The sequence below is a fragment of the Erwinia sp. BNK-24-b genome (genome assembly GCF_047456155.1).
Classification (GTDB): Bacteria; Pseudomonadota; Gammaproteobacteria; order Enterobacterales; family Enterobacteriaceae; genus Erwinia; species Erwinia phyllosphaerae.
Window position 1 is genome coordinate 1261579 of sequence record NZ_CP179901.1, and the last position, 230686, is coordinate 1492264.

Annotated in this window: 173 protein-coding genes, 1 tRNA gene, 3 pseudogenes, 1 riboswitch and 1 other annotated feature (2 of these 179 running past the window's edge); of the genes and pseudogenes, 96 read left to right on the forward strand and 81 right to left on the reverse strand. The window is 54.2% G+C overall.

All coding sequences use genetic code 11. The features are described from left to right. The 4 genes from nuoL to ACMGGR_RS05870 all read left to right on the forward strand — a co-directional run. Positions 1-95 carry the 3' portion of an NADH-quinone oxidoreductase subunit L gene (gene nuoL / locus ACMGGR_RS05855; protein ID WP_414148371.1) on the forward strand. It extends 1744 nt beyond the left edge of the window, so 95 of the gene's 1839 nt are visible here — the last part of the coding sequence; the start codon falls outside the window, past its left edge; the stop codon is at positions 93-95. Between the two features lie 214 nt (positions 96-309). Then, positions 310-1830 carry an NADH-quinone oxidoreductase subunit M gene (nuoM, locus tag ACMGGR_RS05860; protein ID WP_414148372.1) on the forward strand — a complete coding sequence of 507 codons (1521 nt, stop codon included), beginning with the start codon at positions 310-312 and terminating at the stop codon, positions 1828-1830. A gap of 6 nt (positions 1831-1836) precedes the next feature. Next, the gene (gene nuoN, locus ACMGGR_RS05865) at positions 1837-3294 is read left to right on the forward strand and encodes an NADH-quinone oxidoreductase subunit NuoN (protein ID WP_246757959.1); all 1458 of its coding nucleotides are present in this window, start codon (positions 1837-1839) and stop codon (positions 3292-3294) included. Positions 3295-3408: 114 nt separating this feature from the next. Continuing rightward, a complete protein-coding gene (locus tag ACMGGR_RS05870) occupies positions 3409-3939 on the forward strand; it encodes a hypothetical protein (protein ID WP_414148373.1) in 531 nt (176 codons plus the stop codon). A 13-nt stretch (positions 3940-3952) separates the two neighbouring features. Here ACMGGR_RS05870 and ACMGGR_RS05875 read toward each other — a convergent pair whose 3' ends face one another. Further along, entirely contained in the window at positions 3953-4552 is a 600-nt protein-coding gene (locus ACMGGR_RS05875) for a pentapeptide repeat-containing protein (protein WP_414148374.1), read from the reverse strand. A 99-nt stretch (positions 4553-4651) separates the two neighbouring features. Here ACMGGR_RS05875 and ACMGGR_RS05880 point away from each other — a divergent pair, with 99 nt between their 5' ends. After that, positions 4652-5122 carry a GNAT family N-acetyltransferase gene (locus ACMGGR_RS05880; protein ID WP_414148375.1) on the forward strand — a complete coding sequence of 157 codons (471 nt, stop codon included), beginning with the start codon at positions 4652-4654 and terminating at the stop codon, positions 5120-5122. Between the two features lie 29 nt (positions 5123-5151). Here ACMGGR_RS05880 and ACMGGR_RS05885 read toward each other — a convergent pair whose 3' ends face one another. The 5 genes from ACMGGR_RS05885 to ACMGGR_RS05905 are packed head-to-tail and all read right to left on the reverse strand — an operon-like array spanning position 5152 to position 10280. Next, positions 5152-6621 (reverse strand): 6-phospho-beta-glucosidase, encoded by a 1470-nt coding sequence (locus ACMGGR_RS05885; RefSeq protein ID WP_414148376.1) that lies wholly within the window; start codon positions 6619-6621, stop codon positions 5152-5154. 36 nt (positions 6622-6657) lie between these two features. Then, a complete protein-coding gene (locus ACMGGR_RS05890) occupies positions 6658-8202 on the reverse strand; it encodes a carbohydrate porin (RefSeq protein ID WP_414148377.1) in 1545 nt (514 codons plus the stop codon). A 52-nt stretch (positions 8203-8254) separates the two neighbouring features. Next, the gene (locus tag ACMGGR_RS05895) at positions 8255-8566 is read right to left on the reverse strand and encodes a PTS lactose/cellobiose transporter subunit IIA (RefSeq protein WP_414148378.1); all 312 of its coding nucleotides are present in this window, start codon (positions 8564-8566) and stop codon (positions 8255-8257) included. A gap of 23 nt (positions 8567-8589) precedes the next feature. Further along, positions 8590-9918, reverse strand: coding sequence for a PTS sugar transporter subunit IIC (locus ACMGGR_RS05900; protein ID WP_414148915.1), 1329 nt, complete (start codon positions 9916-9918; stop codon positions 8590-8592). A gap of 47 nt (positions 9919-9965) precedes the next feature. Further along, on the reverse strand, positions 9966-10280 hold the full coding sequence (locus ACMGGR_RS05905; RefSeq protein WP_414148379.1) for a PTS sugar transporter subunit IIB: 315 nt from the start codon (positions 10278-10280) through the stop codon (positions 9966-9968). Between the two features lie 186 nt (positions 10281-10466). Here ACMGGR_RS05905 and ACMGGR_RS05910 point away from each other — a divergent pair, with 186 nt between their 5' ends. Next, positions 10467-11195, forward strand: a complete 729-nt coding sequence (locus ACMGGR_RS05910) for a GntR family transcriptional regulator (protein WP_414148380.1) — start codon at positions 10467-10469, stop codon at positions 11193-11195. 79 nt (positions 11196-11274) lie between these two features. Here the strand turns inward: ACMGGR_RS05910 and ACMGGR_RS05915 are convergent, their stop codons facing one another. Further along, positions 11275-12927 carry a glucan biosynthesis protein D gene (locus tag ACMGGR_RS05915; protein ID WP_414148381.1) on the reverse strand — a complete coding sequence of 551 codons (1653 nt, stop codon included), beginning with the start codon at positions 12925-12927 and terminating at the stop codon, positions 11275-11277. A gap of 316 nt (positions 12928-13243) precedes the next feature. On the opposite strand from ACMGGR_RS05915, the gene elaB reads away from it, so the two are divergent. The 6 genes from elaB (at position 13244) to menE (ending at position 19304) form a co-directional block, all read left to right on the forward strand. Then, positions 13244-13561: a stress response protein ElaB gene (gene elaB, locus ACMGGR_RS05920; protein ID WP_246757949.1), complete on the forward strand. Its 318-nt coding sequence runs from the start codon at positions 13244-13246 to the stop codon at positions 13559-13561. Between the two features lie 158 nt (positions 13562-13719). Beyond that, the gene (menD, locus tag ACMGGR_RS05925; protein WP_414148382.1) at positions 13720-15363 is read left to right on the forward strand and encodes a 2-succinyl-5-enolpyruvyl-6-hydroxy-3-cyclohexene-1-carboxylic-acid synthase; all 1644 of its coding nucleotides are present in this window, start codon (positions 13720-13722) and stop codon (positions 15361-15363) included. Continuing rightward, positions 15360-16133, forward strand: coding sequence for a 2-succinyl-6-hydroxy-2,4-cyclohexadiene-1-carboxylate synthase (gene menH, locus ACMGGR_RS05930; protein ID WP_414148916.1), 774 nt, complete (start codon positions 15360-15362; stop codon positions 16131-16133). Before menD ends, menH begins: the two co-directional genes overlap by 4 nt. Next, positions 16133-16987, forward strand: a complete 855-nt coding sequence (menB, locus tag ACMGGR_RS05935; protein ID WP_246757947.1) for a 1,4-dihydroxy-2-naphthoyl-CoA synthase — start codon at positions 16133-16135, stop codon at positions 16985-16987. Before menH ends, menB begins: the two co-directional genes overlap by 1 nt. Continuing rightward, positions 16987-17958: an o-succinylbenzoate synthase gene (menC, locus tag ACMGGR_RS05940; RefSeq protein WP_414148383.1), complete on the forward strand. Its 972-nt coding sequence runs from the start codon at positions 16987-16989 to the stop codon at positions 17956-17958. Before menB ends, menC begins: the two co-directional genes overlap by 1 nt. Then, entirely contained in the window at positions 17946-19304 is a 1359-nt protein-coding gene (gene menE, locus ACMGGR_RS05945; RefSeq protein ID WP_414148384.1) for an o-succinylbenzoate--CoA ligase, read from the forward strand. Before menC ends, menE begins: the two co-directional genes overlap by 13 nt. Before the next feature lie 326 nt (positions 19305-19630). On the opposite strand, the gene ACMGGR_RS05950 is transcribed toward menE, so the two are convergent. Beyond that, positions 19631-21070, reverse strand: a complete 1440-nt coding sequence (locus ACMGGR_RS05950; protein ID WP_246757944.1) for a catalase — start codon at positions 21068-21070, stop codon at positions 19631-19633. Between the two features lie 209 nt (positions 21071-21279). Here ACMGGR_RS05950 and ACMGGR_RS05955 point away from each other — a divergent pair, with 209 nt between their 5' ends. The 3 genes from ACMGGR_RS05955 (at position 21280) to ACMGGR_RS05965 (ending at position 24803) form a co-directional block, all read left to right on the forward strand. Further along, positions 21280-22485 (forward strand): nicotinamide mononucleotide deamidase-related protein YfaY, encoded by a 1206-nt coding sequence (locus ACMGGR_RS05955; RefSeq protein WP_414148385.1) that lies wholly within the window; start codon positions 21280-21282, stop codon positions 22483-22485. A 371-nt stretch (positions 22486-22856) separates the two neighbouring features. Further along, positions 22857-24467, forward strand: a complete 1611-nt coding sequence (locus ACMGGR_RS05960; RefSeq protein ID WP_414148386.1) for a cholesterol oxidase substrate-binding domain-containing protein — start codon at positions 22857-22859, stop codon at positions 24465-24467. A gap of 36 nt (positions 24468-24503) precedes the next feature. Next, positions 24504-24803, forward strand: a complete 300-nt coding sequence (locus tag ACMGGR_RS05965; RefSeq protein WP_246757941.1) for a hypothetical protein — start codon at positions 24504-24506, stop codon at positions 24801-24803. Between the two features lie 58 nt (positions 24804-24861). On the opposite strand, the gene yfaE is transcribed toward ACMGGR_RS05965, so the two are convergent. The 3 genes from yfaE to nrdA all read right to left on the reverse strand — a co-directional run bounded on the left by yfaE (position 24862) and on the right by nrdA (position 28617). Continuing rightward, on the reverse strand, positions 24862-25122 hold the full coding sequence (yfaE, locus tag ACMGGR_RS05970; RefSeq protein ID WP_246757940.1) for a class I ribonucleotide reductase maintenance protein YfaE: 261 nt from the start codon (positions 25120-25122) through the stop codon (positions 24862-24864). 2 nt (positions 25123-25124) lie between these two features. Beyond that, positions 25125-26255 (reverse strand): class Ia ribonucleoside-diphosphate reductase subunit beta, encoded by a 1131-nt coding sequence (gene nrdB, locus ACMGGR_RS05975; protein ID WP_246757939.1) that lies wholly within the window; start codon positions 26253-26255, stop codon positions 25125-25127. A 76-nt stretch (positions 26256-26331) separates the two neighbouring features. Continuing rightward, positions 26332-28617 (reverse strand): class 1a ribonucleoside-diphosphate reductase subunit alpha, encoded by a 2286-nt coding sequence (nrdA, locus tag ACMGGR_RS05980; RefSeq protein WP_246757938.1) that lies wholly within the window; start codon positions 28615-28617, stop codon positions 26332-26334. Between the two features lie 1143 nt (positions 28618-29760). On the opposite strand from nrdA, the gene ACMGGR_RS05985 reads away from it, so the two are divergent. Further along, complete coding sequence (locus ACMGGR_RS05985; RefSeq protein WP_414148387.1) at positions 29761-30123, forward strand: tlde1 domain-containing protein; 363 nt, start codon at positions 29761-29763, stop codon at positions 30121-30123. After that, a complete protein-coding gene (locus ACMGGR_RS05990) occupies positions 30120-30614 on the forward strand; it encodes a hypothetical protein (RefSeq protein WP_414148388.1) in 495 nt (164 codons plus the stop codon). The genes ACMGGR_RS05985 and ACMGGR_RS05990 overlap by 4 nt, the downstream gene beginning before the upstream one ends. Positions 30615-30728: 114 nt before the next feature. Here the strand turns inward: ACMGGR_RS05990 and ubiG are convergent, their stop codons facing one another. Further along, on the reverse strand, positions 30729-31457 hold the full coding sequence (ubiG, locus tag ACMGGR_RS05995; RefSeq protein ID WP_246757936.1) for a bifunctional 2-polyprenyl-6-hydroxyphenol methylase/3-demethylubiquinol 3-O-methyltransferase UbiG: 729 nt from the start codon (positions 31455-31457) through the stop codon (positions 30729-30731). Positions 31458-31648: 191 nt separating this feature from the next. Between ubiG and gyrA the strand changes: the two genes are divergently transcribed. The 3 genes from gyrA (at position 31649) to rcsC (ending at position 38093) form a co-directional block, all read left to right on the forward strand. Further along, positions 31649-34285 (forward strand): DNA topoisomerase (ATP-hydrolyzing) subunit A, encoded by a 2637-nt coding sequence (gene gyrA / locus ACMGGR_RS06000; protein ID WP_246757935.1) that lies wholly within the window; start codon positions 31649-31651, stop codon positions 34283-34285. A gap of 174 nt (positions 34286-34459) precedes the next feature. After that, on the forward strand, positions 34460-35023 hold the full coding sequence (locus ACMGGR_RS06005; RefSeq protein ID WP_414148389.1) for a hypothetical protein: 564 nt from the start codon (positions 34460-34462) through the stop codon (positions 35021-35023). Positions 35024-35240: 217 nt separating this feature from the next. After that, complete coding sequence (gene rcsC / locus ACMGGR_RS06010) at positions 35241-38093, forward strand: two-component system sensor histidine kinase RcsC (protein WP_414148390.1); 2853 nt, start codon at positions 35241-35243, stop codon at positions 38091-38093. Positions 38094-38384: 291 nt separating this feature from the next. Here rcsC and rcsB read toward each other — a convergent pair. Then, a pseudogene (gene rcsB, locus ACMGGR_RS06015) lies at positions 38385-39036 on the reverse strand (response regulator transcription factor RcsB). 1 nt (position 39037) lies between these two features. Continuing rightward, positions 39038-41686: a phosphotransferase RcsD gene (rcsD, locus tag ACMGGR_RS06020; RefSeq protein ID WP_246757932.1), complete on the reverse strand. Its 2649-nt coding sequence runs from the start codon at positions 41684-41686 to the stop codon at positions 39038-39040. A 1008-nt stretch (positions 41687-42694) separates the two neighbouring features. On the opposite strand from rcsD, the gene ACMGGR_RS06025 reads away from it, so the two are divergent. The 9 genes from ACMGGR_RS06025 (at position 42695) to ACMGGR_RS06065 (ending at position 76082) form a co-directional block, all read left to right on the forward strand. Beyond that, positions 42695-61468 carry an Ig-like domain-containing protein gene (locus ACMGGR_RS06025; protein ID WP_414148391.1) on the forward strand — a complete coding sequence of 6258 codons (18774 nt, stop codon included), beginning with the start codon at positions 42695-42697 and terminating at the stop codon, positions 61466-61468. A gap of 556 nt (positions 61469-62024) precedes the next feature. Further along, positions 62025-65783 (forward strand): Ig-like domain-containing protein, encoded by a 3759-nt coding sequence (locus ACMGGR_RS06030; RefSeq protein WP_414148392.1) that lies wholly within the window; start codon positions 62025-62027, stop codon positions 65781-65783. Positions 65784-65858: 75 nt separating this feature from the next. Continuing rightward, positions 65859-67217, forward strand: a complete 1359-nt coding sequence (locus tag ACMGGR_RS06035; protein WP_246757929.1) for a TolC family outer membrane protein — start codon at positions 65859-65861, stop codon at positions 67215-67217. A 17-nt stretch (positions 67218-67234) separates the two neighbouring features. Beyond that, positions 67235-69385: a type I secretion system permease/ATPase gene (locus ACMGGR_RS06040; RefSeq protein ID WP_246757928.1), complete on the forward strand. Its 2151-nt coding sequence runs from the start codon at positions 67235-67237 to the stop codon at positions 69383-69385. Then, the gene (locus tag ACMGGR_RS06045; protein ID WP_246757927.1) at positions 69382-70551 is read left to right on the forward strand and encodes an HlyD family type I secretion periplasmic adaptor subunit; all 1170 of its coding nucleotides are present in this window, start codon (positions 69382-69384) and stop codon (positions 70549-70551) included. Before ACMGGR_RS06040 ends, ACMGGR_RS06045 begins: the two co-directional genes overlap by 4 nt. Before the next feature lie 562 nt (positions 70552-71113). Then, entirely contained in the window at positions 71114-72220 is a 1107-nt protein-coding gene (ompC, locus tag ACMGGR_RS06050) for a porin OmpC (protein WP_246757926.1), read from the forward strand. 337 nt (positions 72221-72557) lie between these two features. Continuing rightward, entirely contained in the window at positions 72558-73604 is a 1047-nt protein-coding gene (gene apbE / locus ACMGGR_RS06055) for an FAD:protein FMN transferase ApbE (RefSeq protein WP_414148393.1), read from the forward strand. Positions 73605-73709: 105 nt separating this feature from the next. Then, a complete protein-coding gene (gene alkB / locus ACMGGR_RS06060; protein ID WP_414148394.1) occupies positions 73710-74354 on the forward strand; it encodes a DNA oxidative demethylase AlkB in 645 nt (214 codons plus the stop codon). A gap of 78 nt (positions 74355-74432) precedes the next feature. After that, positions 74433-76082, forward strand: a complete 1650-nt coding sequence (locus ACMGGR_RS06065; RefSeq protein WP_414148395.1) for a multidrug ABC transporter permease/ATP-binding protein — start codon at positions 74433-74435, stop codon at positions 76080-76082. Between the two features lie 138 nt (positions 76083-76220). On the opposite strand, the gene ACMGGR_RS06070 is transcribed toward ACMGGR_RS06065, so the two are convergent. The 3 genes from ACMGGR_RS06070 to ACMGGR_RS06080 form a co-directional block, all read right to left on the reverse strand. Further along, positions 76221-76985: a 4'-phosphopantetheinyl transferase family protein gene (locus ACMGGR_RS06070; protein ID WP_414148396.1), complete on the reverse strand. Its 765-nt coding sequence runs from the start codon at positions 76983-76985 to the stop codon at positions 76221-76223. Between the two features lie 68 nt (positions 76986-77053). Next, positions 77054-77260, reverse strand: coding sequence for a hypothetical protein (locus ACMGGR_RS06075; protein WP_246757921.1), 207 nt, complete (start codon positions 77258-77260; stop codon positions 77054-77056). A 368-nt stretch (positions 77261-77628) separates the two neighbouring features. After that, a complete protein-coding gene (locus ACMGGR_RS06080) occupies positions 77629-78843 on the reverse strand; it encodes a sugar transporter (protein WP_246757920.1) in 1215 nt (404 codons plus the stop codon). A 485-nt stretch (positions 78844-79328) separates the two neighbouring features. Here ACMGGR_RS06080 and ACMGGR_RS06085 point away from each other — a divergent pair, with 485 nt between their 5' ends. The 4 genes from ACMGGR_RS06085 to ACMGGR_RS06100 are packed head-to-tail and all read left to right on the forward strand — an operon-like array spanning position 79329 to position 84226. Beyond that, on the forward strand, positions 79329-80225 hold the full coding sequence (locus ACMGGR_RS06085; protein WP_414148397.1) for an ABC transporter substrate-binding protein: 897 nt from the start codon (positions 79329-79331) through the stop codon (positions 80223-80225). Further along, positions 80222-81145, forward strand: coding sequence for an amino acid ABC transporter permease (locus ACMGGR_RS06090; RefSeq protein ID WP_414148398.1), 924 nt, complete (start codon positions 80222-80224; stop codon positions 81143-81145). Before ACMGGR_RS06085 ends, ACMGGR_RS06090 begins: the two co-directional genes overlap by 4 nt. Then, positions 81138-81899 carry an amino acid ABC transporter ATP-binding protein gene (locus ACMGGR_RS06095; protein WP_246757917.1) on the forward strand — a complete coding sequence of 254 codons (762 nt, stop codon included), beginning with the start codon at positions 81138-81140 and terminating at the stop codon, positions 81897-81899. Before ACMGGR_RS06090 ends, ACMGGR_RS06095 begins: the two co-directional genes overlap by 8 nt. Positions 81900-81928: 29 nt before the next feature. Beyond that, the gene (locus ACMGGR_RS06100; protein ID WP_414148399.1) at positions 81929-84226 is read left to right on the forward strand and encodes a molybdopterin-dependent oxidoreductase; all 2298 of its coding nucleotides are present in this window, start codon (positions 81929-81931) and stop codon (positions 84224-84226) included. Positions 84227-84239: 13 nt separating this feature from the next. Here ACMGGR_RS06100 and ACMGGR_RS06105 read toward each other — a convergent pair whose 3' ends face one another. Together ACMGGR_RS06105 and ACMGGR_RS06110 are read right to left on the reverse strand one after the other, a co-directional pair. Beyond that, entirely contained in the window at positions 84240-85559 is a 1320-nt protein-coding gene (locus tag ACMGGR_RS06105; RefSeq protein WP_414148400.1) for an MmgE/PrpD family protein, read from the reverse strand. Positions 85560-85599: 40 nt separating this feature from the next. Continuing rightward, positions 85600-86145 carry a GNAT family N-acetyltransferase gene (locus tag ACMGGR_RS06110; protein ID WP_414148401.1) on the reverse strand — a complete coding sequence of 182 codons (546 nt, stop codon included), beginning with the start codon at positions 86143-86145 and terminating at the stop codon, positions 85600-85602. Between the two features lie 262 nt (positions 86146-86407). Here ACMGGR_RS06110 and ACMGGR_RS06115 point away from each other — a divergent pair, with 262 nt between their 5' ends. After that, positions 86408-87478, forward strand: a complete 1071-nt coding sequence (locus tag ACMGGR_RS06115) for an iron-containing alcohol dehydrogenase family protein (protein ID WP_414148402.1) — start codon at positions 86408-86410, stop codon at positions 87476-87478. 48 nt (positions 87479-87526) lie between these two features. Continuing rightward, positions 87527-88828, forward strand: a complete 1302-nt coding sequence (locus ACMGGR_RS06120; protein WP_414148403.1) for an LLM class flavin-dependent oxidoreductase — start codon at positions 87527-87529, stop codon at positions 88826-88828. A gap of 160 nt (positions 88829-88988) precedes the next feature. Here the strand turns inward: ACMGGR_RS06120 and ACMGGR_RS06125 are convergent, their stop codons facing one another. From ACMGGR_RS06125 to ACMGGR_RS06145, 5 genes are all read right to left on the reverse strand, one after another. Next, positions 88989-89327, reverse strand: a complete 339-nt coding sequence (locus ACMGGR_RS06125; RefSeq protein WP_414148404.1) for a contact-dependent growth inhibition system immunity protein — start codon at positions 89325-89327, stop codon at positions 88989-88991. A gap of 9 nt (positions 89328-89336) precedes the next feature. Then, positions 89337-90152: an RNase A-like domain-containing protein gene (locus ACMGGR_RS06130; RefSeq protein WP_414148405.1), complete on the reverse strand. Its 816-nt coding sequence runs from the start codon at positions 90150-90152 to the stop codon at positions 89337-89339. A 618-nt stretch (positions 90153-90770) separates the two neighbouring features. Continuing rightward, positions 90771-90847, reverse strand: a tRNA-Pro gene (locus tag ACMGGR_RS06135). A gap of 89 nt (positions 90848-90936) precedes the next feature. Continuing rightward, entirely contained in the window at positions 90937-92685 is a 1749-nt protein-coding gene (gene yejM, locus ACMGGR_RS06140; protein ID WP_246757909.1) for an LPS biosynthesis-modulating metalloenzyme YejM, read from the reverse strand. Positions 92686-92697: 12 nt separating this feature from the next. Further along, complete coding sequence (locus tag ACMGGR_RS06145) at positions 92698-92925, reverse strand: YejL family protein (RefSeq protein ID WP_246757908.1); 228 nt, start codon at positions 92923-92925, stop codon at positions 92698-92700. A 156-nt stretch (positions 92926-93081) separates the two neighbouring features. Between ACMGGR_RS06145 and yejK the strand changes: the two genes are divergently transcribed. Beyond that, the gene (gene yejK / locus ACMGGR_RS06150) at positions 93082-94086 is read left to right on the forward strand and encodes a nucleoid-associated protein YejK (RefSeq protein WP_246757907.1); all 1005 of its coding nucleotides are present in this window, start codon (positions 93082-93084) and stop codon (positions 94084-94086) included. Between the two features lie 89 nt (positions 94087-94175). On the opposite strand, the gene rplY is transcribed toward yejK, so the two are convergent. Both rplY and ACMGGR_RS06160 read right to left on the reverse strand, forming a co-directional pair. Next, a complete protein-coding gene (gene rplY, locus ACMGGR_RS06155) occupies positions 94176-94460 on the reverse strand; it encodes a 50S ribosomal protein L25 (protein ID WP_246757906.1) in 285 nt (94 codons plus the stop codon). A 184-nt stretch (positions 94461-94644) separates the two neighbouring features. Then, the gene (locus ACMGGR_RS06160; protein WP_414148406.1) at positions 94645-95283 is read right to left on the reverse strand and encodes a TetR/AcrR family transcriptional regulator; all 639 of its coding nucleotides are present in this window, start codon (positions 95281-95283) and stop codon (positions 94645-94647) included. Positions 95284-95395: 112 nt separating this feature from the next. On the opposite strand from ACMGGR_RS06160, the gene ACMGGR_RS06165 reads away from it, so the two are divergent. The 5 genes from ACMGGR_RS06165 to ACMGGR_RS06185 are packed head-to-tail and all read left to right on the forward strand — an operon-like array spanning position 95396 to position 101917. Continuing rightward, positions 95396-96418, forward strand: coding sequence for an HlyD family efflux transporter periplasmic adaptor subunit (locus ACMGGR_RS06165; protein ID WP_414148407.1), 1023 nt, complete (start codon positions 95396-95398; stop codon positions 96416-96418). Beyond that, positions 96405-98177, forward strand: coding sequence for an ATP-binding cassette domain-containing protein (locus tag ACMGGR_RS06170; protein WP_414148408.1), 1773 nt, complete (start codon positions 96405-96407; stop codon positions 98175-98177). Before ACMGGR_RS06165 ends, ACMGGR_RS06170 begins: the two co-directional genes overlap by 14 nt. Beyond that, positions 98170-99294, forward strand: a complete 1125-nt coding sequence (locus tag ACMGGR_RS06175) for an ABC transporter permease (RefSeq protein ID WP_246757903.1) — start codon at positions 98170-98172, stop codon at positions 99292-99294. The genes ACMGGR_RS06170 and ACMGGR_RS06175 overlap by 8 nt, the downstream gene beginning before the upstream one ends. 3 nt (positions 99295-99297) lie before the next feature. Continuing rightward, positions 99298-100416: an ABC transporter permease gene (locus ACMGGR_RS06180; RefSeq protein WP_414148409.1), complete on the forward strand. Its 1119-nt coding sequence runs from the start codon at positions 99298-99300 to the stop codon at positions 100414-100416. Between the two features lie 13 nt (positions 100417-100429). Then, a complete protein-coding gene (locus ACMGGR_RS06185) occupies positions 100430-101917 on the forward strand; it encodes an efflux transporter outer membrane subunit (RefSeq protein ID WP_414148410.1) in 1488 nt (495 codons plus the stop codon). 5 nt (positions 101918-101922) lie between these two features. Here the strand turns inward: ACMGGR_RS06185 and ACMGGR_RS06190 are convergent. Further along, positions 101923-103673 (reverse strand): annotated as a pseudogene (locus ACMGGR_RS06190) (DEAD/DEAH box helicase). 166 nt (positions 103674-103839) lie between these two features. Here ACMGGR_RS06190 and rsuA point away from each other — a divergent pair. The 3 genes from rsuA (at position 103840) to ACMGGR_RS06205 (ending at position 106352) form a co-directional block, all read left to right on the forward strand. Further along, on the forward strand, positions 103840-104553 hold the full coding sequence (gene rsuA / locus ACMGGR_RS06195) for a 16S rRNA pseudouridine(516) synthase RsuA (protein ID WP_246757899.1): 714 nt from the start codon (positions 103840-103842) through the stop codon (positions 104551-104553). A 10-nt stretch (positions 104554-104563) separates the two neighbouring features. Continuing rightward, entirely contained in the window at positions 104564-105763 is a 1200-nt protein-coding gene (locus ACMGGR_RS06200) for a Bcr/CflA family multidrug efflux MFS transporter (protein ID WP_414148411.1), read from the forward strand. A gap of 256 nt (positions 105764-106019) precedes the next feature. Further along, positions 106020-106352, forward strand: coding sequence for a YejG family protein (locus ACMGGR_RS06205; RefSeq protein ID WP_246757897.1), 333 nt, complete (start codon positions 106020-106022; stop codon positions 106350-106352). A 52-nt stretch (positions 106353-106404) separates the two neighbouring features. Here the strand turns inward: ACMGGR_RS06205 and yejF are convergent, their stop codons facing one another. From yejF to ACMGGR_RS06245, 8 genes are all read right to left on the reverse strand, one after another. Beyond that, positions 106405-107988, reverse strand: coding sequence for a microcin C ABC transporter ATP-binding protein YejF (yejF, locus tag ACMGGR_RS06210; RefSeq protein WP_246757896.1), 1584 nt, complete (start codon positions 107986-107988; stop codon positions 106405-106407). Then, on the reverse strand, positions 107988-109013 hold the full coding sequence (locus ACMGGR_RS06215; protein ID WP_414148412.1) for a microcin C ABC transporter permease: 1026 nt from the start codon (positions 109011-109013) through the stop codon (positions 107988-107990). Before ACMGGR_RS06215 ends, yejF begins: the two co-directional genes overlap by 1 nt. Further along, a complete protein-coding gene (locus ACMGGR_RS06220) occupies positions 109013-110104 on the reverse strand; it encodes a microcin C ABC transporter permease YejB (protein WP_246757894.1) in 1092 nt (363 codons plus the stop codon). Before ACMGGR_RS06220 ends, ACMGGR_RS06215 begins: the two co-directional genes overlap by 1 nt. Before the next feature lie 11 nt (positions 110105-110115). After that, entirely contained in the window at positions 110116-111924 is a 1809-nt protein-coding gene (locus ACMGGR_RS06225) for an extracellular solute-binding protein (protein WP_414148413.1), read from the reverse strand. Positions 111925-112031: 107 nt separating this feature from the next. Beyond that, entirely contained in the window at positions 112032-113603 is a 1572-nt protein-coding gene (locus ACMGGR_RS06230; protein WP_246757892.1) for a cyclic di-GMP phosphodiesterase, read from the reverse strand. 324 nt (positions 113604-113927) lie between these two features. Continuing rightward, positions 113928-114503: a bifunctional murein DD-endopeptidase/murein LD-carboxypeptidase gene (gene mepS / locus ACMGGR_RS06235; protein ID WP_246757891.1), complete on the reverse strand. Its 576-nt coding sequence runs from the start codon at positions 114501-114503 to the stop codon at positions 113928-113930. Between the two features lie 520 nt (positions 114504-115023). Next, on the reverse strand, positions 115024-115728 hold the full coding sequence (locus ACMGGR_RS06240; protein WP_246757890.1) for a phosphatase PAP2 family protein: 705 nt from the start codon (positions 115726-115728) through the stop codon (positions 115024-115026). Between the two features lie 39 nt (positions 115729-115767). Beyond that, entirely contained in the window at positions 115768-116748 is a 981-nt protein-coding gene (locus tag ACMGGR_RS06245) for a CobW family GTP-binding protein (RefSeq protein WP_414148414.1), read from the reverse strand. A gap of 97 nt (positions 116749-116845) precedes the next feature. Here ACMGGR_RS06245 and ACMGGR_RS06250 point away from each other — a divergent pair, with 97 nt between their 5' ends. Further along, positions 116846-117139, forward strand: a complete 294-nt coding sequence (locus ACMGGR_RS06250; protein ID WP_414148415.1) for a hypothetical protein — start codon at positions 116846-116848, stop codon at positions 117137-117139. A 57-nt stretch (positions 117140-117196) separates the two neighbouring features. Here the strand turns inward: ACMGGR_RS06250 and yeiP are convergent, their stop codons facing one another. Next, a complete protein-coding gene (gene yeiP / locus ACMGGR_RS06255; protein WP_246757887.1) occupies positions 117197-117769 on the reverse strand; it encodes an elongation factor P-like protein YeiP in 573 nt (190 codons plus the stop codon). 170 nt (positions 117770-117939) lie between these two features. On the opposite strand from yeiP, the gene ACMGGR_RS06260 reads away from it, so the two are divergent. The 5 genes and pseudogenes from ACMGGR_RS06260 to ACMGGR_RS06280 all read left to right on the forward strand — a co-directional run bounded on the left by ACMGGR_RS06260 (position 117940) and on the right by ACMGGR_RS06280 (position 122914). Further along, positions 117940-118194, forward strand: a complete 255-nt coding sequence (locus ACMGGR_RS06260; RefSeq protein WP_246757886.1) for a YkgJ family cysteine cluster protein — start codon at positions 117940-117942, stop codon at positions 118192-118194. A 243-nt stretch (positions 118195-118437) separates the two neighbouring features. Beyond that, positions 118438-119571: a fused PTS fructose transporter subunit IIA/HPr protein gene (fruB, locus tag ACMGGR_RS06265; RefSeq protein WP_414148416.1), complete on the forward strand. Its 1134-nt coding sequence runs from the start codon at positions 118438-118440 to the stop codon at positions 119569-119571. Continuing rightward, positions 119568-120506 (forward strand): 1-phosphofructokinase, encoded by a 939-nt coding sequence (fruK, locus tag ACMGGR_RS06270; protein WP_246757884.1) that lies wholly within the window; start codon positions 119568-119570, stop codon positions 120504-120506. The genes fruB and fruK overlap by 4 nt, the downstream gene beginning before the upstream one ends. Before the next feature lie 16 nt (positions 120507-120522). Next, positions 120523-122228 (forward strand): annotated as a pseudogene (fruA, locus tag ACMGGR_RS06275) (PTS fructose transporter subunit IIBC). A 374-nt stretch (positions 122229-122602) separates the two neighbouring features. Continuing rightward, a complete protein-coding gene (locus tag ACMGGR_RS06280; protein WP_414148417.1) occupies positions 122603-122914 on the forward strand; it encodes a contact-dependent growth inhibition system immunity protein in 312 nt (103 codons plus the stop codon). A gap of 210 nt (positions 122915-123124) precedes the next feature. Here the strand turns inward: ACMGGR_RS06280 and nfo are convergent, their stop codons facing one another. Continuing rightward, positions 123125-123967: a deoxyribonuclease IV gene (gene nfo, locus ACMGGR_RS06285; protein ID WP_246757880.1), complete on the reverse strand. Its 843-nt coding sequence runs from the start codon at positions 123965-123967 to the stop codon at positions 123125-123127. A gap of 56 nt (positions 123968-124023) precedes the next feature. Next, entirely contained in the window at positions 124024-125070 is a 1047-nt protein-coding gene (locus ACMGGR_RS06290) for a YeiH family putative sulfate export transporter (RefSeq protein WP_414148418.1), read from the reverse strand. Positions 125071-125178: 108 nt separating this feature from the next. On the opposite strand from ACMGGR_RS06290, the gene ACMGGR_RS06295 reads away from it, so the two are divergent. The 6 genes from ACMGGR_RS06295 to ACMGGR_RS06320 all read left to right on the forward strand — a co-directional run bounded on the left by ACMGGR_RS06295 (position 125179) and on the right by ACMGGR_RS06320 (position 130339). Then, positions 125179-125550 carry a YkvA family protein gene (locus ACMGGR_RS06295; protein WP_414148419.1) on the forward strand — a complete coding sequence of 124 codons (372 nt, stop codon included), beginning with the start codon at positions 125179-125181 and terminating at the stop codon, positions 125548-125550. Positions 125551-125559: 9 nt separating this feature from the next. Continuing rightward, the gene (yieE, locus tag ACMGGR_RS06300; protein ID WP_246757877.1) at positions 125560-126426 is read left to right on the forward strand and encodes a DNA-binding transcriptional regulator YeiE; all 867 of its coding nucleotides are present in this window, start codon (positions 125560-125562) and stop codon (positions 126424-126426) included. 210 nt (positions 126427-126636) lie between these two features. Further along, entirely contained in the window at positions 126637-128103 is a 1467-nt protein-coding gene (locus tag ACMGGR_RS06305; protein WP_246757876.1) for an amino acid permease, read from the forward strand. 173 nt (positions 128104-128276) lie between these two features. Next, on the forward strand, positions 128277-129359 hold the full coding sequence (locus ACMGGR_RS06310) for a FecCD family ABC transporter permease (protein WP_414148420.1): 1083 nt from the start codon (positions 128277-128279) through the stop codon (positions 129357-129359). After that, positions 129356-130144: an ABC transporter ATP-binding protein gene (locus ACMGGR_RS06315; RefSeq protein ID WP_414148917.1), complete on the forward strand. Its 789-nt coding sequence runs from the start codon at positions 129356-129358 to the stop codon at positions 130142-130144. Before ACMGGR_RS06310 ends, ACMGGR_RS06315 begins: the two co-directional genes overlap by 4 nt. Positions 130145-130216: 72 nt before the next feature. Further along, complete coding sequence (locus ACMGGR_RS06320; RefSeq protein ID WP_414148421.1) at positions 130217-130339, forward strand: hypothetical protein; 123 nt, start codon at positions 130217-130219, stop codon at positions 130337-130339. Positions 130340-130446: 107 nt separating this feature from the next. Here ACMGGR_RS06320 and ACMGGR_RS06325 read toward each other — a convergent pair whose 3' ends face one another. The 4 genes from ACMGGR_RS06325 to ptrR all read right to left on the reverse strand — a co-directional run bounded on the left by ACMGGR_RS06325 (position 130447) and on the right by ptrR (position 134069). Further along, complete coding sequence (locus ACMGGR_RS06325; protein ID WP_414148422.1) at positions 130447-130785, reverse strand: helix-turn-helix domain-containing protein; 339 nt, start codon at positions 130783-130785, stop codon at positions 130447-130449. A 350-nt stretch (positions 130786-131135) separates the two neighbouring features. Beyond that, positions 131136-131978 carry an S-formylglutathione hydrolase gene (gene fghA / locus ACMGGR_RS06330; RefSeq protein ID WP_414148423.1) on the reverse strand — a complete coding sequence of 281 codons (843 nt, stop codon included), beginning with the start codon at positions 131976-131978 and terminating at the stop codon, positions 131136-131138. A gap of 10 nt (positions 131979-131988) precedes the next feature. Then, complete coding sequence (locus ACMGGR_RS06335; protein ID WP_414148424.1) at positions 131989-133113, reverse strand: S-(hydroxymethyl)glutathione dehydrogenase/class III alcohol dehydrogenase; 1125 nt, start codon at positions 133111-133113, stop codon at positions 131989-131991. A 74-nt stretch (positions 133114-133187) separates the two neighbouring features. Beyond that, positions 133188-134069: a putrescine utilization regulator PtrR gene (gene ptrR, locus ACMGGR_RS06340; RefSeq protein WP_246757866.1), complete on the reverse strand. Its 882-nt coding sequence runs from the start codon at positions 134067-134069 to the stop codon at positions 133188-133190. Between the two features lie 109 nt (positions 134070-134178). Between ptrR and ACMGGR_RS06345 the strand changes: the two genes are divergently transcribed. From ACMGGR_RS06345 to mglC, 7 genes are all read left to right on the forward strand, one after another. Next, positions 134179-135315: a YbfB/YjiJ family MFS transporter gene (locus ACMGGR_RS06345; protein ID WP_414148425.1), complete on the forward strand. Its 1137-nt coding sequence runs from the start codon at positions 134179-134181 to the stop codon at positions 135313-135315. Positions 135316-135441: 126 nt separating this feature from the next. Beyond that, positions 135442-136107, forward strand: coding sequence for a GTP cyclohydrolase I FolE (folE, locus tag ACMGGR_RS06350; protein WP_246757865.1), 666 nt, complete (start codon positions 135442-135444; stop codon positions 136105-136107). A gap of 93 nt (positions 136108-136200) precedes the next feature. Next, on the forward strand, positions 136201-137352 hold the full coding sequence (gene yeiB, locus ACMGGR_RS06355) for a DUF418 domain-containing protein YeiB (protein ID WP_414148426.1): 1152 nt from the start codon (positions 136201-136203) through the stop codon (positions 137350-137352). Between the two features lie 152 nt (positions 137353-137504). Next, positions 137505-138545 carry an HTH-type transcriptional regulator GalS gene (gene galS, locus ACMGGR_RS06360; protein WP_246757863.1) on the forward strand — a complete coding sequence of 347 codons (1041 nt, stop codon included), beginning with the start codon at positions 137505-137507 and terminating at the stop codon, positions 138543-138545. Positions 138546-138691: 146 nt separating this feature from the next. Next, on the forward strand, positions 138692-139684 hold the full coding sequence (gene mglB, locus ACMGGR_RS06365) for a galactose/glucose ABC transporter substrate-binding protein MglB (RefSeq protein WP_246757862.1): 993 nt from the start codon (positions 138692-138694) through the stop codon (positions 139682-139684). 79 nt (positions 139685-139763) lie between these two features. After that, entirely contained in the window at positions 139764-141272 is a 1509-nt protein-coding gene (gene mglA, locus ACMGGR_RS06370; protein WP_281434438.1) for a galactose/methyl galactoside ABC transporter ATP-binding protein MglA, read from the forward strand. Positions 141273-141291: 19 nt separating this feature from the next. Continuing rightward, positions 141292-142302 carry a galactose/methyl galactoside ABC transporter permease MglC gene (gene mglC, locus ACMGGR_RS06375; protein ID WP_246757861.1) on the forward strand — a complete coding sequence of 337 codons (1011 nt, stop codon included), beginning with the start codon at positions 141292-141294 and terminating at the stop codon, positions 142300-142302. 405 nt (positions 142303-142707) lie between these two features. On the opposite strand, the gene sanA is transcribed toward mglC, so the two are convergent. The 6 genes from sanA to metG all read right to left on the reverse strand — a co-directional run bounded on the left by sanA (position 142708) and on the right by metG (position 149692). Beyond that, complete coding sequence (sanA, locus tag ACMGGR_RS06380; RefSeq protein WP_414148427.1) at positions 142708-143484, reverse strand: outer membrane permeability protein SanA; 777 nt, start codon at positions 143482-143484, stop codon at positions 142708-142710. Between the two features lie 150 nt (positions 143485-143634). Further along, entirely contained in the window at positions 143635-145332 is a 1698-nt protein-coding gene (locus ACMGGR_RS06385; RefSeq protein ID WP_246757859.1) for an NAD-dependent malic enzyme, read from the reverse strand. A gap of 131 nt (positions 145333-145463) precedes the next feature. After that, positions 145464-146345: a cytidine deaminase gene (gene cdd, locus ACMGGR_RS06390; RefSeq protein ID WP_414148428.1), complete on the reverse strand. Its 882-nt coding sequence runs from the start codon at positions 146343-146345 to the stop codon at positions 145464-145466. Between the two features lie 126 nt (positions 146346-146471). Next, positions 146472-147164, reverse strand: coding sequence for a CidB/LrgB family autolysis modulator (locus tag ACMGGR_RS06395; protein ID WP_414148429.1), 693 nt, complete (start codon positions 147162-147164; stop codon positions 146472-146474). Then, positions 147157-147543, reverse strand: coding sequence for a CidA/LrgA family protein (locus ACMGGR_RS06400; RefSeq protein ID WP_414148430.1), 387 nt, complete (start codon positions 147541-147543; stop codon positions 147157-147159). The genes ACMGGR_RS06395 and ACMGGR_RS06400 overlap by 8 nt, the downstream gene beginning before the upstream one ends. 115 nt (positions 147544-147658) lie before the next feature. Beyond that, positions 147659-149692, reverse strand: a complete 2034-nt coding sequence (gene metG / locus ACMGGR_RS06405) for a methionine--tRNA ligase (protein WP_414148431.1) — start codon at positions 149690-149692, stop codon at positions 147659-147661. Between the two features lie 162 nt (positions 149693-149854). On the opposite strand from metG, the gene apbC reads away from it, so the two are divergent. Beyond that, positions 149855-150961: an iron-sulfur cluster carrier protein ApbC gene (apbC, locus tag ACMGGR_RS06410; RefSeq protein ID WP_414148432.1), complete on the forward strand. Its 1107-nt coding sequence runs from the start codon at positions 149855-149857 to the stop codon at positions 150959-150961. Between the two features lie 75 nt (positions 150962-151036). On the opposite strand, the gene ACMGGR_RS06415 is transcribed toward apbC, so the two are convergent. Together ACMGGR_RS06415 and ACMGGR_RS06420 are read right to left on the reverse strand one after the other, a co-directional pair. Next, entirely contained in the window at positions 151037-151459 is a 423-nt protein-coding gene (locus tag ACMGGR_RS06415) for a GNAT family N-acetyltransferase (RefSeq protein ID WP_414148918.1), read from the reverse strand. Between the two features lie 2 nt (positions 151460-151461). Then, entirely contained in the window at positions 151462-151716 is a 255-nt protein-coding gene (locus tag ACMGGR_RS06420) for a hypothetical protein (protein WP_246757853.1), read from the reverse strand. A 227-nt stretch (positions 151717-151943) separates the two neighbouring features. Further along, positions 151944-152046, forward strand: a riboswitch (TPP riboswitch). 32 nt (positions 152047-152078) lie between these two features. Here ACMGGR_RS06420 and thiM point away from each other — a divergent pair. The 3 genes from thiM (at position 152079) to fbaB (ending at position 154846) form a co-directional block, all read left to right on the forward strand. Then, positions 152079-152867, forward strand: coding sequence for a hydroxyethylthiazole kinase (gene thiM / locus ACMGGR_RS06425; protein WP_414148433.1), 789 nt, complete (start codon positions 152079-152081; stop codon positions 152865-152867). Then, positions 152864-153661 (forward strand): bifunctional hydroxymethylpyrimidine kinase/phosphomethylpyrimidine kinase, encoded by a 798-nt coding sequence (gene thiD / locus ACMGGR_RS06430; protein ID WP_246757851.1) that lies wholly within the window; start codon positions 152864-152866, stop codon positions 153659-153661. Before thiM ends, thiD begins: the two co-directional genes overlap by 4 nt. A gap of 132 nt (positions 153662-153793) precedes the next feature. Then, positions 153794-154846, forward strand: a complete 1053-nt coding sequence (gene fbaB / locus ACMGGR_RS06435) for a class I fructose-bisphosphate aldolase (protein WP_246757850.1) — start codon at positions 153794-153796, stop codon at positions 154844-154846. Between the two features lie 39 nt (positions 154847-154885). Here the strand turns inward: fbaB and ACMGGR_RS06440 are convergent, their stop codons facing one another. The 13 genes from ACMGGR_RS06440 to ACMGGR_RS06500 all read right to left on the reverse strand — a co-directional run bounded on the left by ACMGGR_RS06440 (position 154886) and on the right by ACMGGR_RS06500 (position 174837). Then, a complete protein-coding gene (locus tag ACMGGR_RS06440) occupies positions 154886-155572 on the reverse strand; it encodes a GntR family transcriptional regulator (protein WP_246757849.1) in 687 nt (228 codons plus the stop codon). 100 nt (positions 155573-155672) lie between these two features. Next, the gene (locus tag ACMGGR_RS06445) at positions 155673-157130 is read right to left on the reverse strand and encodes a mannitol dehydrogenase family protein (RefSeq protein WP_414148434.1); all 1458 of its coding nucleotides are present in this window, start codon (positions 157128-157130) and stop codon (positions 155673-155675) included. Between the two features lie 40 nt (positions 157131-157170). Continuing rightward, positions 157171-158454 carry an MFS transporter gene (locus ACMGGR_RS06450; RefSeq protein ID WP_246757847.1) on the reverse strand — a complete coding sequence of 428 codons (1284 nt, stop codon included), beginning with the start codon at positions 158452-158454 and terminating at the stop codon, positions 157171-157173. Between the two features lie 114 nt (positions 158455-158568). Beyond that, entirely contained in the window at positions 158569-159579 is a 1011-nt protein-coding gene (locus ACMGGR_RS06455) for a Zn-dependent oxidoreductase (protein ID WP_414148435.1), read from the reverse strand. A 10-nt stretch (positions 159580-159589) separates the two neighbouring features. Further along, positions 159590-160804, reverse strand: coding sequence for a D-mannonate dehydratase ManD (manD, locus tag ACMGGR_RS06460; RefSeq protein WP_246757845.1), 1215 nt, complete (start codon positions 160802-160804; stop codon positions 159590-159592). A 295-nt stretch (positions 160805-161099) separates the two neighbouring features. Further along, positions 161100-162002, reverse strand: coding sequence for a lipid kinase YegS (gene yegS / locus ACMGGR_RS06465; RefSeq protein WP_414148436.1), 903 nt, complete (start codon positions 162000-162002; stop codon positions 161100-161102). 445 nt (positions 162003-162447) lie between these two features. Beyond that, the gene (yegQ, locus tag ACMGGR_RS06470; protein ID WP_414148437.1) at positions 162448-163785 is read right to left on the reverse strand and encodes a tRNA 5-hydroxyuridine modification protein YegQ; all 1338 of its coding nucleotides are present in this window, start codon (positions 163783-163785) and stop codon (positions 162448-162450) included. Between the two features lie 93 nt (positions 163786-163878). Further along, complete coding sequence (gene baeR, locus ACMGGR_RS06475) at positions 163879-164586, reverse strand: two-component system response regulator BaeR (RefSeq protein WP_246757842.1); 708 nt, start codon at positions 164584-164586, stop codon at positions 163879-163881. Positions 164587-164612: 26 nt separating this feature from the next. Next, complete coding sequence (baeS, locus tag ACMGGR_RS06480; protein ID WP_414148438.1) at positions 164613-166004, reverse strand: two-component system sensor histidine kinase BaeS; 1392 nt, start codon at positions 166002-166004, stop codon at positions 164613-164615. Next, complete coding sequence (gene mdtD, locus ACMGGR_RS06485; protein WP_414148439.1) at positions 166005-167411, reverse strand: multidrug transporter subunit MdtD; 1407 nt, start codon at positions 167409-167411, stop codon at positions 166005-166007. It abuts the gene before it with no gap. 15 nt (positions 167412-167426) lie between these two features. Next, positions 167427-170501, reverse strand: a complete 3075-nt coding sequence (gene mdtC / locus ACMGGR_RS06490) for a multidrug efflux RND transporter permease subunit MdtC (RefSeq protein ID WP_414148440.1) — start codon at positions 170499-170501, stop codon at positions 167427-167429. Then, complete coding sequence (locus tag ACMGGR_RS06495; RefSeq protein ID WP_414148441.1) at positions 170498-173617, reverse strand: MdtB/MuxB family multidrug efflux RND transporter permease subunit; 3120 nt, start codon at positions 173615-173617, stop codon at positions 170498-170500. Before ACMGGR_RS06495 ends, mdtC begins: the two co-directional genes overlap by 4 nt. After that, the gene (locus tag ACMGGR_RS06500; protein WP_414148442.1) at positions 173617-174837 is read right to left on the reverse strand and encodes an MdtA/MuxA family multidrug efflux RND transporter periplasmic adaptor subunit; all 1221 of its coding nucleotides are present in this window, start codon (positions 174835-174837) and stop codon (positions 173617-173619) included. Before ACMGGR_RS06500 ends, ACMGGR_RS06495 begins: the two co-directional genes overlap by 1 nt. Before the next feature lie 264 nt (positions 174838-175101). On the opposite strand from ACMGGR_RS06500, the gene ACMGGR_RS06505 reads away from it, so the two are divergent. Further along, on the forward strand, positions 175102-176061 hold the full coding sequence (locus ACMGGR_RS06505) for an aldo/keto reductase (protein WP_414148443.1): 960 nt from the start codon (positions 175102-175104) through the stop codon (positions 176059-176061). Here the strand turns inward: ACMGGR_RS06505 and yegD are convergent, their stop codons facing one another. The 3 genes from yegD to ACMGGR_RS06520 form a co-directional block, all read right to left on the reverse strand. Continuing rightward, positions 176062-177414 (reverse strand): molecular chaperone, encoded by a 1353-nt coding sequence (yegD, locus tag ACMGGR_RS06510; protein WP_414148444.1) that lies wholly within the window; start codon positions 177412-177414, stop codon positions 176062-176064. A 343-nt stretch (positions 177415-177757) separates the two neighbouring features. Further along, positions 177758-180388 carry a diguanylate cyclase gene (locus tag ACMGGR_RS06515; protein ID WP_414148445.1) on the reverse strand — a complete coding sequence of 877 codons (2631 nt, stop codon included), beginning with the start codon at positions 180386-180388 and terminating at the stop codon, positions 177758-177760. Positions 180389-180534: 146 nt separating this feature from the next. Continuing rightward, positions 180535-181164, reverse strand: a complete 630-nt coding sequence (locus ACMGGR_RS06520; RefSeq protein WP_246757833.1) for a phosphatase PAP2 family protein — start codon at positions 181162-181164, stop codon at positions 180535-180537. A gap of 273 nt (positions 181165-181437) precedes the next feature. On the opposite strand from ACMGGR_RS06520, the gene udk reads away from it, so the two are divergent. From udk to asmA, 3 genes are all read left to right on the forward strand, one after another. Next, complete coding sequence (udk, locus tag ACMGGR_RS06525) at positions 181438-182079, forward strand: uridine kinase (protein ID WP_246757832.1); 642 nt, start codon at positions 181438-181440, stop codon at positions 182077-182079. A gap of 85 nt (positions 182080-182164) precedes the next feature. Then, positions 182165-182758 (forward strand): dCTP deaminase, encoded by a 594-nt coding sequence (gene dcd, locus ACMGGR_RS06530; protein ID WP_246757831.1) that lies wholly within the window; start codon positions 182165-182167, stop codon positions 182756-182758. Positions 182759-182848: 90 nt separating this feature from the next. Continuing rightward, the gene (gene asmA / locus ACMGGR_RS06535; RefSeq protein ID WP_414148446.1) at positions 182849-184675 is read left to right on the forward strand and encodes an outer membrane assembly protein AsmA; all 1827 of its coding nucleotides are present in this window, start codon (positions 182849-182851) and stop codon (positions 184673-184675) included. A gap of 84 nt (positions 184676-184759) precedes the next feature. On the opposite strand, the gene ACMGGR_RS06540 is transcribed toward asmA, so the two are convergent. Further along, positions 184760-186331, reverse strand: a complete 1572-nt coding sequence (locus ACMGGR_RS06540; RefSeq protein WP_246758073.1) for a TerC family protein — start codon at positions 186329-186331, stop codon at positions 184760-184762. Between the two features lie 780 nt (positions 186332-187111). Here ACMGGR_RS06540 and wbaP point away from each other — a divergent pair. The 15 genes from wbaP to galE all read left to right on the forward strand — a co-directional run bounded on the left by wbaP (position 187112) and on the right by galE (position 205423). Next, positions 187112-188545 (forward strand): undecaprenyl-phosphate galactose phosphotransferase WbaP, encoded by a 1434-nt coding sequence (gene wbaP, locus ACMGGR_RS06545; protein WP_414148447.1) that lies wholly within the window; start codon positions 187112-187114, stop codon positions 188543-188545. Between the two features lie 237 nt (positions 188546-188782). Then, complete coding sequence (locus ACMGGR_RS06550; protein WP_281434437.1) at positions 188783-189925, forward strand: polysaccharide export protein; 1143 nt, start codon at positions 188783-188785, stop codon at positions 189923-189925. Positions 189926-189935: 10 nt separating this feature from the next. After that, positions 189936-190370, forward strand: a complete 435-nt coding sequence (locus ACMGGR_RS06555; RefSeq protein WP_246757827.1) for a protein tyrosine phosphatase — start codon at positions 189936-189938, stop codon at positions 190368-190370. A 12-nt stretch (positions 190371-190382) separates the two neighbouring features. Then, positions 190383-192560 (forward strand): tyrosine-protein kinase Wzc, encoded by a 2178-nt coding sequence (wzc, locus tag ACMGGR_RS06560; protein WP_246757826.1) that lies wholly within the window; start codon positions 190383-190385, stop codon positions 192558-192560. A 110-nt stretch (positions 192561-192670) separates the two neighbouring features. After that, complete coding sequence (locus ACMGGR_RS06565) at positions 192671-193588, forward strand: glycosyltransferase family 2 protein (protein ID WP_246757825.1); 918 nt, start codon at positions 192671-192673, stop codon at positions 193586-193588. A 23-nt stretch (positions 193589-193611) separates the two neighbouring features. Continuing rightward, complete coding sequence (locus ACMGGR_RS06570; protein ID WP_246757824.1) at positions 193612-194739, forward strand: EpsG family protein; 1128 nt, start codon at positions 193612-193614, stop codon at positions 194737-194739. A gap of 67 nt (positions 194740-194806) precedes the next feature. Next, positions 194807-195559 (forward strand): glycosyltransferase family 2 protein, encoded by a 753-nt coding sequence (locus tag ACMGGR_RS06575; RefSeq protein WP_246757823.1) that lies wholly within the window; start codon positions 194807-194809, stop codon positions 195557-195559. Positions 195560-195602: 43 nt separating this feature from the next. Next, a complete protein-coding gene (locus ACMGGR_RS06580) occupies positions 195603-196637 on the forward strand; it encodes a glycosyltransferase (protein WP_246757822.1) in 1035 nt (344 codons plus the stop codon). 68 nt (positions 196638-196705) lie between these two features. Next, positions 196706-198853, forward strand: coding sequence for a phage tailspike protein (locus ACMGGR_RS06585; RefSeq protein WP_414148448.1), 2148 nt, complete (start codon positions 196706-196708; stop codon positions 198851-198853). A 78-nt stretch (positions 198854-198931) separates the two neighbouring features. After that, the gene (locus ACMGGR_RS06590) at positions 198932-199915 is read left to right on the forward strand and encodes a glycosyltransferase family 2 protein (RefSeq protein ID WP_414148449.1); all 984 of its coding nucleotides are present in this window, start codon (positions 198932-198934) and stop codon (positions 199913-199915) included. A 36-nt stretch (positions 199916-199951) separates the two neighbouring features. Continuing rightward, positions 199952-201379, forward strand: a complete 1428-nt coding sequence (locus ACMGGR_RS06595) for an oligosaccharide flippase family protein (protein WP_246757819.1) — start codon at positions 199952-199954, stop codon at positions 201377-201379. A gap of 31 nt (positions 201380-201410) precedes the next feature. After that, positions 201411-202355: a polysaccharide pyruvyl transferase family protein gene (locus ACMGGR_RS06600; RefSeq protein WP_246757818.1), complete on the forward strand. Its 945-nt coding sequence runs from the start codon at positions 201411-201413 to the stop codon at positions 202353-202355. 30 nt (positions 202356-202385) lie between these two features. Continuing rightward, positions 202386-203195 carry a glycosyltransferase family 25 protein gene (locus tag ACMGGR_RS06605; RefSeq protein WP_246757817.1) on the forward strand — a complete coding sequence of 270 codons (810 nt, stop codon included), beginning with the start codon at positions 202386-202388 and terminating at the stop codon, positions 203193-203195. A 271-nt stretch (positions 203196-203466) separates the two neighbouring features. Beyond that, entirely contained in the window at positions 203467-204363 is an 897-nt protein-coding gene (gene galF, locus ACMGGR_RS06610; RefSeq protein WP_246757816.1) for a UTP--glucose-1-phosphate uridylyltransferase GalF, read from the forward strand. A 46-nt stretch (positions 204364-204409) separates the two neighbouring features. Next, a complete protein-coding gene (gene galE, locus ACMGGR_RS06615) occupies positions 204410-205423 on the forward strand; it encodes a UDP-glucose 4-epimerase GalE (RefSeq protein ID WP_246757815.1) in 1014 nt (337 codons plus the stop codon). 77 nt (positions 205424-205500) lie between these two features. Here the strand turns inward: galE and rfbA are convergent, their stop codons facing one another. Together rfbA and rffG are read right to left on the reverse strand one after the other, a co-directional pair. Further along, entirely contained in the window at positions 205501-206373 is an 873-nt protein-coding gene (gene rfbA, locus ACMGGR_RS06620) for a glucose-1-phosphate thymidylyltransferase RfbA (RefSeq protein ID WP_414148450.1), read from the reverse strand. 9 nt (positions 206374-206382) lie between these two features. Beyond that, positions 206383-207447, reverse strand: a complete 1065-nt coding sequence (gene rffG / locus ACMGGR_RS06625; protein ID WP_246757813.1) for a dTDP-glucose 4,6-dehydratase — start codon at positions 207445-207447, stop codon at positions 206383-206385. Positions 207448-207920: 473 nt separating this feature from the next. Here rffG and rfbC point away from each other — a divergent pair, with 473 nt between their 5' ends. The 9 genes from rfbC to gndA all read left to right on the forward strand — a co-directional run bounded on the left by rfbC (position 207921) and on the right by gndA (position 220933). Next, positions 207921-208454 (forward strand): dTDP-4-dehydrorhamnose 3,5-epimerase, encoded by a 534-nt coding sequence (rfbC, locus tag ACMGGR_RS06630; RefSeq protein ID WP_246757812.1) that lies wholly within the window; start codon positions 207921-207923, stop codon positions 208452-208454. Positions 208455-208546: 92 nt separating this feature from the next. Next, positions 208547-209422, forward strand: coding sequence for a dTDP-4-dehydrorhamnose reductase (gene rfbD / locus ACMGGR_RS06635; protein ID WP_414148451.1), 876 nt, complete (start codon positions 208547-208549; stop codon positions 209420-209422). A gap of 101 nt (positions 209423-209523) precedes the next feature. Next, the gene (locus tag ACMGGR_RS06640) at positions 209524-210357 is read left to right on the forward strand and encodes an ABC transporter permease (protein ID WP_246757810.1); all 834 of its coding nucleotides are present in this window, start codon (positions 209524-209526) and stop codon (positions 210355-210357) included. Continuing rightward, positions 210347-211717, forward strand: a complete 1371-nt coding sequence (locus ACMGGR_RS06645; RefSeq protein WP_246757809.1) for an ABC transporter ATP-binding protein — start codon at positions 210347-210349, stop codon at positions 211715-211717. Before ACMGGR_RS06640 ends, ACMGGR_RS06645 begins: the two co-directional genes overlap by 11 nt. Beyond that, the gene (locus ACMGGR_RS06650; protein ID WP_414148452.1) at positions 211707-215711 is read left to right on the forward strand and encodes a glycosyltransferase; all 4005 of its coding nucleotides are present in this window, start codon (positions 211707-211709) and stop codon (positions 215709-215711) included. The genes ACMGGR_RS06645 and ACMGGR_RS06650 overlap by 11 nt, the downstream gene beginning before the upstream one ends. Positions 215712-215728: 17 nt before the next feature. Continuing rightward, entirely contained in the window at positions 215729-217531 is a 1803-nt protein-coding gene (locus tag ACMGGR_RS06655; RefSeq protein ID WP_246757807.1) for an HAD family hydrolase, read from the forward strand. Further along, a complete protein-coding gene (locus ACMGGR_RS06660) occupies positions 217532-218464 on the forward strand; it encodes a glycosyltransferase family 2 protein (protein WP_246757806.1) in 933 nt (310 codons plus the stop codon). A gap of 14 nt (positions 218465-218478) precedes the next feature. Continuing rightward, positions 218479-219297 (forward strand): glycosyltransferase, encoded by an 819-nt coding sequence (locus ACMGGR_RS06665; protein WP_246757805.1) that lies wholly within the window; start codon positions 218479-218481, stop codon positions 219295-219297. A 229-nt stretch (positions 219298-219526) separates the two neighbouring features. Beyond that, positions 219527-220933, forward strand: a complete 1407-nt coding sequence (gene gndA, locus ACMGGR_RS06670; RefSeq protein WP_246757804.1) for an NADP-dependent phosphogluconate dehydrogenase — start codon at positions 219527-219529, stop codon at positions 220931-220933. Positions 220934-220999: 66 nt separating this feature from the next. Here the strand turns inward: gndA and ACMGGR_RS06675 are convergent, their stop codons facing one another. From ACMGGR_RS06675 to hisL, 11 genes are all read right to left on the reverse strand, one after another. Then, the gene (locus ACMGGR_RS06675; RefSeq protein ID WP_414148453.1) at positions 221000-221467 is read right to left on the reverse strand and encodes a hypothetical protein; all 468 of its coding nucleotides are present in this window, start codon (positions 221465-221467) and stop codon (positions 221000-221002) included. A gap of 153 nt (positions 221468-221620) precedes the next feature. Next, positions 221621-222097, reverse strand: a complete 477-nt coding sequence (locus ACMGGR_RS06680) for a YbaK/prolyl-tRNA synthetase associated domain-containing protein (RefSeq protein ID WP_246757802.1) — start codon at positions 222095-222097, stop codon at positions 221621-221623. Between the two features lie 43 nt (positions 222098-222140). Beyond that, positions 222141-222752 (reverse strand): bifunctional phosphoribosyl-AMP cyclohydrolase/phosphoribosyl-ATP diphosphatase HisIE, encoded by a 612-nt coding sequence (hisIE, locus tag ACMGGR_RS06685; protein ID WP_246757801.1) that lies wholly within the window; start codon positions 222750-222752, stop codon positions 222141-222143. Next, positions 222746-223522 carry an imidazole glycerol phosphate synthase subunit HisF gene (gene hisF / locus ACMGGR_RS06690; RefSeq protein ID WP_246757800.1) on the reverse strand — a complete coding sequence of 259 codons (777 nt, stop codon included), beginning with the start codon at positions 223520-223522 and terminating at the stop codon, positions 222746-222748. Before hisF ends, hisIE begins: the two co-directional genes overlap by 7 nt. Beyond that, the gene (hisA, locus tag ACMGGR_RS06695; RefSeq protein ID WP_246757799.1) at positions 223504-224241 is read right to left on the reverse strand and encodes a 1-(5-phosphoribosyl)-5-[(5-phosphoribosylamino)methylideneamino]imidazole-4-carboxamide isomerase; all 738 of its coding nucleotides are present in this window, start codon (positions 224239-224241) and stop codon (positions 223504-223506) included. Before hisA ends, hisF begins: the two co-directional genes overlap by 19 nt. Continuing rightward, complete coding sequence (gene hisH / locus ACMGGR_RS06700; protein ID WP_246757798.1) at positions 224242-224832, reverse strand: imidazole glycerol phosphate synthase subunit HisH; 591 nt, start codon at positions 224830-224832, stop codon at positions 224242-224244. It abuts the gene before it with no gap. Beyond that, positions 224832-225899 carry a bifunctional histidinol-phosphatase/imidazoleglycerol-phosphate dehydratase HisB gene (gene hisB, locus ACMGGR_RS06705; RefSeq protein WP_246757797.1) on the reverse strand — a complete coding sequence of 356 codons (1068 nt, stop codon included), beginning with the start codon at positions 225897-225899 and terminating at the stop codon, positions 224832-224834. Before hisB ends, hisH begins: the two co-directional genes overlap by 1 nt. Then, positions 225896-226978 carry a histidinol-phosphate transaminase gene (gene hisC, locus ACMGGR_RS06710; protein ID WP_246757796.1) on the reverse strand — a complete coding sequence of 361 codons (1083 nt, stop codon included), beginning with the start codon at positions 226976-226978 and terminating at the stop codon, positions 225896-225898. The genes hisB and hisC overlap by 4 nt, the downstream gene beginning before the upstream one ends. Further along, complete coding sequence (gene hisD / locus ACMGGR_RS06715) at positions 226975-228279, reverse strand: histidinol dehydrogenase (RefSeq protein WP_414148454.1); 1305 nt, start codon at positions 228277-228279, stop codon at positions 226975-226977. The genes hisC and hisD overlap by 4 nt, the downstream gene beginning before the upstream one ends. Positions 228280-228282: 3 nt before the next feature. Further along, positions 228283-229182 (reverse strand): ATP phosphoribosyltransferase, encoded by a 900-nt coding sequence (hisG, locus tag ACMGGR_RS06720; RefSeq protein WP_246757794.1) that lies wholly within the window; start codon positions 229180-229182, stop codon positions 228283-228285. 78 nt (positions 229183-229260) lie between these two features. Then, positions 229261-229382: a sequence feature (His leader region), on the reverse strand. Further along, the gene (hisL, locus tag ACMGGR_RS06725; protein WP_100396937.1) at positions 229358-229405 is read right to left on the reverse strand and encodes a his operon leader peptide; all 48 of its coding nucleotides are present in this window, start codon (positions 229403-229405) and stop codon (positions 229358-229360) included. (Overlaps the previous feature by 25 nt.) Positions 229406-229584: 179 nt before the next feature. Here hisL and ACMGGR_RS06730 point away from each other — a divergent pair, with 179 nt between their 5' ends. Beyond that, a complete protein-coding gene (locus ACMGGR_RS06730; RefSeq protein WP_414148455.1) occupies positions 229585-230412 on the forward strand; it encodes an SDR family oxidoreductase in 828 nt (275 codons plus the stop codon). Positions 230413-230469: 57 nt separating this feature from the next. On the opposite strand, the gene ACMGGR_RS06735 is transcribed toward ACMGGR_RS06730, so the two are convergent. Further along, positions 230470-230686, reverse strand: partial view of a glycosyltransferase family 2 protein gene (locus ACMGGR_RS06735; protein ID WP_414148456.1) — the 3' end only. 722 nt of this gene lie beyond the right edge of the window; only the last 217 of its 939 coding nucleotides appear in the window; its start codon lies beyond the right edge, outside the window; the stop codon is at positions 230470-230472.

Here is a 230686-nt window from a genome sequence, read left to right on the forward strand (position 1 = left end):
GGCTGGTCGTCAGCGAAAATGGCTATCTGCGCTGGTACGTCGCTTCAATGAGCGTCGGCGCGGTCGTGGTGCTTGCGCTGCTGATGGTGGTTTAAAGGTTTGTGAGCGGGTGAGACAGTTGCTTCGCCCTGAGTTAAAGAATGTTGAAAATTACCTGAAGGTTGGGCGTCATCGGCGCAGTCAGTTTTGTCACCGCCAGCGCGCAGCACCCGCAGCATACTTTAGTATGTGAGGACTGCGAGCACTGCCGGGGGCAAAACTGGCAAGTAAGATAGCCCATGCAGGTTCAGAAAAGGGAATCAAATCGCCATGTTATTACCCTGGCTTATATTAATCCCGTTCATCGGCGGCCTGCTTTGCTGGCAGCTCGAGCGCTTCGGGAGCAAGGTGCCGCGTTGGATAGCGCTAATCTCAATGGGGTTGACGCTGGCGCTCTCGTTACAGCTTTGGCTACAGGGTGGTTACTCACTAACCCAGGCCGCTGGCCTGCCGCAGTGGCAGTCAGAGTTCCAGGTTTCCTGGATACCGCGTTTCGGCATCAGCGTGCATCTGGCGCTGGATGGCCTGTCGCTGCTGATGGTGGTGCTGACCGGCCTGCTCGGCGTGATGGCTATCCTCTGTTCCTGGAATGAAATTGAAAAGTGGCAGGGCTTTTTCCACCTGAATCTGCTGTGGATCCTGGGCGGCGTGATTGGCGTGTTCCTGGCCATCGACCTGTTCCTGTTCTTCTTCTTCTGGGAAATGATGCTGGTACCGATGTACTTCCTGATCGCGCTGTGGGGACACAAAGCGTCGGACGGGAAAACGCGTATTACCGCCGCTACCAAGTTCTTCATCTATACCCAGTCCAGCGGGCTGGTGATGTTGATTTCCATTCTGGCGCTGGTCTTTGTTAACTACAACGCTACGGGCGTCTGGACATTCAACTATGAAGACCTGTTGAAAACGCCGATGTCCCACACCGTAGAATATTTGCTGATGCTGGGCTTCTTTATCGCCTTCGCGGTGAAAATGCCGGTGGTACCGCTGCACGGTTGGCTGCCGGACGCGCACAGCCAGGCACCAACGGCCGGTTCGGTCGACCTGGCGGGGATCCTGTTAAAAACGGCGGCTTATGGCCTGCTGCGTTTTGCGCTGCCCCTGTTCCCGAACGCTTCCGCCGAGTTTGCGCCAGTTGCCATGTGGTTGGGCATCATCGGGATTTTCTACGGCGCGTGGATGGCTTTCTCGCAGTACGATATCAAACGCCTGATCGCTTACACCTCGATTTCCCACATGGGCTTTGTGCTGATTGCCATCTATACCGGTAGCCAGCTCGCCTTCCAGGGCGCGGTGGTGCAGATGATTGCGCACGGCCTCTCTGCGGCGGCGCTGTTTATCCTGTGCGGCCAGCTTTACGAGCGTCTGCACACCCGCGATATGCGCCAGATGGGCGGCTTGTGGGCACGCATCAAATGGCTGCCTGGCCTGTCGCTGTTTTTTGCGGTGGCTAACCTGGGGATGCCGGGTACGGGTAACTTTGTGGGTGAGTTTATGATCCTGACCGGCAGTTTCCACTCGGTGCCGGTGATTATCGTTATTGCTACTTTTGGTCTGGTTTTCGCTTCTGTTTATTCGCTGATTATGATGCAGCGGGCCTATTACGGCGCGCCAAAATCTGAAACGCCGCTGCGTGGCATGTCGCCGCGTGAGTTTCTGATGATAATGGTGCTGGTGGTGCTGCTGGTTCTGCTGGGCGTCTATCCACAGCCGATTCTGGACACCTCACATGCTGCAATGAGCAATATTCAGCAGTGGTTTACCGCTTCAATTTCAACTACAAGGCCGTAATTCGCCATGACAATAACTCCTCAACAATTGATCGCGCTGCTGCCCATGCTGATCGTCGGATTGACGGTGGTAGTTGTGATGCTTTCCATTGCGTGGCGACGCAATCACTTCGTCAACGCTACGCTGGCCGTTGTCGGTCTGAACCTGGCGCTGCTTTCGCTGTGGTTTGTCGGCCATGCGGGTGCGATGGACGTAACGCCGCTGCTGCGCGTGGATGGCTATTCGATGCTCTATACGGGCCTGGTCATTCTGGCCAGCCTGGCAACCTGCACCTTCGCCTATCCGTGGCTGGAAACCTATCCGGACAACCGGGAAGAGTTTTACCTGCTGGTGTTGATTGCGGCACTGGGCGGCGTGGTGCTGGCAAGCGCTAACCATCTGGCTTCGCTGTTTATCGGTATCGAACTGATCTCCCTGCCGCTGTTTGGCCTGGTGGGCTACGCCTTCCAGCTGAAACGCTCGCTGGAAGCCAGTATTAAATACACCATTATGTCTGCGGTTGCCTCTTCCTTTCTGCTGTTCGGGATGGCGCTGCTGTACGCTAACTCCGGCAACCTGGGCTTTGTCACGCTGGGCCAGAGCCTGAATGACGGCATGCTGCATCAGCCGCTGCTGCTGGCGGGACTGGGCATGATGATTGTGGGCTTAGGCTTTAAGCTGTCGCTGGTGCCTTTTCACCTGTGGACGCCGGACGTGTACCAGGGTGCTCCAGCCCCGGTATCTACTTTTCTGGCTACCGCCAGCAAGATTGCCATTTTCGGCGTGGTGATGCGTCTGTTCCTGTACGCACCAGCCGCCGACAGTGAAGCAGTACGCCTGGTGCTGGCGATTATTGCTTTCGCCTCCATCCTGTTCGGCAACCTGATGGCGATTACGCAAAGTAACATCAAGCGTCTGCTGGGGTATTCATCGATTGCGCATCTGGGCTATCTGCTGGTGGCGCTGATTGCCATTCAAACGCATCAGCTGTCGCTGGAAACCGTCGGCGTCTATCTGGCGGGTTACCTGTTCAGCAGCCTGGGCGCTTTCGGCGTTGTCAGCCTGATGTCCAGCCCTTATCGCGGGCCGGATGCCGATTCGCTTTACTCCTATCGCGGCCTGTTCTGGCATCGTCCGATTCTGTCGGCGGTAATGACGGTGATGATGCTGTCGCTGGCGGGTATTCCAATGACGCTGGGCTTTATCGGTAAGTTTTACGTTATTGCCGTGGGCGTAGGCGCGCATCTGTGGTGGCTGACCGGCGCGGTAGTGGTAGGGAGCGCGATTGGCCTTTACTACTATCTGCGCGTTACCGTCAGCCTTTACCTGAATCCACCAGAGCTGCTGCAGCGTGATACGCCAGCCAACTGGGCCTTTACCGCAGGCGGCGTGGTCGTGCTGATTTCCGCGATTCTGGTGCTGGTGCTGGGTATTTACCCGCAGCCGCTGATTTCGCTGGTACAGATGGCTCAGCCGCTGATGTAATCTGGTTTGCTGTACCACTGTAACGGGCTCTCAGGAGCCCGTTTTTTATTGACGTTTTCAGGTTAACGATGCACCCTGGTTTAATATCAGTAATAAACAGAAATTTTGCTAAAAATGGAAAAAAAAGAAAAAGCGCCTGATACTGTTTCATCCGCACTAAGAATTTTAAAAATGTGCTGCGAGCTGCACCGTCTTGGCTTCCGGCAATTACAAATTTACCCGGCAATGTCACCTTCTGGCGCTCACTGGCGGCTTACGCTTGCGCCTGCCTGCTGCTTTACACGCTGGAATAGCTCGCCACAAGAACATGACCAGCTATTTGCACATTACAGCGGTGGTAACAATCCGTTGATGCTATGGCCGTTAAACGGTGAATTAACTTCAAGCCAGCTGGCAGAGAAGTTCATACAGACCTTTCCGGAGTTGATCAAGCGGTGTAAAGGGAAACATGAAGCCTATAGCTTTTGGCTGGCTGAACTCATCAACTTTTGTATTAATCAACAGTCATTACCTTATTTCCAGGCTGACTGGCAGTATGATTTCAATCAAGGCGTACCTTTGATTAACGGGCAGACTTTTCGCCTGCTGCCTGAAACAGAACGCAGCCGCTGGCAACAATGGATAAACAGGATTTGGCGACGTTAGCTTATTCGGGTCGTTAATCCACCAGGTCAATATCCAGACCTTCCAGCAGGCTGACCGCTTCCGGGCGAGAAAATTTTGCGCGTGCAACGAGGTTATTCAACACGTTGATATTGAAATTCCATGAGCCGGTAAAATCGGCCCCGCGAAGATTAGTATTACTGAATAAGCTACCTGCTAAATCACAGCCGGTGATCTCAGCGCTGGAGAGATCGCACTCCCGAAAATCGACCTCGTGCAGCTTACACTCAATCAGCTTTAAACCCTGAAGCGTCAGACCAAAAAAGGAAGCATTGGTCAGAATACATTTCGCAAAGCTCAGCTCCGGATCGACGTTAAAAGCAGGCCAGTACGCGCGCGTCCAGTCAATGCCGCTCAGCTTGCACTCGTTAAAGCTGCTCTCGTTAATGCGAGTACCCAAGATTTCCATCATGCTAAGGTTACAGTGCATGAACGTGCAGTTGATAAACTTACAGCGGGAGAAGTGGGCAGAAGTAAAGTTGCAGTGGCTGAACTCGCAGTCTTCAAAAATTGCATCCTTTATAAGGGCTGATGACAGATCCAGTCTGCTAAAAGCTTCGTCAAAATATTCTTTATTGCCGGATAGTTGCGTCATGCAGAACCTCGCTCAGACCGAATAAAACGATGATACATTATTGTTAAACAGATTTACTCTGCAAAGGGGAAAGCGCTAATGCGGCCGGACGAGAAAAAGATGAACATAAAGTGGCAGGATCTTCACCATAGCGAACTCAACGCTGCGCAGCTGTATCAAATTCTGACGCTGCGCAATGCAGTATTTATCGTTGAGCAGAATTGCCCTTATCAGGATATCGACGGCCAGGATCTTACTGGCGAAAATCGGCATTTGTTGGCCATGCTGGATAATCAGCTGGTGGGCTATGCTCGCATCCTGGCGCCCGGACAGGCCAACTCAGTGGTAAAAGTGGGCAGGGTAATCGTCTCCGGCGAGGCGAGGGGATTGAGCCTCGGCAGTCGATTAATGGAGCAGGCTATCGACTGCTGTGAACATTACTGGCCACAGCACACCATTTTCCTCTCTGCCCAGGCCCATTTGCAAAAATTTTATGGCCGCTTCGGCTTTAGGGCGGTCAGCGAAATCTACCTGGAAGATGCTATCCCCCATATCGACATGACGAAGCCAGGCAGGACAGAGCACAGCTAAGCCAAAATATCCCGATCGTAACGTGGTCATTAACTCTTTGGACGGGATAGCGTAGTCCGCTTTTCAGGGGAAAGATTATCGCCGTTAGAGCGAATGACCTCTTTATACCAATAGAAAGATTTTTTCCGCATGCGTGCCAGCGAACCTTTTCCCTTATCATCCAGATCGACATAAATCAGGCCGTAGCGTTTTTTCATCTCTCCAGTGCCTGCCGAGATGAGATCTATGCAGCCCCATAATGTATAACCTAACAGATCAACCCCATCTTCAGTTACGGCCAGCTTCATCTGATAAAGATGCTCTTCCAGGTAACGGATACGGTGGTCATCGTTGATAGTGCCGTCGTTTTCTGGCCCGTCGTCAGTGCCAAGCCCGTTTTCAACAATAAACAGGGGCAGCTGATAACGATCGTTAAAATAGTTCAGGGCGTAACGAAGTCCCACAGCATCTATCTGCCAGCCCCAGTCAGAGCTGGCAATATAAGGATTTCTGACCAGGCTGCCAGGTTCGTCATAATCCATATCAGGGTTATCAGCAGCAAACCGGGTGGCGAAAGACATGTAATAACTCAGGCCGATATAATCAACGCAGTTATGTTGCAGAATCGATTTATCTTCCTGGGTGATATCAAGCTTAAATTTTTTTCGTTCGAAGTAATTCAGCATGTACTGAGGATAGCGACCGCGAACATGAACATCCGTAAACCAGTATCGCTGGTGCATGGCCTTCACTGACATCATCATATCTTCAGGCATGCAGGTTAAAGGGTAAATCGGGCACATAGCAATCATGCAGCCCACCTGAAGATCAGGATTTATTTTATGGGCAATTGCAACCGTGAGCGCGCTGGCTACCAGTTCATAGTGCGCCGCCTGCAGCATAATCTCTTCCCGGTTATCGTGCTCCTGATAAATAATCCCCGAATTGCTGAACGGCATCAAATCATGGTGGTAATTAACCTGGTTATTGATTTCATTAAAGGTCATCCAGTATTTAACTTTATTTTTATAACGTGTAAGCACGACCTCCGCGTAACGGATAAAAAAATCGATCATCTTACGGTTGCGCCACCCACCATAATGAACGACAAGGTGCCACGGCATTTCAAAATGAGAGAGCGTTACGACAGGTTTAATATTATATTTCAGACACTCATCAAAAAGGTTGTCATAGAACTGGAGCCCGGCTTCATTTGGTTCAGATTCATCGCCCTGCGGGAAAATCCGACTCCAGGCAATGGAGGTACGGAAACATTTAAAACCCATTTCGGCACAGAGTTTTATGTCCTCTTTATAGCGGTAATAAAAGTCAATGGCGTTATGGCTGGGATAATATTCATCTGGCAGCACGCCATTGGTAATCCTTCGTGGAACCTGATGTGAGCCAGCAGTAACGACGTCAGCAATACTTATGCCTTTTCCGTCCTCCTGCCAGCCGCCTTCAATTTGATTAGCCGCAACGGCACCTCCCCATAAAAAATCGGCGCGTAGTCCTGACATAATTGCTCCTTAACTATATTTGATAGTCCGACTTTTTTACCACCACAGCTCTGCCTGAACCCCGGCAAGAAATTCATTATTGCTGTCATCATTGAACCTGAACTCAGAAATTTCATTTTTTAATATATTCAGGTAGGTGCCATAGAAGCGAATTTCCGGACGAGATGCCAGCAGGCTGGGGCCAACTTTAAACGCATGATAGAGCGTGGTTTTTAATGCGGACTCTTTAAATTGCTGGCCCTGACTATTTTTATTAACTTGTCGAAACCAGCCCAGCTCAATACCGCTTTGGTTCCAGCTATCCCAAATCCATGCGGGACGAATGACCGTTCTTAAGCTACTGAAATCGCTGTGTGCACCCGTATGGTAGCTATAGATATCATGGCCCCGGGAGAACACCATAGCGTTCGCCATAATGATTCGATCGGAAAAATACATTTCCCCCTGGTTAATCAATCGCCATGCCATACCTCCGGAATGGTCACCGTAATAACGGTTGCCCTTGCTCATGGACGTGCTGGCACCAGACAAGCCAGAAAAACTACCGGCATAAGAGTTATTAGCAATTTGCAGGGCGGACTCGTTAAAAGCGTCTTTATCCATTTGTTGATGAAGGTAGACGGTCGCCAGCCAGGTATCTTTAAATTTAAAGAACTCGTTATGAGCTTCGCCGCTTTTTTGGCTTCGGGTCTTATTGCTGAAGGCATATTTCCCCGTCAGAGATAAGGTTGCCCTGTCCCACACAGGAATATTGCGGTAGCGTAAATCGACAGAGTTAGTGTTCATTTCTGTCGTACGGGAAAAATCACGTGAGGAGACATCAACATCGTTGCGGTTCAGGGACACATCCAGCAGCCCCGGACCGGTTGCCCAATTTTCAATGCCGATGGCGACCGCCTGATCGGTTGACAGAGGCTTCCAGTCCAGCATTTGTATTTCATAATCAGGCAAAGCGTGACGACCTACCCAAAAATCGGCCTGCGGCGCGAAAGGCAGGAAGCCGGCAGTAGTGAGATACATATCGCTGAACTGCATGATATTGTCACCTTGACCATCAAACCATGCATCGTTATATCTTTCACCCACATTGCCATCAAAAGTCACAATGGCGCTGGCTGTTTTGTTGCCGCTGTTATAAACCCTCTGTTTGAACGTCAGGTCATACCAGCCCGAAAGCTCATTGCCAAAGCGCCCCAGTGCGCCGACAGCATAAGTTTCAGGAGCGCCGCGATTGGAGGTTGCCCAGCCGGTGCGGAAATAACCTTCATAGCTGAACCCAATATCGTCTTTAACAAATTTGCTGATATCTTTGAGTGTGATAGTGCTGGCAAGATGACTACTGCCTTTTATTTTTGTGTCGGTAACGGGTTGTGGCGATGCAGTAGTATTCTGCAATAGTGATAATTTATGTTGCGAAATTGCCAGTTCCTTCTGTGTTTTGCTAAGTTCCCGTTTATTGGCTGACAACTCTTTCTCGAGTATTTCAAGCCGCTGTTCAATCGTCAGGCCGGCTGACAGAACCTCAGCTGATGATAAGCCGAAAAGCAGGCAGCAGATTAAATAACGTTTTCCCTGTTTCATTCCTTTGTGGCTCCCTGAATTAGTCTGTTTATTTCCGTATAGCGAAATGGCCTCAGGCCAGGATCTGTTTATGCAATAATACGAGCTCTTTAGCGAGGTCCTGACAAAGCATCGCCGTCATCAGATGATCCTGAGCGTGGGCCAGGATCAGGTTGATCGTAATTTTGCCACTGCCTTCATCCTGGCTTATTAACATGGTCTGGATCTTGTGCGCTTCACGGCTGGCGCTATCCGAACTTGCCATCAGCTGTTCCGCTTCGGCCCAGTTTTTCCGACGGGAAGCGGCTATCGCTGCCATCGCATCGGAACGTGCCTGCCCGGCGTGGACCAGCAGTTCCATTACGCTATTTTCATCTGCAAACATGGCTGTTACTCCCGAAATGAATGTTATTCACCTGTTACTACAGGGCCGGTATTTACTTTGTTTGAGGCAATGACAAAGGGTAGATAGATTAAAGTGGCGACGATGAGACATAAGAAGCCGACCAGCAGCGCCAGCCAGTTACCGCCCGTACCGAAAAATGCGATTAGCGGGCCCGGCGTTGTCCAGGGGACGGCGTAAGCAACAGGCGGAATAATTTGCATGCTGATAAAGAAATAACCAATTAGCGTATTGACTAAAGGAACCAGTATTAACGGGATCGCAAGAAGCGGATTTAAAACCACGGGCAGACCAAAAAGCACGGGTTCATTGATGTTAAACAGGCCGGGTACCAGGGCCATTTTGGCCATATCGCGATACTCTTTACGCCGTGACGCGATAAAGATAGCCAGCAGTAAACCAAGCGTCATACCTGAGCCGCCACAGTTAGCAAAAGCATCGTTGATGCTAACCCAGGTGACGGGGTAGGGTGCCCCCCAGGTTGTACCGTGTGAGGCTGCCCACGACAGGTTCTCCATATTGGCTTCGGTAAAAATAGTCTCCCGAATCGTGGCTAAGGTATTGGGACCGTGAATACCAATACTCCATAGAAAATTAGTGATAACCCCCAGGACAGCAACCGTGAAGATATTGGTACCCATATCCTTTAGCGGAGCCTGAATCAGCGTATAAATCAGTTCGTTTAATCCGCCCGGTGATACCTTAGTCAGGAGGTAATTGATCGTTGAAAATAAAATCATTACGCAAAATACCGGCAGTAAGACTTTAAAAGAACGAGCAACGGCAGGGGGAACAGAAGCCGGCATAGAAAGGATGACTCTCGGATTTCGGGCCAGCCGACAGAAAATCTCACTGGAAATTAACGCAACGATGATAGCGACGAAAAGCCCCTGCGGCCCCAGATATTTCGTTGTCAGGTACGCCTGTTTATCAATGATGACGTAAGGTGTATAGATAACGAAAAAAGCCCCCAGAGATGTTAAGCCGCACAGTAGGTCGTCCTGCTTATAGCCGATTGCCAGATTTCTGGCCACCAGAAAAGCAATCAGTAACGCCATAATATTGACGGAACCATTCAGTACGGGTGAAAAAACCCGCTGCGCCTCGTCAAGATGCGGGAATAAAACATTCAGAAAGAACATTTTTGCAATAAAACCATCCGGGGAGAGGATGGCAAAATTAATCAGCACAATCAGCGAGCTGGCCATAATAATCGGAAAGATTAAAATAAAGGCATCGCGGATAGACGCAATATGTATCTGCGAGTTTAATTTAATCGCCAGCGGGACAAGTAGCTTTTCCATACCTGTTTCAAGGCCTTTCATGAGTTCCATTCGTTTCATGATGTCTCCTTACGCTTTGCCAGAGTAACCGGGACGGGTTATTTAACCGCAAGTAACTCCAGCGCCCTCATTAATACGGCCTGGCCATCCATCCTGCCGTAACTGACCATGTCAATGACTTCCACAGGGATCTTTCCTTGCGCTGCGGCTTCAATTTCCTCTTTCTGGAAACGAACCTGAGGCCCCAGCAAGACAACATCGATCTGCTGCTGGCTAATTTTTTCTTTGGCTTCCGTTACTGACAGCGCGCTAATATTTATCTCAATATTTTTTAATGCAGCACTGTCTTTCATTCGGCTAACCAACATGCTGGTAGACATGCCGGCGGCGCATACCAGTAGTATATTTTCCATGTAAGCAGGCTCCTGACTATATGCACAATTTCATCCGCTAATCTCTGGCAATCAATCAAATGTTACTGTTAGGTTGTTCACAGAAAAGAAACCCTTTGATGTTTACTATCCGGTGTGGAATTGAACCAGTTAAGCCGTATGTAAGGAATAATTATTATTTTTCATGGAATTATGAAGGGGTTTAAAATGGTTTATCTGAAGGTTTATCACCAGTTAAAAAATGGCATAAACACGGGGTTTTATCGGCAGGGAGAAAGTTTGCCTGCAGAAGTAGATCTTGCCAGGCAGTTTGATGTTTCAAGAAATACGCTCAGAAAGGCATTAAAAATGTTGCAGAACGGTGGCTTCCTGAGATGCAGGCAGGGGGCTGGAAACTTTGTTTCCTGTAAAAGTGCTAACGCCGATTTTTTGCAAAATTCGCAAGGGTTCTCGGAAATTATCCAGAGCGATAAAGCCACTGCGAAAAGTCACGTTTTAAAGTTTGAAATTCAGCTTGCCTCACCGGTGATAGCCAACGCGCTGGCTATTAAATTTAAAGAACAGGTTTACTTTATTTCAAGGGTTCGCTTTATCAATGACTCACCCGCTGAACTGGAAAATAGCTGGATTTCGGCTGAAAAGTTTCCCGATCTCACGCTTAAGTATATAAAAGGTTCACTTTATGACTATTTTGAAAATAAGTGTCGCGTGCATATGTCTGGTACGTACTTACATTACTCGCCGTTATTACCTTCTCGAGAAATAGCCGCGTTGCTAAAAATTGATAAAGAAATGCCGGTTATTAAGGTGCAGAGCCAGTCGGTTGATATATGGAACGTGCCTTTTCTTTTTTCAGAGAACTACACTAATTTCCTGGAATACCCACTTAAAATTTTTGTTTCACGGAAAAGAATGAATTATTCTGCGCCGGCATAAAATTTTATCGCGGTAGAGGAATACACCCTGCTCGCTTACCGCTCACAGGGTGCAGAAGACGCTTTCACTAAGATGGCGGTTAACCCGCGGTCATCTGGCGGTCGTCCACATATTTGCGCTTATCTGGCGCTGGCGGGAAATACTGATACAGCCAGGTTTCGGTCAGCGTCTCATCTTTCGTACGCAGGAACAGACGCAGATTGACCGGTTCGACAGAATCGCTGTTCGGATACCAGTCAAACAGAATGCGATAGCCGTCAATTGGCTCAACGTAAAGGATTTCTACCTGCTTAAAGGTTCCTGAGGTCACGGTAATCACCGGCTCAATGCCTTTTGGCGCGGCCGCTTTCAGATCGCCGCCGACAAAATCTACCGCAAAACGGCGTGCCCAGACGTCCGGATAGTGTTCGCCAGGCGCCCAGCCTTCCGGGAAGCCGCCCATGCCGGTACGGGTTGCCCTGACGCGGGCCAGATCGCTGTGAACCGGCGGCAGGCCGCTCCAGTAAAGCTTATAGCTAAAGCTGTGCTCGCTACCGGCCTTAATGTTTTCTGTTGGCCGCCAGAAGCAAACGATGTTGTCCAGCGTTTCACCCGTGGTAGGGATCTCCATCAGGTTAACCGCGCCTTTGCCCCATTTGCCGACAGGCTCTACCCACAGGCTCGGACGCTTGTTGTACCAGCCAATCACGTCCTGGTAATCCTGGAAATCGTGATCCAGCTGCAGCATGCCGAAACCGCGTGGATTTTCGTCCTGATAGGCGTTAAAGGTCAGGCGCTGCGGATTATTCAGCGGACGACAGATCCATTCACCGTTGCCCGTCCACATCGCCAGGCGATCGGAGTCGTGAATCTGCGGATGAATAGTGTCGCACATACGGCGTTCGTTGGTGCCGCAGCTGAACATCGTGGTCATCGGCGCGATGCCTAACTGTGCGATGTCTTTGCGGGCATAAAGATGATTTTCCACTTCCATCACCACGCGTTTTTCTTCGCAATGAATCACGAATTTAAAAGCGCCGGTGCAGCTTTCGCCATCCAGCAGCGTATAGACGGTAAAGGTCGTGTCATCCGCTTTTGGCGTTTCAAACCAGAAGGCGGTGAAGTCAGGGAACTCTTCCTTACTGCCGAAGGTGTTGATCGCCACGCCGCGAGCGGAAAGACCGTACTGGTAGGTATCGTCAACCGCGCGGAAATAACTGGCACCTAAGAAAGAAACGATGTCCCGGCTGGCCAGCTCCGGCTTTTTAAACGCGCGGAAACCGGCAAAGCCCAAATCGGTTTTACCTTCAAGCTGTTTAGTATCTACTTTGGCATTGTTGTAGTTAAACAGCTCGGGACGGAAGTGGATTTCGCGCGCCTGGCGGTCGGCATCCACTGAAAACATGCGCAGGCGGCGTTTGAAGCCCATGCCAACGTGAAAAAACTGTACGTCCAGTTCACGGTCGGGAATGGCGTTCCAGAGTGAATGATTCGCGTCGTACTGAATTTCGTTATACGCCTGCGGCGTCAGGGTCGCTAACGTCTCGGGAAGGGGAGCAGGCGCGCCGCCGTAGGGTTTTTTCGCCAGGGAAGCGGCCAGGTTTTTCAACACGTCGTAATCAAAGCGCTTCGCCGTGCCGTCGGCAATATCGGTGTCGGCCCAGGCGGCCTGAGCAAACAACGTTGATAAACCGGACATCCCGCTTACCGTAGCGAAAGCCATTGACGCTTTCATAAACATTCTTCGATTCATGCCAGAGTCATATCCTTTGCTTAACTGAATTGATAAAGCTTGTGGTCTGGGTTGCCCTTATGGACAGCCTTGTTTTACCTGAATTGTGAGCGGGTCACAGGGTGTTACGACAGCGTGTGGCGTCAGAAATTCAGTCAGGCAAAATTTAGCAGATAAATCTGAAGAAAGCAGGCGAATCCGGCGCACCGGGGCAGCGTTAAGCGAGGTAAAAAAAGTGCTGTGGCAACATCATTATCAGCCAATTCCTGGCTAACAGAACAAGCAGAGCGGCAAAAAGTGTCTACAGTTAAAGGTATTATTCGCACAAGGAGACGTTATGGCTACGAAAATTGAACCACAAGAACTCGACACTCGCCTGGATGATGATTTGGCTCTGCTGACCGAAACGCTGGAAGAAGTGCTGAAATCTTCAGGCGACCCGGCTGACGAAAAATATGCCGAGCTGAAAGCGAAAGCCGAGAAATCGCTGAAGGACGTAAAATCACGCGTGAGTAATGCTTCTGATAATTACTATCATCGTGCCAAACAGGTTGCCAGCCGTGCCGACGAATATGTACACGAAAAACCGTGGCAGGGAATTGGCGTAGGCGCGACGCTGGGTCTGGTGGTTGGTCTGCTGCTGGCACGCCGTTAAGGTCTTGTCCGCTAAGAAAGGGCGTCCTTCGGGGCGCCCTTTCTGTTTCTGCCACAGGTTACAAAACTGGAAATAACACGTTAATCCTGCCCTAAATCAACATTGCCCGTTCAGGCCGCTTTTATACTGCCCGCTGCTTGTTTGATCTGGAGTGGGCGATGTCGCACAGTATCTTTAACCGCCGCTGGGCTGCCGTAATTCTGGAAGCGATAACCCGTCATGGCGTGCAGCATATCTGTATCGCACCGGGTTCCCGCTCCGCGCCGCTGACGCTGGAAGCGGCCGCCAGCCGGCTTTCCTGCCATACCCATTTTGATGAGCGCGGTCTTGGCTATCTGGCGCTGGGGCTGGCAAAAGCGTCTCGCCAGCCGGTCGCCATTCTGGTTACTTCCGGCACCGCCGTCGCTAACCTCTATCCGGCCATTATCGAAGCCAGCCTGACCGGCGAACGGCTGATTATTTTAAGCGCCGACCGCCCGCCAGAGCTGATTGGCTGCGGCGCTAACCAGGCTATCGTGCAGCCAGGCCTCTTTGCTTCCCACGTCAGTGGCGCATTAAATCTTCCTCGCCCCTCAGCGGATATCTCCGCGCGCTGGCTGGTTTCGGCTATTGACGCGCTGCTGCAACAGCATCCAGCTGGTGCCATACACATTAACTGTCCGTTCGCAGAACCTTTATACGGTGAGGAATCCCCGGCTTTTAAAGCGTGGCACGACGAGCTGGGAAACTGGTGGCATGAGGATACGCCGTGGCTGACGATGAGCGCCGCTACGCCTACGCCGTTTACCAGCAGCTGGCCACGCTGGCGGCAAAAGCGCGGGCTGGTAGTCGCCGGAAAACTCTCTGCGGAAGAGGGCGTGGCGCTAGCGAAATGGGCGGCGGAGCTGGGCTGGCCGCTCTTATCGGATATCCAGTCACACACCGGCACGCCTTTGCCCTGCGCCGAAGTCTGGCTGCGGGAAGCCCATGCGCAAAAAGCGCTGGCCAGCGCGCAAATCATCATTCAGTTTGGCGCACGGCTAACCGGAAAGCGGCTGGCTGGCTGGCTGGCAGCGTCGCAGCCCGAAGCTTACTGGCTGATCGATCCATTACCGGGCCATCTGGATCCAGCGCATCGTCGCAGCCAGCGGATGGTGGCTGAGACTGGCGCCTGGCTTGCGGCACATCCGGCCATCGCTCAGCCGGAATGGTCGCCTTCGCTGCAGGCGCTGGCCGAGGAAACACACCGGTCGCTGGCCTGCCGTCTGCAAGAGTTTGGCGAAGCACAGCTTGCCCGACGCTTACCGGAACTGTTACCGGAAAACGGTACGCTGTTTCTCGGCAACAGCCTGACCGTCAGGCTCGTCAATACCTTTGCCCGTTTACCGGCAGGTTATGCGGTTTATGCCAATCGCGGTGCCAGCGGCATTGACGGCCTGATTGCCACTGCTGCTGGCGTACAGCGCGGCAACGGTAAACCATTACTGGCAATAGTTGGTGATCTTTCGGCGCTTTATGATTTAAACAGCCTGGCTCTGCTACAGACGCCGCTGGTGCTGATTGTGGTGAATAACAGCGGCGGCCAGATTTTCTCGATGCTGCCGACGCCCGCAGCGGAGCGGGAAAAGTTTTTCACTATGCCGCCTCGGGTCAGTTTTGCCGCCGCCGCCATGGCGTTCGGTCTTGACTATCAACAGCCGCAGGGCTGGAGTGAGCTAAAGGAAGCAGTCGCGGCAGGCTGGCAACGTGATACGGCCACGCTAATTGAACTGAAAGTAGCGGGCGAGAGCGGCGCACAATGGCTGGCCGAGGCCGGGAAATGATCCTGCACGCGCGCTGGCAGGGCGCCCATGACAGCCGCAGGCCGGTGCTGGTCTGGCTGCATGGTTTTCTGGGAAATAGCGAGGAGTGGCGGCCGGTGCAGCGTTTTTTTCGCGACTGGCCGCAGTTAAGCATCGATTTACCGGGACACGGCGGTTCCAGCGCGCAGCCAGTCAGCGGATTCGATCGGCTTTCCCAACGGCTTAACGCCACGTTACAAAGCCATCGCATTAAGCGCTACTGGCTAATCGGCTATTCGCTGGGCGGTCGGATTGCCAGCTATCACGCCTGCCGTCATGCGGATTCGTCGCTGGCTGGCGTGATTGTCGAGGGCGCGCATCCGGGGCTGGCATCGGACGAGGCTAAAGCGGCCAGGTTAGCTTCGGATCGTGAATGGGCGCGGCTTTTTTGCCAGCAGCCCCTGCCTAAAACGCTGGCGCAGTGGTATCGCCAGCCGCTGTTCGCCGGGCTTAGCGAGCAGCAGCGCCAGCAGATGATTGCGCTGCGAGCCAACAACAACCCGCAAGCGCTGGCCGCCATGCTGTTAACAACGTCGCTTGCCGGGCAGCCCAATCTGTTGCCAGAGATCCGCCAGCTGAATCATTTCCACTATCTGTGCGGCGAGCATGACGATAAATTTCGGCAGCTTGCCGTGCAGGCTTCGTTACCTCTCACCCTCGTCCCGGCCGCTGGCCACAATGCCCATCACGCTAATCCGCAGGCTTTCGCGCGGCTTCTGGCGTGCAGGCTGGAAATACAGAAGGAAAAATAATGATCTATCCCGAGCTGGAAGAGCTGTATGCGCCCGCAGAATGGCAGGCCTGCGGCGACTACACCGATATTTACTACCATAAATCGCCGGACGGCATGGCCAGAATCACCATTAACCGGCCCGAGGTGCGCAATGCTTTTCGTCCGCAAACCGTCAAAGAGATGCTGCACGCGCTAAGCGATGCGCGCCATGATGAGCAAATCGGCGTCATTATTCTTACCGGCGCGGGCGATAAGGCCTTTTGTGCAGGCGGCGACCAAAAAATTCGGGGGGATTACGGCGGCTATCGTGATGACGCTGGCGTGCACCATCTCAACGTCCTGGATTTTCAGCGCCAGATCCGCACCTGTCCCAAACCGGTGGTGGCGATGGTCGCGGGCTATGCGGTCGGCGGCGGTCACGTTTTGCATCTGCTTTGTGATTTAACCATTGCGGCGGATAACGCGCAGTTTGGCCAGACCGGACCGAAGGTGGGCTCTTTTGACGGCGGCTGGGGCGCGGCCTATATGGCGCGGATTGTCGGCCAGAAAAAAGCGCGTGAAATCTGGTTTTTGTGCCGTATGTACAGTGCGCAGCAGGCGCTGGAAATGGGGCTGGTGAATACGGTCGTGCCGCTGGCGGAGCTGGAAAAAGAGACGGTGCGCTGGTGTCGGGAAATGTTGCAAAACAGCCCGATGGCGCTGCGCTGCCTGAAAGCGGCGCTCAATGCCGACTGCGACGGCCAGGCAGGTCTACAGGAGCTGGCCGGTAACGCCACCATGCTGTTCTATATGACGGAAGAGGGGCAGGAAGGGCGCAACGCCTTTAACCAGAAGCGCCCGCCGGATTTCAGCCAGTTTAAGCGGAATCCATAATGCGCCAGGCGACGCTTTTTAATTACAACATACTATTAGAAGCGGGAACGGTGCTGCGCGATCGGCGTATCAAATTGCGGCAGGGATTGCTGGTCAGGCTAAAAGAAAACGGCCGGGAAGGCTGGGGCGAGATCGCGCCGCTACCGGGTTTTAGCAGGGAAACCTTGCCAGAAGCGCAGAGCGAGGCAGTTCGCTGGCTGCAAAACTGGCAGGCCGATCCTGCCACGCAGACTCTGCCCACGCTGCCTTCCGTTGCTTTTGGCCTGAGCTGTGCGCTGGCGGAACTGGCAGATGTGCTGCCAGCGGAAGGCAATTTTAATAGCGCGACGCTGTGTACCGGCGATCCTGATGAACTCCTGCAACAGCTCGGCCGGCAAGAAAAGCCGACAGCAAAAATGAAGGTTGGCCTGTATGAAGCCGCTCGCGATGGCATGCTGGTCACGCTGCTGCTGGAAGCCGTGCCGGAGCTGACGCTGCGGCTGGATGCTAACCGCCAGTGGAGCCTGGCAAAGGCCCGGCAGTTCGCCAGTTTTGTACCTGAGCATCTTCGCTCGCGCATCGCCTTTATCGAAGAGCCTTGCCGGACGCAACAGGAATCAAGGCTCTTTACCCAGGAAACGGCTATGGCGCTTGCGTGGGATGAAAGCACGCGGGAAGTCGATTTTCAGCCCATGGCCGAGCCGCACTTACGCGCTATCGTCATTAAGCCGATGCTGCTTGGCAGCCTGACGAAAGTCGGGCTGCTGGTTAGCCAGGCAAACAAGGCGGGGCTAACCGTGGTTATCAGCTCTTCGCTGGAATCGAGCCTTGGTCTGACCCAGCTTGCGCGTCTGGCGAACTGGTTAACGCCAGGCGTCGTGCCGGGTCTGGATACGCTGTCGCTCATGCAGCAGCAGCTGGTGCGTGCCTGGCCCGGTTCAACTTTGCCGCTGGTAGCGGCGGATAATCTGGATAGCGTATGGCCGCACTGAACATCTGGCCGTGGCAGCGTTTTGCAGGTAAGCAACCCGCACTGAAAATCGGCGACAGGGCTTATAGCTGGGCGCAGCTTGCGCAGCAGATTGACGAGCTGGCGACGGGATTCCGTTTTCAGGGAGTACAAACGGGCTGCGGCGTGATGCTAAGGGCGCGTAATAGCGAGCTGGCGCTGTTGGCTTACCTTGCGCTACTACGCTGCGGCGCACGTTTATTGCCGCTTAATCCACAACTTCCTCTCTGCCAGCTGACGACTCTGCTGCCCGGGCTCAATATCGACTTTGCGCTGACGCTGGAGGGGGAAGCGCCCGCGACCGTTCCGGCGCTAAAAATGATGCCCAAAACCGGCCTGTTGCAGCACGCTTTTCAGGAAAGCGAGATTGCCACGTTAACGCTCACGTCCGGCTCGACGGCGTTGCCGAAAGCGGCCGCGCACAGCTTCAGCGCGCATCTTGCCAGCGCTCGCGGCGTCGTCACCTCGCTCAGGTTTACCGCTGACGACAGCTGGCTTCTGTCGCTGCCGCTGTACCATGTTTCCGGACAGGGCATTGTCTGGCGCTGGCTTTATAGCGGCGGCACGCTGGTGCTGACGGATGAAAAGCCGCTGCTGGCGGCGCTGGCTGACTGTACCTTCGCTTCGCTGGTGCCTACGCAGCTCTGGCGTTTGTTGCAGCAACCAGCACTGCCGCGAAATTTACGTAGCGTGCTGTTAGGCGGCGCGGCTATTCCCGAAACGTTAACCGCACAGGCAGAAGAGAAGGGCATTGCCTGCTGGTGTGGATACGGTATGACCGAAACGGCTTCGACCGTGGCGGCCAAAAGAGCGGATGGCCAGCCAGGCGTTGGGCGACCGCTTCCCGGCAATCAGATCCGGCTGGTAGGGGGAGAAATAGCGCTACGGTCGCAGGCACTGGCCTGCGGCTACTGGCAAAACGGTGATTTACTGTCGTTAACGGACAGCGAAGGCTGGTTTTACACTCGCGACGGCGGCGCGTGGTCAGAGGGAAATCTGCTGATTAAGGGCCGGCTTGATAACCTGTTTTTTTCGGCAGGGGAAGGGATCCAGCCAGAACAGATAGAAGCCATTTTGTTACAACATCCTGCCGTAGAGCAAGTTTTTATCGTGCCGCAGCATGATGAAGAGTACGGGCAGCGGCCGGTGGCGCTGGTGGCGTTAAAGGGCGCAACGATGGGGCAGCTGCAAGGCTGGGCTACTACGCGGCTGGCGGGTTTTCAGCGTCCGGTGCGCTGGCTTAGCCTGCCGGAAACGGATAACGGCGGCATTAAGCTTTCGCGCCGCTGGCTGGCCGAATGGGTAGCGCAGCAGCCGGTGGAAAAATAATGCCGGAACCTTCTCCGGCATATTTGCTACTGGTTCTCTGTTCTCAGCATAGTATTAATATTGAGCTTTTTACGGTACGGGCCTGCCGCGCTTCCTTCAGCGTATTAATACTGGCGGGCATTTCTCAGCATATCGTTATTACTTGGCTTCTCCGGGCGCCTTATTTCTGACCCGGGCACCTTATTTCTGACCCGGGCGCCTTATTTCTGACCCGGGCGCCTTATTTCTGACCCGGGCACCTTATTTCTGACCCGGGCGCCTTATTTCTAACCCGGGCACCTTATTTCTGACCCGGGCGCCTTAATTCTAACCCGGGCACCTTATTTCTAACGCGTTTCCTTCAGCGCTTTCTCCACGCCTGCACCATAGGCCGGATGCACCTGATAAAAAAGGGCGATCTGGCGCTGCTGAATAAACTCAGGGATCTGGCGCAGCTCACCAGCGATACGCTGAAACATGCGCTGGTGCTCTTCTTCACTCAGCAGGTTAAACAACGCGCGCGGCTGGGTGAAATAGTCATCATCCTCACGGTGGTTCCAGTGGTCGGCGGCGCCTTCCAGCGACAGCGGCGGCTCGCTAAAGTCCGGCTGTTCCTGAAACACGTTAAAGCTGTTTGGCTCATAGGTGGCACCGTTGCCGCTGTTGCCGTCCACGCGCATCGCGCCGTCGCGATGATAGTTATGGAACGGGCATTTTGGCGCATTAACCGGAATCTGGTGATGGTTAACGCCCAGGCGATAGCGATGCGCATCACCGTAAGAGAACAGGCGGCCTTGCAGCATCCGGTCGGGAGAAAAGCCAATGCCGGGCACCACGTTAGCCGGGCTCATCGCGACCTGCTCCACTTCCGCAAAGTAGTTATCCGGATTGCGGTTGAGTTCAAACTCACCCACTTCAATCAGCGGATAATCCGCATGCGGCCAGACTTTGGTCAGATCGAACGGGTTGTAAGGCGTTTCTGATGCTTGCGCTTCCGGCATAATTTGCACAAAGAATTTCCAGCGCGGAAAGTTACCCTGTTCGATAGAGTCAAACAAATCGCGCTGTGAGCTTTCGCGGTCGCGGCCAATCAGCTGCGCGGCTTCATCGTCCATCAGGTTCTGAATACCCTGTTCGCTACGCATATGGAACTTAACCCAAAAACGTTCCTGATTAGCGTTGATAAAGCTGTAGGTGTGGCTACCAAAGCCGTGGATATGGCGATAGGACGCAGGCAGGCCGCGATCGCTGAAATCGATAGTCAGCTGATGCAGCGACTCCGGAAGCTGTGAAAAAAAGTCCCATTTATAGGTCGGATTACGCAGGTTGGTACGCGGATCGCGCTTAACCACGTGGTTGAGATCGGGGAACTTCAGCGGATCGCGCAGATAAAACACCGGCGTATTGTTGCCGACCAGATCCCAGTTGCCTTCTTCCGTGTAAAACTTCAGCGAAAAGCCGCGGATATCGCGCTCGGCATCCGCGCCGCCGCGCTCGCCGGCAACGGTGGAAAAGCGCATAAACAGGTCAGTTTTTTTACCGACTTCGGCAAAAATTTTCGCGCGGCTGAAGCGGGTAATATCCTGGGTGACGGTAAACGTCCCGTAAGCGCCGGAGCCTTTGGCATGCATGCGGCGCTCCGGAATGACCTCACGGTCAAAGTGCGCCAGCTTCTCCAGAAACCAGACATCCTGTAACAGCATCGGGCCACGGCGTCCGGCCGTCATCACATTGTTATTGTGGGCGACGGGCGCGCCCGCTGCGGTAGTAAGTCCTTTTTTGCTCATAGTGGGATCTCTTCTTATCGACGGGTTTATCTTTTAAATTCTTTTATTCAATCGGCATCGCCTATAAATCCATTGTGCCCGCTCGCGCTTCGCTGCGGCAATCTGGCGTTAACTATCGCTGCCATTTGCCGGGCTGATAGCGGAATGCGATTGTAATTGTCGCTATTGCTTCATACAGTTAACTAAACCTGAACAATCTGGAGAAACACATGAGAGTGGAAATGCTTTCCACCGGCGATGAAGTGCTGCATGGACAAATAGTGGACACCAATGCGGCATGGCTTGCCGAACGGCTGTTTCAGGAAGGTCTGCCGATGACCAGTCGCCAGACCGTGGGCGACAGCATGCAGGAGCTGGTCAACGTGCTTGTTGAACGCAGTAAGGTTGCCGATGTGCTGATTGTTAACGGCGGCCTGGGGCCGACCAGCGACGATTTAAGCGCGGCGGCGGCGGCCAAAGCAGCAGGCGTTGGGCTGGTTATGCAGGAAGAATGGCTGGCGAAAATGGAGGCTTTCTTTGCCGGACGCGGACGTAAAATGGCCGACAGCAACCGCAAACAGGCAGAGATTCCGGCGGGCGCAGAGATGATCGACAATCCCATCGGCACGGCGTGCGGCTTTGCTATGGAACTTAACCGCTGCTGGATCTTCTTTACGCCAGGCGTGCCTTCTGAATACAAAATGATGGTTGAGCAGCAAATTCTGCCGCGAATGAAGGCTCGCTTCCCGGTTTCCGATCCGCCGGTTTGCCTGCGGCTAACCACTTTTGGCCGGGGCGAAAGCGATCTGGCTTCTGAAATTGAACCTTTACCGCTGCCGGAAGGCGTGGTGATGGGCTATCGCGCCTCTATGCCGATTATTGAGTTAAAGCTAAATGGCCCCGCGTCAAAGCTGCCTGAGATGAAGCAGTTTTGGCAGCAGGTACGCGATATCGCTGGCGAAAGTATTATTTTTGAAGGAACGGAAACGTTGCCTGCGCAGCTGGCGCGTCGTCTGAACGAGCAGCGTTACCGGCTGGCCGTTAGCGAACAGTTTACCGCCGGACTGGTGCAGTGGCAGCTGGCTTCTGTTGCCGCGCCGCTGGCGGCAGGGAACGTACTGCCGACGCAGAGTGAAAGCCTGGCTGAACTGGCGCAGCGCGCGCAGCAGCTGGCCTCAGGCAGTGACGCCACGCTGGCGCTGGTGGTGGGCGGCGAACAGGATAACCAGCTGGGCTTTGCTCTGCATACGCCGCAAGGCAGCTGGGGTCAGAAGGTGAGGTTCAACAACAGCCGTCACGGTCTGAAAGCGCGTCAGGATGTGGTTGCGATGATGGCGTTAAATATGCTCAGGCGCTGGCTCGACGGGCTGGATGTTGGCAGCGGTCACGGCTGGATTGACGTGGTGGATACGCTGGAAATAAAACCGGAAAGCTGAAGCCTGACTTTCTGTAATACCATAACGTCGCTTTAAGATGTTTTCAGGAAAAGGCTGAATGTTTATATATCGACAATCAGCCTTTATAACAAACCGCGCTTTTTTACTAAATGACTTTGCCAGCCTCAGGCAGAAATATCCTGGGCAAAAATATATTCCCCTGCAAAAGTTAATTAATATTTTATTGGTGCGCACTTCTCCATTTAACAGAATAATTTTGATTTATTCATAACGTCTCTCAGGAAACGTGCTTTCCTGTAAAAAAAGTTGTTTTTATATTTTTGTTGTGTCACATTTTTAGCGGCTTAGAAGCGAGCGATCGTTTTTAGTGCGCTTATTTATTTCAAGCTTAATAGCAAAAGGAATTTGTCTTGGTTGATAATTTTACAACAGGTATTTCTGTTAAACATGAATATACCAATTATATTACCTGGTCTGGAGAAACAAAAGGCGACCACATCCTGACTTTTACGCCAAAAAATGCGGAAGAGGTGGTCAAGGTTGTTAACTGGGCAAAAGAAAACGCGTATTGCGTCAGGCCTGTAGGCGGAAGCTTTAACTGGTCGCAGCTTATTATCGAAAATGGGGAAAACAACAGCAAAGTCCTGCTCCTGGACTTAAAGAAAAACTTTACCTCTGTTTCGATTGAAAAGCGCGGTGACTACGGCATCGTGACGGCCCAGCCCGGCATCACGATGTTAAACCTGATGACCAAACTGGAGAAGCAGAAGCTGGGCTTTTACGCCGTGCCCGGTATGGGGGAAATGACGCTGGGCGGTATTTGTGCTATTGGAGGACACGGAACCTGTCTTCCGGCTAAAGGCGAAACGCTGCAACAGGGCGGCACCTATGGTTCCGTCTGCAACAGCATTCTGGCCTTGACGGCCGTAGTGTGGAACGACGAGAAGAAAAGCTACGAGCTCAAAACCTTCACGCGCGAAGATAAAGAGATTTCAGCTTTCCTGGTTCATGTTGGCCGGGCGTTAATTACAGAGGTTACCTTGCAGGTTCCTCGCAACCGCCGCCTGCGCTGCCAGAGTTTTATGAATTTAACGCCGGAGGTGTTATTTGCTGACAGCGACACCAGCCCCAACAGATATATCGATTTTCTGGATAAAAGCGGCAGGGCGGAAGTTATCTTGTTTCCTTTCGTCGACAAAGCCTGGCTTAAGGTCTGGACGATAACGGACTCTTATCCCACTACCGCAAAGCCCGTGCATCAACCTTTTAATTATCCTTTCTGCGATAAAATCCCGTCCCAGGTTTCAGATTTTGTTAAAAGCATATTTAGCAATCATCAGGAAGTCACGCCCGCGCTCTGCCAGAAGCTTAACGAAATTGTGCAGGTTGGCCTGGGGGCGTCCATTTCCGGCGATCTGTGGGGATGGAGCAAAGATCTCCTGCTGTATGTAAAACCCAGCACGCTGCGGATAACGGCCAATGGCTATGCCATCGTGACCAAAAGAGAGAATATACAGAAAGTCCTTAACGAGTTTTACAGTAAATATAAAGAGATGCTCACCAGCTATCAGAATGCCAATTCGTTCCCGATTAATTGTCCGATTGAGATCCGCGTGACCGGATTAGATAACGCGGAAGAGACCGGTATAGCCAACGCCGCGACGGCTTCCTTATCCGCGAACCGTCCTGACAGCCTTCATCCTGAATGGGATGTGGCAATCTGGCTTGATGTCCTGACAATGCCAGGCACGCCGGATGCCAATAAGTTTATGAAGGAGCTGGAGGCGTGGCTCTTCGAACATTATACCGGCGACTATGCGGTCAGGGTCGAATGGAGCAAAGGCTGGGGTTACAGCGAAACCAGCGCCTGGGGAAATGACGATTTTATCAAAACAAACATTCCTGCCAGCTTGCCGGATGATGAGTATGGCTGGCACTACGCCTTAAAAACGCTCAGCAAATATGATCCTCACCATCTGTTCTCGTCACCTCTTATCAAAAAGATATTTCAAGAAAAATAACTACGGATGCGGTTTAACCTGAATATAAGGAGATTTATGATGAAAGAGTTAGGCTTTAGTGAGATGGATCAGGTAGCGGGCGCTTCTTTTTCTGGCATCACAACATACATCGGCAACGCGATTATTGATGCCGTTATGATTAGCAACGATATTTTCAATATGTCAGTGGTTTATTCGGTTGGGCGATTCTTTGATTCCGTTGGGTTTGGCAGTTTTCACTATACCCTGGATTCCTGGGGCTATTCCCTGTCTAAACTGGTGGCAGGTATAGGGACAGCGCTGGGCGGCGACGATAGCCGTATAGCCTATCATTTCGATGAAGAGTGGGGTGCCTGATACTATCTGTAATAACCCTCTGTAGTGCTGAGGGTTATTTTACTCTGACGAAACAGCGTTAAAGCTCCAGCTCAATATCACCTTCTGCCTTACAGCAGCACGGCAGAATTTCACCATCCTTAATAAACGCCAGCGGCTGTGATGAATAGCTGACCTGTCCTTGCAGCAGACCAATCCGGCAGGAGCCGCAATAGCCTTCACGGCACTGGTATTCCACGCAAACCTGGTGAAATTCAAGCGCGTCCAGCAGGGAGCGATGTTCATTATGACAGTGCAGCTGCGTGCCGGAAGCACGCAGTTTAATAATTGGGCCGGTCATGCTTAGAGCTGGAAGTCGTCGAAGTCGTTTTCGCCCACTTCGGAGTCGATCTGACCCACCAGGTAAGAGCTAACCTCTACTTCCTGCGGCGCAACCTGCACGTTGTCAGAAACCAGCCAGGAGTTGATCCACGGAATTGGGTTAGAACGGGTCTTAAACGGCAGCTCCAGCCCAACCGCATTCATGCGGATATTGGTGATGTACTCAATGTACTGGCAAAGAATATCTTTGTTCAGACCGATCATTGAGCCGTCGCGGAACAGATATTCCGCCCACTCTTTTTCCTGCTGCGCCGCCAGCACAAACAGGTCGTAACACTCCTGCTGGCACTCTTTAGCGATCTCAGCCATTTCCGGATCGTCTTCACCGCTGCGTAACAGGTTCAGCATATGCTGCGTGCCGGTCAGATGCAGCGCTTCGTCGCGGGCGATCAGCTTGATAATCTTCGCGTTGCCTTCCATCAGCTCGCGTTCTGCAAAAGCAAAAGAACAGGCGAAGCTAACATAAAAGCGGATGGCTTCCAGCGCGTTTACGCTCATCAGGCAGACGTAAAGCTGCTTTTTCAGCGCCCGCAGATTAACGGTAACGGTTTTGCCGTTAACCTGATGCGTGCCTTCACCCAGCAGATGCCAGTAGTTGGTCATTTCAATCAGGTCGTCGTAGTAACCCGAAATATCTTTGGCGCGCGACAGAATCTGCTCGTTGGTCACGATATCGTCAAACACAATCGCCGGGTCGTTGACGATATTGCGAATGATATGGGTATAGGAGCGCGAGTGGATAGTTTCGGAAAACGCCCAGGTTTCTACCCAGGTTTCCAGCTCGGGAATCGAAATCAGCGGCAGCAGCGCAACGTTTGGACTGCGGCCCTGAATAGAGTCCAGCAGCGTTTGATACTTCAGGTTGCTGATAAAAATGTGCTTTTCGTGATCCGGCAAGCCCTGGTAGTCGATACGGTCGCGCGACACGTCCACTTCTTCCGGACGCCAGAAAAAGGAGAGCTGCTTTTCAATCAGCTTTTCAAAAATACCGTATTTTTGCTGATCGTAGCGGGCGACGTTAACCGGCTGGCCGAAAAACATCGGTTCGTTCAGCTGATCGTTTTTATTTTGCGAGAACGTGGTGTAAGCCATGTCATTATCCAGTGAAGAAGGGCAGAGAAAACCCGGCCCGACAGAAAATCAGGGGGCGATAGTCGCCCCGCTATGGTTAAATTTTGCAGGCGCCGCTTTCACAGCCGTCATCCTGAATGGATGGCGCCAGATCGTCCTGGGCATCTTCTGCACCGTCACGGGTGTTCTGGTAGTACAGCGTTTTCACGCCGAACTTATAGGCGGTCAGCAGATCTTTCAGCAGCTGTTTCATCGGCACGCGACCGTTAGCAAAGCGCGTCGGGTCATAGTTGGTGTTCGATGAAATGGCCTGGTCGATAAACTTCTGCATCAGGCCAACCAGCTGTAAATAGCCGTCGTTGTTTGGCATATCCCACAGCAGCTCATACTGGTCTTTCAGGCGCTCATATTCCGGCACTACCTGACGCAGAATGCCGTCTTTCGACGCTTTAATGCTGATGTGGCCGCGCGGTGGCTCGATGCCGTTAGTCGCATTAGAAATCTGCGAAGAGGTTTCTGACGGCATCAGTGCAGAAAGCGTGGAGTTGCGCAGGCCGTGCGTTTTGATCTCTTCGCGCAGCGCTTCCCAGTCCAGATGCAGCGGCTCGTTGCTGATGGCATCCAGGTCTTTCTTATAGGTATCGATCGGCAGAATGCCCTGCGCGTAGGTGGTTTCGTTGAACCACGGGCACGCACCTTGCTCTTTCGCCAGGTCGTTAGAAGCCTTCAGCAAGTAGTACTGAATCGCTTCAAAAGTTTTGTGCGTCAGGTTGTTGGCGCTGCCGTCCGAGTAGCGTACGCCGTGCTTCGCCAGATAGTAAGCGAAGTTAATTACGCCGATACCCAGAGTACGACGGCCCATTGCGCCGCGTTTTGCCGCAGGAATCGGGTAATCCTGGTAGTCCAGCAGCGCGTCCAGCGCACGTACGGCCAGCGTTGCCAGCTCTTGCAGATCGTCCAGGCTTTCAATAGCGCCCAGGTTAAACGCCGACAGCGTACACAGCGCGATTTCGCCGTTTTCGTCATTAACGTCCATCAGCGGTTTGGTCGGCAGCGCGATTTCCAGGCAGAGGTTAGACTGGCGAACCGGCGCGATAGCAGGATCGAACGGGCTATGCGTGTTGCAGTGGTCAACGTTCTGAATGTAGATACGGCCGGTAGAGGCACGTTCCTGCATCATCAGCGAGAACAGGTCAACGGCTTTTACACGCTGCTTGCGAATGCTGTCGTCTTTTTCATATTTGGTGTACAGGCGCTCAAACTCTTCCTGATCGGCAAAGAAAGCGTCATACAGGCCCGGCACGTCGGACGGGCTGAACAGGGTGATCTCTTCGCCTTTCAGCAGACGCGTATACATCAGCTTGTTCAGCTGCACGCCATAGTCCATATGACGCACGCGGTTGCCTTCCACGCCACGGTTGTTTTTCAGCACCAGCAGGCTTTCAACTTCCAGATGCCACATTGGGTAGAACAACGTGGCCGCACCGCCGCGCACGCCGCCTTGCGAACAGGATTTCACCGCGGTCTGGAAATGCTTGTAAAAAGGAATACAGCCGGTGTGGAAAGCTTCCCCGCCGCGGATCGGGCTGCCCAGCGCACGGATGCGGCCAGCGTTGATGCCGATACCGGCGCGCTGTGAAACGTACTTCACAATCGCGCTGGATGTCGCGTTGATCGAGTCCAGGCTGTCGCCGCACTCGATCAGCACGCAAGAGCTGAACTGGCGAGTTGGCGTACGCACGCCGGACATGATTGGCGTCGGCAGTGAAATTTTAAAGGTGGAGATGGCGTCATAAAAACGCTTCACGTAATCCAGACGCGTTTCACGCGGATAGCCGGAGAACAAACAGGCGGCCACCAGAATATAGAGGAACTGCGCGCTTTCGTAGATATCGCCGCTGACGCGGTTCTGTACCAGATACTTACCTTCCAGCTGTTTTACGGCAGCATAAGAGAAGTTCATATCGCGCCAGTGGTCGATAAAGCCGTCCATCAGCTCGAACTCTTCTGCGCTGTAATCTTCCAGCAGGTGACGGTCATATTTGCCCAGGTCCACCATGCGCTTCACCTGATCGTAAAGCTTAGGCGGTTCAAACTGGCCGTATGCTTTTTTACGCAGATGGAAGATTGCCAGGCGGGCGGCCATATACTGATAGTCCGGCGCATCGCGCGAGATCAGGTCAGCAGCGGATTTGATGATCGTTTCATGAATATCAGAGGTCTTGATACCTTCATAAAACTGGATATGAGAACGCAGCTCAACCTGTGAGACGGAAACGTTTTGCAGTCCTTCTGCAGCCCAGTCAAGTACGCGGTGGATTTTATCCAGATTGATGCGTTCGGTGCGGCCATCGCGTTTAGTGACAAGCAGGCTCTGATTCATGTGGCGTTTTTATCCTGTCCGTGAGATCGAAAGTATCCCCCGTTTATGCACAGACTGCTCGGGTGTGAGTAACTCTGTGGATAAACACTATATATAGGGGGTAAGGGAAGTATTGATAACAATATGGTGGTTATTTTAGTAAGTTCTGCGATCTTAACAAGCCTTGACGAAGCGGCAATTTTACTGATCCAGAGCTGGCGGTTTTCCTAAGTCCGCGTTTCTCAAGGCTCCACGTCCTTGTCAACATGCTGGAAAAAAAATTCAAAAAATAGCTGAACGCGGCTTTATTGCTCAGCAGTGAAACCCCGCCGTTTTTTTTGGCGAAAAAGTATACTTCAGATCGCCAGATGCACCAGGCAAACAGCGACTTAAGAAAGACGAAATACTTATAAAGATGAAATAAGAGAAAAGAAGGGGAAGCACCTTACCGGGAGCGCTGCGGCGATTTTTCGTCCGGGAAAGCCTATGTCAGGGAGGTGCTGCGGCAGGGGAGCTTGCCCACTGTACCGCAATGGTTGTTACCCGGTACGTTTACCGCAGGGTAAAAGGGAAGCTTTCGTCAAGGTGACAGAAGATTTTTAATTAACGCGGATATAAAAATCCCATGATTGGTCAAAAATACGCTAGTTTGGTATAAAATCAACTTTTGCTTGATGGAAGTTATACCTTTCTCATTTTTCCTTACTTTTCTCTGGAAAACCTTAAGCCAAATCTGTTAATTAACTATGGCAATGGTATCATTAACCCGAAATAAGTATATGATTATATCAGGAAACTAATTGTAACGCATACGCATAAAGCATCGCTTTTTGAGAAAGGATGATCTTTATTGAGAAGTTACTTTTATAAGGCGATTGCAATCGGAAAACAATTTAAAAGGACAGTAGTAAAATAGTATCGCATTAATAATGTCTCACAAAAAGAAGGTTTTGTTAAAATGTTCCTGGGGGTGTGAAAATAGTTTGAGTCGCCCCATCAATGCACAATATCAATACTAATGATGAAATAGTGCATCTTGATGGCTGTTACTTTACTTTATGAGAAGATATGCCTGTAAGCATTGCGATGGAAATATTCAGTTTTCTGATAGATGGAAATAAAGAGCCTGACCGGCTAAGTTCTATAAAATGGAGGTAAGCTATTATGTCATGGATTTACAATGTAATGAGTAAAAGCTTTTATCTGAATGGTAAGTTTCAATTTAACGCAATGTATGCTGGTGCGCCGGGTTATAAAGATGATGTAAAATTTGAATGTATAAAAAACAAAGGTCCTTTACCTCGAGGGAAGTATCGTATAACAGGCCCTATAGCGACACATCCTACTGCTGGTCGCTATGTCCTCCGATTAATCCCTTATAAAGGAAATAATATGTGTGGACGTGATGGATTCTTAATTCACGGCGGTAATGGTAAAGGTACAGCATCTAATGGCTGTATTGTTTTGCAGCCAAAGTACAGAGAAAAAATCATACAAAGTGGCGATTCGGAGCTAATTGTACTATGAGATACGTTTTTATCATCCTTACTATTATGCTAACCAGTTCTTGCTCATCACCCCCTTCAAAAACCGTTGAAGACAAGCTTTATGAAAAAGTCTTAATCGCAATAAATAAAAATGATAGGGATGATTTATCTGAACCAGATTTTGATGCCATCTCAGCATATCTGGCAAAAGGGAAATCACGATGGCTGTCACTTTACCCTCAATTAGGCCGTGAACCATTTTCAGGGATGGCCTCCTTTCAGGAAGGTCTGGACATATCGATGGCCTATGCCTTGCCTGAAAATACAACCGCAACACTGAAGTTGGTCAATAAGGAGAATATTGGCAAGGTTTGTGGAATTCCCTTCATCGAGCCAACGAAAAAGGAAGTGGATGATTACTATTCAAAAGCACTAAAGGCATTAGAATCTTCTGTCGATGACAATCAACGGAGACAAGCCTGCATAGCAGAGCTTAATTCTTCTTTTTTACAATTAAATAATCAGCTGTAGCAGGTATCAGGATACTAATCCTTACCTCGAGAAATCGCACCATTGCGGAAAAAACAGTCTCAGACTGAAGTTATAAAACTTCCCTTAAGAACAGCGTTCTTAAGGGAAACAAAATCATTCGGCAGGCGAGTGCGTGTGCACCATATAGTTAACGTCTACGCCAGGCGCCAGCTTAAACTTATTGGTCAGCGGATTATAATGCAGGCCAATCATATGGCGTTCGCGCAGCTGCGTTTCATCAACCCAGTTCAGCAGCTCGCCGGGGCGGATAAATTTCTTAATGTCGTGCGTGCCGCGCGGCACCATGCGCAATACGTATTCTGCACCGATGACCGCCATCAGCCAGGATTTGCTGTTGCGGTTGAGCGTAGAGAAAAAGACCTCGCCGCCTGGCTTAACCAGTCTGGCGCAGGCATGCACTACGGAGCGCGGATCCGGCACGTGCTCCAGCATCTCCATACAGGTCACCACGTCATACTGACCGGCAAACTGCTCGGCATGCTCTTCTACCGTTTGCTGCACATACTCTACTTTTACGCCGCTTTCGAGCGCGTGCAGCCGGGCAATCTCCAGCGGTTCCGCACCCATATCCAGGCCGGTGACTTCTGCGCCTTCACGCGCCATGCTCTCGGCCAGAATGCCGCCGCCGCAGCCGACGTCCAGTACCTTTTTGCCAAACAGGCCGTTACTGTGCTGAGCAATATAGCCAAGGCGCAGCGGGTTAATACGGTGAAGCGGCTTGAATTCGCCTTCCAGATCCCACCAGCGTGATGCAACCGCCTCGAATTTAGCAATTTCCTGATGATCCACGTTAGCCGTGGCGCTGTTTTGCTCTGCCTTCATTGTTTTCTGACTCCCTACAGGTTTGGCTTCAGTATACATCTTTCCATGCGGTGAAGGGCAGCGAGCCGTCAATGGCAGAAAAGCGCGCGATTAAAGCGCCGGAAACGATGCTTTCCATTCACCACCAGGCCGAAAGGTGGTATACTTTCGCACCTTTGAATCCGGGTATATTTTAGAAGGAAAGAGCCTGAATGAGTGACCTGGCCAGAGAAATCACACCGGTTAATATTGAAGAAGAGTTAAAAAACTCTTACCTCGATTACGCCATGTCGGTCATTGTTGGCCGTGCATTGCCAGATGTTCGCGATGGCCTGAAACCAGTACACCGTCGTGTACTCTATGCCATGAACGTGCTGGGCAATGACTGGAACAAACCTTATAAAAAGTCCGCCCGTGTTGTCGGCGACGTTATCGGTAAATACCACCCTCACGGCGACACCGCCGTTTATGACACCATTGTCCGTATGGCGCAGCCGTTCTCGCTGCGCTATATGCTGGTAGATGGCCAGGGTAACTTTGGTTCCGTTGACGGCGACTCCGCCGCCGCGATGCGTTATACCGAAGTGCGCATGTCCAAAATCGCCCACGAGCTGCTCTCCGATCTGGAAAAAGAGACCGTTGACTTTGTGCCTAACTACGACGGCACCGAGCAGATCCCGGAAGTCATGCCGACGAAAATCCCGAACCTGCTGGTGAACGGCTCTTCGGGCATCGCGGTAGGGATGGCGACCAATATTCCGCCGCACAACCTGACGGAAGTGATCAACGGCTGCCTGGCCTACATCGAAGATGAAAACATCAGCATTGAAGGGCTGATGGAACACATTCCGGGGCCAGACTTCCCGACAGCCGCCATTATCAACGGCCGTCGCGGTATTGAAGAGGCGTATCGCACCGGGCGCGGCAAAATTTACATCCGCGCGCGTGGCGAAGTCGAAGTCGATGCGAAAACCGGCCGTGAAACCATCATCATTCACGAGATTCCCTATCAGGTGAACAAGGCTCGCCTGATCGAGAAGATGGCGGAGCTGGTTAAAGAGAAGCGTCTGGAAGGGATCAGCGCGCTGCGTGACGAATCAGATAAAGATGGTATGCGCATCGTTATCGAGGTTAAACGCGACGCGGTTGGTGAAGTGGTGCTGAACAACCTCTACTCGCTGACCCAGCTGCAAACCTCTTTCGGCATCAATATGGTGGCGCTGCATCAGGGCCAGCCAAAGATTATGCCGCTGAAGGATATTCTGGAAGCCTTCGTGCGCCACCGTCGTGAAGTGGTGACGCGCCGCACTATCTTTGAACTGCGTAAAGCACGTGACCGCGCGCATATCCTCGAAGCGCTGGCGATAGCGCTGGCTAACATCGATCCGATTATCGAGCTGATCCGCCGTGCGCCAACGCCAGCGGAAGCGAAAGCGGGCCTGGTCGCGCAGCCGTGGGCGCTGGGTAACGTTTCCGCCATGCTGGAGCGTGCCGGTGACAACGCCGCGCGTCCGGAATGGCTGGAAGACGAGTTCGGTATTCGTGACGGCCAGTACTACCTGACCGAGCAGCAGGCTCAGGCTATCCTGGATCTGCGTCTGCAAAAGCTGACCGGTCTGGAGCATGAAAAGCTGCTGGACGAGTACAAAGAGCTGCTGGAGCAGATTGCCGAGCTGATTCATATTCTGGAAAGCGCCGAGCGCCTGATGGAAGTGATCCGCGAGGAGCTGGAGCTGGTTCGCGATCAGTTCGGCGACAAGCGCCGTACCGAAATCACCGCCAACAGCGCCGATATCAATATCGAAGATCTGATCAACCAGGAAGACGTTGTTGTTACGCTGTCTCATCAGGGCTACGTGAAGTACCAGCCTCTGACGGATTACGAAGCGCAGCGTCGCGGCGGCAAAGGCAAATCGGCAGCACGCATCAAAGAAGAAGACTTCATCGATCGTCTGCTGGTGGCCAATACCCACGACACGATCCTCTGTTTCTCGAGCCGTGGCCGTCTCTACTGGATGAAGGTTTACCAGCTGCCGGAAGCGAGCCGTGGCGCGCGTGGACGTCCTATCGTCAACCTGCTGCCGCTGGAAGCTAACGAACGCATCACCGCAATCCTGCCGGTGCGTGAATATGCTGAAGGCTGGAATATCTTTATGGCGACCGCCAGCGGCACCGTGAAGAAAACCGCGCTGACCGAGTTTAGCCGTCCGCGCAGCGCCGGTATCATCGCCGTCAACCTGCGTGAAGATGATGAGCTGATTGGCGTGTCGCTGACTAACGGTAGCGACGAAGCCATGCTGTTCTCTGCAGCGGGTAAAGTGGTGCGCTTTGCAGAAAGCGCGGTGCGTGCCATGGGCCGTACGGCTTCAGGCGTACGCGGTATCAAGCTGGCCGAAGGCGATCGCGTCGTGTCGCTGATCGTGCCGCGTGACGAGGGTGCCATCCTGACGGTTACGCAGAACGGTTACGGTAAACGTACCGCCAACAGCGAATACCCGACCAAGTCTCGTGCTACCCAGGGCGTTATTTCGATCAAGGTGACCGATCGTAACGGTCCGGTCATTGGCGCGGTACAGGTTGTCGACAGCGATCAGATTATGATGATCACCGACGCTGGTACTCTGGTTCGCACGCGCGTTTCTGAGGTCAGCGTGGTAGGGCGTAACACCCAGGGTGTTATCCTGATCCGCACCGCTGAAGATGAAAACGTGGTGGGCCTGCAGCGCGTAGCTGAACCGGTAGCGGAAGAAGAGCTGGACGCTATCGACGGCAGCGTGGCGGAGGGCGACGACGATATCGCGCCGGAAGTCATTGAGGACGATGCGCCAGAAAACGACGAAGAAGAATAAATTCGTTGGTTGTGCGCCTGAAAAGCCGGTTCCCTGAACCGGCTTTTTTTATGTGCTTTTTTCGTAGCCACGGCGGCAGGTAATAAACTGGAAGCCGCTACGCAATATTGATAGCAAAACCTGACGATAAATCAGGGGAATGATATACAGACGGGGCACGTAAAGGAGGTGCCTATGCAAATCAGGATTGCACGTTATTTTGCATTGCCAGGCAAAGCGGAGCGCTATCTGGTTACGGTCCAGAAGCGGGACGGCAGAAGCCGGGCCTATATGGTTGAAATTAATCCGCTGCATTCGGCCATGCACTTTCTGTTTACCGGGCAGTGGTCGCAGTATTACGTTGAGAACTTTGCCTGGATGGTGAGCTTCTACCCGCATGAAAGGTTACTGTTTCCGGGGAGCAAAGGCCGTTTTAAAGCGGACAGCGCGATGGGATTCAATCGTAAGGAACTGAACAAGCTGCTGGTTCAGGGCATTGGCGCAGTCATTGTCGACTTCTCGCGGCATCGTCAGCCCATGATGCTGACCGCGGTGGCTATCCGGAAAAATCTGGGCAGGCTGTACCATCGCCTTTTTCTGCGGCACGCCAGAGCAGCGGGCTATTTTTATCATCAAAGCTATGCGCAGGAGGCGCTCTATGTCATCGAAAAACAGTGGAAAAACACCGAGTCCGCAAAAACCGTCAGGCAGGCCGTCCAGAGACGAAATTGTCGCCCTGGCACTCGGCTGTATGTGTGAAAATGCGGAAAAGCTGGCCCGGCAGGTCCGTCAGAACGGCGGGACCGGCGGATACATCTGCCTGAATCGGCGCGGTTCGGAAAAATCTTAAGCGAAGAGGCTATTTTAAGCATAAAACCGTCCTTTAAACCGACAGGTAACTGGCTTTTTTAGCCCTGTGGCGGTACTGTAGCGGGATCGAAATTGTCATCAGACCAGTCGCTACTGTAGGTTCCGCTTGAAATACTTAGTCTCGTTCAGAACAACGTTAAGGATCTCCCGTTACCTGTTCCGGGCATTAGCACTGATGCTCTGGACATTGGGCGCGCTGCTGACCACGTTTTACATCATTAACGTTCTGCATGAAAAAGAAACCCAGGTTCGCCAGGAGTTTAATACGGATTTCGAGCAGGCGCAGTGGTACATTCGGCATTCCGCTGACGTTACGCGCGAGCTGAAGTACATTGCGGAAAATCGCCTCAACGCTTCGGCCAACGGCCTGGACGTGCTGAACGGCGTTTTTACCGGCAAAACCACGCCGCCGCAGTTTTATCCGCTTTACTCGGACTCGGACTGTAGCGCCATGAGCGGCACCTGGCGTAATTCGCTGGAATCGCTCAGCTATTTCCTTCATTACTGGAAGACGAACTTTGCCTCTGCCTACGAGCTTAACCGCGTATTTTTTATCGGTGGGAAAAGCCTGTGTCTGGCGGACTTTGGCATAGGTAATGCCTCCAGCCGTGAACGCGCGCTAAAGTCGCTGCACGAACGCGTGCTTAAGTATCGCAACGGCAATGACGAAGAGCGGAAAAACAGCTTTTTCTGGGTGGCCTCCACGGGGCAGCCGGGCTCAGGCTATTACTACATGGTGACGCCTGTTTATACGGGGAGCAAAATGACCGCGCTGCTGGGCATTGAGCAAATCATCCGGCTGGACGAATTTATTATTCCCGGCAGCTTCCCGGTTAATACCACGCTGCTGGATGCTAATGGCCAGCGCGTTCTCTCCTCTTCATCGACCGGCAGCCGCATTTCGCTTGACGATTTGCCTGATGACAGTAACTGGTTTGGCTATATCAACGGCTATAAGCAGCTGGTAATGAAGAAAAAGCTGACGCCGTCCACGCTCAGCGTTGTCTATTCGGTACAGACCGACGAGATGGTTGAAAAGCTAAAAATGCTGATCATCAACTCGATTCTACTGAACGTAATCAGCGCTATTATCCTGTTTTCGCTGGCCTGGCTGTTTGAACGGCGCATGTTTTTACCGGCGGAAGACAACGCTCATCGGCTGGAAGAGCACGAGCAGTTCAACCGTAAAATCGTGGCTTCCGCGCCGGTAGGTATCTGTATCTTACGCACCAGCGACGGCACTAACATTCTGAGTAACGAGCTGGCGCATAACTACCTCAGCATGCTGACGCAGGAAGACAGGCAGCGGCTGACGGAGATTATCTGCGGCCAGCAGGTCAATTTTGTTGATGTGCTGACCGGCAGCAATACCAACCTGCAAATCAGCTTTGTGCATTCACGCTATCGCAATGAAAACGTGGCGATTTGCGTACTGGTCGACGTCAGCGCCCGCGTTAAAATGGAAGAGTCGCTGCAGGAGATGGCGCAGGCGGCCGAGCAGGCGAGCCAGTCGAAGTCGATGTTCCTGGCCACCGTCAGCCACGAGCTGCGTACGCCGCTGTATGGCATTATCGGCAACCTGGATCTGCTGCAAACCCGCGCGCTGCCTAAAGGCGTCGAGTCGCTGGTGACGGCAATGAATAACTCTTCGAGCCTGCTGCTAAAAATTATCAGCGATATTCTCGACTTCTCTAAAATTGAGTCCGAGCAGCTGCGTATTGAACCGCGTGAGTTTGCACCGCGTGAGGTAATCACGCATATCGCCTCTAACTATCTGGCGATGGTAGTGAAGAAGCGGCTGACGCTCTGGTGCTTTATCAACAGCGACGTGCCGGTGACGCTGGAAGGCGATCCTATTCGTTTACAGCAGGTCATTTCAAACCTGCTCAATAACGCGATTAAATTTACCCATACCGGCGGCATTATTCTCCAGGCCTGGGTTAAAGATGGCTATCTGGCTTTTCGCGTGCGCGACACCGGGGTAGGCATTCCGGCAAAAGAGATTACTCGTCTGTTCGATCCTTTCTTCCAGGTGGGCAGCGGCGTTCAGCGCAATTTCCAGGGAACCGGGCTGGGCCTGGCAATCTGCGAAAAGCTTATCAACATGATGGATGGCGATATTGAGGTGGATTCCGAGCCCGGGATGGGCAGCCAGTTTATCGTGCGCATTCCGCTCTATAACAGCAAGGTGAAAAAGCCGTTACGCCACGATGGCCTGCAGGGGAAAAAATGCTGGCTGGAGCTGCGCAACGAGGAGCTGGCCAGCTTCCTTGTAAAGCTGCTGGATGAGCATGGCCTGATCGTTGAACGTTTGCAGGAGCAAAGCCGCTGCGAAGCGGATGACGTTATCGTCACGGATTACGATTTTACTACTCAGCAGCCGCACCGCGCGACGATTCGCTTTGACGGTAGCCATAACGACGGCCCGCAGGAGCTGTCTACGGGGCGCTGGGTATACGGCACCACGACGCCGCACGAGCTGCCCGCGCTGCTGGGAAGGATCTATCGCGTTGAGGTAGAAATGCCGAATGCGCCATCGGGGCTGCCGGAAACGGAAGAGAAAAGCGTCAGCAACGAAGATATTCTTATCCTGGTGGTGGATGACCATCCTATTAACCGCATGCTGCTTTCCGATCAGCTTGGCTCGCTGGGTTACAGGGTCAAAACCGCACAGGATGGCGTAGACGCGTTGAACGTGTTGAGCCGTAACGACATTGATATCGTCCTGACCGACGTAAATATGCCGAATATGGACGGCTATCGCCTTGCACAGCGGCTGCGCCAGCTGGGGCTGACCTTCCCGGTGGTGGGCGTCACGGCTAACGCGCTGGCAGAAGAGAAGCAGCGCTGTATGGAAGCGGGCATGGATAACTGTCTGTCGAAGCCGGTGACGCTGGATACGCTACAGCAAACGCTGGCGTTCTATGCCGAGCGGGTGAGAAAAGGGCGGGAAGGATAACTGTCTGTCGAAGCCGGTGACGCTGAATACGCTACAGCAAACGCTGGCGTTCTATGCCGGGCGGGTGAGAAAAGGGCGGGAGGGATAACTGTCTGTCGAAGCCGGTGACGCTGAATACGCTACAGCAAACGCTGGCGTTCTACGCCGAGCGGGTGAGAAAAGGGCGGGAAGGATAACGGTTATCTGCCCGTTGTAATCCGCTTTGAGGGCAGAGTAACGCCCATAAAAAAACGGGCCTGACGCGATGTCAGGCCCGTTGTCGATCGGCCGCAGGGGCAACCGCGCGTTTGCTTAGTCCTTGTCTACCGGCATGGTGCTGACGGAAGAGAGGTAGTTCAGCAGCGCAATATCGTTGTCCACGCCCAGCTTCATCATCGCTGACTTCTTCTGGCTACTGATGGTTTTGATGCTGCGGTTTAACTTCTTGGCGATTTCAGTTACCAGGAAGCCTTCAGCGAACAGACGCAGTACTTCACTTTCCTTTGGTGAAAGGCGCTTGTCGCCGTAGCCGCCAGCGCTGATTTTCTCCAGCAGCTTAGCCACGCTTTCCGGCGTGTATTTTTTCCCTTTTTGCAGTGCGGCCAGCGCTTTTGGCAAATCGGTTGGCGCGCCTTGCTTCAGCACGATCCCCTCAATGTCCAGATCCAGCACGGCGCTGAGGATTGCCGGGTTATTGTTCATGGTCAGAACGATAATTGACAGGTCCGGATAGTGGCGCTTGATATATTTGATTAGCGTAATGCCGTCGCCATACTTTTCGCCCGGCATTGACAGATCGGTAATCAGAACGTTGGCGTCCAGTTTGGAGAGACTGTTGATTAATGCTGTGGAATCTTCGAACTCACCGACAACATTGACCCCATTCAATCTGTTCGAGTGACTTACGAATGCCGAACAGAACAATAGGATGGTCGTCGGCAATAATTACATTCAGGTTGTTCATATTATTGGTTACCTTGCTGCAGCAGCTCATTGACGTAGCGGTCGATGTCGCTGGTGGTATTTTTAATGTTTGAATTGTCACACTCGGTTATGTGCTGTTCTAACGTTTCACAAAGCTGCTTGCCCGGTGTCAAATTAAGCATGGCAAACACGCCCTTCAGGCGATGTGCAGTCTGAGCAAGCGAACTTAAGTCCCTTTCCGCCGCCTCATTATACAATCTCTTTACATCATCTGGTACTGTCTCAACAAACAGTTGGAAGTAGCCTGGCGCAAACAGCTGCGCAGGTTGTTCCTCTTCTTCGGGCTCGTCCAGGGCCAGCTGAAGCTCAATAAGCTGTAGCAACGCATCCTGCATTGCGCTGCTGATATTGAAGTTCACCCTGAAGCGATCGCGAGAAAGTGCCGTATAGCCCGCCTCATCATCCGTAAGCAGCAGCGACCACGCGGTCATACTGGCCGGATCGTCCGTGACCAGCACATCGTGATCCTGACCAGAAAAACGCTCATCAGGAGTGATACAGCTGGCTCCCCAGTTTTCCAGTTGGTGAACCACTATTTTTCTTATTTCATCCACGTTGATATCAATCAGCGCGGTCAGGCCTTCCAGCAGCTTCTCTTCCCGATCCTGCTGGTGCTCCTGCGGCGCATGTACCTGAATGCTGTAGCGCGTGCCGATATCGGGGCGTGCAACAATTTCCAGATGACCGCCAAGCTGTTTACATAACTGTTTACACAGGAAGAAAGCCAGACCGGAAGCCTGCCCAAAGCGATCCTGACTGGTTTCGCCAAGGAACGGGAAATCGGTATTGCCCATTTCATCTACCGTCAGGCCAGCGCCGGTATCGACCATCTCAATAGCCAGCCGATCGGGCCTGTCGGCAGGATGGCTGACCTCAATAGAGATTCTGCCCCAGCTGGTGCTGGTTATAGAGTAGTGCAGTAACGTGGTCAAAATTTTGAAAATGGCCCGCCGATCGCCAAAGCGGTTTTCATCGCTGCTAAGGCGGTTACTGACCACCAGCCTGAGTCCTTTTCGGCGCAGCGAGGGGAGGGCTTCCGTTACCAGCTCGTCAAGCACGCTCTGTAGATTGAAAGCGCCCGCATCCGGTGCCCAGTCGTGGGTTTCCAGCCGGTTCAGCAGCACGATATCATCCACCAGGCGTCGCAGCGCCTGTGACTCCTGCAGCGCATCATCCAGCTTCTCGCCGGGCTGAGCCGTTTCGATAGCCTGCAGCTGGTCGATAATGCTGCTTAATGGCCGGTTCAGCGCGTGCCCCAGATTTTGCAGCAGCTGCTGGCGCGTCTGGTGGCTCTTATCCAGCACCTGCTGGGCCTTCTGTAATTTTTTGTTGACCAGCAGTTCACGATCCTGGTCACGCATCATAAACAGCTGGGTATTGGCGGCCAGCATGCTGCGCGCATGGCGAATTTCGTACACTTCGTTATTCACCGTGGCCTGCAACACGCCCTGGTGCTGGTCGGACATGTTAATGATTTTTTGTAAATTAAGATGCGGCAAAAGATGCTCAGCAATCTTATTGCTGATAATGGTGCGGTTGCTGGCAAAGTCATACACCAGCAGGCCAACGGGCAGGCTTGCCACAATTTCATCATTCAGGATACGCAGAGAGTCCAGTTCGGCGCTCTGGTTTTCGTTAGGACGTAGCGATTGCTGGCGTAATAAAAAGAGACCGGCCAGCGACAGCAGCAGCAGCACAAAGTTTGCCAGCAGCGGCCACATCAGATTGCGCAGCGTATCCACCACCAGGCCCACCAGCGGCACGCGATAGACCAGCTGTAACGGCGTGCTGGTCAACGAGGCGGCGATCTCAATGTTAGGATTGAGTAGCGTAACCTTGGTACTGTGGGTGCCGTCATCATTATCTGCCGTGCTGCCGGTGCCGCTCATATCCTGCTTCAGCTGAAAGTTTTCCAGCGGCATGTTGAGCGGGATAAGATCGTTGATTGGCAGATCGAAAGCGACAACCGTTGCCAGATGTCCTGGCTGGTTGAAGGTGGTGCGCACGGTAAAGTAGTGATCGTTTTGCCAGGTAAACCGACGCAGCGGCGAAAAACTCTCCCGCTCGTCCAGCGCGTTGGCCTGTTGCAGCATCTCTGCGCGCCGCGCGTCGACAATCGTGCTGATGGCACTTTCTTTATAACGCGTCGCCATATCTTTCAGCGGCAGGGTAGAGATTAAAATCAGGCTGTTATCCTGACCATTCAGGAAGTACATCGACCAGGTGCTGTTTTCCGCGCCCCACAGCGTGTCCAGATAGTTGGACATACGCAGCGTCATATCCAGCGTACTGCCGTCGTGAGAACCAAAAATCAACGATTCGGTTTTGCGCCGGGTTTTTTCAAGATAGTAAACGTCCGGACGCAGGCGGGTTTCCTGCAGGCTATTGGGCGTTGCACCAGCGGCGCTGGCCGCAAGATTTTCATAAATCTGCCAGGTAGCGAAACGGTAGGTGTCAATGCGCTTCTGCATGGCGTGGGCGATATCCGCCATCGCGTAACGTTTATCGGTCAGCCAGGCGTTAACGGCGTTATGGATCATAAATCCTGATGCCAGCAGCAGCACCAGAATAAATATCGCAAAAAAGCGGGTAACGTTGCCCGAAGTCAGTGGAAATTTATAAGGCATCATATAGCCAGGCCCCAGTTAACGAGTCAGCCGGGCGCTGCGGAACAGCGCCAGCGAGCGGGCAAGCGGTAAAACAGACGTCAGGTACCGTTTCCGCCGCAAACGGTTCGGGATTACCTTGCGCTAAATTTACGCCCAAAGGCCGTAATATTCTCGCAGAAAAAGCGTACTGGGTGGCCAGCGCGCTGGCGGTCGGTCTGGCGTCCTGAGTCGTCATAGTTTCCGTTAAAAGCTTGTCGCAGTAAGCGCTACTTTTTATCACATTTCGTAAAATTAAAGAAGAACAGGCGGTGCAAAGCGTGGCGGATAACCTGTTGCAAACCCAGAGTCATGCTGACCTTTGTGTTAATAACCTGAAAAAACGGCGCTGTTAATCAAATATTGCAGCTAAAGGGTATTTTACAGACAACTCCTGGCTTGCCAGGTTTTATGCTGGCTTAACTCAAATCATTGGTGCAGGGTAAAAAATAGCCAGAACCAGAGGGAATACCCTCGTTTTTGCCGGACGTTATTTGCACAGCCCGATAACCTCAGGCCTGCGCGGATTTTTGGCAATTGATAGCATTATTTTTCATTCTCCATAACAAATATCACGCAGGAATTTCCCTCTTACCTGCCAAATATTTTCATTATTTTTACATTTTCGTAAAAATATTCCTTAAGTTAAATCAAAATTTTAACCCAAACCGGACGAGTATTTTTGCCTCTCTTTGACAATCTGAGCCAGCATAGGCTAAACGATTTGATTAAAAATTTTTATCGTTTGGATAAGTATTAATCAAGCCGACCGGCTAAATTTTTCTTACTATCAAAAAAAGAAAAGTTAAAAAAAATAGTTAATCAGCGCGTTATTTTAGGTTGTTTTTAACACGCCGACCCGTTAGTCCCCCTTTTTCACCAGGTAAATCAGTCAGCCACAAGGCATGACGACCATTTACGTTGCGCGCGAAAGTAAAGTTTTATTGATGCTTTCGCGCGGGACACTCAATGTTTGGTGTACAAGAGGTTACTATGGCTCAGCTTACCGACGGCAGCGTGGAGATCCTTTCCCGCGATAATGGCAATGTCCTTTCCCAAATCGCTGCTGGCAGTTCGAATAATACCGTTCTCCTGAATCAACCCAGCGTGGTACGTATCCACGGCACCCGTGCAATGGTGACCGAGTTTGAGCGCCAGGGTAACGACCTCATTGTGCATATGCGCGACGGCAGCGTAAAACGCTACCAGCAGTTCTTCTTTGACGATGTTGATGGCGACCACAGCGAGCTGGTTTTTGACGATGGCGTCCATCCTCCTGAACACGCTCTGTTTCCGGTAACGACAGAGTTTACCGATGCGCAAGCGGTAATGGCTCTGACGCCACAGTATGAATCCCTTGGCTCGCTCGATCCGCTGCTGCTGGCCGATACCGGTGCGACTACGGGGGTTGTCACCGCGGCGGGTATTGGCGCGCTGGGCCTGGGCGCGGCAGGCGTTGCCGCTCTGGCTAACGGCGGTGGCGGCGGTGGCGGTGGCGGGAGCGATACGACCGCACCGGTTACACCAGCCATTACCATCAATCCTTTTACCGGCGACAACGTGATCGCGGTCGCGGAAAAAAGCTCAGCCCAGACGCTGAACGGGACCACCACCGGGACGGAAGCAGGCAATACCGTAACCATCGTACTGAACGGCGTTACCTACACCACCACGACAAACGCAGACGGCAGCTGGAGTATCACCGTTCCCGCCGCCGCGCTGGCCGCCTTGCCGGATGGCAGTAACACGCTGACCGTAAGCGTCACCAACAACGAGGGCGTCACCAGCACGGCCAACGATACCTTCACCGTGGAAGCCGGGACGGTTACGCCGACCACGCCGACCATCGCCATTGCTACCTTTGCAGGCGATGACGTACTGGATAATGGCGAACAGCAGCTTGCCCAAACCGTTAGCGGCACCACCACCAACGTGCAGCAGGGCCAGACCGTCACCGTTACGCTGAACGGTCAGACCTATACGGCAACCGTTGACGCTAACGGCGCCTGGAGCGTAGCCGTCCCGGCCACGGCATTGCAGGCGCTGGCGGCCGGTACGACGACAATTACCGCCACCGTGACCGATACGGCGGGGACTGCGGCCACCACCACGCATGCCTTTACCGTTGACGCAGCAGCTGCCGTGCCAACGCTGACCATCGCTGCCTTCGCGGGCGACGACGTTCTGGATAACGGCGAACAGCAGCTTGCCCAGGCCATCAGCGGCACCACCACCAACGTGCAGCAGGGCCAAACCGTTACCGTTACGCTGAACGGCCAGACCTATACGACTACCGTAGATGCCAACGGCGCCTGGAGCGTAGCCGTGCCGGCCACGGCATTGCAGGCGCTGGCGGCCGGTACAGCGACCATTACCGCCACCGTGACCGATGCGGCGGGTACGGCAGCAACGGCCACCCACGACTTTACGGTAGCGGCGGCTGGCGTACCGACCCTTGCCATTGCTGCTTTTGCCGGTGACGACGTGCTCGACGGCGCAGAGCAGCAGCTGGCGCAAACCATCAGCGGTACCACCACCAACGTGCAGGAAGGCCAGATCGTTACCGTTACGCTGAACGGCCAGACCTATACGGCAGCCGTCGACGCTAACGGTGCCTGGAGCGTAGCCGTACCAACGACCGCCTTGCAGGCGCTGGCAGCGGGGACGGCGACCATCAGCGCCACGGTGACCGATACGGCAGGCACGGCGGCAACGGCAACCCATGACTTTACCGTAGAATCTCCTGCCGTCAGCAGCATCAGCGTTAGCCAGCTGAGCGATGACGGCTATCTGAGCATTGCGGACGCGCAGTCTGACCTGACCGTTTCCGGCTTTTCTACCGGCCTCACTGCCGGAACCGTTATCCGCGTAACGCTGGGTGGTCGTTCTTATAACGCTACCGTAGCGAGCGACGGGAGCTGGAGCACCACGGTTCCGGCTGCCGACCTCCAGCAGCTGTCGCAAGGATCGAACCTGCTCATTGCTTCCGCCACGCTGGCAGATGGCACCGTAGTTCAGAACAGCTCTGCCGCTTCGCTTAACGTCATCACCACGGAACCCGATGCCGGAATCAATACGCCTTTTGGCGACAGCGTACTCAGCGGTAGTGAAACGACAACGGATCAGACTCTGTCAGGAAATACCGGCGTAACGGGAGCCGGGCAGGCGGTTGTGGTCACGCTGGGCAGCGTCGACTATACCGGAACGGTAAACAACGACGGTAGCTGGACCGTTTCTATTCCCGCCAACGCGCTGCAAAACCTGCCGCAGGGCAGCAATGAGATTAGCGTAGCGGTAACCGATCCTGCCGGTAACACCAATACTTCCACCACGCCGGTCAACGTCGTTACCGCAGCGCCAGCGCTCACCATCACGCCGTCCGATACCACGCTGAACCAAAGCGATATCACTCAGCCGCTGGTGGTTAGCGGGGTCAGCAGCGGAAGCCAGGATATTGCCGTCACGCTGAATGGCGTAACCTATACCACCACCGTTAATCCGGACGGCAGCTGGAGCGTCAACATTCCCGCTTCCGATCTCCAGCAGATCCCTAACGGCGATTACACCGCCAGCGTGGTCTCTACCGACAGCTACGGCAACAGCAATACGCAAACGCTGCCGGTAACCATTGATGCCGCGTCGCCAACGGTTACGGTTAATACGCTGAGCGATGACGGCTATGTTAACGCCAGCGAGGCCACTCAGCCGCTGGAAATCACCGGTACCACCCAGCCAGGCACCTCGGTGCTGGTTCGTTTCGATAGCGTTGACCTGACGGCCACTGTTGATCCTGTCACGGGCAACTGGACTGCAACCTTAAGCGCAGACGATCAGGCGGGCATTGCAGATGGCTCCTACGTCGTTACCGTTATCGCGACCGACGCGGCAGGAAATATCGGCCAGACCTACACCACGGTAACTTTTGCTACCACCACGCCGGTTATCACCGTTAATGATTTAACCGCTGACGGAAGCCTTGACGGCGCTGAAGTGGCGGTTGACCAGGTTCTGACCGGCACCGTCACTCATGTTTCAGCGGGCCAGCCAATTACGCTGACGCTGTCAGACGGCACTACCTTTAGCGGCACCGTAGAATCTGGCGGCGGCTGGAGCGTTACGCTGCCCGCCGCCACGCTGTCGGCGCTGGCTAACGGTACGCAAAGCTATACCGTAACCGTCAGCGATACGGCGGGAAATAGCGGCACGGCTACCGGTTCCTTTGACGTTGCGGTAGATAACAGCGTCGCTACGCTTGCCGTTTCCCCGGTCAGCGGTGACAACGCGCTGAACGCCACCGAAGCGCAGTCGGATTTGGTTATCAGCGGCAGCAGCGCCGGTCTGGCCGCCACGACGCCGCTAACCGTTACCTTTAACGGCGTTGACTATGCGACATCCGTCAATGCCGATGGCACCTGGACCGTGACCGTACCGGCCTCGGCGCTGACGGGTATCGCCAACGGTAGCTACACCATTGCCGTAACCGGAGCCGACGCGGACAACAATGCGGTTACCAGCAGCAGCGACCTGACCGTTCGCACCTCTTTCCCGGCAGATATCATCGTTAATTCGCCGTTTGGCGACGGCATTCTGAACGCGGCTGAAAGCACCACGGCGCAAACGCTGACCGGCAACAGCGGCGTAAATTTTGCCGATCAGGCGGTGACGGTGACCGTTGATGGTATTTCTTACGTGGCAACCGTCGATACTTTTAGCGGCAACTGGAGCGTGGCGCTGCTGCCTCCGGCGCTGGCATCCTTGCAGGACGGCACGGCCACCATTGTCGTTACGGTAACCGATTCACTGGGCAATACGGCATCAGGCTCTACGCCGTTTACGGTGGACACTGCCACTCCTGCGTTAAACGTCACCGTGCCGGGCGATAACGGCACGATTAATAGCCAGGCGCAAAACCAGCCGCTGGCGGTCAGCGGGACGGCGGAAGCGGGCAGCACTATCCAGGTGGCGCTGGACGGCGTCTCTTATGTGACGGCGGCCGATGCTAACGGTGCCTGGAGCGTAAATATCGCGCCGTCCACGCTGCAAACGCTGGGCGACGGCAAATACGATATCACCGTAACCGCGACGGACGCAGGCGGCAATCAGACCACCTCGCTGACGCCGCTGATCATTGATACCACCGCGCCTGCCCTGGCGGTTGCGCCGATTTCCGGCGACGGTTATCTCAATGCGGCAGAGCACGCCGCCGCGCTTGACGTAACGGGCACGGCCGAAGCGGGCTCTGCCGTGGCGGTATTGCTAAACGGCGTAACCTATAACGGGACGGCGGATGCTAACGGCAGCTGGAGCGTCAGCGTACCGGCCAGCGACGTCAGCGCGCTGACGGACGGAAATTACAGCGTCACCGTGCAGGCGACGGACAGCGCAGGCAACGTCGCTTCTGCTCAGCAGCCGTTAACGGTTGTTGCCTCAGCGTCCGCGCAGCCTACGATCACCGTTGATGCCTTTACCGGCGACGGCGTACTGGACGGTGCCGAACAGGATCTTAACCAGCTGGTTACCGGCACCACGACCAACGTGCAGGCCGGGCAAATTGTGACGATGACGCTGAACGGCGCGCAATATACCGGCGCGGTACAGGCGGACGGCACCTATAGCATACTGGTTCCCGCCACGGCCTATTATGGCGTAGCTAACGGCGCGCAAACCTTTACCGTAAGCGTGGCCGATACCGCCGGAAATACCGCCACGGCCGCCAGTGGTTTCACCATTGATAACACCTTCAGCGCCATCGCTATTGGCGTGATCAGCGATGACAATGCGATTAACGCTACCGAAGCGCAAAGCCCGCTGGTGATCCACGGCAGCACGCGCTTTGTCTCTTTCGGCGCGCGTATTCTGGTGCGTTTTAACAATACGAATTATGAAACTACCGCCAACAGCGACGGCAGCTGGAGCGTTACCGTTCCTGCCAGCGCGCTGAGTACTCTGACCAACGGTAACCAGACGGTAACGGCAACGGCAACCGATGAGAACGGCAATCAGGTCACCACCACGCAGAGCCTGGATTCCGCCGTTAATCCTGATTTTACCGTCACGCTGAATGAGCCATTTACGGACGGCGCGCTAAACGGCAGTGAAGCGGCGGTCGATCAGCAGCTCACCGGCACCACGGGTATCACCGGCAGCGGCCAGGCGGTTAGCGTTGTACTGAACGGGGTCACCTACGCCGCTACCGTTGACGCAAACGGCAACTGGTCAGTGCAGCTGCCAACTGCGGTATTGCAGGGACTGCCGCAGGGCGATAACACGCTGACCGTTACCGCTACCGATCCCGCAGGCAATACTTCTTCACTGACCAACACCTTTACCGTAGATACTTCTACACCAACGCTGACTTTGGATCCTATCGCAGATGATAATCGCCTGAATCTGGCGGAGCAGAGCCAGGGCGTCACCCTGACCGGCAATGGCGCAGAGGGCGACGTGGTTACGCTGGTGCTGAATAACATCACCTATACCGCGACGGCCGATGGCACCGGCACCTGGAGCATCGACCTGCCAACCTCAGCGCTGCTGGCGCTAACCGACGGTAGCTACAACGTATCGGTCAGCATCACGGATGCCGTAGGCAACGTTTCCTCACTGGTGCGCACCCTGGATGTCGATCTGACGCCGCCAGCGGTAACGGTAAATACGGTCGCCACCAATGGTTACCTGAACGCTGCCGATGCCAGCCAGCCGCTGGTCATTAGCGGGACGGGCGAAACCGGCAACACGATTAACGTCGAACTGAATGACACCACCTATAACGTGGTAGTTGGCGCGAACGGCCAGTGGACGCTTACCGTTCCCAATACGGCCGTTAACGCGCTGGCAGACGGAAACTATACGCTGAACGTGACCGCTGCCGATCCGGCCGGCAATACGACAGCCACCAGCACGTCGCTGACAGTAGATACCAGCGCGCCGACCATCACCATCAACAACGTTACCAGCAACAACATTATTGATGGTGCCGAACAGCAGACCGATCAGCTGCTCACCGGTACGGTAGCGAATGCGGAGGCGGGACAGCCGCTGACGGTCACGCTAAACGGCGTGGAATACACCACCACGCTACAAAGCGGCGGCGCCTGGCAGGTTACCATTCCTTCCACGGATCTGGTTGGACTGGCAAACGGGACGCAAACGCTTAGCGTCACCATCACGGATGTGGCAGGTAACGCCGCCACCACCACCAAAACCTTTACCGTTGATAATACGCTCAGCAGCGTCGCCTTCGATCCGCTCAGCACGGACGGTTATCTGAACGCCACCGAAGCGCAGACCGACCTGACGGTGACCGGTTCCACGGCCAACGTAGCGGAAGGCAGCACGGTTACCTTCACGCTTGGCGGACAGGACTATACGGGCACCGTTGCCGCTAACGGTAGCTGGACGGTCACCGTTCCGGCTACGGCATTGCAGGCGCTGGGCGAAGGGCCACAAACGGCTACGGCCAGCGTGCTGGCAGCAAATGGCGACACGGTTACCAGCGAAAATACGCTGAACGTCTATATCGATCGCGTTCCGGATCCTTCGCTGCAAACGCCATTTACCGACGGCGTGCTGACTAACGATGAAGCGGCGGTAGCGCAGACGCTATCGGGCGCTACGGGTGAACAGGGCGATGGCCAGACCGTGACCGTGACACTGGGCGGCACGGACTATACCGCCACCGTTAACAGCGCCGGCAACTGGACGCTGAACCTGACGCCAGCCGAGCTACAGGCGCTGCCGCAAGGGCAGTCGGAAGTTACGGTGACCGTTACTGATGTGGCCGGCAACACTTCGACTATTACGCCTGCGCCAGTCATTACCGTCGCGACGGCGCTGCCAACGCTGACGCTAAATCCGCTGGCGGGCGGTGATAATGTTATTAATGCCGATGAGCAAGGCAATCCGCTGGACGTCAGCGGAACGGGCGCGGCAGGCGACAGCATTACCGTTGCGCTCAATGGCGAAACCTATACCACCACGGTGGCGACGGACGGCAGCTGGAGCGTGACCGTTCCGGCCACCGCTCTGGCGGCGCTTGCCGATGGCTCATATGCGCTACAGGTTAGCGCCAGCGATGCCTATGGCAACACTTCTACGCAAAACGTAGGGCTTGCCGTTGATACCGCCGTGCCGACCTTTACGGTCGATCCGGTAACGGGCGATGACACTATCGATCGCGCCGAGCAGACCCAGGCGCAAAATATTACCGGGACGGGCAGCGAAGGCGACACCATCGCGGTAACGTTGGGCGGCGATACCTATACGACGACGGTTGGCGCAGGCGGCCAGTGGACGGTAAGCGTACCGGCCAGCACGCTGGCAAACCTGACGGAAGGCGACAATACGCTAACCGTTACGGCGACATCGCCAGCGGGCAATGCCACCACCCAGGATACGACTATCACGCTGGATACGGCGGTAGCTACCACGCTGATCGTTAATCCGATTACCGGCGACGACCTTATCAACGCTACCGAAGCCGCGCAGGGCTTCAGCGTGACCGGCAGCGTGCCGGACGATACTACCGCCGTCGTCGTAACCTTCAACGGCACGGATTATCCTGCCACCGTCGCCGCCAACGGTTTATGGAGCGCGGCGATTCCGGCGACGGCGCTGGCAGGCGTGGCGGACGGCGATTATCAGCTGACCGTGACGGCAACACCAGCCAGCGGCGGCAGTCTTGCCCAGCCTTATACCCTTACCCTGGATACCACCGCGCCAGCCTTAACCGTCAACGCCATTGCCGACGATAATTTCCTGAACGCTGCCGAACAGGTGCAGCCGCTGGATATCACGGGAACGGGCGAAGCGGGCGACAGCGTGCGCGTGACGCTGAACGGCATCGTTTATACCGCCACCGTGGCCAACGACGGCAGCTGGACGGTCACCGTTCCGGCCACGGATACCCTTGCGTTAACCAACGGCAGCTATCCGGTGGCCGTCAGCGCCAGCGACCCGGCAGGCAATATCACCACGCAAACCAGCACGCTTGCGGTCGATCTGAGCGCGCCAGCGCTGACCGTCAATCCGCTTAGCGGCGACGGAATATTAAACGCGGTGGAGCAAACCCAGCCGCTGACCGTCAGCGGGACGGCGGAAAATGGCGCGGCCATTACCGTCACGCTGGAAGGCACCGACTACACCACCACCGTTGGCGCTAACGGTCAGTGGACGCTGGATATTCCTTCTGCCGACCTGGCCGGACTCACTAACGGTGACTATCAGCTGACCGTAGCGGTGGCCGATGCGGCGGGCAACGTCACTTCCCGCGCAAGTACGCTGACCGTGGTAGCGGATGCCGACACGTTGCCGACGCTGACGCTGGACAACTTTGCGGGCAACAATATCCTTGATGGCGCAGAGCAGCAGGTTAACCAGACGATTAGCGGCACCACGACCAACGTTCAGGCGGGCCAGGTGGTCACCGTCACGCTAAACGGAACGATTTATAGCGGCATCGTGCAGGACAGCGGCGCCTGGAGCGTGACCATTCCTTCATCCGTGCTGGAACAGCTCTCTACGGGCACGCAGACCTATAGCGTTTCCGTTGGTGATACGGCAGGGAATTCCGCCAGCGTAACCGGCAGCTTTGATATCAATACGGACATCAGTTCCGTCGCTATCAATACGATCAGTGATGACGGCTATCTGAATGCCGCCGAAGCGCAGAACGATCTGACCGTCAGCGGTGCCGTTTCTAACATCCCGGAAGGCAATACCGTGACCGTCACGCTGAACGGCGTGGACTATACAACGCAGGTCGCCAACGGTAGCTGGACGCTGACGGTGCCAGCGGCAGATCTGGCGGCATTGCCTGAAGGGGCTGCAACCGTCAGCGCCAGCGTGAACGATATTGACGGCAATGCCGTAACCAGCAATGCCACGCTAAACGTTGCCATTACCACGCTGCCAGCGGTGACCACGGATACGCCATTTACCGACGGCACGCTGAACGCCGACGAGGCCGCCGTGGCGCAAACGCTGACCGGCACCACTGGCGTCACCGGCGACGGCCAGAATGCCAGCGTAGTGATTAATGGCATCACCTATACCGGTACGGTCGACGGCGACGGTAACTGGAGCGTTATTGTTCCGGCCAACGTCTTGCAGACGCTGCCGCAGGGTGACACTGTCGCTATCGTTACGGTCAGCGATGCGGCAGGCAACATTGCATCGTCCAGTCTGACGTTGAGCGTAGACACGCAGGCACCCGCCGTTAGCGTTAACGATATTGCCGGAGACAACGTCCTTAACGCGACTGAGCAGGCCAGCGATCTGCCTGTCAGCGGTACGGGCGAAGCGAATTCCGCCATCGTCGTCACGCTTAACAATGTTAACTACACCACCACGGTTGGCACAGACGGTAACTGGACGTTGAGCATTCCGTCCGCCGATCTGGGGAATCTGGCGGACGGTAGCTATGTCGTCACCACCACCGCAACCGATGCGGCGGGCAACACCACTACCACCGACAGCCCGCTCACCGTCAAAGCGAGCCCTGCCGGACAGCCAACCATTACCGTTGACGCTTTTGCCAGCAACGACACGGTAAACGGCGCTGACCAGCAAACCACGCAATATCTGAGCGGCACCACGACCAATGTAGAAGCGGGCCAGCAGGTGACCGCGACGCTGAACGGCGTAGCGTACTTCACCCGCGTGCTCGCCAGCGGCGCATGGCGCATTGCTATTCCATCCTCGGCGCTGGCCTCGCTGGCTGACGGCACGGCTACCTTCAGCGTGGCGGTCAGCGATGCGGCGGGCAACGCCATCACCATCAGCCACGAGGTTACCGTCGATGCCACTGCGGCGGGCGTCAGCATCGATCCGCTGAGCACCGACGGCTATCTGAACGCGGCGGAAGCGCAGGATTCATTAATTGTTACCGGCACCACCACTGGCGTAACGCAGGGCGCGACGGTCACGGTCACCTTTAACGGCCAGACCTTTACCGGCGTCGTGGGAACCGGCGGCGCATGGAATGCGGTTATTCCGGCAGCGAGCCTGGCCGGACTGGCGGATGGCGCTAATACGTTGACCGCCAGCGTCACCGACGCGACGGGCGCGACCACCACCAGCACGGCAACGCTAAACGTACAGGTTAACAGCTTGCCGGCGGCCACGGCCGACGCGCCGTTTAACGATGGCACGCTTAACGGCACCGAGGCGGCGACCGCGCAGACGCTGACCGGTACGACGGGCGTTACGGGCGACGGTCAAACCGTGACCGTTGTGGTTGGGACAACAACCTATACCGGCATAGTGGATGCGGCGGGTAACTGGAGCATCAGCGTACCGGCAGCCGAACTTCAGGCACTACCGCAGGGCGCGAATACGCTACAGGTCACGGTTGCAGATGCGGCTGGCAATACCAGTACGCTGGCAGTTCCGGTCACTGTAGATACCGTTGCACCAACGGTAACGCTTAATACCATAGCGGGCGACGGCGTGGTGAACGCTACCGAAGCGGCGGCCGATATTACCGTCAGCGGCGGCAGCACCGGCGCGGAAGAGGGCCAGCTCGTTACCGTAACGCTGAGCGGACAAAACTATACCACCACCGTGGCGGCCGACGGCAGCTGGAGCCTGGCTCTGCCTGCCGGGCTGCTGCAGGCTTCGCCAGACGGGACTTATCCGCTGACCGTCAGCCTGACCGATGCGGCGGGCAACGTTGGTACGGCCGCGACGGCCGTCACGCTGGTGACCGTTGCGCTGCAGCCGACCATCAATACACCGTTTGTCGATAACTATCTGAACATTGCTGAATCGCAGAGCGATCAGACGCTAAGCGGTACCACTGGCGTAACCGGCGCAGGCCAGACGGTCACGGTTAACCTTGGCGGCACGGATTACACGGCCACCGTGGATGCTAACGGTGGCTGGACGCTGCCGGTAACGGCGGCCACGCTACAGGCGCTGGGTGAAGGCATCCAGACGGTGACCGTCACCGCCGCAGATGCGCAAGGCAATACGGGGGTGATTGCCACTTCTGTTAACGTCGACTTTACGGCACCGACGCTGGCCATCGCTCCGGTTGCGGGCGATAACATTATCAATGCGGCGGAAAGCGTCGGGCCGGTAGCCATCACGGGAACCGCTTCGGCGAGCGAAGCAGGCCAGCTGGTTACCGTCACCTTTAACGGCGTCAACTATCAGCAGACGGTGCAGGACGACGGTAGCTGGACGGTTAATCTGCCATCCAGCGTGACGCAAGGGATTGCCGACGGCGCGTACCCGGTCAGCGTCAGCCTGACCGATGCGGCTGGCAACGTCACCACCCAGGCCCTGACGGTAACGGTTGACGCCAGCGTCGCCAGCCAGCCGACTATCGCGCTGGATCCCGTCAGCGGCGACAGCTATATCAACCAGGCCGAGGCGGCGCAGGATCTTACTTTGACCGGCACCACCACCAACGTTACCGAAGGCCAGACCGTGACCGTCACGCTTAACAGCCTGACCTATACGGCGCTGGTGCAGGCGGACGGTAGCTGGACGGCCACGGTTCCGGCTGCGGACGTCAGCGCACTGCCGGACGGCGCGCAAACGCTCACCGTAGCGGTAGCCGACGTGGCGGGCAATACGGGCAGCGCTTCCGCCGACTTTACCGTGGTGGCGCAGGCCGCCGATCTGCCGACCATTACCATCGATCCGGTGACCAGTGACGACACGGTTAACCTTGATGAAGCGCAAAACGACGTGCAGATCACCGGCACCAGCCAGAGTATTGCGGCAGGCGATAACGTGACGGTAACGCTGAATGGTGCCACCTATATCGGTACCGTAGACGTGGACGGCAACTGGACGGCCACGGTTCCGGCAGCGGCCATACAGGCGCTTTCACAGGGAACCAATACGGTTACCGCCAGCGGCAATGACGTGGCGGGCAACACGGCAACGGCCTCTTCTGACTTTACCGTTGATACCACGCCGCCGCTGCTGGACCTCACGTTAAGCTCCGGCACTGACAATATATTGAACGCGGCGGATGCGGCGGCTGGCCTGGTGGTAAGCGGCACCACTGACGCGGGTCTGCCGGTCAGCATCACGTTAAATAACAAAGTCTATGCGGCGACGGCAGATGTTAACGGCGCATGGAGCACGACGATTGCCAGCGGCGATCTGCAGGCGCTGAGCGATGGTTCCAACCTGCTTATCGTGGTGGTGACGGATGCCAGCGGCAACGTGGCGACCAATATCACCGACCTCACCGTTGCCGTTAACGTGCTGCCAACGCTGACCCTGGATACGCCGTTCGTCGACGGTCTGGTCAACGCCACCGAGGCGGCCACAGAGCAAACGCTAACCGGTACAGCCACCAACCTGGCGGAAGGCTCGGCGGTAACGGTGACTGTCGGAGACCAGACCTTTAACGGCACGGTGGCGGCAGACGGCACCTGGAGCGCCACCGTCCCGGCGGGTTCTCTGGCCGCGCTGGCCGATGGCACTTATCAGCTAACGGTTGCCAGTGCGGATGCCGCAGGCAACCCGGCCACGGCTCAGGCCAGCGTCGAAGTGCTGGCGACCACGCTGCCAGCCGTCACCATTGCCACTCCGTTTGTGGATGGTTTGCTGAATGCTACCGAGGCGGGGGTCGATCAGGTTATCAGCGGCACCACCGGCACCACTGGCGCTGGCCAGACCGTAACCTTAACCATTGATGGCAATGCGGTTGCAACCACCGTAGACGCCAGCGGCAACTGGACGGCGACGCTGACGCCAGCCCTGGCCGCCACGCTGGGTAATGGCGAGCATACTATTAACGTTACCGCTGCCGATGTGGCGGGTAACACGGCAACGAACGCGTTGACCTATACCGCTATCGTCACCGGTCTACCAGCGCCAACGCTGACGCAGCCTTTTGTCGACGGCACCCTGAATGCGGCAGAAGCAGCGGCGGGACAGACGCTGGATGGCTCAACGGGCATCACCGGCGCGCAAACGGTCACCGTGGATATCAACGGCACGGCTTATCAGGCCACGGTCGATACCGCTACCGGAGCATGGACGCTGCCTTTAGGCGCGGACGTACTCACCGCGCTGCCGGACGGCACTTTGCCGGTAACGGTAACGGTGACGGATGCGGTAGGTAACGTAGCCACGGCCACCGATTCAGCCGTGGTAGTGGTCAATACGCTGCCTGCGGTCACCATCGATCTGCCGTTTACCGACGGTCAGCTCAACGTGGCCGAAGCGGCAACCACGCAGACGCTAAGCGGTAATACGGGACTGACGGCGGCTGGCCAGACCGTGACCGTAGCCATTGACGGCGGTACGCCACTGACGGCCACGGTAAACGACAACGGTAACTGGACGCTGGATCTCACTTCTGCCCAGCTGACGGCGCTGGGCAGCGGCACCCACACCTTTGCGGTAACGGCGACGGACAGCGCGGGCAACGCCGATACGGCTACGCTGGATGTTAATGCGCTACTGGCATTGCCGCAGCCAACCATTGGATCCCCGTTGTTTACCGATGATATTTTGAATATCGCGGAGGCAGGCTCGGCGATCACGCTGACCGGTACGACTGGCGTAACGGGGGCTAACCAGGGCGTACAGCTGCAAATTGACGTGGCGGGCATCGTCTATACCGGTACGGTTGACGCCAACGGTAACTGGGCGGTTGCTTTACCGGCAGGCGCATTAAGCTCGCTGGATAACGGTACTCATTCGGTTAGCGTCACCGTGATCGACGCGGCAGGCAACACCAATACCAGTACGCTTGACTTTACCGCGGCGCTGACCGCACCGACGCCAACGCTGGATGTACCTTTTGACAACAGCTATCTTAGCGCGGCTGACGTAGCGGCAGGGGCGGCGCTGACCGGCGCAACCGGCTTAACGGGCGACGGCCAGACGGTCACGGTCACGCTGGGCGGCAACAATTATGCTGCTGCGGTAGACACGGACGGCAACTGGACGCTGGCGCTAACGACGGCGCAGCTGACTGCCCTGGGCCAGGGCTTGCAGAACTATACGGTGGTCGCGGCGGACGTGGGCGGTAATACCGCTACGGCGGCGGGCAGCTTCACGGTGGATACCGATATCCCGACCGTCACTATTGCCGCATTAACGGGCGACGGCGCGCTGGATTACCAGGAAAGCCTGACCACGCAGACGCTGAGCGGGACCACTACCGGCGCACAGGAAGGTCAGCTGGTGACGGTAACTATCGGCACGGCCACCGTTAACGGCGTGGTCGCCGCAAACGGCAGCTGGTCGGTCAACCTGACGCCGGAAATCCTGGCGCAGCTCGGCACCACTGGCGATACCGGTACGATTACCGCCTCGGTAGCGGATGTGGCGGGTAATACCGGCACGGCAACCGCCAGCGTGGCGGTCGATCTGACGCCGCCAGCCACGCCGCTGCTGATACTGGATCCGATTTCCGGTGACAACATTATTAACAGTACCGACGGCGCGACGCTGACGCTGACCGGCAGCTTCACCAATCTGCCGACCACGGGCGGTGCGGTGGCGGGAACGGTAACCGTCAGCATCAACGGCGTGGCGCAAACCGGCACGGCAACGGTCAACAGTCAGGATGGCACCTGGACGCTAACGGTGCCGAATACCACGGCCAATATTGCCGAGGGCACGGCTACCGTTACGGCGACGCTGACCACCGATCAGGGGACCACGCTGAACAGCACCAGCCAGGTGCTGGTTGACCGCATTGTACCAACCGTGACCATTAACGCCTTTGCCGATGACAATGTGCTTAACAGTGCGGAAGCGGCGACCACCCAGACCATCAGCGGTACGGCTTCTGCCAGCGAGGCGGGCAGGGCAATCACGCTGACGCTGAATGACAAAACCTACAGCGCAGTAGTGCAGGCGGACGGCAGCTGGTCAACCACGGTAGCGTCGGGCGATTTGCAGGCGCTGGCCCAAAGCAGCCAGACCATCAGCGCCAGCCTGACCGATGCGGCGGGCAACACCGGCACGGCGGCGCTCAATTTTGCGGTAGATACCGCCGCGCCGTTGATTCAGGTGAACGCGCTGCTGGGCGACAATCTGCTTAACGCCACGGATATTCTTGCTACCCAGACCGTGACCGGGACAGCGACCGGAGCCGAAGGCCAGACGATTGGCCTCTATCTTGGCGACGGCTCGCCAATTGCGACGGCCGTGGTTAACGCTGACGGCACCTTCAGCCTTAACCTCACGCCAGAAGTCCTTGGCAGTCTGGCGGACGGCGCGCTGGTCTTCGGCCTGCGCGTTAGCGATGCGGCGGGTAACGCCACCGACGCCACGCTGACGGTTAACAAAGTTGTCAACGCCGCGCTAAACCTGGTGGTGGATTCTGTCTTCGGCGATGGCTTCCTGAACGCGACGGATACTACGGTGGCGCAAACTATCACCGGCCTGGCTTCTTCTGCCGGTACGGGCGCCACGGTTTCGCTGACGCTGGGTGGCACCACGCTCACCGCTAACGTAGGTCAGGATGGCCGCTTTGCGCTGGTCGTGCCGCCGAGCCTGCTTGGTTTACTGAGCGACGGCGACACCACGTTAAACCTGACGCTGACCGATGCGGCGGGCAACACGCGTACCGTGGGCGAAACGGTCACCGCGATTCTGGAAACGCCAACGATTAGCGCGCTCACCGGACTGTTTGGCGGCGATAATCTGCTGAATATTGCGGAAGCCGCCGTGGCGCAGACGGTCGGCGGGACGATTAACGGCACGGCTGGCTCCGCCGTCACCGTCACGCTGGGCAGTAAATCCTATCAGACCACCTTACAGGCTAACGGTGCCTGGAGCGTCAGCATTCCGGCGCTGGATCTGGCGGCGTTAACCACCGGCAACCAGACGCTGGGCGTTTCGGTCACCGATGCGGCGGGGAATACGGCTTCTACCTCAACCACTATTGGTATCTTCACCGCGCAGCCGACTATCACGCTTAACCCTGTTTTCGGCGACGGCGTCCTGAATATTGCCGATGCGCTGGTTAACCAGACCATCAGCGGTACGGTGAGTAACGTAGCGGCAGGCTCGACTATTAACCTGACGCTGGGCAGCTCTACCATTCAGGCTACCGTAGGGCAAAACGGCACCTTTACCGCGACGGTTACGCCGGACATTCTGGGTACGCTGACCAGCGGTAACCTTACCGTGGGCGCCAGCGTTACCGATGCGGCAGGCAACACCGCGACCACCACCGGTAACCTGGTGGCGAAACTGACCGCGCCGGTAATCAATATCGCCGAACTGTTTGGCGACGGCCTGCTGAACGTGGCGGACGCAGCGCTTGGACAAACGGTGAGCGGCACCATTGCTAATGCCGAAGCGGGCGATCGCGTGGTAGTGACCGTGGGTGGGACTCAGCTTGTTACCACTACCGCGGCAAACGGTGCGTTTAGCGTGACGCTGACGCCAGCAATACTGCAAGGTCTGGCAGACGGTAATTTAACGGTAGGCGTCAGCGTTACGGACAGCGCGGGCAATACCAGTTCCGCCACCGCTGGCGCGGTCGTGGGCATTAACGCGCTGCCGACAATTACGCTGAACCCGGTGTTCGGCGGCGATGGCGTGCTGAACCTGGTCGAATCGCTGTCAACGCAAACCATTAGCGGGACGGTCAGCAACGTTGCGCAAGGGTCAACGGTCACCATTAATCTGGGCGATACCGTTGTCACGGCGACAGTGGGTGCAAACGGCGCTTATAGTGCCCAGGTCACGCCAGCTATTCTGAGTACGCTGCTGGACGGCAACCTTACCGTTGGCGTGTCGGTTACCGATGCGGTTGGCAACGTTGCCAGCGTCAGCACTGGCGTTAAGGTGGGTATTCATACCACGCCAACCCTGACGGTCAACACCGTGTTTGGGGATAGCGTGCTCAGCGCGAACGATATCAACACCGTGCAGACCATCAGCGGTACGGCCCGCAACGCCGCGACCGGATCGATTGTTACCGTAACGCTGAACAGTAAAACCTATACCGCCACGGTTAACAGCAGCGGCGGCTGGACGCTCAACGTGCCGAAAGCCGATCTCAGCGCATTGCCTAACGGCGTGCTGACGGTCAACGCCTCGGTGACCGACAGCGCCTATGGCAACACCGCCACCAGTACCGGAACGCTGGTCGTTATCGCCCAGACGCCGCCATCGGTGACTATCTCTTCCATCTTTGGCGATGGCTTGTTAAGCGCGGTGGATGCGCAGTCTGCGCAAACTATTACCGGTTCGTCAACCAACGCCGAGGGGTCGATCCTGACCGTTCGCGTAGGGACTTCGACTACCTTAACTACCACTATCAGTGCCAACGGTACGTGGAGCGTATCGGTTCCGGCTACGGTGCTGGCCGCGCTGGCGGATGGCACGACTACCGTGACTGCGAGCGTTACTAACGCCGTAGGCAATACGGGTTCAGGTACGGATACGGCAGTGGTTAAAACCCACTCGCTGCCCACTATTACCATTACCAACAGTACGGTATTTGGTGGCGACCACTATCTAAACCTTAGCGAAGCCAACGTTGCAGAAACCATCAGCGGCACATCAACCAATGCGGTCGGCAGTACGGTAACGGTCAGCATTGCGGGTAATACCTATACCACTACGGTGGGCACGGGCGGCGCGTGGAGCGTCTCCATTCCTTCCGCTACCTTAAAAGGCATTGCCGACGGCAATTACACTATCACCGCGACCGTCACCGATGCCGTAGGCAACACTTCAACCGGCAGCGATACCTTTACCGCAGTCACGCATAACCTGCCGGCGATTGGCGTCGATCCGGTGCTCAGCCTGGTTAACGTCTTAGTGTCTGGTTTAACCGTCACGGGCGGCACGCTGAACCTGGCGGCGGGCACCACGCTACACGTCACGCTGAACGGCACCACGCTAAACGTTGTTACCGACGCAACTGGTCGTTACAGCGCGAAGTTCACCGGTACGGTGTTAACCGCGCTGAGTCTGAATTCGATTGTTACCGTGACCGCCGTGGATGCGGCAGGCAACCCGGCGTCGACCAGTAATACGCTGCTGCTGGGTTCTCTGCTGCCAGCCAGTACTACCTCGACCGCAACCGCAACGGCAGCCACGACGCTGCTGGCCGTCGCGGCGGATGACTCCACCGCCGTTGCCGCAACGGATACCAGCGACTCAACGACGGCTACGGCGGCCACGGTCACGGCAAAAGTTGCCGTAGCCGCCGCGAGCACCGACACCAGCCATACCGATAGCGCCACCGCGACCGCCAGCAGTACAGACAGCACCGCAACCACGACGACGTCAGAAGATACGACTACGGCTACTGCCGTCGCCGATGACAGCAGCTACACCATCGGCGGCCTGGTGGTGACGCTGGCGGATGGCCATACCGAGGAGGGCGCTTCGGTGACGGGCGGCAGCGGCAACGACACGGTCACGCTGAACACGCTGAACTTTACCCATATCGACGGCGGGGCGGGCACCGATACGCTGGTGCTCAGCGGCGATAACATGACGCTGGATCTCACTACCCTGGGCCTGAAAGTAGAGCATATCGAAATCATCAACCTTGGCAGTAGCGGCACCAACAGCGTCAAGCTTAACCTTAACGAGGCGCTGAATATTACCGACAAACAGACTGACGATCTGATGATCAAAGGGGTAACGGGCGATCAGGTTACGCTGGCTAACGGCGACGGCGGCACCTGGGCAGCCACGGCGCAGCGTACGGTTGACGGTCAGGTTTTCGACGTTTACCACAACTCCGCGCTGGCCTCGACCAACACGCTGGGTGATGTGCTGGTGCAGCATAATCTCCAGGTACACGTTGTGTAACAAAGGTTTCCCTGCGCAAGGGCGGTTGTTCTTGCGCAGGGCGTCTACAGTTAAGAAGGAATTATGCTTTATGCTGGCAGGGTGTCATATACAAAAAATTACAATGTAAAGATTTAGTTATCTTTGAGTAAAGTGATGTAAACGGCACTAATAAGAAAAAGTTGTCTTTTTAGGCAACTTTCCAGATTTACGCCAGTAGTAAAGTGTGCAGCCGAAGATTAGCTTATGCCTATCCAGCGTCGACTGTTCACTTTTCTTTGACGGGTAAGTCATTGAGGTTAATGGTGGTATATTGAGCCGGCGCTCGGGCTCTGGCAAAGAGTGGTCCTGTTTTATCTTGCCGACAGACAAAATCTGCGTTTAGCACTGAGCGTTATATTTGGCTTTTAATTTTAACCATTATCCTTGTTGCGGATGAAATTCAATCCGATGAGCACCGGGTCAGGCTCAGCGCCTTTTTGGGCCGCTGGCCGCTGCATGCCTGTAATAAGTAAAGATTTTCTTTACTTTTTTGCGGCATTGCTTTACTCATTATCTGGTGTACAAGGGGAAGATCATGGCGTATTCAGGCACAGGCCACGTCACTATTCTATCGCTGGCAAGCGGTAAACCATTGAGTCAGCCTGCCACGGACAGTTCATCTTTGACGCTTAGCGAACCCGCGATTATTACGCTGCAAGGCGCGCCGTCTCAGGTCTCTTCTTATCAGAAGCAGGGTGAGGATCTTATCCTGCGAATGCAGGATGGCCGTGTTGTAAGCTATAAACATTTTTTCACGGCGGTAGACGGAAAACAGAGCGAGCTACTGTTTCAGGAAGAGCATTCGCTGCAGCAGGCGCTTTTTTCAGAAGCGCTGCAAAGCGATCCGCAGGCCATCACATCATTAACGCCAGCCTGGCATTCGCTTGACGATGCGGCCTCTTTAACCACGGCGTCGGTATCCGCCCCCGCGGCCGAGGCCAGCGATTCTACGACTGCCGTCGGTATCGGACTGCTTGGCCTGCTGGGCGCAGGCGCGGGCGTGGCCGCAGCCAATAGCGGAGGAGGCGGACATAAATCTTCCTCTACAGCGCAAACCGCCACCACTGAGAATGCGGCAGCGTCAGAAGCAGCGGTTCCCGTTAGCGAAACGACCGCCGCTTCAACCTTAACCGCAGCGACGACCGATCCAACCGCCGCAACAACCACAACAACGGCAACAACCGGCGACAGCAGCACATCCGGCAGCAGTGCCGTGGTAGAGGCTCCGGCTACGGCTTCCACGCTACCGGAACTGACCCTCGATCCCGTTACCGGTGACAACGCGGTAAATTATAAAGAGGGGATTTACGGCATTGAGCTGACCGGTACGGCGACAAACCTGCCGAACGACACGCTGGTTCAGGTCACCCTGGACGGCAAAACCTGGACAGGCAGCGTCTATAACGGCCAGTGGCAGGTACAAATCCTTGACGATGAAGTTGCCGCCATTAAAGACGGCAGCTACAAAATCACGGTCAGCGCGACCGACGCAAGCGGCAACGGCACCAGCATTAGCCAGGATCTGCTGCTGATAACCCATTATGACAGCAGTAATCCGACGGTCACGCCAAACGACATTACGCTTGCCAATGCCGTACAGCACGCCGACGGCACTACCTGGTATACGCTCAGCGGCACAATGGAAACGCCTCTCCCGCTGAAATCGTTCGCGGTACAAAGTTCTGAGACGATGAGCTGGCGCGACGGTGTGATTAATGCGGACGGCAGCTGGAGCGTAGAAGTCAGCGCAGACGATCTGCGAGACGGTTTTAATAACCTGACGTTTGGCGTGCAGGACGGCGCGGGCAACTGGTTTGAGCAAAGTATTAGCGTGAACGCCGACCTGAGTACGCCAGTGGCGGCCGGTGGCGGCAGCGAAGTGACGCCGCCGGTGACGGAAGATAACCCAACGGACGGCGATAATAGCGATCCGGGCACCGCTACGCCTGGCGAAACGCCGACGCCGACCGGTTCGCCTTCACTGACCATCAACAGCCTGACCGGCGATGGCATTATCACCGCCGATGAAAAACAGACTGCGCAGACGCTGAGCGGCACCACACAAAACCTGGCGGCAGACAGTACGCTGACCGTTACGCTGAATGAGAAAACCTATACCACGACGCTGGCGGCGGACGGCAGCTGGCGCGTAGCGATTCCGGCGGCAGATTTACAGGTTCTGCCAGTGGGCAGCAACCGTATCAGCGTCAGTTTTGACAATAGCGCGGGCGGCACTACCACGCTAAGTAAAGCCATTACCGTCGAGGCTTCCGCTCCGCCAGCGGACGCCCCGCAGCCCCATCCGACTATCGATACACCCTTTGTCGACGGCATCATCAATGAGCAAGAAGATTCTCAGGCCTATACGCTGACCGGCAATACTGGCATCACCGGGGCAGGCCAGAAAATTGCCTTAACTATCGACGGCGTAAGCTACGCAGGTACGGTAGACAGCGACGGCAACTGGAGCGTACCGCTGTCAACGGATGACATGTATAACGCTGCGTTTTACCAGGCGCAGGGCGACCACACCATTTCGGTGACCATCACGGATGTTTATGGTCAAACCGGGACGGTAACCAGCACCTTTGCCGTCGATACGCAGGCCCCGTCCGTTACTATTAACACGCTGGCAGGCGACGGCCTGATCGACGCCACGGAAATTAATAGTCCACTGGTGATTTCCGGCACGGGCGAGGCAGGCAGTGCTGTTGTCGTCACTTTTGGCACTACTACTCTTAGCGGCACCGTCGACGAGAACGGTCACTGGCAGTTCAGCGTACCGGCCGAAACGCTGCAAAGCATGGACGAAGGTAGCTACAACGTTGTTGCTAAAGTAACCGATGCGGCGGGAAACAGCGACTTTGACTCAACAACGGTACAGATTTTTGCCACCGACGCGCTGCCCGAGCTGACCATCGATCCCATTACCGGTGACAACGCCGTTAGCTATCAGGAAGGGATTTACGGCATTCTGTTTACCGGCACCGCGGCACATCTGCCGGACGGTACGCCGATTACGCTGACCATAGACGGTAAAACCTATGGCGGCAGCGTAGGTGGCGAGGGCGGGGAGTGGCAGGTACAAATCGGCGACGACGACGTCGCTGCGATCAAAGACGGTACTTACAAAGTGACGGTCAGCGCCACCGACGCAAACGGCAACGGCACCAGCGCCAGCCAGGATCTGCTGCTGATCACCCACTACAACAGCAGTAATCCGACGGTCACCGTTAACGCCGTTACGCTTGCCAATGCAGTACAGCACGACGATGGCAGCACCTGGTACACGCTTAGCGGCACCGCAGAGACGCCGCTACCGGTGAAATCATTCGCTATACAAAGTTCCGAAATGATGACCTGGCATGACGGGGTGATTAATGCGGACGGCAGCTGGAGCGTTGAAGTTAACGCGGAAGATCTGCGCGAAGGCACCAGCACGCTAACGTTTGGCGTCTCGGACGGTGCCGGAAACTGGTTCGAGCAGGATATTAATGTGCCTGTCGATCTGACCACGCCGGTTGATACCAGCGGCAGCAGCGCGGAAATGCCCGCGCCCGTGACGGACGATAACCCAACGGATGGCGACTCCAGCACTGACACCAGCACTACGCATGACGACGCCAGCGCAGCAGCAGCTATCAGCGCAGCCGCCATCAGCGCGGACAGTAGCACCTCCTCTACGGACAGCAGTACTTCCTCTACGGACAGTAGCACTTCCTCTACGGACAGCAGTACTTCCTCTACGGACAGTAGCACTTCCTCTACGGACAGCAGCACTGCCACTACGGACAGCAGCACTGCCACTACGGACAGCGCCGCAACCAGCAGCCACGTGCAGAACATCGACGGTGAAACCACGGTCGTCGGCACGGAAAGCAACGACACCTTTACGCTCAGCTCGCTGAACTTCCTGAGTAATCTGACAGGTGGCGGCGGTCACGACACGCTGGCGTTAAGCGGTTCGCACGAGGCGCTGGACTTTGCCTCGCTGGGCCTGAAAGCAAGCGGCATTGAAACCATCGACCTGGGCACGCTCGGCAGCAACAGCATCACGCTGGGCCAGAAAGATCTCCTGGCGCTGACCGACAACGCCAGCGACGCGCTGACCATTAAAGGCGCGGACGGCAATGCGGTCACGCTAAGCACGACGGAAGGCGGCGTCTGGAGCGACGCGGGCCAGCGCACGGTCAATGGCCAGCTTTTCGATCTTTATCACAACTCATCCGCCAGCCATGAAGGCACGCTGGCCGATGTTCTGATCCAACATAACTTACAGGTACAAACCGCCTGACCCGACTGGCCGGGGCGGGCTTGTCGTCCCCGGCCATTTTTCTGACAAAGGATGAAGATGGAAAGTGGTGCCAAGATGAAGAGAGTCTGGCTTTCCCTGTGTCTGGCTGCGGCATGCAGCGCATCGGGACAGCACGCGCTCGCAGCAAAGCAGCAAAAGGTCGAGTTTAACTGGCGAGCCGCACCGACCGAGGAGCAGGTCTCCACGTTGACGTTACGCGAGGCCATTTTAAGAGCCTTTGCCCGCAATCCAAAAATCTCTCAGGCCGCCGCGCAAATCCGCGTAGGCGAAGCGGATCTGGACGCCGCAGAAAGCGCCTGGTATCCGCAAATCTCTCTTAATGCCACCGGCGGCAGTTCACAGCAAACATACTCCTCCGGCACGGTGAACAATAAAGGCTCCGGCGGCATTACCCTCAGCCAGCTGCTGTGGGACTTTGGCCGTACCAGCGGCGCAATCGACGAGCAGCACCAGCTGTCCGATGCCTACCGCTTTGCCCTTTACGACACGATGACCACCGTCGCGCAGGATACGCTCCAGGCTTATCTACAGGTCAAGCGTTACCGTACGCTGGTGGAAGCGGCGCGTAATAACGTCGCCTCGCTGGAACACGTTAAGGAAATCGCCCACTATCGCGCCGACGCCGGGCTTAGCTCGCAGTCTGACGTCTTGCAGGCGGAAACCCGCATCGCCGGTATGCGCGCCACAATGGAGCAATACCGTGCTTCGGAACGCTCGGCGCAGGCGCAGTTGACAGTGCTGACCGGCGTCGTCTCCGGCGACTTACCCGATTTGCCGCAGTCGCTACTGAAGCAGCAGGTCACGCTCGATAAAATTTCCTACGAGAACAGCGCCGCCGTTCGCAGCGCGCAGGCCAAGCAGGAAGCCGCAAGAGAACGTGTTCGCCAGGCTTCGTCTAACCACTGGCCGACCATCAAGGTAGTGGCGGGACGCACCCGCTACGAAGGCAACAGCACGACCAACTCCTACTGGGACAATGAGCTACAGCTTCAGGTTGAAGCCCCGCTTTATCAGGGCGGGCTGGTCAACGCCAAAACCCGCGCGGCAGAAGGTGACCGCGAAGCGGCCGAAGCCGCTATTGATCAGTCGAAGCTGGATATCAACCAGCACGCTTCTACCGCCTATGCCGACATGATCGGCGCGCAGCAGCGCCAGGCGGCCGGAGAGCAGCAGCTCAGTAGCGCCGAGCATACCCGTTCGGTTTACGCCGACGAGTACAAACTTAACAAGCGCAGCCTCAACGATCTGCTGAGCGTTGAACAGGACGTCTTTCAGGCTGACAGCAGCCGTCTGACCGCGCTTTACGACGGCTGGGACGCCACCGTGCGCTATGCCGCCGCCGTCGACAATCTGCTGGATATTATGGGCATCGATCGTGAAGCCACCAGCGGCCAAACCTTGCCATCGCTTTAAAATAAAAGGCTGTATTTATGACCAAAACCGCTAGCACCGAGAACTGGATCGACGCCATGCTGCGCGTAGCGGCGCGCTTCGGTAAACCGGCGGACGGCTCCACGCTGCGCCAGCAGATGCGCTGGTTTGAACACCTGACCCCCGCACAGCAGCTGGAAAGACTGGCGGGCCTGCTGGGCCTGCATCTGACCATGATGCCGCGCGATAAGATCCGTTGGCGGCAGGAAGTAACGCCGGTCGTGCTGATTATGGAAAACGGCAGCGTGGTGGTGGTTGAAACCATCGATGCCGAAGGCAAAGCCCGCTACTGGCTAAGCGACGGCGGCGACGTGGTGCGGGAAAGTGAGCTGGCGACGCTGCTTTCGCAAAGCAAAGAGCAGGTTGGCATTATCGGCGTGGCGGCGCGCGGACGCGATGCGCGTATCGATGAGTTTGTGAAGCCCTATAAAAAGCACTGGTTCTGGGAAAACTTTCGCGGCATGGGCCGCCGGATTATGGAAATCTCGCTGGCTTCCGTGGTCGGCAACGTGCTGGCGCTGGCGGGCATTCTCTTTTCAATGCAGGTGTATGACCGCGTTATTCCGGCGCAGTCGCAGCCAACGCTGTGGGTGCTGTTTACCGGCGTGCTGATCGCCGCCGCCATCGAATATCTGATCCGCCTGATGCGTACCCAGGTTTCCGATCTGATGGGCAAGCGCATCGACTTAAAAGTTTCCTCTATGCTGTTTGCCCGCGCGATGAATATTCGTAACGAGGCGCGGCCCAAATCGACCGGCTCGTTTATTTCGCAGCTGCGTGAAATCGATCAGGTGCGCGAGCTGCTGACCTCGACGACCGTTGGCGCAGCGGCGGACATGCCTTTTGTTATTCTCTTTCTGTTTTTAATGGGCTTTATCGGCGGGCCGCTGGTGATTATTCCGCTGCTGGCCATTCCGCTGATCGTCATCCCCGGCCTGCTGGTGCAGATCCCGATGGCGAAGCTGGCAAAAGAGGGGCTGCGTGAAGGCGCACTGCGCAACGCGGTGCTGGTGGAAACCATTGAAGGCATCGAAGACATCAAGTCGCTTCAGGCGGAACCCTATTTTCAGCGGCAGTGGGAGCAAACGCACGAGGTCAGCGCCACTATCGGTATGCAGCAAAGGCTATGGGGCGCAAGGCTGACCGGCTGGGCTTCGACGGTGCAGCAGCTGACCTATGCAGGCATGCTGGTGTTTGGGGTCTATCTGGTACTGAATGGCGATATTACTACGGGTACGCTGGTCGCCAGCAGCCTGCTCTCCTCACGCACTATTGCGCCACTGATGCAGCTGACGATGGTTTTTTCGCGCTGGCAGCATGCCAAAACCGCCATGACGGGCCTGGACGAGCTGCTGAAAAAGCCGCTGGACCAGCCGGAAGAGGGCGAAATGGCGCACTGCCCAACGCTGACCGGCCATTACGATCTGCGCAACGTGCAGTACAGCTACGATGAAGAAAACGTCAAAAACGTGGTGACGGTTGGCCAGCTACAAATCAAGCCGGGTGAAAGGGTGGCGATTTTAGGCAAGGTTGGCGCAGGAAAATCGACGCTGCTTAAGCTGCTGGCTGGCCAGGCGAGGGCGACACAGGGCAAAGTTATCGTGGACGGCGTGGATATTAAACGTATCGATCCGGTGGATTTACGGCGTCAGCTGGGCTGGCTTTCGCAGGATTCACGGCTGTTCTTCGGCACGCTGCGCCAGAATCTGATGCTGGGCAACCCGCACGCCAGCGAACAGGAGATGCTACAGGCGTTACGCGTCAGCGGTGCGCTAAGCCTGGTGCAGCAGGATGCGTCCAGTCTTGACCGCATTATCAACGAAGGCGGACGCGGGCTTTCCGGCGGCCAGCGCCAGATGGTGATGCTTAGCCGCATGATCCTGCGCCAGCCGCAGGTCGTACTGATGGATGAGCCGACCGCCTCTATGGATGAATCGTTGGAAGAGTACGTTATCGGCCAGATGAAGGGCTGGCTTTCGGGCCGCACGCTGGTGCTGGTTACCCATCGACCCGCGCTGCTAAAGCTGGTGGACAGAATCGTGGTAATGGACAATGGCCGTATTGTGGCTGACGGCGCGCGCGATGAGATCCTGCGCGCGGCGGCGGCACAGTCGGCGAAACAGAGCGCCGGACAAGGGGACGCCGCATGAGCCTGATATTGATTGACCGCAGCCTGAAACGTAATGAAACGCGCACCTCGGCCATTATCTGGCTTTGCGCCGCCGCGCTGGTGGTATTCTTTATCTGGGCGCATTTTGCCATCCTGGATGAGGTAACCGTAGGTACGGGCAAAGTCACGCCCTCCAGCCGCGCGCAGGTGATTGAAAGCCTGGACGGCGGCATCGTCGATCAGCTTAACGTTCACGAAGGCGACATCGTTGAGAAAGGCGAGATACTGGCGCGCCTCGATCCGACGCGCTTCCAGTCCAACTTTGGCGAAGCGGCGGCCAAAGCCCGAACGCTGCGCGCTTCCGCCGAACGACTGCGCGCTGAACTGACCGGTGCGCCGCTGGCTTTCAGTGCGGAAACCCTGAAGGAGCCCGAGCTGGTCGCGCGTGAAACGCAGCTGTACCAGTCGCGCCGCCGCAACCTGACGGAAACGGTCAGCAATCTCCAGCAGTCAATGAAGCTGGTGCAGGACGAACTGCGCATGACCCAGCCGCTGGTAGCAAAAGGCGCGGCGGGCGAAGTAGAGGTTATCCGCTTAAAACGTCAGATCAGCGATCTGCGCGGAAAGATCGACGAAGCAAAGAATGACTATGCGGTACGAGCGCGTGAGGAGCAGGTGAAAAACAACGCCGATCTGGACGCGCAGCTACAGGTGTTGACCGGCAAAGAGGATCAGCTGACGCGAGCCACGATTTACTCGCCGGTGCGCGGCATCGTCAAAGATATTCAGGTAACGACGGTCGGCGGCGTGCTGCAACCGGGCGGCAAGCTGATGGAGATAGTGCCGCTGGAAGATCAGCTGCTGATTGAAACCCGCATCAACCCTCGGGATATCGCCTATATCCGGCCAGGCCTGCCTGCCGTGGTAAAGATCACCGCCTACGACTCTTCTATCTATGGCAATCTGGATGGCGAAGTAGAGACCGTTTCGCCAGATACGATCCAGGATGAGGTCAAGCGCGACCAGTACTACTACCGGGTTTACGTGCGTACGCAGAAGGCGGAGCTGGTCAACAAGGCCGGCAGAAAGTTTCCTATCGTGCCCGGTATGGTGGCGAATGTTGAGATTAAAACCGGTCAGAAATCGGTCATGGATTATCTGATTAAGCCGCTGAATAAAGTTAAAGAATCACTGCGCGAAAGGTAATAAACAACGCCACTGAATAGCCGATTAAATTCCTCTCTCCCGGCATAATGAATTTTTATTCAGTGGCGTTTCTGGCGCTGATTGTTCCCCCACCGAAGACTGTTTGCCACCCCCTTATTCCTTCCGGACATTCACTTTATTTTTCGCAAAAAAAAGCCGAACACAAGGTTCGGCGCGAAATAGGGTAAAACAACACATTCGGGGATGAATGAAGGTAATAATGAAATAAAATGATGATAGCGCGGATATTATATAACCTGATGATGACTTCTTTTTATCATTCAGTGCTCAGATGGGCAACATTACATAACTTTATGTATTATAAAAATTTTCCTGTTTCTTTACATTACGTGCGCTATTTTTTACTGATATGTGCGCTCGAAAAGTTCCGCTATATTTATATTTAGACATATTTAATTTACACAATGAAACATATTCGGATATTTAGTATCATATTCTTTATAGATTATTACTGACCGGCCACTAACATGTGGGTGCCGGCTGAATTTTCGACTTTCAGCACGCAGTGGTAATAAAGCACATAACAAGAGGGTAATAAAAAATGAAGCTTCGCGTTCTCTCCCTGATGGTTCCGGCTTTGCTGGTTGCCGGTTCTGCAGGCGCTGCAGAAATCTATAACAAAGATGGCAACAAGCTTGACCTCTTTGGCAAAGTAGATGGCCTGCACTACTTCTCCAACGACGACAGCTCTGATGGCGACCAGTCCTATATGCGCTTCGGCTTTAAGGGCGAAACCCAGATCAGCAATCAGCTGACCGGTTACGGCCAGTGGGAATATCAGGTTGCGCTGAACAACTCTGAAGATGAAGGCAGCTCTGACAACCACACTCGCGTAGGCTTTGCTGGTCTGAAATTCGGCGACGCTGGCTCTCTGGACTATGGCCGTAACTACGGCGTGGCTTACGATATCGGCGCATGGACCGACGTACTGCCAGAGTTCGGCGGCGACACCTATGGCGCGGACAACTTTATGTTCCAGCGTTCAAGCGGCCTGGCGACCTACCGCAACAACAACTTCTTCGGCATGGTTGACGGCCTGAATTTTGCCTTGCAGTACCAGGGCAAAAACAACAGCGGCACCGAGCTGAGCGGACGTGACGTGCTGGCGCGTAACGGCGACGGCTGGGGCATGTCGACCACTTATGATATCGGTTCCGGCTTTGGTATCGGTGCGGCCATGTTCAGCTCCGACCGTACCAACGAGCAGAACAACCGTACTAACGGCATTCTGGGCAACGGCGACAAGGCGACAGCCTATACCGGCGGCCTGAAATATGACGCCAACAACATCTACCTGGCTGCGATGTACACCCGTTCTTACAACGCGACCCGTTTCGGCGACAGCGACAGCGATGCTTACGGTTTTGCGGATAAAGCGGATAACTGGGAGCTGGTTGCACAGTACCAGTTTGACTTCGGCCTGCGCCCATCACTGGCCTTCGTCAGCTCTCGCGGCACCGATATTGAAGGTTACGGTTCACAGAACCTGAAGAAATACGTTGATGTGGGTACGACTTACTACTTTAACAAAAACATGTCTACCTACGTTGACTACCAGATCAACCTGCTGGACGACAACGACTTCACCCGAGCTGCCGGTATCAACACCGATAACGTTGTAGCACTGGGTCTGGTTTACCAGTTCTGATTTTAGTGGGAGCGCATCTTGCGCTCCCGCATCCTCCCTTGCTTTACTCTCCCTTCTGTTTTTCCACGCGATCAACGGTGACGTGGACGATGGAGCTGTTTAATATTTGTTTGCTTGTAATGCTTGTAGCCGGAAAAGATAATCAGGCCCAGGCAGATAAAAGGCAGCAAATAGTAGATCATAACGACCTCCATTCTTGCGGCAACAGCACCGCGTTCGTTAAACCTGGATGATATTTTGTGCAGCCTCTGACGGAAGGTCAAGTGCGTCCGGCCCGGCTTTACGCTGCTTTTTTACGCTTTCAGGGCCGGAATTTAATAAAGGTATTTAGTCAAAGATGAAGAAGAACTGGTTGTATTTCCCTGTTGTGGCAGCATTTTTTATGGTTTCCGGCTGTGACCAGCATAACCAGAGTGCAGGCGATTCCGCGCTGGTCCTGGAGGGACGCACAATGGGAACATTCTGGCGAATTAGCCTGGCCGGGGTAGACGAAAGTCGAAAAGAAAGCCTGCAAAAAGCGGCACAGCAGCTGCTGGACAGCGACGATCGGGAGCTCTCCACGTGGAAAGATGACTCGGTTATTTCCCGGTTCAATCAGTATCGCGGCAGCGAGCCGCAGCCGATAAGCGACAACATGGCGGATATCGTAACCATGTCATTGCGCATCGGACAGAAAACCGCAGGCAAAATGGATATCACCGTCGGGCCGCTGGTTAACCTGTGGGGCTTTGGGCCAGCAAAGCAGCCGCTGGCGACGCCGAGTCAGGCACAGATTGACGCAGCGCGTGCATTAACTGGCTTACAGCATCTGCGCGTTATCCAGCGTAGCGAGGGCGCTTATCTGCAAAAAGATCTGCCCGAGCTTTATGTCGATCTCTCTACGATGGGAGAAGGCTTTGCCACCGATCACCTGGCGCGCCTGATGGAAAAAGAGGGCATCAATAACTATCTGGTTTCCGTTGGCGGCGCGGTGCTGACGCGTGGCAAAAATGCCGAAGACAAGCCGTGGAAAGTGGCTATCCAGAAGCCGACGGATAAAGAAAATGCGGTACAGGCCGTGGTGGATTTACAGGGGCACGGCATCAGTACCTCCGGCAGCTACCGCAACTATTATGAGCTGGACGGCAAGCGTATCTCGCATATTATCGACCCGACCACCGGACGGCCCATCCAGCACAAGCTGGTTTCCGCAACGGTTATCGCCACCACGGCGCTGGAAGCGGACGGCTGGGATACCGGCCTGATGGTGCTGGGTGAAGAGCAGGCCAAAGCGCTGGCGCTGCGCGAAAATCTGGCGGTCTACCTGATTGAAAAGCAGGGCGATGGTTTTAGCAGCTGGATGTCGCCGCAGTTCAAAGCCTTTATTCTGCCGCAGCAGGAATAGCTACAATTAAGGTAACTGTTCCAGCTTAAAGCGCTGGTGCCTGTAAACCACATTGGCGTCGGCGGTTGCCCGATTGTCCAAATGCTTTCCGTACAGGGGGACGTCATGCTGGATTTATTTAGTGAAGAAACGCCGTGGTCAGAACCGCTGGCCGAAGGCGCGGTGATCCTGCGGCGGCGCGCGCGGGAAGAGTCGCCTGCGCTGCTGGAGCTGATCCAGCAGATTGCCGCGCTGAATCCTTTTGCGCATCGTATTACGCCTGGCGGTCATCGCATGTCGGTAGCAATGACCAACTGCGGCGATTTCGGCTGGTCTACGGATTCACGCGGCTACCAGTACAGCGAATATGACAACGTCAGCGGACAGCGCTGGCCCGCCATGCCGGATCGCTTTCGCCAGCTGGCCGTGGCCTGCGCCCACGAGGCCGGTTTCGCGCATTTCCAGCCTGACGCCTGTTTAATCAACCGCTACGCGCCGGAAGCGAAGCTGAGCCTGCATCAGGATAAAGACGAGCAGGATATGCAGCAGCCGATCGTCTCCGTTTCGCTCGGCCTGCCTGCCGTATTTCAGTTTGGCGGCTTTGAGCGAGGCGACGCGGTGCAGCGCGTGCTGCTGGAACATGGCGATGTAGTGGTCTGGGGTGGCCCGTCGCGCCTGCGCTATCACGGCATTTTGCCGCTTAAGCACGGCAGTCATCCTGCCACCGGCGCGTTTCGCTACAATCTGACCTTCCGGCGAGCCTTTCGCTGAGGCCCAGTTGAGAATTATTATTGATATCGTCCCGCTTCTCATTAAACTGCAGGCTGCTCAGTTTAACGGGATGGTGTCATGGAGTTGCTGCACGTCGTTTATCGACAGTACCGCTGGCCTTTTGTCGGGGTTATCTGCCTTAGCCTGCTCAGCGCCGCGCTCGGCATCGGGCTAATCGCCTTTATCAACCGTGAGCTGATTACCTCACTTAACGCCTCCTTGCTGATCCTGCCGGAATTCTTAGGGCTGCTGCTGCTGCTGATGGCCGTGACGCTGGCCTCGCAGCTGGCGCTGACGCTGCTTGGACACCACTTTGTTTACCGGCTGCGCGGCGAGTTTATCAAGCGCATACTGGACACGCAGATCGAGCGCATTGAACAGATTGGCAGCGCCCAGCTGCTGGCGGCGCTGACCAGCGACGTTCGCAATATCACTATCGCCTTTGTACGCCTGCCGGAGCTGATTCAGGGCATTATCCTGACGGTGGGATCGGCGGCTTACCTGGCGTGGCTGTCGCCAAAGATGCTGCTGGTAACCACCGTCTGGCTGACGATAACTATCGTAGGCGGCTGGCTGCTGGTGGCAAAAGTTTATCGCCATATGGCCAGCCTGCGCGAAGTGGAAGACGCGCTTTACGCCGACTATCAAACCATCATTGAAGGACGTAAAGAGCTGGCGCTCAATCGCCAGCGCGCGCAGCTGATTTATGACACGGTTTATCAGGAAGACGCCCGCTCTTATCGCCATCATATTGTGCGGGCGGATACCTTTCACCTTAGCGCCGTAAACTGGTCAAACATTATGATGCTGGGGGCGATTGGCCTGGTGTTCTTTATGGCTAACAGCCTTGGCTGGGCGGATACGGCGATAGCGGCGACCTATTCGCTGACGCTGCTGTTTCTGCGCACGCCGCTGCTCTCTGCCGTTGGCGCTTTGCCGACGCTGTTAAGCGCGCAGGTTGCCTTTAACAAGCTCAATACCTTTAAGCTTGCCAGCTATCGCGAAGAGTTTGACGCCGAGCCCGCTAAGCAAAACTGGCAGACGCTGGAGCTGCGCAATTTGCTGTTCCATTATGGCGACGGTGGCTTTGCCGTTGGCCCGATTAACCTGACCTTAAAGCGCGGCGAGCTGGTCTTTCTGATTGGCGGCAACGGCAGCGGAAAATCGACGCTGGCAATGCTGCTGACCGGCCTTTACCAGCCGGTTTCCGGGCAGATCCTGTTGGATGGCAAAGCGCTGGACGTGGCCGGGATGGCAGGCTATCGCCGCCTGTTTTCCGCCGTGTTCACCGATGTCCATCTGTTCGATCGGCTGATTGATAACCACGGCGCGCCCGCCGATCCGGCACAGGTACAGCGCTGGCTCGAACGGTTGCAGATGCAGGACAAACTCCGCCTGGAAGGTAACAAGGTGCTGAACCTGAAGCTATCGAAAGGGCAAAGCAAGCGGCTGGCGCTGCTGCTGGCCACGGCAGAACAGCGCGATATTCTGCTGCTGGATGAGTGGGCCGCCGATCAGGATCCGCATTTTCGGCGTATCTTCTATCGCGAACTGCTGCCGTGGCTGAAAGAGATGGGAAAAACGGTCTTTGCTATCAGCCATGACGACCACTATTTCCTGCATGCCGACAGGCTGCTGGAGATGCGGGAAGGGCATTTGAGCGAGCTGACGGGCGAAGAGCGCGAGCTGGCGACGCTGGACGCGGTGAAAAGAACCGGCTCTGATTAACCGCCCGGCGCATATGCTGTGCATAAATAGTCAGTAGTCAGCGCCCTGGCGAATAAGTAAGGTGAAGCTGACGGTTGCATGCCGTCACGGACTTTCCCGTCGTTTACCGTATATGGTCAATACCGGACTGGTTGCATATCAGTCCGGTTTTTTTATGCGCGGCGTAATAATCCAGCTGGTCAGTGAATCGCTTTCGTGCTCTACGCGCCCGCTAAAGAGCCTGCCCGCCGGAAAGTCAGTGGATAAGGTTCGATTGAGACGCAGCGTCACGTTGGTTATGGCGCTATCGCAGGCCGTTATCTCGGCTTCGTTAAAGTTCATAAACTGGCGAAAGGCCGGGAACAGCGTTTTATAAAGACTCTCTTTTAAAGAAAAAGCGGCGGTCAATGCGGTAGCAAAAGGCTGGTGGCTGGTGGCGAGCACGGCTTTTTCCCGTGCGCTGATAACCATGCTCTGCATTTCCTCTGCCGTCTCTGGCTGCATAAACTCTTCACAATCGACGCCCAGCAGCTTGCCGCTGGCCTCGCGAGTCAGCAGCAAGCCGATCCGCTGGCGAGTATGCGAAAGTGAACCAGCCATGCCTTGCGGCCAGACGGGTGCGCGATCCGCATCGTTTGCCAGAACGAAATCAGTAAAACCAAACAGCGTCAGGGCATACCGGGCGCAAACGCGGCTGGCAAGATATTCAGCGCGGCGCTTTGCCACGGCTTTACCCAGATGAGCAGGAAAAGGCAGCTGATACGTCATAAAAAGAGCGTCGCTGTACAAGGCGAGGTGATAGCGAGCCTGTAGCAGCAGGACATCAGCATGTCCTGCCGGAGAAGAGCAGCTGATGTCGGTGAGAAACGGCCCCAGGGACGGCGTGCAGGCCGGGTACCGGAAGCTTATCTGTTCAGAACTCATCGCTGCTCCTGCTTAATCGCCAAAGCGGTGATTAAAGCAGGTCAGAACCACAATCGTAAAGCGTGGCATTATTTATTGGGCGGAATATTCATCCCTTTTAGTGAAACAACAAAGTGCTCGTTGCCGCGGGAGATTTTTGCGCCACGATCGCACCAGTGGCTCGCAAACCGGAAAAAATCATCGCTGTCAATGTCATAGGCCAGTTCAACCTTGCTGATACCGGACTGCAGCATCTCGTTAGCGTCCCTGTAATTCTTTGCCTTAATCGTTGCCATTTTGATTACCCGTGGTGAATTTACTGCCTCAAAAAGTGTAATGACAGCCTATGTCAACAATATGACATTTTTGTTTCAGCGGCTCGCTTTGAGAATATCGCCATGTTTTATAAGACATTGTTATTTGTACTGTCGAGGTGGGAAATTTCCGTAACCTGATATAAACAAAGGGGATGCTGATTGTTATGGCCGGCGTTCTCTGTTTTTGGCTGGAACAGAAGGTAAGCATATGATTTTTTAATTACTTACTGTAATTAAGCAGGGGAATTAACTAAAGGCGGGGGGCAGGGTAATATCGGCACAGCGTTTTTAAAGACCAGAAAGCAGATTTACAGGCAACCGCCGTGCGCCAGCGGTTGCCTGAGGACCTATTTCACTTCGGTGATCACGCTGCTTTCAGGTTCAGCCTGTTTGCTGCGGTATTTGCGGAAAATCGTCACGGCCAGCAGCAAGCCTGCCAGGGCCGGTACGGCACCCACATAGCCCACCGAGGACATAGAGAGATCCAGGCTCACTTTGTTCCCCAGCAGCGCGCCCGCGCCGATACCAATGTTAAAGATGCCTGAAAACATCGCCATGGCAACGTCGGTAGCGTCTGGCGCCAGCGTCAGGACTTTCATCTGCATGCCCATGCCGATCATCATAAACGCCATGCCCCAGAACAGGCTCAGCACAACCAATCCCGTTTTGCTAACGGCAACCGGCGACAGCAGCAGGAGGCACAGCGCAAGCACGCCAATGGAGCCAACCAGCAGTGGCGTAAGGCGCTTTTCACCGCTCTTGCCAAAAATGATGCTGCCGGTAATACCCGCCACGCCAAAAATCAGCAGCAGTAGCGTAGCGAAGCCCTGATCGAAACCAGACACCTTCTGCACAAAAGGTTCGATGTAGGTGAAGGCGGTAAAGTGCGCGGTCACCACCGCTACGGCCAGCACGTACAGCCCAACCAGCGCCGGACGGCGCAGCAAATCCGGCAGGCTCTTCAGTGAGCCAGTATGTTCTGACGGCACGCGCGGCATGATTTTTAAAATCAGACCCAACAGCACGAAAGCGCTGGCACCGATAGCCAGGAAAGTACTCCGCCAGCCAAAGGCCTGACCGATGATTCTGCCCAGCGGCAGGCCCAGTACCGAAGCCAGAGCGGTAGCCGTCGCAATCAGGCTTAACGCCTGGGCTCTTTTACCCGGCGGCGCAAGCCGAACCGCCAGCGAGGCAGTTATCGACCAGAACAGCGCGTGGGCGAGGGCGACACCGGCGCGGCTGAGCAGCAGCACGTCAAAGCTCCAGGCGAAAAACGCCAGCACGTGGCTAAAGGTAAACAGGCTGAAAATGGCAATCAGCAGCAGACGCCGGTCGGTATTGCTGGTCATCAGCATCAGCGGCAGCGACATCAGCGCCACGATCCAGGCGTAGATAGTCAGCATAATGCCCGCCTGCGCGGACTCCATGCCAAAGCTCTGGCCGATGTTCGAAAGCAGACCGACCGGCATATATTCTGTGGTGTTGAAAATAAAGGCAGCGACAGCCAGAGCCAGAACGCGTGACCAGGCAACTTTGCGTGAAACGATGTTCATCTCAGACATAGGCTTCTGCTCCGTATCAAATCCCAAAGCGCGTAATTCTAGTGGCGGCTGTTTAAAATTCAATGGATAAGTGATCCGCATCACACTTTTTACATAGTTTGAAGATTTAGACGAGGCTAAATTTCTGGATAAAGTATTAAAATTCAAAATATTAAAGGGAAGCGGCGGCAGAACGAAACGAGGATGTTTTAAGGCACTGAAACATGCTTCTATGACCTATCAACCCGATCAGGCGCAGGTGTCCAAAAAAACGCAGTTTTAGTCAGGAAGAGAAGAGAGGCCTTTCCCTTGAAATCTGGCAATAGATAGCTGTTTTTCGCATTTGTGATCGAAGCCTTTATTCCCTGAAAATAGCATTGGGACATTTTGAGGATGAAAAAACTATAAGGCTATAAATGGTTACGCCTTATTGCGTTAAAAACACATCGCTACCTCAGTGCCTTTCCCTTGCAGGGAAACTTTTAAATATCAGGAGAAAGGTTCCAGTGAAATTCGCAAAAGGCATGACTCTTTTAGCACTAGCTCTGAGCGCACACACAACGTTTGCTGCTGAACAATCTGTTGCCACCGACAGTACTCTTCATGTTCAGGCCGATCCGACACTGAAAACGCTATTGCCTGCGGACATAATAAAGCGCGGCTATATAGTTGCCGGAACCAACCCTAATACCCCGCCGACGACCTTCTTTAAGGAAGATAACAAAACGCTGGCTGGCCGTGAGATTGATATCATGAACGCCGTCGGTGAACGTCTGGGTCTTAACGTGCAGTGGCGCGATACCGGAGGTTTTGACAATATCATTCCTGGCCTGAAAACCGGGCGTTACGATGTTGCCTTATCAAATATCAACGCCACGCCAGCTCGTCTGAAACAGATTGATTTTGTCGGCTATTACAATGCCAGTTTGCTGGGCGTTATTTCCCGAAAAGATGCCGGGATCGCGCCATTTAAATCCCTCAACGATCTTTGCGGCAAAGAAGTGGGCGCGGGTTCCGGTACCACGCAGGTAACACGGCTGGAAGAAGCCAGCAAAGCTTGTGAAGCCGCAGGTAAAAAGCCAGTCAAGGTTGCTGTTTTCCCGGACCGTCCAGCGGGCGTACAGGCAGTGGTCAGCGGCCGCGTGCCGATGTTCCTTGGACCCTATGAAGGGTTGCTGTGGCAGGTCAAAGTGATTAAGCCTCTCACCCTGGCTGGTGAAATTACCGTTAATGATGCCCCGGTTTCGGTTGCCTTCCCGAAAGATTCCGCACTTGAACCTGCCGTTCAGGCCGCTCTGAACTCGCTTATTAAAGACGGTAGCTATAAAAAAATCCTCGATCGCTGGGGAATTGGCTTTGGCGCGGTGACTGAAGCTAAACGTAATGAAGAGATCTTCAAATGAGTGAAGTTCGGGACCACACCGACGAGTTGAAAATCGCCAGTAAACGTTATTACGGACGCTGGCTAAGCGCGCTGGTTGTTCTGTTGCGCGTCGTGGCGATGGCGCACTCAATGATGAACAATCCCCGCTTTGAGTGGGGAGTCATCGCAGAGAACTTTACCGGTCCCTCTATTTTGCAGGGGGTGCTCATGACCCTGCAGCTTACCGCGATTTCTGTGATATTTGGCTTCGCTTTTGGCACCGTACTGGCGCTTATGCGGTTGTCTTCCAACCCGGTATTAGTCGCCGTTAGCTGGGCCTACACCTGGTTTTTCCGTGGCGTACCGATGCTGGTGCAGCTGTTTCTCTGGTACAACATTGCCGCGCTCTATCCCAAAGTTGCGCTGTCGATTCCGGGTATAGGTGAGATCTGGAGTGCTCAGTCCAATGCTTTAATTAGCCCCTTTAGCGCGGCGGCGATCGCGTTGGTAATGCATCAGTCAGCCTATGCTGCAGAAATTGTTCGCGCCGGCATCCAGAGCGTAGGGAATGGTCAGATTGAAGCCGCGCGGGCGCTTGGTTATCGCCCCTCGCAGATTTTCTGCCATACCGTGTTGCCTCAGGCGATGCGCGCCATTATGCCGCCAGCGGGTAATGAAATTATTGGTCAGCTAAAAACCACCGCGGTAGTTTCGGTCATTTCTCTCCAGGATGTGTTGTTCTCAGCGCAAATTATCTATCAGCGCACCTATGAGGTGATCCCTCTGCTTCTGGTTGCCACCTTATGGTATCTGCTGATGACCTCGGTACTCTCGGTAGGGCAGTTTTACGTTGAACGCTATTTTGGCCGGGGCGTCTCTCGCCGGGAAAAAAGTCGTTTCTGGCAAGCTGCGTCGCCTGTTTCAACGCCCGAAGCGAAAAGGAGCATCAGTAATGGCTGAAGCGATTGCACTCCGTAAAGTCACTAAACGTTTTTCTGGCGTGACCATCCTTGATGAGGTGAATCTGGATATCCCGGCAGGTTCCGTCACCGTCATTCTCGGGCCTTCAGGTTCAGGGAAATCAACGCTACTACGCTGCATCAACCATCTGGAGAAGCTGGATGGGGGAACCATTCGCATCGGCGGCGAGATGGTGGGCTACAAACAAAAGGGGCTCGCCCTCCATGAATTGAACAGCAGCGCCATCGCGCGCCAGCGTGCCGAGATTGGCATGGTGTTCCAGCAATTTAATCTGTTCCCACACCGGACTGTGTTGCAGAACATCGTGGATGCGCCGATACGCGTAAAAAAACAGAGCCGCCAGCAGGCTACCAACAAAGCGCTGGCGTTGCTAAAGCAGGTGGGGCTTGCCGGGCGTGAGAATGAATGGCCGCAAAATCTGTCTGGCGGTCAGCAGCAACGAGTGGCTATCGCCCGTGCCCTGGCGATGGATCCTGGGGTAATGCTGTTTGATGAGCCTACGTCTGCGCTTGACCCGGAGCTGGTGGGTGAGGTTTTGCAGGTGATCAAACAGCTGGCGCACTCCGGCATCACTATGGTGATTGTTACCCATGAGATCGGTTTTGCCCGCGAGGTGGCGGACAACATTGTGTTTATGGAAAGCGGCAGAATCATTGCCGCCGGGCCTGGCCGGCAGGTTCTTGACGATCCCGAAAACGGACGTGTAAGAAACTTTATTGCTACGGTGCTTTAGGCACCGTTTTTTTAAACCAGGAAAAAATAATGTCCCAGAAACCGGTAATGCACAGTTCCCACTGGGGAGCATTTCATGCCCGGCAGCAGGATGGCCAACTCAGCATAGAGCCTTTCAGCGGCGATCCCAATCCCAGCCCCCTGTTAACAAATTTTCGGCATGCGCTTAACCATCCCGCGCGGGTGGCCAGACCGATGGTTCGCCGTGGCTGGCTGGAGCAGGGACCGGGACCAGACCAGCGTCGTGGCAATGATGACTATATCGCTGTCAGCTGGGACGAAGCCTGTGAACTGGTCGCTAATGAACTATCCCGTGTCGGTAAATCTTATGGCCCACAAGGCATTTTTGGCGGCTCTTATGGCTGGTCAAGCGCCGGGCGTTTCCATCATGCCCAAAGTCAGGTTCATCGTTTTCTGAACACGACTATGGGCGGCTATGTGCGTTCGGTAAACAGTTACAGCTCCGGCTCTGCCTCCGTGCTTTTGCCGCATATTGTCGGCGATATGAATGAAATTGCCCGTCGCGGCGTCAGCTGGGAAGAGATTGCGCAGCATAGCGACATCGTGCTGGCGTTCGGTGGCCTGGCGTTAAAAAACTCGCAGGTTGCCAGCGGTGGACTGAGTGAACACACCGAGCGTGGCTTTATGCAACAGGCGTCACAACGTGGGACGCGGTTTATCTCTGTCAGTCCCCTTAAAAGCGATCTGCCTGACGAAGCCCGTGGAGAATGGCTTGCGCTTCGGCCGGGTACCGATGCCGCTTTTATACTGGGTTTACTGGCAGTATTGATTGAAGAGGGGTTAACGGATGAGGCTTTCCTCGCCCGCTATACCGTAGGCTGGCCGCAGATGGTGGCCTATATTGACGGTGATGAAGATGGCACAAAGCGCGATGCTGCCTGGGCGGCGGACATTTGCGGCGTCAGCGCGGCTGTTATCACTGATTTTGCACGGCAGCTGCACGGTAAACGCGTGCTGGTAACGGTAGCTCATGCATTACAGCGTGCGGAACATGGTGAGCAACCCGTCTGGCTCGGCCTGGTGCTGGCCGCCGCGCTCGGGCAACCCGGTTTGCCCGGTGGAGGTTACACCTATGCCTTAGGCGCGCTTGGCCATTATGGAAAACATCATAACCGGGTGAGTTTCCCGGCATTGCCTCAGGGCAGGAACGGCATCGACCGTTTGATCCCGGTGGCGCGTATCGCCGATATGCTGCTTAATCCCGGCACGCAGTTTGACTACAATGGCCGAAGACTTACCTATCCCCACATCAGGCTGGCTTACTGGGCGGGTGGCAATCCCTTTCATCATCACCAGGATCTGGCCAGATTGCGCCAGGCGTTTTGCCAGTTAGACACCTTCATCGTGCATGAGATTGCGTGGACTTCTACCACCCGCCACGCTGATATCGTTCTGCCTGCCACTATGACGCTGGAACGGGAAGATATCGGCGGCGCGCCTACCGACAGGCATCTGTTTGCCATGCAGCCCGTGGCGCAGCCTTACGCCGAAGCGAAAGATGATTATGCTATCTTCAGCGAGCTGGCCCGTCGGCTGGGGCATGAGGAGGCTTTTACTGAAGGACTGGATACTCGTGGCTGGTTAGAGCGGCATTATCACCAGCTTCAGCAAAAACTCGCCGCGCAGCAAGTTACGATCCCTGCGTTCGAACAGTTCTGGCAGCAGGGGGTGATTGAATTGCCGCAGTTGAAGGACGGGGGAAGAATGATCAACGCATTTCGCGCCGATCCGGATGCGGCACCTTTGCCCACGCCCAGTGGAAAGATTGAAATTTTCTCGGCCACGATTGCCAGCTTTAATTATGAAAACTGCCCCGGACATCCGGTGTGGCGCGAGCCGCAGCAAAAGCCGGATGCAGCACAGCCGTTCTGGCTGATCGCCAATCAGCCTGCCACGCGACTTCACAGCCAGCTCGATTTTGGCGATTACAGCCTCAGTGGCAAACGCGACGGGCGGGAAGCGTGCAGTCTGAACCCTAATGATGCCGTGGCGCTGAACATTACGGATGGCGATATTATTGAGCTTTATAACCAGCGCGGCCACGTTCTTGCCAGCGCCCGGGTCACCGATACCATTATGGCGGGCGTAGTACAGCTACCGACCGGTGCCTGGTATGACCCGGTCGATCCCACCGCTGTACGTCCGCTATGCCGTCACGGGAACCCCAACGTACTGACTCTGGATATTGGTACATCGTCATTAACGCAGGGATGTAGTGGTCAGATAACCGTGGTGCAGGTACGCAAGTACACCGGGGAGCTTACCCCGGTGCAGGCATTTATCCCGCCTGCACACCAGAAAAGATAATCGCGTAGCTTTGTCAGGGGACCAGGTGCTGACTCAGCGTCAGCAAGTCTGCCGTTGTCAGAAGTTTGCTGCTTTGCCAGAGCTGCTGCTGCCGTTGTTCCGTTTCCTGCTTTAACGCGGCATGCAGCTTGGCCGACACGTCTACCGCATCCGCCAGCGACTGCTGGCGGGTACGACGCTGCCGTAACTTTTGACCATTTCTTAATGACAGCGTTACCTCATGGAAACGTAATGCCGGATTAACCGTATCGGGCGGGGCATTTTCATCGGGTGTACGGCGTACCCTGGCCGCCAGCGGGAGCACCTCACGATTGAGATCGCCCTCCGCGAAATCCTCCAGACGCAAATCGCTGTAGATCAGCATCGCGGCGATAACATACTCCAGGCTAAAGCGCGCCTCAATCCCGTTGACCGGTTCTCTGACTGACGCGGCGATGTCACCACCCGGTGGAAAGGCAACGGTGATATCAACAATCTCATGCAGCAAACTCTCCACAGACTGCCCGGTTGCCAGCCACTGCTTACGCAACGTTCGTGCCGCTTCCGCCGCACTGTGCGTACCCGCGCAGGTGGGGAAAGGCTTGAACTCCAGGCCCGGAGCGCTGATCCGCCATGGCGAACCCCAATCTTTCAGTAAGTTATCTGGCTGCGCCTGACCGTTGCTGCTGGCCGTCAGAAATGCCTCAATGACGCCCTCCGGTTTGCCATCGAAACCGGCTAACGCCAGCTGAGCCGCGCTTACCGCCCGTTCAGCAGCAAACCCGGCGTGCAATGGCTTAACAGCCGAACCGAACTGTGCACGCAACCCGCTGGCCTGGGTGCAGGCAATACCCAATAATACCGCCGTTTTACTCTCATCCAGAGACAAAAACCTTGCCAGCGCCGCCGCCGCCGCGACAGTCCCTAACGTCGCCGTATTGTGATAGCCCAGAGCATAATGTTGCTGGCTGGCGGCCAGCCCCAGACGGCCCGCCATTTCAACCCCGATGATATAAGCGTCAAGAAACTGTTCTACGTCAGCTGTCGGCTGACTCTGGTGCCAGGCAAAAAGCGCAGGCAGGATCACCACGCTCGGGTGACCACGAAAATCGGCATGAAAGTCATCGTAATCCAGGGCATGGCCGGCATAGCCAAGCAGTAGCGCCTGCGAGCGTACGCTGCCATCCCCATAAACACTGCGGAGCGCAGGTAACCCGCTATCCGGCACCTGGCTACGCAGCACTGGCCAGCTTACGGCAAGAAAATCACAAATGCCTTGCCGTGCTTTTTCACGTGCCAGAGCGTCAGGCTGGCTTTTGACAATGCGTTCGGCCAGCGCCGATGTACAGGTCATTCGTGGTGCTCCTGATTGTTCAGCGCGGCGTTAACTGTACTCACGAATGGATCTCCGTTTGGGTATTCTGTCGCGTCAGCCAGGCCGCATGGGCGGTTTCATCCAGGATCTTTTTCATATAAAGAGTGATATGGCCTTTCCCGAGATCGGTGGTATGCATTGGCTGGTAACCCCGCTTTGAATACATCTCTTTTAACCAGGGGTGACTGACAGCGGTTCCCAATGAGACCGCCGGTGCATGTAGCTGGCTAATAAGGATCTCTTTCTCGAGCCTGTCCTGTATTTGTCGGCCAAAATGCATTCCGGCACGGGCTGGATGCGCGCCAAACCAGCCTATATGCGGCAGGCCAAAAGGGCCGGGTAGAGCGCCCCAGGGATAGCGAACGGTGATTGATGCAACCATCTCGCCACTGGCGTAAAGAGCATAGACGCCATGGCTTTGCAGATGCTGCAAGGTTTTTTCCAGGCTGGCGCTGGCCGCATCAAACTGGATGCCCAGCGCTTTGACGGGAGCATAAGCGGCGTGCATAAGCGCCTGGTAAGTTTCTACTTCGTCCGGGCTGACCTGACGGAAATCAAGCTGCATAATTTTCCTCAAAGAGGCGCCGTAATGGCTAATAATAAAGGCATATCCAGGCCTGTGAGACTAACAGCAAAGGGGCAGACGCTATATCTGAAATATAAATAAAGTAATGCAAATTTGAGAAAATGAAACGGCGGTTTTTTGATTGCTTAAATTATTGCATTCCGTAGTATGCAAAACTATCTCAGGTTAAAAGAAGCTATTAATAATATTAAAAAAACGATGATGGGATTGTTATAGCTTCTCTATTTTACAGGGAATAACCGTGTTAGCGATTAAATCTCCGCGTGCCTATGCGCATGAAGCAGGCCTGCGTAAACGTGCGGGCGAATTTATTAAACCTTATGCCTCACGCATTCGTATTTTTACCTCGCCACGGGCGTGGCTGGCCGTCAATCCAGAATTAAGCCACAGCCTGGAAGCTGTCGGGATTAGCTGGGAGCTTGACTATCTGCACGGAGAGTGTACCGATGAAGCAATTGAAAATTTAAAACAAAATATCGAACAGCAGGGCGTCGATGTTTTATTTGCCGTCGGAGGTGGGCGGGTACTGGATACGGCCAAATCCGTTGGTAATTTGCTCCCGGCTTTAAGAGTCATCAATTTTGCTACCGTGGCTGCCACCTGCGCGGCCTGGTCTCCGGTTGCCATTATCTATAATGCACAAGGCGGCCATGTGCGCAGTCAGCCGATGGCAAAAATGCCGGAGCTTGTGCTGGTGGATAGCGAAATCATCGCGCGCAGTAATGTACGTTACCTGCAAGCCGGTATTGTCGATGCCCTGGCAAAATATTTTGAATTTCGACCCTACCAGCGCCACAACCCTGCTGACCTTGCGCTGGATTTAAAAGTAATGGCTGCCCTGCATGCGCTGGATAGCTATCGCCAGTTCGGCGCTGCGGCCGTTCTCGCTAATCAGCAGCAGCAAGTCACGCCAGAGCTGATCAAGGTCATCGATGCCAATATCGTGCTGGCTGGCTTAGCAAATAGCGTGCGCGACGTTTTACCCACGCCTGGTTTCGCCCATGCCATTCACAATCGACTGACCGATCAACCCGAGTTACATCACTGGTTGCACGGCGAGAAAGTAGGTTACAGCTTGCTGGTGCAGTCGCTGATTGAACACGACGGCGTTCCCGATGCCGAACTGCTGAGCCTGCTTAAGCAATACGCTATGCCATTACAGCTTCCTGCATTAGAAGGGGAGCGAGGACAACGGATCCGTAAGATCGCACAGCAGATTAAATTCCCTGCGGCCAGCGCGGCACGCCTGCCTTTTGCCATCTCTGCTACGGCGCTGGAACAGGCTTTGCTGGCAACCGAAAACATATTCTAAGCACGCTCTGAAACAAATATCTCACTTTTACAGACCAGGACAATTTTAATGGACAGCGCAACCACCCAGCGTCGCCTTCGACTCGGCCTTTTTGTGCAACCGGTTGGACAACATGTTAGCGGCTGGCGGCTAACGCAGCAGTCAGGGGATCCTACCGACATCGACTGGCTCATCACCATAGCTAAAAAAGCAGAAGCAGGTAAATTTGACCTGTTCTTTGTTGGTGACGCTCTGGCAACAAGTATGTACCGTCTGCCTTCCACCATGGCGCGCCTTGAGCCGTTGACCATGCTTTCTGCACTGGCGGTAAACACTAAGCGCATCGGTCTGGCGGGCACCGCATCAACAACCTTTAGCGATCCCTTCACGATGGCGCGCAGTTTCTCGTCACTGGATCATATCAGCCGTGGTCGTGCGGCCTGGAACGTGGTGACGTCATTTTCTACTGATGTGGCACGCAACTTCAGCCGTAGCGATATGCCTGACCACGCAGAGCGTTATGCACGCGCACGCGAATTCCTCGAAGTCACTAACAAACTCTGGCAGGGCTGGGAAGCGGATGCCGTACAGCCGAACAAAGCAACGGGTGCTTATTTTGTTGATGATAAAATCAAACCAATCAATCATCAGGGCAAGCATTTTCAGGTGCAGGGGCCGCTGAATATCACGCGTTCACCCCAGGGCCGCCCGGTGATTATCGAGGCGGGTTCTTCAGCCGATGGTCAAAAACTGGCTGCTGAAACGGCCGAGGTGATTTTTACCGCTGCTGCCAGCCTGGCAGAGGCAGAGGCTTTTTACCGTAGCCAGAAAGAGCAGGTCATTGCCGCTGGCCGCAATCCGGACCACGTGGTCATCATGCCTGGCGTGATGCCCATCATCGGCCATACGCGTGAAGAAGCCGCTGCACTATGGAAAGAGCTGAATACCCTGGTGGATATTGATAATGGTCTGCGTCAGCTGTCGCTTCGTTTCAATATGGATCTCAGCCAGTACCCGCTGGATGGTCCTGTACCAGAGGTGCCGCTGGGCGAAGGGAATCAGAGCCGCGTCAAGCTGATGACCGATATGGCGAAACGCGAAAATCTGACGCTTCGCGAGCTGGCCGCCGTTGCCGCTGGTTCCCGTGGACACCGCGTAATAGTAGGGACGGCCGCAGACGTGGCGGATGATTTCCAGCTATGGCTGGAGCAGGGCGGAGCGGACGGTTTTAATATTATGCCGGCCATTATGCCTGAGCAGCTCGATCTGTTTATCGACCTGGTTATCCCGGAACTCCGTCGCCGTGGTCTGTTTCGTGAAGATTATGAATTTACCACGCTGCGCGAAAACCTTGGCCTGCCGGTTCTGTGATTGCTGAAGTGGTTATATGCAGGATAAATATCATTATGAGCTGGAGAACCAGATAACATCGAGCGCTTAGACGGCGTTAAACGAAGCGCCGGGCATACCAGACCATGCATCTTTCCCATGCATGGTCTGTAAGCAGTGAAGGAAAAGCAAAGGAAGAAAGTTAAAAATGGGATAGCTCCGTCGAGTAGCCTTTCTTACTCATGTAATCAACGAGGCGCTGGTTAACAATATCAAGCCACTCCTGAGCAGTCAGATCCCAGCGATCCGGGGCAAACTCGCCACCATAGCGGGCCAGTAACACCTCACATCTGTCTGGCTGGTTGTTCAGTTCAGCCAAATTAGCCAGAAGCATTCTGAGAGAAAAAGCAGAAGAGGTGTTCAAATATTCGTTAAGCAAGTTATCAAAATCGCAGTCCTCATCAAAGATATCGCAGTCCTGGCCAAAATATATCATTACCAGGTTATCCAGCTCACATTGCTTTTCAATATTAGTATCCATTTTCACTCCTTATGGTACCGGATATGCGGTTACGATATAGTAAGTTTTATTATTAAATTTCCTGGCCTCGATAATTATTCTTAAACCGTAAGCTTTTTTTACGACTGTAGATCCTTTGTCAATATATCGACCTGTGGAAAAATAAAAGCGATGGTCAAGGCGAAGCCTGGAGCCTGACTGCATATATTTTAACGCACTTTCGATTTGGTAACGTTTGGCTGACAGGACTTCTGATATCAACAACTCTGCATGCCGAGTATTAAGAAAGGTGCTGGCACGGGCAGGCGCTTTTGGGGCTGTCAGTCGGGCTATCATTTGTGCCTGAGACAGGCCAATGTGACGTGCGATAGTATGTCCCAGCGCCGCGCTTTCGTTATCTACCAACCTTATCCGACCAGAGTACACTGAGGCGATCCTAACGGCGCCTGCGGCACTTGCAAAAGCAAGTGGTACCAGTAAATCAACGGTAACACCAACTTTGTAGGCCGTTGCTGTATCGGCTCCAAATTGTTCTGCGGCTAACTTAGTTAACTGAGCCGTGGCTGTTTGCGATTTACGACCGGTAATAACTTGATCTAAAGATGTTTTGATCGTATCGAGACTATGCGTGCCAACAATCACACATCCCGCTTTGGATAACATTGTAGGTTCAGGCACGATGCAAAGCGCACCAGCGCCGAACGACTCAATGACTCCGCCAACCACACCCAGACCGCCCCAAAGGCGATTACTCCATGTTTCGCCTTCACTCACCGTTTTTCTGTGCAGTATAGCTACCATTTGCACGGGCGAAATGGCAACGGCTACTCCTTCTTCATCATTCATACAAAGTCCTTTTCATCAATGAAAAATCTTTACAAGGCTATTCTTTGTGGATAGTAAGGTCAATACCTTGTACTTCCGCTTAAATGATGACAAAAACGTATAAAATTGTATGGGTAAATAATTTTTACACCGTAGCGGGCGAATGATTGTTATACATTTCGAATAAAAACTTCCTTAATTTATTCAGATGAACTAAGTCAGGATGAAAAAAAATTATTTCGGCTGCATAGAAGCTTTAATATTGCTCTGATAGTCAGAAAAACCGCGTTTTTTAGTAAGCTCGTAATGGCTTTATCCGGCAACATTTTCCAGAAATATGAGGTTGCTACATTAGCTTATTGAACAACGGAACAAGACTCCGCTATCAGTGAAAGTAATTTCTTTTCCTGTGGGTTTGGCGTTTTTAATCTGTGTGACGGTAAGCGGCCTGGTTTTGATCGGCATTTGGGACCAGCGCGTTTGGGACTACAGATCGCCAGGTCCCAGATTAAGTTCTGAAAAATTCGCCTGTGATATGCAATCCCGAGAACTACAGGCAACAAAAAACCCGCAAACTCAGGGAGTATGCGGGTTCTTGTAGGGCTTCCGTCAGTAAGCGGTACTGACAGAGAATAGATTTGGTCGGCACGAGAGGATTTGAACCTCCGACCCCCGACACCCCATGACGGTGCGCTACCAGGCTGCGCTACGTGCCGACGCGTGAGCTAATAGTACGCAAATTAACTGCAATTGCAAGCGGCTAACACGTTGACTGCTATGAAATTAACCAGGCCTGCCGTCGCGCTTAGTTAGCGATAAACCGCTTCTCGTCCGTCAGCACCTGTAGCAACAGCGTCAGCTGCGGCTTATGGTCTTTCAGACGCTCACCTTTACTATCCCAGGCGTGATAGCTGCCGTTGTTATCCAGCTCCAGCGTGACGTTTGGCGTAGTGACAACCAGCTGACTGCCGTTCAGGCTGGAAATCCAGTCATGGTTACGACGCGCGGCAAACAGATCTTCGCCCTGAGAATAGTCAGAAGCTGGCGTGCGCACATGCAGCAAGCGCTGCATCAGCGTCGTCATAATATCTTCGTGGTTAGTCAGCTTATCGATCTGCTGCGGTGGCGTATCAGGCCAATGGATCACCAGCGGCACCTGAAGATTAGCGCGGTTACCCATGCTGCTGTCGTCATTCAGGGTGACGCCGTGCTGGGCCGTAATCACTACCACGGTATTAGCCAGCAGGCCTTTTTCCTGAAGCGTACTCAGCACGGTTTGAATCTGCTTATCGACATCGCCAGCCGCTCGCGTGTAACGACGCGCTATCTCTTTCGGCGAACCTTCCATCTTGCCGGTCGAAAGGGACAGATAGGAGAACCACGGCGCGTTTTTAGCTTTCTGACCGTCTACCCAGCGCTGCCACTGCGACACGGTTTGGGTATTAGGCTGACTGCCTGACTCCGGCAGCGAGTAGTCCGTCAGCAGCGCCTGACGATAAAGCGGTGAAGCAAAACCGTCGCTGGCAAACAGGCCAAACTGGTAGCCTTGTTTGGCCAGCGCGTCGGTGAGGGCGGAAGGAACGCGGGACGACAGCACGCCATCCATATAGGAAGGCGAAATGCCGTAAAACAGGCCAAACAGGCCGCCGTCCGCGCTGCTGCCGGTGCTGAAATGCTGTGTAAAGCGCACGTTATTATTAGCAAACTGCGTCAGGTTTGGCAGCGATGCAGGCATCGTCGCCTCGTTCAGGCCGTCGACGGTAACGATCAGCAAATTGTTACGCGTGCCGCCATCGCGGAAAGTAATATCGTTCAGCGGATAAGCGACCGAAACGGCTTCCGGATTGCCCTGATGCACCAGCCTGCGCTGATATTCCTGCGCATCCAGCAGGCCGTGACGCTCCAGAAAGCGTCGCGCGGTCATTGGATAAGAAAGCGGCAGGTTGGCACGCTGCATGGTAACAGGGCGATAGAAGTTGGCGTCGGCCCAGATATACATTAAATGACTGGTAAAGAAAGCCGCAATAAACAGCACGGCCAGCGGCTTGCCAAAGCTACGGCGGTTCAGGCTGCGCAGCTTCTGCCAGCTCCAGGTGGCAAACAGCATCTCGACAAGGAAAATGGCGGGCACGCTGATAAACATCAGCTGCCAGTCTCGCGCCATCTCGCTTTGATCGGGGTTGATCACCAGCTCCCAGACCACGGGATTTAAATGCAGGTGAAAGCGTTCAAATACCGTGCTGTCCACCAGAATCAGGGTAAGTCCGGCGGTGGCAATAATGGCGGAAAGAAAGCGCAGCAGCCGCTGCGACATCACCACAAAGGTCAGCGGAAAGATGATCAGCAGATAAGCCGCGAAAACGATAAAGCTAAAGTGACCTGTCCAGCTGGTAAACGCGTAAATACGTCCCACCAGCGAGGCAGGCCAGTCGGCAACAAACAGGTAGCGGCTACCCAGAATCAGGGCAAAGATAATGTTGAAAAGGGCGAACCAGTGCCCCCAGCCAATCATCTGGGAGACTTTATCACGGTAGCGCGGCTGATTTGTTACCATAGCAAAATCACATCAATGCGCTTTATCTTCACGTACCGAAGCCTGCAGGGCATCGGCAAACGAACGCGCCAGTGCGCGGCGCTGCTCCGGAGAGACGCTGGTGTTCAGCAGATTTGTTACCATATTTCCCAGTACCATCAGGGAAAGATCGGTAGGAGCTTTATCTTTTTCAAGCACGTTGACCATTTCGGCGAGGAGTTTTTCCACGCGGTCGTCGCTGTAGCGGGATGATTGTGGCATAGCGTCAAATTTATCGATTATTAAAGGGCGGCATCTTACCGTAAAAGCGCAATTTTTTCTGCACTTTTATCGTCAGACAACGGTTAATGTTGTTGCCTGTTGATCCGGGCATCGCTCGGTGATTGAATACGCGCTTGAGATTAAAGGAGAGTTAACATGAGTCTGGATATCGAGCAGATTGCCCTTCATCAGATGATTAAGCGCGACGAACAGACGCTGGAACTGGTGTTGCGGGAGTCGCTGCTGCCGGCCAATGGCCCGGTCACGGCGATGATGGAGGAGCTGCATCGCGTCTACAGCGCCAAAAGCAAGGCTTATGGCCTGTTTAATGAAGAGAGCGAGCTGGCCGACGCGCTGCGCAACTGCCGTAAAGGCCAGGATGATTTTCTGGCGTTTAGCCGCGCGGCAACCGGACGCCTGCGCGACGAGCTGGCGAAATATCCCTTTGCGGATGGCGGCGTCGTGCTGTTTGCCCACTACCGTTATCTGGCGGTGGAATATCTGCTGGTGGCCGTGCTGAACAGCCAGAACAGCATGCGCGTTAATGAAGAGCTGGATATCAGCACCACGCACTATCTGGATATCAATCATGCCGATATCGTGGCGCGCATCGATCTGACGGAATGGGAAACCAATCCGGAGTCTACCCGCTATCTGACCTTTTTACGCGGTCGGGTAGGGCGTAAAGTTGCCGACTTCTTTATGGACTTTCTTGGCGCGAGCGTCGGGCTGGATACCAAAGCGCAAAACCGCGGCCTGCTACAGGCGGTAGACGACTACTGCGCGGAAGCGGCGCTGGATAAAAACGAACGTCAGAACTATCGCCAGCAGGTTTACAGCTACTGCAACGAGCAGCTTCAGTCCGGCGAAGAGATAGAGCTGGAAGGATTGTCAAAAGAGCTGGCACCGCTGGGCGAAAAAACCTTTCAGGATTTTACCCAGGAACAGGGCTATGAACTGGAAGAGAGCTTTCCGGCCGACCGCAGCACGCTGCGCCAGCTGACAAAATTTGCCGGTAGCGGCGGTGGGTTGACCATCAATTTTGACGCCATGCTGTTAGGCGAAAGAATTTTTTGGGATGCGGCCACCGATACGCTGACTATTAAAGGCACGCCGCCTAACCTGCGCGACCAGCTACAGCGCCGCAGCGGCGGAAAATAACCGACGGCAGGGATGCCGTTTTTAACTACCGCGCCCATAAAAAAACGCCGCATTAAGCGGCGTTCTTTTCACAGCGGTTTCGTCAGCGATTAAGCGCGAACGAAGTCGATGTGGTGCAGTTTTGGCTTGAACGGGTGACGCTGAACAGCCTGCACTTTTACTTTGATTTCTTTGCCATCAACAACCAGGGTCAGAACATCGGTGTAGAAACCAGGCTTAGCCTGAGTATTCATCACGCTGTCGTGATCCAGTTCGATAGCTACAGCTGCTTCGTTACCGCCATAAATGATAGCCGGGAACTTGTTAGCTGTACGCAGGCGGCGGCTCGCACCCTTACCCTGCTCTTTACGTTCTTCTGCATTGATAGTGAACATTGTTCAGTCTCTTTAAGTGATTATCCTGCTACAGGCGACCCAGCAGCAGGTTGGAGTGTTCAGCTTCTGCAACAGCAAAAGCGGGGCGCATTATAGCAGGCACGGCCCGCGCGGGCAACGCATTAAAAATCGGGCAAAAAAACGTCACCATCGGCATAAGCTGACCCCGTGGAGGCTGATTGAATTATTTATCAGCCGTGCTGCCCACCGCCTTTAATCCCGCGAGCGCAAACAGTTTAAAATGCGCGGTCAGCGCTTTTGTCTGCATCGCAACAACTTGCTGTACCGGGCCCGGCATGCGATTACCGGCTACTATCAGCATCACGCAGGGCGCAACCACGCTCAGCATGCAGGGAAGGATGCGCGGATCGTCTTCCGGGATGCCGGCGGCTTCGCTGATAATGCGGCGCACCGCCTGAATCTTTACTGCCCCTTCGCTGTTTAAAAACTGCTCCAGCTGTACGGAAGGCGACAGCAGTTCTCTGGCAAACACCCGTCCATGCCAGGAGTTGGGATTGTTCAGATTCGATAAAAACGTTTCGAGAAACATCCCCAGCTTTTCTTCCGCGGCCAGCCCGGAAGCAGCCAGCGCCACCAGCTGTTGGCCATCCAGATGGTGATGGTGGGCCAGCGCGAGCACCGCCAGATATAAACCATCACGACCGCCAAAGTGGTAGTTAATTGCCGCCAGGTCGACACCGGCTTTTTTGGCAATCTCTTTACTGGGCGTTTGTGCAAATCCCTTTTCGGCAATCAGTTCTCCTGCCGCTTCCAGAATGCTTTCCCGCGTGATATCGCCATCGCTTCGACGCGCTCTGCCCATAATTCTCGCTTTCCAGATGATTCTTTTACCAGTAAGGGGTTTATTATTGCACAATTAAAGTTTAAATTAAATTTAAACTAGCTCTCTGAGGTATCCGCAGGACGGGTTTACGATGAATAAAAAAATCATTGCTGGCGGCGTTATCGTCGTTGCCATAGCGGCGGCAGGCCTTTTCTGGCTGACGGGGAAAAACGACGGGGATAAGAACGTGCTGACGCTCCACGGCAACGTCGATATTCGGCAAGTTTCGTTAGCGTTTGAAGATAATGGGCGCATCAGTTCGCTCGCCGTTGAGGAAGGCGACCGCATTCGGGCCGGGCAGCTGCTGGCCACGCTGGACACGCGTGCGCTGAAGATTCAGGAGCAGCAGGCGCAGGCGCAACTGGATGCACAAACGCAAACGGTACGTGAACAGCAGGCTGGTGCGCGGCCTGAAGAGCTGGTGCAGGCAAAGGCGCAGCTGTTATCCGCTCAGGCTCAGCTGCAAAAAGCGAACGAGGATGTCAGCCGTATTCAGCATATTTCGGCCAATACGGCAGGAAAGGGCGTCAGCAGGCAGGAGCTGGATATGGCCCGGAGCAATCTACGCATTGCCCAGGCCAGCGTGACAGAGCGCCAGGCTAACCTCGCGTTAATGCAAAAAGGCGTGCGTAGCGAGCAGCGGGTGGCTTCAGCCGCACAGGTTCGGGCTACCCGGGCCCAGCTGGCGCTGTTGCAGTACCATCTTTCGCAGGCAGAGTTACGTTCCCCGGTCGATGCCGTGGTTCGCGCCCGTCTTCAGGAGCCTGGCGATATGACCGGCCCGCAGAAAGCGGTCTATACCCTGGCGCTGAGCAAGCCCAAATGGGTTAGGGTATGGCTCAACGAAAGCGATCTGGGACGAGTGAAGTCCGGTATGGCCGCCCGGGTTTTTACCGACTCTTTTCCCGACAAACCGGTAAGTGGAAAGGTGGGTTTTATCTCCTCAGTAGCGGAGTTCACGCCTAAATCCGTACAGACGGAAGAGCTGCGCACTAACCTGGTGTATGAAGTGCGTATTGTCGTTGACGATCCGAACGACGTGTTACGCATGGGTCAGCCCGCGACCGTTACCCTTAACACGCAGACAGAGAAAGCCTCCGATGTCGGCCAGTAATAAGCAGGACGTCGTCATCGCCCGCGATCTGGTAAAGCGTTTTCCGGGTGTTGGCAAAAATGCGCCAGAAATTCACGCGCTGGATGGCTTAACGTTGGCCATCGGTAAAGGTGAGCTGACGGCGCTGGTCGGACCTGACGGCGCGGGGAAAACCACTTTCCAGCGGCTGATTGCCGGACTGTATGTGCCGGACAGCGGCAGCCTGACGGTTTTAGACACCGATGTGGTGGCGGACCCGCAATCGATCCAGAACCGGATTAGCTATATGCCGCAGCGTTTTGGCCTGTATGAGGATCTGAGCGTGCAGGAAAACCTTGATCTGTATGCAGATTTACACGGTGTTCCCTCTTCCGAAAGGCAAACACGCTTTGCCCGTTTGCTGGCGGTCACCGATCTTGCGCGGTTTACCGATCGTCCGGCAGGCAAGCTGTCCGGTGGGATGAAACAGAAGCTCGGCCTGGCCTGCACGCTGGTGCGTTCGCCGGATTTACTGCTGCTTGATGAACCCAGCGTGGGTGTCGATCCGCTTTCCCGGCGCGATCTGTGGAACATTATTGAGCAGCTGGTTCGGGACGAAAGCCTGAGTGTGATCATCAGTACGGCGTACATGGATGAAGCAGAACGCTGCGCCAGGGTATACGTCATGGATAAAGGAAGGATCCTTGCCAGCGGCACGCCGGAAGAGCTGCGTCAGAAAGCGGCAGGAAAAACGTGGCTGGCCGTCCCGCCGCAGGGCGTAAAATCACGCACTTTGCAGGCGCGGCTGCTGGAAAAACGCGATACCGTTGCCGATGCGGTGCCCAAAGGCGATGCCGTAAGGTTTATCTGCCAGTCGGCGGATGATAAGGCGACGCCGCAGGAGGTCAATGCCACGCCGCGTGAGCCAGAACTGGAAGATGGATTTATGCTGCTGCTGCACCAGGCGCAGCCAAAAGCCAGCGCTTCCGCTCCCGTTAAAGCCGAAATGGTTGCGGCGCAGCACAATGATGAGGATGCCAATAAACCCGCCATCGCCGTTAAAAATCTTGTGCGGCAGTTTGGTGACTTTACCGCCGTTGCCAGTACGTCATTCGACGTCAGGCGTGGGGAAATTTTTGGCCTGCTGGGGCCAAACGGCGCGGGAAAAACCACCACTTTCCGTATGCTGTGCGGCCTGCTTCCTGCCAGTGGCGGACAGCTTGAGGTTGCCGGAATGAATCTGCGCACCGCAACAGCGAAGGCCCGCGCGCGCATCGGCTACGTCTCGCAAAAATTTGCCCTGTACGGCAACCTGAGCGTCAGGGAAAACCTGAGCTTTTTTGGCGGCGCTTATGGGCTGGCGGGCAAAAAGTTGTCCAGCCAGATTGCAGCCTCGCTGGAGCAGTTCGAACTCAGTCCCGACGCCATCAGCGGCGAACTGCCGGGCGGGTTTAAGCAGCGTTTGTCAATGGCGGTAGCGCTGCTGCACGAGCCGGAAATCGTCTTTCTGGATGAACCCACCAGCGGCATCGATCCGCTGGCCAGACGGCTGTTCTGGTACACCATTGGTGAGCTGGCAAACAAGGGCATCACCATTATTGTCACCACCCACTTTATGGAAGAAGCGGAGTACTGCGATCGCATTGCCATCCAGGATGCAGGCAAGCTGCTGGCGTTGGGCACGCCAAAAGAAGTACGCCAGCTAGCGGGGCTTGATCACACCGCAGACATGAACAGCGCCTTTATTGCCATTGTTGAAAACGCGCGGGCAAAAACGAACGGGACGCCTGCCCATGCATAACTCCACTTTTTTGAGCCGTTTGCTTTCGCTGACGCGCAAAGAGACCCGCCAGCTGGTGCGCGACAGAAGCAACCTGGCGGTAGGTTTTTTGCTTCCCATCGTGCTGATTTTGCTGTTTGGCTATGGCATCTCTTTCGATCTGACCAGCGCCCGCGTCGCGGTAGTACAGGAGCAGCATACCGTGCAGAGCCAGCAGGTCATCACTGCTTTGCAGGGCAGCCGTTATCTTTCTCTACAGGAGTATCCCAGCCTGGTCGCGGCGCAAAAAGCGCTGCAACAGGGAAAAATGGATGCCATCTTGCGCATTCCTTCTGACTACGCCGAAAGCGCGGCGGCCGGCAAGAAAAGCTTGCAGCTTCTGCTAAACGGCGCCGTTACCAGCGTCGCTTCAACTGCCCAGAGCTATATCACGGGCGCGCTGGGCGTGCAGACGGCCATTGAATCAGACAGGCAGGGCGCTGCAACAGCAGGCGCTGTATCCGTCGAGCAACGGATGTGGTTTAACGAAGCGGCTAACAGCACCTGGTTTATCGTGCCGGGGATTATTGTGCTTATCCTGACGCTAATTGGTGCGTTTTTGACCGGGTTGCTGATTGCTCGCGAACGGGAACGCGGCACGCTTGAGGCCCTGTTTGTCACGCCGGTGCGGCCGCTGGAGCTGGTGCTGGCCAAGCTGGCACCGTACATGGTGATTGGCATTGTTGACCTTGTGATGTGCCTGCTGGCGGCACACTATCTTTTTGAGGTGCCTATCAGAGGCTCTCTGGTGGCGATAGTTATCGCCTCAATGCTCTATCTGCTGGTGGCGCTTGGCCTGGGACTGGCGATATCGGGTTTTGCGCCCAGCCAGTTTATGGCGAGCCAGATAGCGCTGATCGCCAGCTTTATGCCCGCAATGATGCTCTCCGGTTTCGTTTTTGATATCCGCAACCTGCCGCTGGTAGTGCAGGTAGTCAGCCAGCTTTTGCCAGCGACGCATTTTATGTCCCTTATCAAGACGCTGTTTCTGGGCGGTAACGACTGGCCGCTATTTTTCCGCCAGTGCGGCATTCTGCTGCTGTATGCCGTCGTTCTGATTAATGCCTCAAGACTTTCACTTCGTAAGCGGCTGAGATAACGCATGATAAATCAACTACGGCAGTGGCTACGCCATATCAGCTTCCTGATTAAGAAAGAGATCCTCACTATTGTCAAAGAGCCTGCCAATCGGGTCATCCTGATTGCGCCTGCGTTAATACAGGCATTGCTGTTTGGCTATGCGGCAACTTATGACGTTAATCGCGTGGATTACGCGGTGCTGGATCAGAGCCGCGGGCAGGCTTCTGCGCAAATTTTGTCGCATCTTGACGGCACGGGCGTGTTTAACCGTACCGCAACGCTCACTTCAGCGTCGCAAATCAAAGACGTGATTATGGAAGGAAAGGCATTGATGGCGCTGACTTTTCCGCCTGACTTTGAAAATAAACTCAATAAGGGCGAAGCTTCGCCGCTACAGGTTATCCTCGATGGCCGTAATTCGTCGACTGCCAGCGCGGCAGCAGGTTACATCAGCGCGGTGGTGAGTGATTTTAACCAGCGGCAGTCGGGAACCCAGCCAGCGCTAACCGTCAATGTCCGCGCCTGGTATAACCCAAACCTGGAGTCACGCTGGGGGATTATGCCCACGCTGATCGCCGCCCTCAGCATGATCCAGACGCTGTTACTGTCGGCGCTTTCGGTGGCCAGAGAACGGGAGCAGGGCACCTTTGATCAGCTTCTGGTTACGCCCTTTACCCCGATGCAATTGCTGGTCGGTAAGGCTATCCCTCCCGTGCTGGTCGGCCTGGTCCAGTCGACGATCATTTTGCTGATCATCCTGTTCTGGTTTCGTATTCCGATGAATGGCTCGCTGCTGGTGCTTTATATCGGGCTGTTCAGCTTCAACGTGGCGGCGGTGGGGCTTGGGCTGTCGATTTCCGCCATCTCCGCCAATATGCAGCAGGCCATGCTCTACACCTTTCTGCTGATCATGCCGTTGATGCTGCTCTCCGGGCTGCTGACGCCGTTGCAAACCATGCCGCAGCTCCTTGATACCCTGACCTACGCTAATCCGCTGCGCTTTGCGATTGACCTTGTGCGCAGGGTTTATCTCGAAGGGGCAGGGTTGCGAGATGTGGCCTTCGATTTTGTTCCCATGCTGGTGATGGCCGTCATCACGATGCCTTTGGCCGCATGGCTGTTCCGTAACCGACTGTACTGATGCAGGAATAAAGATGAATAACCCTCTTTCCTTTTTTAATCGTCATCCATTATCCGCCGTGGCGATGGTGCTGACGGTGTCCCTTATCAGTGGTTGTACCGTCGGCCCTGATTTTAAAAAGCCTGCACAGACCGCGCCCGCTGACTGGACAAGCTGGCGCAGCGCTGATGCGGCCTTACTCAATGTGCCTGGCTCTGGCGCTATCCTCGATAAGCAGTGGTGGCAGCGCTATGACGATCCCGTTTTGAATGCGCTGGTCGAAAAAGCCGTAACCGCCAGCCCGGATCTGCGTAGCGCAACCTTGAGGTTTGCCAGCGCCCGTGTGCAGCAGCGCATTACCACATCACAGCAGACGCCTTCTATCAATGCCACAGCCAGCGCGACTCGTACTCAGCAAAGCGAAAACAGCCCTTCGACCAGAGCGCTGAAAGAGGTAGTGCCGGACTCCAGCGAGTTGAGCAAACTGATGGCCGATCCCTATAACTGGTATCAGGGCGGGCTGGATTTCTCGTGGGAGATTGACCTGTGGGGCCACGTACGCCGGGCTGTTGAAGCGGCAAAAGCGGATACCGCGCAGCAGCAGGCGCTGCTGGAATACGCCAGGCGGAGCATTGTTGGCGATGTCGTTAACAGCTACTGGAACCTGCGCGGCATACAGCAGCAGATCGCGCTGGCACAAGAAGATATTAAAGCCATTGATGAGCGTATGTCGCTGATTGCAGCCCGTGCTGAGGGAGGTCAGGTTGACGATACCGATCTGGAAAGAGAGCGCGGCGAACTGGCCGCGACGCGGGCAAACCTTATTGATTTGCAAATGCAGGAGGGCGTAGCAACGAACCAGCTGCTTTTGCTGCTGGATGAACATCCCGGCTCGCTGAAAACGATGTTGCAGTTTAAACCAGACGGCTTACCGCTAAACAAGCTGCCGCCGTTGCAGTTAGGTATTCCCTCTGAGGTGGCTTTAAACCGGCCGGACGTCCGCGCTGCCGAAGCAAAACTGCATGCGGCCACGGCAAGGATCGGCGTGGCTGAAGCAGAGCTTTATCCCGGCATCACGCTGGGTGCAAAGATCGGCATGGATACCTATAGCGCCAACACCTTTACCGAATGGGGTAGCCGTAGTTGGTCGGTCGGGCCGAGTCTTACTCTGCCACTGTTTGACCGGGGACGGCGCAAGGCAACGGTCGTACTGCGCGAAACAGATCTGCAGCAGGCTGCCGTCGATTATCATAAAACGGTGCTGAAAGCCTGGCAGGAAATCGACGACGCCCTCAGTCGTTATGCAGCCGCACAGCAAAAACTTGCGGAACAGCAGAGGCGGGCAGAAAGCGCCGCAAAAGCGTTAACCTTAATTGAAGCACGCTACAATGGCGGCGTTATCAATTTCATCAACGTACTTGACGCGCAGCGCAGCGATATTCAGGCCAGACAGGCGCTGGCCATGAGCAAACGGGATGTCAGAACAGCCTGGGCCGCGGTAAATCGTGCCGTGGGGCAGTAACCCTTTTAAAGCTCGTTAGCGCGGCGATAGCGGCCCTGATAGTCGAAAACTTTCTCGCGTATCTGCCAGAAATGCCGCTGTTTGCGCGCCACCACAAAATCGGGGTGGCGCAGCAGCGGCTGCATAGCGACAATGTCCGCCGCGTTTTCCCAACCCAGCGGCACGCCAGGCGCGCGCTGGTGAGGGCGCATAAACAGCTGCTCGAAAGCTTTGCGCTGCGCTGGCGTACTCAGACGAAAGCGCTCGCTAACTTCCGTCGCGTCCTCATCGAAATAGCGCGCCTTCAGCCATTCGCCTTTATCATCTTTGCCGTTTTCCAGCACCATCCCGGCACAGCGCAGTACCAGCGCATCTTTCAGCTTGAGCGCCGCTTTTAACATATCGTCAGGATCGACCAGCACCGCGTCGCAGTGATGACAGCGGCGGGCGGCAATATCGTTTTCGGCATTGCAGTGTGGACAGCTTTTAAAACGAAAGCGGAAGTCGCACTGTTCCCGCTCGCCGTCGTCATCCTCCAGCACGCCCTGACAGCGGCGGCCAAAATGCTCGATAATCGTGCCGTCAGCGGTGGTTTTACCCCAGAAGGTATTGGCAAAGCCGCAGGCCGGACAGAAAACCTGCACCGGTTTGTTGTCGCTTTTGCCTTTGGGCGCGCCTACTTCCGGCGTGAAAATATCGTGCGGGTTGCCTGCGTAATCCAGAATCAGACAGTCGGTTTTTCCGGGACACAGGCGCAGCCCGCGCCCGACGATTTGCTGATACAGGCTAACGGATTCCGTCGGACGCAAAATGGCGATTAAATCGACGTGCGGCGCGTCAAAACCCGTGGTCAGTACGGCGACGTTAACCATATAGCGCAGCTCGCGCGCTTTAAAAGCGTTAATCAGCGCGTCGCGTTCTGCGGCTGGCGTACCGGCGCTGATCAGCGCTTTACTGCCCGGCAACAGCTTCAGCACTTCTTTGGCGTGTTCTACCGTGGCGGCAAAAATCATCACGCCCTGACGGTCCTGGGCAAACTCAACGATCTGCTGAATAATATGCGGGGTAATGCGCTGCTGCTGCTTTAGCTCAAGGTTGAGATCCGCTTCGCTAAACAGGCCGTTTTCCCTGGCCGTCAGGCGGCTGAAATCATACTGTACTACCGGCATATCCAGCCTTTCCGGCGGCACCAGAAAGCCGTGTTTGATCATATAGCGCAGCGGCAGTTCATAGATGCAGTCGCGAAACAGCGCGCGCTCGTCGCCGCGTACCATGCCGTGGTAGTGAAACTGATAGATCCAGCCTTTGCCCAGCCGGTAGGGCGTGGCGGTCAGGCCCAGCAGGCGCAGCTGGGGATTGCGCTGCCGCAAATGATTCAGGATTTGCTGATACTGGCTGTCTTCGGCATCGCCAATGCGGTGGCACTCGTCGACAATCAGCAGCGAAAACTCGCTGTCAAACTGCGCCAGGTTGCGCGCCACCGACTGCACGCTGCCAAACACCACTTTGCTGCGGCTCTCTTTTTTTGCAGACCGGCGGCAAATATATCGGCCTGCAGGCCATAGGCCTGATATTTACTGTGGTTTTGCGCCACCAGCTCTTTGACGTGCGCCAGCACCAGCACGCGCCCACGCGCCACTCTTGCCAGTTCGGCAATCACCAGGCTTTTACCCGCGCCAGTGGGCAGAACAATCACGGCTGGCTGGTGGGAACGGCGGAAGTAGCTGAGCGTGGCGTCAACCGCTTCCTGCTGATAGGGGCGAAGTGTAAAGGACATGGCAAAATCCGCGAGCAAAGCCGCATTATGCCACGAAAGCACGATCCATGCGCGTGCGCCTCTGTGCCTGAGGCGCAACTCCCGATATACTCTCGCCGATACTCTCTTCAAACGTTCCTTTAAGGAACGACGAATTCATTTCATTCAAACAGGCAGTGCAGATTTAATGCGACTCGACAAATTTTTATCTCAGCAACTGGAAGTCAGCCGGGCAATTGCCGCTCGCGAGCTGCGCGCGCGTAAAGTAACGGTAGACGGCGAAGTGGTACGCGACGGCTCTTTTAAGCTTGGCCCGGAAAGCGAAGTGGAATATGACGGCAATCTGCTGCAGCTGCAGCTCGGCCCGCGCTATTTTATGCTGAACAAGCCGCAGGGCTACGTCTGCTCAACGGACGATCCGGATCACCCGACGGTGCTCTACTTTCTGGCAGAACCCACCGCGTATAAGCTACACGCGGCCGGGCGGCTGGATATCGACACCACGGGCCTGGTGCTGATGACCGATGATGGCCAATGGTCGCACCGCATTACGTCGCCTCGCCACCATTGTGAAAAAACCTATCTGGTGACGCTGGAAAATCCGCTGGCGGACGACACGGCGCAGCAGTTTGCCGCCGGCGTGCAGTTGCATAATGAAAAAGATCTCACCAAACCCGCCACGCTGGAAGTCGTCAGCGAAAATCAGGTACGTCTGACCATCAGCGAAGGGCGTTACCATCAGGTAAAACGTATGTTTGCTGCGGTAGGCAACCACGTGGTGGCGCTGCATCGTGAACGTATCGGCGAGATCGCGCTGGATGAGGATCTGGAGCCAGGCGAGTATCGCGCGCTGACGGCGGAAGAGATTGCCAGCGTTGGCCTGCCTGCTGAATTAAAATAAGGAATTTCGGGTGCGTAAGGAAAAAAACTCTTCGATGGGGCTGGTGATTATCCTTGGGCTGCTGGCCATGTTGATGCCGCTGTCGATTGATATGTATTTGCCTGCGCTCCCGCAAATTGCCCGCGAGTTTGGCGTGTCGGCCGGCAGCGTGCAGATGACGCTGAATATTTACATTCTGGGCTTCGCGCTGGGCCAGCTGGTTTATGGCCCGCTGGCCGACAGCTTTGGCCGCAAACCGGTCATCGGGGCCGGTACGCTGATTTTTGCCGTGGCGGCGGCGGCCTGCGCCATGTCGCAAACCATTGACCAGCTGATTGCCATGCGTTTGCTGCATGGCCTGTCGGCGGCGGCGGGCAGCGTGGTGATAAGCGCCTTAATGCGTGACAGCTACTCGAAAGAGGAGTTTTCGCGCATGATGTCCTTTGTGATGCTGGTCACCACCATCGCGCCGCTGATGGCACCGATAGTCGGCGGCTGGCTGCTGCTGCTGTGGAGCTGGCACGCCATTTTCTGGACGATTTCGCTGGCCGCCGTGGTAACCACGGTGCTGGTGGTAACGCAAATTAAAGAGACGCTACCGCACGACAAGCGGCAAAAGTTTAATATGCGCACCACGCTGCGTAACTTTCTGTCGCTGTTTCGCCACAAGCGCGTGTTCAGCTACATGCTGGCCAGCGGTTTTTCCTTCGCCGGTCTGTTCTCTTTTCTGAACGTCGGGCCTTTTGTCTATATTGAGCTGAACCATATTTCGCCGCAGGATTTCGGTTATTACTTTGCGCTGAACGTGGTTTTCCTGTTTCTGATGACGCTCATTAACAGCCGTTCGGTACGCCGTTTCGGCCCGCTGGCGATGTTTCGCTGTGGGCTGCTGATTCAGTTCACGATGGGCGTCTGGCTGGTAGTGGTCAGCGCGTTGAACCTTGGCTTTATGCCACTGGTGCTGGGCGTGGCCATGTTTATCGGCTGCGTTGCTATGGTTTCCTCAAACGCGATGGCGGTGATTCTGGAAGAGTTTCCGCATATGGCCGGAACAGCTTCTTCGCTGGCGGGCACGCTGCGTTTTGGCGTCGGCGCGTTGGTTGGGGCGCTACTTTCCACCTTCACCTTCAACAGCGCCTGGCCGATGGTCGGCTCGATTTTTATCTGCGCCACGCTCTCAATCATGCTGTTTATCTACGCTACACGCCCGCGCAAAAACGCCGCTGCCTGACCTCTTCTGCCCAAAACCGGAAGGCTATTCTTTCCGGTTTTTTCCCATTAACGCGCTATAATGTTATGTCATTGTAAAAATAGCTTTGCTTAAAATTACTTTTATGCAACAAATGTGAGAGCGATCGCGTTGTCTGTGCGACGATAAGCCGATAAACATAAAAACGCCGGGTACCCCTATAACCTTCGTAGACGGGTAGGGGAAGGCCACAAGGGCAGCCATGATGATAGCGTCAGATACGGTCTGGGGGGTAGGGGTGAACAGATTACAACATTCAGTGGTACATCGCTTACCACAACACTACCGCTGGGGCGCGGAAAACCGCCCCGAGCCGCACCTGCCTGGCAGTGCGGAAACAGAAAGCGATCTGGTGGGCCTGAGCCTGCTTAGCCATCAGGGCAGACAGGCCTGGGATATTATGCAGATGCTGAAGGAAGCGCTGGCAGAGATTCAGCTCGACTGCTCCGTTGTGGAATGGGAAGGCGAGCCATGCCTTTTTGTTGCACGTAACGACGAGTGCACCACTACCTGCCGCCTGAAAAACTTTGGCGTTGGCATCGCCGAAACCTTTAATAATATACCCGCCTGAGCCTGAGCCTGAGCCTGAGCCTGAGCCTGAGCCTGAGCCTGAGCCTGTCGGCTCAGGCAAGTGCAATCAGCTGCTGCGTGTAAGGTGCCTGCGGCGCGGTAAACACGGCTTCGCAGCTGCCTTGTTCTACCACCTCTCCCTGCTTTAACACCACTAGCTGGTGGCATAAAGATCGCACCACCCGCAAATCGTGGCTGATAAAGATATAGGCAAGACGATGATCCTGCTGAAGTTTTTTCAGCAGGGCCAGGATCTGCTTCTGCACCGAGCGATCCAGAGAGGAGGTCGGCTCGTCCAGTACGATCAGCTTTGGCTGCAAAATTAAGGCGCGGGCGATAGCGATACGCTGCCGCTGGCCGCCGGAAAATTCTGCGGGATAGCGATGGCGCGTAGCGGGATCGAGGCCAACCTCCTGCATAGCTTTGATCACCAGGGCTTCGCGCTGTTCCGCGCCCAGATCGGGCTGATGCACCTGTAATCCTTCGGCAATAATCTGCTGAACATCCAGCCTGGGGTTCAGCGCCGAATTAGGATCCTGAAACACGACCTGGATCTGGCGGCGTACCGGCAGCATTTTCCGGCGATCCCACTGATGCAGCGGCCGACCGTCGAACCAGATTTCACCTTCTGACGCGATAAGCCGCAGCAGTGCCAGCCCGGTGGTACTTTTGCCGGAGCCGGATTCGCCCACCAGCCCCAAACTTTCGCCAGGGCGAAGCTCAAAGCTCAGCGCACGCAGTGCCTGGTGGCTATCAACTACGCGTCTGAGCAGGCCTTTCTTAATCGGAAAGGCAACGCTTAAGTTACTGACTCGCAGCAGCGGCGGCGCACTGTCGTCGGCCGGATCGGGGCTGCCTTCCGGCTCTGCATCCAGCAGCGTGCGGGTATAAGGATGCTCGGGCGCGCTGAACAGCTGGCGAGTGGTGTTGCTTTCTACCGCCTGGCCGTTGCGCATCACCAGCACGTTATCCGCCAGCTGCCGCACAATATTCAGGTTATGGGTAATAAACAGCAGGCCCATATTCATCTCTTGCTTCAGCTCTTTCAGCAACACCAGAATCTGCGCCTGCACGGTGACATCCAGCGCGGTCGTCGGCTCGTCGGCAATGAGCAGCTGAGGCTGCGTTAACAGCGCCATCGCAATCATCACCCTCTGGCGTTCACCGCCGGAAAGCTGATGAGGAAAATCGCCTAAGCGCTTTGCTGGCTGCCGGATGCCCACGCGATCCAGACAGCTGATAATTTCCGCTCTGGCCGCCACCGCACGCATGCCGCGGTGCAGGGCCAGTACCTCATACAGTTGCTTTTCGATACTGTGCAGCGGGTTTAGCGACACCATCGGTTCCTGAAAAATCATCGCCATCCGGTTGCCGCGCAGGCCGCGCAGCGTACGCTCATCGGCTTTCAGCACGTCCTGGCCTGCAAACAGGATTTCGCCCTGCGGATAGATTACCGGCGGCGAAGGCAGCAGGCGCATCATCGACAGCGCCGTCACGCTTTTACCCGAACCCGATTCGCCCACCAGCGCCAGCGTTTCGCCAGCATCCACACTCAGCGAAAGATTATCGACAACCTGACGATCGACGCCGGACTGGCGAAAAGCGATGCTTAAATTGTTGACGGTCAGCAGCGACATTAGTGCACCTTACTGGGATCGAAGGCGTCACGCACCGCCTCACCGATAAAAATCAACAGCGACAGCAAAATCGCCAGCGAGAAGAACGCGGCCATGCCCAGCCACGGGGCCTGAAGATTATTTTTGCCTTGCAGCAGCAGCTCGCCCAGCGAGGGCGAGCCCAGCGGCAGGCCAAAGCCGAGGAAGTCCAGCGAGGTCAGCGTCGTGATCGACCCGCAGAGAATAAACGGCAGATAGGTCAGCGTCGCGACCATCGCGTTGGGTAAAATATGGCGCAGCATAATGGTTCTGTCGCCAACGCCCAGCGCCTGCGCGGCACGAATATAATCAAAATTGCGCGCGCGCAGAAATTCGGCGCGCACTACGCCAACCAGCTGCATCCAGCCAAACAGCACGCTGATAGCCAGCAGCCACCAGAAGCCGGGCTGGATCACGCTGGACAGCAGGATAATTAAAAACAGCGTCGGCATGCCGGACCAGACTTCGATAAAGCGCTGGCCCCACAGATCGACCCGGCCACCGTAGTAGCCCTGACAGGCACCGACTATGACGCCGACGATGCTGGAAATCAGCGTCAGCATCAGCCCAAACAGCAGCGAAATGCGCGTACCGTACAGGATGCGGGCCAGCACGTCGCCGCCGTTGGCATCGGTGCCCAGCCAGTTCACCGTTGAAGGAGGAGAAGGGAAGGGAACGCTGGAGGCAAAATTGATGGTGCCGTCGCCAAAGCGTACCGGTGCCCAGATAGCCCAGCCTTTTTGATCAAGACGGGATTTGAGCCACGGATCCTGGTAATCCGCGGCGGTCGCCAGCTGGCCGCCAAAGTCGCTTTCGCTGTAGTTCACCAGCAGCGGAAAATAGAAGCGGTTTTCGTAATGCACCAGCAGCGGTTTGTCGTTGGCCAGCAGTTCCGATCCTAAGCAGAGCACGAACAGCACGGCAAAAATCCACAGCGACCAGTAGCCGCGACGGTTATGACGAAATCGCTGCCAGCGCGCCTGGTTTACGGGGCTTAATCGGCTCATCAGCGTCCCTCAAAATCAATGCGCGGATCGACCAGCGTATAGGTGATGTCGCTGAGGATATTCAGCAGCAGGCCAATCAGGGTAAAGATATAAAGCGTGCCAAACATCACCGGATAATCACGCTGAATAGTGGAGTCATAGCCCAGCAGGCCCAGGCCATTTAAGGAAAACATCACCTCGATCAGCAGCGAACCGGTAAAAAACATGCTGATAAAGGTGGCCGGAAAACCGGCAATCACTAACAGCATGGCGTTACGAAAAACGTGCCGATAAAGAATTTTCTTCTCATCCAGCCCCTTGGCGCGCGCCGTCACCACATACTGTTTGCGAATCTCATCCAGAAACGAGTTTTTGGTCAGCATAGTCAAGGTGGCAAAACCGCCGATCACCGTCGCCAGCACGGGCAGCGTAATATGCCAGAGATAATCGGTGATTTTGTCGTACCACGGCAGCGTGTCGAACTGCGGGGAGACCAGGCCGCGCAGCGGAAACCAGTCCAGATAGCTGCCGCCAGCGAATAGCACAATCAGCAGCGTGGCGAACAGAAACGAGGGAATAGCGTAGCCGATAATAATCAGCGAGCTGCTCCAGATATCGAAAGCGCTACCGTTATGAATGGCTTTGCGGATGCCGAGCGGAATCGACACCAGATAAATGATCAGCGTGCTCCACAGCCCGAGCGAAACCGAAACCGGCAGGCTTTCTTTAATCAGCTGCACTACCGAGCTGCTGCGAAACAGGCTGTCGCCGAAATCAAAGCGGACATAGTTCCACAGCATATCCAGATAGCGCTGATACATCGGCTTATCGAAACCGTAGCGCTTAGTGATTTCGGCTACCACTTCCGGATCCAGACCGCGCGACCCGCGATACTGGCTGTCGCCCGGCTGCGCGTTGAGCGTATTGCGCCCCTGGTGCTGCGGCGTATTGCCAGAGCCGGGCATGCCGGTGGACTGGCCAAATTCGATATTGGCCAGCGCCTGGTCGACCGGGCCGCCCGGCGCAATCTGCACAATAAAAAAGTTAATGGTAATGATCGCCCACAGCGTAGGGATCACCAGTAAAAGTCTGCGTAGCAGGTAAGCGCCCAAAACCTGACTCCTTAACGACGCTGGGCCGGCAAACGCGCGGCCTTGTTGACGTCATACCACCAGCTGTCAAAACCCAGCGAATAGGCTGGCCGCGCGGCAGGCATAGAAAATTTATCCCAGTAGGCGTAGCGATCGTTGGCGCTGTACCACATTGGGATCATGTAATAGTTCCATAGCAGCACCCGGTCGAGCGCGCGGCCCAGCGGCAGCAATGCCGTTTTATCGCCCTGGTGCTGATTGATTTGCTCAATCAGCTGGTCGAGTACCGGGCTGGAAACGTGCGGACGGTTATAGCTGGAATTCAGATAGGCGCTTGACCAGTAAATTTGTAGGTTAGTATCAGGATAAGGCATTGCCGGATAAGGCGATGTCAGCATATCGAAGTCGCTCTTACGCAGCCGCGCCAGATATTGAGAACTGTCTACCTGGCGAATCACCAGATTGATGCCCAGACGGGCCAGGTTGTGCTGAAAAGGCAGTACCCACTGGTCGCTGCCGCCGCTGCGCAAAAGCAGTTCAAAGGTAAAAGGCTTGCCGCTGGCCACGTTGACCAGCCGCTGATTTTTCAGCTCCCAGCCTGCCTGCTTCAGCAGGTCGGTGGCCTTAAGCAGGCTGGCGCGATCGTAGCCGCTGCCGTCGGTGTGGGAAGGCTGAAAGCGCTGTGAGAAAACGTCGTCGGGAATTTTGCCTTTAAACGGCGCCAGGATCTCCAGCTCTTTCGCATCCGGATAGCCGGTTGCCGCATAGTCGGTATTCTGGAAATAGCTCTGGGTTCGCTTATAGGCACCGTAAAACAGCGCCTTATTCATCCATTCAAAATCGAACGCCAGCGACAGCGCTTCACGCACTCGCCGATCGGCAAACTGCGGTTTTTGAACGTTGAAAGCGAGCCAGCTGGTTGCCGTTGCCACGGTGTTTGGCTTCTCATCTTTCACAATATAATGATTTTCAAAGTTTTTACCGCGATACTGCGTGGCCCATTTTTTTGCCGAACCCTCGGCGCGGAAATCAAAAGACCCCGCTTTAAAAGCTTCAAACGCCACGTTGTCATCAAGATAATAGTCGTAACGCAGCGTATCGAAATTAAAACGCCCTTTGTTCACCGGCAGGTTGGCGGCCCAGTAATCCTTAACGCGCGACCAGGTAATGGACTGGCCCATCTTGTAAGCACTGATGCGGTAAGGCCCGCTGCCTAACGGCGGCTGTGCCAGGGGTTCACCAAGGTTATGATCTTTCCAGAACTTCTTTGGGAATACGGGCAGCGACAGCAGCGACAGCATCATGTCTTTATTACTGGCGGGCAGTTCAAGGCGTACCGTCAGCCGAGAGATAGCCTTTGCCGTTACGCCCTTATAAAACACGCGAAACTGCGGCACGCCTTCCGTCATAAATTTATGAAAGGTGAAGGCGACATCTTCTGCGGCGATCGGCGAGCCATCCTGGAAACGGGCCTGCGGGTTAAGCGTGATTTCCACCCAGCGGTAACTGTCCGGATAGCGAGCAAATTCGGCAATCAGCGGGTAATAGCTGCCCGCCTCATCGTCAGAATTGACAAACAGCGTGTCATAAAGCGTATCCGTTCCCATGGCGGGATTGCCGCGTGAGGCGAAGCGGTTGAAATTATCAAAGGTGCCGATAGCGGAAAGCGTAATGTTACCGCCTTTTGGCGCGGCCGGATTGACGTAATCATAATGCGTAAAGTTGACGGCATATTTCGGCTCGCCAAGCTGGGCAAAAGCATAGCTTTCATTAATATTCTCAGCTTGTGCCGCCGTCGCGGTTAAACAGAACAGTAGCAAACCAAAGCAGCGGAAAATCATGTCGTTAACCTACTCCAGACAAAATGCAGCGCCGTGCCCGGAGCAGCACGGCAAAAATAATGCGCCCAAACGGCTTTTTACGCTTTCAGGCAGCGTAGCGCAATCTTTTAACTCTCGACCGGGGCAGGGGGCCGCTGAAAATACTCAATCAGCTGCGCTACCGTGCGCGGTCGGCTGAACAAAAAACCCTGGAAATGACAGACGCCGCGATGGCGGAGCCAGCGGGCCTGCTCGCCCGTTTCCACCCCTTCCGCCACGGTATGCAGATTGAGTTTTTTAGCCAGCGCCAGTACGGCATCCAGTACCGGGGAAGTAAACGACTCTCTGGCAATGTTCTTCACAAAGCCACGGTCAATTTTAAGATAGTCAAAGCGGAATTTTTCGAGATAGATCAGGGCACTGTGGCCAGTGCCAAAATCATCCAGCGCAATGCGGATATTTTTGCTGCGCAGCCAGTCAAAAATGTCCTGGGCGTTGCGCGTCTCCACCATGGTTCGTTCGGTAATCTCAAAAACGTAGCTGAAGTGATTTTGCGGCATCGCTTCCAGCCAGCGAGTAACGTCATGGTAAAACTCTTTATCGCTCAGATGCGCGGGTGAAAGATTAAGATTCAGGCCGGTTCCGGCTGGGATCTCATGGCGCAGCTCGTGGCAGTCGCGCGCCACCAGTTCAAACAGGTGGCGAGTTAGCGGCACGATCAAATTTTTATTTTCGGCATAGCGGATAAAGCTATCGGGAGGAATGGCACCCGCAACGGGATGCGTCCAGCGCAGTAGCGCTTCCAGCCCGCAAACGTCGCCGCTGACCGCCGCGATGACCGGCTGATACTCGACGTGAAACTCGCCGCGCCGGATACCCTGTAAAATTTCCCGGCCTGGCCGCCAGTACTGCGTCATAACCAGCAGGCTACTGAAACCGCCCGTCAGGCCAAGCAGTAGACCCACCAGCAGGACAATATTGATATCGCCGACGGATAACCTGTCGCCGTAGATTGCCAGCTGGAAGGGATAGCCGGGCAGCATAATCGTTCTGAGCGGGTTGGCAGGCAGCGAATGGCTGCTAACAAAGCGCTGCTCCCAGCTGGTGATCGCTTTATCGCCGGTGATAATAGCCATGCCGTTTATTTCATGCTGTCCGGCGGTATAGAGCAGGTAGGGCGTAAGGTTAATACCCAGCGTGACCAGCACCCCTTTTCCTGCTTCATCACCTTTTAGCCAGAGCTCCAGAGCCGGTTTTTCGGGGGCCAGCGGCGTGGCGGCCACCAGGCGAATATCAATCGCTTTTCGCGTATCCGTCTCGGGTGAAAGCCGGTGGATATCCTGCTGCATCTCATCGGTCGTAGAAGAACACCAGGCCTGATTATTATCTACCAGCCAGATAGTCTGGATATTTTCATTAACAGCGGTATGGCGGGTCAGCGTGTCTTTAACTGCGTCGCAGGAAAGATGGGGCAACGTTTGCAGCGGCAAGAGGTTTTGTTTTAGCTCATCAAACAGATTCTGGACATAGTCCTGACTTCTTTTAGCCAGCTTGTCGTGATTATTAGCGCGGTGCTGGGCAACAAGCAGCAGAGCGATAAGGGCAGATAACAGAAAAAAGAGTAAGCCAAGGGTCGCACTGAAGCAGGCAATCTTGCGAGGATTGAGAAGGGGCCGCGTAAGGCTTGATGAGAGTGGCATGGGGTTTGTCTCCCGTGAGTGCCCGTTTAGTTATTGCGCTGTCCTGCACAACAGACGCCCGTTTCAATATGGCAGGATATACCGGGAAAGCGTCATTTGTCTTCATATTATTATGATTAGGTTCGGTTTTTTAATAGTTTGTTTCTGCACAGGCGGTTATGCGCCCTGTTAAGGGAAAGACAAATAATTTACCGACAGAGAATAAGCGAGTTTATTCTGCGCGAAAAAAGCCGCAGACAAAGAAAAACCCCGTACAGGACGGGGTTTGTCATAGCGAAAGGCAAGCGCCTTTCTTTCTCGTTTTGCACAGTCTTCAGGGATCGATCAGCTTTGCGTACGGCTCAGAACTCGTCGCGCTTCGCGGTAGCGATTTTTCCAGTAAACATCATTAAGGCTGGAAATCATCACGCCGCTGCTGGTGGATGCATGAACAAAGTTATCGTTGCCCAGGTAAATGCCGACGTGGCGACCGGTAGAACCGGCGCGAAACAGCACTAAATCACCCGGACGCAGCTTATTACGCTGAATGCTTTTGCCGGTATCTTCCTGCTCATAGGTGGAGCGGGGCAGATCCAGGCCAAACTGTTCACGGAACGTGGTCTGAACAAAGGCGGAGCAATCAATGCCGCGTTTACTGGTACCGCCAAGACGGTAACGAACGCCCTTCCAGTCCGAATATTGATCCATCAGGCGGGATTTAATATCCACATTCTGAACCATCTGTTCGAATTCATCCTGAGACGCCTGAAGTAAAAAGCCGTTATGGCCATTAACTGCATGCGTATCAGTTTGTGCATTGTTACTGGTATTCGTCGAGCTACAGGCTGAAAGCAGCGTGGCCAGAGCCACTGCGGGTAACACCCGCCAGATATATCTCAGAATCGGTTGAGACTTGACCATTATGTTTGTGATCCCTTGAAGTCCTTAACGACAGAAGTCGCTAGCTATGCGAAACGGAACGAGATTAATTAGCGCACTAAGGTAAAATCCTTTCCCTGCATCTGAAATGTGCTCGAACGCACAATTTAAAATGTAAATAATGGAAATATTTTACGGCTTTGTCCTAATCGAAAATGAGATTACCCGATTAACCGCCGGCTGGCGAGGGGTTTTAACGACTTTTTTCCGGGTTTTTATTACGGGAAACAGTAAGATCGCAAGATGGCTACTTTATCGGCCAAAAGGGCAAAAACATGAGGGTTGAAATAGCACTACAGTATAAAAAATGGCCTTTTTTTTGCGATTCAGTTTAAACCTGCTGAACCTTTACCAAAGCCAGAGTATTTCGCTACCCCCTAAACATCACAATTTCTTTTGCTTTTCGTGGGATTTTGGGATGTAGGTCTCAAAATAAAAGCCATGAAGCGCGCCGTAATTTGGCGATCCATGGCTTTTTATTATGACCAAAGCTTATTATTTACTAAGCAGGCTTATATTTACCCGGCAAATGACGATATAAAGCATTGACCAGATAATCGCTGCCTGGCGTCATTAACCACCAGCTCATGCCCACCAGCACCACAGAAAGCGATCCTACCATTACATCTGTAAACCAGTGCGCGCCAATCATGATGCGCGGCGTGGCAAATATCAGCACGATGGCCAGCGCAATTAAAAAGGCCCGGCGGCCAAAATAACGCAGCATAAAGCAGGCAAAAATCATCAGCATCATGCCGTGATCGCCCGGGAAGCTATCGGAAGAAGCGTCTTTGGTTGGAATGCCGGTTAAGGTAGTGACGTGATTAACGTCCGGGAAGAACTTTGTTGGGCTGGGATGCGAGACCGGAATCAAATGGCCCAGCTGGTTCAGCACGACAGCCGTCAGCAGCATAGCAATGCCGATAGCCAGCATGCGCCTGCGGCCCTGCGGCGTCTCCCGGCGCCAGAAGCTATAGTAGAGCGCGCCCATTGCCAGCAGTGAAACCGCATCAAAAGGACGGAAATTGGTGATAGCCACCAGCCACAGCAGCGCTTTATTGGTCACCAGCCGCTCGTTAAACCAGTAAAAAATGGTCTTATCCAGCGTAAACCAGAACCCATGGTGCGCAGGTAAATACCAGGAGAAAAACAATGCAAGGCCCAGCACGTTAAGCACCAGGATAGAAATTAAATTATTTGCGCGCATTTTATTAAAATTAGGTTAAGAAAAAAGTAACGGGGTAGATTATACAGCGTTAGTTAAACGAAGCTTCAACAAAGATGCCTGGAGCCTGTTCCAGTCAGCCTCTTCTTCATGAATGATTTCAATCCGGCTGTCCGGCGGCGTTGCCTGCCGCGTTTCAATGTTAAAATCTTCGCCCTGACGGTTAACACTCAGCAAACCTTCCGGAATACGCATGACGCCTTTAACCCGGCTAACCGGAGCCAGCCGCGCCCACTCAAGCAGGCCGACGGTATCGAACACGGTGTCGGCATCAAATACCCAGCCGCAGGAAAAGTAGCCCTGGCCCTGGTTAAGCGAACGCCGCCAGCGGGTGTTCTGAACAGGGGCAAGCGCCGCCAGCCGCGAAGCGGGTGCGGTATGATGATGGGCCGCCCGAGGCAACGCGCGCAGGTTAGTTCTGGGACGGCTCAGCAGCTCAACGGCAATTTCACCAAAGCGCGCAGGAATAATCGGACGCGCCGGGTCGTCCTGCAACTGCCAGCGCTGTAGGGCAGCAAGCGTCGCCTCATCCCAGCGATCTTCTTTATTGGCTACGATAATATCGGCTGCCGCCAGCTGGTCGCGGAAGTTTTCGTTTTCCACCACGCGAGCGTCATTTAACTGACGGGGATCGAGCAGGCAAAGCGTGGCGTCCAGCGACAGCCACGGCTGATAAACTTCTGCGCCCAGCAAATCGAGGATCTGTTTAGGATGGCCCAGCCCGGTGGGTTCTATCAGCAGGCGATCGGGCCTGGCCTGCTTCAGCAGCATATTCAGACCAACCTGCATCGGCAGACCGTTAACGCAGCACATGCAGCCGCCGGGGATCTCTTTTAACACCGCGCCGCTTTCCGCCAGCAGCGCGCCATCAATACCCACTTCACCAAATTCATTGACCAGTACCGCCCATTTCTCGCCTTCTGGCTTTTGTGCCAGCAGATGCAGGAGCGTGGTGGTTTTACCGCTGCCCAGAAAACCAGTGATGAGATTGACCCGCGTCATATTTTTTTCCTTAAAACCAGGCTGATTACGCTGACAGGCCGCTAAAAATTAGCTGGCGGCTATGGTTAACAGGCTGAAGTTAATAAATGAGGTATGTATGAGCAATGTTAAATTTGCCCTTGCCCTGTTTCTGTCCGTATGGATAAGCCCTGTTCTGGCCGCCAGCGCAACCGGCACCGTTAGTTTTCAGGGCAGCCTGATGGGCGAAAGCTGCGGGATGTCGCTCAACCAGTCGCAGGTCAGCGCTTCTTGCTATCAAAACGGGCAGACGATCGTTCTGCCCGTTTCGCTGCATTCAGGGAGTCAACCCCTGGCCGGCATCGGCACGACCGACGTTCGCTGGCTGGACAGCAGGCAGGCTAAAGGGATTGTTACGATTAACTATCGCTAGTTAAATTGTTATAACATAACAATTGTGGCGGTGCATCTGTTGACCGCCATCGGAAAACTATTCTGCGCGGCCCATATAGCGGCGCTCGGCGATATGAATGCGGATGCGTTCGCCGCTGCTGAGATATTCCGGCACCTGGATCACCAGACCCGTGCTCATCGTAGCGGGTTTGGTTCGGGCGCTGGCGGAAGCACCTTTAATACCGGGCGTGGTTTCGATAATTTCCATATCCAGCGTTTGCGGTAGCTCCAGCGCCAGGATCTGGCCATCCATCGTTAATACCTGAAGGCCCGGAATGCCGCCTTCGGGAATAAACAGCAGCTCTTCTTCAATCTGCTCCTGTTTAAAGACGTAAGGTGTGTAGTCTTCGTCATCCATAAAGACATACTCATCGCCATCCTTATAAGAAAAGGTAACCTGACGACGGCTTAGCGAAATAGCGTCGATAATATCGTCGCCTTTAAAACGTTCTTCGACTTTCAGGCCGGTACGGATATCCGTAAAGCGCATTTTATACAGCGTGGAAGCGCCGCGTGCGCTGGGGCTTTGCACGTCAATATCTTTTACTAACAGCAGCTTACCGTTATAGCTGACGGCCATGCCTTTTTTAATTTCATTCGCTCTTGGCATTTTCTTATCTCAATAAAAGGGGCGGTGGAAATTCTCGCGACAACTTACTCTTGCCGACGGTTTCAGGCAAGTGCTTAACGGTGACGAAAAGCCAGCAGCGCCGCGCTCTGAAAGCATAGTATTCCCCGCATGCGCCTGCTATTGTCGCGCTTTCAATATGAGGATAAGTAATGCAGTGTCGATCGAACTGTGGTGCCTGCTGTACCGCGCCCTCTATTTCTACCCCCATTCCCGGTATGCCGCATGGCAAGCCCGCCAACACGCCCTGTATTCAGCTGGACGAGCAGCAACGCTGCAAAATTTTCACCTCGCCGTTAAGACCAGCGGTTTGCGCCAGCCTGAAACCCGATGCTGACATGTGCAAAACCAACCGCGAAGAAGCGATAACGTGGTTACTGTTGCTGGAAGAGCAGACGGCACCTTAAAAAGGCTTCAGCAAGTATCAGCATATCCCGCGAAGAAAAAGATTTTTTTCTGCAAAGAGAAGTGAAGTGTGCGTCGCTTCAAAAATCTGCTACGCCGTTGACGGTAATACTTGCAACATCGGGACAACAAAGCTCAAACTGATTGAAACGTTTCAGCGTTGCGCTGTCAGGCAGTTAGTCATGGGGAGCCGCTTTTTTCCCGGTGATAGCTGAAACGATTCAAATGAAGCAGCGAGGAGAACTATGTTCCAGCTTGAACTGATCGCCATTCATCCCGGTGCCACGGCCGGGAACAAAGAAGAGGCCATTCGCCAGGTGGCGGCGGCCTTAACCTCTGCCGGTAACGTTGGCGAAGGCTACGTTAACGGTATGCTGGCCCGCGAGCAGCAGACGTCGACCTATCTTGGCAACGGCATCGCTATTCCCCACGGGACAACCGACACGCGCGACCTGGTACTGAAAACCGGCGTGCAGGTTTATCAGTTCCCACAGGGCATTGCCTGGGGCGAAGACCAGACGGCCTATGTTGTCATCGGTATCGCAGCCAAATCGGACGAGCATCTGGCGCTGCTGCGTCAGTTAACGCACGTGCTGAGTGATGACAGTGTAGCAGAGCAGCTGAAAACCACGGATTCCGCAGAAACGCTGCGCGCTCTGTTGATGGGCGAAAAGCAGGGCACGGAATTTAAATTTGATACCTCGCTGATTTCCACTGACGTTGCCGCCAGCGATCTGATGACGCTACAGGCGTTAAACGCTGGCCGTCTGCAACAGGCTGGCGCGGTAGATGCCGGCTTTGTCAGCCACGTTATCGCCTCCCGCCCGCTGAACCTGGGGCAGGGTATCTGGCTGAACGACAGCGCTACGGGCAATCTGGGCAGCGCCGTCGCGGTCAGCCGCAGCGCCACGCCGTTTGAAGTGGAAGGTGAGAAAGCCGCGCTGCTGGTCACCGTTGCCGTCGTCGACGAGCAGCCGCTGAACGTGCTGAACTATTTAAGCGATCTGCTGATCAAGCAGCAGGCGGAACGTCTGCTGAGCGCGGATGCTGCCGGGATTCTGGCGCTGCTGACCAGCGAAGTTTCTGAACAGGCGGACGTGCTGACGGAAGAATTTACCATCCGCAATGAGCACGGCTTACATGCTCGTCCAGGCACGGCGCTGGTCAGCGTTATCAAGAAGTTTAACTGCGACGTTACCGTCACTAACCTGGACGGCAGCGGCAAGCCTGCCAACGGCCGCAGCCTGATGAAAGTCGTCGCGCTTGGCGTGAAGAAAGGGCACCGCCTGCGCTTCACTGCCAGCGGTGAAGATGCACGCGCGGCACTGGACGCGATTGGCGAAGCGATAAGCGCCGGTCTGGGCGAGGGTGCAGCATGAGCAGACGCGTAGCAACTATTACGCTGAATCCGGCCTACGATCTGGTGGGCTATACGCCGGAAATCGAGCGTGGCGAAGTTAACCTGGTGAAAACCACCGGCCTGCACGCCGCTGGTAAAGGCATTAACGTAGCGAAGGTCCTGAAAGATTTAGGCATCGACGTCACCGTTGGCGGTTTCCTGGGCAAAGAGAACCAGGATGGCTTTCAGCATCTGTTCAGCGATTTGGGCATTGCCAACCGTTTTCAGGTGGTAGAAGGCCGTACCCGCATCAACGTAAAGCTGACCGAAAAAGATGGTGAAGTGACCGACCTTAACTTTTCGGGTTTTGAAGTCACGCCGCAGGACTGGGAGCGTTTTACCACTGATTCCCTGACCTGGCTGGGCCAGTTCGATATGGTCTGCGTGAGCGGCAGCTTACCCAGCGGCGTAGACCCGGACGCGTTTACCGAATGGATGAGCGCGCTACGCACGCACTGTCCCTGCATTATTTTTGACAGCAGCCGCGAAGCGCTGGTTGCCGGTCTGAAAGCGGCACCGTGGCTGGTCAAGCCTAATCGCCGCGAGCTGGAAATCTGGGCCGGGCGCAAGTTACCGACTCTGCAGGATGTTATTGAAGCCGCGCATGCGCTGCGCGAACAGGGCATCGCCCACGTGGTGATCTCTCTGGGTGCAGAAGGCGCGCTGTGGGTTAACGCTTCAGGCGAATGGATCGCCAAACCACCGGCCTGTGAGGTGGTGAGTACCGTGGGTGCCGGAGATTCTATGGTCGGCGGGCTGATTTACGGCCTGCTGATGCGTGAATCCAGCGAACACACGCTGCGTCTTGCCACGGCCGTGGCGGCGCTGGCCGTCAGCCAGAGCAACGTAGGCGTGACCGATCGTACCCAGTTGGCCGCAATGATGGCGCGCGTCGACCTGAAACCCTTTAACTGACAGCAGGAGAGGCATAATGAAAACGCTGCTGATATTTGATCCTTCGCTGGGGCTGGCTACCAGCCATCTGGCAAAAAATATTCTTAAAGCGAGCGCGGCGGCAAAAGGGCTGACGCTGACGGAAAACCTGGCTGAAGCCGAACAGATCATCGTGGTGGGTAAATCGCTGCCTGCCAGTATCGATCTGCATGGCAAAACCGTTTACCAGACGGATATCGAATCGCTGCTGCGTCAGCCGGAAACTGAACTGGCAAAAGCGCAAACCGATGCCAAAACCTGGCAGGCACCCGCCGTGGCTAAACCGGCGGCTGTTACCACTGCTACCGATGTGGTCGCCAGCGGCCCTAAGCGTATTGTAGCCGTCACCGCCTGTCCGACCGGCGTGGCGCATACCTTTATGGCTGCAGAAGCCATTGATACCGAAGCGAAAAAACGCGGCTGGTGGGTGAAGGTAGAAACCCGTGGTTCCGTGGGCGCAGGCAATGCGATTACACCAGAAGAAGTCGCTGAAGCCGACCTGGTCATTATTGCGGCGGATATTGAAGTGGATCTGGCAAAATTTGCCGGTAAACCGATGTACCGTACTTCTACTGGTCTGGCGCTGAAGAAAACCGCGCAGGAATTCGACAAGGCGCTGGCGCAGGCTAAACCTTATCAGCCGCAGGGCGGCAACCAGCCTGCGGCACAGGGTGAGAAAAAGAGGGCGCAGGCGCCTATCGTCATCTGCTGACCGGCGTTTCCTATATGCTGCCGATGGTCGTAGCGGGCGGCCTGAGTATCGCGCTCTCCTTCGCTTTTGGTATTACCGCATTTAAAGAGCAGGGCACGCTGGCGGCCGCGCTGATGCAGATTGGTGGCGGCAGTGCATTTGCGCTGATGGTACCGGTGCTGGCTGGCTTTATTGCCTTCTCCATCGCTGACCGTCCTGGCCTGACGCCGGGTTTGATTGGCGGTATGATCGCTACCAGCATTAATGCAGGTTTCCTTGGCGGTATTATCGCCGGTTTTATCGCCGGTTACGCCGCGAAGCTGATCAGTACAAAGGTGAAGCTGCCGCAAAGTATGGAGGCGCTAAAACCCATTTTGATTATTCCGCTGCTTGCCAGTTTAATTACCGGCCTGCTGATGATCTACGTGGTGGGCGGCCCGGTAGCGAAAATCATGGCTGGCCTGACCCACTGGCTGGCAAACATGGGCACGGCAAACGCGGTACTGCTTGGCGCGATTCTGGGCGGCATGATGTGTACTGATATGGGCGGCCCGGTGAATAAAGTCGCCTATGCGTTTGGTGTTGGCCTGCTCAGTTCGCAGACCTATGCCCCGATGGCCGCGATTATGGCTGGCGGTATGGTACCGCCGCTGGCAATGGGCCTGGCGACGCTGGTGGCGCGTAAGAAATTCAACAAAGGTCAGCAGGAAGGCGGTAAAGCGGCGCTGGTACTGGGTCTGTGCTTTATCTCGGAAGGCGCAATTCCTTTTGCGGCCCGTGACCCGATGCGCGTTCTGCCATGCTGCATTGTTGGCGGCGCGTTGACTGGCGCAATCTCTATGTGGGTTGGCGCGAAGCTGATGGCGCCGCATGGCGGGCTGTTTGTGCTACTAATCCCTGGCGCTATCACCCCGGTGCTGGGCTATCTGCTGGCGATTATCGCCGGTACGCTGGTAGCGGGTCTCTCTTACGCGGTGCTGAAGCGCCCGGAAGCAGAGCTGGCGAAAGCCTGATTGACGTTTTGAGTAAAGAAAAAAGCGCGGGCGACCGCGCTTTTTTTATTTGCGCAGAATAAAGCAGTGCACAACCTTAGTAAGCGTTACGCTTTGTTTACTTCCGATGCTTTGTGTAAGCTGTCGAAGATACAATCGATAGATGAAATCCATATCTACATAAGAATTGAGTGTGTAAAAGCGACAGCTACGGCCACATCACCAAAGCTATTACGTAATTCACTAGCGCGCCTGGCGTATGATTTTTACGTTATGACAGGTAATAGAGTTAAATCATTTTCACTGAATTTAGCGTTAAATCGAGTTGTGTTAAAATCTGAGCTCTGGCATGGGAAAGTCTATTTCGTCCTTACAGCTTATCCAATGGTGTAGCAATGAAAAAAATCAACGTAGATAATCTTGATGGCCTGATTTTTACTTATTTCGGCATGGATTACGAGCTACACGGCCCTGGTGACAGTATTGAGTCGCAAGTTAATGTCTGGATAGCAGAAACTCCCGCTGCTTACAGGCAAGGGCTGATTGATGATATTGAGCAATTTTATCGTGAAGCTGATGATTTAGAAAAAGACTTTGAACATCGCTATGGTTTCGAGTTTTCTCCGCAATTGTGGGGGGCAACAACAGCTGAATTTCTTGATATTTTAAAAGTAAAAGTCATTGAGTCGCTTTCAAAGGAAATATAAATTTCAAGCGAGGATATTAAGCCGCCTGGTCACTCGACAGCAACACCGGGTGACTATTTAACAGTTAGTAAATTACGTTAACAGGCCCGGCCTGTGCCATCCCTGGCACCCGCTGCTTTTCTTTCCCGCTCGTTTCCAGTCTTTTATAAAAGCTGATTGTTCGGGTCAGAAATTTTCAGCTGGCGGGAATCAAGACGAACGCATTCCCTTTCAGATCTGCTCTGACTTCAGCCAGGCGATTTCATCTTTCCAGATATCCGGATTAATCGTTTCCAGAATCAGCGGAATGTTGTCAAAGCGGCTGTCCTTCATTAACCAGCTGAACGCCGTTTTACCAATGTTGCCTTCGCCCAGGCTGTGATGGCGGTCAACGCGGCTGGCAAAGGCGCTTTTAGCATCGTTCAGGTGCATACCGCGCAGATACTGGAAGCCTACGATGCGCTCAAACTCGGCAAAAGTTTTGACGCAGTCTTCTTCGGTACGCAGATCGTAGCCGCCCGCGAAAGCGTGGCAGGTATCAATACAGACGCCCACGCGGGATTTATCTTCCACGCCGTCGATAATTGCGGCCAGATGCTCAAAGCGGAAGCCGAGATTGCTGCCCTGACCGGCCGTATTTTCAATCACGGCGGTGACCCCCTGAGTTTTATCCAGCGCAATATTGACCGACTCGGCGATACGTTTCAGGCAGGCTTCTTCATCAATCTGCTGCAAATGGCTGCCGGGATGAAAGTTCAGCAGCGACAGGCCAAGCTGTTCGCAGCGCTGTAGCTCGTCGATAAAAGCACCGCGCGACTTTTCCAGCGCTTCTTCCAGCGGATGGCCCAGATTAATTAAAAAACTGTCGTGCGGCAGGATTTGCGCCGCGCTGTAGTGATATTTCTCGCAGGCGTTGCGAAAGGCGGAAATCACCTCTTTGGTCAGCGGGGCCGCTCGCCACTGGCGCTGGTTTTTGGTAAAAAGCGCAAAAGCCGTCGCCTCGATTTCATGGGCGCGCAGCACCGCCTGATCCACACCGCCAGACGCGCTGACGTGAGCGCCGATAAATTTCATGCCTGCTCTCCTTTATTTTATCAAAGCGGGCCATGATAACCGGAAACGGCCAGAAATTATGCCAGCAAATGCTGTATAGCCAGGTTAATCGCGCCACCGCCCACCATCAGCCACACAAACAGCGCAGCGCCCAGCAGTACCGGCTTTATCCCCGCTTTTTTTAGCTGGCTAAACTGCGTGGTCAGCCCCAGCGCTGCCATCGCCACGGCCAGCAAAAAGTTATCCAGTTTGTTAAATTCGTTGACCAGCGCTGTCGGTAACAGGTGCAGCGAGTTAAAGAGCGCCACGCCGATAAAGCCCAGCGCGAACCAGGGAAAACTAATGCGGCGCAGGTTTCGCTGCCCCGAGCGACCCACGCGAAAAGTGAGGATCAGCAGGAAAGGGGCCAGCAGCATTACTCGCAGCATTTTGGTGATGACCGCGGCATTTTCCGTTTCCGGGCTAACCGCGTGCCCGGCAGCGACCACCTGAGCGACCTCGTGCAGGGTTGAGCCGGTAAAAATACCCCACTGTGCAGGCGTAATGCCGGGTAGCGCGGTAGCGCACCAGTGCCACAGCAAAGGATAAAGGAAAATGCCAATTGTGCCGAACAGCACCACGGTAGCGATAGCGATCGCCACTTTCGGCGCTTCCGCCTTGATGACCGGTTCGGTAGCCATAATCGCCGCCGCGCCGCAAATGCTGCTGCCTGCGCCAATCAGCCAGACGGTATCGCGATCCAGCCCCAGTACGCGACGACCCAGCCAGCATGCCAGCAGAAAAGTCGAACTGAGCAGCAGTAAATCGGTCAACACGCCGCTAAAGCCGATATCGGCAATTTGCTGAAAGGTCAGGCGAAAACCGTAAAGCACGATGCCGACACGTAATAAGAGCTTTTTCGCCAGCTGTACGCCAGCATCACAGGAAGCCAGACGGCCATAAAAAGTATTGCCTGCTACGATACCCGCGATCATCGCCAGGGTTAATGCGCCCAGTCCAGACGCTGCTACCGCAGGTTGATTGCTTAACCAAAGCGCGGCGGCTGCCAGTAGCATAGCCAGCCCCAGCCCACTAACATAGCGCAGCGTAGAGAAACGAACATGCGTCAGCGATAACTCAGCCATAGCCAGACTCCTTAAGTGAAGAAGCCCAGCATGCGTCAGGGTGGCTTAAAAGAGAAATTGATTATATATTTATAATTAACCAGAATAAGTGATATAAGAGGGCGTATTATGTTCAGGCGTTTAAGAAAGTGGGCAGGGATTATCCGTCGGGATGGATTAACGCTATGGTACGCCTGCCGTGATCCTCGTACGCCATTCTGGCAAAAGGGAATGGCCGTCGCGCTGGCGATATATGCCTTTAGCCCCATCGATCTTATCCCGGACTTTATACCGGTAGTGGGATTACTGGACGACGCCATTATCGTCCCGGCAGGCATCATGCTGTTGCTGCGGCTGCTGCCAAAAGAAGTTCGGCTTGCCAGCCAGCAGCGCACCGACAGACAATATCAGAAAAAAAAGCGGGCTGGCCTCTGGCTGGCAGTTGTTCTTCTGGCGTGGCTGGCCGTCATTGTATGGCTGATAAGGCATTACGCTGGCTGAGGAAAAGCAATGCATATTACGTTAAGACAGCTTGAAGTCTTTGCCGAAGTGCTGAAAAGCGGTTCGACTACGCAGGCATCGCAGGTACTGGCGCTGTCGCAGTCGGCGGTCAGCGCGGCGCTGGCGGATCTGGAAAACCAGCTCGGCGTGCAGCTGTTCGACAGGGTCGGCAAGCGCCTGGTGGTTAACGAGCACGGGCGTTTACTTTATCCGCGTACGGTCGCGTTACTGGAACAGGCTACGGAAATTGAACGGCTGTTTCGTGAAGATAACGGCGCGCTGCGGGTTTACGCCAGCAGCACCATTGGTAACTACATGTTGCCGGGCATGCTGGCAGGCTGGCGTCGTGATTTCCCCGAGCTGCCGCTGGAGCTAAGCGTGGGTAATAGCCAGGACGTGATCAACGCCGTGATGGATTTTCGCGTCGATATCGGTTTTATCGAAGGGCCTTGCCACGTTAGCGAGCTGATTGGTGAACCCTGGCTGGAAGATGAGCTGGTGGTGTTTGCCGCCGCCGATGCGCCGCTGTTTAATCAGCCAGTTACGCTACAAAGCCTGGCGGAGGCGCACTGGATCCTGCGCGAACATGGCTCCGGCACGCGCGAAATCGTCGATTACCTGCTGCTGTCGCATCTGCCGCAGTTTAGCCTGGCGCTGGAGCTGGGCAATTCCGAAGCGATTAAGCACGCGGTGCGCCACGGTATGGGGATCAGCTGTCTCTCTCGGAGGGTCATCGCTGAGCAGCTGGCGGCAGGGTCGCTAAAAGAAGTGCCGATTCCGTTGCCAAAACTGAAGCGCACGCTTTATCGCATCCATCATCGCCAGAAGCATTTATCCAAAGCGCTACAGCGTTTTTTAAGCTATTGCGCCGAGTAGTTTGTCGCAAAAGCGGTGCCTGGCACCAAAGATACGAGCAAGCAGGCAAGCCTAACGCGCTGATATTCGGCAGGATAAACGGGAAATTCCATCGCGCTAATAATCGGCGACGGATCATGAACCTATCTTATAACGTCGCGGAATTACTACTTCTGCCAGAGGAGTTTGTTACAATCGCGCCTCATTTTAGCCAGAGCACAGCATTTAACGATGGATCATGACACAAAAACCACACAACAGCCTGAGTTACAGCGCAAATTAAAGTCGCGTCATCTGACGATGATCGCTATCGGCGGGTCAATCGGTACCGGCCTGTTTGTCGCCTCCGGCGCAACTATCTCTCAGGCCGGGCCGGGTGGCGCACTGCTTTCCTACGCCTTAATCGGGCTGATGGTTTACTTCCTGATGACCAGCCTCGGCGAACTGGCGGCTTTTATGCCGGTTTCCGGCTCTTTCTCTACCTACGGTTCTGACTTTGTTGAAGAAGGCTTCGGCTTCGCGCTGGGGTGGAACTACTGGTACAACTGGGCCGTAACCGTGGCGATTGAGCTGGTTGCCGCGCAGCTGGTAATGACCTACTGGTTCCCGGATACGCCCGGCTGGATCTGGAGCGTTCTCTTCCTGAGCATCATCTTCTTGCTCAACTACATTTCGGTAAAGGGCTTTGGTGAGGCAGAATACTGGTTCTCCCTGATCAAAGTGGTCACTGTGGTGATTTTTATCGTAGTTGGCGTGATGATGATTGTGGGCATTCTGCACGGCAATCAGCCTGTAGCAGGATGGCAGAACTGGCATATTGGTGATGCGCCGTTCTCCGGCGGCTTCTCTGCGATGATCGGCGTGGCGATGATTGCCGGCTTCTCTTTTCAGGGTACGGAGCTGATTGGTATCGCGGCGGGGGAATCGGAAGATCCGGCCAAAAATATTCCGCGCTCGGTTCGCCAGGTTTTCTGGCGCATCCTGCTGTTCTATATTCTGGCGATCCTGGTTATTAGCCTGATTATCCCTTACACCGATCCAAGTCTACTGCGGAACGACGTAAAAGATATCAGCGTTAGCCCGTTTACGCTGGTGTTTAAGCATGCCGGTCTGCTTTCGGCGGCGGCCATTATGAACGCCGTGATCCTGACCGCTATTCTGTCTGCGGGCAATTCCGGAATGTACGCTTCTACCCGCATGCTGTTTACGCTGGCGCGTGAAGGCAAAGCGCCGCGTATTTTTGGTAAGCTTTCCAAAGGCGGCGTACCGCGTAACGCGCTGTATGCCACGACCGTGGTAGCGGCGCTCTGCTTCCTGACCTCTATGTTTGGCAATCAAACCGTTTATTTGTGGCTGCTTAACACGTCAGGCATGACCGGTTTTATCGCATGGCTGGGGATTGCGATTAGCCATTACCGCTTCCGTCGCGGCTATGTGGCGCAGGGCCACGATCTGGCCGACCTGCCTTACCGCTCGAAGTTTTTCCCGCTGGGGCCTATCTTCGCTTTTGTACTGTGCCTGATTATTACGCTAGGGCAGAACTATCAGGCGTTTCTGGCAGATCGTATCGACTGGTATGGTGCCGCCGCGACCTATATCGGTATTCCGCTGTTTTTGATTATCTGGTTCGGTTACAAGCTGACCAAAGGTACTCGCTTTGTGAAATACAGCGAAATGCGGTTTCCCCACACCAAATAAGTAACTTTAAGCAAAGGCGCGGTTTCCGCGCCTTATCCCGCCTGTAATTCCTTGTTACAAATATGATTGATAACTATTATCATTTCCTTTATTGTTAGCGCCGTAGTTTTTTGCTTTGCTAAATTTTATGAGTTTGCCGGTGAAAGAGGCGAACTTAATGACAGGTAGAGACCATGAGCGTGACCCACAATCCCGAGCACACCTTAGTCCGACGGCAGAAAGAAGGCGCGATGGATCGTTACCATCACCTGCTGCGCCGCCGTCTGTTTTTTATGGGCATCCTGGTGCTGGCGATCCTTGCTTCCCTGCTGTTTGATTTTACGCTGGGGCCATCCGGGCTGACGCTGCATACGCTGTGGCAAACGCTGCTGTCGCCGGAGAGCGTCGACGCCGGTTCGCGCGTTATCGTCTGGGACATTCGCCTGCCTTACGCCCTGATGGCGGTGGTGGTAGGCCTGGCGCTGGGTCTGGCCGGTGCGGAAATGCAAACCATCCTGAATAACCCGCTGGCCAGCCCGTTTACCCTTGGCGTTTCATCTGCTGCGGCCTTTGGCGCCGCGCTGGCGATCGTGCTGGGGATTGGTTTTCCGGGCATCCCCGATCAGTGGTTTATCTCGGCTAACGCCTTTATTTTTGCGCTGCTGGCGGCCCTGATGCTGGATGGCGTTACCCGCTGGACGCGCGTGGCCACCTCTGGCGTGGTACTGTTTGGTATCGCGCTGGTCTTTACCTTTAACGCGCTGGTCTCAATGATGCAGTTTATCGCCAGCGAAGACACGTTACAGGGACTGGTATTCTGGACCATGGGCAGTCTGGCAAGAGCGTCCTGGGACAAGCTGGGCGTGCTGACGCTGGCGCTGCTGGTGATTGTGCCGTTTTCCATGATGAGTTCCTGGAAGCTGACCGCGCTGCGCCTGGGCGAAGATCGCGCCGTCAGCTTTGGTATTGACGTCCGCCGCCTGCGTCTGGGCACGCTGCTGCGTATCAGTATCCTGTCTGCGCTGGCGGTGGCTTTTGTTGGCCCGATAGGCTTTATCGGGCTGGTTGCGCCGCATATCGCCCGCCTGATCTTTGGTGAGGACCACCGCTTTTACCTGCCGGCCAGCGCATTAACCGGTGCCTTAGTGTTATCAATGGCCTCGGTAGTGTCGAAAAATCTGGTGCCCGGCGTAATTATTCCCGTAGGCATCGTAACTTCTCTGGTGGGCGTTCCGTTCTTCCTGAGCATTATCTTGCGTCATCGGGGGAGCGTCTGATGGATGGCCTGAAAATCAGCGGCTTCCATGCCGGTTACCCTAAACGCAAAATTATCAGCAATCTCATCGTGCCGCTGCTGCCGCGCGGAAAGATTACCGTGCTGCTGGGGCCAAACGGCTGCGGAAAATCAACGCTGCTGCGCTCTATTGCCGGGCTTAACCAGGCGCAGGGCGAACTGTGGCTGAACGGCACCGAACTGCTGGCGCAGCCGTTTGCCCGGCGAGCGGAAAAGGTAGTTTATTTGCCGCAGTCGCTGCCTGCTGGCGTGCATCTGCACGTGCTGGAATCGATTATCGTTGCGCAGCGCGCCTCCGGTGGCCGAAGCAGCCCGGATAGTGAGGCAGAAGTGATGGCGCTGCTGGAACAGCTGGGCATTGCACATCTGGCGTTAAGCTATCTGGATCAGCTTTCCGGCGGGCAGAAGCAGCTGGTGGGCCTGGCGCAGTCGCTGATCCGTCGTCCCGAACTGCTGCTGCTGGATGAACCCCTCAGCGCGCTGGATCTCAACTATCAGTTCCACGTTATGGATCTGGTTCGCCGGGAAACCCGCAGGCGCAATATTGTTACGGTGGTAGTTGTTCACGATATCAATATCGCTTTGCGCCACGGTCAGCACGTACTGATGCTGCAAAACGGCGAGCTGATTGCCGACGGCCTGCCGGAAGAAGTGATTACGCCGCAAAGCCTGGCAAAAGTTTACGGCGTGCGCGGACGCATTGAGCGTTGTTCACAAGGTACGCCACAGGTACTGATCGACGGCCTGGTCACTGAACCGGCTTTTTGAAAATCAGGCCGGGAGCGCTTATGGGGCCTGAAAGTTTACGCATACGATATGATTACCTGCGAACTGAATGAGATGAAAACAGACAGTGACGTGGGGCATTATGAACAGTGGTTGTGGGGTGATGTGAACCACTACCAGAACCGTCTGGCAATTATCTCCACGCGTTCGCTCCATGTTTCTGGCAAGCAGTCCTGAAGCTTTTTGCCTTATTCATGAGTGATAAAAAGGCCGGGGTATCCCGGCCTTCGGCTATTTAGTATAAAACTTCCGCATAAGTTTTAAGCTGGCTATATATGCGGAACTTAAATGACAAAAATATCCGGGCCTTTTACGGCCAGCGTATTAAGAATGCGGAGTACAGGGCCGCTTGGGGTGATTTCGCCACGCTCCCATTTAGAAACGCTATCTACCGTCATGCCCAGCATATAAGCCAGCGTCGCCTGGGTCAGGCCCCATCGGGCACGAACCGCTTTAATTTCACTGCCTGACATAGCGCGAACCGCCGCAACGCGTTGACGGAACTCCCGCAAGCTTACGCGCGCAGCAATTTCCTGCACATCGTCATCGCTCATCAATCCCAGCGCCTGTAATTCTCTGGCATCTTCAAGCATTTCGTTTAGTTCAGCTGGTTTTGTTTTCATTTTTGTTTACCTCTCTGAATGTGCCGCTTGCCGTTAGTCGATCCATCATTTTTGCATCTGCTTTTACCCGCATGCAGCAGTATCCGCTTTTTTTTAACGCCGCCGCCTAAGTCTGCTTCAAAGTTGCCGTGCATAATTTAGAAGCTACCGTACAAAGCTCGATGTCACCGATACCGAATTTATCGAACATCCTGTCCAGACGTTTGTGAATGTAAATCACCATACCCTTGTCCTCCGGCTCCATGCCGTAATCATTATTATAATAATCATTATGGGCATATGACAATGGGGATCGGGGAGGGGTTGGGAAAGGGGTAATAAAAAGGCCGGGATATCCCGGCCTTCAGCTGCTATGCCAGCAGATACTTCGCGTGAAAGCGCAGATGATCTTCCACAAAGCTGGCGATAAAGAAGTAGCTGTGATCGTATCCGGGCTGAATACGCACGGTAAGCGGATACTCTTTTTCGCGGGCGATGCTTTCCAGTCGCTCCGGACGGAGCTGATCGGCCAGAAACTGATCGCTGTCGCCCTGATCCAACAGCATTGGCACCTGCTGCGTCGCGCGCTGCATCAGCGTACAGCTGTCATACTCTTCCCAACTGTGACGATCTTTACCCAGATAAGCAGTAAAGGCTTTTTCGCCCCACGGCACCTGGGCAGGGTTAACGATGGGCGCAAACGCGGATGCGGAAACAAAACGCTGCGGATTACGTAACGCCAGCATTAGCGCACCGTGGCCGCCCATCGAGTGGCCCATAATCGCCTGTTTGTCGCTGACGTTGAAGTTCCCGGCTATCAGCGCGGGCAGTTCTTCGTTCAGGTAATCGTACATGCGAAAATGTGCGTCCCACGGTGCCTGCGTGGCGTTAAGATAGAACCCCGCGCCCTGACCCAGATCGTAACTTTCATTATTGGGTACTACTTCGCCACGCGGGCTGGTATCCGGCATGACCAGCACCAGACCCAGCTCCGCCGCCACGCGCTGCGCCCCCGATTTCGTTGAGAAGTTCTCGTCGGTGCAGGTCAGCCCCGCCAGAAACCACAGGACAGGCGGCGCGGTTTCGCCCTTAGGCCCCGGCAGAAAAATGCTGAAGGTCATTGAGCAGTTTAACGTGGCCGACAGATGGCGGTAGCGCTGCTGCCAGCCGCCAAATAACCGATGTTCTTCAAGTAGCTCCAGGCTGGATGCCATTCCTCTCTCCTTATTTAGTGAAATGCACCACGGAACGGATCGATTTCCCTTCGTGCATCAGATCAAACGCGTCGTTAATCTCTTCCAGCGGCATGTTATGGGTAATGAAGTCGTTAAGCTGGAACTCGCCGTCCAGATAGCGCTGAACGATGCCCGGCAGCTGAGAACGACCCTTGACGCCGCCAAAAGCTGAACCGCGCCACACGCGTCCGGTAACCAGCTGGAATGGACGAGTAGAAATCTCTTCGCCCGCGCCGGCCACGCCGATAATCACGGATTCGCCCCAGCCCTTATGGCAGCACTCCAGCGCAGAACGCATAACGTTAACGTTGCCGATACATTCAAAGGAGAAATCGACGCCGCCGTCGGTCATCTCCACAATCACATCCTGAATCGGCTTGTCGAAATCTTTTGGATTGATTAAATCGGTCGCGCCCAGTTTGGTCGCCAGATCGAACTTGCTGGTGTTCAGATCGATACCGATGATGCGGCCGGCTTTTGCCATTTTCGCGCCGATAATCGCCGACAGGCCAATGCCGCCCAGGCCGAAAATCGCCACGGTATCGCCTTCTTTAACCTTCGCCGTATTCATTACCGCGCCCATGCCGGTAGTGACGCCGCAGCCCAGCAGGCAAACTTCTTCCAGCGGCGCTTCTTTGCTGATTTTTGCCAGCGAGATTTCCGGAATAACGGTGTATTCAGAGAAGGTCGAGGTGCCCATATAGTGGAAAATAGGCTTGCCGTCTTTAAAGAAACGGGTGGTGCCGTCCGGCATCAGGCCCTTGCCTTGGGTGGCGCGGATGGCCTGACAAAGGTTAGTTTTGCCCGACAAACAGAATTTACATTTGCCGCATTCTGGCGTGTAGAGTGGGATAACGTGATCGCCAACCTCAACGCTGGTAACGCCTTCGCCGACCGCTTCTACAATGCCGCCGCCTTCGTGCCCTAAAATCGCCGGGAAAACGCCTTCAGGGTCTTTTCCGGACAGCGTATAGGCGTCCGTATGGCAAACGCCGGTCGCTACGATGCGCACCAGCACTTCACCTTTCTGCGGCGGCATCAGATCCACTTCTTCAATCGACAGAGGTTCGCCAGCGGCCCATGCGATGGCGGCGCGAGTTTTAATCATTTGCATATCAGTGTATTCCTTATCGAAGGCTGCCATTCGGCAATGTCGGGAGAACGGGCTGTTGCGCTCAAACCCATTAATTATGGCTGAATTTCGTCGTCTGGCGTCTGCTCTATAATCAGATACTTCAGCGCCTTTACATTGGGCGTGAAAGCGTCGCGCCGCCAGATTAAATAAGTGTCGGTATGACTGATTTCTTCGGGCAGGGGATACTGTTGCACCTGACCCGGCGTCGCTATCCGCGCCAGCACCGATTCTGGCAGAATGGCCAGACCCGCACCGCTGGCTACGCAGGCCAGCATGGCGTGATAGGACTGAATTTCCATAAACTGGCCGGGCGCTATCCCTGCCTGGCGAAACCAGTTTTCTAAACGCAGGCGGTAAGAGCAGCCGGGGCGAAAGGCGAACAGGGTATCGCCAGCCGCATCGGCAGGATGGTTAACCGGTGGATGGCTCAGATTGCCGATCAGCACCATCCGTTCGGCAAAGGTTTTGCAGCTGTTAAGCTCATCCGCCACTATCGGACCTTCAACCAGCGCGGCCGCCAGCGTGCCCTTGCGCACTTGCTCAATAAGCTCACCGGAGGTGCCGGTAATCAACGTGAGTGCTACCTCTGGATAGCGCTGATGATAGGTCGATAGCAGAGAAGGCAGATGTACGGCTGCGGTACTTTCCATTGAGCCCAGCGCAAAATTGCCGCCCGGTTCGCCACTGTGTGCCATATTTAGCGCTTCTTCACTCAGCGCCAGGATACGCTGCGCGTAGCACAGAAAATTGTGCCCCATCGGTGACAGGCGCAGGCGCTGTTTTTCACGAATAAACAGATCGATGCCCGTTTCCTGCTCCAGCTGGCGTAACCTGGTTGTCAGGTTGGACGGCACACGGTGCAGCTGCTCGGCGGCGCGTACCAGCGACCCGGTCTCCGCCACCGCACAGAACATTTTTAGCTGGGTCAGATCCATTTATTCTCTTTTTGTAAGCAAGTTAGTGACTATTATTCATTTTTTGTAAGTCTAATCGTGGTACACACTGTTAGCAACATTTTCATTACCTCGGCAGCAGGAAAAGAACATGGCACTACGCGTGGCGCTCAGCGCCTTTATCGCTCTTATTGTGGCGATGGGAATTGGACGATTTACTTTTACGCCTCAGGTGCCGTTGATGATTGCGGAACACCAGCTGACGCTAACCAGCGCGGCGGTCGTGGCGGCTTTTAACTATCTGGGTTATCTCTGCGGTTCATGGAACGCGATGCGGACAACCAGCCATGTAGAAACGCGGCTAAAGGCAGGAATTGGCGGAGCGGTGGTGCTGACGCTGCTTTCCGCCTGCGTCGCCGGGCCGTGGCTGCACGGCGTTATTCGTTTTGTTATCGGCTGGGCCAGCGGCTGGACGATGGTGCTGGTGGCGGCATGGAGCAACGAGCAGCTGCATAAGTATGGTCGTCCCGGCCTGAGCGCCGCCGTTTTTGCCGGGCCGGGAACGGGTATTTTCCTGAGCGGGCTGCTGGCCGTGTTCCTGCACGGAGAACAGGTCAGCGCCGCCCAGGCCTGGATAGCCTACGGCGTGCTGGCGCTGGTGCTGGTTTTACCCATTGCACGCTATTTACCGCGCAAAGGCGAGCTGCATCGGCCCGAAACGGCACCGGAACCGCTGGTATTGACGACGGCGCTGAAAAAGCTGGTCTGGAGCTATAGCCTGGCGGGCTTTGGCTATATTATTCCCGCCACTTTTATGTCGCAGATGGCCGCCGCCCGTTTTCCCGGCAGCGCTTTCGCCCAGTTTGTCTGGCCGATTTTTGGCGGTGCGGCGGTAGTGGGTATCGTATTGGGTATCCTTCTGCGGCATTTTGGCACCTCTAACAGACGGCTCGCGCTCAATCTCTGGGCGCAAGCGCTGGGTGTGTTGTGCGCAGCTGCCGTGCCGGGTCTCGGCGGACTGGCGGTCGGTTCGGTACTGATGGGCATCGGCTTCCTTAGTCTGGTACAGCTCACCCTGCAATACGCGCGCGAAATGGCCCCGCTACACAGTCGTTATATGGCAGGCTTGTTGACCACGGGATATGCCGTCGGGCAACTTGTCGGGCCGCTGGTTTCTGCCGTTTCTACCACGCTTACACATCGGCTGGAGCCTGCGCTTTATCTGGCAGGCGCAGGACTGATCGTGGCCGGGCTACTGGTCTGGCGACGCGATTTGGTTACCGCGTGAAACAGTTTCGGGCGTAATACGGCGTGATTTGCTGGATTAACGGCGCGTTGTGTACGAAAATACCGCCTCTGAAATTGTACCGGTCCCGTCGGGGCCGGCGTTACACCTGCTGGAGAAAAGATCGCCATGGCTACGTTAAGTCAGGAAGCCACACTTGTTCACGAAGCGCTGCTCGCGCGTGGACTGGAAACCCCGTTACGCTCGCCTGCGCGTGAAATGGATGACGAAACCCGCAGACGCCTGATTGCCGGTCACATGACCGAAGTCATGCAGTTGCTTAATCTTGATTTAGAAGACGACAGCCTGATGGAAACGCCGCATCGCATCGCCAAAATGTATGTGAATGAGGTTTTCTCCGGTCTGGACTACGCCAACTTCCCAAAAATCACCCTGATTGAAAACAAAATGAAGGTAGATGAAATGGTGACGGTACGCGATATCACGCTGACCAGCACCTGCGAACACCATTTTGTTATCATCGACGGTAAAGCGACGGTAGCCTACATCCCGAAAGACAAGGTGATTGGCCTGTCAAAGATTAACCGCATCGTGCAGTTTTTCTCTTCCCGTCCGCAGGTACAGGAACGTCTGACCCAGCAGGTGCTGATCGCGCTGCAAACGCTGCTTGGCACCAATAACGTGGCTGTGTCTATCGACGCGGTGCATTACTGCGTGAAAGCGCGCGGGATCCGTGACGCTACCAGCGCGACCACCACCACATCGCTGGGCGGCCTGTTTAAGTCCAGCCAGAATACCCGCCAGGAATTTCTGCGCGCCGTTCGCCACAGCTAATACTTTTTGCCTGCGGCGGGTTAATAGCCGCAGGCTGACGTTTACTGCACCAAACCTTCTTTTGCCGCAGGTCGCTACAGCAGGAACCCGGACATGCCCCGCATACAGACGCTGGATTTTCTTCGAGGCATCGCCATTCTGGGGATCCTGTTGCTTAACATCAACGCGTTCGGGCTGCCGGGCGCGGCCTATCTGAATCCGAACTGGCAAGGTTCCGTTGCGCTGCACGACGCCTGGACGTGGGCAGTCGTCGATTTTTTTGCTCAGCTTAAATTCCTTGCGCTGTTTGCGCTGCTGTTTGGCGGTGGTTTGCAGCTGCTGCTGCCGCGCGGCAAGCGCTGGCTACAGGCCCGGCTGAGCTGGCTGGTGCTGTTTGGTTTTTTGCACTGCCTGCTGTTCTGGGAAGGCGATATTCTGATGGATTACGGTCTGATTGGGCTGGTGGCGTGGCGGATGATCCGTGATGTGGCCTCAAGCCGGCAGCTGTTCAATACGGGCGTGATGCTTTATGTGGTTGGATGCGGCGCGCTGATTGTGCTGGGTTTGCTCTCGGGTCACCAGCCTAATAACTCCTGGCTACCGGGCGCGGCGGATATACAGTATGAAACCTTCTGGAAAACCCACGGCGGCTGGGAAGCGGTGCGCAACCGCCTCGATCTGCTCTCTTCAGGACTGCTGTCGCTGGCGGCGCAGTATGGCTGGCAGCTGGCCGGACTGATGCTAACCGGCGCGGCCCTGATGCGCAGCGGCTGGCTAAAAGGTAGCTGGAGCCTGGCGCACTATCGGCGTACCGCGCTGATTTTGCTGCTGGTGTCAGCCGCTATTGAGCTTCCCGGCGTCTATTTTCAGTGGGCCAGCGGCTGGACTTTCTATCCGGCAGGCTTCTTTCTCCAGTTGCCGCGCGAGATAAGCGCGCCGCTACAGGCAGTCGGCTATGCCGCACTTTGCTTTGGCTACTGGCCCACGCTGGCACCTCTTAAAATAACCCGCGCCGTCAGCTGCGTGGGTAAAATGGCGCTAAGCAATTACCTGCTGCAAACGCTGCTTTGTACGCTCTTCTTTAATCATTTTGGCTGGTTTAATCGCCTCGATCGCCTGCATTTGCTGCTGGTAGTCGTTGTGGTCTGGCTAATCAATCTCTCCTTTTCCCTGCTGTGGCTGCGCTATTTCCGTCAGGGGCCGGTCGAATGGCTGTGGCGTCAGCTAACGCGCCTGAGCGGCGGCGATCCCTTGTTACAAAAATGATAACCGTCACAAATGTGACGGAAAGATATGTAACCGCTTTCATCCCTGTGACCTGATTCACGCAGTCCTCCTTCTCCCTTTGTCAGAATAGCCTCCGCAAACAAGGCGTCCGGGAGGGCTATGCAAATTTTAACTTCCACAGGTATTCAGCCATGATCACCATTCGTGATGTGGCGCGCGAAGCGGGCGTATCGGTGGCAACGGTTTCACGCGTGCTGAACCACAGCGCCTCGGTGACGCAGGAAACGCGTGAAAGGGTGCTGGGCATTGTCGAGCAGCTGGGCTATCGGCCTAACGCTAACGCTCAGGCGCTGGCTTCGCAGGTTAGCGATACCATTGGCGTTGTGGTGATGGACGTCTCCGACCCCTTTTTTGGCGCGCTGGTCAAGGCGGTTGATACCGTCGCGCAGCGTATGCATAAACACGTGCTTATCAACAACTCCTATCACCAGGCCGACAAAGAGCGGCACGCTATTGAAGTGCTGATCCGTCAGCGCTGCGGCGCGCTGATTGTGCATGCCAAAGCGCTGGCCGATGCGGAACTGGCTTCGCTGATGGAGCAGGTGCCGGGTATGGTGCTGATTAACCGCGTCGTGGCGGGCTACGAGCATCGCTGCGTTTGCCTTGATAACGTTAGCGGCGCGTTAATGGCGACCAGGATGTTGCAGCAGCAGGGCCATCAGCGCATCGGCTATCTGGGGTCCAGCCATCCGATTGAGGATATGGATCAGCGGCGTACCGGCTGGCAACGGGCGTTGCTGGAGCAGAACATTATTCCTGCTGAAAGCTGGATGGCCAGCGCCGAACCGGATATGCAGGGCGGTGAAGCAGCGATGGTAGAGCTACTGGGCCGTAATCTGCAGCTGAGCGCCGTTTTTGCCTATAACGACAGCATGGCAGCGGGCGCGCTTGCTGCATTGAAAGACAATGGCATTGCGGTACCGCAACGGCTGTCGGTCGTGGGCTTTGACGATATTCCCATGTCGCGTTACACCGATCCACAGCTGACGACGGTACGTTATCCCATTGTTTCTATGGCGAAACTGGCCACTGAACTGGCACTAAAAGGCGCCGCCGGGCTGCTGGATACCACGGCCAGGCACTGTTTTATGCCAACGCTGGTGCGCCGTCACTCCGTTGCCGTCTGCCAAAGTGTGGCGGCGATCACTATCCGCAACGATACCCCTATGTAACCGTTTTCAATCTGTGAGTAAATTCACAGTTAATTAACATCTGCTTCACTAAGATGGCCGTGCCTGGCCGGGAGATAACGAAAAAAAACGCCAGGCCTGCCTGTGGACGACACGCAAACCGACCCTACAAAGAACCGGAGAGAACAATGAAGAAGGTATTTACCCTCACTACCCTGGTTGCCAGCATGATGTTTGGCGCAACGGCGCACGCTGCCGATACCCGCATTGGCGTGACTATCTACAAATATGACGACAACTTTATGTCCGTCGTGCGCAAAGATATCGAGAAAGAAGCAAAAAACAGCAGCGGCGTTCAGCTGCTGATGAACGACTCGCAGAACAGTCAGTCAACGCAGAACGACCAGATTGACGTCATGGTAGCCAAAGGCGTTAAGGCGCTGGCAATTAACCTCGTCGACCCTTCTGCCGCTGCGGTCGTGATCAGCAAAGCGAAAGCTAACGATATCCCTATTGTTTTCTTTAACAAAGAACCGTCTGCCAAAGCGCTGGCCAGCTACGACAAAGCTTACTATGTCGGCACTGACTCCAAAGAGTCTGGCGTTAAGCAGGGCGAGCTGATTGAGAAACACTGGAAGGCGAATGCTAACTGGGATCTGAACAAAGATGGCGTTGTGCAGTTTGTACTGCTGAAGGGCGAGCCAGGACATCCGGATGCGGAAGCACGTACCAAATATGTCATCGAGACGTTGAACAAAGATGGCCTGAAAACGCAGCAGCTGCACATGGATACCGCCATGTGGGATACCGCCCAGGCTAAAGACAAAATGGACGCCTGGCTCTCTGGTCCAAACGGCAACAAAATCGAAGTGGTCATTGCCAACAACGACGCGATGGCAATGGGCGCGGTAGAAGCGCTGAAGGCGCATAACAAATCTTCCGTTCCAGTCTTCGGCGTGGATGCGCTGCCGGAAGCGCTGGCAATGGTGAAGTCGGGCGCAATGGCGGGTACCGTGCTGAACGATGCCGAAAACCAGGCGAAGGCCACCTTTGATATGGCGAAAAACCTGGCGGCGGGTAAACCGGCCACAGAAGGTACTAACTATAAGCTGGATGGCAAAGTAGTGCGCGTGGCGTACGTGCCGGTTGATAAAGACAACCTCGCCCAGATCAGTAAATAAACAGCCGGGCGCAACCGCGCCTGTTACCGGGTCTGCCAGCGGGCAGGCCCGACCGGACAACGATCGGTCAGGTAGAATTATGAGCAGCGATCAGGGGCAGTACCTGCTGGAAATGACTAACGTCAGCAAATCCTTCCCGGGCGTCAAGGCATTAGATAACGTTAATTTGAAAATCCGTCCCCATTCCGTGCATGCGCTGATGGGAGAAAACGGTGCAGGAAAATCGACGCTATTAAAATGCCTGTTCGGTATTTACAGCAAAGATACGGGAAATATCGTTTTTCAGGGCAAGGAAATAGATTTTAAAAGCTCGAAAGAAGCGCTGGAAAACGGCGTTTCTATGGTGCATCAGGAATTAAACCTGGTCCTGCAACGTACGGTAATGGATAACATGTGGCTGGGACGTTATCCGCGTAAAGGTTTTTTCGTCGATCACGAAAAAATGTATCAGGATACCAAAGCCATATTTGACGAACTGGATATCGATATCGATCCGCGTGATAAGGTGATTTCGCTTTCCGTTTCGCAAATGCAGATGATAGAAATCGCCAAGGCGTTTTCCTATGATGCAAAAATTGTCATTATGGACGAGCCGACGTCATCATTAACGGAAAAAGAGGTGAACCATCTGTTCACTATTATCCGGAAATTAAAAGATCGCGGCTGCGGTATCGTTTATATTTCGCATAAAATGGAAGAGATCTTCCAGCTTTGCGATGAAATTACTATCCTGCGCGACGGCCAGTGGATCGCCACCCAGCCGCTTGAAGGGCTGGATATGGATAAGATCATCGCCATGATGGTAGGCCGTTCGCTGAACCAGCGTTTTCCGGACAAAACCAACGTGCCGGGCGAAACCATTCTGGAGGTGCGTAATCTGACCTCGCTGCGCCAGCCGTCTATTCGCGACATCTCCTTCGATCTGCGCAAAGGCGAAATCCTTGGCGTGGCGGGCCTGGTAGGCGCAAAGCGTACCGATATCGTTGAAACGCTGTTTGGCATTCGCGAAAAGTCAGGCGGCACCATTAAGCTGCACGGCAAAAAAATTAACAACAATTCGGCAAACGAAGCCATTAATCACGGCTTTGCGCTGGTGACGGAAGAGCGGCGCGCGACAGGGATCTACGCCTTTCTGGATATCGGCTTTAACTCGCTGATTTCCAATATTCGTAAATATAAAAACTCTATCGGCCTGTTAGATAATAACCGGATGAAAAGCGATACCCAGTGGGTGATTGACGCGATGCGGGTAAAAACGCCGGGTCATGCAACTTCTATCGGTTCTTTATCTGGCGGTAACCAGCAAAAAGTTATTATTGGCCGCTGGCTGTTAACCCAGCCGGAAATACTGATGCTGGATGAGCCAACACGCGGCATCGACGTTGGCGCAAAATTCGAAATTTACCAGCTTATTTCCGATCTGGCGAAGAAAGAGAAGGGTATTATTATTATCTCCTCTGAAATGCCTGAGCTGTTGGGTATCACCGACAGGATTCTGGTTATGAGCAACGGGATGGTTGCCGGTATTGTCGACACAAAAACCACCACGCAAAACGAAATATTACGTTTAGCATCGAAGCACCTTTAATGAGGTAAGGGCAGTTATCATGAAAGCTGTGAATAAAAAGAATGCGCTCACCTGGCTAAAAGAAGGTGGAATCTATGTGGTATTGCTGGTACTGCTGGCGATTATTATTTTCCAGGACCCAACGTTTTTAAGTTTAATGAACCTGAGTAATATTTTAACCCAGTCTTCCGTGCGCATTATTATTGCGCTTGGCGTGGCCGGGCTTATCGTCACTCAGGGTACCGACCTTTCTGCCGGACGCCAGGTTGGCTTAGCCGCGGTTGTAGCCGCGACGCTGCTGCAGGCAATGGATAACGCGAATAAAGTGTTTCCACATCTGGATACCGTGCCTATTCCACTGGTGATTTTGATTGTTTGCGTGGTGGGTGGTCTGATTGGCCTGGTGAACGGCCTGATTATTGCCTACCTGAAGGTAACGCCTTTTATTACCACGCTGGGCACGATGATTATCGTTTACGGTATCAACTCGCTCTATTACGACTACGTTGGCGCTTCGCCGATTGCCGGTTTTGATGAGAAATTCTCGACGTTTGCCCAGGGCTTTATTCGCATGGGCGACTTCAAGCTTTCTTACATTACCTTCTATGCGCTGATCGCTATCTTCTTCGTGTGGGTTCTGTGGAATAAAACCCGCTTTGGCAAAAACATTTTTGCTATCGGCGGTAACCCGGAAGCGGCTAAGGTTTCAGGTGTAAACGTTAACTTTAACCTGATCCTGATCTATGCGCTTTCCGGCGTGTTCTACGCCTTCGGCGGTATGCTGGAGGCGGGACGTATCGGTTCGGCCACCAACAACCTGGGCTTTATGTATGAGCTGGACGCTATCGCGGCCTGCGTAGTCGGCGGCGTCTCCTTTGCTGGCGGTGTCGGCACCGTAGCGGGCGTGGTGACCGGCGTTATCATCTTTACCGTCATCAACTACGGCCTGACCTACATCGGCGTGAACCCTTACTGGCAGTACATTATCAAAGGCGGCATTATTATCTTCGCCGTAGCGCTGGATTCACTGAAATACGCGCGTAAGAAGTAACGTTTTACGCAATGAACCGGGCCAGACGGCAAACCGTCTGGCCTTTTTTACGTCTGGTGCCAGCATAACGGGATTCTTGCTGATGGCGCGCACGCCCGCTATAGGTTTATAGAAAAGAGGATGAAGAATAATAACGGCAGGATGGTCTGTTAATTGTTGCTGCTGCTGTTGCTGCTATTGCTGCTGCTGCTGCTGCTGCTGCTGTTGCTGTTGTTGTTACTGTTGCTGCTGTTGTTGCTGTTGTTGCTGCTGTTGCTGTTGTTGCTGTTGTTGCTGTTGTTGCTGTTGTTGCTGTTGTTGCTATTGCTGTTGTTGCTATTGCTATTGCTATTGCTGTTGTTACTGCTGTTGCTGTTGCTGTTGCTGTTGCTGTTGCTGTTGTTGCTATTGCTGTTGTTGCTATTGTTATTGCTGTTGCTGTTGCTGTTGCTGCTGCGGCTCGGGTGGTTTTTGCTGACGGGCGTCAGCCTTCATTTTTTGTTCCAGCTCCAGCAGCTGTTCCGGGGTAACGGCCGGATAGCTTTGCGCATCTTCCGGCACCTCGTGCCGCGCCGGAATCGGCACCAGCGGCCCTAAAAATCGCGGTTCGCGCTTCATCAGGTACAGGTCCGCCAGCGCGCCCAGGCGGGCTGCCACTTCTCTTATACGAATATTCAGCATGTTTTTGGGCGAGGGCACCGCGTAGCACTGCGCCTGGATGCCCATATGCAGCGCAATAAACAGCGCGCGCTCACAGTGGAAACGCTGGGTAATAATAATGAAATCGTTAGTATCAAACACTTTACGCGTGCGCACGATGGAATCCAGCGTGCGGAAACCCGCATAGTCCAGCACGATATCGGCCGGCGCTACGCCTGCGGCAATCAGATCGCGGCGCATGGTCATCGGCTCATTGTAGCTCTGCTGCGCATTGTCGCCGCTCAGCAGCAGATAGTTAATCTTGCCGCTGTTATAGGCGTTAAGCGCGCCCTGCATGCGGTACAGATAATACTGGTTGATGACGCCGGTACGGTAATATTTGGCGGTACCGAGCACCACGCCTACCTGGCGGTGCGGCAGCGAGCGCAGATTATCATAGACGTAGGGTGCCGTTTTTACGCTTATCCAGCGGTCCAGGCCGAGCGCGGCTAAGACCATCAGAGTAATGATGATCAACAGACCGTAAATCAAGCGTTTTAGCATGCCGGACGGTACTCAGACTTAAGCGTAAAGGGTGGCTCAAGGCTACTTTACAAGGCGAGGTGAAGCAAGCGGCAGCGCACCGGCTGGCGGCTTTTTGCGCAGCGGCTCGCAGAAGTGGAAAAGCCGGGCGCAAAGGCCCGGCAACCGTCCTCAGATTGAGGTGCGGCGATAGTTACGGTATTGCGGTAGCCAGAAGTTAGCGGCAATGGCACGCGAAAGCACATCTTCCGACGTGACCACCGCTACGCCTGCCAGCTGGGCGGCTTTGCCCACGGCCATCGCGATAACTTTCGAAACGCCCTGAATATCTTTCACTTCAGGCAGTACCGCACCCGCGCCGTCGTTCACCAGCGGCGAGCAGTCTGCCAGCGCGCGACTGGCGGCCATCAGCATGCTGTCGGTAACGCGAGTTGCGCCGGAGGCGATCACGCCCAGACCAATACCAGGGAAAATGTAGGAGTTGTTGCACTGCGCGATAGGGAAAGTTTTTTCTTTCCAGGTCACAGGTGCAAACGGACTGCCGGTGGCGACCAGCGCCGCGCCGTCGGTCCATTCCAGAATGTCCTGCGGCGTCGCTTCCACGCGAGAAGTCGGGTTAGACAGCGGCATCACGATAGGACGCGCGCAGTGCTTATGCATCTCGCGAATGATTTCTTCGCTGAACAGGCCGGGCTGACCGGAAACGCCAATCAGGATATCCGGGCGGGCGTTGCGCACCACGTCCAGCAGCGACAGCGAATCAGAGGCGGAATCCCAGCTGTGCAGATTTTCACTTTTCTGTACCAGCTTGCTCTGGAAGCCCAGCAGGTTTGGCTGCTTGTCGGTCAGCAGGCCGAAGCGGTCCACCATAAAGACGCGGGCGCGAGCTTCCTCGTCGCTCAGGCCTTCCGATTTCATCTGGGCGATGATCTGTTCAGCGATGCCGCATCCCGCGGAGCCTGCACCCAGGAAGACAACCTTCTGCTCGCTCATTTTGCTGCCTGCCGCGCGGCTGGCGGCGATCAGCGTGCCAAGCGTAACGGCTGCGGTGCCCTGAATATCGTCGTTAAAGCAGCACACCTCGTCACGGTAGCGTTCCAGCAGTGGCATCGCATTCTTTTGTGCAAAGTCTTCAAACTGCAGCAGCACGTTCGGCCAGCGGCTTTTTACCGCCTGAATAAATTCGTTAACGAAGTTGTCATACTCTTCGCCGGTGATGCGCGGATGACGCCAGCCCATATAAAGCGGATCGTTGAGCAGCTGCTGGTTGTTGGTGCCGACATCCAGCACCACCGGCAGCGTATAGGCCGGACTGATGCCGCCGCAGGCGGTATAGAGCGACAGCTTACCGATTGGAATCCCCATGCCGCCGATGCCCTGGTCGCCCAGGCCCAGGATGCGTTCGCCATCCGTCACCACGATAACCTTCACGTTTTGCTTGGTGGCGTTTTGCAGCATATCTTCAATGCTGGCGCGGTTAGGGTAGGAGATAAACAGCCCGCGCGCACGACGATAAATTTCTGAGAAGTGTTCACAGGCCGCGCCGACGGTTGGGGTGTAGATAATCGGCATCATCTCTTCCAGATGATTGTCCAGCAGGCGGTAAAACAGCGTTTCGTTGGTGTCCTGGATATTACGCAGATAGACGTGCTTATCGTTGGCGTTTTTAAAATCCTGGAACTGGCGCCAGGCGCGCTGGGCCTGCTCTTCAATGGTTTCAACCGTTTCCGGCAGCAGGCCGTTCAGGTTGAAATCGTTACGCTCTTCAACGGAGAAGGCGCTGCCTTTATTGAGTAACGGAAATTCCAGCAGGATAGGGCCAGCGTAGGGGATATAGAGTGAACGCTTGTTTTCGTAGTCGAGTTCCATGTCATTAATGCTCGTCAGGATCGGAATGGTGTGGCCCAATCCTAAAATAATTCATCTGAAAGTACAGCTTTTGTTAACAGCTGATAACAAAAGCCCTCAATTTTCAATAACAAAAAACGCAACGCCAGCGGTCAGCTTAACGGAATAGTTTGCAGGCTGGCACAGCCGAGCGCCTGGAGAGTCGCGGCCGTCGCCTGACGCTGAATCACCCGTGCATCCGGTTCTTCTGCCAGAACAGCGCGCTGAATTTGCTTCACGTCGTAACCGGCCATGTTCAGCAGGATCAGCGCGGCCTGTAGCGGCGGCAGCGTCGGGTTAAAAGCCGCGTTTTCCGCATAGCTGCCTGCGAAGATAGCGCCATCGGCCATCTGTAGCGCAACGCCGCTTAGCGCCTGAGAATAAGGTGCATGGCTGCGGTTTGCGGCTTCCAGCGCGGCTTTGCAAAGCTCGTCGCCTTTAATCAGTAAATTGTGGTCAACGTCATCCAGCAGCAGCGTTTTGATAGCCAAATCGCGTGGGCCAAAAGCATCCGGCAGATAGTCGCCCAGCGTGGCCGGCTCGCGTCCCGGCAGGTGAATACGTAAATGCGTACCGCTGTTCAGTTCATTCATAAACTGACGGCAGTGGCCGCATGGCGTGTAGTTAACGGTGATGGCTTCCAGCGCCCGCTCGCCGCGCAGCCAGGCGTGTGTAACCGCGCTTTGCTCGGCATGCACCGTTTGCTGCATCGTTGCGCCGCTGAACTCCATATTGGCCCCAAAGTAAAGATGACCGCTTTTGCCCAGCGCCAGCGCGCCAACGTTGAAACTGGAAAGCGGCGCAACGGCACAGGCTGCCGCCAGCGGGAGCAGCGCGAAGGTCAGCTCACGATTATCCAGGCCGGTTTGCGCTCTGATTTCATCCATCTGCGCTGGCGTAAAAAATGCCGGAAAATCGTCGGCCAGTACGGGCTGTAGCGCATCTTGCAACACGGTTGGCAAGGTGGCAAAAGCAGTATGAAAACGTGATTGCATAGGGGCTTCTCTTTCGTGAACGGCCGCTTATTCTGGCGGGCGGGTTCGGTAATGTATGTGATTATAATCACATACATTATGTAATTTATGAAAGAGAGCTGTGAAATGCGCGACTTATCGCAAGTTTTAGCGCCATAAATGCATCATCAGCGGATACAAAAGCGGCGCGAGCAAGGATGTGATAATGCCGCAAATCACCAGCGCCAGCGAGCTGTAGGCCCCTTCCTGATAATCCAGTTCCGAGCAGCGCGCCGTGCCTAACGCGTGAGAAGCATTGCCAATTGCCAGCCCGCGTGAGGCTTTGCTACGAATTTTCAGCAGGTTCAGCAGCATATGGCCAAATACCGCGCCCAGCACGCCCGCTATCAGCACGCAAATGGCGCTAATGGCCGGAATGCCGCCCAGCGTGGCCGAGACCGCCATGGCAATAGGCGTTGTCACCGACTTGGGCATAATAGTGGCGGCAATTTGCGGGGTAGCGCCCATCCACAAAGCGATAGCCGTACCGGAAATCATCGCCGTCATGCTGCCGATAAAGCAGACGCCGATAATCGATTTCCAGCGCGCCCGAATCTGGTGCATCTGTTCATACAGCGGAAGCGCCAGCGCTACCACGGCGGGTTGCAACAGCTGGTTGAGGATGGCGCTGCCCTGAAAGTAGCGGGCGTAAGGCATCTGCATTAGCAGCAGCAGTGGAATAATTACCGCCATAGAGATCAGCAGCGGATTCAGCAGCGATATTTTCACCTTTGCCGCCAGCCGACGCGCGCCGAAAAAGACCAGCAGCGTTAGCGGCAGCGACCACCATACATCACTCATCGGCCGCTCCCTTTACCTTGCCATGCAGCTTATGTGAAACCAGGCCTACGGTTAGCAGCACGATAAAAGTACTGACCACGCAGGAAACCACGATGGGGCCAAACTGCGCGCTTAGCACGTCGGTATAGCCCATTACGCCGACGCTTATCGGCACAAACAGCAGCGCCATATAGCGGATCAGCAACAGGCTACCGGGTCTGACCCAGTCGGGCGGCAGCAGTTGGAAAGCCATCAGGAAAAACAGAATGAGCATGCCGATAATACTGCCCGGTACGGCAAAAGGAAGCAGTGCGGCAAGCGCGTTTCCGGCATAGAGGCAGAGATAGATAATCAAAAAAGCGCGCAGGTAGCGCCAGACGGCTAACAGTGCGGTACGCATGATAAGCTCCTGTTTTTCAGCGCGTTAATCATACGATTAAAAGAATAAGCGGGCTACCCGTAACAGCGGGCCAGGCAACAATAAAGCGGGCGAAAATTTCGCCCGCCAGCCTGTATTATTTTACCTGCATGCCGGGCTGCGCGCCGCTGTCCGGGCTGAGCAGGAAGATATCCTTGCCGCCAGGGCCTGCCGCCATCACCATGCCTTCCGAAATGCCAAAGCGCATCTTACGCGGTGCCAGGTTGGCCACCATCATCGTCATGCGGCCAATCAGCACTGACGGATCGGGATAGGCGGTACGGATGCCGGAGAAAATGTTACGCGTTTCGCCGCCCAGATCCAGCGTCAGGCGCAGCAGCTTATCCGATCCCTCTACAAACTCGGCGTTCTGGATCAGGGCAATACGCATATCTACCTTAGCGAAATCATCAAAAGTGATGGTATCAGCAACAGGAGCGTCCGCCAGTGGGCCAGTGACGGCTGGTTTGTTCGCCGCTGCGGCATCTTCTTTTGAAGCCTCGATCAGCGCGTTCACCTTGTCCATTTCTACGCGGCTGTAAAGCGCTTTAAATGCAGAAATAGAGTGATCCAACAGCGGCTGCTCAATGCCGTCCCAGCGCAGTTCCTGGTTCAGGAAAGCTTCGGTGCGCTCGCTTAATGACGGCAGCACCGGCTTCAGCCACGTCATCAGCACGCGGAACATATTAATACCCATTGAGCAGATAGCCTGCAGATCGGCGTCGCGGCCTTCCTGCTTTGCCACGACCCACGGTGCCTGTTCGTCTACGTAGCGGTTCGCCACGTCTGCCATCGCCATGATTTCACGCACGGCGCGGCCAAACTCGCGGCTCTGCCAGGCATCCGCAATGCTGGCTGAAGCGTCGACGAATGACTGATAAAGCGCAGGATCGGCCAGTTCGGCAGAGAGCCTGCCGTCAAAGCGCTTGTTAATAAATCCGGCGTTACGGGAAGCCAGATTCACCACTTTATTGACGATATCGGCATTCACGCGCTGGACGAAATCTTCCAGGTTCAGGTCAATGTCGTCGATGCGTGAGGAAAGCTTGGCCGCGTAGTAGTAGCGCAGGCTGTCGGCATCCAGATGATTAAGCCAGGTGCTGGCCTTAATAAAGGTGCCGCGCGATTTTGACATTTTCGCGCCGTTTACCGTGACGTAGCCGTGAACAAACAGGTTGGTCGGTTTACGGAAGTTGCTGCCTTCCAGCATGGCCGGCCAGAACAGGCTATGGAAGTAAACGATGTCTTTACCGATAAAGTGATACAGCTCGGCGTCAGAATCTTTTTTCCAGAAGGCGTCGAAATCGATGTCGCCGCGCTTGTCGCACAGGTTTTTAAACGAGCCCATGTAGCCGATTGGCGCATCCAGCCAGACGTAGAAATATTTGCCGGGCGCACCAGGGATTTCAAAACCGAAGTAGGGCGCATCGCGGGAAATATCCCACTGCTGCAGTCCTGATTCAAACCACTCCTGCATCTTGTTGGCAACCTGCTCCTGCAGCGCGCCGGAACGCGTCCAGGCCTGCAGCATGGCGCTGAACTCTGGCAGATCGAAGAAGAAGTGCTCAGAGTCGCGCAGCACCGGCGTCGCGCCGGAAACCACGGATTTTGGATCGATAAGCTCGGTTGGGCTATAGGTCGCGCTGCACACTTCACAGTTATCGCCGTACTGATCTGGCGACTTACATTTCGGGCAGGTGCCTTTAACAAAGCGATCCGGCAAGAACATGCCTTTTTCCGGATCGAAAAGCTGGGAAATAGTGCGGTTCTTAATGAAACCGTTCTCTTTCAAGCGGGTATAGATCAGCTCGGACAGCTCGCGGTTTTCATCGCTGTGCGTGGAGTGATAGTTATCGTAGCTGATGTTAAAACCGGCAAAATCAGTCTGATGTTCCTGACTCATTTCGGCAATCATCTGCTCGGGAGCGATGCCCATCTGCTGAGCTTTCAGCATAATCGGCGTGCCGTGCGCGTCATCCGCACAGATGAAGTAAACCTGATTGCCGCGCATTCGCTGGTAACGGACCCAAATATCTGCCTGGATGTGCTCGAGCATGTGGCCAAGATGAATAGAACCGTTGGCGTAAGGGAGTGCGCACGTTACCAATATTTTTTTCGCGACTTGAGTCATAGTGAGACTTGTTATACCTGTTTAAAAGAGGGAATGGCGATGTTACCCGAAAGGTCCGGCCTGCGTAAACAACGCCGCGCCGCACACGCCGTTTTTTGATGCCTTCCGCTTCAGCCCGGATCTGATATGCTTTTCCCCACGCCAAATAAAAAAGGAGCCGGGATGATGCCACAGTCCCAACATTCACCGGAGGCGCTGCGCGCTATGGTGATGGGTGTTTTGACCACCTTTGAACACCCGACGCTGCAACGCAATCTGACCGCGCTAAAGGCGCTACACCACTGCGCGATGCTGGACAATATCCTGCATATTGAGCTGCTGATGCCTTTTGCGTGGCACAGCGGATTCGAAGCGCTGCAGGAGCGCGCCAGCGCAGAACTGCTGCGCCTCACCAGCGCTACCGCCATCAGCTGGAAGCTAAACCACGATATTGCCACGCTAAAAAGAGTAAAAAATCAGCCTGGCGTTAACGGCGTGAAAAATATTATCGCCGTCAGCTCTGGCAAAGGCGGCGTAGGTAAATCAAGCACGGCGGTAAACCTGGCGCTGGCGCTGGCGGCTGAAGGCGCCAAAGTCGGTCTGCTGGATGCGGATATTTATGGCCCGTCGATACCCGATATGCTCGGCACGCAGCATGAGCGTCCTGGTTCGCCCGATGGTAAACACATGACGCCGATTATGGCACACGGGCTGGCTACCAATTCCATTGGCTATCTGGTCACTGACGATAACGCGATGGTCTGGCGCGGGCCGATGGCGAGCAAGGCGCTTATGCAGCTGCTGAACGAGACGATGTGGCCGGAGCTGGACTATCTGGTACTGGATATGCCGCCGGGCACGGGCGATATACAGCTGACGCTGGCGCAGAATGTACCGGTAACCGGGGCAGTGGTGGTGACGACGCCGCAGGATATCGCGCTGATCGACGCCCGCAAAGGCATCGTGATGTTTGAAAAAGTCAGCGTGCCGGTGTTGGGCATCGTGGAAAACATGAGCGTGCACGTTTGCAGCAACTGCGGCCATCATGAGCCAATTTTCGGCAGCGGCGGCGCGGCCATACTGGCAGAGCAGTACCACACGCGTTTACTGAGCCAGCTTCCGCTGCACATCACGCTGCGTGAAGATCTGGACGATGGCGAGCCAACGGTAGTGCGTCGCCCGGACAGCGAATTCACCTGGCTCTATCGCCAGCTGGCAGGCCAGATCGCCGCTCAGCTTTACTGGCAGGGCGAGGTGATTCCGGATGATATCGCTATCCGCGTGGTGTAACGGGGTGTAGGAAGATTTAATCCGCAGCGCGAGCCAGACAGGCATTTAAAGGGCGAAGCAGTTCGCCCTTTTTACTTACAGCACGTAGTGCAGCAGCAAATATTCTCCCTGTTCACCTTCGCCGCTGCTGATAATCTGCCAGCCGTGGCGCTGATAAAAAGCCAGTGCGGGCTTATTGGCCTTCAGGCATTTTAATGCCCCGGTAGAGGTAAAGCTTTTATGGACGGCCTCCAGCAGCTCGCTGCCGATGCCCTGACGCTGCCTGTCCGGATCGACAAACAGGCTATGCAAGAAGTTATCGGCTGGCAGCAGCGCGGCAAAGCCGGTGCGATGACCATCATGTTCCGCGACCAGAATCCGTTCGCCGAGCGTGACGCGGTCAAAATCTTCCAGCTGCCACTCACTGGCGTCAAGCCAGTGCCAGTTTGCTTTTCTTGCCGCCAGAAACAGCGTGCGCAAAAACGGGCGGTCGGCCTCTTCAAAAGCGCGGATCGTCATCATTATTCTCCCCAGACCGGCTTTACATGCCTTTCGCTTTCAATACCGGTTCCCCGGTAATCATAATCGATTTTTCCGGCCTCAAAGAGCTGATCCAGCAGCCTGAAGTTGTCCGGCGGCGTTACGTTGCAGCGGCTGTTAAGCAAGGTATCCTGGATCGTAAAAGAGCGATCGCCTCGGGCTATCTGATGCAGGTAGCGCAGCATTTGCAGTGCTGCGACGCTAATACCGTATTGTTCATTAAGCGGTCTTGTCATCTTACTTCTCGTTGCTTGCCCTGTTTTACTCTCAGATTAGCGGATGGCGGGACTTTAACAAAAAGCGTCAGCGAGGGACATTGTCACGAGAGAAAAGCTGCGGCGGCTGGTAAAGCGAAATCCGGTATGGGTCATTTAACGTTCCTGAAAACAGCGGCTGGCGGCATTATCCGGCGCGGCGTGAAAGCTTGCGTTAAAGCCAACACTTCCCTATGCTGCAAAGCTTGCACTATGACTCGGGGTGCCGCTTCCTTTACCGGAAAAGGCTGAGAAAAACCCGTTGAACCTGAACTGGATAATGCCAGCGGAGGGAAGTCAGATGCCTGACCGCATCGCCTTCTTGATCGCCGGTTGGGAGTATTATGATCCAACCTTCTCGCTTTACGGCCAGCCTGGCCGATTCTCTGATCCTCTTTCGCCAACGCTCGCCGCTGGTTCACTGTATGACCAATGAGGTAGTACAAAGCTTTACGGCTAATGTATTGCTGGCGCTGGGCGCTTCGCCTGCGATGGTGATTGAACCTACGGAAGCCCGACAGTTTAGTGCGATAGCCGATGCATTACTGATCAATGTGGGTACGCTTACGGTGGCACGTAGCGAGGCGATGCTGGCTGCGGTGCAAAGCGCGGCGGCGGCCGGGCGGCCATGGACGCTCGATCCGGTTGCCGTTGGCGCGCTGACTTTCCGCACGGATTTCTGCCAGCGGCTGCTGGAGTACCGTCCGGCCGCCATTCGCGGTAACGCTTCAGAGATTATGGCGCTGGCTCGGCAGGCGGTTTCCGGCCGTGGTGTCGACAGCCTGCATGATTCTTCCGCTGCGCTGGAAGCTGCCGTTTTGCTTGCTCAGTCTTGTGGTACCGTTGTCGCTGTAACGGGGGAAATTGATTACGTTACCGATGGGCAACGTCTGTTCGACATTCCCGGCGGGTCGCCTCTGATGACTCGCGTTGTGGGGACAGGCTGCGCTTTGTCTGCTGTAGTCGCGGGTTTTGCGGCATTGCCTGGCGACCGAGCCCTGAACGTTGCCAGTGCCTGCCGCGTCATGAGCCTTGCGGGTGAGTGCGCGGCCGAAGCGGCGAGCGGGCCAGGCTCGTTTGAGCCGCTGTTTCTGGATGAGCTTTACCGCCTGGTTCAGGAGGCCGCGCAATGAGAATCAATGCGCTGACTATCGCCGGTACGGATCCCAGCGGCGGGGCGGGGATCCAGGCGGATCTGAAAACTTTCTCTGCATTAGAGGCCTACGGCACCAGCGTGATTACCGCGCTGGTGGCGCAAAATACCCGTGGCGTACAGTCCGTCTACCCTATAAACGCCGACTTTGTGGCTGCACAGCTCGCTTCGGTATTAAGCGATGTTCGTATCGACAGCGTAAAAATCGGCATGTTACAGGACAGCGATATTGTTGAAACCGTAGCGGAAAGCCTGGCTTCTGCCACCATTCCGTGGCGCGTGCTGGACACCGTGATGCTAGCAAAAAGCGGCGATCCTTTGCTCTCTGAACGGGCCGTTGCCACGCTGCGCGACAGGCTGCTGCCCCAGGTTTCCCTGATCACGCCCAATCTTCCCGAAGCCGCCGCGTTGCTGGCCTGCGCGCCCGCGCGTAATGAAAACGAGATGCTGTGCCAGGGCAGAGAGCTGCTGGCGATGGGGTGTCAGGCGGTGCTGATGAAAGGCGGCCATTTGAGCGATGATGAAAGCCCGGACTGGCTGATTACCGCCGGGATGGAAGAGCGTTTTACCGCGCCGCGCGTGCCGACGAAGAATACGCACGGCACGGGCTGTACGCTTTCAGCCGCACTGGCCGCATTGCGTCCCCGCCACGAAAACTGGGTGACAACGGTACGGGAAGCCAAGCTCTGGCTACAGGGCGCTTTGCAGCAGGCCGATACGCTGGAAGTAGGAGAGGGCATTGGCCCCGTGCACCATTTTTATCGCTGGTGGTAATGCTTAGTGGGATCGTTCTGAAAAATGGAGTCAGCAATTTGCCTTAGCGCCTGAAAAGGGTCCACGCTGTCTGGGGTCAGGGTTTTACCAGCGGCGGCTTATGCGCCGCCCAACCTTCAAACAGGAGCTTACATGACGGACATCACAGGGTTACTGGGTAAAGAAGCAGACTCTCTGTTACAACATCGCTGTATGACCATTCCCGCCGACAATCTTTATCTGCCGGGGCCGGACTATGTCGACAGAGTAATGATTGATAACAACCGTTCGCCAGCGGTGCTGCGTAATATGCAGACGCTTTATAATACCGGACGGCTGGCAAAGACAGGTTATCTCTCTATTCTGCCGGTCGACCAGGGTGTGGAACACTCGGCAGGTGCTTCTTTTGCTGCCAATCCGCTGTACTTCGATCCCAAAAACATTGTTGAGCTGGCGATTGAGGCTGGCTGTAACTGTGTGGCTTCTACCTATGGCGTACTGGCGTCCGTGTCGCGCCGCTATGCGCACCGTATTCCGTTTATGGTCAAGCTGAACCACAACGAAACCCTGAGCTATCCCACCCAGTATGACCAGACGCTGTACGCCAGCGTGGAGCAGGCCTTTAACCTGGGTGCGGTAGCGGTTGGCGCAACCATCTATTTTGGCTCCGAGCAGTCGCGCCGCCAGCTGGAAGATATTGCCGCCGCGTTTGAACGGGCGCACGAGTTGGGCATGGTTACGGTGCTGTGGGCCTATCTGCGTAACAACAGCTTCAAAAAAGATGGCGTGGATTACCATGCCAGCGCCGATTTAACCGGCCAGGCCAATCATCTGGCCGCAACGATTGGCGCGGATATCGTTAAGCAGAAAATGGCCGAAAATAACGGCGGCTATAACGCGGTGAAATTTGGCTCGACGGACGAGCGCGTTTACAGCACGTTGACCAGCGATAACCCTATCGATCTGGTGCGCTATCAGTTGGCTAACTGCTATATGGGGCGGGCAGGATTGATTAACTCCGGCGGCGCATCGGCAGGCGAAACCGATACGGCTGAATCGGTTCGCACCGCTGTGATCAACAAGCGCGCTGGCGGCATGGGATTAATTCTGGGACGTAAAGCGTTTAAAAAATCGATGAAGGACGGCGTGGCGCTGATCAATGCCGTGCAGGATGTTTACCTGAATAAGGATATTACTATCGCGTAAAGCGCAGCGCCGACGGCCTGGGTGGGGCGTCGGCGTAACTCAATCCTGCTCGAACCAGTCACCATTTTGCTCGGTTATCGGTGAAATCGAAAAAATGATCTCCTGCAAATGGCGGCGCAAAGCCTGCTCGGCCGTCTCGATATCTTTCGCCAGCAGCCCCCGTAATATCTCTTCGTGCTGCTCAATCAGCCTTTCCGGCGGCGAAACTTTACTGAGCGTCAGAAAGCGCACGCGGTCCATCGTTGCCTTAATGTTTTCTACCGTTTCCCACGCCAGCTCGCAGTTAATGCTTTGGGCAATCAGCCGGTGAAACTCATCGTCCAGCAATAAAAAACCCTGGCTGTCCTGGCGCGCTGCCGCCATTTTTTGCAGCTGTAGATTATGTTCCAGCTGCGCCAGCGCCTGTGGGCTGGCTTCCGTCGCCGCCCGGCGAATAACGGCCAGCTCCACGGCTTCACGAATAAAGCGTCCATCAGCCACGCGCCGGACGGATATTTTGCGTACAAACGTTCCGCGCTGCGGCAGGATCTGCACCAGCCCGGCTTCGGCCAGCTTGATAAAGGCCTCCCGCACCGGCTGGCGTGAAACGCAAAAGCGGGCGGAGACCTCTTTCTCGGAGAGCAGGGCTCCGGGAGAGATGGCGCAGGTGACAATATCCTGGCGCAAAAAACGATAAATTTGCTGGTTAACAGGTTCGCTGGCGGTAATCGTGTAGGCAGTAGACATTCGACAGTTTCATTCCAGTAAGGCGTCGTAAAGCCTGACGCCGGAAACAGCAAGTCTAATCAGCCTGCCGTGCCAGCGCCAGTCCTTTTAGCCAGGGCCTTTAGCCGATCGCCTGACGTACCGCTTCTTTTGCCCCTGCGCTCAGCAAGAGTTGATAGTGATGGCTGACGCGTTCACGGAACCGCGAGTTATCCGGCAGATCGTCGCCAAAAACGGCTCGCAGAGAAAGCAGGGCGGCGACGCGGTCGTCGCCTTCACTGCTGCTGCTGACCAGCTCTGCCAGCTCGGCACGTAACGGATCGTTAATGACGATCTCTTTACCCTGCTCATCAACGCCGCTAACGAAACGCATCCAACAGGCCACGCCCAGCGCCAGTAGCTCAAAGCGGCTGCCGTTAGCCAGATGCCAGCGAATGCTTTCCAGCCAGCGCTGCGGCAGTTTTTGCGTGCCGTCGGTAGCAATCTGATAAGTACGGTGCTTAATCGCCCGGTTCTGATAGCGAGCAATCAGCGAATCCGCATAGGCTACCAGATCGACGCCCTGGGTACTCAGCGTAGGTGCCTGTTCATCCAGCATCAGGCTGCGCGCGGCTTTGAGGTAACTGGCATCGTTCATGCAGTCGCTGATATGTTCGTAGCCAGCCAGATAGCCTGCATAGGCCAGCAGTGAATGGCTGCCGTTCAGCATGCGCAGCTTCATTTCTTCAAAAGGCACCACGTCCGCAACCAGTTCCGCGCCTGCTTTTTCCCACTGCGGACGCCCGTTAACAAAGTTGTCTTCAATGACCCACTGGAAGAAAGGCTCACATTCCACGCCCACCGGGTCGGCACAGCCCAGCTTCTCCGTCAGCGCCTGAAGCGCTTCTTCCGTCATCGCCGGGACAATACGATCGACCATTGTCGAAGGGAAAGTAACCTGTTGGCGAATATAGTCAGCCAGTTCTGCATCCTGCTGCCCGGCCAGCTGGGTGACCACGTTGCGGGTAACGCGGCCGTTTTCCGGCATATTGTCGCAGGACATCACGCTGAAGGGCGGCAAATTAAGCTCCCGGCGGCGCTTAATGGCAGCCAGAATAATGCCCGGCAGCGATTCGGGCTGCTGCGGATTGGCCAGGTCATGCTTAATCGCCGGATGCTCCAGGTTAAGCTCGCCGGTAGCAGGCTGATAGCAATAGCCTTTTTCTGTCACCGTTGCAGAGACAATGGCGACGTCCGGCTGGCACATCGCGGCGATAAGCTTATCTACGCCGTCTTCCTTGCGAAAGAGCGCTTCCTTTATCACGCCAACCACTCGCGTATGCAGGCCGTCATCGGCTTTTTCCGTCACGCTGTAAAGCAGATCCTGCTCGCGCAGCGCTTTAATCAGGTCGCCGCTGTTAATCTGGCATTCGCAATAGCCCCAGTCGCTCTGGTGTTCGGCTGCCAGAATATCCGCGCAAACGGCCTGATGCGCGCGGTGGAAAGCGCCAAAACCGAAATGCACGATACGCGTGCGCAAGGCGGAACGATCGTAACCGGGAAGTACGGTGTCTTCAGGCAGCAGATCAACAGATAACATAGTCAGTCCTTTTCAAAAGAGGGCAGCTTGCCCGGAATAATCAAACCGAAACGGGTTTAGCCGATCCCTTGGGGCTTTTGATGACAAACAGCACCAGCACTGCGCCCAGAGCGGCAACGACACCCGCCAGCACAAAAGCGCTGTCGAATTTACCGGTGTGATGCACGATATAGCCGGTGACGATGGGGCCAACAATGCCGGAAAGGCTACCGATAAGATGGATAAAACCGCTGATACCACCGACGCGGCTTTTGTGGACAACGTCCTGAATAATAGCCCAATAGATCGCGCCGGTGATATAGAGAAAAAAGATGGAAACCGACATTAACATCACTGCCGGATAGACGCCTTTTACCGAGCCCGCCAGCGCCACGCAGACGGCCGCAGCCAGCAGCGACACAACCAGAACGATTTTGCGGGACAGCAAAAGCTTGCCGGTGAGGCTAAAAATCTTGTCGGAAATCCAGCCGCCCGAGGCCAGGCCGACAAAGCCTACAATCCACGGAATGACGGTGGTCATGCTCATCGATTTAATATCCAGGCTGTGCGCCTGCACCAGATAGGCAGGAAACCAGCTAAGAAAGAAGAAAAGAATGTAGTTGTAGCAAAAGAAAGCGAAGGCGGTTACCAGGATAATCGGCTGGCGAAGATAGTAGCCAAGGCCATGCGCAGCCTGCGCCAGTTCTTCATCCGGCGTGGTTTGCTCTGCCTTCTGGCTGGCGATCAGTTCCCGCTCCTGCGCGCTGACAAGACGGCTTTTTAAAGGGTTATCCGCAGCGATAAAGAACCAGACGACCATCCAGACAATGCCAATAGAGCAGATAATCACGAAAGCGGGTCGCCAGCCGAAAGCCAGCGCCAGATAACCGATAATCGGGCCGGCAACCGCGCCGCCCAGCGGCGAACCGGCGCTCAGAAAACCCATCGCGGTCGCGGCCTGTTTTTTTGGGAACCAGCCGTTAATGGCTTTGTTAGCCGAGGCGCAGATAGGGCCTTCCGCCATGCCAAACAGCACCCGCAGGATCAGCATTGACCAGAAGCCAGTTGCCAGGGCAGTAAAGCCGCAAAACAGCGACCACATCCCAACGGCGATGCCCAGCACCAGCGTCGGGCCAAATTTATCCGTAGCCAGGCCGCCAATAAAGTTAAACAGCGCATAGCCAAAGAAAAAGCTGCCGAAAATCAGGCCGAACTGCTCGGCGTTCAGCAGCAGATCTTTTTCAATCATCGGTACGGTTAACGAGAGGGCAACACGATCGAGGTAGTTGATCATGTAGACCAGAAACAGTAAGAGTACGAGGGTCCAGCGGAGATTCTTAAACATAGTAACCTCTTAATTATTATAGTATTAAGAAAGAATGCTACGCCGCCGGGAACCTGGCCCAGGGAGCGGTGCTCCCTGGCCGAATACGACCCAGGACGTGAAGCCCGGTATTGTTTAATTAACGGTCAGGATCACTTTGCAGCAGCTGCGCGGATCTTTTTCAAACAGCGTCATCGCCGTTTCTACATCTGCCAGCGGCAGGTAATGCGTAACCAGTTTTTCTGGCTGGATCAGTTTTTTCTCCATCCAGTCGATAACCTGCGGAAAACGGTGGCTGTTAAGCCTGGAGGTAAAGAGAGAAAGCTCTTTGCTGGTCAGGCTTTGCTGCGTAACAGTACATGGCTCGCCGGAAAAACCCAGTAAACCAATACGCGCCGCAGGCGAAGCCAGCGCAACGGCTTCAGCCAGAATGCCGGGATGACAGGCCGCATCGATAATCAGCGTCGGCCTGATGCCTTCCAGCTGTGCGGCAAGCGGGATTTCACTGTTATTCAGCACCACGTCCGCGCCGTTTTCCTGCGCCATCTTCAGCCTTTCCGGCAACCTGTCCGCCACGATCACCTTGCTCAGGTTATAGACGCCTTTCAGCGCCTGAATCGCCGTTAAGCCCATCGGGCCTGCACCAAAAATCAGCGCGATATCGCCTGGCTGCGGCTGCAAAAAAGCACAGATGTTGGCGGCAATGGTAAAAGGCTCAATCAGGCTGGCTAACTTATCGGGGATTACATCCGGCACGACGTAAGCGTTTTGGGCTGGCACAGCGGCATATTCGCTGAAGCCGCCGTCGCGATGTACGCCAATCACCTGTAGCTCGCTGCAAACGTTAGGACGACCTACAGAACAGGGATAGCAGTGACCGCAGCTGACAACAGGATCAACCGCCACGCGTTCACCGATACGCGCGGTTTCAACGCCTTCACCCGTTGCCGTAATAACGCCAAAAAACTCATGGCCGATCACGCGCGGATAGCGGGCGAAAGGGTTATGCCCATGCCAGATATGCACGTCGGAACCACAGATGCTGGCATACTGAACTTTTACCAGCACTTCGCCAGCCGCAGGCTGTGGCTGGTCGCGTTCTGCAACCACCAGCTCGCCAGGTTTCGCAATAACCACACTTTTCATGTCCTTCTCCTTACCAGTTCCATAAGGTGCCGTCTTCAAGACGCGCCACCGGTAAATAAGCGGGTTCATAGGGATATTTCGCCGCCAGCTTTTCATCAAACTCAATGCCTAAGCCAGGCTTGTCGCCAGGATGCATATAGCCATCCTCAAACGTCCAGCTATGTTTAAAAACTTCCATCATCTGTTCGGAATAGCCCATGTATTCCTGCACGCCAAAGTTCGGCACCCAGAGATCGAAATGCAGCGCCGCGGCCATACAGACAGGAGAAAGGTCGGACGGGCCGTGCGATCCGGTGCGTACCTGATAAAGAGAGGCGAAATCGGCAATGCGGCGCATACCGGTAATGCCACCCGCATGGGTGATAGTGGTGCGGATATAGTCAATCAGCTGTTCTTCTATCAGCTGCTTGCAGTCCCAGATGCTGTTAAAGACTTCGCCAACCGCGATTGGCGTAACGGTATGCTGGCGGATCAGGCGGAAAGACTCCTGGTTTTCGGCAGGCGTAGGATCTTCCATCCAGAACAGGCGGTAATCCTCAATGCTTTTGCCAAAGCGCGCGGCTTCAATGGGCGTTAAGCGATGGTGCATGTCATGCAGCAGATGCTCGTTAAAACCGAATTTATCGCGAATGGCGGCAAACAGCTTTGGCGTAAAGTCGAGATATTTCTCCGTTGACCAGAGCTGCTCTTCCGGCCAGTCACCTTTGGTCGCGGGCTCATAGGCAAGCCCTTTGCCTTTCGCCATGCCGTAAGTGGTTTTCATTCCGGGGACACCGCACTGTGCACGGATGGCTTTAAAGCCCATCTCCTTGTGCTTTGCATAGTCGTCCATCACTTCATCAATGCTGTGCCCGGTGGTATGGCAGTAAACCATGACGCCAGTACGCGAAGCACCGCCCAAAAGTTGATAGACCGGCATGTTAGCCGCTTTGCCTTTGATATCCCACAGTGCCTGATCGACAGCGGAAATAGCGGACATCGTGACCGGACCGCGACGCCAGTAGGCTCCTTTATAAAAATACTGCCAGATATCTTCGATCTGATGCGCGTTACGACCGATCAGCTGTGGGCAAACGTGATCTTTCAGATAGGAGGCGACGGGCAGCTCGCGACCGTTCAGCGTGGCGTCGCCAATGCCGGTGAGACCTTGATCCGTGGTGATCTTAACCGTGACAAAGTTTCTGCCGGGGCAGGTTACAAAAACTTCCGCTTTTACGATTTTCATTCATATCATCCTGGTGAAGAGCATGAGGAAAACCTACGCACTGTTGTACTACCATACAAGTTGCAAATTAAAGAACTTCGATAGCGGTCACGTTTGTTATTAACTTTGCCAGGATACGGGAGAGGTTTGCCTGTGGGCGAAAAGGCGGAGACGGGAGAGGTTTGTCTGTAGGCGAAAAGGGTTTGTCTATGGCTGGAAAAGTTTTGTCTGTAGCAGGAAGCGGTTTATCTGTGGCAGGTGGCTGGCGTAAGCGAGGGCAGCTATGCCGTCAACTTACGCCAGCGATGGAGATAACCTATAGCAGCAGTTCACAGGTCGGCGGCAGACGGCAGCTGAGCGCGGCGGGCATTATTTCGATACGGAAAGTGGTGCCGCGTAGCGGTTCGCCGTCAAGGTTAAAAGTCATCTCGTTTGGCGAGATAATTTCCAGCCAGGGCAGCGATGCGCGAACGATGTTAGGGTTTTCATCATCGCTGCCGGTCAGCGAGTTAAACAGCGTTGGCAAAATCTCTTTGGACGTAACAATACTCAGTTCCAGCTTGCCATCGTTAATCAACGCGGCCGGACAAAGGCGCTGGCCGCCACCGGCCTGACGGCCGTTACCGATGCCGATCACCAACGCATCGCCTTGCCAGCTGAAATCCGGGCCGCGCAATTCACAGCTGTCCGCTTTTAACGTATCCATGCGCAGCAGGCCGTGAATCAGATAGGAGACGCCGCCAAGCGCCGACTTTAGCTTTTCCGGCGTTTCGGTGGTAATACGCGTGCCGAAGCCGCCCGTCGCCATGTTGATAAAATAGCGATTCTGATTGACGCGCGCCAGATCGACAGCGGTTGCTTTGCCGACAATCGCCAGCCGCAGCGCCTGCTCCATCTCGTCCGGAATACCGACGCTGGTGGCAAAATCGTTCGCCGTACCCAGCGGAATAATGCCCAGAACCGGACGCTGTGGCGCCTCAACTTCCGCCAGCGCGGTCGCGATTTCATTAATGGTGCCGTCACCGCCGCCAGCGACCACGGTTGTCGCCCGTAAGGCTACCGCTTCTTTTACAAAGCGTTCGCCGTCGCCCTGTTCCCAGGTCACGCGAACTTCAATCCGGAGATTTTCCTCGCGCAGCTTCAGGATAGCCTCGCGCAGGGCTTCATTGCCTGCGCCTTTACCGTTAAGAACAACCAGCGTGAGTGAATGTTGGTCCATCTTTTATTCCCGTAAAAATGGCCTGCGCCAAAAGTACCCCAGTTATAGCATATCCGGCTGCGGGTGGAAAAAAGGCTGAAGGATTTACGAGGCCGCTCGCACAGAGAGAGTTGAAGAGGGGAGAAGAGCCCGGTCCGGCACGGACTGAAAAGGCTTCAGGTCTTATGTGGAACGCGCAAATATCGTCCGCGCGGCTAACGCTTAAGCCTTAAAAGAAAGGCCCGCGCGCTCACACTTAAGCCTTAAAAGAAAGGCACGCGCTGCTCACATTTAAGTTTTAAAAGAAAGGCCCGCGCGGCGAACCGGCGGGCCAGGAGGTGGTTACACAAATTGCAGTTTAGATTTTTTCATTCGGCGCAGGCGCATCATAACTGCAAAATAGCAGCGGGAATGTGATGGCATTCTAAAAAGTAACTTCAGGAAACTTTAAACGTCATCAACTTTTTTACGCCTCGGGGAAATTGCGCATCAGCAGTGCAAACGCCAGCTCAATCTCTTGCGGTACCGGGATCCAGACGAAATGACCGTTGCCGGGCGCAACCTCGGCAGGCTGGAGCTTTGCATTTTCCATCTGCTCCAGCTGAAAATGAACATTGCCTGCGGGCGTCATCAGTTCCAGGCTGTCGCCAAGGCTGAATTTATTTTTAACTTCTACCAGCGCCATGTCACCACGGCGTTCGCCGGTAAATTCCCCTACAAACTGCTGGCGATCGGAGGCGGAAAAGCTGCGGTCGTAGGTCTGATAGCTGTCATGAGTATGGCGACGTAAAAAACCTTCGGTGTAGCCGCGATGCGCCAGACCTTCCAGCGTTTCCAGCAGCGAGGCATCAAAAGGTTTGCCCGCAGCGGCATCGTCAATTGCGCGGCGATAAACCTGGGCAGTACGCGCGCAGTAGTAGTGCGATTTAGTGCGGCCTTCAATTTTTAACGAATGCACGCCCATTTGCGCTAACTTTTCCACATGCGCGACGGCCCGCAGATCTTTGGAGTTCATGATGTAGGTGCCATGCTCATCCTCAAAGGCGGTCATATATTCGCCGGGACGCATCGCTTCTTCAATCATAAAGACTTTATCGGTCGGCTGACCTGCGCCCAGCGTCGGCTCAACGTTTTTGACCGGGATTGGCTGATACTGATGCACGATATTACCGATGTCATCTTCTTTGCCTTCCTGCACCTTATATTCCCAACGGCAGGCGTTGGTGCAGGTTCCCTGGTTTGGATCGCGCTTATTGATATAGCCGGAAAGTAAACAGCGGCCGGAATAGGCCATGCACAGCGCGCCGTGGACGAAAATTTCCAGCTCAATATCCGGCACCTGCTGGCGAATTTCCGCTATCTCTTCCAGCGACAGTTCGCGGGAAAGGATCACGCGGGAAAGCCCCATCTGCTGCCAGAACCTGACCGTCGCCCAGTTAACCGCGTTAGCCTGTACGGACAGATGGATCTCCATCTGTGGAAAGGCTTCGCGCACCATCATAATCAGGCCCGGATCGGACATAATCAGCGCGTCCGGCCCCATTTCTACCACGGGCGTCAGATCGCGGATAAAGGTTTTCAGCTTGGCGTTATGCGGCGCGATATTGACCACAACATAGAATTTTTTTCCCTGCGCGTGCGCCTCGTTAATGCCAATAGCCAGGTTTTCATGGTTGAACTCGTTGTTACGCACGCGAAGGCTATAGCGGGGCTGCCCGGCATAGACGGCATCCGCGCCATAAGCGAAGGCGTAACGCATGTTTTTCAGCGTCCCGGCAGGAGAAAGCAATTCTGGTTTGAACATGGTGGGGTCTCAATCTGACATAAGGCCACAAAGGTTGCGGCCTTACAAAATGTGCGGGGATTGTAAAAGCTGACGGCAGGAATGTAAATTGCGCTAGATCAAACGGCACACGTCCGCTTCCCAGCGATAGCCCATACCGTAGACCGCGCGGATAAAAGGCTGGTCGGCATCCAGCGCCTCCAGCTTGCGCCGCAGATTTTTGATATGGCTGTCGATGGTGCGATCGGTGACTACCCGGTAATCGTCATAAAGATGATTCAGCAGCATTTCGCGGGAGAAAACCTTGCCCGGCTCGTGCGCCAGCGTTTTTAACAGGCGGAATTCGGCGGGGGTCAGATCCAGCGTGGTGTTGTCCCAGCTGGCCTGAAAACGTTTTTCATCCACCACTAACAGCGACGCTTTTTGCGCCTCTTCTGGCGTACGTTTACAGCGTTTCAGGATGGTTTTTACGCGGGCAACCACTTCACGCGGGCTGAACGGCTTGCAAATATAGTCATCTGCGCCAATTTCCAGCCCCAGTAAGCGGTCAATCTCTTCGGTACGGGCCGTGACCATAATCACCGGCAGTTCGGAAAAACGGCGAATTTCCCGGCACAGCGTCAGGCCATCCACGCCCGGCAGCATTAAATCCAGCAGCATTAAGTCCGGCGGCGTTTGCTTTACCCATTCCAGCACCTCATCGCCACGCAGAAGGTGGTGAGTGCGGTAGTTGGCCGCCTGTAAATAATCGACCAGCAGCTGGCCGAGCTTGGGTTCATCTTCAACCACCAGAACGAGTGGGCTAAGCGGTTCCTGATTCATGGCACTCATCTTTGCAAGAAGGCGAATTACGCCCGGGTTAATCTTGCGGGTAAGTGTACCGTAATTCGCAGACCTCCGGCAGCAGAGTGCGTCGCCTTAATCGTGCCGTCGTGCGCCTGAACAATATTCTGGCAGATAGCCAGACCAAGGCCGGAGCCGCCGCTGGCGCGATTGCGTGAGCTTTCCGCCCGGTAAAAACGCTCAAAAATTTGTTCCTGCTGCGCATCCGTAATGCCGGGTTCACTGTCATCAAAATTGATAACGTGCTGGTCCTGCTGCGCCTGTAGCGTCACGGTCAGACCGCCGCCCGCATCGGTGTAGCGCAGGCTGTTCTCCATCAGGTTGGTGAAAAGCTGCATTAGCCTGTCAGGATCGCCAAACAGCGGCGCAGAGTCGGGCAGCTGAAGCCGCAGATAAAGATTGCGGCTCTGATATCGGCTTTTGAAATTGGCAGCCACCATTTCCAGCAGCTCCACCAGATCGATCTGGCTTTTGCGATAGGCCAGCGCGCCTTCGTCAGAAAGAGAGAGCTGATGCACGTCGTCAACCAGCTTGGTTAAGGTCGCTACCTCTCCCTGTAATGAGGTGATGGATTCCGGCGTCAGCTTGCGCACGCCGTCCTGAATGGCCTCCAGCTCACCGCGCAGAATAGCCAGCGGCGTGCGCAGCTCGTGAGAAATATCGGCCATAAACGCGCGGCGCATGCTTTCATTTTTTTCCAGCGTGCTGGCCAGCCGGTTAAAATCCTGTCCCAGACGGCCAAGTTCGTCACGGCTGTCAGCCTGCACGCGCGTGGCAAAATCACCCGCGGCCAGATGATGCGTGCCTTCCACCAGTCTTTTTACCGGTGCCAGCAGCCCGCGCGACATTAGCCAGGTGACCGCCGCTGCCAGCAGCATCGTCAGGCCGACGATAATCCAGCTGGTGCGTTTTTGCTGCTGGTCAAAGTGAATATCCGCGCTGCGCGTTAGCCTTTCCGGCGGCGAGCCGATAACCCAGCCGACGATATGACCATTGCTGGTGGTGATATTGCGGCGGCTGCCTTCCGGCGGAACCGGCGCGCGCGGTCCTATCATGACGTGATATTGCTGGTCGATGATCCAGAACTGGGTGCGCCAGCCGTGCGGCGGCAAAGTGCTGTTGGCGTCCGGATTCTGCTCCAGCGAGTGCAGGATCTGAAAAACCAGCTTGTTATTTTTACGCAAAAAATCCCAGTTGCCGTGCTGCTCATACTGATCCGCCAGCGCATCGCTCAGCAGGCCAAGCCGCTGTTCGTTGCCTTTTTTGATGTAGTCGATAAAGCCATGCTCAAAGCTGAGCCGCACGCCCCAGTGCATGGTGATCAGCACCAGCATGCAGGTGGAAAAAATAGCGATGAAAAGTTTGGCGGTGATGCCGATACGTAATCTGGCGAACATTTAAGACTTTCTCCGGCGGCTCAGCACCACATTTTTGCTGACGTCGGGCGGCACATGCCGAAACACCAGCGCGGGCAGGATAATCACGATCGCCATACAGACGTAGGTATAAATAAAGGCCTGGTGCACCAGCTGGCTGTCGGGCTGCGACTGCTGACCAAAGGTGCCGAGCAGCAGGCCAGCCAGGGTAACGCCGATACTCATCGACAACTGCATAATCATCGACAGCAGGCTGTTGCCGCTGCTGGCCAGCTCGTCCGGCAGCTCTTTTAGCGTCAGCGTATTCATCGCGGAAAAGCGGATAGCGTTGACCATGCCCTGTAAAAACAGCACCACCGGCAGCAGCCAGTTCCAGCCCAGCAGCGCAACAGCCGGGAACAGCAGCACGACCAGTGCCAGGCCGACCGTGGCGCTGACCAGCACGTTACGATAGCCAAAGCGATTAACGATTTGTACCACGATGCGCTTCATGCCCATATTGCCCAGCACCATCGGGATCATCATCAGCCCCGCATGGAAAGGCGTATAGCCCATGCCAACCTGCAGGAAGATTGGCGTCATAAAGGGCAGCATGCCGCTGCCGATACGACCGGTAAGGCTACCCAACAGCCCGATAGAATAGACGCGGTTATCAAACAGCTTCAGGCTGAACAGTGCCTTGTCGTTGGCGCGCGCGTACAACAGATAAAACATCAGCGAAAACACCCCGGCGAGGATAAACAGACCGAGCATCAGCGGCGGGATCCCGCTGCCGCGCGAACCGTCCAGCGCCAGCGTCAGCGTTGCCATGCCCACCGCCAGCAGCAGGAAGCCGCGAAAGTCGAAAGGACGGCTCGGTAGCCGCAGATTAGGCATCAGCTTTAAGGTCGCGACCGCGCCCGCCAGGCCCACCGGGATATTCAGCAAAAAGATCCAGTGCCAGCTGGCATACTGCACCAGTACGCCACCCAGCGCTGGCCCCAGCAGCGGTCCAACCTGACCAGGCAGCGTCACAAAGGTCATGGCGGCCATATACTGCTCGCGCGGCACCAGCTTCATTACCGTCAGCCTGCCGACCGGCACCATCATCGCGCCGCCAATACCCTGTAGCACTCGTGCAGCCACCAGCTGATCGAGTGTGGAGGAAAGCGCGCAGAACAGCGATCCCAGGCTAAACAGCACGATAGCGCTGAAAAAGATCGTGCGTACGCCAAAACGATCGGCCAGCCAGCCGCTGAGCGGCAGCATGACCGCGACGGTCAGCACATAGGAGACCACCACTGAATGCATGTGCAGCGGACTCTGATGCAGGCTGTGCGCCATCGCGGGCAGGGCAGTGTTAACGATGGTGGTATCCAGCGACTGCATAAAAAAACCAAAGGCTACAATCCACAATGCCCAGCGCACGCTTTTGGGTAGCGTATTCATCGGCAGGCCGCTCCTCTATTTAGCTTCAACAGCCTGTGCCGCTGATTTTTTGCGGCGCAGCTTATCCATATAAAGATAAACCACCGGCGTAGTATACAGCGTCAGCAGCTGGCTCATTACCAGGCCGCCGACGATGGTAATGCCTAACGGCTGGCGCAGCTCCGCGCCGTCGCCCGTGGTCAGCACCAGCGGCAGCGCGCCAAGCAGCGCCGCCAGCGTGGTCATCATAATGGGACGAAAGCGCAGCAGGCTGGCCTGAAAGATCGCCTCGCGGGCGCTGAGATTGCCGTTGCGCTGCGCATCCAGCGCAAAATCGACCATCATAATGGCGTTTTTCTTGACGATGCCGATCAGCAGCAAAATGCCAATCAGCGCAATCAGGCTGAACGGCGCACCAAACAGCTCCAGCGCCAGCAGCGCCCCCACGCCCGCCGAGGGCAGGGTAGAGAGGATAGTCAGCGGATGCACATAGCTCTCGTACAAAATCCCCAGCACAATATAAACCGTGGCGATAGCGGCAAGGATCAGCCACAGCTGATTACTTTGCGTCTGCTGAAAGATTTGCGCCGTACCGGCAAAGCTGCCGCGCACGCTCGACGGTACGCCCAGCGAGGTCATACTCCGCTCGATGGCGTCTGAAGCCTGGGAAAGCGATACGCCTTCCGGCAGGTTGAATGAGATAGTCGATGCGGCCGACAGTCCCTGGTGGTTAACCGACAGCGGCGCGTTGGCTGGCTGCCATTTGGCAAAAGCGGAAAGCGGAATCGCCTTGCCGTCGCTGTTAATCACATACATTAAATCCAGTGAGCTGACGTCCTGGGTATAGCGCGGATCGACTTCCATCACCACTTTGTACTGATTCAGCGGTTGATAAATAGTAGAGATCTGGCGCTGGCCAAAGGCGTTGTTCAGCAGATTATTGGCGTCCGAAACGCTGAGTCCCAGCTGTGCCATCCGCGTCCGATCGTAAACCAGCGCCATTTCGGCACCCTTATCCTGCTGATCGGAATTCACATCCGCCAGCTGCGGCAGTGCGGAGAACGCCTGGCGAATTTTTGGCTCCCAGCTGCGTAAATCGTCAAGATCGTCCGACAGCAGCGTATACTGATAGCCCGCGTTGGCTTCACGGCCACCAGCCCGTAAATCCTGCACCGCCATCAGAAACAGGTTGGCGCCCGGCTCTTTCGCCAGCTTGCCGCGCAGTCGGGCAATCACCGCCTGGGCACTGTCGCTGCGCTCGCTAAGCGGCTTCAGCGAAATAAACATCGACCCGCTGTTGGTGCGTGAACCGCCGGTAAAGCCCACCACGCTTTCCACTGCCGGATCGTCGCGAACGATTTTCATAAAGTCTTCCAGCTTACCGCGCATCGACTGGAACGAGATGCTCTGGTCGGCCTGGATAAAGCCCATTAACCGTCCGGTGTCCTGCTCCGGCATAAAGGTTTTTGGCACCACCACGTACAGGTACATGGTCAGGCCGACGGTGGCGAGAAACAGCAGCAGCGTCCAGCGCGAGTGGTTCAAAACGCAGTTCAGCGAACGGCCATAGCCTTGCTGGATAGCTGTCAGCAGACGGCCGAAACCGCGCAGGCGCGGCTGCTCGCGTCTGGCATGCGCTTTCAGCAGGCGACCGCACATCATCGGCGTCAGCGTTACCGAAATCAGCAGCGAAATGAGAATAGAAACGGAGAGCGTTACGGCAAATTCGCGGAAAAAGCGGCCAATCAGCCCGCCGAGCATCAGCAGCGGCAGAAACACCGCCACCAGCGACAGGCTCATCGACAGCACGGTAAAGCCAACTTCGCGCGTGCCCTGTAGCGCCGCCTGAATCGGCTTCATACCCGCTTCTACGTGGCGGGAAATATTCTCCAGCACCACGATAGCGTCGTCCACCACAAAGCCGGTCGCCACGGTCAGCGCCATCAGCGACAGGTTATTCAGGCTGAAGCCGCACAGATACATGGCGGCGAACGTGCCGATCAATGAAACCGGCACCGCAACGGCGGGGATCAGCGTGGCGCGTCCCGAACGCAGGAAAACGAACACCACTAAAATCACCAGCACGACGGAAATAATCAGCGACTGCTCCACTTCAGCCAGCGAAGCGCGGATGGTGGGGGAGCGATCCTGAGCGACGTCAAGCTGGATAGAGGCCGGGATACTGTCGCGCAGCTCCGGCACCGCCGCACGGATCCTGTCAACGGTCTCGATAATATTGGCTTCCGGCAGTTTGCGGATCATCACCAGAATAGCCGGTTTGGCATTGGCCATGCCCGCGTTGCGCACGTCCTGTACCGAATCCGTTACTTTGGCTACGTCCTGCAACCGTACCGCCGCGCCGTTGCTGTAATGCACAATCAGCGGCTGGTACTCGGCTGCCGTTTTCATTTCATCGTTGGTTTTTATCTGCCAGCGCTGCTGATTATCTTCTATCGCGCCCTGCGGCCTGCGCTGGTTAGCGTTGCTGATAGCGGTGCGCACCGCATCCAGCGACACGCCCTGATTAAACAGCGCCTGAGGATTCAGGGCCACGCGCACGGCAGGCAGCGAACTGCCGCCAATCGACACGTCGCCCACGCCGTCAATTTGCGCCAGCTTTTGCGCCAGTTGAGTAGAGGCGTAATCGTAAAGCTCGCCCTGCGACCAGGCGTCCGAGGTCAACGTCAGGATCATGATCGGCGCGTCGGAAGGGTTGATTTTGCGCCAGCTGGGGCGGCTCGGCATGCCGGTCGGCAGCAGGCTTTGCGCCGCGTTGATCGCGCCCTGTACGTCACGTGCCGCGCCGTTGATGTCGCGGTCGAAATCAAACACGAGAATAATTCGCGTACTGCCTAACGAACTGGTCGAGGTCATTTCGCTAACGCCCGCAATACGGCCCAGTGAACGTTCCAGCGGCGTGGCGACGGAGGAGGCCATGGTTTCTGGCGACGCGCCGGGCAGCGAGGCGGACACCAGAATCACCGGGAAATCCACCTGCGGCAGCGGCGCTACCGGCAGCAGGCGAAAGCTCAGGATGCCCGCCAGCGCGATGGCAATCGTCAGCAGAATAGTGGCGACCGGCCGATGAATAAACAGCGCGAAAAATTTCACCGCGCCTCCTTCAGCTTCAGGCGACGGCGGGCAGCCTGCGCCAGCCGATCGAACAGCAGATAAATCACCGGCGTGGTAAACAGCGTAAGCACCTGGCTAACAATCAGACCGCCAACCATCGCCACGCCCAGCGGTCGCCGCAGCTCCGCGCCCACGCCCGTACTTAACATCAGCGGCAATGCGCCCAGCAATGCCGCCAGCGTGGTCATCAGAATAGGGCGGAAGCGCAGCAGGCAGGCCTGATAAATAGCCTCATACGGCGGCATGCCTTGCTCCCGCTCCGCTGCCAGTGCAAAGTCGATCATCATGATGGCGTTTTTCTTCACGATGCCGATCAGCAGAATAATGCCGATAATCGCAATAACATCCAGTTCGTTGCCGCTGAGCAGCAGCGCCAGTAGCGCGCCCACGCCCGCCGTGGGTAACGTAGAGAGAATGGTAATGGGATGAATAAAGCTTTCATACAGCACGCCCAGCACGATATACATCGCCACGATAGCGGCCACAATCAGCCAGACGGTGCTGGAAAGCGCGGCCTGAAACGCCAGCGTGCTGCCCTGAAATTTGGTCATGATTTCCGTCGGCATCGCCATATCCCTTTCGGCCCGGGTAATGGCATTGACCGCCTGCTCCAGTGAATAACCTTCGCTGACGTTAAACGAAAAGGTAGTGGACGGAAACTGGTCAAGATGGTTAATGCTTAGCGCACCGTGGCGCTGTTCTACGCTGGCAATAGCGCTCAGCGGCACGCTGCCGCCATCGCTGCTTTTCAGCCTGATCGTCTCCAGCGCGGCCAGGCCTGGCGTGGCGGAAACGTCATTTTCCAGCACCACGCGATACTGGCTGGCCTGGGTGTAAATGGTGGAGATCAGCCGCTGGCCAAAGGCGTTATAGAGCGCGTTGTCCACGTCGGCCATGCTGATCCCCAGACGGCTGGCGTTATCGCGATCCACTTTGATATAGGCTTCCAGGCCCCGATCCTGCCAGTCGCTGCTGACATCCTGCAGCTGCGGCAGATTTTTCAGCGCGGCGGTCAGCTTCGGCACCCACAGGCTTAACGAATCCAGCGAGCCGGTTTGCAGCGTAAACTGGTACTGCGTGCGGCTGAGCTGGGTATCGATGGTTAAGTCCTGCACCGGTTGCAAATAGAGGCTAATGCCCGGCAAATCCGCGACGGCCTGCTGTAAACGTTCAATAACCACCGGAATGCGATCGGCGCGCTCGTTCAGCGGCTTGAGGTTGATTTGCAACCGTCCGCTGTTCAGCGCCGGGTTGGTGCCGTCGATGCCCACGAACGAGGTCAGGCTCTGCACCGCCGGATCTTTCATAATGATTGAGGCAACCTGCTGCTGCCGCTGCGCCATATTGGTCCAGGAAACCGACTGCGGCGCCTGCACCGTCCCCTGAATAATGCCGTTATCCTGCAGAGGGAAAAAACCTTTGGGGATCAATACCCACAGCATGATGGTAATCACCAGCGTGCCCAGCGCCACGCCCAGCGTCAGCAGCTGGTGATCCAGTACCTTTTTCAGAAAGCGGCCATAGGCAGCAATCACGCGGTTAAACATCGCCTCGCTGGCGCGTGAAAAGCGGTTCTGTTTGCGTAGCGATTCGACGCTGAGCATGCGCGCGCACATCATTGGCGTCAGCGTCAGCGAAACCACGGCGGAAATCAGGATAGATATCGCCAGCGTCACGGCAAATTCGCGGAACAGCCTGCCAACGATATCGCCCATAAACAGCAGCGGGATCAGCACGGCAATCAGCGAGAAGGTCAGGGAAATAATCGTAAAGCCGATTTCGCCCGCGCCTTTCAGCGCCGCCGCCAGCGGCTTTTCGCCTTTTTCGATATAGCGCGAGATGTTTTCAATAACAACTATGGCGTCATCGACCACAAAGCCAGTGGCGATGGTTAGCGCCATCAGCGTCAGGTTGTTGATGGAGAAGCCAAGGAAATAGATAACGGCAAAGGTGCCCACCAGCGACAACGGCACCGCAACGGCCGGAATAATCGTCGCCGGAACGTTGCGCAGGAACAAATAGATAATCATCACGACCAGCGCTATCGCCAGCACCAGCTCAAACTGCACGTCATGCACCGAAGCACGAATATTGGTGGTGCGGTCAGTTAAAACCTTTACCTCTACCGATTTAGGTAGCGAAGCCGTCAGCGCAGGCAGCATCTGGCGAATGCTGTCTGCGGTAGTAATAATGTTAGCGCCCGGCTGCCGCTGAACGTTCAGTACGATAGCCTGCTGGCGATTGGCCCAGGCACCGAGCCAGCTGTTTTCCGCGCCTTGCTCTACCGTGGCAACGTCGCGCAGACGCACCGGTGCGCCGTTCTGCCAGCTGATAATCAGCTGTCGATAATCTTCCGCCGACTTCATTTGATCGTTGGCGGAGAGGGTGATAGAGCGTTCCGGGCCGTCCAGGCTACCCTTGGCCGAGTTAACGTTGGCGCTGCTGATGGCGGTACGCACCGTTTCGCTGGTCAGTCCCAGTGCGGCAAGCGCCTGAGCATTAAGCCTGACGCGCACGGCGGGCCGCTGACCGCCCGCGAGCGTCACCAGACCGACGCCGGAAACCTGGGAAATTTTCTGCGCCACGCGCGTTTCCACCATATCCTGCACCTGGGTCATCGGCATACTGGTGGTAGTGACGGCCAGCGTCATAATCGGCGGATCGGCCGGGTTAACCTTGCTGTAAACCGGCGGGTTCGGCAGATCTGAAGGCAGCAGGTTAGTGGCGGCGTTGATCGCGGCCTGTACTTCCTGCTCTGCCACGTCCAGCGGCAGCGTTAGCTGAAACTGCAGCGTGACCACCGACGCACCGCCGGAGCTTTGCGAAGCCATCTGCTTTAAGCCCGACATCTGGCCAAACTGGCGCTCCAGCGGCGCGGTAACGGCCGAGGTCATCACGTCCGGACTGGCACCGGGATAGAGCGTCACCACCTGAATGGTCGGATAATCGACTTCCGGCAGCGCGGAGACGGGCAGCGCGCGATAGCCAAGAATACCGGCCAGCAGAATAGCAATCATCAGCAGCGTCGTGGCTACCGGGCGAAGGATAAACTGGCGGGAAGGGCCGCCGTTGGAACCAGAAGGCGTATCCTGCATTACTGGCGAGCTCCTTTCGCGGGCAGCGTAGCTTTATCCGCAAGCGGCGTTGCCTGTGGCGCGACGACTTCAACCGTTGCGCCTTCCGTCAGGCGGTCGATACCGTCGGTCACTACCTTTTCGCCCGCATCAAGACCGGCGTTAATAACGGCCTTTTCGCTGTCCTGTACGCCGACGGTTACGGTTTTTTTACTGACCTTGCTGTCGCTGTTTACGACCCAAACAAAGTGGCCCTCATTGCCCATTTGCAGCGCGGCCACCGGAATAACAATGGCATCCTGCAGCGTATTAACCTGTAGCCGCGCGTTGACAAACTGATTAGGGAAGAGCCTGTCATCGCTGTTAGCGAACTGCGCTTTAACTTTGATCGTGCCGGTCGTGGTATCGATTTGGTTGTCCATACTCAGCAGCGTGCCGGTGGACAACAAATTTTTATTACTGCGGTCCCAGGCTTCCACCGGCACCGGCTGGCCGGATTTTTGCGCGTTCAGCAGCGTTTCAATCTCGTTTTCCGGCAGGCTGAACACCAGTTCAATCGGATGCGTTTGCGTGATCACCACGATACCGTTGGTATCGCCACTGTTGACGTAGTTACCAATATCTACCTGACGCAGCCCGACGCGGCCAGAAATGGGCGAAGTAATCCGGCTATAGGTTAAATTTAACTGCGCGCTGGCGACGCTTCCTTCATCAGCCTTGATGGTGCCCAGGGTTTCGCTGACCAGCGCGCGTTGCGTATCCAGCTCCTGCCCGGAGACCAGGTTGGTTTTCACCAGCTTCTCCAGGCGTGCCAGATCGCGACGGGCGTTGGCAAGCGTGGCCTGGTCTTTTGCCAGCTGGCCCTGGGCCTGGGTCAGCGCAACCTGGTAAGGACGCGGATCGATCTCCGCCAGCAGCTGTCCCGCTTCGACCTGCTGGCCTTCTGTAAAGTGAATGGCGACCAGATCGCCTTCAACGCGGCTGCGCAGCGTAACGGTATTGGCCGCGGTAACGGTGCCCAGACCGGTCAGGTACTGCGGCACGCTCTGGCGGACGGCGGCAGCGGCCTGCACGGGTGCCAGCGCGCCACCCGTTCCGTGGCGTCCACCGCCGGAACCACGCTGATGCCCCGCTTTTTCGGGGGCTTTTTGCGGCGTATGTCCATGCCACCAGTAAAGTCCGCCGGCAATCACTGCAACCAGTATAAGAAGGATTATTTTAAAACGGCGCCGGGTATTCATCCTGTTATCAGCTCTCCAGAAGGCAAAAGTTAGCGTCAGTGTGGCATCACGTTAAAAACGGACAGTACGGATGCAGAACGCTCAAGCTTGTTATTTTAACGGGTTTATTGCACGGAAAAATGAAGGAATTAAGAATAACGATTCAACGAATGTCAGTATTGTTAGTTGTTGCAATTCCTTTACCTTAAATCAACAAAACGGCAGCCCGGTTATTTGCTACGCTAAACTGCATCTGATAAACCCTTTCAATACAGGAGTATAAAAATGAGTTTACAACATCGCACGCTGGGCCGCTCTGGTCTGCAGGTTCCCGTCCTGACGTTTGGCGGCAACGTTTTCGGCTGGACCATCGATCAGCCCACCTCTTTTTCTCTGCTGGACGCGCTGGTGGAAAAGGGGCTCTATTTTATCGATACCGCCGACTGCTACTCGCGCTGGGCGCCGGGCAATCAGGGCGGCGAATCAGAAACGATTATCGGTAACTGGCTGAAAAAAAGCGGCAAGCGCGACAAGATTGTGCTGGCGACCAAGGTCGGCATGGATATGGGCGAAGGGAAAACCGGTCTGGCACCTGCCTATATTCGCCAGTCGGTAGAGGATTCGCTAAAGCGTCTGCAAACTGACTATATCGACCTGTACCAGGCGCACCGCGACGACAGCGACACGCCATTGCAGGAAACGTTGGCGACTTTCGACGCGCTGATTAAAGAGGGTAAAGTGCGCGCGATTGGCGCTTCCAACTATAGCGCAGACCGCCTGGCGGAAGCACTGAAAATCAGTGAAGAACAGGGACTTTCCCGCTATGAGACGCTGCAGCCGGAATATAACCTTTATGACCGCCAGGATTATGAAAGCGGACTGGAAAAGGTGGCGCAGCAAAATGGGCTGGGCGTGATTAACTACTATTCTCTGGCCAGCGGTTTTTTAAGCGGCAAATACCGTAGCAAAGCGGACGCCAGCAAAAGCAAACGCGGCGAAGGCGTAGTGGAAAAATACCTTAACGATCGCGGCCTGCGCATTCTGGCAGCGCTGGATAGCGTGGCCGAAGCGCATCACGCCACGCCAACGCAGGTTGCGCTGGCATGGCAGATTGCTCGCCCGAGCATTACGGCACCCATCGTCAGCGTGACCTCGCTGACTCAGCTGGAAGAGTTAAGCAAGGCCGCAGCGCTTAAGCTTAGCGATGAGGCGGTAAACAAACTGACCGAAGCGAGCAGCTACTGATTAACGAAACATCACCTGCGCCCAGCGAGCCAGGCCAGCGGTAACGGAACCAAAATCGTCGCCGCTGGTTAGCCGGATATCCGGTAGCAGCTGGGTCAGCGCCTGCCGCAGTACCGGCGAGCGGGCGCTGCCTCCCGTCAGATAGATGACATCCGGCCGGGTGCCGCTCTCATCCAGCGCCAGCTTTACCTGCTCCTGAATGCGTTCCAGCGGCTGGGCAATCGCGGCCTTCAGCTGTGCAGTGCTGATTTCCGTCGCCAGCGCGGACTCAATAAAATCCAGCTCCGCCCTCGCCAGCGCCTGTTCAGACAGCGCAATTTTGCTCTCTTCCGCCGCACGGACCAGACGATAGCCCAGGCGCTGCTGCCATACCTTTAACAGCCGCTGCACTTTTTCCGGCTCCTGCGCGTCGCGGATTAAATCCTGTAGCTGCTTACGGCTGGCAGTTGCGTAAAAATCACTTTGCGCCGGGACATCGTTGATCGCAACGGCATTCCACCACGGCAGCGCGGGCAGGGCGATGCCTTTTTGCGTCATGCCGCCGCTGCCCAGCAGCGGCATCAGCTCTTTAAACGTCAGCATGATATCCAGATCGTTACCGCCGACGCGGCAGCCGCTGTGGCCCAGCAGGCTCTCCTGACGTTCCGCTTTATCGTGCCACTGTGGGCCCATCAGTAGCATGGAGCAGTCGGTGGTACCGCCGCCGATATCGACGATCAGCACTCGCGTTTCTTCTTTCAGCGTGGCTTCAAACTCCAGGCCAGCGGCAACAGGCTCGAACTGAAACTCGACCTCTTTAAAACCGGCCCGGCTTGCGGCGCGAGCCAGAATGCCCTGCGCCTGGCGGTTGGCTTCTTCGCCGCCCAGCCCCTGGAAGTTAACCGGACGGCCAATCACCGCCTGGCTGATGCTGTCATTGAGCTGCGCTTCAGCCTGCTGGCGAATATGCAGCATCATGGCGCAGACCAGATCTTCAAAAAAGGCGACCTGCTGCGGCTTCAGGCCGTTGGCGCCCAGAAAGGATTTAGGGGATTTTACAAACCAGGTATCTTCAGGCTCGGCCATATACTGTGCCAGCGAAGCCAGACCAAACTGCACGCTTGCGGGCGTAACCTCAATATCTTCTTCGCGGTTAAAAGCGAGGGCGCGACGTAAAATTGCCTGGTTTTCCGCTTCCGGCGTTGGCACCTGGTGATGGCGAAACAGCCATTCGCTGACCGTATCGCGCGTTGGCGCGCAGAGCATAGAGGGCAGCAGGCTGGAACCCTTCTCCAGCGGCAGCAGGGTCGGCACACCCTCTTTCATGATGGCTACCGAGCAGTTTGCCGTACCGTAATCAAAGCCGATAAACATTTATCCCCTCCACGAGCATAAAAAAAGGGGGCGACTTTAGCCCAGGGCCGACGGGAGAGCAAGCGCCAGATGAGGGACAAACTCAATGTGCAGGAAACCATGAGAGAAGAGTAAAGCGTCTGAGCCGTACATAGCGCGCTTAAAGATTCATTTTAAACCTCAGCGCTGCGAGCTTGAAGATCCATTCTAATTTTCAGCGCTGCAAGCTTGAAGATCCATTTTCAGCCTCAGCGCTGCGCGCTTAAAGATTCATTCTAAGCCTCAGCGCTGCAAGCTTGAAGATTCATTCTAAGCCTCAGCGCTGCGCGCTTAAAGATTCATTCTAAGCCCCAGCGCTGCGCGCTTAAAAACCCTTCTGGCGCTTATCGTTTAGCGGCAGGGCCTGGCCCTTTTCCGGCACCGGAACCGTCTCCAGCAGCCTGGCTTCATATACGGAGACCTGTCCACGGCCGTTGTGCTTGGCGTTGTAACAGGCCAGATCTGCCTGCGCCATCACGTCGCTGTCGTGACAGTTATCTTTATTCAGCAAAGTCAGGCCGGCACTAGCCCCAATCCGGTGCAGCTGGCCGTCCCACACGAAAGCGTAGTGGTTGACGGCCTCCACCAGGCGAGTCGCCAGCTCGTGCGCTTCGCGTAGCGCACAGTCCGGCAACAGCACGCCAAACTCGTCGCCGCCCAGGCGGGCAAGCACGTCATTACCGCGCAGATGTTGCTTCATCTGATTGGATATTTCCCGCAGCAGCGCGTCGCCCGCAGCGTGACCAGCGCTATCGTTGACCGCCTTGAAGCGATCCAGATCGATAAAAATCAGGCTGTGCTGACGCTGCTGCTGCCTGGCCGACTGCAACAGCTGCTTGAGGCGCTGTTCAAAACTCACCCGGTTGGGCAGGCGCGTCAGCATATCGTGCGAAGCGCCGTAGCTCAGCCGCCGCATCATTTCCCGGGAGGCGCTGACGTCCTGAATAACCACCACGCTGCCAATGTTTTCGCCTTCCTGGGTCTTCAGCGGCGTAATGCTGTAGTGAATATCAAAACGGTCGCCGCTGCGGTTATGCAGCACCAGCTCCTGTTCCAGGTCGGGAACGGATTTACTGAGCGGCAGTTCGCACAGCAGTAGATTTTCCATCGGCGGGCCGTCGTTGCCTCGCGTGATGCGCAATATGGTGCTGACGGGCTGTCCTTCCGCTTCTTCCTGCGTCCAGCCGCTCATCATTTCCGCCACCGGATTCATAAAAATGATGCGCATCTCCTGGTCGGTGCTGATCACCGCTTCGCCAATGGCGTCCAGCGTGATGTGCATCCGCTCTTTTTCCTGATAAAGCGCATCGGTCAGCTGACGCATCGCGGTCACGTCCTGGTTGATACCCAGCATCCTTTCTGCTTTGCCGCCGTCGTCAAAAACCAGCGTTGAATGACTGTGAATAAAGCGAATGCCTTTTTCCGTGACGATACGAAATACCAAATCCACCGGCCTGGATTGTTTAATTCCTTCGTCGAAAGCGTCAATGGCCATTTGCCTGTCTGCGGGAAGCAGGCTGTTGACCCAGGTAAGGTAGGTCGCCTGGCCTTCTTCTTGCAGACCGTAGATCTCAAACATGCGTTTGTCCCAGCTCATTTTGCCGGTTTTCAGGCTCAGGTCCCAGACGCCGATACCGCCTGCTTCGGTAGCCAGCGTAATACGCTGCATCAGACGGCGGTTGACCTTTTCGGTCTGCTTGAGGTCGGTGATATCTTCAATTTGGGAAATAAAGTAGAGCGGCCGCCAGTCCGTGTCGCGTACCAGCGAAACGGCCAGCAACACCCAGACAACCTGGCCATCTTTGCGCAGATAGCGCTTTTCATGGCTGTAGGTATCGATTTCGCCTTCCAGTAAGGCGTTCAGTTTCCCTTCGTCGGAAGCCAGATCTTCAGGATGCGTCAGCTGCTGGAAAGTCATATTAGTCAGCTCTTCCTGCCGATAGCCCAGCAGGCGGCACAGCGATTTATTAACCTGTAGCCAGCGGCCTTCCGGTGCGACCAGCGCCATGCCGATAACGGAGTACTCCATGGCGTGACGAAAACGGGCTTCGCTTTGCGAGATGAGCTTTTTCTCTTCGCGAAACGAGTGCATCACCAGCGTCATCATATGACCAGGCACAATCGCCAGCAGCAGCGGCAGCCAGGGCACGTTATTGACCACCGAAACGTTATCCGCATAGTGCAGCAGCTGATTCAGCGCCAGCAGCATGGTCATCATCATCAGCGTGGCGAGAAAGATAATAAAGGCAGAAAAACGCGGCAGCCGCACGGCGCTGTAGAACAGCACCACCATCACAAAGGTAAAAGACCAGGGAAGATAGCGTAAGGCGCAGTAGTTCAGCGCCAGCGTAATAATGAGCGTTAACAGCGTTTCGAATAGCGCGTTCTGGTTCAGCGACCGGCGTATTTCTTCGGGGTGCCACAGCAGGGCAACCGGCCCCAGCGCCAGCATGCCAATCGTTTCGGATATCGCCCAGGTGGTAAAAAAGTGTAGGCTGGCCTGGCCAGAAAAGCTCTGTACCCAGCAGGCCAGCAGCGCACCGGCCAGCGGGGTAAAAATGCAGACGGCGACCACCATCTTGCTCCAGCTAAGCAGCGAATCCAGCGGGGTCTTTTTATTCAGCAGAATACGCAGTAGCGCACCGCCCAGCAGCGCCTGCAGCAAATTAATCAGCGGAAACATCCACACGATGGCAGAGCGATCCGCCAGCAGGAAATTGGCCGCAAAGATGCCGATAATACAGCTACCCAGCAGGACGGGTAGCGTATGGATGGGCTGGCGGAAGACAATCATGGTCATCAACGCGGTGGAAAGCCACAGTGACGAAATCTGTACGCTGACCTTAATCAGTTCCAGGCAGAACAGCGTCAGAACAAAGGAAAGCAAGCCAAAAGCCGCGCCTTTGAGCCAGGGAAAAGAAAAGCGGCCAGCAGAGAGAAAAGTATCAGTCGTCATAAATATCCAGCGAGGCAACAGAAGTCGGCCAGCCCGTACCAGGTAACTTAAGGCATGCTAACACAATCATTTTTGATTGCCTGCGCTAATTCAAAAGATCGCTCTGTTCGGTCGATTGAATTGTTTACGATTGTTAAGCGCGCCGGTTACTGCCGCAGCTTCAGTAAGTCTGCGCGTGTCCAGGGATGATCAATACCGGCTATCTGCACCGACAGACGCTGTAAAAACCACTGGGTAGTGGCGAGGCGACCATGGCTCAGCAGCAGAAGCGGCAGCAAGAGCGCAATACAGAGCTGCACGGCGGAAAAACCCTGCAGCCGCGCATGTCGCTGGCTGACCAGAAAAGCGCTGCTCAGCGTAAAGCCCAGCACCAGGCCAGCCACCACTTCGCTAACCGAATGATAATCCAGCACCAGGCGGGAAACGCCCACCATTACCGGGATGGCATAACCGACGGCAACGGCCAGCGCGCGGCCGGAGGGGGACAAACGACCGCTAAGCAGCCACAGCATTACCGGCCATAGCGTGGCGGACATAGCGGTATGGCCGCTAAAGCCGGTAAAATTCAGCCAGGCGCTGCCGATGCCAAAGCCCATAAACGCCACTTTCGACAGGCTGACGATAGCGCCAGCAGAGCAAAAGGCCAGCGCCCAGTAGAGAGGAGCACGCCGGTCGCTGTTTTTCCAGCCAATCAGTCCAGCCATAACGATAGCCGTTGGGATAAGCAGCATGCTATCGCCAAAATAGGTTAAAATATGCACGGTACGCCAGAACACGCTGTTTCCTTATTATTGTAAATTGAACCGACAGGCCGGCGAAGAATGATATGCCGTGTTGCGTCGTCAGGCCAGCCGCAAATGATGACGAATGCCGCCACAGGCGTCCGGGCCGGTAGATGAAACTGGTCATTAGTTTAACGGCAGAGCGAACAGAGGCATAACGGGAAAGTCTTAAAAGCTTTTCGCTGGCATCAACATCCCGAAATCCTTATAATTACGCGCGAAAACATCCTCTCCATCGTCTCAGACACAAATCAGGTCTTTAATTTTATGACTGACAAGTCGCATCAGTGCGTCATCGTAGGTATCGCCGGCGCATCTGCCTCGGGAAAAAGTCTTATTGCCAGTACGCTCTATCGTGAAGTGCGCGATCGGGTTGGTGATGAAAATATTGGTGTTATCCCTGAGGATGCTTATTACAAAGACCAAAGCCATCTGACTATGGATGAGCGGGTAAAAACGAATTACGATCATCCCAGCGCGATGGATCATAACCTGCTGCTGCAGCATCTACAGATGCTGAAGGCCGGCCAGGCTATCGATTTGCCGGTTTACAGCTATGTTGAGCATACGCGTACCGCGCAGACCATCCAGCTGAAACCCAAAAAGGTGATTATTCTGGAAGGCATACTGCTGCTGACGGACGCCCGCCTGCGCAGCGAAATGAATTTCTCCATTTTCGTCGATACGCCGCTGGATATCTGCCTGATGCGCCGCATGAAACGTGACGTCAACGAGCGTGGCCGCTCAATGGACTCCGTGATGGCCCAGTATCAGAAAACGGTTCGCCCGATGTTCCTGCAGTTTATTGAGCCTTCCAAACAGTATGCCGATATCATCGTGCCGCGCGGCGGCAAAAACCGCATCGCGATTGATATCCTGAAGGCAAAAATCAATCAGTTCTTCGAATAGACCTGTTTTGCTTCGCTGACCGGAGTCCTGCGCAGGAAGCGGCCGGTCAGCGTTATCCCGCACCTTTACAGCAGTGGAGTACTTCATGCGATTATGCGACCGCGATATCGAAGCCTGGCTTGACAGTGGCCAGCTCGACATTTCCCCGCGTCCGCCGGTAGAACGGATTAACGGCGCTACCGTTGACGTTCGGTTGGGCAACCAGTTCAGAACTTTCCGCGGCCACACCGCGGCCTACATCGATCTTAGCGGCCCGAAAGACGAAGTCAGCGCGGCGCTTGACCGGGTAATGAGCGATGAAATCGTGCTGCCGGAAGGCGAAGCTTTCTTTCTGCACCCTGGCGAACTGGCGCTGGCCGTGACGCTTGAGTCGGTCACTATTCCCGATAACCTGGTCGGCTGGCTGGATGGCCGCTCGTCGCTGGCTCGCCTTGGCCTGATGGTTCACGTGACCGCGCACCGTATCGATCCGGGCTGGCAGGGACGTATCGTGCTGGAGTTCTATAATTCTGGTAAGCTGCCGCTGGCGCTGCGGCCAGGCATGCTGATTGGCGCGCTAAGCTTTGAACCGCTTTCCGCACCGGCGGCCCGTCCTTATAACCGCCGCCAGGATGCTAAATATAAAGGTCAGCAGGGCGCGGATGCCAGCCGCATCGATAAAGATCAGGACAGCGCGTAAAGGCGGCAGGGAAAGGTGCTGAGTCACGCCACCTTTTGCGCTGCGGCTAGTGGATGACGTCGTAAGAAGTGCAAGCAATAAGGGGAAGGCATGAAGAGATTTATCACCACGCTGGCCATTTTGCTGGTGGTCGTTGTGGCCGGAATGACGGCGCTGGTTTTGCTGGTCAATCCGAATGATTTTCGCGCCTATATGGCTGAGCAGGTCGAGCAGCGCAGCGGCTATCACCTGGCGATGAACGGCGACCTGCGCTGGCACGTCTGGCCGCAGCTCAGCATTCTTTCCGGCCAGATGACGCTGACCGCGCCCGGTGCGGCACAGCCTTTCGTCAGCGCCAGCAATATGCGGCTCGACGTTAAGCTACTTCCTCTGCTTTCCCACCAGCTGGCGGTCAAACAGGTCCTGCTGAAAGACGCCGTTGTTCGCCTGACGCCTGACAGCGAAAGCGCGCGTCCCGCTAACGCGCCAAAAGGCCCGGCCAATTCGGCACCGCCGTCGCCGCTTTCCCAGCGCTGGACGTTTGATATTGATAATTTGCAGATAGCGGACGGCCTGCTGGTCTGGCAGCAGGACAGCGGCGAACAGCTCAACGTGCGCGATCTAAACCTTCAGCTGTCGCAGAAACAGCGTCAAGCCCATATCGAGCTAAGCAGCCGTATCAGCCGCGATCAGCGCGAACTGCAAATAAACCTGAACGCCGATGCGGATCTTAGCCGCTATCCACAACATCTTTCCGCGCTGGTTAATCAGCTGGATTACCAGCTGAGCGGCGTCGATCTGCCGCGTGAAGGCGTTAAAGGGCAGGCGAAGCTGGCGGCCGACTGGAGTGATAATAACGCTTTCAGCCTGAAAGATATTGCGCTGAGCCTGAACGACAGCCAGATAAGCGGCAGCGCCAGCGGAACGCTGGCCGGCCGTCCACAGATTAACCTGGACCTGCACGCGCCGCTGCTGAATATGGATTCGCTGTTAGGGCTGGAGGTCGGCGGCAACAACGGGCAAGGCATTCAGGCCCAGCGTTCTGGCCCGGGGCCGGTTATCGCTCAGGTAGAAGCCGATAACGCCAGTTCGCCCTTTAATCAGTTCAACGGCAAGCTGGCGATAGCGGTGGACAAGATGCGCTGGCGGGGCATGGCCTTTGACCAGGTGGCGTTTCAGGCTACCAATGATAACGGCCTGCTTACTCTCTCTACGCTAAGCGGTAAGGCCGGTAACGGGCATTTTTCTCTGCCCGGCAGCGTGGATTTCCGTCAGGCACAAACGCGGATAACCCTTAACCCCTCGCTGCAAAATATTGCCGTCGCACCGCTGCTGCAGGCATTTGAGATGCCAGCTTCGCTGAGCGGTGACGTGACGCTGAACGGCAGTTTTAGCGGTACTGGCCTGACCGTTCCCGCTTTTAAACGAGCATGGCAGGGGAGTGCGGAGTTAAGCCTGAATAACGCGCTGATATCGGGGCTGAACTTCCAGCGCATGATCCAGCGAGCGGTAGAGCGCAGCAGCAACCGCGTTCATGCTGCCTCGTCCCCGGATAACGATTTCCAGCAGATAACGGGGAAAATGATGCTGCAAAACGGGCTGCTCGCCTTTGTCGATATGCAGGGACGCGCTTCCATGCTGAACTACAGCGGCAAAGGAACGGTGGATCTGGCGAAGCAGCAGGCGGATATGAATTTTGGCATCACCGTGACCGAGGGCTGGCAGGGTGACAGCGAGCTGGTGAGCCGTTTACAGCAAACCGCCGTGCCTTTACGCATTTATGGCCCGTGGAACGGACTGAACTATTCGCTGCAAATCGATCAGGTGCTGCGCCAGCAGCTGCAGGATGAGGCGAAAAAACGACTTAAAGAGTGGTCGGAAAAAAATCCGCAAAATGGCAAAAACAGCTCGGTGCAGAAGCTTATTAAGGATCTGTAGAGCGTTAACGAAAGGTAAGGCGCGCCATCCCTGGCGCTTACCGTAGGCCCGGCGGGTGCCGGATTTTTCCGCCGTCAGGGCTGGTTAATAGGCTTCTTCTTCCTGCACCAGAGAGATAATCTGTACTTTCTGCACGCGATGGTTTTCAACCTGTAGCGTGCGGAACAGATAGTCTTCAATCTGAATCTCTTCGCCTTCCTGCGGCACGCGCTGCATATGTTCCATTAACAGACCGGCCAGCGTGTGGTACTCGCGCTTTTCGTCCAGCGGTAAAGGAATGTAGAGAATTAAATCGTCCAGCGGCATGTGGCCGTTGGCTGTCCAGCTCCCGTCCGCGTTCTGCTGAATGTCGTAGCGAGGATCGATAGCTTCTCCTTCATTGGGAAGATTACCGGCTATCGTTTCCATCACGTCGCTGAGCGTCACCACGCCTTCCACCGAACCAAACTCATCCACCACAAACGCAAAATGCGTGCGCGCGTTGCGAAATTGCTCCAGCGCCGGCAGCAGAGAAAGCTGCTCCGGAAACACCAGCGGCTGACGAATAAGCGCGCGGATATCCAGGCTGTCGCCGTGCAGCGCCTGCTTGAGCAGGTCAATCACATGAATAACGCCGAGCGGATCTTCACTGTTTTCCGTGACCACCATCCGCGTGTGCTGGTTCTGATCGAGCATCGCCATAATTTTCTCCGGCGACTCGCTGAGATCGACCGACACGATATCCTGACGGGAAGTCATGATACTGCTTACGGTACGCTGGCCCATACCGAGCACGCGCGCAATCATCATGCGTTCCTGCTTGTTGAAAATCGCCTGGCTGCTGGCATCGGCCACCAGCGAGGAGGTTTCAGCATCCAGCTCTGTCTGCTCGTGACCGCCGCGCAGCAGACGCAGGACGGCTTCGGCGGTGCGCTTGCGCAGCGGGGCTTTGGCAGAGAGAAAACGTCGGCGATTAAAATGCGCCAGCTGGTTCAGCGCTTCGATAATCACGGAGAAGCCTATCGCGGCATAGAGATAGCCTTTAGGAATATGATAGCCAAAGCCGTCCGCCACCAGGCTAAAGCCGATCATCAGCAGGAAGCTCAGGCAAAGAATAACGATAGTCGGATGCTGGTTAACGAAGCGGGTGAGGGGTTTGCTGGCCAGCAACATTAAGCAAATAGCGATAATCACGGCCGCCATCATTACCGCAAGGCTGTCGACCATGCCTACAGCGGTAATCACTGAATCAAGCGAGAAGACGGCATCCAGCACCACTATTTGCGCGACAACCGGCCAGAAGCGCGCGCCGCGTTTTTGCGGATTGTCATCTTCATCTTTACCTTCCAGCCTTTCATTCAGCTCTATGGTCGCTTTAAACAGCAGGAAAACACCGCCCAGCAGCATAATTAAATCGCGCGCGCTAAAAGCGTGTCCGGCCACGACGAAGAGGGCAGAGGTCAGCGAAGAGAGCCAGGAAATAGAGGCCAGCAGCAGCAGGCGCATGACCAGAGCAAGCAGCAGGCCGGTGACGCGGGCGCGGTCACGCTGCGCGGACGGCAGTTTCTCTGCCAGAATGGCAATAAAGACAAGATTATCAATGCCCAGCACCAGCTCTAATACGATCAGGGTGACAAGGCCAGCCCAGATTGACGGATCGACGATCCATTCAAACATCAGAAGTTCACTCATACAGATTAAGGAAACGCCATGATGATAGGGGATGTCACATAATTCAACAAATAATCACACGGCTACGCTGCGGGGCGTATAACTGGCGCTCTCTGTTACTGCCGATTTTAGAATCATCTGACGGGCATTCAAATGCATGGAATAGTTTTTCAAGAATATTCGCATAGGTATGACCAATAAAATAAGGGATACTTAAGGTGCAGGGTTAAATCGGACGGGATTAATCTTAGTTTTACAATAAAGTTAATCTGAATTTCTTATCAATGACCCTGTTAGCTATAGCGAGGAGGACAAGGTAGTCTTAATCCTAAAAGAGCGGAGCAGCGGGAACAGGCTCTTGTAAACAGGCCAGTTATAACTAGTATAGCAACGTGTTAGTAAATGCCTGCGTAAATGTAGCAATTAGCACGGTCGCAGCTCGGCGTCCTTTTAAGTTTTGGCTTCATCCGGGCGATGAAAAGCTTTAGCCTGCACCGAGAGGACAGGATAAAACCAACATAGCAGAACGAGATACAGCGCATTGGCAGCTACAAGCCAGGGGCGGTAGCGTGTCTGGACAGGTGGAAACGTCAGCGTCCTGACAGGGCTTCCATCAGGTTGTTGTTGATTTTACATGTCAATTTTCAAGCTCTGCTACGCGTTCCGGCGATCTGTTGCACCACCCCGAAATACGTCTTTCATAAATGACGTGCTTAAAAAATACGCAATCCTCAGCAGTGGAAATTATTAAACCACAGGCTTTTGAAGAAAAAATAAGAGTTAACTATGCGCGATATAGAATTTACCTTTAAAGGGCTGTTAATTAAACTTTCATTAGCACTTTCAGACCTGATTTTTTTTAACGCCTCTTTATTTATTGCAATCCTCCTGATGAAAAGTTTTCCGGAGAATTTACTGGATGACATTTCAACTCAGGATCTGCAGTTAAAAATAAGCACACACATTATTCTTTCTGTTATTTGTATTGCCTGGTTCTGGGTTCGCCTGCGCCACTATACTTATCGCAAGCCCTTCTGGTTCGAATTAAAAGAAATTTTCCGTAGCGTCCTGATCTTCTCCGTGATCGACCTTTCCATCACGGCATTATCTAAATGGGAAATGTCACGCTGGACCTGGTTATTAACCTGGCTGCTGGCGCTGGTGCTGATCCCGGTAGGGCGTGCGCTGGTCAAACGCATTTTGAATCGCTACGGCCTGTGGAAAAAACAGTCCATCATCATTGGCAGCGGCAAAAATGCTGAAGAAGCCTATATGGCGCTGCAAAGTGAAGAGGTGATGGGTTTTGACGTGGTGGCGTTCTACGATGTAGACGGCATGACCGCCGCGCCAGCGCTGTTCGGCATTCCCGTTATTAATGATGAATCATCGCTGTGGCAGCAGGTAAACAGCGAAACGCAGTTTATTGTGGCGGTGGAGTTTGAACAAAGTCATCACCGTGACCTGTGGCTAAAAAACCTGGCGAAACATAATTGTCGTTCCGTTTCCGTTATTCCTTCATTACGCGGCGTTCCGCTTTACGGCACTGATATGGCTTATATCTTTAGCCATGAAGTGATGATTTTACGGGTAAGCAACAATCTGGCAAAACGCACCTCGCGTATTATCAAACGCGCTTTTGATATCTTTGGCGCGCTGGCTATTATCACCATGTTGATGCCCGCGCTGGCTATTCTGATATTTATGGTTTCTCGTGACGGCGGCAAACCTATTTACGGTCACGAACGTGTAGGGCTAAACGGTCGTAAATTTAAATGCCTCAAGTTCCGCTCGATGGTGATCAATTCCAAAGAAGTGCTGGAAGAGGTATTACGTACCGATCCCGTTGCGCGTGCGGAATGGGACAAAGACTTCAAGCTTAAGAACGATCCTCGCATCACCCGTATCGGCCACTTTATCCGCAAAACCAGCCTCGACGAGCTGCCGCAGCTCTGGAACGTGGTGCGCGGCGAAATGAGTCTGGTTGGACCGCGTCCGGTTATCGAAGATGAGCTGGAGCGCTACGCGGGCGACGTTGATTACTACTTTATGGCCAAGCCGGGCATGACCGGACTGTGGCAGGTCAGCGGTCGTAACGACGTGGACTATGAAACTCGCGTCTATTTTGACTCCTGGTACGTAAAAAACTGGTCTTTATGGAACGATATTGCCATTCTCTTCAAAACCATTGGCGTGGTACTGAAGCGAGACGGCGCATACTAAAAAATTTCGGCGCGTTTGCAAGAGCGCGCCGCTGTTATTGCGTGGTTTGACTGATGACTGTCACTGACTTGCGCGCTCAACGTTCCTCTGTTAAGCGTCGGCTCACAGCGAGCCGGCAAGGCAAAAAAGGAAAGGGATCAGGTGATGACTGACAGTTACAGTGAATAAAACGCTTTTACCTTTGCAAGACGCTACACAGCGGCGGATCCGCCACTATCAATCAAATTACTGATAGCGATGAAACAGATGATTACAATCAAAACGAAGTTATTGCCCTTGTTGATCTCGGCTGCACTCCTTTCAGGATGTACGATCGTTCCGGGTTCAAAGCTTTCCACCAGCGGTAAAGATGTTATCAAGCAGCAGGATAGCGATTTTGATATTGATAAATACGTCAATGTCTTCCCTATGACCCCAAGCCTGGTTGAACGTATGCGTCCTACCCCTGTGGTAGCGCGTCCTAACCCACAGCTGCAAACCGAAATCCAGAACTACGAATACCACATTGGTATCGGCGACGTGCTTAACGTCACCGTCTGGGATCACCCGGAACTTACCACGCCAGCCGGTCAGTACCGTAGCGCCAGCGATACCGGTAACTGGGTGCATTCAGACGGCACGATTTTCTATCCTTACATCGGTCGCGTGCGCGTAGCGGGCCGTACCGTGCAGGAAGTGCGTACCGAGATGGCCAGCCGCCTGGCGCAGTACATCGAAAGCCCGCAGATCGATGTCAGCGTCGCCTCTTTTAAATCACAGAAAGCCTACGTGACCGGAGAGGTAACCACTTCCGGCCAGCAGGCGATCACTAACGTGCCGTTAACCATTCTGGACGCGGTTAACGCAGCGGGCGGCCTGACTACCAACGCCGACTGGCGCAACGTGGTGTTGACCCACAACGGTGCTGAAATCCCGGTTTCTTTACAGGCGCTGATGCAAAACGGCGACCTGTCGCAAAACCATCTGCTTTACCCCGGCGATATTCTGTTTATCCCGCGTAACGACGATCTGAAAATCTTTGTGATGGGCGAAGTGAAACAGCAGAGCACGCTGAAAATGGATCGCAGCGGCATGACGCTGTCGGAAGCGCTGGGCAGCGCGCAGGGCATGGATCAAACCTCCTCTGATGCGACCGGCGTCTTCGTTATCCGTCCAATCAAAGGTAAGAACCGCACCAAGATTGCCAACATCTATCAGCTGAACCTGAAGGATGCATCAGCGATGGTGATGGGGTCTGAATTCCAGCTTGAGCCGTACGACATCGTGTATGTCACCTCTACGCCGCTGACTCGTTGGAACCGCGTTATTTCTCAGCTGACGCCAACCATTTCCGGCGTGTATAACGCAACCGAGAACGTGCGTTATATCCATAACTGGTAATCGGGGCAATATGATTAATTCAATCTTAGTCGTCTGTGTCGGCAACATCTGCCGTTCTCCGACCGGCGAACGGTTGTTAAAACGTGCACTCCCTGACAAGCAAATAGCGTCCGCCGGGCTGAATGCCATGACGGGCTATGCCGCAGAACAGACCGCCAGCGAGGTTGCCGCAGCAAACGGCCTTTCGCTGGCGGGTCACCAGGCGCAGCAGTTTACGGCTGAACTCTCACGGGAGTTTGACCTCATCCTGGTGATGGAGAAAAAGCATATCGATCAGATTACCCGTATTGACCCGGCCGCACGCGGCAAAACCATGCTGATGGGCCACTGGCTCAATCAAATTGAGATAGCGGATCCGTATAAAAGAAGTCGTGAAGCCTTTGAGGCCGTTTACGGATTACTTGAAAACGCTACCCAGAAATGGGTCAACGTATTAAGCCGATAGTTGGGATTATTCATGAAAACAAAAAACAGGGTCATGACGGCACCGCAGGAAGAGACAAAAGGGTTAGATCTGGCGCATCTGGTTGGTCAGCTGGTTGACCATCGCTGGATCATTGTCGCCGTCACTGCCGTCTTTATGCTGCTGGGCACGCTTTATACGCTCTTCGCCACGCCAATCTACAGCGCTGACGCGCTGGTACAGGTAGAACAGAAAGACTCCAGCTCGGTACTGACCAATATTCAGGATGCTTTACCGCAGACGCCTGAATCCGATACCGAGATCCAGATCCTGCAGTCGCGCATGGTTATCGGTAAAACCGTTCACGATCTGGGTCTGGATACCGTGGTTGAGCAGGACTACTTTCCAATAATTGGTAAAGGACTGGCGCGCATCATGGGCGACAAGCAGGCGGATATCGCCGTGTCTCGCCTGGAACTGCCGCTTAAATGGAAAAAGCGCAACGTTGAACTGGAAGTGAACGACGCGCAAAGCTATACCGTAAGCAAAGACGGCGACGAGCTGTTTAAAGGCCGTGTCGGCCAGCTGGAGCAGCACGGCGACGTGACTATGCTGGTCAGCGGCATCGATGCAGATAAAGGCACCAGCTTCACGGTTACCAAGCTCAATGAGCTACAGGCAATCAGCATGGTGGTGGGCAACCTGTCCGTTGCGGACAAAGGTAAAGACACCGGCGTGCTTGGCCTGAACTATCAGGGTTCCGATCCTGACAGCATCAGCAAAATTCTTAACCGCATCGTTGATAACTACCTGCTGCAAAACGTTGAGCGCAAATCTGAACAGGCGGAACGCAGCCTGGCCTTCCTGCGCGATCAGCTGCCACAGGTACGCAACAAGCTGAACGAAGCAGAAGACAAGCTCAATACCTTCCGTCGTCAGAACGAATCGGTTGATATGTCGCTGGAAGCGAAGTCGGCGCTGGACTCTTCGGTTAACGTACAGAACCAGCTAAACCAGCTGACCTTCCGTGAAGCCGAAGTTTCCCAGCTTTACACCAAAGATCACCCGACCTACCGCGCCCTGCTTGAAAAGCGTAAAACGCTGGAAAACGAGCAGTCGCAGCTGAACAAAAAAATCGGCACTATGCCACAGACCCAGCAGGTTATTCTGCGTCTGACGCGTGATGTGCAGTCTGGCCAGGAAATCTACATGCAGCTGCTGAACCGTCAGCAGGAGCTGGCTATCAGCAAGGCGAGTACCGTTGGCGATGTGCGCATTATCGACCGTGCGGAAACCGCGCTGGCACCAGTCGCACCGAAAAAGATGCTGATTATCCTTGCCAGCCTGATCGCCGGCCTGGCTATTTCTGTAGGTCTGATCCTGCTGAAGGCGCTGTTCCATCATGGCATCGAAAATCCAGAGCAGCTGGAAGAGCTGGGCGTCAACGTTTACGCCAGCGTACCGCTTTCCGAATGGCAGCGTAAAAAAGACAGCGCGGCGCTGGCGCGTCGCGGCAGCAAAGTGAAAACCGATCCGCACGAAACGCTGCTGGCGCTGGGTAACCCAACCGACCTCTCTATCGAAGCGATCCGCAGCCTGCGTACCAGCCTGCACTTTGCAATGATGGAAGCGAAAAACAACGTACTGATGATTACCGGTGCCAGCCCTGGTATTGGTAAAACCTTTATCTGTGCCAACCTGGCGACGCTGGTCGCGAAAGCAGGGCAGAAGGTATTGTTAATCGATGGCGATATGCGTCGCGGCTATACCCACGATCTGCTGGGTGCCGACAACCGTCAGGGGCTGTCTAATGTCCTTTCCGGAAAAACGGCATTTTCACCTGCGCTGGTTCAGCAGGGCGCTTACGGCTTTGACTTCCTGCCTCGTGGCCAGGTTCCACCAAACCCGTCTGAGCTGCTAATGCATCCACGTATGAACGAGCTGCTGACCTGGGCAAGCGAGAACTACGACCTGGTGCTGATCGATACGCCACCAATCCTGGCCGTGACCGATGCTTCCATTATTGGTAAGAGCGCGGGCACTTCGCTGATGGTCGCGCGTTTTGAAACCAACACCGCGAAAGAAGTAGATGTCAGCATCAAGCGCTTCGAGCAAAATGGCATTGAGATTAAAGGCGTGATCCTTAACGCCGTAGTGCGTAAAGCCGCTAACAGCTATGGCTACGGCTATGACTACTACGACTACAACTACGGTAAAGACGCGAAGAGCTGACAGGCTGCACGCAAAACCAACCGGGTCGGACTCCTCCGGCCCCGTTCGTCGGGAGAACAATCGGCCCGGCGAACGCAACCCTTTTGTTTAGACGTTAAAAGGTGCTGGCAATGCAGGATATTCGCTTCTCAATCGTCATCCCGGCGTATAACGCCTCAGAAACCATCGCCACCACGCTCGACTGCGTGCTGGCGCAAAGCTACCGCAACTTTGAAGTCATCATTGTCGATGACAAGTCAGACGACGCGGCGGCGCTGGCCGAGCTGGTTAACGGCCCGCGCTATCAGGAACTCAACATTCAGCTGGTGCTGTCGCAGGAGAAGCTCAACGGTGCCGGTGCGCGTAATAAAGGCATCGAACTGGCAAGCGGCGACTTTATCAGTTTCCTGGATGCTGACGATGAATGGCACGCTGACAAACTGAAAGAGTCGGCCAGCAAAATTGCCGAACTGGAAGCGCAGGGTGTAGAAAAATACATCGTCTTTAGCCAGGTTAATATCTGGCAGGATGGCAGCTTCCTGAAAGTCATGCCGATGCAGCCGCCGGGTGCCAACGAAACCATAGCGGAATATCTTTTTGGCTGTTATGGCTTTATGCAGACCAGCACGCTGGTGCTGAAGCGTGAAGACGCGCTGAAAATCAAATTCGATACGCGCTACCGTCGCCATCAGGATTACGATTTCTGCATCCGCGCCGACCGTATGGGCTATCGCTTTGTGATGATCCCGCGTCCGTTGGCAAACTACCATCTTATTACCCATTTTGGTTCAAAGCATAAAGGCGAGTCGGTTAAATACTCGTTTTTCTGGCTCGACTGCATGAAGCCATGGCTGACCGCGCGCGATATTCATACCTATAAAGCCTATAAGCTACCGCTGCGCTATAAAATGGATGGCAAGTCACTACACGCCAGCCTCAGCTTTGCCCGTTATTTCTTCTTAACCAATAAAGATAACCAGGCTTACTTCGTCAATCGACTGAAAGATAAGGTAAAAGAGCGCTTCGCCGGGAAAAAGGTTGTTTCCTGAATAATAATTCGGTGGATTAGAACATGGCAATATATTGGATTATCAGTTACACGATCCTGATATTTTGCCTTTTTGAGCTGGCGGCCATCAACCAGCTTCAGGAAGTCAAAATAAAGCGCGTCGTGACCTACTTCTTTTTTGTCGCCACGATCATATTGATCTGCTTTGGCGGCATGCGCGGGCCTGGCTCGGGCCTGGATAACGAGCAGTATCTTGGTTTCTTCCAGAACTTCTCCGCGCAGCTATCGATGGATGACTACGGCACGCTGGCGAAAATCTATCGCTACGAAAGCTTCTTTACGCTTCTGGCCGGCATCCTGGCGGTGTTTACACGGGAAAGCTACTTTTTCCTGCTGCTGATCTGCATTATCGCCGTGGCGACCAACGCCTGGTGCTATAAAAAATATGCGCCGCTGATCCTGTGTTCGCTGTGTCTCTATTCAACGCACCTGTTTATCAACAAGGATATGAACCAGGTACGTTTCGGCCTCAGCAGCGCCTTTACCGTCGCCGCTATTCTGCTGGCTCAGGATCGTAAATGGGCGTGGGCGATAGTCGCAATGGTGTTGGCAACGCAGTCGCACTCTACCGCCTATGCGCTGATACTCCTGATCCCGTTTCTGTTTATCCGCGAACGCAAATATCTGCCGCTGCTGATGATCGTCGTCTCCATTCCACTGGGACTGGTCGGCGGTAAAAAACTATTCCTGGACACGCTGGGTATTGCGTCTCTGGTGGGCGACCGCGTATCGGGCTATGAGGGGACGGTGTTCGATCAGGCCTCGCCGGTCTTTGGCCTGGCTAACCTGAAAAACATCGCCTTTATCGGCTTTTTCACCGTGGTTTACTGGGGGAAAAGACAGGTTGCGCCGGAAGACAGGCTGCCTTATATCCTGCTGATTGCCTATGCTATTGGTGCAGCGGTGCGTATTACCTTTGCTGACTTCTCTATTCTTGGCGGTAGGGTAGGTAACCTGTTCCTGCATACCGAGCCGCTGCTGCTGGCGTTTCTGATGATGCGCATTCGCAATCTGCTGTTTAATACGGTATTGCTGTTTGGTATGGCGAGCTACTATCTGGCCTATAACACCATCCTGTCCGTGCAGTCTATCGAAGGCTATAGCCTGGCACCGATATTCCGTCTTTTCTGATTTGCCCTTGCTTCGCGCTTTAGCGAAGCAATTTTCCACTCGTCTTTCTACAGATTCAGGTATCCAGATGAACAATCATGTTGGCACCGTCGGCATCGTTATGCCGATGTATAACGCGCGGCAGACCGTTTTGCGCGCCGTACAGTCGATAATCGACCAGACTTACCCTGACTGGCACCTCTACCTGATCAACGATAAATCGACCGACGATTCGCTGGCGCTGGTGCGCGAACAGTGTCGCGATCCGCGTATTACCATTATCGAAAATGAAGTTAACCTGGGTGCTGCCGAAACGCGTAACGCTGGCTTACGGGCCGCGACGCAGGAAATTATCGCTTTCCTCGACAGCGATGACGAATGGCACCCTGAAAAACTGGCGTTGCAGACGGCGGCCATTGCGGCCGGTGACAACTTTGTTATTACCCATTATCACTACAAAACGCGCAAGGCCGACCACGACATCGTTTACGGCAAGCCGGTGCTGCTGCGTGATAACTTCGTCAAAAAACAGTATCGCGTCTGTTTCTCCTCGGTCTGCTTCCGTCGTCCGCCGCAGGGCATTTTCTTCCAGCGCAAAGGCCACGAAGATTTTCTCTTCCTTTACGAACTGTTCAGCCTTTATCAGCAGGCACGGGTTATTCCGAAAATCCTGGTCAACTACTATGAACTGGGCGATTCCCTGTCGCGGAACAAAAATCGCGCGGCGCAGTGGCATCTTGAATTATTAAGAATTATCTATAAAAACAATCCGTTAAAAATCTATTACTATTACGGCTGGTATATGGTTAATGGCGTGCTGTTTACCCTGAAGCATCGATAAGCCAGCAGGTGGTTTTCATTTTTTCTGAGGTGGATAGCGGTTCATGAAAAAAATAGTTCTGGTGATTAAAGACGCCTACTCCTATGCGGGTACCGAAAACATCTGCAACTTTATGTCAGAGTGTCTGGGCGAAAGCAGTGAAGTCACCATTTATTCGCTGGAGGGCAGCGGTAAACCTTTTTATCCCTTCAGCCAGGTGAAAGAGATCGTCAGCTTTGACGGCCACAGCAACCCGATTAAAAGTATCGTACAGCGCGTGCATGAAGAGAACTTCGACAGCGTTTTCCTGATTAGCATGGGCCGTCTCAGCGTGATGTACGCTTTGTGGAGCCTGCTGTCGCTGAAGAAAAAGCGCGGCAAAGCCTACGCCTGCGAACACATCGCCATTAATTCTTTCAGCAAGCCCATTAAGTTGCTGAAATACCTGCTTTTACGCTATTACGACAGCGTGGTCGTGCTGACCGATAAAGATCACCAGGTCTTCAGCCGCTGGGGCATTCCCAGCAAGCAAATTCCTAATCCGGTGGTCTACAAATCCTGGCAGCGCGAAACGCGTAGCCGGCAGGCGCTGGCGGTAGGTCGTCTCGATCACCAGAAAGGTTTCGACCTGCTGCTGGATATCTGGCACGACTTTGCCCGTAAGCATCCTGACTGGAAGCTGGTTATCGCCGGTGACGGCGAGCTGCGCGAGCAATTGCAGGCGCAGGCGGCAACGCTCGGCATCACCGACAGCGTCGACTTTGTCGGCAAAGTAAGCAATATCAATGATTATTATCGCGACAGCGATATGGCGCTGATGACTTCACGCTATGAAGGCCTGCCGCTGGTGCTGCTGGAAGCAAAATCCTGGTCGCTGCCGGTGGTCGCCTACGACTGTCCGACCGGCCCACAGGAAATTATCAACCACGAGCAGGATGGTTTCCTGGTGCCAATGAACGATAAAGCAACTTTTCTGGCCCGTATGGATCAGCTGGCCAACGACGACCGGCTCTTTTTTGCCATGAGCGAAAGTACCCGGACGACCGCGCTGAAGTTTGACGGCAAAAAAATAAAACAGAGCTGGCTCGCCCTGGCGTAGGCCGCTGGCGTTATTACCTCGGGAACATTTGATAACCCGACAGGGTCCACGAGAGCACAGGATCGAGCATGAAAAGACGCGAAGTATTACAAACGGCAGCCACCTCGGTGATTGCCGCCCTTTCTGTGAGTACCTTTTCCAGCTATGCCGCAAAAAATACCGCCGTTGCCGGTAAGGCGGTTGGCCCGAGCGATCTGCCGTCGGGCGACGCGCCGATCCTGACGCCGGAAAACGTCTGGGCGATGCCGAACGAGTTCTGGCAAAATTTTTCCGGGAAGCTGTGGATTGGCAAAGCCGGTAGCGATCCTACTCAGGCTGGCAACCAGATCCCGCTTTTCCTGCGCGACAGTAAAGGACAGCTTACCGAGCTGACGCAGCCGGTGACGTTAAACCGTGAGACGCTGACACGTTTCGTTAATAATGATGCTGCGCTGATCGCCAACCCGGCGCACTCGATGGCGGTAGTGGAAGAGAACGGCCAGACGCTGTTTAACATCCCTGACGTAACGCGTGCAGGAGCCTATAGCTTTAGCCAGCGTATCGCTGAGCCAGGTGGCTATCAGCTGATTGGTGAAATACCTTCAGCCGCCGTACTGCGCAACACGACGCCGCTGTTTGAAGGCGCGAAGGTCAAGCTGAAAAGCTGGCATGAAGGCCGCGAAGTGGGCGGCGGTGAGTTTGTCGGCAGCCTGAAGCCTGCGCAGGACGACGGCGGCGTAATTCTTACCGGCAAAACCTTCCACTGGCGTCGCGTGGTCGAGGATTACAATCGGCTCACCGTGTTTGACTTCGGCGCGATTGCCGATGGCCAGACCGATGCGGCGGACGCGGTACGCGCGATGTACCTGTGGACGCAAAACAACAACGAGCAGATCTCGATTCAGTTTCCGGCCGGCCGCTTTTTCGTCTCGAAATTTGACGCCCTGGAAAAATATACCCGCTTTTTCCGCCTGACCGGTGCGCCAGTTAACTTTGGCTACTTTCCAACCACCACGCTGGTTTCGGACGGTAAGGCTGAATTTGTCTTCGGCGTAAAAGCACGCTGGGTAGAGATCGCCAATATCAGCTTTGAAGGCGGTAACGACAAGCGGCCTAACCTGCAGGGTTTCTTCCTGAATAACTGCCCTGCGGGCCAGTTCTTCCGCGCTTCCTGCCTGCGCTTCAGCCAGGTTGGTGGCGTTTCGCTGAGCCTGATGGACACGCTGGATTGTAAAATCGACCAGTGGTACGCCTCTCACTGTAGCGGCGACGTGATTAAAGGCGTCTGGTCCGACACCAAAAAAGGCAACTGGGATCACAACACCGCCGTCGAGCTGTCAAATTTCAACGCGCAGGGCTGTGATGGGGTGGTTATTAACCTGCCACGCTGTAGCCAGTCGTTTATTCACAACGGCTGGATTGAGCACAGCCCGAATCCCGGCAATATCTCCGACGGGCAATGGATTATCGATGGCCTGAGTATGGAAGGCTGTAAAAATGCCCTCAACGCCCGCAACTCGCGCCTGAACCTGCGCCAGATCAACCTGCAGGTAGGTAGCCGTATTGATAACGCTAACGCGCCGGGAAGCTGGCTCAGCAGCTTTGAGCTTGGCTCGACGCGTATTGAGTCGTTTGGCGCGGCAATCGACGGCAGCCTGAAATATGGTTATGTGACCGCGAAGCACCGCCTGGAAAACAAAAGCAGCACGGAACAGTGGGTGGAGCTGGGACGGTTCTATTCGCCGGAAGCGGGCGACAGCTGGGAGATCGAAATCCCTGGCGACCAGGGCAAAGCGGTCATTCATTTGCAGCGTCTGGCACATAAAAGCACTGCCAGCTGGCACAGTGAAGGCGGCAGCCCGATTACCGATGTTGCCTTCTACGCGCCTTATGACACCGACGTTATTCTGTGCGTAAAAATGGCCTCAGAGGTTTCTTCAGCCATGGTGCTGCTGAAAACAACGGGCAAAGATCGTTACCTTACCGGCAAGTGTGCCCGGTTTGATGCCACGCTTAAACCACTCAAAAGCGCCCCAGGTCAGGGAAGCCACAAAGCGGAAACCCGTTTCTCTCTGCAAAGCGGCAAAGTAGCGATTGGTGGAACTAACGACGGCGATTTACTGCTGTCGGCTAATGCCATTACGGCTGAACGTGTCGATGCGTCCAGCCCGGCGGGGTATGTATCAGTGCTGATTAATGGGGAGCACTGCGCCTTGCCTTATTTTAAAACAAAATAATGATGTCACCGACAACGTCGACGCAGGGAAGCGGACGTTTTTATTTGGATAAACTTTGATGATAGTGTGGTGGCTCTAATGAAAGACTTATCGGTGGTCATACCTGTTTATAATACTGGCGAACACCTGCCTGCGTTATTTGAACAACTGCAGCAATTTCCTGCACATCGCGTCGATATTATTCTGGTAAATGATGGCTCACGCGATAACAGCAAAGCGCTGTGTGAAGCGATAGCCGCAGAAAGGGACAATTTCCACCTGATCGATAAGCCGAACGGCGGCGTGTCCAGCGCGCGCAACGCGGGTATTGAAGCGCTGGCCAGCCGCTACGTCTGGTTTTGCGACGCTGACGATCGTTTTTTCCCGGAAAAGATTATTGCGTTGATTGATGAAGCTTCCGACGCGGACGCTATCTGCTTTTCCTACGAACAGATTACCCAGCAGAGCGGGCAGAGTGACAAATGCCTTTTCCCGCAGGATCGCTGCAGCGGCCAGCAGGCTATCGCGAAATATAACTCATACGACGGCCCGAATAATCTCAGCACGGTATGGAACAAGCTTTTCCTTGTCGATACGCTACGACAACACAAGCTGCGGTTCGATACCGCCATGCACCATTCGGAAGATCGCGCGTTCAATCTTAATTTTCTTTACGTGTCGCAAAGCGTCGTGCTGTCACCGCAGCTTTGCTACCAGTATATTCGTTACCCGTCCGGAACGCTGGCAACCAGCTACTCTTCCAGCCGTATTAACGATACAAAAAGATCTGACCAGATTTTCCTTGGCATGATGCAGGCGCTGGGAAAAAATACCGAGCCGCTGGCCAATATGATGCGATTTAATTATATGACGATGCTTACGGAAAATATAATTAAGTCACAGCTATCTTTTTTTTCGGGTTATCGCCTGGTAAAAGAAGAATATAAAGATAACCGCGGTGGGCATTATGCCGTCAACCACCTTACCGCAGGACGTTCAGCCCGGCTGCTATGTCGCTTGCTTAACTGGCACATGCCATTTCTCTACTATTCAATTTTTTGGCTAAAAGAGAAATTAAAATAAAATTTTGTAGAAAGTTAATACAGGGGCCTTCCCGGCATGGTGGACAGAAAAAAAATTAAAAGTGCGGCCATCTGGTCCGCATTTGAAGCGCTTTCGTCAGCGGCGCTCAGCATTATTTCCGTGGTCTTTCTGGCGCGTATTCTTAACCCGGACGACTACGGTAAAATTGCCGCCGCCCAGACCATTGCAGCCCTGATGGTGCTGGTTCTTAGCCTGGGTCTGACCGAAGCGGTGATCCAGCGTAAAGATTTGACGCAAAAACTCCAGCTTACCGTGCTCTGGAGCACGCTGGGCCTCAGCCTGTTTAGCTTTTTAGCCTCGCTGGTTATTGCGCTTTATATTGAACACGTCTGGAACAGCAAGATTATTGCCATCATCATGGTAAGCGAAGGGATTGGCGCGGCGATGCAGATTGCAGCGGTGTTGCCGACCGGGCTGCTGATGAAAAATCTGGAAATGAGCGCGCTGACCAAGCGAACGCTGATTTCCCGCCTCTGCTTTTTCGCCGTGGCGATACCCATGGCGCTGACCGGATTTGGGCTATGGAGCGTGGTGCTGGGTAGCCTGTTGCAAAACACTATCGCCACCACCCTGATTTATGTGCAGTCCAGAAAAATTCTGCCTAAGGGTTTCTATTTCAACCTGAAAGATTTTATCGAACTGTGTAAATTTGGCCTGTTTGTGATGGTGGAAAACCTGCTGTGGAACGTGCTGTCGCGCGTGTTCAGCCTGCTTATCCTCAGCTTTCACGGCGTGGCGCAGCTCGGTATCTACAATATGTCGACTCGCCTGACCGATGCCATTTTAAATATCCTTAACACGGTGATTGGCCGTATGGCGCTGCCGGTCTTCTCGTCGGTACAGGACGATCGCAACAAGCTGATTAACGCCTTCTACAAGGCGACGAAAATCTTCAACTTCGTTTCCATGCCCGCCTTTGTCGGCATTGCCTTGACCTGTAACGACTGGCTACCGCTGGTGCTGGGCGAGCACTGGCGTCCGGCGGTGCCGATTATTCAGGTTATCGCCATCATGAACGCCGTGATGTTCTCACGTATGTTCGTGGGCATTGTGATGAAAGCGGTAGGGCAGTCGCGCCGTTTCCTTTATCTCTCGCTGACCTCGGCGATTGTTGCGGTGATTGCCGCGCTGGTGACCGCGAAGCTGTCGCTGATTGAAACGATGATTACCTGGTCGTCGATGCGGGTGATTATCACTATTCCGCTCGGCATCTGGTTGATGAAACGTATTATTACTCTGGGCGTTATTGACCAGCTGCGTCCGGTTTTCTATCCGGCATTGACCACGCTGATTATGGCGCTGGCGCTGATACTTTTCCGCCACTTTGGCGCGGGTGAAACAGCACATCCCATTCTCTATGTAGTCAGTGAAATTGGCGTTGGCGTGCTGGCTTATCTGCTGGTCATGGGCGTTCTGTTTAAAATGAAAAAAATCGACATTTAAATATCTGTTATGGTGACATATGAATAACGTAATGATTGACCTTAAAAACCAGCTAAATGCCATTGTTGCAGAGATTAAAGACAAGAACGACGTCATCTATCTTGACTATCCGTTTCACCATAACGTCGGCGATCTGCTGATCTATGCAGGAACGCTGCAGTTCTTTCGTGATAACAACATCAAAGTAAAACTTTGCCGTTCTGAGAAAGATTTCGATCTTGCGGAAATTCGTAAAAAGCTGACGCCAAACACTACCATTCTTTGCCACGGCGGCGGCAACTTTGGTGACATCTATTTTGTGCATCAGAATCTGCGCGAGCAGGTCGTCAAAAACTTCCGCCAGAATAAAGTCATTATCATGCCGCAAACCGCGCACTTTTCTGATGAAAAGCGCCTGGCAGAGTCGGCGGCTATTTTCCGTCAGCACCCTGACGTGGTTATTTATTCGCGTGATACGCGCAGCTTCGAATTATTCAAACGCTTTACCGACAAAGTTTATATGATGCCGGATATGGCGCATCAGCTTTACGGCTCGCTGAAAATCAACAACAGCAAAAAGGACGATACGCTCTATTTCCTGCGCGTTGACTGCGAGGCCAGCGCCGATCAAAGCGCCTACGGACTGCCGCAGGAAACGAAAACCTTTGACTGGGTCGATCTGATTACCGAAGCCGACCAGAAAAAGATTCACTTCTTAAGCCGCGTGGCTAAAGTGGGCAAAAAGCTTAACTCCTCGCTGATCAAAAACTATGCCGATAAGGCGTGGCGCGATCATACGTTTGAGATGGCGAATCGTAACGCACATCTGTTCTCAGGCTATAAAGAAGTGGTTACCTCTCGTATGCACGGGCATATCCTTTCCTGCCTGGTGGATACTAACAATATGCTGATCGATAACTCTTATGGTAAAAATAGCGGCTACTACGCACAGTGGACGCAGAATATCGATCACGCGCGGCTCTACAGCCAGAGCTAATTATTGTGACCTGAACACGGGAGAACGGTGATGTTACCGATCTATATCGTATCGCTGAAAAGAGATACCCAGCGGCGTGAAGTTTTGTCCGCTATCCTGGACAAGTACGCGCTTAACTATGAGTTTGTCGATGCGGTTTACGGCAAAGATTTGCCGGCCGAAGAGGTAGCTAAATTCAGGGTTGATGGCGTAACCCGACGTAAAGGGCACCGTCCTACCGCAGGCGAGCTTGGCTGCACCTTAAGCCATCTTAAAATCTACGAGATTATGCAGGAGCGCGGTCAGCCGTGGGCCTGCATTCTGGAAGATGACGCTATCCTTGACGCGCGCTTCGCCGATTTCTGCCGTGGCTTTGATAATGGCGACTTTAGCGCGCTGCGCGGCGATGAGCTTTATCTGCTGGGCGGCCAGAACGGCTTGCGCTGCGCGCCTTACGTTGCGTTAAGCCACTGGTATAAAAAGCGCGTCGGCAACGAACGCTTTCGCAAGTCGATCAAGAGCGAAAACTTCCTTTTTCGTACCTGCTGTTATGTGATCGGCGCAGAATCGGCCGCGAAGCTGACGGCGCTGGCGCGCGAAGAGTTTTTTGTCGCCGACGAGTGGAACTACTTCCTGCGCAAGGGCGTGTTTAACAATATCTTCGTCGCGGACTTTGTTGACCACCCTCTCGATTTAACGACCAGCCTGATCGAGCAGGAGCGCAAAGAGCAGCAGGTAAAAGCTTTTGGCCAAACCGCAACGATCGCGGCTCCTTCCGTGCTGTCGATGTCGACGGTTAAGCCGCGAGTAAAGCGTGCATTATTGATTTGCCGCGCTCAGCTACGCTCTTTCTATATTTAATTTTTTCTAATGCGCCCGATGTAATTTTGTCGCGGCGCATTTTTCGTTTAAGGCGCACAATTAAACAGCAGTGTGCAACAAATATATTTAACGCCTAATGCTGGCGTAAATCTGATTATTTCAGGGTATCGCTACGGGCAAACCGGATAATAAGCGGGTCCGCTGTTTTATCAGAAAAGCCCCTGTTTTTTTTCAGATAAAGATTATACTTGCCAGACCGGGCGATCCTGCATAATCGACCTATGTCTTCACTTCATTAGATGGAATTAACATGACCAAGCTTAAAGCAGTTATCCCCGTCGCGGGTCTGGGTATGCACATGCTCCCTGCTACAAAAGCCATTCCTAAAGAGATGCTGCCCGTTGTCGATAAGCCGATGATCCAGTACATCATCGACGAATGCGTAGCCGCAGGCATCAAGGAAATTGTTCTGGTCACTCACGCGTCCAAGAACGCGGTTGAAAACCATTTTGATACTTCCTATGAACTGGAAGCGCTGCTGGAAGCGCGCGTTAAGCGTTCGCTGCTGAGCGAAGTTCAGTCTATCTGCCCACCGGGCGTAACCATCATGAACGTGCGCCAGCCGCAGCCGCTGGGCCTGGCTAACTCCATCCTGTGCGCTCGTCCAATGCTGCATGACGAAGCCTTTGTCGTGGTACTGCCAGACGTGCTGCTGGATGACTCCACTGCCGATCCGCTGCGCTATAATCTGGCCGCCATGGTGGCACGCTTTGAAGAAACCGGTCACAGCCAGGTACTGGCTCACCACATGCCGGAAGCCGATCTCTCTGAATACTCCGTAATCAAAACGGCGGAAACGCTGGATAACCCGGGCCAGTTCAGCCAGATTGTCGAGTTCGTGGAAAAACCAGAACAGCCTCAGACTCTGAATTCCGACCTGGCTGCCGTTGGCCGCTACGTGCTCTCTGCGGATATCTGGGCAGAGCTGGAAAATCTGGAACCGGGCGCATGGGATCGCTACCAGCTGACCGACGCTATCGCCAGCCTGGCGAAAAAACAGCCGGTACAGGCTCAGCAGCTGACCGGTAACAGCTTTGACTGTGGCCGTAAGATGGGTTACATGAAGGCTTTCGTTTCCTGGGGCCTGCGTAACAATGCCCAGGGCCGCGAATTCCGCGAAGAGATCAAAAAGATTCTGGCGAAGTAATCCTGTTCATTGATAGCCGCGCTGGCGCGGCTGTAAAGGAGTCAACATGGCTATTTTGGTAACGGGCGGAGCTGGCTATATCGGTTCCCATACGGTGCTGACGCTTCTTGAGCGCGGCGACGACGTTGTGGTCCTGGATAACCTGAGTAACGCTTCACGGGAATCCGTCAGCCGTGTAGAACAGCTCACCGGTAAAAAAGCTACTTTCTGCGAAGGCGACATTCTGGATCGTGCCTGCCTGCGGGATCTTTTCGCGCAATACGATATCTCAGCGGTTATTCACTTTGCCGGTCTGAAGGCGGTAGGGGAGTCAACCCGCATGCCGCTGGAGTACTATCAGAATAACGTTACCGGCACGCTGGTGCTGCTGGAAGAGATGCGCGCCGCTGGCGTAAATCAGTTTATTTTCAGCTCTTCCGCCACCGTTTACGGCGCGGATGCGCCGGTTCCCTACGTGGAAACCACGCCAATCGGCGGGACGACCAGCCCGTACGGTACCTCCAAGCTGATGGTTGAATTTATTCTGCGCGACTACGCCAAAGCTAACCCGGATTTTAAAGTTATCGCGCTGCGCTACTTTAACCCGGTCGGCGCGCACGAATCTGGCCAGATTGGCGAAGATCCTAACGGCATCCCTAACAACCTGCTGCCTTATATTGCTCAGGTTGCGATTGGCCGCCTGGAAAAGTTGGGCATTTTTGGTGACGACTATCCAACCAAAGATGGCACCGGCGTTCGCGACTATATCCACGTAATGGATCTGGCGGAAGGCCATCTGAAAGCGTTGGATCATTTGCCTGCTATCAGCGGTTATAAAGCTTATAACCTGGGTGCGGGAGAAGGTTACTCGGTGCTGGAAATGGTGAAATCTTTTGAGAAGGCTTCCGGCCGTCCGATCCCTTATCAGATTTCTCCACGCCGCGATGGCGACCTGGCCGCGTTCTGGGCCGATGCTTCGCTGGCGGATAAAGAACTGAACTGGCGCGTTTCACGCGGTATCGACGAGATGATGCGCGATACCTGGAACTGGCAGAGCAAGAACCCTAACGGGTATAAGTAAAAGTAAAAAGCACAGCAAATGCTGTGCTTTTTAAAGTAGTTAGTCCATAGCACAGCATCGGCTGTGCTTTTTTACGACTAAATCTTCTCGTCAATCAGGTTTTGCAGATACTGGCCATAAGATGTTTTAGCGAGCAGTTTTGCCTGAACGGCAACTTCTTCGTAATTCAGCCAGCCTTTGCGCCAGGCTATCTCTTCAAGGCAGGCAACCTTCATGCCCTGACGCTTTTCAATGGTATGAATAAACTGTGAGGCTTCGATCAGGCTGTCGTGCGTACCGGTATCCAGCCAGGCAAAACCGCGTCCCAGCAGCTCCACGTTCAGCTGGCCTTTTTCCATATACATCTCGTTCAGCGTGGTAATTTCAAGCTCGCCACGATGAGAAGGTTTTACCTGCTTAGCCATTTCTACAACGTTGTTGTCATAAAAATATAAGCCGGTAACAGCCCAGTGTGATTTTGGCTTCAGAGGCTTTTCTTCAATGGAAAGCGCCCGGAAGTTCTCATCAAATTCAACTACGCCAAAACGCTCCGGATCCATTACCTGATAGCCGAATACGGTAGCGCCCGCTTTAGACTGCGCGGCAGCTTCCAGTTTTTTCCCAAAGCTCTGGCCAAAGAAAATGTTATCGCCCAGCACAAGCGCGCAGGATTCGCCAGCAATAAACTCTTCGCCGATAATAAAAGCCTGAGCCAGTCCATCCGGAGAAGGCTGAACGGCATATTCAAGCTGAATGCCGAACTGACTGCCATCGCCTAACAGACGCTGGAAAGAAGCCAGATCGTCAGGCGTCGTGATAATCAAAATCTCTCTGATCCCTGCCAGCATCAGCACGGACAGCGGATGATAAATCATCGGCTTATCGTAGATGGGCAGCAGCTGCTTTGATACGCCACGAGTGATAGGATAGAGACGCGTTCCGGATCCGCCGGCTAAAACGATGCCTTTCATAAAATACCTTTATTTATTTAAACCCAGACGTTCACCCGCGTAGGCACCGCTCTGAACACGCTGCCACCACTCTTTATTATTCAAGTACCACTCAACGGTTTTACGAATGCCCGTTTCAAACGTTTCCTGCGGTTTCCAGCCAAGCTCGCGAGCAATCTTGCCTGCGTCAATAGCGTAGCGCATATCATGGCCTGGACGATCGGTAACGTGGGTGATTAACTCGGCAAAATGCGTCACGTTCGCAGGCTTATCCGTAATCAGCTCGTCAAGAATGGCGCAGATAGTTTTTACGACCTCAATATTTTTGCGCTCGTTGTGACCACCGATGTTATAGGTTTCACCCGGAGCGCCTTCTGAAACGACTTTATAAAGCGCGCGTGCATGATCCTCGACATAAAGCCAGTCGCGAATTTGTAAGCCTTCACCGTAAACAGGAAGCGGTTTCCCTGCCAGAGCATTGAGGATCACCAGAGGGATCAACTTTTCTGGAAAATGGTAAGGACCATAGTTGTTAGAGCAGTTGGTAATAATTACCGGCAGCCCATAGGTACGGTGCCACGCGCGGACCAGATGATCGCTCGAAGCTTTAGATGCAGAGTAAGGGCTACTTGGCGCATATGGCGTCGTTTCCAGGAACAGATCGTCTGTTCCGTGTAAATCGCCATAAACCTCATCAGTAGAGATATGGTGAAAGCGAAAAGCTGCTTTCTTATCGTCCGAAAGCGCTGACCAGTATGCACGAGCCGCTTCCAGCAGGGTGTAGGTACCCACGATATTAGTTTCGATAAACGCCGCCGGGCCATCAATAGAGCGGTCTACATGGCTTTCTGCAGCCAGATGCATTACGGCATCCGGTTGAAAATCGGTGAAGGCTTTATCAAGACCTGCACGATCGCAAATGTCGGTTTGGGAGAAAGCGTAACGCGTATCAGATGCTACGGAAGTCAGCGACTCGAGGTTACCCGCATAAGTCAGGTTATCGATAACAAGCACTTCATCAGAAGTGTGATTAATTATATTGCGTACTACAGCTGAACCAATAAACCCAGCACCACCTGTTACCAAAATCTTCATAGATATGCTCTGCAATAATTTTTGACCGGTACATCTGACCACGACGGGGTATGGCAATGCAACCATAAACCTTTCCGCAGCAGCCAGTAAAATTAAGGAAAAATTATACGCAAAAGTAGACAGCGCCAACAAATTGTAATTTTAAAAATTTAAGCTATTTTTCACATCAAAATCACAAAGTAAGAAAATTTTCCTACAGTTGAGCGATGCTTAATTAAGCAGAGATGCAATGCCCTAAATTCGGACATTTGCTTATTTCTGTTGTGATAGCAAGTTTTTGAAATTTTGCTTAAAATGCTGCGCATAATTTACGGTTTTGATACTTTTTTGTGCTCCGCACTGAGCTAAGTAAAACGCTATTGCTTAGCCGTGCAGCGAAGCCGAAATTTTTGTAAGCTCAACAGCTGTGATAAGCTGCGCGGTACAACAAAGAAGCCATCGCCCCCTAAACAGAAGCAAGAGAGTGCGTTTAAATGAATGTTTTAGAAACGAAAATTGCAGGTGTGAAAATCATTGAACCGAAAATTTTTGGCGATGACAGAGGTTTTTTTCTGGAAACTTTCCAGCGCGATCGTTACCAAAAAATTCTGGGTATCACTGAAGAATTTGTTCAGGATAATCATTCTCGATCTTCTAAAGGCGTGCTGCGGGGCCTGCATTTCCAGCGTGTTAATCCACAGGGCAAACTTGTTCGTGTTGTTCGTGGTGAGGTTTTTGACGTCGCCGTTGATATCCGTCGGGATTCGCCTACGTATGGACAATGGGTTGGCGTAATTCTTTCCGAAGAGAACAAGACGCAGTTCTGGATCCCGCCAGGTCTGGCGCATGGTTTTATCGTTTTGTCGGATTTCGCTGATTTTGAATATAAATGCACGAACTACTATGATCCGGGCAGCGAAGAGTGCCTGCTTTGGAACGATCCTGCGGTAGGCATTGAATGGCCAATGACTAATCCTTTACTTTCAGCAAAGGACCAGCAGGGCAAACTACTTTCTGAATTGCTCTGAATTGCTCTGAACGCGATGAAACATCAGGCTTTAAAAGCTTCTGTTTGGTTTTAAAGCTTTTCTGTAGTCACACTAGCAAAATGGTTTACCGGATGAAATTATTGATTGTAGGAGCTGCAGGACAGGTGGGGCAAGAGCTGAGCGCCAGAGCAAACCCCCAATGGCTGGTTAAAGCTGTAGACCGTCTTGGCCTGGATATCGCTGATGAAGTGGCAGTTGACAGACTGATAACAAATTTTGCTCCTGATGTGATTATCAATGCTGCGGCCTATACCGCCGTTGATAAAGCTGAAAGCGATGAAGCTAAAGCTTTTTCAATCAACGGTCATGGTGCTGGTTACCTTGCACAAGCAGCACATAAGTCTGGCGCAGCTTTGCTACACATTTCAACAGATTATGTATTCCCCGGCGATAAAAAAGGGGCGTATTGTGAAGATGATGCTACAGGCCCTGCTGGCGTTTACGGTGCCAGTAAACTTGCTGGTGAAGAAGCCATTATCACCCACTGTCCTCGCCATATTATCTTAAGAACTGCCTGGGTATTTGGTGAATTTGGCAACAACTTTGTCAAAACAATGCTTCGTCTGGCTAAAGATCGTGATGTTCTTTCAGTTGTCGGCGATCAGTACGGTAGCCCAACCTGGGCAGGTGATATAGCTGAAGCGTTGCTGAAAATCGCGCAGAAGATCGAAGAACATTCGGAAATAGAGTGGGGAACGTACCATTTCAGTGGCTATCCCTATACAACGTGGGCGAATTTTGCTGATGAAATTTTAACCGCTGCCGTAACGGAAGGGCTTATTGAGAAAAAACCAGTCATTCGTCCTATCACTACAGCAGAGTATCCAACGCCAGCTACTCGTCCGCTCAACTCTCAGCTGGACTGCAGTAAGATCCTGCGTAATTTTCAGATCAAGCCCAGCGAGTGGCGAGCAGCATTAAAAAATATTACTGCTTACAGCGCCTGACTTGTAAAGCAGACGATCGCCTTTGTCCGGGATTAAAGCGTCTGAACAGACGCTTTATAAATGCTCAGGGCAATGGCTAAATTTGTAACACGAGAATCATCATGGATCCGCATTCAACAAAATCTGCATCATTAATAGCACTGTTCAAAAATGTCTGGATGAACCGCAATCTGATTGTTCAGATGACCAAGCGTGAGATAGTTGGACGCTACCGGGGCTCTGCAATGGGCTTACTATGGTCTTTTATCAACCCAGTGCTCATGCTGGCGGTGTATACATTTGTTTTTTCTGTAGTATTTAAAGCCCGGTGGGGAGCAAGCAGCGTAGCTGCTTCTAAAAGCGACTTTGCTGTGATTCTGTTTGTGGGTTTAATCGTGCATACGCTTTTCGCAGAAACCCTAACACGAGCGCCATCGCTTATCATTGCCAATGTGAACTACGTTAAAAAAGTCGTCTTTCCCCTGGAAATTTTGTCTATAACCAGCCTGGCAAGCGTAGTTTTTCACTCCCTGGTTAGCCTGATAGTGTTACTATCCGCATTCTTCATTTTTAACGGGTTTATTCACTGGACGGCAATTTTTATACCCGTTGTTTTATTTCCTTTAATCCTTGTTACCCTGGGTTTATCCTGGTTTCTGTCATCCTTAGGCGTTTTTTTACGTGATGTCGGACAGACAATAGCTATTCTGATGACAATCCTGATGTTTTTGTCGCCAATATTTTACCCTATCAGCTCGTTACCGCCTAATTTTCAGTCAGTTATCATGCTTAATCCACTGACATTTATTATTGAACAAGCCCGGAGCGTTTTAATTTGGGGCAAGTTACCTGATTTTGTAGGCTTAGCCATTTATTCAGCTATATCACTACTGATATGTTGGGCATGCTATGCCTGGTTCCAGAAAACACGTAAAGGATTTGCTGATGTCCTCTAATGAAAATGCAATCGAAATTCATGGTGTCAGTAAATGTTTTCAAGTTTATGATAACCCTGCAAAAAGACTAAAACAGTTTATTGTTCCTCGCGTTGATCGTGCTTTAGGTAAGGTGCCGCGTACTTACCATAATGATTTCTGGGCGCTGCAAGATATCTCTTTTGTCCTGCCAAAAGGGCAAACCATGGGCATTGTCGGCAGGAACGGTTCAGGTAAATCCACGCTATTGCAAATTATTGCCGGAACGTTAAGTCCCACTCAGGGAAACGTCAACGTAAACGGCCGGGTTGCAGCTTTACTTGAGCTGGGAGCAGGGTTCAATCCTGATTTTACCGGCCGCGAAAATGTCTACTTAAATGCTTCTCTGCTGGGTTTAACTCGTGAGGAGACAGACAATAAGCTTGACGACATCCTCGCATTTGCGGATATCGGGCATTTTATCGATTCTGCTGTTCGCTCGTATTCAAGTGGTATGCTGGTTCGCCTTGCTTTTGCCGTGCAGGCACAGATAGATCCGGAAATTTTGATTGTTGATGAGGCGCTTGCCGTTGGCGATGCAAAATTTCAGGCAAAATGCTTTGCTCGTCTTAAAAAACTTAAGCAGAGCGGTACATCTATTTTATTTGTTTCGCATGCTACCGAGCAGATAGTGACACATTGCGATCGGGCAGTTCTGCTGGACGGTGGTCTCGCAAAATCTGTAGGTGCGCCTAAAGATGTTGTTAATCAATACCTGGATATTCTTTTCGGCAAGAAAAAGACAGCTGGTGATGCACGAGACACTGTAAATACACAGATCGCAAAGGCAGCTAAAGGTGAAAGCGAGCGTCTTGACCGTGAAATTAATAGTGATGCGAAAGCAGGTAATTTATTAAACAGTAGCTACGAGCAGCGTCCTAATTATAATCCTACTGAATACAGGTGGGGCGATGCGGCAGCAGAGATTCTGGATTTTTATCTTGAGCAAGACGGGCAGCCATTTCCAACCAGCGTGGATAATGGACAGTCTATCAAAATTCTCTTTAAGATCCGCTTCAATGAGCTGGTTGTCAGACCAATTTTTGGGTATGCGGTTAAAACTAAAGAAGGTGTAACCCTTTATAATACTAATACCGAGTGGCAATCTGTAGAGATTGTAAATGAAGGGAAACCTGGCACAGAGATTGTCCTGTCTGTTGAGATGGATAATAAAATGTACGAAGGAGATTATTTTTTATCCGTGGGTATTGCCAGTAGCAATATTCAGGGTGAAATAGTTCCTCACGATCGCCGTTACGATTCAATACATATTGTTGTTGGACCAGTGAAAAAATTTACGGGCCTGACTGATTTGAATGCGAGAATTAATCTTGAAAATTGATATTGAGAAAAAATTACGCGATAGCGGATTTGAATGCAGTACTGAGCATGGCGTATGGATTCCTCAAACGCTGACCAGTTTTGGCTATAATGATGGCGATGATGCTGAAAATTACATTTTAAAAACCATCACTGAAGCCCAGGACGTTAGCGTTGACTCAGACGAACTTGCTGAAAAAATGGTCGACTGGCCTTCGATCTATCATTTGAGTCCAAAGCGTTCAAATCTTTTACGACCTTTTGCTGAAATGTTTAAAGGCCGTCGCATTCTTGAAATTGGTTGTGGCTGTGGCGCTATCAGCCGTTTTCTGGGCGAATGCGGTGCCGAAGTTGTTTCCGTAGAAGGTAGCTTACGCCGGGCCACAATCGCCCGCCAGCGGTGCCGTGATTTAAAAAATGTAACCATCATTTCTAATCCATCAGATAAGCTGCCTGATTTAGGTCAGTTTGATATGGTTTTATTGATTGGCGTACTGGAATATGCACGGATGTTTTTGGGAGCAAATGGTGAACAAACCTTGCTCGCCGACTGCTATAGTCGCCTGACTGAAGATGGCAAGATTTTTGTTGCTATTGAAAATAAGATCGGTATCAAATATTTTGCAGGCGCGCACGAAGATCATGTTAATCAGCCTATGTTTGGCATTAACAATTCTTATAGTGAAGATAGCGTAGTCACTTTCGGTCGTCAGGAATTAATTAATGTGCTTGACGAGGCCGGGTTTACTTCTGCACAAGAGTTTTTGCCGTTACCAGACTATAAGCTTCCTTCTTCGGTAATTACTCCCACCGGCTGGAAGAGCTACTCGCCTGAATTATGCCAGCTCGCGGTTGAAAGTATTCATAAAGATCAACAGCTTGCATTTGAACATGTTTTTTCAGTAGAACAGGGTATTAGAAACGTATGGAATAATGGGCTGGCTGCAGATCTCGCTAACTCATTTTTAATGATTGCAGGCAAATCTGCAGTTGAACCACTTCTGGAAAATATAGCAGCTTTTTATTATTCAGATTCCAGATTAGCTGATTTCCGTAAAACAATTGAGTTTGTAAGCCAGCCAAATGGTGAATTACAAGTTATTACCCACAGAAAAGGGGCAAAGGAAGCAAACCAGGCTTCTGAATTCCATCGTGGGAACTCATTATGGCTAGAGTTGACCTCTATTGTAAATCATCCGAATTGGGACCTTGAACAGCTGGGTGCATGGTCACGTGCCTGGGTGTTACAACTATTGAAAAAAGCCGGGCAGGAAGATAATCTTGATAAAAATTTACCCATGCCTGCATCTTTTCAGGATGCTTTGCCTTTCAATATAATTTTTTCAGAAAGCAACGATTACTCTTTCTTCGATCTGGAATGGAGTAGCGTTAATGAACCTGTTCTGGGCTACATTGCTTTCAGGGGGATCTTTCATTCTTTACTACGGGTGACCTCTTTTAGTTATAGCCAAAATTGCAAAGTTAAAAATATTGCGGAACTAACGTACCAGATCCTTAACCGCATTGGTTTTCAATGTGATGAAAATGATTTTGAAAACTATTTACAGCAGGAAGCCAGCTTTTTAGCAGGCGTACAGCACGAAGGCCAGACAAAAATTTATAACAGTTTAAAATCGTTATCAATAGTTGTGCGCGCTAATCAATTAATCAATGTTGAAATTGCAGAAGATCTTCAGCAAACCATTGCGTCTTTACAGAGACAGCTGAGCGAATTGCATGCTAAAGGTGAAACGACCACTGGCGAATTCGTACTGGAAATTTATCACCTGCGCAAAGAGTATGAAAAACTACAGGCGCAGCTGGATGTAGCCCGGCTTGAAAATGGCCAGTTGATTCAGGAGCGTGATGCAGTTTTACAGCAAAGTGCTGCCCAGCAACGACTCTTAAATCAGTACACAGCTGATATGAATACTATTCTGTCTTCTTTTAGCTGGAAAATATCTTCTCCGCTCCGTGTTATAGGTCGTAGAATCCCTGTTGGCGTTCGTTCGCCGTTTAAGCGTGTAGCCATGCACAGCTTCCGATTAATGCAACCGTTAAAAACGAAAATCGGTGTAGTCGCCCGTAAAGTCAAACTGCATCATCAAAGCAAAGGTTTGACAAAAACAGTTGAAGCTGTTGTACGTCGCGGAGCTCGTCACTGTTATTACCGCTTACCTGTTAATTACAGAAATCATGCTCTACGTGTTGGGATGAAAGTGATGCCGCGCTGGTTCGGGCATCATCCTTTCTATCATCAAACGGGTGCTATGGATAACTTCGCCGGTTTATCTGAACCAGTATTTATCCATCATGACGGTAACAAAGGCTATCAGCTGGCATCAAATCCGGATGAATATGTTTTTATTCCTGCCAGAAAACCGCATCATTATGAAGAAATAATTGCAAGATTTTCTGTGCAGCCCAAATTTTCTATAGTTGTACCTATTTATAATACACCGCTGGAATTATTGTATCTGATGGTCAACTCAGTACAAAATCAGTGGTACGGTGACTGGGAACTGATACTGGCTAATGATGCCAGTCCGTTACCAGAAGTCCTGCCTGCCTTGAAAAAACTGGCCGCGCAGGATGAGCGCATTAAAGTCATTAATATGGCAGAAAATAAGGGTATCGCCGGTGCAACCAATGTGGCTATTCAGAATGCTACAGGGGATTACATGGTATTACTCGACCATGACGATGAACTTACTGATGATTGTTTGTATGAGCTTTTAAAAAGAATTAATGAGGAAGACCCAGATTTTATCTACAGCGATGAAGATAAAATTACGCCAGAAGGCAATTTTACTCAGCCTCATTTTAAACCAGACTGGTCTCCGGATACTATGATGAGCACCATGTATACCTGTCACGTGGCTTGTATACGAATGGCGCTTGTTCACCAACTTGAAGGGTTACGGACCGAGTTCGATGGCTGCCAGGACTGGGATTTCGTACTACGCCTGACGGAATTAACCAACAAGATCTCTCATATAGCGAAAGTGCTTTATCACTGGCGCATTATTCCAGCTTCTATCGCCTCAGATATTACAGCTAAGCCTTATGTGCTGGCAGCGTCCCAGGCTGTGAGAGCGGAAGCGCTGCAACGTCGTGGTCTTGTGGGCGAAGTGGAACCATTACCGAACTATCATGGTTATTTTCGGGTTAACTATAAGCCTCAGAATAATCCACTTGTTTCTATTATTATTCCTACCAGAGATAATAAAGCGGTATTGTCCCGGTGTATTGATTCTATTAATGAATACACCGCCTATAAGAACTATGAAATCATAGTGGTTGACAATGGTTCAAAAGATCAGGACACGCTAGCTTTCCTGAATGAATATGCTGCTAACGGTAAAATTACCGTTATTCGCCACGATGTTCCTTTTAATTTCTCAGAATTGAATAATGTTGGCGTAGAGAATTCATCTGGTGAGATATTATTGTTCTTAAATGATGATACTGAGATTCTGCAGCCAGACTGGCTGGAAAGAATGGCGGGTTATGCTCAGCTTAAGCATGTGGGAGCTGTAGGCGCGAAGCTGGTTTACGCGGACAAAAAATCTGTTCAGCATGCTGGTGTTCTGAATCTGCAAAATGGCCCTAGCCATGCATTCCTGCGTCAGCATAAAGATTATCCTGGCTATTTTTTGCGCCACCAACTTGAATATAACTGGCTGATTGTTACGGGAGCCTGTTTAATGGTAGAGCGTAAAAAATATCTACAGGTCGGCGGTTTCGATGAAACCTTCCCTGTTGCTTATAATGATGTTGATCTTTGCATGCAGCTAAGTCATGACGGTTTTTACAACGTTATGTGTCAGGGCGTTTGTCTTGTACATCATGAGTCAATTTCTCGTGGTATAGATCATATGGATGAGGTTAAAGCTAAACGGCTTAAGGCAGAATTAAATCGTTTGAATATTAAGCATCCTTACTTTTATCAGTATGATCCTTACTTCAACCTTAATTTAGCACCAAATGGTTACAACTTTGAGATGATGAAATGATGGAAAAGGTGAATAAGATGGCTGGCAGTCACAAACTTAGCGAGTATGATGCCCTCACGCTCAGACACCTTGCAAAAAATGCAAAAGTTATCTCTTTTGACTTTTTTGATACTTTATATACCCGGCCTATTGACGATCCAGAAGATGTTTTCGATTTCCTGGGTCTTAATTTTGGCATTGAAGACTTCCGTCAGCTGCGCCGTGCTGCACAGACTGCTGCTTTTCGTCAGATGATTAAGGCCGGGCGCAAAGAGATCACGTTAAAAAATATATACGACAATTTTCCTCAGGCAGGAGAACGTCGTTTTGATATTGAAAAAGCGGAGTTTGAGTTTGAGCTGGCGCTGGTTGAGCCAAATGACACAATCGTTGATTTCTATAACGAAATGCTTGCCGCTGGCAAACATGTAGTGATTACCTCAGATATGTATTTTGGGGAGGATTTCTTTAAACGTGCATTAGAGAAATTTGGCATCACCCAGGTGCCCCTTTACATTTCTGCAGATCGTAATGCTACTAAACGCGACAGCGGAGAAATTTTCGACTGTATTATTGAAGAAACTGGCGTAGCGCCTGGCGAAATATTACATATCGGTGATAACCATACTGCTGACGTACAGCGTCCCGGCGAAAAGGGCTTAGTAGCCTGGCACTATCGGCCACAATATCTTGAAAAAAGAAATAAAAACCAGTGTCTGGCATCTTCTGTAATAAATGGCCTGTTCCGTTGTTATGCGGAAAAGGAAATTGCGGCAGAGACGTTTGATGAGATGGGTTTCAAATACCAGGCACCCGCTACCTGGGGATTCCTGAAGTGGATTGAACTTCATGCGGCATTTGATGGCGTAACAAAATTACTCTTTGTATCGCGCGACGGATACTCGCTTGAACGCATGGCACAGCAGTTTTTCAAAGATCGCCTGCCGTCATTTGACTATTTTTTAGGCTCACGTATCGCTTTTAACCTTGCGTTAATGACGGAACAGAATTTCTCAAGCCACCTTAGTTTTCTGATGTCTGGTTCAAACGGCCTGTCGCCAGGTGAACTATTGGAAAGAATTGGTATCGAACCGCCACGAGATGATGTAATGGAGCAGTTAGGCATATCTCCAGCGCTAATTATTGCGCCAGATAACTATGCTCTCATTCAACGTTTTTTAACCGGGTATCGTGCTGAAATTTTAAAAGTCTGCCAGAAAAATCGTCGCGGATTATTTATGTATCTGTGCCAGTTAGGTGTTAAGCCCGGCGATAAAATTGGCCTTGTGGACGTTGGGTGGAGCGGCACTACGCAAGAGGCATTTGAAAAAACAGTTAAAACCATCATGGACGTTGAGGTTGTTGGCTACTATTTCTGTCTGGCAAATACGCCGGAGAAAAAAAGCCGTGAGCCTCATCAGACCATGAAAGCTTTAATTAACAATGAGACTGTTTCTGCGCGTGTGGTTGACAAAATCTATGAAAACAGAATGGCGGTAGAGCTATTTTTCTCTGCGCCACATGATACGATTATCGGTTATGAACCTGTCAAGGATAAGGTCAATGCGGTGTCTGATATCGGCAGAGCTAAGGCGAAAAACCACAACGAGATCATTTCTTCTTTAAATCATGGCCTGGATGTCTTTAACCGTATCTTTGTTGAATTCTGTGAGCGAATGGGCATTCAATTAACGGCTTTACAGCTTTCACAACCTATTATCGAACTGGTGACGGACGAAAGCTGGCGTACTAACCCTCTGTTCCGTCAGGTAGAAAATTTTGACTCATGGGGTAGCTCGCGCAATCAGACCATGAAATTTGCTGACTATTTTAAACAGTAAATGATGACGGAAAAACGCTCTTCTGACGTTATTATTATGCTCGGCACCTACAATGGTGCCGCTTATATTAAGCAACAGCTGGATTCTTACCAGGCCCAGAGCTTTCATAACTGGGAACTATGGTGTTCAGACGATGGTTCAGCCGATGATACGCTGGCTATTCTGACATCATTTTCTCAACAAGAGTCTCGCCCGGTTAATATTGTGTCGGGCCCACGAACCGGCGTATGTGCGAATTTCCAGTCTTTGATTGCCAGTCCCTCGATCGCGGGGGACTATTTTGCTTTTTCAGATCAGGATGATATCTGGATGCAGGATAAGCTGGCGCGCGCTGTAGAGTGGCTGGAAAAGCAGGATCCATTGCAGCCAGCCCTTTATTGCTCAAGAACGCAGTTGATTGATGATAAAAATAACCCGCTGGGGCTGTCGCCAGACAATAGCAGGCCGCCATCTTTCCGTAACGCACTTTTGCAAAACCTGGCCAGTGGTAACACCATGGTTTTCAACAAGTGCGCGCGCGATATTATGAAATCGATAGCCCATTTACCCTGGGTGATTCATGACTGGGCACTCTACCTGGCAGTGACCGGCTGCGGCGGTCGCGTCTGGTTTGATAGCCAGCCTTCTGTCCTTTATCGACAACATGCGGACAATCTTATTGGCAACGGTATGGAAGTGCGGACAAGATTAAACAACTTTGTTCGTACTCATCGCGGCAATAAGGTGGCATGGAACGATTGTCATTTTCGCATGCTTGATGCACTAGGGGACCGCCTTACTCCTGAAAACAGGCATAGTCTGGACTGTTTTAGAAGGATACGTCAAAGTTCATGGTTAGGGCGCATGAAGTTGATGAGACAGTCTGGTATTTATCATCAGAAATCTATTGGTGCACTGGCGACATGGACCTATGCGCTATTCAATCGCCTGTAAAATTTGGTAGCAGAGTGAAAATAATCGCATCGTTAGTTCTTTACCGACATAGCTACGCGGATATCAGCAAAACGCTGGATTCGCTCCTGCGCGAAAAGTCCGTTGAGAAAGTGTGTATTGTCGACAATGGCGGGCACTGCGCCTGGCTTCAGGAATATGCTCACCATAAGGTTGAGATCCTTACTCTTGCCTCGAATCAAGGCTTTGGTGGGGGGCATAATGCCGTTTTTCAACGTTATGGTAAGGCCGCAGACTATTTTCTGATTTGTAATCCGGATATTTCTTTCAATTCTGGCGAAGTCGATACCCTGTATGCGTTTAGTCAAAAAGAAGGGGCAGGGCTGACTATTCCTAAAGTGATTTATCCGGATGGTAGCCTGCAGCACGGTTGTAAGCTGTTGCCTAAACCTCACCAGCTGTTCATGCGTCGATTTTGTGCCTCTCTGGCACAAAAGACTAACCATAATTATGAATTGCGAAACGCCGATTACGATAAGGTTTTCTTTGCACCGTCCCTGTCCGGTTGCTTTGTTCTGCTAAGCCAGGCTGCACTGGCGAAAACGCACGGGTTTGATGAACGTTTTTTCCTCTACCTGGAAGATGTAGATTTAAGTCGACGAGTTTGTGCTTCAGGGCTGCCTGTACGATACTGCCCTTATTCTACCGTCGTACATGAGTCACAACGGCGCTCTTATCGGGATGTTAAATTCCTTATTTATCATATGACTTCTGCTATCCGCTACTTTAATAAATGGGGATGGTTACAAGACAAAGAGCGGGATAAATTTAATCAACAATGCCTTACTGCGCTTCCCTTTACAGGAAAGGTTTGACAAAAGCACGGCTAAAAGAGAGATTGTTACCAGTAACATTTCATCAACATCTCTCTTTTTGGATAAAGATTGAACATTATCAGCAAGTTGAAATGGAAAAGATGATAACTGTGATAGGTCGCTTAGCATGATTTGTCATGTATGATAGGGCCATCATTGTTAACGTACCGAACTATCCCCAGAGGGGACCAGGCTCGTTAAGCTTCGTATTTTCAGACAGGAGTATGTAATGTCCAAGCAACAGATCGGCGTTGTAGGTATGGCAGTAATGGGCCGTAACCTGGCTCTTAACATTGAGAGCCGCGGCTATACCGTATCCATCTTTAACCGTTCGCGCGAAAAGACTGATGAAGTCATCGCTGAGAACGAAGGTAAAAAGCTGGCTCCTTACTACACCATCGAAGAGTTCGTTGAATCCCTTGAGAAACCGCGCCGCATCCTGCTGATGGTTCAGGCAGGCGAAGCGACCGATAAAACTATCGCTTCCCTGACGCCGCACCTTGATAAAGGCGACATCCTGATCGATGGCGGTAACACCTTCTATAAAGACACCATTCGCCGTAACCGCGAGCTGTCTGAGCAGGGCTTCAACTTTATCGGCACCGGCGTTTCCGGCGGTGAAGAGGGCGCACTGAAAGGCCCATCTATCATGCCTGGCGGCCAGAAAGAAGCTTACGAGCTGGTTGCACCGATTCTGGATAAAATTGCAGCACGTGCAGAAGGCGAAGCCTGTGTAGCCTACATCGGTCCGGACGGCGCGGGTCACTATGTCAAAATGGTGCACAACGGCATCGAATACGGCGATATGCAGCTGATTGCAGAAGCTTATTCACTGCTGAAAAACGCGCTGAACCTGAGCAACGAAGATCTGGCTAAAACCTTTAGCGAGTGGAACGAAGGCGAGCTGAGCAGCTACCTGATCGACATCACTAAAGATATCTTCACCAAGAAAGACGAAGCGGGTAACTACCTGGTTGACGTCATTCTGGACGAAGCTGCCAATAAAGGTACCGGTAAATGGACCAGCCAGAGTTCTCTGGATCTGGGCGAGCCGCTGTCGCTGATCACCGAATCCGTGTTTGCGCGCTACCTGTCTTCACTGAAAACCCAGCGCGTTGCGGCTTCTAAAGTACTGAGCGGCCCAACCGTGCAGACCGTTGCTGGCGATAAAGCAGAATTCGTTGAGAAAGTGCGTCGCGCGCTATATCTGGGCAAAATCGTTTCTTACGCTCAGGGCTTCTCTCAGCTGAAGGCCGCCTCTACCGAAAACAACTGGGATCTGAACTACGGCGAGATTGCTAAAATCTTCCGCGCTGGCTGCATCATTCGCGCGCAGTTCCTGCAGAAAATTACCGATGCCTATGCCGATAACGCGGACATCGCAAACCTGCTGCTGGCACCGTACTTCAAAAATATCGCTGATGAATACCAGCAGGCCCTGCGTGACGTAGTGGCTTATGCGGTTCAGAACGGTATCCCAACGCCAACCTTCTCTGCTGCTATCGCTTACTACGACAGCTACCGTTCAGCGGTACTGCCAGCGAACCTGATTCAGGCGCAGCGTGACTACTTCGGCGCGCATACCTATAAGCGTACCGATAAAGAAGGTGTGTTCCACACCGAGTGGCTGGATTAATTTCTACACTGAAATTGTCTTTTCAGTACCGCGCTAAACCCCACGTTTGTGGGGTTTTTTTTTGGCTTAACTCCATGTACCGGTTCCCTCAACCGCATCACCTTCTATCGAAGGTAACCCCGAGTAGGTGAACAGGCCGTACAGGTAGCTGCTATCGCAAAACAGAATCACTAAGTTTTGCTGCGAGGGAGCCTGATCGGCATTTGGAAAAATATGAAACTCGGTGCCAGAAGTCATCAGCTCAGCTAAATCATCAAAATCCAGCGAGCCGCTTCCACCCGTACCTGTTATATCCGGACTTAACGTATCCGGAGCCTGGCCTTTAAACACGTTAGTAAGATTGCCGGTAAGCTGGAACAGGATAGAGAGCGAACCGGGCTGATAAGTGAAAGCAACCGTAGCGCTACTGCTACTGTTCCAGCTAATATCGCTCAGATTTCTTAGCCGCTGTCTGGATCCTTCAGACCAGCCAAGGAATTTTTGCAGAACGGTTTCGATTGCCGCCGCTCGTTGTTCAGGAGAAGAAATTTTCATCACACTTCCTCTTGAGCCGCCTCCACACTGGCTGCGGATCATCTCTTATTGCATGTACGGCTTATTTTTTCAAATGCGCTGAGATGAGGGGAAGGGTAGCGAAAACTCTTTAGATAAGATTTAAGGCTAAGCACCTGAATAATGACAGCAAAACTATCTCAGTATCTCCGCTGGCTCAAATCGACAAATCCGCTGATAATCCCGCGCATCCAGCACCATCGACTTTTCCAGCAGGCCAGCGTTGAACGCAATTTCGCTATTGCGCTCGCAGAGTGTCGGATCGACCACCACCTGTAGCTCGTCATGAAAGCTAAACGGCGGGATCGCACCAAATACGCAGCCGGTTAGCCGGTCTACTTCTGCCGGACTGGCCAGCGAGGCGCGCAGACCGCCAACAGCCTGCGCCACTTTGCCTAAGTCCGCCTGTTGGTCTGCGGGCAGCACCGCCAGCACGTATTGTTTGATGCCGTTACCTTTGACGTGACAGACCAGCGCTTTTGCTCCCTGGCCCACGGCGGTGCCGCGAATCGCCGCTACTTCTTCACACTTGCCCGTCGGCTCATGCTCCATGACCTGATAACGCGCCTGGTGGCTGTCCAGTAAAGCGGTTAACTTATCGAAAGTGCTCATCCCTTTTCCTTAATAAAAAAGCCGGTTTCCCGGCTTGTCTTGATTACTTATGGCGCTGGCGCAGATTCTCTATTACCGCACTCAGGTTTAAATCCTGATCCTGAAGCAGCACCAGCAGGTGATAAACCAGATCCGAAGCTTCATTAGTCAACTCAAAGCGGTCGTTCACCGTCGCTGCCAGCGCGGTTTCCACGCCTTCTTCTCCCACTTTCTGCGCGATACGCTTGGTGCCGCTGGCGTACAGGCTGGCGGTGTAGGAGCTTTTCGGATCGGCATGTTTACGTTCGGCCAGAAGCTGCTCTAACTGATAGAGGAATGTCCAGTCGGCGGCGGCAGGCGAGAAGCAGCTTGAGGTGCCGCGATGGCAGGTTGGGCCAACCGGATTAGCCAGCACCAGCAGCGTATCGTTATCACAGTCCGGCGTAATGCTGACCACGTTCAGGAAATGTTCGGAAGTTTCACCTTTGGTCCACAGGCGTTGTTTAGTACGCGACCAAAAGGTGACCTTGCCGATTTCCAGCGTTTTCGCCAGCGCCTGCTGGTTCATATAGCCGTGCATCAATACTTCGCCGGAAACGGCGTGCTGCACGATAGCCGGCATCATGCCGTCGGTTTTTTGCCAGTCGAGTTGGGATAGCTGCTGTTCTGTTAACACGTACGAATCTCCACGCCTTTGTCGAGCAAAAATGCCTTCAGCTCGCCAATGTTGATAATCTGCTTATGGAACACGGAAGCGGCCAGCGCGCCATCCACATCGGCATCACGGAAAGCCTCATAAAAGTGCTCCATCGTGCCCGCGCCGCCGGAAGCAATCAGCGGCACTTTACAGACGGCGCGTACTTTTTGCAGCTGAGTCAGATCGTAACCGTTACGTACGCCGTCCTGGTTCATCATATTTAAAACGATTTCACCCGCGCCGCGTCTTTGTACTTCTTCTACCCAGTCCAGCGTTTCCCACGTGGTTACCCGGGTACGCGCTTCGTCGCCGGTGTACTGATTCACATGGTATTTGCCGCTTTCGCTGTCATACCAGGTATCAATACCGACCACGATACACTGCACTCCGAAGCGATCGGCAAGGCGCGTAATCAGTTCAGGATCGGCCAGCGCCGGAGAATTAATAGAGATTTTATCCGCGCCGAAGGAGAGAATTTGCGCGGCATCTTCCGCAGACTTAATGCCGCCAGCCACGCAGAAAGGAATATCGATCACTTCCGCCACGCGCGCTACCCAGCTTTTATCGACCACGCGATTAGCCGAAGAGGCGGTGATATCATAAAAAACCAGCTCGTCCGCGCCTTCCTGCGCATAACGCTGTGCCAGCGGTACGATATCGCCAATGATTTCATGATTACGGAACTGCACGCCTTTAACCACCTGGCCGTCGCGAACGTCCAGACAGGGGATTATCCGTTTTGCCAGCATGTTATCGCCTCCGAAACGTTAAATTTACCTTCCAGTAAAGCGCGACCAACAATCACGCCTTGGGCACCGCAGCCGCGCAGCGCGCGAATATCGTCCAGCGAACCGATGCCGCCGGATGACTGAAAGGCGATGTGTGGATAAAGGGCTGAAACCTCGCGATATAATCCGACGTTAGATCCCTGTAGCGTGCCGTCGCGGGAAATATCGGTACAAAGAACGTGCTTCAGGCCATACGGCTGAAACTGCTCAATCACTTCCTCCAGCGTTACGCCCGCCGCTTCCTGCCAGCCGCTGATAGCCACTTCTTTACGGTTGCTGGCATTGATACGCACGTCCAGCGCCAGCACGATCGCTTCTGCACCATATTGCCTGAACCAGTTTTGCACTTCCTGCGGCTCTTTTACCGCCGTAGAGCCGACCACCACGCGCGTGGCGCCAGCTTCCAGCAGCGCCTCTACGTCATCCTTAGTGCGAATGCCGCCGCCAACCTGCACCGGCACGCTTACGCCCGCCAGCAATTTTTTCAGCAGTGGGATCTGGCGCGCGGCCGGATCTTTCGCGCCGGTTAAGTCGACCAGGTGCAGGACTTCCGCACCCTGGGCCTGATAATCCTGTAAGCGCGGCAAAGGATCGCTGCCGTAGTCGCGCTGCTGGCCATAATCGCCCTGATGCAGCCGGACCACTTTTCCTTCTATTAAATCTAGTGCGGGAATGATCACTTACATCTCCAGAAAATTTTTCAGCAGCTGCGCGCCAGCCGCGCCGGAGCGCTCCGGGTGAAACTGTACGCCAAAGAAGTTATCTTTTTGCACCGCAGCGGTAAAAGGCTCGCCATAGTTGCACTGAGCGATGGTGAACTCGTTCACCGGCATCGCGTAGCTATGCACAAAATAGAAATACGCGCCGTCGGCAATGCCGCGAAATAGGTGGTTGCCCGCCTGAGCAGTAATCTGGTTCCAGCCCATGTGCGGCAGCGGCAGGCCATGATCGTTCATCTTCTGCACCGGCCGGTCGATAATGCCCAGCGTGGTGACGCCGTTGCTTTCCTCACTAAGCGAGCCCAGCAGCTGCATACCCAGGCAAATACCTAATACCGGCTGGGTACAGGCTTTTATCAGCTCGATAAGCTCACGTTCGCGCAGCTGATCCATCGCCGCCTGAGCCGTGCCGACGCCCGGCAGCAGCAGTTTGTCGGCTTGCAGTACTACGTCCGCTTCGCGGCTGACCTGCGGCTCGTAACCCAGTCGCTGAATCGCCCACTTAACGGAGGAAAGGTTAGCGCAGCCGGTATCGAGGATGACCACATTCATCACAGCACTCCTTTCGAGCTGGGGAGGGTATTGCCTTCTACGCGGATCGCCTGACGCAGCGTGCGGCCAAAGGCTTTAAACAGGCTTTCCACGCGGTGATGATCGTTTTTACCTTTGGTTTTCAGGTGCAGGGTGCTGGCCATGGTGTAAGAGAGCGAGCGGAAGAAGTGCTCTACCATTTCCGTGCTTAAATCGCCCACGCGCTGATAGTTAAATTCCGCCTTGTACTCAAGGTGCGGGCGGCCGGAAATATCCAGCGCGCAGCGTGCAAGGCATTCGTCCATCGGCAGGACAAAACCAAAACGGCCAATGCCGCGCTTGTCGCCCAGCGCCTTCAGCAGCGCCTCGCCCAGTGCCAGACCGGTATCTTCTACCGTGTGGTGATCGTCGATATAAAGATCGCCTTTCACTTCAATATTCATGCGGAAGCCGCCGTGCGTGGCGATCTGATCCAGCATGTGGTCAAAAAAGCCGACGCCGGTATTGAACTGGCTGTTGCCCTCGCGATCCAGCCAGACTTCGACTTTAATCTGTGTCTCTTTAGTGTGGCGATTGACCAGCGCGTGACGATCGCGTTTGGTCAGCTGCTGCTGAATCGCCGACCAGGTAAGACCATTTTGCGAATAGTGCAGGCCCTGAATACCCATATTACTGGCTAGCTGCAGATCGGTAGTGCGATCGCCAATGACATAGCTGTTAGCGGTATCCAGCGCGCCGTCCGCCAGCCATGCCGTCACCAGTTTGGTTTTTGGCTTGCGGCAGTCGCAGTTGTCTTCCGGCAAATGCGGGCAGATCAGCACGTCGTCAAACTGCACGCCCTGAGAATTTAACACCTGCATCATTAGCCGATGCGGGCCATCAAAATCGGCCTGCGGAAAACTGTCGGTACCCAGACCGTCCTGGTTGGTGATCATCACCAGCCGATAGCCCGCACCTTGCAGCGCCAGCAGGGCAGGGATTACGTCCGGCTCGAAGGCCAGCTTCTCCATACGGTCTACCTGATAATCTTCCGGCGGCTCGGAGATAATCGTGCCGTCGCGATCGATAAAAAGAACTTTCTGACTCATGCTTGCTCCATAGATGACGCGCCCGGCAGCTTTTGCAGCGCGGAAATAACGCGATCGCACTCTTCACGGGTGCCGATGGTGATGCGCAGACAGCCCGACAGCCCCGGCTGTTTATTCTGGTCACGCAGGATAATGCCCTGATCCCATAAGGATTTAAAGACCTGGCCTGAGTCGGTGAAGCGGGCCAGCACGTAGTTAGTCTCGCTGGGGAAAACCTCTTCCACGCAGCTGCACTGGCCTAGCTCGCGGATTAACTTTTCACGCGTGGCCAGCACTTCTTTAACGTGCTCCCTCATTAATGTCAGGCCTTGCTCGCTTAACGCCTGCGCGGCAATATCGGCCACCGGCGTGGCAAGCGGATAAGGCGCGATAACTTTCAGCAGCAGCGCGATAACCTCGGCGTTAGCCAGCGTAAAGCCGCAGCGCAGCCCGGCCAGCGCGAAAGCTTTGGACAGCGTGCGCAGAATAACCAGGTGAGGATATTCCGCCAGCCAGCCCGTGAGCGTGGCTTCGGCGCAGAACTCAATATAGGCTTCGTCGGCTACGACCAGCGCTTTGCCGCGCGTCATCTCCAGCAGCTGACGGATATCTTCAGGATTGACCAGATTCGCGGTCGGGTTGTTCGGGCTGCAAACATAAACCAGCTTTACGCCATCAAGCTGGTCGGCAATAGCAGGTAGATTCAGCTGCCAGCCATCCCGCGCGGCTACGGTGCGATACTCTACGCCCAGCGTTTCCGCACTGACGCTATACATACCATAAGTTGGCGGACAGAACAGCACGGCGTCTTTGCCCGGCTCGCAGAAAGCGCGCATCAGCAGTTCGATGCCTTCGTCCGCGCCACGGCAGGTTAGTACCTGATCGGGTTGCAGGCCAGCGTAAGCCGCATAGCGTTCAATGACCGCTTTGGGCTGGCATTCCGGATAGCGGTTTAGCGTCTGTTGGCTCAGCTCAAACGGCACCGCCAGCGGATACTCGTTGGCGTTCAGCCAGACGTCACCGTTGCCGCCAAGACGGCGGGCAGACTGGTAAGGCGTCAGCTGGCGAACGTTGGCGCGGGCTAAATTTTCAATGCTCATGGCTTCTCCTTCAGCGCGGCAACGCGCAGAGTGACGGCGTTTTTGTGGGCGGTAAGCTGCTCTGCCGCCGCCAGGATTTCGATAGTAGGCGCCAGATCCATAAAACCCTGTCTGGTCAGTTCCTGCACCGTCATCCGTTTCTGGAAGTCAGCCAGCCCCAGGCTGGAACAGGTCGCCGTAAAGCCATAGGTAGGCAGCACGTGATTAGTGCCGGAAGCGTAATCGCCCGCGGACTCCGGTGACCAGTCGCCGAGGAAGACCGAGCCGGCGCTGGTAATGTCGTCAACCAGATCGCGCGCCTGGCGAGTCTGAATAATCAGGTGCTCTGGCCCGTAAAGATTGCTGATTTCCACGCACTGCGCCAGGTCCCTGGCCACAATCAGACGGCTGGCAGAAAGTGCTTTGCGCGCCGTTTCCGCACGCGGCAGCTCGGCCAGCTGCTTTTCTACCGCAGCGGCAACCGCTTCGGCCATAGGTTTTGAAGGCGTCAGTAGAATAACCTGCGAGTCCGGCCCGTGTTCGGCCTGGGAAAGCAGATCGGAGGCAACAAAATCCGGCGTGGCTTCCGCGTCGGCAATCACCAGCACTTCGGAAGGCCCGGCGGGCATATCGATGGCCGCACCGTCCAGACGCTGGCTTACCTGACGTTTAGCTTCGGTAACGTAAGCGTTGCCCGGACCAAAAATTTTATCGACTTTCGGCACTGACTCGGTACCCAGCGCCAGCGCGGCAATGGCCTGCGCGCCGCCAACCTGGAAAACTTCCTGCACGCCGCACAGCTTTGCCGCATATAAAATTTCGTCGGCAATTGGTGGCGGCGAGCAGAGCACCACACGCTTGCAGCCCGCAATACGGGCAGGCGTCGCCAGCATCAGGACGGTCGAAAAGAGCGGGGCCGAACCGCCGGGAATATAAAGCCCTACGCTGGCTACCGGACGGGTAATCTGCTGACAGCGCACGCCCGGCTGGGTTTCAATATCGATAACCGGCAGTTTTTGCGCCTGGTGAAACTTATCAATATTTGCCACCGCCACGGCCATCGCCTGTTTGACTTCATCGCCAAGGCGGCCGGAAGCCGCCTCAATCTGCTCGCTGGTGACGCGCAGCGTGTCGATATCGGCTTTATCAAAAGCGGCGCTGTAGTAGCGCAGTGCGGCATCGCCTTCCGCTTTTACCTTTTCCAGAATCGCACGAACGCTGGTGGTGATGTTTTCCGAGGCGGAAATAGCCGGGCGCATCAGCAGCGCTTTTTGCTGCTCTGTGCTGCAATCCTGCCAGTTAATCGGGACCAAAGAGCTCATCGCTTACTCCATCATCTTCTCAATCGGCAACACGAGAATGGAGCTGGCGCCCAGCGCTTTCAGTTTCTCCATCGTTTCCCAGAACAGCGTTTCGCTACTGACCATATGCATGGCGACACGGCTCTTGTCGCCCGCCAGCGGCAGGACGGTAGGACGTTCCGCGCCCGGCAGCAGGGAAATAATATCTTCCAGCCGCTCGCTCGGCGCGTGCAGCATAATGTATTTGGATTCGCGCGCCTGGATCACGCCCTGGATGCGGGTCATCAGCTTGTCGATCAGCTCCTGTTTGGCGGCAGGCATTTCGCCATCGCGCTGAATCAGACAGGCTTTAGAACGGTAAATCACTTCTACTTCACGCAGGCCATTGGCTTCCAGCGTTGCGCCAGTAGAAACCAGGTCGCAAATGGCATCGGCCAGACCGGCACGCGGAGCCACTTCGACGGAGCCGTTCAGCAAACAGGATTTAAAAGAAACGCCTTGTTTATCCAGGTATTTCTTTAACAGGTGAGGATAAGACGTAGCGATACGGGCATTTTGCAGGCACTGCGGGCCGGTATAGTCATCATCAACCGACATGGCCAGCGACAGACGACAGCCGCCAAAATCAAGACGACGCAGCGTGGAGTAGCGTGGATCTTCACCCTGAGCGCGACGGGTCAGCAGCTCTTCTTCCAGCACGTTTTCACCGATGATGCCCAGGTCAACCACGCCATCCATCACCAGGCCTGGAATATCGTCATCACGCACGCGCAGGATATCGATCGGCATGTTCTCGGCGAAGGCGATCAGGCGCTGCTGTTGCAGGTTGATTTTAATGCCGCAGCGGGCCAGCAGTTCGCGTGAATCATCGCTTAAACGGCCTGATTTCTGCATAGCTATGCGTAAACGTTTATTATCTAACATCGGTGCTTATCCTTTTTCCTGTCTGTTCGATTTAACTGCTTCTCGCCGTTCATCCATTCAGGGCCGGGTGTTCGCCCATAAAAAAAGCCCCCGGAAGGCGATCTTCCGGGGGCTTTTTTTGCGTTCTGCACCACTGGAAGATCTGAATGTCTTCCAGCACACATCGCCTGAAAGACTAGTCAGGGTGATGGTGATGATGATGGTTGAACTGAACGCGTGTCATAGAAATCTCAAATTTGGTTGAATGATTATTCATTTCGTGACCAATAACCTAACCCAGGACAAATGACCGACGCAACACTTTTTTATCATTCCTGACAGATAAAAAGAGGCGGGCGATTGTTGTTGACGCAAGGCTGGCGTAATTTGAGTGACATAGTGAAAAGGTCAGGAAGCCGAAAAATGAAAAAAGTGGCAATTGTAGGACTGGGCTGGCTGGGAATGCCGTTGGGATTAGCGCTGACGGCCAGAGGCTGGTTTGTTACCGGCAGCAAAACCACCGAGGATGGCGTAGAGGCGGCGCGAATGTGCGGGCTGGCAAGCTGTCTGTTGACGTTAACGCCGGAGCTTAACTGCGACGCGGACGATCTCAACGAACTGCTTAACGTTGATGCATTAGTGATTACTCTGCCTGCCAGCCGCACGGCGCAAGGCGGCGAAAATTATCTGCTGGCGGTACAGCAGATAGTAGACAGCGCGCTGGCAGCAGGCGTGCCGCGGATTATTTTTACCAGTTCAACCTCTGTTTACGGGGCAGGTAGCACGGAGATGAACGAAGACAGCCCGCTGGAACCCGTTACCGTAGCCGGAAAAACGCTGGCCGAGCTGGAAAAGTGGCTGCATGAGCTACCCAATACCTCTGTCGATATTCTGCGTCTTTCCGGGCTGGTGGGGCCGCAAAGGCATCCTGGACGTTTCCTGGCAGGTAAAACAGAGCTAAGTGACGGGTCGCACGGCGTCAACCTGGTGCATCTGGAAGATGTGATCGAGGCTATAACCTTGTTACTGGAAAGCGGTAACGGCGGACGTACTTATAATCTGAGTGCGCCGGAACATCCGTCACGCGAAACGTTTTATCCGGCGGTTGCTCGCCAGCTGGGCCTGACGCCGCCGACCTTCCGTCAGGAAGAGAACGAGAGCAGCGGTAAAATTATCGATGGTAGCCGGATCTGTCGCGAGCTTGGTTTCACCTATCGCTATCCGGACCCGGGCAAAATGCCGCTGAGTTAAGGAATGTGTAGCTGGCAAATCATAGCGTTCAGATTTGCCAGCTAAAGCTTTAAATTATCATTGCATAAAGTCTGAGGAGTTATCAGATTTTCTCTTCGCTTTTATATATTTTGGTCTTCTTTTTACTTCTATATAGATGCGACCTATATATTCACCCAGCACGCCAATGCCAATAAGTTGAACGCCGCCAAGAAACAGAATAGATACCATGATAGAAGGATAGCCTCTAACGGCATTACCCCAAATAATTTTATCCACGATCATCCACGCGCCG

What these genes read in the sequence shown, in the direction of transcription:
- nuoM (WP_414148372.1), top strand. Translation starts at nt 310, where the DNA reads ATGTTATTACCCTGGCTTATATTAATCCCGTTCATCGGCGGCCTGCTT.
- nuoN (WP_246757959.1), top strand. Translation starts at nt 1,837, where the DNA reads ATGACAATAACTCCTCAACAATTGATCGCGCTGCTGCCCATGCTGATC.
- ACMGGR_RS05870 (WP_414148373.1), top strand. Translation starts at nt 3,409, where the DNA reads ATGGAAAAAAAAGAAAAAGCGCCTGATACTGTTTCATCCGCACTAAGA.
- ACMGGR_RS05875 (WP_414148374.1), bottom strand. Translation starts at nt 4,552, where the DNA reads ATGACGCAACTATCCGGCAATAAAGAATATTTTGACGAAGCTTTTAGC.
- ACMGGR_RS05880 (WP_414148375.1), top strand. Translation starts at nt 4,652, where the DNA reads ATGAACATAAAGTGGCAGGATCTTCACCATAGCGAACTCAACGCTGCG.
- ACMGGR_RS05885 (WP_414148376.1), bottom strand. Translation starts at nt 6,621, where the DNA reads ATGTCAGGACTACGCGCCGATTTTTTATGGGGAGGTGCCGTTGCGGCT.
- ACMGGR_RS05890 (WP_414148377.1), bottom strand. Translation starts at nt 8,202, where the DNA reads ATGAAACAGGGAAAACGTTATTTAATCTGCTGCCTGCTTTTCGGCTTA.
- ACMGGR_RS05895 (WP_414148378.1), bottom strand. Translation starts at nt 8,566, where the DNA reads ATGTTTGCAGATGAAAATAGCGTAATGGAACTGCTGGTCCACGCCGGG.
- ACMGGR_RS05900 (WP_414148915.1), bottom strand. Translation starts at nt 9,918, where the DNA reads ATGGAACTCATGAAAGGCCTTGAAACAGGTATGGAAAAGCTACTTGTC.
- ACMGGR_RS05905 (WP_414148379.1), bottom strand. Translation starts at nt 10,280, where the DNA reads ATGGAAAATATACTACTGGTATGCGCCGCCGGCATGTCTACCAGCATG.
- ACMGGR_RS05910 (WP_414148380.1), top strand. Translation starts at nt 10,467, where the DNA reads ATGGTTTATCTGAAGGTTTATCACCAGTTAAAAAATGGCATAAACACG.
- ACMGGR_RS05915 (WP_414148381.1), bottom strand. Translation starts at nt 12,927, where the DNA reads ATGAATCGAAGAATGTTTATGAAAGCGTCAATGGCTTTCGCTACGGTA.
- elaB (WP_246757949.1), top strand. Translation starts at nt 13,244, where the DNA reads ATGGCTACGAAAATTGAACCACAAGAACTCGACACTCGCCTGGATGAT.
- menD (WP_414148382.1), top strand. Translation starts at nt 13,720, where the DNA reads ATGTCGCACAGTATCTTTAACCGCCGCTGGGCTGCCGTAATTCTGGAA.
- menH (WP_414148916.1), top strand. Translation starts at nt 15,360, where the DNA reads ATGATCCTGCACGCGCGCTGGCAGGGCGCCCATGACAGCCGCAGGCCG.
- menB (WP_246757947.1), top strand. Translation starts at nt 16,133, where the DNA reads ATGATCTATCCCGAGCTGGAAGAGCTGTATGCGCCCGCAGAATGGCAG.
- menC (WP_414148383.1), top strand. Translation starts at nt 16,987, where the DNA reads ATGCGCCAGGCGACGCTTTTTAATTACAACATACTATTAGAAGCGGGA.
- menE (WP_414148384.1), top strand. Translation starts at nt 17,946, where the DNA reads ATGGCCGCACTGAACATCTGGCCGTGGCAGCGTTTTGCAGGTAAGCAA.
- ACMGGR_RS05950 (WP_246757944.1), bottom strand. Translation starts at nt 21,070, where the DNA reads ATGAGCAAAAAAGGACTTACTACCGCAGCGGGCGCGCCCGTCGCCCAC.
- ACMGGR_RS05955 (WP_414148385.1), top strand. Translation starts at nt 21,280, where the DNA reads ATGAGAGTGGAAATGCTTTCCACCGGCGATGAAGTGCTGCATGGACAA.
- ACMGGR_RS05965 (WP_246757941.1), top strand. Translation starts at nt 24,504, where the DNA reads ATGATGAAAGAGTTAGGCTTTAGTGAGATGGATCAGGTAGCGGGCGCT.
- yfaE (WP_246757940.1), bottom strand. Translation starts at nt 25,122, where the DNA reads ATGACCGGCCCAATTATTAAACTGCGTGCTTCCGGCACGCAGCTGCAC.
- nrdB (WP_246757939.1), bottom strand. Translation starts at nt 26,255, where the DNA reads ATGGCTTACACCACGTTCTCGCAAAATAAAAACGATCAGCTGAACGAA.
- nrdA (WP_246757938.1), bottom strand. Translation starts at nt 28,617, where the DNA reads ATGAATCAGAGCCTGCTTGTCACTAAACGCGATGGCCGCACCGAACGC.
- ACMGGR_RS05985 (WP_414148387.1), top strand. Translation starts at nt 29,761, where the DNA reads ATGTCATGGATTTACAATGTAATGAGTAAAAGCTTTTATCTGAATGGT.
- ACMGGR_RS05990 (WP_414148388.1), top strand. Translation starts at nt 30,120, where the DNA reads ATGAGATACGTTTTTATCATCCTTACTATTATGCTAACCAGTTCTTGC.
- ubiG (WP_246757936.1), bottom strand. Translation starts at nt 31,457, where the DNA reads ATGAAGGCAGAGCAAAACAGCGCCACGGCTAACGTGGATCATCAGGAA.
- gyrA (WP_246757935.1), top strand. Translation starts at nt 31,649, where the DNA reads ATGAGTGACCTGGCCAGAGAAATCACACCGGTTAATATTGAAGAAGAG.
- ACMGGR_RS06005 (WP_414148389.1), top strand. Translation starts at nt 34,460, where the DNA reads ATGCAAATCAGGATTGCACGTTATTTTGCATTGCCAGGCAAAGCGGAG.
- rcsD (WP_246757932.1), bottom strand. Translation starts at nt 41,686, where the DNA reads ATGATGCCTTATAAATTTCCACTGACTTCGGGCAACGTTACCCGCTTT.
- ACMGGR_RS06025 (WP_414148391.1), top strand. Translation starts at nt 42,695, where the DNA reads ATGGCTCAGCTTACCGACGGCAGCGTGGAGATCCTTTCCCGCGATAAT.
- ACMGGR_RS06030 (WP_414148392.1), top strand. Translation starts at nt 62,025, where the DNA reads ATGGCGTATTCAGGCACAGGCCACGTCACTATTCTATCGCTGGCAAGC.
- ACMGGR_RS06035 (WP_246757929.1), top strand. Translation starts at nt 65,859, where the DNA reads ATGAAGAGAGTCTGGCTTTCCCTGTGTCTGGCTGCGGCATGCAGCGCA.
- ACMGGR_RS06040 (WP_246757928.1), top strand. Translation starts at nt 67,235, where the DNA reads ATGACCAAAACCGCTAGCACCGAGAACTGGATCGACGCCATGCTGCGC.
- ACMGGR_RS06045 (WP_246757927.1), top strand. Translation starts at nt 69,382, where the DNA reads ATGAGCCTGATATTGATTGACCGCAGCCTGAAACGTAATGAAACGCGC.
- ompC (WP_246757926.1), top strand. Translation starts at nt 71,114, where the DNA reads ATGAAGCTTCGCGTTCTCTCCCTGATGGTTCCGGCTTTGCTGGTTGCC.
- apbE (WP_414148393.1), top strand. Translation starts at nt 72,558, where the DNA reads ATGAAGAAGAACTGGTTGTATTTCCCTGTTGTGGCAGCATTTTTTATG.
- alkB (WP_414148394.1), top strand. Translation starts at nt 73,710, where the DNA reads ATGCTGGATTTATTTAGTGAAGAAACGCCGTGGTCAGAACCGCTGGCC.
- ACMGGR_RS06065 (WP_414148395.1), top strand. Translation starts at nt 74,433, where the DNA reads ATGGAGTTGCTGCACGTCGTTTATCGACAGTACCGCTGGCCTTTTGTC.
- ACMGGR_RS06070 (WP_414148396.1), bottom strand. Translation starts at nt 76,985, where the DNA reads ATGAGTTCTGAACAGATAAGCTTCCGGTACCCGGCCTGCACGCCGTCC.
- ACMGGR_RS06075 (WP_246757921.1), bottom strand. Translation starts at nt 77,260, where the DNA reads ATGGCAACGATTAAGGCAAAGAATTACAGGGACGCTAACGAGATGCTG.
- ACMGGR_RS06080 (WP_246757920.1), bottom strand. Translation starts at nt 78,843, where the DNA reads ATGTCTGAGATGAACATCGTTTCACGCAAAGTTGCCTGGTCACGCGTT.
- ACMGGR_RS06090 (WP_414148398.1), top strand. Translation starts at nt 80,222, where the DNA reads ATGAGTGAAGTTCGGGACCACACCGACGAGTTGAAAATCGCCAGTAAA.
- ACMGGR_RS06095 (WP_246757917.1), top strand. Translation starts at nt 81,138, where the DNA reads ATGGCTGAAGCGATTGCACTCCGTAAAGTCACTAAACGTTTTTCTGGC.
- ACMGGR_RS06100 (WP_414148399.1), top strand. Translation starts at nt 81,929, where the DNA reads ATGTCCCAGAAACCGGTAATGCACAGTTCCCACTGGGGAGCATTTCAT.
- ACMGGR_RS06105 (WP_414148400.1), bottom strand. Translation starts at nt 85,559, where the DNA reads ATGACCTGTACATCGGCGCTGGCCGAACGCATTGTCAAAAGCCAGCCT.
- ACMGGR_RS06110 (WP_414148401.1), bottom strand. Translation starts at nt 86,145, where the DNA reads ATGCAGCTTGATTTCCGTCAGGTCAGCCCGGACGAAGTAGAAACTTAC.
- ACMGGR_RS06120 (WP_414148403.1), top strand. Translation starts at nt 87,527, where the DNA reads ATGGACAGCGCAACCACCCAGCGTCGCCTTCGACTCGGCCTTTTTGTG.
- ACMGGR_RS06125 (WP_414148404.1), bottom strand. Translation starts at nt 89,327, where the DNA reads ATGGATACTAATATTGAAAAGCAATGTGAGCTGGATAACCTGGTAATG.
- ACMGGR_RS06130 (WP_414148405.1), bottom strand. Translation starts at nt 90,152, where the DNA reads ATGAATGATGAAGAAGGAGTAGCCGTTGCCATTTCGCCCGTGCAAATG.
- yejM (WP_246757909.1), bottom strand. Translation starts at nt 92,685, where the DNA reads ATGGTAACAAATCAGCCGCGCTACCGTGATAAAGTCTCCCAGATGATT.
- ACMGGR_RS06145 (WP_246757908.1), bottom strand. Translation starts at nt 92,925, where the DNA reads ATGCCACAATCATCCCGCTACAGCGACGACCGCGTGGAAAAACTCCTC.
- yejK (WP_246757907.1), top strand. Translation starts at nt 93,082, where the DNA reads ATGAGTCTGGATATCGAGCAGATTGCCCTTCATCAGATGATTAAGCGC.
- rplY (WP_246757906.1), bottom strand. Translation starts at nt 94,460, where the DNA reads ATGTTCACTATCAATGCAGAAGAACGTAAAGAGCAGGGTAAGGGTGCG.
- ACMGGR_RS06160 (WP_414148406.1), bottom strand. Translation starts at nt 95,283, where the DNA reads ATGGGCAGAGCGCGTCGAAGCGATGGCGATATCACGCGGGAAAGCATT.
- ACMGGR_RS06165 (WP_414148407.1), top strand. Translation starts at nt 95,396, where the DNA reads ATGAATAAAAAAATCATTGCTGGCGGCGTTATCGTCGTTGCCATAGCG.
- ACMGGR_RS06170 (WP_414148408.1), top strand. Translation starts at nt 96,405, where the DNA reads ATGTCGGCCAGTAATAAGCAGGACGTCGTCATCGCCCGCGATCTGGTA.
- ACMGGR_RS06175 (WP_246757903.1), top strand. Translation starts at nt 98,170, where the DNA reads ATGCATAACTCCACTTTTTTGAGCCGTTTGCTTTCGCTGACGCGCAAA.
- ACMGGR_RS06180 (WP_414148409.1), top strand. Translation starts at nt 99,298, where the DNA reads ATGATAAATCAACTACGGCAGTGGCTACGCCATATCAGCTTCCTGATT.
- ACMGGR_RS06185 (WP_414148410.1), top strand. Translation starts at nt 100,430, where the DNA reads ATGAATAACCCTCTTTCCTTTTTTAATCGTCATCCATTATCCGCCGTG.
- rsuA (WP_246757899.1), top strand. Translation starts at nt 103,840, where the DNA reads ATGCGACTCGACAAATTTTTATCTCAGCAACTGGAAGTCAGCCGGGCA.
- yejF (WP_246757896.1), bottom strand. Translation starts at nt 107,988, where the DNA reads ATGTCGCTGCTGACCGTCAACAATTTAAGCATCGCTTTTCGCCAGTCC.
- ACMGGR_RS06215 (WP_414148412.1), bottom strand. Translation starts at nt 109,013, where the DNA reads ATGAGCCGATTAAGCCCCGTAAACCAGGCGCGCTGGCAGCGATTTCGT.
- ACMGGR_RS06225 (WP_414148413.1), bottom strand. Translation starts at nt 111,924, where the DNA reads ATGATTTTCCGCTGCTTTGGTTTGCTACTGTTCTGTTTAACCGCGACG.
- ACMGGR_RS06230 (WP_246757892.1), bottom strand. Translation starts at nt 113,603, where the DNA reads ATGCCACTCTCATCAAGCCTTACGCGGCCCCTTCTCAATCCTCGCAAG.
- mepS (WP_246757891.1), bottom strand. Translation starts at nt 114,503, where the DNA reads ATGGTCAAGTCTCAACCGATTCTGAGATATATCTGGCGGGTGTTACCC.
- ACMGGR_RS06240 (WP_246757890.1), bottom strand. Translation starts at nt 115,728, where the DNA reads ATGCGCGCAAATAATTTAATTTCTATCCTGGTGCTTAACGTGCTGGGC.
- ACMGGR_RS06245 (WP_414148414.1), bottom strand. Translation starts at nt 116,748, where the DNA reads ATGACGCGGGTCAATCTCATCACTGGTTTTCTGGGCAGCGGTAAAACC.
- ACMGGR_RS06250 (WP_414148415.1), top strand. Translation starts at nt 116,846, where the DNA reads ATGAGCAATGTTAAATTTGCCCTTGCCCTGTTTCTGTCCGTATGGATA.
- yeiP (WP_246757887.1), bottom strand. Translation starts at nt 117,769, where the DNA reads ATGCCAAGAGCGAATGAAATTAAAAAAGGCATGGCCGTCAGCTATAAC.
- ACMGGR_RS06260 (WP_246757886.1), top strand. Translation starts at nt 117,940, where the DNA reads ATGCAGTGTCGATCGAACTGTGGTGCCTGCTGTACCGCGCCCTCTATT.
- fruB (WP_414148416.1), top strand. Translation starts at nt 118,438, where the DNA reads ATGTTCCAGCTTGAACTGATCGCCATTCATCCCGGTGCCACGGCCGGG.
- fruK (WP_246757884.1), top strand. Translation starts at nt 119,568, where the DNA reads ATGAGCAGACGCGTAGCAACTATTACGCTGAATCCGGCCTACGATCTG.
- ACMGGR_RS06280 (WP_414148417.1), top strand. Translation starts at nt 122,603, where the DNA reads ATGAAAAAAATCAACGTAGATAATCTTGATGGCCTGATTTTTACTTAT.
- nfo (WP_246757880.1), bottom strand. Translation starts at nt 123,967, where the DNA reads ATGAAATTTATCGGCGCTCACGTCAGCGCGTCTGGCGGTGTGGATCAG.
- ACMGGR_RS06290 (WP_414148418.1), bottom strand. Translation starts at nt 125,070, where the DNA reads ATGGCTGAGTTATCGCTGACGCATGTTCGTTTCTCTACGCTGCGCTAT.
- ACMGGR_RS06295 (WP_414148419.1), top strand. Translation starts at nt 125,179, where the DNA reads ATGTTCAGGCGTTTAAGAAAGTGGGCAGGGATTATCCGTCGGGATGGA.
- yieE (WP_246757877.1), top strand. Translation starts at nt 125,560, where the DNA reads ATGCATATTACGTTAAGACAGCTTGAAGTCTTTGCCGAAGTGCTGAAA.
- ACMGGR_RS06305 (WP_246757876.1), top strand. Translation starts at nt 126,637, where the DNA reads ATGGATCATGACACAAAAACCACACAACAGCCTGAGTTACAGCGCAAA.
- ACMGGR_RS06310 (WP_414148420.1), top strand. Translation starts at nt 128,277, where the DNA reads ATGAGCGTGACCCACAATCCCGAGCACACCTTAGTCCGACGGCAGAAA.
- ACMGGR_RS06320 (WP_414148421.1), top strand. Translation starts at nt 130,217, where the DNA reads ATGAAAACAGACAGTGACGTGGGGCATTATGAACAGTGGTTGTGGGGT.
- ACMGGR_RS06325 (WP_414148422.1), bottom strand. Translation starts at nt 130,785, where the DNA reads ATGAAAACAAAACCAGCTGAACTAAACGAAATGCTTGAAGATGCCAGA.
- fghA (WP_414148423.1), bottom strand. Translation starts at nt 131,978, where the DNA reads ATGGCATCCAGCCTGGAGCTACTTGAAGAACATCGGTTATTTGGCGGC.
- ACMGGR_RS06335 (WP_414148424.1), bottom strand. Translation starts at nt 133,113, where the DNA reads ATGCAAATGATTAAAACTCGCGCCGCCATCGCATGGGCCGCTGGCGAA.
- ptrR (WP_246757866.1), bottom strand. Translation starts at nt 134,069, where the DNA reads ATGGATCTGACCCAGCTAAAAATGTTCTGTGCGGTGGCGGAGACCGGG.
- ACMGGR_RS06345 (WP_414148425.1), top strand. Translation starts at nt 134,179, where the DNA reads ATGGCACTACGCGTGGCGCTCAGCGCCTTTATCGCTCTTATTGTGGCG.
- folE (WP_246757865.1), top strand. Translation starts at nt 135,442, where the DNA reads ATGGCTACGTTAAGTCAGGAAGCCACACTTGTTCACGAAGCGCTGCTC.
- yeiB (WP_414148426.1), top strand. Translation starts at nt 136,201, where the DNA reads ATGCCCCGCATACAGACGCTGGATTTTCTTCGAGGCATCGCCATTCTG.
- galS (WP_246757863.1), top strand. Translation starts at nt 137,505, where the DNA reads ATGATCACCATTCGTGATGTGGCGCGCGAAGCGGGCGTATCGGTGGCA.
- mglB (WP_246757862.1), top strand. Translation starts at nt 138,692, where the DNA reads ATGAAGAAGGTATTTACCCTCACTACCCTGGTTGCCAGCATGATGTTT.
- mglA (WP_281434438.1), top strand. Translation starts at nt 139,764, where the DNA reads ATGAGCAGCGATCAGGGGCAGTACCTGCTGGAAATGACTAACGTCAGC.
- mglC (WP_246757861.1), top strand. Translation starts at nt 141,292, where the DNA reads ATGAAAGCTGTGAATAAAAAGAATGCGCTCACCTGGCTAAAAGAAGGT.
- sanA (WP_414148427.1), bottom strand. Translation starts at nt 143,484, where the DNA reads ATGCTAAAACGCTTGATTTACGGTCTGTTGATCATCATTACTCTGATG.
- ACMGGR_RS06385 (WP_246757859.1), bottom strand. Translation starts at nt 145,332, where the DNA reads ATGGAACTCGACTACGAAAACAAGCGTTCACTCTATATCCCCTACGCT.
- cdd (WP_414148428.1), bottom strand. Translation starts at nt 146,345, where the DNA reads ATGCAATCACGTTTTCATACTGCTTTTGCCACCTTGCCAACCGTGTTG.
- ACMGGR_RS06395 (WP_414148429.1), bottom strand. Translation starts at nt 147,164, where the DNA reads ATGAGTGATGTATGGTGGTCGCTGCCGCTAACGCTGCTGGTCTTTTTC.
- ACMGGR_RS06400 (WP_414148430.1), bottom strand. Translation starts at nt 147,543, where the DNA reads ATGCGTACCGCACTGTTAGCCGTCTGGCGCTACCTGCGCGCTTTTTTG.
- metG (WP_414148431.1), bottom strand. Translation starts at nt 149,692, where the DNA reads ATGACTCAAGTCGCGAAAAAAATATTGGTAACGTGCGCACTCCCTTAC.
- apbC (WP_414148432.1), top strand. Translation starts at nt 149,855, where the DNA reads ATGATGCCACAGTCCCAACATTCACCGGAGGCGCTGCGCGCTATGGTG.
- ACMGGR_RS06415 (WP_414148918.1), bottom strand. Translation starts at nt 151,459, where the DNA reads ATGACGATCCGCGCTTTTGAAGAGGCCGACCGCCCGTTTTTGCGCACG.
- ACMGGR_RS06420 (WP_246757853.1), bottom strand. Translation starts at nt 151,716, where the DNA reads ATGACAAGACCGCTTAATGAACAATACGGTATTAGCGTCGCAGCACTG.
- thiM (WP_414148433.1), top strand. Translation starts at nt 152,079, where the DNA reads ATGATCCAACCTTCTCGCTTTACGGCCAGCCTGGCCGATTCTCTGATC.
- thiD (WP_246757851.1), top strand. Translation starts at nt 152,864, where the DNA reads ATGAGAATCAATGCGCTGACTATCGCCGGTACGGATCCCAGCGGCGGG.
- fbaB (WP_246757850.1), top strand. Translation starts at nt 153,794, where the DNA reads ATGACGGACATCACAGGGTTACTGGGTAAAGAAGCAGACTCTCTGTTA.
- ACMGGR_RS06440 (WP_246757849.1), bottom strand. Translation starts at nt 155,572, where the DNA reads ATGTCTACTGCCTACACGATTACCGCCAGCGAACCTGTTAACCAGCAA.
- ACMGGR_RS06445 (WP_414148434.1), bottom strand. Translation starts at nt 157,130, where the DNA reads ATGTTATCTGTTGATCTGCTGCCTGAAGACACCGTACTTCCCGGTTAC.
- ACMGGR_RS06450 (WP_246757847.1), bottom strand. Translation starts at nt 158,454, where the DNA reads ATGTTTAAGAATCTCCGCTGGACCCTCGTACTCTTACTGTTTCTGGTC.
- ACMGGR_RS06455 (WP_414148435.1), bottom strand. Translation starts at nt 159,579, where the DNA reads ATGAAAAGTGTGGTTATTGCGAAACCTGGCGAGCTGGTGGTTGCAGAA.
- manD (WP_246757845.1), bottom strand. Translation starts at nt 160,804, where the DNA reads ATGAAAATCGTAAAAGCGGAAGTTTTTGTAACCTGCCCCGGCAGAAAC.
- yegS (WP_414148436.1), bottom strand. Translation starts at nt 162,002, where the DNA reads ATGGACCAACATTCACTCACGCTGGTTGTTCTTAACGGTAAAGGCGCA.
- yegQ (WP_414148437.1), bottom strand. Translation starts at nt 163,785, where the DNA reads ATGTTCAAACCAGAATTGCTTTCTCCTGCCGGGACGCTGAAAAACATG.
- baeR (WP_246757842.1), bottom strand. Translation starts at nt 164,586, where the DNA reads ATGAATCAGGAACCGCTTAGCCCACTCGTTCTGGTGGTTGAAGATGAA.
- baeS (WP_414148438.1), bottom strand. Translation starts at nt 166,004, where the DNA reads ATGTTCGCCAGATTACGTATCGGCATCACCGCCAAACTTTTCATCGCT.
- mdtD (WP_414148439.1), bottom strand. Translation starts at nt 167,411, where the DNA reads ATGAATACGCTACCCAAAAGCGTGCGCTGGGCATTGTGGATTGTAGCC.
- ACMGGR_RS06495 (WP_414148441.1), bottom strand. Translation starts at nt 173,617, where the DNA reads ATGCAGGATACGCCTTCTGGTTCCAACGGCGGCCCTTCCCGCCAGTTT.
- ACMGGR_RS06500 (WP_414148442.1), bottom strand. Translation starts at nt 174,837, where the DNA reads ATGAATACCCGGCGCCGTTTTAAAATAATCCTTCTTATACTGGTTGCA.
- ACMGGR_RS06505 (WP_414148443.1), top strand. Translation starts at nt 175,102, where the DNA reads ATGAGTTTACAACATCGCACGCTGGGCCGCTCTGGTCTGCAGGTTCCC.
- yegD (WP_414148444.1), bottom strand. Translation starts at nt 177,414, where the DNA reads ATGTTTATCGGCTTTGATTACGGTACGGCAAACTGCTCGGTAGCCATC.
- ACMGGR_RS06515 (WP_414148445.1), bottom strand. Translation starts at nt 180,388, where the DNA reads ATGACGACTGATACTTTTCTCTCTGCTGGCCGCTTTTCTTTTCCCTGG.
- udk (WP_246757832.1), top strand. Translation starts at nt 181,438, where the DNA reads ATGACTGACAAGTCGCATCAGTGCGTCATCGTAGGTATCGCCGGCGCA.
- dcd (WP_246757831.1), top strand. Translation starts at nt 182,165, where the DNA reads ATGCGATTATGCGACCGCGATATCGAAGCCTGGCTTGACAGTGGCCAG.
- asmA (WP_414148446.1), top strand. Translation starts at nt 182,849, where the DNA reads ATGAAGAGATTTATCACCACGCTGGCCATTTTGCTGGTGGTCGTTGTG.
- ACMGGR_RS06540 (WP_246758073.1), bottom strand. Translation starts at nt 186,331, where the DNA reads ATGTTTGAATGGATCGTCGATCCGTCAATCTGGGCTGGCCTTGTCACC.
- wbaP (WP_414148447.1), top strand. Translation starts at nt 187,112, where the DNA reads ATGCGCGATATAGAATTTACCTTTAAAGGGCTGTTAATTAAACTTTCA.
- ACMGGR_RS06550 (WP_281434437.1), top strand. Translation starts at nt 188,783, where the DNA reads ATGAAACAGATGATTACAATCAAAACGAAGTTATTGCCCTTGTTGATC.
- ACMGGR_RS06555 (WP_246757827.1), top strand. Translation starts at nt 189,936, where the DNA reads ATGATTAATTCAATCTTAGTCGTCTGTGTCGGCAACATCTGCCGTTCT.
- wzc (WP_246757826.1), top strand. Translation starts at nt 190,383, where the DNA reads ATGAAAACAAAAAACAGGGTCATGACGGCACCGCAGGAAGAGACAAAA.
- ACMGGR_RS06565 (WP_246757825.1), top strand. Translation starts at nt 192,671, where the DNA reads ATGCAGGATATTCGCTTCTCAATCGTCATCCCGGCGTATAACGCCTCA.
- ACMGGR_RS06570 (WP_246757824.1), top strand. Translation starts at nt 193,612, where the DNA reads ATGGCAATATATTGGATTATCAGTTACACGATCCTGATATTTTGCCTT.
- ACMGGR_RS06575 (WP_246757823.1), top strand. Translation starts at nt 194,807, where the DNA reads ATGAACAATCATGTTGGCACCGTCGGCATCGTTATGCCGATGTATAAC.
- ACMGGR_RS06580 (WP_246757822.1), top strand. Translation starts at nt 195,603, where the DNA reads ATGAAAAAAATAGTTCTGGTGATTAAAGACGCCTACTCCTATGCGGGT.
- ACMGGR_RS06585 (WP_414148448.1), top strand. Translation starts at nt 196,706, where the DNA reads ATGAAAAGACGCGAAGTATTACAAACGGCAGCCACCTCGGTGATTGCC.
- ACMGGR_RS06590 (WP_414148449.1), top strand. Translation starts at nt 198,932, where the DNA reads ATGAAAGACTTATCGGTGGTCATACCTGTTTATAATACTGGCGAACAC.
- ACMGGR_RS06595 (WP_246757819.1), top strand. Translation starts at nt 199,952, where the DNA reads ATGGTGGACAGAAAAAAAATTAAAAGTGCGGCCATCTGGTCCGCATTT.
- ACMGGR_RS06600 (WP_246757818.1), top strand. Translation starts at nt 201,411, where the DNA reads ATGATTGACCTTAAAAACCAGCTAAATGCCATTGTTGCAGAGATTAAA.
- ACMGGR_RS06605 (WP_246757817.1), top strand. Translation starts at nt 202,386, where the DNA reads ATGTTACCGATCTATATCGTATCGCTGAAAAGAGATACCCAGCGGCGT.
- galF (WP_246757816.1), top strand. Translation starts at nt 203,467, where the DNA reads ATGACCAAGCTTAAAGCAGTTATCCCCGTCGCGGGTCTGGGTATGCAC.
- galE (WP_246757815.1), top strand. Translation starts at nt 204,410, where the DNA reads ATGGCTATTTTGGTAACGGGCGGAGCTGGCTATATCGGTTCCCATACG.
- rfbA (WP_414148450.1), bottom strand. Translation starts at nt 206,373, where the DNA reads ATGAAAGGCATCGTTTTAGCCGGCGGATCCGGAACGCGTCTCTATCCT.
- rffG (WP_246757813.1), bottom strand. Translation starts at nt 207,447, where the DNA reads ATGAAGATTTTGGTAACAGGTGGTGCTGGGTTTATTGGTTCAGCTGTA.
- rfbC (WP_246757812.1), top strand. Translation starts at nt 207,921, where the DNA reads ATGAATGTTTTAGAAACGAAAATTGCAGGTGTGAAAATCATTGAACCG.
- rfbD (WP_414148451.1), top strand. Translation starts at nt 208,547, where the DNA reads ATGAAATTATTGATTGTAGGAGCTGCAGGACAGGTGGGGCAAGAGCTG.
- ACMGGR_RS06640 (WP_246757810.1), top strand. Translation starts at nt 209,524, where the DNA reads ATGGATCCGCATTCAACAAAATCTGCATCATTAATAGCACTGTTCAAA.
- ACMGGR_RS06645 (WP_246757809.1), top strand. Translation starts at nt 210,347, where the DNA reads ATGTCCTCTAATGAAAATGCAATCGAAATTCATGGTGTCAGTAAATGT.
- ACMGGR_RS06655 (WP_246757807.1), top strand. Translation starts at nt 215,729, where the DNA reads ATGGCTGGCAGTCACAAACTTAGCGAGTATGATGCCCTCACGCTCAGA.
- ACMGGR_RS06660 (WP_246757806.1), top strand. Translation starts at nt 217,532, where the DNA reads ATGATGACGGAAAAACGCTCTTCTGACGTTATTATTATGCTCGGCACC.
- gndA (WP_246757804.1), top strand. Translation starts at nt 219,527, where the DNA reads ATGTCCAAGCAACAGATCGGCGTTGTAGGTATGGCAGTAATGGGCCGT.
- ACMGGR_RS06675 (WP_414148453.1), bottom strand. Translation starts at nt 221,467, where the DNA reads ATGAAAATTTCTTCTCCTGAACAACGAGCGGCGGCAATCGAAACCGTT.
- ACMGGR_RS06680 (WP_246757802.1), bottom strand. Translation starts at nt 222,097, where the DNA reads ATGAGCACTTTCGATAAGTTAACCGCTTTACTGGACAGCCACCAGGCG.
- hisF (WP_246757800.1), bottom strand. Translation starts at nt 223,522, where the DNA reads ATGCTGGCAAAACGGATAATCCCCTGTCTGGACGTTCGCGACGGCCAG.
- hisH (WP_246757798.1), bottom strand. Translation starts at nt 224,832, where the DNA reads ATGAATGTGGTCATCCTCGATACCGGCTGCGCTAACCTTTCCTCCGTT.
- hisB (WP_246757797.1), bottom strand. Translation starts at nt 225,899, where the DNA reads ATGAGTCAGAAAGTTCTTTTTATCGATCGCGACGGCACGATTATCTCC.
- hisC (WP_246757796.1), bottom strand. Translation starts at nt 226,978, where the DNA reads ATGAGCATTGAAAATTTAGCCCGCGCCAACGTTCGCCAGCTGACGCCT.
- hisD (WP_414148454.1), bottom strand. Translation starts at nt 228,279, where the DNA reads ATGAGCTCTTTGGTCCCGATTAACTGGCAGGATTGCAGCACAGAGCAG.
- hisG (WP_246757794.1), bottom strand. Translation starts at nt 229,182, where the DNA reads ATGTTAGATAATAAACGTTTACGCATAGCTATGCAGAAATCAGGCCGT.
- ACMGGR_RS06730 (WP_414148455.1), top strand. Translation starts at nt 229,585, where the DNA reads ATGAAAAAAGTGGCAATTGTAGGACTGGGCTGGCTGGGAATGCCGTTG.